Source organism: Nocardia canadensis, from assembly GCF_032656385.1.
GTDB classification, from domain to species: domain Bacteria; phylum Actinomycetota; class Actinomycetes; order Mycobacteriales; family Mycobacteriaceae; genus Nocardia; species Nocardia canadensis.
Window position 1 is genome coordinate 1834744 of the sequence record NZ_JAVCWB010000010.1, and the last position, 223980, is coordinate 2058723.

A 223980-nucleotide genomic window follows, 5' to 3' on the forward strand; every position below is an offset into this window, starting at 1 on the left:
GAGCCGAACAGCTCGGCGATACCGGGATCGACCGGCTGGGCCGAGTTCGGCGCGCCCAGCCGGCCGGGACCGCGTCCGGCACCGCGCGACCCGCTCTCACGCGCCTCGGCGCGGAACGGGCCGAAGGGGTCGGCCGCCGGGCGCGGACCGGCCACGCCGAGCGGATCGTTCGGATCGGGAGCGGAGAACCCCGAGTGGGGATCGAAGCGGGTGATCGGCCCCGACATCGGCGAGAACGCCGGCTCGGCCGGGCCCGGCGGCGGATACGGCGCGGGCTGATAACTCGCGGGAGGTTCGTAGACGGGAGCAGGGGCGGGCTCGGGCTGATAGACCGGGGCGGGCGGCTCGGGGTCCGGAGCGGGCGCGGCGTGCGAGGTCGGCCGGACGGCCGCGTTCTCCCCGGTCAGATCATTGACCGAGAGTCCGCGACCACTACGCCGTCGCCTGCCACCGCCACCGCCGGCCGGCGGCGAGGCGCCCTGCGCGGCATTGCGCGCGAGTAGTTCGGCGACCGATAGCTGTTTCGAATCGTCACCGCTCATGCCGACTCCGCTCTCGCCACGGGGGCGACCGGCGGGGCGACGGCCGGACCCCCGTTCGGCTCGGTATCCAGCTTGCGCAGGATCAGGCCTTCACGCAGCGCCCATGGGCAGATCTCGATGCTGTCGAGCGACAACGCCCGCATACTCGCCTCCGCGACCAGTGCGCCGGCCACCAACTGCTGGGACCGGTCCGAACTCACGCCTTCCAGCTCCGCGCGGTCGGCCGCGGTCATCCGGGAGATGAACGCGATCAGCTGGCGCAAACCGGAGCTGGTCAGTGTACGGCGCACCCGCGGACCGGCGGCCGAGGGTGCCGCTCCGGTCAGCCTGGCCAGCGAGCGGAACGTCTTCGAGGTGCCGACGGCCAGGTCGGGCTTGCCCGCCTCGATGATGGTCTTGGTGGGGACGACGAGTTCGGCGTCGAGCCAATCGCGCAGGACCGCGATCTTGCGCTTGCCCGGCGGATCGTCGCGCAACCACTCCCTGGTCAGCCTGCCCGCGCCGAGCTGCAGCGACAGCGCGACATCGGGCTCCTCGTCGCCGCCGTTGGACATCTCCAGCGAGCCGCCGCCGATATCGAGGTTGATGATGCGGCCCGCGCTCCAGCCGAACCAGCGGCGCACCGCGAGGAAGGTCAGCCTGGCTTCGTCGTCGCCGGAGAGCACCTGCAGGTCGACCCCGGTCATGGCGCGCACCCGGGCCAGCACCTCGTCGGAGTTGGTGGCCTCACGCAGGGCCGACGTGGCGAACGGCATCAGCTCGACGCACTTGGAATTACGCGCCAGATCGGCGAACTCGTCGATGGTCGCGATCAGCCGCGCCTCGCCCGCCTCGGTGATGCGCCCGTCGCCGTCCATGTTCTCCGAGAGCCGTAACGCCGACTTCGACGAGCTCATCGGCATCGGGTGACCACCACGATGCGCGTCCACCACGAGCAGGTGAACGGTATTGCTTCCGACATCGAGAACACCAAGCCGCACAGGAATACGGTACTTGGTGATCCGGTACTACAGGTCAGGCGACTGAACTGTTAGCGTCACAAGTTGTGACCGAAGGCGCATCTGGCACCGCGGAGACCCGGCTCCGACCTGGGCGAAAGATCGACCCGAGCCCCGAGGTCGAGCTCGACTTCCCCCGTGAGTGGATCGAGTTCACCGACCCAGCAAACGACGAGCACCAGATCGTCGCCGACCTGACCTGGTTGCTGTCGCGCTGGTCGTGCGTGTTCGGCACCCCCGCCTGTCAGGGCATCATCGCCGACCGCCCCGACGACGGGTGCTGCTCGCACGGCGCTTTCCTCGCCGACAAGGACGACCGCAAGCGCCTGGCCGGTGCTGTGAAGATGCTCACACCCGAGGACTGGCAGCTGATGGGCGAGGCCACCGAGAACGGCAAGGTGGTCAAGAAGGGTTACCTCGAACTCGACGAGCTCGAGGACGAACCGGCCCTGCGGACCCGCCGCTTCGACGGCGCCTGCATCTTCCTCAACCGGCCCGGTTTCGCCGCGGGTCCCGGCTGCGCGCTGCACATCATGGCCGTGCGCAAGGGCATCGAACCGCTCGAGGTGAAGCCCGACGTCTGCTGGCAGCTGCCGATCCGCCGCACCCAGGATTGGGTGGAACGCCCTGACGGAGAACAGATCCTGCGCACGGTGGTCACCGAGTACGACCGCCGCGGCTGGGGTCCCGGCGGGCTCGACCTGGATTGGTACTGCACCGGCTCACCCGACGCGCACGTCGGCGCCAAGCCGGTCTGGCAGTCCTACGGTCCCGAGCTGCGCGAACTGCTCGGCGCTCCCGCGTACGAGGAATTGGCGAAACTGTGCCGCCGTCGCGAGGGCCTCGGCCTGATCGCGGTGCATCCGGCGACGGTGGAGGCGGAGCGGATCCACCCCGAGGCTCACATTTCGAATCAGTCCGCGTGAAAACCTCGTAACCTGCTGGTTCACCCCGTGGTCATGCGCAAGTCACTCCGGTCGGGTTGGATCGTTATCCATGTCGAAGAAAGCGCTCTCCCTGGCGACCCTCGTGATCGGCGCCACCCTCTCCATGACCGGCCTGGCCAACGCCGAACCGAACGGTGACCCGGCCAAGTACGCGGACTTCACCTCGAGCTTCGTGAACTACAACTCTCCCGAGGCGCTGACCGCGGCGCAGGACGGCAAGTACATCATCGTCAGCCCGCAGGGCACCTCGACCACGATCGCCTGCCGTGGCACCGGCACCGACGTGGCGATCTACGACTGCATGCAGGAAGACCCGTGGGGCTGGGTCCCGCTGCGCAAGATCGACACCCCGCTCGGCGCCGCCTGGAGCACGATCTAATTCCCTCCGAACACGAGAGCCCCGTCGGTCCGACCGACGGGGCTCTGTTCGTTCGCGGGATCAGGCTTCGAGCTTGTACCCCAGGCCACGCACGGTGACCAGGTGCTCGGGCTTGGCCGGATCGGCCTCGATCTTCGAGCGCAGGCGCTTGACGTGCACATCCAGGGTCTTGGTGTCACCGACGTAGTCGGCGCCCCAGACGCGGTCGATGAGCTGCCCACGGGTGAGCACGCGGCCGGAGTTGCGCAGCAAATATTCGAGCAGGTCGAACTCCTTGAGCGGCAGGGTGACCTGCCCGCCGTTGACGTGGACCGTGTGCCGGTCCACGTCCATCCGCACCGGACCGGCCTCGAGCACGCCGTTCTCGCTGCCGGAGTCCAGCTCGTCGCCCGCGCCGCGGCGCAGCACGGCGCGGATGCGGGCGATCAGCTCGCGCGCCGAGTACGGCTTGGTGACGTAGTCGTCGGCGCCCAGTTCCAGGCCCACGACCTTGTCGATCTCGCTGTCGCGGGCGGTCACCATGATCACCGGCACGCCGCTGCGGGTGCGCAGCTGCTTGCAGACATCGGTGCCGCTCATGCCGGGCAGCATCAGGTCCAGCAGCACGATGTCGGCGCCGGAGCGGTCGAACTCGGCCAGCGCGGACGGACCGTCGCCGACGACGGTGACGTCGAAGCCCTCCTTGCGCAGCAGGAACGCCAGCGGATCGGCCAGCGACTCCTCGTCCTCGACGATCAACACACTCGTCATCTGCGTGCCTCCACACCGTTCGTTCGTCCAGCGGGGGTGCGCTGGATGATGGGTTCTCTCGTGGCGAGCTCCGGCGTCTGCTCCGCGTCCTCGTCCCCATCGGTTTCCAGATGGGCGGGGATGCGCAGCGTGAACGTCGAGCCGGTGCCCAGTTTGCTCCACAGGGTGATCTCACCGTTGTGGTTGGCCGCCACGTGTTTGACGATGGCCAGGCCGAGCCCGGTGCCGCCGGTGGACCGCGAGCGCGCCTTGTCCGAGCGGAAGAACCGCTCGAACACCCGCTCCTGGTCTTCCTTGGCGATACCGATGCCACGGTCGGTGACGGCCATCGCGACGTGATCGCCGCGCAGCGACCGGCTCACCGACACATGCGAACCCTGCGGCGAGTACGCGATGGCGTTCTCCACCAGGTTCGACAGCGCGGTGACCAGCAGCGTCTCGTCGCCGAGCACTTCCAGCCCGCTGGGCCGGTCGGTGCTGACGGTGATGCCGGCGGCCTCGGCGGCGGTGCGCGACCGGTCCACGGCCTGCTGCACCACGGTGTCGACGTCGACGACGGCCAGATCGGGCAGCTTCTCGGCGCCCTGCAGCCGCGAGAGCGCGATCAGCTCGGTCACCATCTTGCCCAGGCGCCGCGATTCGGCCAGCACGCGCGAGCCGAAGTGGCGCACCGCGTCGGGATCGTCGGCGGATTCCAGCATGGCCTCGGCGAGCAGGCTCATCGCGCCGACGGGGGTCTTGAGCTCGTGGCTGACGTTGGCGACGAAATCGCGCCTGGTCGCCTCCATGCGCGCCTGCTCGGAGTCGTCGTCGGCGAAGAGCACGACGAAGCTGGTCTCCTCGCGCGAGAGCTTGCGGGCGATGCCGCGCACGGCGATCCGGCCACGGCCGGGCAGCGGGTTCTTGGCGGTGAGGTCGTATTCGGCGGACTCGCCGGTGGCCAGCACCTTCTCCACCGCGGCCCACGCGCGTTCGTCGAGCAACCGGTTGCGGACCAGGCCGAGTTCCTCCGCGCGCGGGTTCACCAGCACCACGTCGCGGTACTCGTCGACGACGGCGATGCCGCTCTCGGACGCCAGCACGATCAGGTCGAGCACCTGCGACATGGTCAGCCCGGTGTCTTCCTGGGTGCGGGCGGCCTGTCTGGCGTTGACGTACGGGATCAGCAGGCCTCCGACTGCCAGTCCGACGACAGCCGCGAGGACTGCCAACAGCACGGCCTGCGGAACACTCACACTTTGATCGTACGAGTGCCGACCGACGTATCGGTGGCGGGTCGTCGAAGTTTCGCGCAGGTCACAGGCCCTTGGCGTGGCGTTCTCGTGCCGTTCACCCGGCAGGCACCTGGAGTGTCGGCGGGCGTGTCAGTCCGCCGGTTCGCCGTACATCGCGAGGGTCACCGCGGCCCCGTGCCGGTCGACCCATGCGCCGAGCGCATAAATCGGCTGGAGCAGATCGCGGCCGGCTTCGGTGAGTTCGTACTCCACCCGCGGCGGCGCTTCGGCGTAGCGCTGCCTGCGTACGAGCGTCATCTGTTCCATCCGCCGCAACGTCTGGGTGAGCATCTTCTGGCTGATCCCACCGACGGCGGTACGGAGGTCACTGTGACGAAGCGGACCATCCCGCAGCATGTACACGATCACGGGTAGCCAGGAATTCCCGAACAGATCCACGCCCATCCTGGCGGGGCAGTCGGACTCGTAGTCGCCATACGGCGCGTACTGCGCCGGTTCGGCCGGTACCGCGGTCATGCGAGTCAGCCTGCCACCGCCGAAAGGCACCCGGGAGTGCCCATCGGAATTCCTACCGTCGGTGCTGTCGATGCCACCGGGCTCGGCAACCACGGATCTCGGGAGTTCTCATGCGAATCGGAATCATCGGCGCGGGTGCGATGGCGGCCGCGCTCGGCGGCGGCTGGGCGGCGGCGGGTCACGAGGTGTGGATCGGCGCGCGGTCGGCCGACGCCGGACGCGAGCTCGCCGCCCGGATCAGCTCGACTCCGCGCGATCCGCGCCCGTCGGCGACCGGATCCACCGAGGCAGATGTCATCGCCTCGGCGGCCGAGCCCGCGGTACGCGCCGGGGACATCGGCTCGGCGATCGCGGCCGCCGACGTCGTGCTGCTGGCGGTACCGGTGGACGCCCTGACCCTCTTGCTCGGCGAACACCGCGACGCCTTGGCGGGAAAGGTCCTCATCGACTGCACCAACGCCTTCCTGCCCGACGCGGCCGCACCCGAGGGCGTGACCGCGTTCGTACTGAGCGAGGACGCGGTGGCCGAACGCATCGCGGCGAGCGTTCCGAAAGCCCACGTGGTCAAAGCCTTCAACCTGCTCGCCGCCGAGGTCTGGGCCGGCGCGGATCGCGTCTTCGACGGCGAGCGGCTGGCTGTCCCGCTCTGCGGTGACAACGCCGAGGCCGTACGCGCCGTAGCGTCTCTCGCCGAAGACCTTGCCCTGCAACCGTTCCCCGCGGGCGGACTGCATCGCGCGAAATACCTGGAAGCCACCTCGGTCTTCACCGTCGGCTTGTGGTTCGCCGGTGCGAACGCACGGGCCATGCTGCCCCCGCTGTCGGCGGCGTTCGCGGTGGCCGACTCCTAAGTGGTCTTCCTCCGCCACCTGCCGCGGGCCCGGCGGTCCCCGGTGCACGGTCGCCGGTCTCAGTCACCTCGCGCGGGAGCGGTCGCGATGGCCTCGATCGCGTCGATCAGGCGTTGCTTGCCCGCGGGTTCGATGTGCAGATCCTGGTAGCGCCGGTAGCTGAGGTAGCGGCCGTCGTCGGCGACGTCGAGCCAGGTCAGGTAGCGGGCCGGGATCGCGCGCGCGGCGTGCAACCCCACCCTGGCCTCGATGTGGCCGGACGCGGCGCGTTCGGCAGCCGTGAGCCGGTGCATCCGCTCGGCGACGGAATCCGGTGCGCGCTGCCAGGATTCGAAGTGCGCGGCCAGCCGGTCGACGTCCTCGACGAGATGCCCGGCCTGCCCGGCGGGCAGTTCGCCGAGGAAGGAGGCGAACGCGCGCGACACCATCCCGGCACTGCCGGAGAACACCTCGACACTGTTGTCGTGGTACTGCCGGATCACGACCCCGCGCTCCCCCGACCGCGCGCCATAGGCACGCAACCGGGGCCCGGCCTGGTCGAAGGCCGCCATCGCGGTGTCCGGCCGCGCCGCGTGCCGCAGCACCGCGGTCAGGTCGGGATCGGCGCCGGTGGGCCAGCGCTGCGCGGCGGCCCGGGCGAGCTCCTCGTATTCGCTCTGGGTCAGGGCGTCCGAATACACGGTCAGCGGGAAGGGGTACCGGTCGTCGCCGGTCTCCCCTTGCCAGACCACGGCGAATTCGTCGGCGGTGAAGGTCCAGCTCACGATGCCCCCGCGCCGCCCTGATCCTGGTCAGCGACCCGGGTCGCCGGTGCGTCCGCGCCGATGGCGCCGGGCACCGCGGGCACGTCGTCGCCGAACAGCTCGGGCTGCACCCGGCGCAGGTAGTCGGGAGCGCTGTGTTCCTGCTCGTCGTCCTTACCGCCGCCGCGCGCGCCCGGCGCGCCCATCATGCCCGGACTCATGCCGCGCCCGGCCGAGGCCGCACCCGCCGCGCCGGAAAGCCCAGCGGCCGCGAGGTTTTGACCGACGCCCGCCGGCGCCCGCCCGGCGACGGACCCGCCCGGCGTCAGCGTGGCGCCACCCGGGCTCGAACCGCCCGGCGACCCGGACCCCGGCGAACCACCGCCACCCGGGCTGGTACCCGGGGTGGTCGTGGCCGGGGTCGTCGACGCGGGAGTGGTGCTCGCCGGGTTGGTCGAGCTGCTGTCGTCGCCCTGCGAGTCGTCGGAACCGCCGCTGTCGTCGGTATCCGTGCCCGCCGTCGTCGTGTCGTCGTCGGTCGTCGTTCCGGGTTGCGTGGTTTCCTCGGTGGTCCCCGGGTTTTCGCCGGTCGTCGTCCCGTCGTCGGTGGTGGTTCCGCCACCACCGGTGGTGCCGCCGTTGTTCGATCCGCCGCCACCGGTGCCGGGGTCGTCGGTGCCGCCGCCGGTACCCGGCTGGGTGGGTGCGACGAAGGTCGGCACGTTCTCCCCGGCGGGGCCGTAGGTCGGCATGTAGGTCATCTTCATCGCCGCGATCGCCTGCTGACGCCGGTCGTCCTTCTCCCGCTCGGTCGCTGCCGCCGACCCGGGAACCGAGAGTTCCGCCAGAGTCGCAGGCACCGAGGTCCCGACGTTGCTCCCCTCGGTCGCGTTGACCGGCGCCGGCACAGCCACTTTCACCGCCTCCGCGCCATACGCCGCCGCCTTCACCCGATGCCCGACCGCCGACAGCACGGTGTAGACATCCGTCGCCTCGGTGATGAACTTCCGCCCAGCAGCCTCGCCAGCGGACGCGAACTCGCCATGCAAGCTCGACGAGGCCCGCGCGGTCTGAATCATCAGCCCGGTCACGGCCCCGGAGATCTCCGTGAACATCGCGACCCACTGATCACCGAACTGCTGCATCACCCCGGGTTGCATCTGCTGCACCGCGTTGTAGATGTCCTCGTGCGACATACCATCGAACGGCTCGAATTCGGGAATGTACTTCGGATCGACACCCCCGTGACTGAGCGATTCCTGTTGCTGCTCGGCACCGGACTGCTGCTGTCGCCCGCTGACCTGCTGATCCAGCCCAGGCAGAATCGCGCTCAGCGGATTCTGCGCCCCTCCCCCGTCAGCCATTGGTCAATTCTCCTTACCGATGGATTTCTCGACGACCGAGGCGATGTCCATGATGTTGGCGCAGGGGTCGAGACCCTTTGTCTTGCCAAGACTTTGGACAAGCGTCCCGACGATAACGACACCGACGTCCGTCACCATGTGCACCTGGCACGCATCCTCGCCGCCCGGCTGTTCGCGCACCAGCCCTGCCTTTCGACCGTTGACGGTCGTCGGCTCCAACCAAGCGCCGTTCTTCTGCAAGTTCTCGTCCCAGGTCGTGTTTCCCGAGTCGACGTGGAGTGCAAGTAGGTTGCCGGGGCTGTCGAACAGGCAGGTCAGAAACGTGTACTCCGCGACGAGATCCGGGCCACGCTTTCTGGACTCGGGCCGAAAACCCGCTGACTCGATGTCGGCATCGCTGATCCACGTACAGGGGTCGAAGACCACCTTTGTCCGGCCCGACGATCTCGTGTACTTATTGTCCTGAGACGGCGGCTGCAGCTTTGGGTTTGTCAGCGTCGGCCGCGCTGACGACGTCGCCGCCGCACTTGCCGAACTCTCCGACATGCCAGAGGTAGTGCCGTCGTCGTTGGCGGCCAAGCCGCATGACGATGCCGCCACCATGACTAGAGCACAGCCCACAGTCGTCCAAAATCTCATGTCATACCTGCCCTGGTAGGTTGCGCAGCGCCGAAGCATTCAACTGGTCGGCCTCACTGAGGATTCCAGCAGCTTGGAGGTACCCGTCCGCCATACTGCGCGCCGCGGTCGCCATCTGCCCGAGCGTCTCCTTCGCTCGTACCGCTTTCTCAGCGAAGCCGCCCTGCAACTGCTGCGCCGACGCCAGTGACCCGAAACCATGGATGGTCCGGAGCACTTCCGCGTCCTTGRCCCACWCATCGCACATCGCCGCGAACCGCAGATACGCCGCAGCCACCTCCCGAGCCGCATCCGGCTCCATCGTCAACTGCCCCGACGACGCCGCATTCCACAACTGCGCGGCAGCATCCCCACCGATAGCCACAGGATCCCCTCCCAACGATGCCCACCGGAATCCTAGCGCCCCCTCCTCCGCACACGACATAGCTTTGTGATCAGCTGCTGTCGCCCGCTGACCTGCTGATCCAGCCCAGGCAGAATCGCGCTCAGCGGATTCTGCGCCCCTCCCCCGTCAGCCACCGTCAGTTCTCCGTACCGATGGATTTCTCKACRACCGAGGCGATGTCCATGATGTTGGCGCAGGGGTCGAGGTTCTGGGTCTTGCCAAGGCTCAGAACCAGGTTCCCGACGATGACGACACCGACCTTGGACTGAAGGTGCACCTGGCACGCATCTTCGCCCCCCGGCTGACCGCGCACCAACCCCGCCTGGCGACCGTTGACGGTCGTCGGCTGCAACCAGGCGCCGTTCTTCCGCAAGTTCTCATCCCACGAGACATTTCCTGAGTCCACGTGGAGCGACATTGTGTTGTCCGGGTTACGGAAGATGCATGTCAGGTACGTGTACTCGGCGACCAGGTCGGGACCACGCCGACGGGACTCCGAGTGCAAGCCCACCGACTCGATGTCGGCGTCGCCGATCCAGGTACACGGATCGAAGACGACCTTCTGTCGGCCGGTCGACTGCGTGTACTTGTTGTCCTGGGATGGCGGCTGGAGCTCGGGGTCGGTCAGCGTCGGACGCGCCGCCTGGGTCGTGGTCGACCCACCCTGAGCCGAGGGTTCAGGGCCGGCGGTGCCTGTCGACGAGCCACAAGCCGAGGCCGCCAGAGCAACGAGGATGCCGCCCGCGATCACTCTCGTTTTCATGCGTTATGCCTGCCTAGCTATCTCGCTCAACGCATCCGCGTTGAGCCGGTCCGCCTCACTCAGAATTCCCGCAGCCTGCAGATATCCGTCAGCCATGCCCCTCGCTGCCGTCGCCAGCTGCTGCAACACCTGCTTCGCGCCGATCGCCTTGTTCGAGAACCCCTGCTGCAACGACAGAGCAGGGTCAATGACCCGAAACCACATCGCCGCGAACCGCAGCCATCGTCAGTTCTCCTTACCGATGGATTTCTCGACGACCGAGGCGATGTCCATGATGTTGGCGCAGGGGTCGAGGTTCTGGCTTCGACCGAGGCCCAGGCTGTGGGTCCGGACGATGACGACGCCAACATTCGTCCGCAGGTGGACCCTGCACAACGAATCGTCCCCTTTCTCACCGCGCAGAAGTCCCGCCTGGCGACCATTGACTGTGGTCGGTTCCAGCACGTACCCGTTCTTTTGCAGGTCCTCTTCCCACGTGATGTTGCCGGAGTCCAGTCCGAGCGACATCGCACTGTCCGGGGTGCGGAAATCGCAGGTCAAGAACGTGTACTCGGCGACGAGATCCGATCCGCGCTTCCTGGAGCCGGGGCGAAAGCCCACGGACTCGATGTCAGCGTCGGTAATCCAGGTACACGGGTCGAAGACGACTTTCGGTCGCCCGGTCGATTGTGTGTACTTGGTGTCCTGAGCCGGCGGCTGAAGCCTCGGATCCGTCAACGTCGGACGCGCCGCCTGGGTCGCCGTCGAAGCGGCCGAAGTCTCCGAGACCGAGGCATCGACGTCGGTGGAACCCGTCGACGAACTGCACGCAGATGCAGCCAGTGCGACAAGGACACAACCCGCGATCGTTACGGCTTTCATGTCATGCCTGCCCAGCAATCGTGCTCAATGCTGTCGCGTTGAGCTGGTCCGCCTCGGCAAGGATTCCCGCAGCTTGCAGGTATCCGTCTGCCATCTTCCTTGCTGCCGACTCCAACTGCTCGAGCACCTGCCTCGCCGCCGCCGCCTTGTCCGAAAACCCTCGCTGCAAGTTCAGCGCGGAGTCGAGCGCCCCGAACCCATGGATATCTTGCAGACGCCCAGCGTCGTCAGACCAGGTCCCGCACATCGCCGCGAACCGCAGATACGACTGAGCCATCTCCCGAGCCGCATCCGGCTCCATCGTGAACTGCCCCGACGACGCCGCATTCCACAGCTGCGCGGCAGCATCCCCACCGATAGCCACTGAGTCCCTCCCTCGATGCCCCGCAAGTCTAGCGCCAGCGGCGACCTTGCCATGCCGAGGCGTCGACGACCGCAGCAACAACCCCGGCTGGATTCGTCACCTCGCGCACGGTCTTGACAGGCTACAAATCGGCGATCAGGGTGTAGACGGCACACAGGCCGGATCGGCACGTGAAACACGGTGGGGAGAAAAACTATTCATGCGAAATTCGCACAGCTCACGGCCGACACCAAGTGCAATCTTCTGACAGGCGAAAGGACACTGCCCTGTGGGTCTTTCCAGCGGGGCAGCAACGACGGCAGATCGTCTCGGCGGCAGGACTTTCAGGACCTACCGCACTCTGCGCAATCATCAGTTCGATGATGTGGCGAAGCGGCGACGATACGGCCGTCGCTGTTGCGAAATACGTAGGGGTCTTCGCGGTCGGGATGGGGTGCTTGCTTGTTGTTGCGGCCACCCAACACTTCCAGGTATTCCACGGCGGCAACCTCCGGTCAGGGGCCGACGAAGGTGACGCCGCCACCACCGTCCCAGGGTCGAAGACATTTTTCTGGGCCCAGCAAGCGATGTGGTTCTGCTACGCGATTCTTTTCCTGCCCGCGGCATATGAGATTGCAACCACCGCATGGCACGAATATTGGCACCTCGTTATCATATTCGCCGGAATCGGAACGTTCGCGACTATCCCACTCGCGGCCGCTCTCGCCGGACGACTCCGGCCAGGCAAGCTGATCCTCACTCCCCGAGCGATCGTCCATGAGGGCTGGAGTTCACGTACCCGGTTGTTGTGGGAGGACGTGAACAGAGTCCGAACCTCATTCGAGCGAGTTCCGATCATCGACATCGCGGGCATGAGCGGTGCCCGATGGAGTGTCTCCTATTACTCGCCATCTCCGAGCATCGTCGGCAGACCGAATCCAGCGTGGAACCTCGATCGGCCACCACATACCGGATGGGTGGTACTCGAGTGCCCCAGGTTCTCCGTCGACCGAGTCGCGCTGTATCGATACCTCGATTTCTATGCGGAGAACCCTGAGCTGCGCGATGAACTGGGAACAGATTCGGCGTTGGAACGCTGGCGGCTGTTGGCCGGCGATCGACGCTGATTCGCTTGGTGACGCACGCACCGTGCGGCTGATCGCCCCCAGCGTTCAGCCGCAGCGCTGTTGCCGGAAACTCAGGCGGCCAAGCCGAGGCCCAATGCGACGGCTACAGGAGCCAGGTACAGCACCGGGAAGGCGACGGTTTTGTACGAGCGGGCGCGCAGAACGGTTACTACCGCGCCGAGGAAGTAGAGGATGAGGCCGACGGCGGCGGCGATGCCGAGGGCGGGGATCCACAGGCCGGCGATGAGGCCGAGCGCGCCTGCGGCCTTGGCGAAACCGAGCGGGGTCCACCAGGTCTGGGGGACGCCGTATTCGATCAACGGATCGACGACGAAGGGGGCGCGGCGCAGGAGCGAGACGGCCGAGAAGCCGACCCAGAGGGCGGCGAGGACGGTGACGATGACGTACGCGGTGTGCATGGTGTGCCTCCTTCGGCAGCCGCGGTGTTCGCGGCGTCTACCGAGGTGACGATGTAGGCGGGGTGGGTGTGACATCCGGGGACGGGTCGCCGAATTCTCGGGTGTCGCCTGGTGATTCGCCGGTCGGGCCCGTACCCCGGTCCGAGGCGATGGCAGTACCGCAGACCGATGTGGGTGGCGGCTGGGGATTTCTACCGTCGGATCATGCGAACCAGAGTCCTCGTTCTCTCGATCGGCACGGCCGCCGTGCTTCTGTCGGCCTGCGCGACCAGCGCGGCCGAGCCCGTTCCGGCGCCGTCGGGCGTCCACGCTCGCGCGGACATCGTGCGAGGCGATCTCGACGGGCTGATCCGTGCCGGTGCGGTGGGAGCCTTGGCCACACTCACCGACAACGGCGTCACCACCGTGCTGGCGGCGGGCAACGCCGATCTCGCGGCGGGGAGGCCGATGCCCGTCGATCCGGCCCAGCACGTCCGGGTCGGCAGTGTCACCAAGAGCTTCACCGCCGCGGTGGTCCTGCAGCTGGCGGCCGAGGGCAGGGTCGATCTCGACCGGCCGATCGAGACGTATCTGCCGGGCCTGCTCACCGGGGACGGCGTCGACGGCCGCGTCATCACCGTCCGCCAGCTCCTCGGACATCGGAGCGGACTGCCCGAGCCGACCGAGGCCCTCGGCGTGAACGAGCACACGGCGGCCCTGCTGGGCCGGACCTTCACGCCCGCGCAGGAAATCGCGCTGGCTCTGCGCTACCCCTCGCAGTCCAGCCCGGGTGCTCGGTTCGACTACACGAACACCAATTACATCGTCGCCGGAATGCTGATCGAGGCGGTGACCGGACGCGGCTACGGCGAGGAGCTGCGCGACCGGATCCTCACCCCGCTGGGTCTGTCGGGCACCTATCTCCCGGCCACCGGCGAGACCGGCCTGCGCGAACCGCATCCGACCGGCTACACCACCGTCGACGGCACGATCGCCGACGAAACGCGGATGGAGCCGTCGGTGCCATGGGCCTCCGGTGCGTTGGTCAGCACCGGGGCCGACCTCAACCGCTTCTACACCGCGCTGTTGTCCGGCCGGGTGGTGCCGCTGACGCAACTGCGGCAGATGCTCGACGGAGTCGACATGGGCGGCGACGACGGCATGTCCTACGGCCTCGGGGTCGGCTACGCCCAGCTACCGTGCGGCTCCCGCTTCGTCGGCCACGTCGGGGGTGTTCGTGGTTTCACCGCTGTCGCAGGCGCCACTGAAGCAGGACGAGCGGTCGCCTTCTCTTTCACCGGAACCCCCACCGCCACCGAGATCGCCACGTTGCTCACCCACGCACTGTGTGACTGATCACGGACGATGGACCGAACACAGACGCCGGCGGTCGACAGGCCCTGGCCAGGGTGGCTCGCCGACTGTCAGGCGAAGATCTCGTCGATAGTGTCGGCCGACAGCAAGCGCTGCGCCCACACCCGCAACTGATCCGAATCGGCAGAACGGACTCGCGCCACGATTTCGGCCTGTACCGCACCGAATTTCCCAGCCAGGAGCTCGATGAGTTGCTCCGCCCGTCCCCTGGCCTCGCCCCGGGCCTCGCCCCTGGCTTCGCCCTCAGCGCGTAGACGTTCCGCTGTCGTCACGATCGCCTCCTTCGCGCGCGGACCGAGTTGCTCGATCACCCGATCCAGGTCTTCCTGGGGTGTATCACCCACGATCAGGATGTAGCTGAACGTCGGTCGGAGGTCGATATCGGGATCGGCCTCCATGGCTTGCAGATCCTCGATCAGGTCCAGCATATCGTCCCCGAGGTGAGTGCTGCCGGGTGCGATCTTGTGCAGGATCAGCATCACGCGAGTCGCCGGGGTGAGGTCGCGGGTGTGGAGTGCGGCCAGGTCCAAGGCGGCGACGTCATCGAGGAGGAAGGAGAATCGAGGCAGGTAGGGATCGAGAAGGTCGTATGTCGGTCCGTCGAGGTCGAACAATGGGCGCAGTTCGGTGGGGGCTGTCCAGCGGCTGGCGTGCCCACTGTGGACCACCAGCGGGATCACCGGCGGCAGTGTTTGTGCGCCGGGGTATTCGCGGAGGTGTTGGGCCCAGATGTTGACCACGTACTCCAGCATTCGCAGCGCCATGAAGCGGTCATTGCCGGACTGGTGCTCGATCAAGACGTACAGGTAGGCGTCCCTGCCGTCGAACTGCACGCTGTAGAGCAGGTCGCTGTAGCGCGAGCGCAACTCCCGGGATACGAAACTGCCTGGCTGCAGGTGCAGGGTCGCCAGGTCGAGTTCGGCGGCAATGGCGGCGGGGAGCGCCGCGCGAATCTCGCTGGCGGCGTCGACAGGCCTGGCCATGACGCACCGGAAGTAGGCATCATGTGGATTCGACGGAGGCGAGACCATGCGCGCGAAGGTACGCCCATCGCCTGCCGGACCGCGAATCACCCAAATCGGCCGTGCAGCAATGGAATACAGTCTGGTCAGAAATGTGGGGCCGGCCTGGCGATCATCGCGCAGGAGCCATCCGGTCGAGCGGCGATGCCGGACCCCGGAGTGTGGCATCGACCCGACCTCGTACCGAACGAGATCGGCCCCGCACCGGTGGACGGTGCGGGGCCGATCGGGAAACGACTACTTGCCGCCCTGGTTGGCGACGGCGGCGGCGCCTGCGGCGGCGGCCTCCGGGTCCAGGTACTCGGCCGGCTTGACCGGGCGCAGGTTCTCGTCGAGCTCGTAGCGCAGCGGGATGCCGGTGGGGATGTTCAGGCTGGAGATGTCCTCGTCGGAGATGTTGTCGAGGTGCTTGACCAGCGCGCGCAGGGAGTTGCCGTGGGCGGCGACCAGGACGGTCTTGCCGGTGAGCAGCTCGGGGGCGATGGTGGTCTCCCAGTACGGGATCATCCGGGCGACGACGTCCTTCAGGCACTCGGTCTTGGGGACCTCGATGCCCGCGTAGCGCGGGTCGCCTTCCTGGCTGTACTCGTTGTCGTCGGCGATCGGCGGCGGCGGGGTGTCGTAGCTGCGCCGCCACAGCATGAACTGGTCCTGGCCGTACTGCTCGCGGACCTGCTCCTTGTTCTTGCCCTGCAGGTCACCGTAGTGACGCTCGTTGAGGCGCCAGTCGCGGATGACCGGGATCCAGTGCCGGTCGGCGGCGTCGAGCGCGTTGTTGGCGGTGCTGATCGCGCGGCGCAGCAGCGAGGTGTAGACGATGTCGGGCAGAACGTCGTGCTCGGCGAGCAGTTCGCCGGCCCGCTTGCCCTCGGCGATGCCCTTGTCGGTCAGGTGGACATCCACCCAGCCGGTGAACAAGTTGAGGGCATTCCATTCGCTCTCGCCGTGGCGCAGCAGCACGAGGGTGTAGGTCATGGGGTCATTCTGGCATTTCGCCGATACTTCGGGCCCACCCACCTGCTACGCGGGCGGGATGACGGCCACCGGGATGCCGCGGGGATGCCCCGCGAGGTTCACGCCGCCGCGGCTTCCGCCGCCAACACCCCCGCGCCGACGAGCGTCGCGCCGTCGGCCAGGGTCGACAACTCCACCGTGAGCCCGCGCACGAACTCCAGGCGCGCGTGCCGGGCGACCGCCGCGCGCAACGGCCCCCACAGCGGCTCGCCCGCGTGCGCGAAGCCGCCGCCGATCACCACCCGGTCCACATCGAGCAGCGCGGCCGCGCTGGACACCGCCTGTCCCAGTGCGGTTCCCGCCCGCGCCAGCGCGGCGGTCGCCACGCCGTCGCCGTGGCGCGCGGCCTCGGCGAGCTCGATGCCGGTCGAGCCGGTCCAGCCGTGCTCGCGCGCCCAGCGCACCGACGACAGACCGCTCGCCACCGCCTCGACGCAACCGAACCCACCGCAGCCGCACGGGGTGTCGTCCCCCGGGACGATGATGTGCCCGACGTGGCCGCCGTTTCCGGTGCGCCCGACCAGGACTCGCCCGTCGGCGATGATCCCGCCGCCGACCCCGGACGACACCGTCAGCGCCAGCCCGTTGTCCACTCCGCGCAGCCCACCGACCCGGTGTTCGGCCAGCACCAGGCACGCGCCGTCGATAGCCAGCCGGACCGCTGCGGCCGGGAACAGCGCCCGCACGTGCTCGACGATCGCGAACCCGGCGCGCCACGGCGGCAGGTTCAGCGGACGGACGACCCCGGCGGGCACGTCGACCGGTCCGGCCGAACCGATCCCGACCGCCGTGACGACGGTGTCGCCCGCCACAACGCGCAGGAGCTCCCGACACACCGCCCACGGATCGTCGGCGGCGGTGGCGGCGCGGCGCACTCCGCGCAGCGTGAAATCCGGATCTACCAGTCCCGCAGCGAATTTCGTCGCCCCGATATCGAGCGCGAGTGCCGTCATCACCCCTCCTGTCCGCGCGCCGCCCGGCACCTCGTCGCCGCAGTACAACAGGGCCGCGCGGCCTATCCGATGTGAGAGATCACAGCGTGTGGCGCGCGACACTTTGACTACTGGTTGGTACGCACGGCCCATTTTCGTTAGATACTTCGACGCGGGTCGGGTCTTGTCAGCTGGGCAGCACAACTCTGATGAAGGATAGCTGTGTCGAAATTCGTTGTACTGGTGTTGAGCCTGCTGTCGGTGGGGTTCCTCGCCGCACCGGCGGGCGCGAACCCGTTGTATCCGACCCCCGATCCGGATCCGTTCTTCACGGCGCCGAGTGACATCGCGGCGCTGGCGCCCGGTGACGTCGTGCGCAAGCGTCGTATCGACACCCTGCTCTACCCCGGGACCGAGGGCTGGCAGATCGCGTTCCGCTCCACCAACTCCGCGGGCAACGCGATCATGGGCGTCACCACCGTGCTGATGCCGATCGGCGTGAAGAACCCGCCGCTGGTGTCCTACCAGGCGCTGATCAACTCCATCGGCACGCGCTGCAACCCGTCGCAGTCGCTGTTCAACGGCGAGCTGCAGGACGCGCCCGGCGCGATGCTGCCGTTGCAGCGCGGCTGGGCCATCTCGGTCCCGGACTACCTCGGCCCGACCGTCGCCTACGGCGCGGCGCGGCTCAGCGGCATGGTCACCCTCGACAGCGTGCGGGCGGTGCAGAGGGTCGCCGAACTGGGCGTGGGCAACTCGCCGGTCGCGATCGCCGGGTACTCCGGCGGCGGCATGGCCACCGCCTGGGCGGGTGCGCTGCAGCCGACCTACGCGCCGGAGCTGAAACTGTCCGCCGTGGTCGCCGGCGGCATCCCCGCCGACCTGGAGCTGATGGCCGATGCCCTCGGTTTCGCCCCGCACCCCGGCTTCGGCCTGGCCTTCGCCGCGGCGATGGGCATCGAGCGCGAGTACCCCGAGCAGGTGCCGGTCTCGGACCAGCTCAACGAGAACGGCCTGTGGTTCCGTGAGTTCACCAAGGACGCGTGCCGTCGATTCCTGCTGTTCCACGGCATCTTCCGCAATGCCGAGCAGATGGCGGCGTCCAAGGAACTGATGACCAGCCAGGTGGCGCGCGGCGTGCTGCGCGAGAACAGCCTGGTGCACTTCACCGGCGCGCCCACCGCGCCGACCTACATCTGGCAGGGCAAGTACGACACCCTGACCCCGTACGGTCCGGTCGCCGAGTCCGTCGCCCACTTCTGCGCCAAGGGTGCCCCGGTGCAGCTGACGACGATCGAGATCTCCGAGCACATGACCGCCGCCGCGGCCGGTTTCGTCGACGCCTGGAACTACGTCGAGTCCCGGTTCCGCAACGAGCCGGTGCCGTCGAACTGCTGAGCTGACAGAGTTGCCGAAGCCCCGCCGGTCGTGACCGGCGGGGCTTCGGTTCTGTCGAGGACCAGGACTCAGACCTGGTCGGCCTCGTCGATCAGATGCTCGAAGGCGCGCAGGTTCTTCAGCGACTCACCGCGCGAGACACGCCACTTCCATTCCTTGCGGATGGATTCCGCGAAGCCGAGTTCGAGCAGGACGTTGAAGTCGGTGTCGACGGCCTCGAGGATCTGGCCGAAGATCCGATCGAGCTCGTCGGGGGTGACCGACTCGGTCGACATCCGGCCGACGAGATAGATGTCGCCGACATTGTCGAGGGTGTAGGCCACCCCGTAGAGGCGGCGGTTGCGGCGCAGCAGGTACTTGTAGACGCCCTCGAAGTTCTCGTCGGGCTTGCGGCAGACGAACGATTCGATGCGCACGCCGTGCTTGCCGACGGTCAGCATCACCGTGGTCTTGAGCTTGCGCTCGCCGGGCAACACGACGATGAAGGTGTCGTCGGAATGGCGGGTGTATTCGATCTCGCGGTCGCGCAGCGTTTCGTCGATGACCTGCGATACGGCGCTCACCTGCGTACTCCCGTCCGGCGCCGCCACAGCGCCCGCGATCTGGCCTGGCTGGTCTCGCCCGCGTGCAGGGCGATCGGGCCGCGTTCGGCGCGGAACCCGGCCATCGCGGCAGCGTAGCTGTCGAGCAGTCCCTCGGCGGTGTGCGCCCAGGAGAACTCGCTGGCGTGCGCGACGGCGGTGGCGCTCATCCGCGTCAGGCGATCCGGGTCGTCGAGCAGGGCGGCCAGCGCGTCGGCCCAGTCCGGGGTGCGGTGGCCCGGCACCAGCAGACCGGATTCGCGGTGCCGCACCGCGGTGCCGAGACCGCCGACGTCGGCGGCGAGCACCGGGGTGCCACTGGCCTGCGCCTCGATGGCGACCAGACCGAAGGATTCGTTGTAACTGGGCACGGCGACGACATCGGCCGCGCGGTATACCCGCACCAGCCGGTCGGCGGGCTGCGGCGGCAGGAAGGTGACGTGCTCGGTGATCCCGAGATCGGCCGCCAGCTCGATCAGCGCGTCGGGGCGGGCCAGGCCGGAGCCGGACGGTCCGCCGACGATCAGCACCCGCAGCTTGCGGCGGGGATCGCGGCGCAGCAGCGCGGCCGCGGCGCGCACCAGCACGTCGGGCGCCTTGAGCGGCTGGATGCGGCCGACGAAGGCCACGACCTGCTCGTCGGCCCGCAGGCCCAGCTCGGCGCGGGCCGCGAGCTTGTCGCCGGGCCGGTAGCGGGTCAGGTCGGCGCCGGGCGGCACCACGTCGATGCGATCGGGCGAGGCGCCGTAGAGGTCGACGAGCTGGCGGGCCTCGTCACCGGTGTTGGCGACGAGCCGGTCGGCCTCGGCGATGACCTGCTTCTCCCCGATCACCCTGGTCTCGGGTTCGGGGGCGTCGCCCTCGGCGAGCGCGGCGTTCTTCACCGCGGCCAGCGTGTGCGCGGTGTGCACCAGCGGCACCCGCCAGCGGTCCCGCGCCAGCCAGCCGACCTGGCCGGAGAGCCAATAGTGGGAGTGCACGAGGTCGTAGTGGCCGGGCAGGTGGCGCGCCTCCTGGCGCAGCACCTCGGCGGTGAACGGGCACAGCTGGGTGGGCAGGTCGTTCTTGTCCAGCCCCTCGAACGGTCCGGCGACCACGTGGCGCACCAGCACACCGGGGCCCGCCTCGGCGACCGGCGGCAGATCCGACGAGGTCGCGCGCGTGAAGATCTCCACCTCGGTGCCGCGTTTGGCGAGCTCGAGCGCGGTTTGCAGCACGTAGACGTTCATGCCGCCCGCATCGCCGGTTCCGGGCTGCGCCAGCGGTGACGTATGCACCGAGAGCACCGCGATGCGGTGGGGCAAAAGTTCCGGACGACGCTGACTCACACACTCCAGTGTGCACGCCGCGACACCGCCGCCGACATCCCTACCGGGATCGGTGACGGTAGTCACAGCATATTCGTGAGTGAGTTCACCTGTGCTTCGACACGAGCCTGCCGGATACGCGGCCTGTGTGCCAGCGAATTTCGGACATGGCGTTCGCGGCGGGATCAGCGGTGCAGCGCCCTCTCGAACAGCGGCCAGGACTTGTGCAGATCCTGCTGCCAGTAGCCCCAGGAGTGGGTGCCGTTGGGTCGCAGATCGACGGTCGCGGGGATCCCGAGCGATTGCAGCCGGTCGCGCAGCTGCTGGGTGCAGGTGCCGGTGACCGCCTCCAGCGACGCGCCGAAGAGCAGTTCCATGGTCCGCTGCACCGGGTCGTCCCCGACGCCGATGGTGTCGAACGGTCCGGGAATCCCGTTGCCGGAGGACAGGTACACCTCGGTGCCGCGGAAGATCTCCGCGTGCAGGTAGGGATCGTTGGCCGTCCACGCCGGATCGGTCGGCGGCCCCCACATGTTGCGGACGTTGCCGAGCCTGCTGCCGACCACCGCGCTCACGATCGCCTGTCCCCGCAGGTCGCTGGTGCGCACACACCCGCTGTAGGACCCGATCGCCCTATACAGCCCCGGTTCGGCGAGTGCGAGCTGGAACACCGCGGTGCCCGCCATCGACAGTCCCGCAATGGCATTGGCGCCGGTGCCGCCGAACGCGGCGTCGATCACCGGCGGGAGCTCCTTGGTGAGGAAGGTAGTCCAGCGCTGCTTGCCGAGCACCGGATCGTCGGCGCGCCAGTCGGCGAAGTAGCTGCCCGCCCCGCCGAACGGGATCACCACATTGACCTGTTTGTCCTGGAAGAACTCGACGACGTCGGTGCGATCGAGCCAGTTCCCGTCGCTGCCGCCGCCGACCCCGTTGAGCAGATACAGCGTCGGCGCAGGGGAATTCGGGTCGGCGGCCCGCAGCACGCGTGCCCGGGCGACGGTGTCCATCGCGGGCGAGTACACCCCGATGTCGATGGTGCGATCGGCCTCGATCCGCCGGTCCTCGATCCGTGCCACGGGCTCGGCCGCGGCTGGCACCGCGACCACCGACCCCGCGAGCACCGCCAGCATCACCCCGGCGATCCGAGCGCCCACTGCCCGACCGAACATCATCGAACTCCGCTCTCGACGCCGAACCCACTTCCTCTGCGATCAAACGGCATTCCCGAACGCTACACACGAATTCACCGAAACATTGTGACGATTACCAGAAGATTTATGGCGCGCCTGTGCGTTCGAACTCCTTAGGCACAGGACACAATCACAGTCGTATCACATCGGCTCCCGACACCACGATGACCGGCCGAAACAGCGCCGACTACCTGCGGTAACAGCGCCCGAACCCGTACCCATAGAGTGCAATATTGCGAACTCCGCGGGCAGCCGGAATCGCCTCGCATTTGCTGTGAAAAGACCCACCGGATTCTTTTCCGGCATCGTTCGCTCGCGCGATCGGACAGCGAATATTCGATTCAGCCGAGGCGCAGAGCGCGCGCGAACAACGGCCAGGAGCGGTGCAGGTCGTCGTTCCAGTAGCCCCAGGAATGGGTGCCGGCGGGACGCAGGTCGACGGTGGCGGGGATGCCGAGTTCGCCGAAGCGGACGGCCAATTGGCGGGTACACAGGCCGGTGACGGCATCGAGGGCGCCGCCGACGAGGAGCTGGTCGAGCAGTTTCATCGGGTCGCCGCCGATGCCGGGACCCGCCGTGGTGTCGAGGTCGCCGGGCAGGCCGGTGCCGGAGGCCACGTAGATGGCCAGGCCGCGCAGCCGGTCGGCGTGCAGGAAGGGGTCGTTGGCGGCCCAGAGCGGGTCGCCGGGTTGTCCCCACATGTTCACCGGGTCGCCGTTCTGGCCGGAGACGACAGTGTTGACGATGGCGTGGCCCTGCGGGCCGCTGGTGGACACGCAACCGCTGTAGCTACCCACCGCGCGATAGAGCTGCGGCGCGGCCAGGGCCAGCTGGAAGGCCGCGGTACCCGCCATCGAGACCCCGGCGATGGCATTGGCTCCGGTGCCGCGGAATTCGGCGTCGATCACCCGGGGGAGTTCGCGGGTGAGGAAGGTCGTCCAGCGCTGGCGGCCGAGCACCGGATCGTCGGCGCGCCAGTCGGCGTAGTAGCTGCCCGCGCCGCCGATCGGCATCACCACGGTGACCTGCTCGTCGGCGAAGAACTGCTCGGAGTCGGTGCGGGTCAGCCAGTTTCCGCCGTCGCGCCAGTCACCGGTGGCGCTGCCGCCGTCGACCCCGTTGAGCAGGTACAGCACCGGCGCCGCGGCCGCGCGGTCGGCGGCGGGCAGCACGGCGACGTGCACCGGCTTGCCCATCGCCCCCGAGTACACGACCAGGTCGACGACCCGACCCTGCCCCGGCGTCGCCGAGATCAGCCGCGCGGCGTCCACACCGCGCGGATCGGGCGGCGCCGCGCCCGCGACCGCGTGGGCGCACACCAGCCCCGCGACGAGAAGCAACCCACACCGTGCCAGGACGCTCATGCGTCACCTCCCTGCCCGGCCGAGAACGAGACCGTGCGAGAGAGGTTAGGCAGGTCAGGCTGCCCCCACCCGCATTTCTGAAACATTCACAGTTCACAGCGGCGGGGGCGCGGGTCCGCCGCCCGAACTCAGTCCAGCGCGTCGACGAACGCGCTGACCTCGGCGAAGAAGCGCGGGCGGTCCTCGATGAAGAGCCCGTGCTGGGCGCCCTCCCACAGCGAGAGGCGGGCGTTAGGGGCATTGTCGGCGATGTAGCGGCCGTTGGCGGCGGGCACCACCGGATCCTCGGTGCCGTGCAGGACCAGCACCGGAATGTCGAGACCGCGCAGGGTGTCGGTGTTGTCGATGGTCCGGTAGAACAGCGCCTTCCGCACCGAAGGCGGGGTGGCCAGGCTGGTGCCGAACAGGCGCTGGGCGTCGACGCCCTTGTCCGCGCCGGGGCCGGTGTTGGCGTTGCCGAACGCCGAGAAACCGCGCACCGCGCGCCCGGCCGCCTCGTCGAAGACGCCCGGAATCGCCTTCTCCATGGCCGGACCGGTGGCGGCGCCGGGCACCTTCGGGCCGATATTGGCCGGGGCACCGCAGTAGACGACCGCGGCGACGGCGGCAGCGCCGTAGGTGGCGAGGTAGTCGGTGGCGACGATGCCGCCGTAGGACCAGCCCAGCAACACCGCCCCCGAGGCGATGCCCTCGGCCGCCAGCACGGCGGCGACATCGGCGGCCCACGCCTTGGGATCGTCGTACCCGGCGCCCGGATCGTCGGAGTACCCGTGCCCGCGCAGGTCGACGGCGACGACGCGGTAGCGCTGCGCCAGATCGTCGGCGGCCGCGCCCCAGCAGCGCAGATTGCCCGCCCAGCCGTGCAGCAGCACCAGCGGCCTGCCGGTCTCCGGGCCGCTGACCCGGTAGACGATCCTGGTTCCGTCGGCACTGACAGCATCACGAATAGCCATGCCGACAGGCTAACGCCGGTCCACATCAGCGTGATCCCAGCCATGGCGACGGCGAATCCACGGCGAATAAGATCAATCCACATGAGCACTCGCACCGCCGTCGTCACCGGAGCCAGCTCGGGAATCGGTGAAGCCACCGCCCGGGAACTCGCCAAGCAGGGCTACCACGTCTATGTGGGCGCCCGGCGGTTCGACCGGGTGCAGCGGCTCGCCGAGGAGATCGGCGGCACCGCCGTCGAGCTCGACGTCACCGCCGAGGAATCGGTGCGCGCGTTCACCGACTCGATCGACCGGGTCGACGTGCTGGTCAACAACGCCGGCGGCGCCAAGGGCCTGGCCACGGTCGCCGAGGCCGACCTCGACGACTGGCGCTGGATGTGGGAGACCAACGTCCTGGGCACCCTGCGCCTGACCAAGGCGCTGCTGCCGAAGCTGATCGACTCCGGCGACGGCCTGATCGTCACCATCACCTCCATCGCCGCCTTCCACGCCTACCCGAACGGCTCGGGCTACACCTCGGCCAAGCACGCCCAGGCCGTGCTGCACCGCACCCTGCGCGACGAACTGCTCGGGCAGCCGGTGCGGCTCACCGAGATCGCGCCCGGCGCGGTGGAGACCGAGTTCTCCCTGGTCCGCTTCGACGGCGACGCCGAGCGCGCGGCGAAGGTCTACCAGGGCATCGATCCGCTCTACGCGCAGGACATCGCCGAGATCGTCGGCTTCGTGGCGAGCAGGCCCGCGCACGTGAACCTCGACACGATCGTCGTCAAGCCCCGTGACCAGGCAGGCCCCGGCAGCTTCGCGCGACGCTCCTGACCTGCGACGTTCAATCCCCGGACCGGGCAACCGAATCCGGGGGCCACGGCTGCCCGAGTGGCGGGCCGGACCGGGGGAACCGATACTGCCCAGGACCGGGCCGAGGCATAGCTGCGAATTCGCTACCGACTGGAACGGTCGATAACATCGCCACGTTTGCCGATAGCCAGTCCTAGGAGTACTTCACCGATGCGCAGTATCAAGTCCGTGTTCGACGGGTTCAAAGACTTCCTGATGCGTGGAAACGTCATCGATCTGGCGGTCGCGGTGGTCATGGGCACCGCGTTCACCGCCGTCGTGACCTCGTTCACCAAGGGAATCGTCAACCCGCTGCTCGCGGTGTTCGGCTCGACCAACGAACTGGGTCTCGGCGTCCAGCTGATCGCCGACAAGCCGGCCACCTTCATCGCGCTCGGCCCGATCATCACCGCGTTCATCGACTTCTTCATGGTCGCGGCGGTCCTGTACTTCGTGCTGATGCTGCCGATGAAGTCGCTGAAGAACAAGTTCGGCACCACCAAGGCCGCCGAGCCGACCGAGACCGAGCTGCTCATCGAGATCCGCGATCTGCTGGCCAAGCAGCAGGGACTGAGCACCGAGCAGACCGAGGCGCTGAGCAAGGAACGCGCCACCGAGTCCGCGTAGCGGATAATCGCCCGCATGAGCGAACCACCGGACGGACTACCGGCCTATCGAGTCCTGACCGGCCCGGACGACGAGACGTTCTGCCGACGGGTGAGCGCGGCGCTGGCCCTGGGCTACGAACTCCACGAGGGCCCAGCAGTCACCTTCGACGGGACGAACGTCATCGTCGCCCAGGCGGTGGTGTGGCCGACCGGGTGACGGTCGACCTCACGCTTCGGCGCGGCGCGGCAGCAGCAGCGCCGGGATCATCGCCAGGGCGATCATGACCGGGGCGATCCAGTAGGTGTGCTGGAACGCCTCGGCCAGTGCCGGAGCCAGGTCGGCGCGCTGGTCGCGACTCATGCCGTGCAGGGCCTGGAGCCCGCCGGTCACCGGGAGCAGGGCGCCCAGTGTCACGGAGCTGACCGCGGTGCCGACCGCCATCGCGGTGGTGCTGATCATGTTCAGCACCGTCGACCCGGCCGGCTGTTGCGCCCGGCTCAGTGGCCGGGTCGCGGTGGTGATCACCGGCATCATGGTGCCGCCGCCACCGGCGCCCATCAGCAGCATGGTCAGGCCGAGCGCCCAGTACGGCGCGTCCGCGTCGAGCTGGAGCACGAACAGCACGAAACCGGTGAGCGCCACCGTGATCGACACCGGCAGATAGCGGCCGGGCGGGATCCGATCGATCAGCCGGCCCGCGACCTGCATGGTGGCGCCCGAGGCCAGCGCGAACGGAATCCCGAGAGCGCCCGCCACCAGCGCCGATTCGCCACGCACCACCTGGAAGTACAACGGCAGCAACAGCATCGACCCGAAGTAGCCGCTCGCGAACAACGCCAGCAACGCGGCGGAGATCCCGGTCGTGCGATTGCCCAGGACCCGCAGATCCAGCAGCGGAACCGGGATGCTCAGCGAGCGCAGCACGAAGGCGACGATGAGCCCGGCGCCGGCCAGCAGCGGCACCAGCACCGCGGCCGAAGCGAAGCCCGCGTTCTCCCCCGCCGCGGTCACGCCGTAGATCACCAGCGCCAGCCCCGGCGACATCAGCAGCAGGCCGAGCACGTCGAGCGGGCGCGGCGGCTCCGGCGCGTCGTCGGGCACCACCCGGGCCGCCAACACCAGCACCAGCGCGCCCAGCGGCAGGTTCAGGAAGAACATCCAGCGCCAGGACACCTCGTCGATCAGGTAACCGCCGATCACCGGCCCCAGCAGCGGGCCGACCAGGATCGCCAGGCCGAGGGTGCTCATCAGCCGGCCGAGCCGCTCCGGCCCGGCCGCGCGCAGCAGGATGGTCATCGCCACCGGCATCAGCAGCCCGCCGCTCGCGCCCTGCACCAGCCGGAAGGCGATGAGCGACTCGATGTTCCAGGCCAGCCCCGCCAGCACCGAGCCGACCGCGAACGCCGCGATCGCCGTCAGATACAGCCGTTTGGCGCCGAAGCGACCGACCAGCCACGCCGAGGTCGGCACCACGGCGCCGAGGGCGAGCGAGTAGCCGGTGGCCACCCACTGGATCGTGCTCAGTCCCGCGTCGAACTCGACGGAGAGTTTGTTGATGGCGACGTTGACGATCGTCTGATCGAGCGTCGCCATGATCATGCCCACCACCAGCACCAGCGCGATGCGCATCGGATCGCGGGTGACGGGTGGGGCTGTCGTGGTCGGGGTCAGCACGGCGATCACTTCCCGTACGGGCGCACGGCGCGGGCGGCGCGCAGGGCCTCGCCCCACCAGAGGAGCTGGTCGAGCAGGACCGCGGCGGCATCGGCGGCGCCCGGGTCGCTCAGTGCGCCCGCCTCGTCGAACCGGCCCCACGGATTGGGCAGGGCGACCGAGTCGCGGACGGTGACCGCGTGCAGTTCGGCGAAGACCGGGCGCAGGTGTTCCACCGCCCGCAGGCCGCCGGAGATGCCGCCGTAGGAGACGAAGCCGACCGGCTTGGCCTGCCATTCGGTGTGGTGGGTGTCGATCAGGTTCTTGAGCGTGCCCGGGTAGCTGTGGTTGTACTCGGGCGTCACCACGACGAAGGCGTCGGCGCGGGCGAGCTTGTCGGTGGCCTCGGCCACCGAGGGGTGCTCGGCGGCAGCGCCGAAGACCCGCGGCAGTTCGACCTGCCCGGCGTCGACCACGTCGACCTCGATCGCGTCGCGCAGCGCCGCCTGCCGGACGAACCAGTCGGCGACGGTGGGACCGAAGCGCCCCTGCCTGGTGCTGCCGATGACGACGACGACCCGCAGCGGGCGAATGGCGGTGCGGGCGTGCTCAACCGTGGCGCTCATGTGTTCCTCCGACTAGGTGGCAGCCGCTCGGCCGCCGCTGCGCACCACGGTGCTACCTCAACCTCCCTTCAGGTCAAGCGGACGCAGTCCACCCCTTGACGGGAATACCCCCCATGGGTATATAGTTGCATCCATACGCAGATAAGAGACCATGCATTACCCAGAAGGGCCGACCATCATGACCACCTCACTGTTCGCCCACCGGGACTATCGCCTGCTGTTCACCGCCCAGGTCGCCGCCCTGTTCGGCACCGGTCTCACCACGGTCGCCCTCGGCCTGCTCGCCTACGAGCTGGCGGGCGGCAACGCCGCGATCGTGCTCGGCACCGCGCTGACGCTGAAGATGGTCGCCTACGTGATCGTCGCCCCGATCGCGGGCGCCTACGCGGGACTGCTGCCGCGCAGGCAATTCCTGATGGCGCTCAACGGCATTCGCGGCGGCATCGTGCTGGCCCTGCCGTTCGTCGACCAGATCTGGCAGATCTACGTGCTGATCACCCTGTTGCAGATCGCCTCGGCCGCCTACACCCCCACCTACCAGGCCGTGCTGCCGGACATCCTGCCCGACGAGCGCGATTACACGAAGGCGCTCTCGGCCGCCCAGCTGGCCGCGACCATGGAAACCCTGCTCAGCCCGATGCTGGCGGCGCTGGCCCTGAGCCTGATCAGCTTCCACTGGCTGTTCGTCGGCACCGGCATCGGCTTCGCGGTCTCGGTCGCCCTGGTCATGGCGGCGCGCATCCCGAACGCGGTGGTCGGCGACGGCGCGATCGGGCAGCGTCTCGCCGCCGGCCTGCGGCTGTTCGCGGCCACCCCACGACTGCGCGGGCTACTCGGACTGAACCTGGTGGTCGCCGCGGCGGGCTCGGTGGTCATGGTCAACACCGTCAACTACGCCCGCGACGTGCTCGGCGGCGACCAGTCCGGCGTCGCGCTGCTGCTGGCCGCCAACGGGTTCGGCACCATGCTCGTCGCCCTGACCCTGCCCAAGATCCTGGACCGGCGCGGCGAACGTCCGGTGATGCTCACCGGCGCGGCCGTCCTGGTCACCGGCCTGGTCGCGGCGATCACCCTGTCGACCGCGAGCATCGGCGACTGGAGCTGGGCCGCCGCCCTGGCCACCTGGGCCGTCATCGGCGCGGGCACCGGCCTGGTCCTCACCCCCACCGGTCGCGTGCTGCGCCGCTCGGCCCGCGCGCAGGACCGCCCCGCCCTCTTCGCCGCCCAGTTCTCGCTCTCGCACCTGGCCTGGCTGATCACCTACCCGATCACCGGCTGGCTGGCCACCACCGCGGGCTTCACCACCACCTGGATCACCCTGGCCGTCATCGCCGCCCTCGGCGTCACCGCCGCGATCCGCCTGTGGCCCCGCCACGACCCCGCCGAGATCACCCATATCCACGACTTCGGCACCGTCGACCCGGCCATCCTCACCGACGCCACCGAAATCGCCCCCGGCCGCTACCAGCACACCCACCCCTACGTCATCGACCCCAACCACACCCGCTGGCCCACCCGCGTCCCCGCCCTGGTCTGACCGTCGCGAACGGAATGAACCCCGAGCCGTCTCGGCCGGGGTTCATTCTTCGGATCAGAACCAGGATCGAGCCCGTCAGTCACCGATGAACATGAGATACCCATTGGCGCGGAGCGCGATCGACGCGGACCTCCGCAGCAGGTCGACGGCCACCCGTTCGGCATCGGTCCGCACCTCGATTCCGTCGATCTGATCGAGGATCATGCCCAGTTGGTGCCGGTTGAACATGGTGTCGCCGTAGCGGTAGACCCCCCGGACCACGCTGGTATCGGGCTGGGCCGCGCACAGCCGGAACAACGTCTCCTCCGCATCGTCCCCGAAGCGCTGCAGCTCAGCGTGGTTCATGTCCTGCACAACAATGTCCAACGCCACCTGGTACCTACTCGTCTCCCGCGGGGTGCATTTTCTGATAATCCCTGGCATCGATGTCCCAGCCCACACTCGCCCACAGCGACGTAGCGGTCTCGCGCCTGTCGGGCCGACGTGCCCGCGGTACGCACGCTGTCGATGCGGCGATACCGCTCCAACTGCCAGACAGGACCTCGCCGACCCGGCCGTCGAGACTATCGAGCTTCAGCGGCGTTGGTCTCACCCTGTTGCAGATAGCTGCCGACCGCTACTCCGAGCGAAACTGGTCCAGCGCGGCAAGGGAATTCAGCAGTTGCGAGCCCCCGTCATAGATCAGGTCGGACAGATAATTGCCGAGCCCACTTACTTCATCGGATACGACGGACAGACCGTCACCCGGATTCCGGGTCCCCCGGAGATGCTCACATCGGCCAATGCTATTCGCGCACTGACAGTTTGAACAGAGTGGACCCGTTCCGCGAAGCTACCTCGGCGCAGCTGCTCCAGTGGTGGGCGCACCCGCGGGGAGGGCCGACATCGACTGCCAGGTGGGCCAGTCGATGGACCAGTCGTAGATGTCGCCGTCGGCCTGGGAGAGGGGAATGGAGGTGCCGGTGACCTCGACCGGGTCGCCGTAGCGGGCGGTCGGGAAGTAGGCCTGGGCGTCGGCGGGTGAGAGGTTGATGCAGCCGTTGGTGACGTTGGACGAGCCCTGGGCCGACAGGGATTCGGGGTTGGCGTGGATGAATTCGCCGTTGTTGGAGATGCGCACGGCCCAACGTTCGCGAACGTTGGTGTAGTACGGCGGATTCGACATCATGAAGTCCTCGTACTTCTCGGTGACCACGTGGGTGCCCGAGCGGGTGACGTTGCGCGGCTCGTTGCCCTCGCCGTAGGAGACGGCGAAATCGAAGACGGTGACGCCGTCGCGGACCACCTGCATGCGATGACTCGGCGCGTCGGCGATCACGATCTGACTGCGGCCGATGGTGAAATCGGAAGTCAGGTCGGAGTCGCCGTAGGCGCCGCCGCCCAGGTCGACGCCATAGAGCTCGGCCGCGACATGCACGGTGGTGCCGGGCGTCCAGTAGTCCTTGGGCCGCCAGTGCACCCGCGAACCGCCGTCGTCGGGCAGCCACGCCCACGAGCCCTCGGCGCCGGGGTCGGTGGTGACGGTGAGCGCCTTCTCCACCGCCGCCTTGTTCGTGACCGGGCCCGTGAACTTGATGATGATCGGGGCCGCGATGCCGACCTCCTGACCGTCCCCGATGTTGATCGTGGCCGGGATCGTCGACTTCGGCGTCAACGTGGTGAAGGTGCCGTCGATCGGGACCGGCTTGCCGTCGGTGCCGATCGCCGTGCCGGTCCAGGTGTAGGTGGTGTCGTAGCCCAGCGGCTCGGTGACCTGGTAGCTCGCGCGATCGGGCCCGAAGGTGCCCGCGACCTGCTTGCCGTTGGCGTTGGTGAGTGCGATCTGATCGATCCGGCCGTCGGCGACGGTCACCGACACGGGGGTGACCGGCGCGACGTCGGTCGCGCCCGCCGCGGGCGTCACGGTGACCCGGGCGACCGGGCCCGCGGGTGCGGCGTCGCCGCCGGGTCGGTCGATGGTGCAGCCCGTCAGCACGACGAGCACCGCCAGCAAGATCACCGCAACCACGGGGCGTCCGCGCCGAACACCCACGCCACGCCTGTCGGCGGCCAACGCGCGCCGGACATGCCGAACTGCCGTCCCGCGCGCACGCGACGAGGCGGTTACCGAAGGTTTGCTCACGGCATCGAATGTACGCCGGGCTACCGACCGGGCCGCGCGACCGCCGGGCTCAGAGGGTCAGGCCGACCGTCACCGGCTCCGGTTCCAGCCGCACGCCGAACCGTTCCTCGACGCCGGCGCGGACCGTGCGAGCCAGCTCGACGATGTCGGCGGCGGTGGCCGCGCCACGGTTGGTCAGCGCGAGGGTGTGCTTGGTGGAGAGCCGGGCCGCGGCCTGCTCGCCGGGGAAGCCCTTGGCGAAGCCGGCGCGCTCGATCAGCCAGCCCGCCGAGAGCTTGGTGCCGTCGGGCGCGGGGTAGGTCGGCACCGACACCTCGCCGAGATGAGCGGTGATGGCCGCGAGCACCTGCGGCAGCCGGTCCTCGGGCACCACGGGATTGGTGAAGAACGAGCCCGCGCTCCAGGTGTCGTGGTCGGCGGGGTCGAGCACCATGCCCTTGCCCGCGCGCAGCCGCAGCACCTCCGCGCGCACGGCCGCGGCCGGACGGGACTCGCCGTCGCCCGCGCCGAGCACCCTGGCCAGTTCGCCGTAGCGCAGCGGGGCACTCAGCCCGGACGGGTCGAGCGCGAACTCCACCGCCAGCACCACCGCGTCGTCGCTGTGCTTGAGCACGCTGGTGCGGTACGCGAAGCCGAGTTCGCCCGGCTCGGCCCAGCGGACCGCACCGGTCGTGCGATCGAGCAACCGCACCCGGCGCAGCAGCGTGGACACCTCGGCGCCGTACGCGCCGACGTTCTGCACCGGCGTCGCCCCGGCCGAGCCGGGAATCCCCGACAGGCATTCCAGCCCGCCCAGGCCGGCCGCCACGGTCGCCGCGACGACCGCGTCCCAGTTCGCCCCCGCCTCGGCGAACACGCTGTCGGCGCCGATCCGCACACCGGTGGTGCCCACCCGGACGACGACCCCGTCGAAGCCGGCGTCGTCGATGAGCAGGTTGGACCCACCGGCGATCAGCAGCACCCGGATCCCGGCCGCGTCCAGCGCCGACACCGTGGCGATCAGCGCCTCGGTGCTGTCGCATTCGGCGACCAGCGCGGGCCCGCCGACCCGCAGGGTCGTCAGTTCGGACAAACGCACCGATTCCCGCACCACCGCGCCGGTATCGGCGAGGAGGTCACGCACCTGATCGGCGGACACCACCTGAGTTGTTCCCACGTCACAAGACGGTAGCCTGTCGCGCATGGCTACACCTCTGGCGTACACGGCTCGCTACACCAAGCCGGTCGAGGCCGTGCGCGCGGCGTTCTCCGACGAGCAGTACTGGAAGGCTCGTATCGAGGAGGTCGGCGGGCCCGGCGCCCGGCTGGATTCCTTCGGCATCACCGGTGACCAGGTGCGCGTGCAGATGGTCCAGTCGATCCCCGCCGATCAGCTGCCGCCCGCGATCACCGCGGTGCGCCCCGGCGACCTGGTGATTCCGCGCACCGAGAGCTACACCGGCACGACCGGCACCATCGAGGCCCACGTCGACGGCGCGCCCGCCAAGGTCAGCGCCATCGTCACCCTGACCGACGAGGGCACCGGCTCGGTCGCCACCATCAGCGGCAGCATCGAGGTGAAGATCCCGCTGTTCGGCGGCAAGATCGAGGCCGCGATCTCCGAGCACCTGCTGGAACTGCTGGCCAACGAGGCCGGCTTCACCGAGCAGTGGCTCGCCGCCCACTGATTCCGCTCCGCACACCTGAAGCCCGGCGGGCCCGACCCGAGGGAGGGCAGGCCGACGACGTCGACCGTCGGCGGCCGTCCCGCCGGGACACAAGGGGCCGCCGACTCGAGCGCACCAGCGCTCCAAATACACTGCTCCCTCATGGCACGTCGACTTGACTACTCCGCCCGCTACCCGCTGCACACCGCCGAAGAGCTCTACGCGGCGCTGCAGAGCAGGGATTACTGGGAAGCGCGCGTCGCCGAGATGCGGAAGTACTCCCCGCACAACGAGGTGATCAGCCACGAGGTGAGCGACTCCGGCATCGATGTGGTGCTCGCCCACACCCTGCCGCGCGAGATGCTCCCCGAGATCGCCCAGACGGTGATGCGCAAGGACATGGTCATCACCCGCAAGGAGAGCTGGGGCCCGTTCGAGCGCGAGGAGACCGAGGGCACCTTCTCCGCCTCGATCCCGGCCGGCCCGGGCAGCCTCAACGGCGACATCCGGCTGTTCCCCACCGAGACCGGCGCGACCATGCGCTTCTCCCCCACCGCCAAGGTGTTCATCCCGATGGTCGGCCCGCGCCTGGAACAGCTGATGCTGGTGAACCTCGTCGACCTGTTCCGGGCCGAGCAAGAGGAGACCTCGCGCTGGCTGGAAGAGGCCGCCGCGAAGAAGACGGTCTGACGCACTCGCGCCCCGACGACCGCCGTGGACCGCAAACGACCGCTCCCGGTCGGCACCATCACCCGCGGCACGACCGGCGTCAACCGCCTGCGCCGCAGCGACCGCTGGCTGACCCACGACGACTTGGTGACCGAGCGCCTGCGCGCGGCCGCCGATCCGCTGATCGTCGACCTCGGCTACGGCGCCGCGCCGTGGACGACGTTCGAACTGGCCGCGCGGCTGCGCACCGTGCGCCCCGATCTGCGGGTGGTCGGGCTCGAGATCGACCCCGCCAGGGTCGTCGAGGGCCGTGACGGTGTGCGCTTCGCCCGCGGCGGTTTCGAGTTGGCCGGACTGCGCCCGGTGCTGGTCCGCGCGTTCAACGTGCTGCGCCAGTACCCGGAGGACGCCGTCCCCGACGCGTGGTCGCGCATCCGGTCGAATCTCGCGCCGGGCGGTCTGCTCGTCGACGGCACCTGCGACGAACTCGGCCGCCGCTGCGCCTGGGTGCTGCTCGACCGGCACCGCCCGCTCTCGCTGACGCTGGCCTGGGACCCGTTCACCGTCGAGCGCCCGTCCGAAATCGCCGAGCGACTCCCGAAAGTGCTGATCCACCGCAATATTCCGGGCGAACCGGTGCACGCGCTGCTCACCGCGGCCGACCGCGCCTGGGATCGCTCGGCGGCGCTGGCCCCGTTCGGTCCGCGTATCCGCTGGCGCGGGGCCGCGGAGCTGTTGCGCGAGAGCGGTTTTCCGGTGCGCGCGTATCGCCGCCGGATGCGCGACTGCGTGCTGTCGGTGCCGTGGCAGGTGGTCGCGCCGAACGGCTGGTCAGACGCCGGTTAACGCCCGGCGCACCCGTGCGGCCGCACGCGGGGCGAGTTGCTGTCCGCCCCACCAGATCTCGTCGATGTCGCAGCGGTGGATGGCGACCGCGTCGGCGACCACCTCGTCCAGCGCCGACTGCGAGATCTCGGTCTCGGCCAGATCGAGCACGGTGCGCACCGGCGTGGTGACCAGGAACGGCCCGGCCGACTCGACATCGGGCCCGTCCAGTTTGCGCCGGGTCAGCACCAGTCGCGGCGTCACCGGCGGACGCCCCGCCGACACCGACAGGTGCAGGAACCGCGGCTGTAATCGGCCGATCCCGTGCAGCTCGGCAGCGCTCTGATACGACACCGCCGCGGCGCCGTCGAACCAGGCCGCCCACATCGCGTACTCGTCGAGCGGACCGGCCCGCCATTGCGCCAGCCGCATCATCCCGACACCGGCCCTGGTCACCGAGCCGTCCCCGAGCGCCGCTCTGACCTGCACCTCACACCCGGTCCGCAATACCTGACGGGTCGTGAAGAAGCCCGCGTGTCGACCGGCGAGCCGCCGTAGCACGCGCCACCGATGATCCGCCGTCCCCTGCACCCGGCGCACACCCTCGCCAGTCATGGATCCAGGCTACGCCCGCCGGAGTGTGCCAGGTCACACTTTGCTGCGAAGGCTTTCACGCCGTCCTCAGAGCAGACACAGAAAGTTCGGGAAGAATCCGATGCCATGACCACGCAGACACCCCAACGCCCCAAGGTAGGTCGGCGCACGCTGGTGATCGCCTTGGTCGTGGTCGCCGCGCTGCTGGTGGCCGCGATCGTGGGCACCGAAGCCTATGCCCGCCACCAGATCTCGCGCTGCATCAGCAGCTCGTTCGAGCAGCAGATGGGGTCCACCATCGACGTGGGCTTCGGCCCGAAGCCGATGCTGCTCACCTACCTCGACGGCAAGGTCGGCTCGGTCACCATCGACAGCGAGGACAACAAGTTCGGTCCCGCGGTCGGGATGGTGGTGCACGCGGAGTTCGACGACATCGAGCTCACCGACCACGGCCGCGGCGGCGGCACCATCGGCGGTTCCTCGGCCGAGGTGACCTGGAACAACGACGGCATCCAGCAGACCCTCGGCGGCATGGTCAGCGGCGTGAGCTCCTCGCGCACCACCGGCGTGCTCACCCTCGACGTGATCGGCGGCCTGGCCCAGCTGCAGGTGCAGCCCATGGTGCGCAACGGCAATGTCGTGGTGGAGACCAAGTCGGCGCAGCTGCTCGGCATCGGCCTGCCCACCGACCTGGTGCAGGGCATCGTCGAGACCTTCACCCAGAGCCTGCAGAGCTACCCGCTCGGCCTGCGCGCGCAGGAGGTGCGGGTCACCGACGACGGCGTCACCGTGCACCTCGCGGGTGGCAAGACCACGCTCGAGAGCGCGCCCGACGGTCGGCAGGCCGACTTCACCTGCTGATGGCGCTAGCCGGGAAACCCGTCGAGCACCGCGGCGGACTTGGACAGCCCGAGCCGGGTGGCGCCCGCCGCGATCATCGCGGCCGCGTCCTCGGCGGTGCGGATGCCACCGCTGGCCTTGACGCCGAGGCGGCCGCCGACGGTCTCGGCCATCAGCCGGACCGCGTGCACGCTGGCCCCGCCCGCCGGGTGGAATCCGGTCGAGGTCTTCACGAAGTCGGCGCCGCCCTCCTCGGCGGCCCGGCACGCGCCGACGATCGCCTCGTCGGTGAGCGCGGCCGATTCGATGATCACCTTGAGCACGGCGCCGCGGTCGGTGGTCGCCTCGCGCACCGTGATGACGTCGGTGAGCACGGCGTTGAAATCACCGGCCAGCGCGGCGCCCACATCGATGACCATGTCGACCTCGGCCGCGCCCTGCTCGACCGCGAAGCGCGCCTCGGCGCCCTTGACCAGCGAGTGGTGTTTGCCGGACGGGAAACCGGCGACGGTCGCGACGACCAGCCCCGGCGCCCGCACCGGCAGCATCGAGGGCGACACGCAGATCGCGTACACGCCGAGCGTGCGCGCCTCGGCGATCAGCTCCTGGACCTGGGCCGGTGTGGCTTCGGGGGCGAGCAGGGTGTGATCGATCATCGCGGCCACGTCGGCCCGGGTCAGCGGTGTCGAGACGGTCATGGTCTCGAGCATGACACACCGCAACACGGCCGCCGCCGCGCAGGCCGCCACGCGAACAGCGTTGCGCGGGTGTACCCGAATCCGGGAGACTTAAGCGTGGCGGTTTTCGACCGGCGCCGGCCGCCGAGGATACGGAGACGATTGTGCTGATCCGTCGAGAGACCCCAGCGGACGCCGCGGCCATCGCCGCCATCCACCGCGACGCCTTCACCCCCCACTACGCCGACGACCCGGCGATCACCGAACCACCCGAGGTAGCGCTCGTCGACGCGCTGCGCACCGACGAATCGTGGATGCCCACGCTGTCGCTGGTCGCCCTCGAGTACGACACCGTGGTCGGGCACCTGTGCCTCACCAGGGCGGGGATCGGCCCGTTCCCGGTGCTCGCGCTCGGCCCGCTCGGCGTCGATCCCGACCATCAGAAGACCGGGGTCGGTTCGGCGTTGATGCACGCCGCGCTCGGGGCCGCCGACGCGCTCGACGAATCGGTCGTCGGCCTGGTCGGCAATCCCGACTACTACACCCGCTTCGGGTTCGTGCCCGGCGCCCGGCTCGGCATCGTGCCGGACGAGGCCGACTGGACGGAGTTCTTCCAGGTCCGTCCGATGACGGCCTACGACCCGGCCGTCACCGGCGAGTTCCGCTACCCGGCGCCGTTCTACGACCTCTGAGCGGTTACTCGAAGACGACCGTGCGGCGGCCGTGCACGAGCACCCGGCCCTCCAGGTGCCAGCGCAGCCCGCGCGCCAGCACGACCCGCTCGATGTCGCGGCCCTGCCGCACCATGTCGCGCACGTCGTCGGCGTGGTCGACGCGGATGACGTCCTGCTCGATGATCGGCCCCGCGTCCAGTTCGGCGGTGACGTAGTGACAGGTCGCGCCGATCAGCTTCACCCCGCGCGCGTAGGCCTGGTGGTACGGGCGCGCGCCGACGAACGATGGCAGGAAGCTGTGGTGGATGTTGATCGCCCGGCCCGCCCAGTGCGCGCACAGTTCGGCGGGCAGCACCTGCATGAAGCGGGCGAGGACGACGGCATGCGGATCGTGGGCGTCGACGAGATCGCGGACCTGCTCGAAGGCCGGGCCCCGCTCGGCCGGGTCCTTCGGAAACGGCACGTAGTGGAACTTCACGCCGTGCGCCTCGGTCATCCCGGCCAGGTCGGGGTGGTTGCCGATGACGGCCTCGATGGTGGCGGGCAGCTCGCCGGCGGCCGCGCGCCCGAGCAGGTCGTGCAGGCAGTGCCCGTCCTTACTGACCAGCAGCACCGCCCGGCGCGGCGCCCCCGAGTCGTGCAGCTGCCAGTCGGTCTCGGGACCGAACTCGGCGGCCACCTCGGCGAAGCGGGCGCGCAGTTCGTCGATGCCGAACGGCACGGTCGCGGCCTTGACCGCCTGCCGGGTGAAGAACCAGCCGATGTCACCGTCGGAGTGGTAGCCGGCCTCTACGATCGAGCCGCCGAAATCGGCGATGAACGAGGAGATCCGGGCGATGATGCCCGGCCGGTCCGGGCAGCCCAGGGTCAGCACGAACCGGCGGTCATCCGAGGTCACAGGGGCAGAACTCATCCGCCCATCCTCGCAGGCGCTCAGCTCACCGCGTACACAGGCTCACGGACGGCGGCCATGACCTCGGCCAGTTCGGCGTTGAACAGGTCGTGGCGTTCGACGTTGCCCAGATGGCCGGTCGGCAGCACCTTGTGCCGGGCGAGGTTGCCGGCGCGGCGCAGCAGCTCGGCGAGGCGCTCGGCGTGCAGCGGCGGGGTGAGGTCGTCGCGGTCACCGGCCAGCACGGTGGTGGGCACCACGAGGTTGGCGGCGTCGTCGCCCAGGTGGAGTTCGGCCAGGACCAGGCCCCAGCGCGAGCGCGTCATCGCCGGACAACCACGGACCACCGAGAGCGCGTAGTCGAGGGTCGGGCGCGGGGTGTCCAGCGTCATCACCTGGCGGGCGAAGATCCAGCGCACGGGCTTGATCGGCGGGAACAGCACGGGGGTGCCGAGGATGATCCTGCCCAGCCAGTCCGGCGTCGGCAGGTGCTTGCCGCGCAGGATCCGCAGCGGCCGGTTCAGGCCGGGGACCATGGTCGACACCTCGACGAGCGAATGCGCGCCGGTGTTGGTGAGCACCACCGCGGCGGCCTGATCGGCCACGCGCTCGGAGAAACGACCGGCCCAGGAGATCAGCGTCATGCCGCCCATGCTGTGGCCGACGAGCACGGCCCGCTGACCGGGCAACAGCACGGCGTCGAGGACGTCGGCCAGGTCGTCGGCGAGCAGGGCCGGGCTCGGCTTGGCGTAGCCGTTGGTGCTCTCACCGTGGCCGCGCTGGTCGTAGGCGACCACGCGGTACTCGCCGGCGAAGGCGTTGATCTGGGCGTTCCAGTACTCGATGGAGCAGGTCCAGCCGTGCACCAGCACCATGACCGGCGCGTCGACGGGCCCGTAGGCGTGCACTCGCAGCCGGGCGCCGTCGGCGGTGACCACGGGGATCACGTCCGCGGGCACGGTCGGCGGATCGAACGCCGCGACCCCGTGGGTTCGCGTCCGCAGATCGGCCCGGTGGGCCGCCAGGGTGGTCTTGACCACGAGGGACGCGGAATCGACCAGGTTCAGCAGAGCCGTCGGCAGCTTTGCACGCATCGGCACACTCCTTTGTGTTACTGCCAGATACAGTAACACCGCGTACCACTGAACCGCGAGGGATCCGCGCCGGAAATTCGGCGCGCGCCGTCACCAGCGCGGGCCGCGCTGCACCTCGTCGACCTTGGGACGCACATCCGCGAGGTACACACCCGTCGCGATGATCGCGATGAACGAGGTCAACATGCCGAAGCCGGCGATGCCGAGCAGCAGGAAGACCAGCGCGCCGGCGAGAATCGCCAGCCAGATCGGCTTGGTCATCTTGTCGACCGCCGGGAAGGCGTCCGCGCGCTGACGCACAGCGTGGATGAGCGCGAACACCGTCGCGCCGAAGGCCGCCACCCACAGGGCCAGCAGGATCAGCGACGTCAGACCGTTCACCATGTTCACTCCCCCATCATACGAACAGCGGCCCCGCTCACCAGTGGTGTGCGGGGCCGCTGTGCGCGGTGCTGTGTCAGGCCTTCTTGGGGGCGGCCTTCTTCGCGGGGGCCTTCTTGGCCGGCGCCTTCTTGGCGGCGGGGGCCTTGGCGGCCGGAGCCGGCGCGGGCTCCTCGGTGGTCACGGCGACGACCTCGGCATCGACGACAGCCGCGACCTCGTCGGCGACGGCCTCGGCCTCGGCCTTGCCACGGCCCAGCAGGTCGGTGACCTTGGCGAGGGCATCCTCGGCGCGGGCGGAGGCATCCTTGTACAGGCTCTCCACGCGACCGATCTGCTCGTCGACGGCCTGGTTGGCGCGCAGGCGGTCGACGGTCTCCTCACCGCGGACGGCGAGGTCGGCGTAGATGTCGAGGGCCTGGCGGTAGTACTGCTCGGCCAGCTTGCGCAGCTCTTCCGGGGTGAACTTCTCGCGCAGCTCGGCGAGGTCCTCGGGCAGCTCCGACGGCAGGCCGGCGATGCGCTCACGGATGGTGTCGAACTGGGCCTGCACGTCGGCGGGCACGTTGGCGATGCGCTCGCGGGCCTCGTCGACGCGGGCCTGCACATCGGTGGTGGCGACGCGCTCGCGGACGTCGGCGACGACCTCGTTCACGGCGGTGTAGATGGCGTCACCGGCACCGACGGTGGCGAACAGCGGCTTGGTCACGGTAGCGGTCTTCTCGGTCATCAGTCTTCGTTCTCCTGGCGTGGCGGAGTGTCAGTTGTCGTGAACGAAACGTCGCTGTCCCGTTCGATCCCCCCTGAGCCGGTTTCTTCCCCGTTTTCCCGGCGAAACGACTCATAGATTTCCAGCAACACCTGTTTCTGCCGCTCGGTCACCGAAGTGTCCGCGAGCAGGGCGTCCCTGACCGGGCTGTGCGGGCGCTGCTCGAGATATCCGGCCCGCACATACAACACCTCCGAGGACACCCGCAGCGCCTTGGCGATCTGCGCGAGTACTTCGGCGGAGGGGTTACGCAATCCGCGTTCGATCTGGCTCAGGTACGGATTACTCACCCCCGCCAGTGCGGCGAGCTGACGTAAGGACACCTGCGCGGCTTCGCGCTGGGACCTGATGAACCCTCCGATGTCTTGTGCCGCGTGCGCTACACGTCCCTCGGGCTGGTCTGCCATCACTCACCTTCTGGCGGTTGTACGGTCAATACTAAATCAGGGTGCTAGCTATTGCAAGCACTCCTGTTAGCACAGGTTCGGCTAACAGTTCGGCTCAGTGGAACAGCAACTGCGAGATCGTGTAGATGGCCAGGCCGGCCAGCGCGCCGACGACCGTGCCGTTGATCCTGATGAACTGCAGATCCCGGCCGACCTGCAGTTCGATCTTGCGACTCGCCTCGTCGGCGTCCCAGCGCGCGACGGTGTCGGTCACCAGGGTCGTGATCTCGGCCGAGTAGTTACCGACCAGATAGCGGGCGCCGCGGTCGATCCAGCCGTCCACCTTGCCGCGCATGGCCGGGTCGTCGCGCAAGCGTTCACCGAGCTGCTGCACATTCTCGGCCACCTTGCGGCGCAACGTGGAATCGGGGTCGTCGGCCGATTCCAGAATCAGCCGCTTGGCCGCGCGCCAGGTCGCCTCGGCCATGCCGGTGATCTGCTCGCGGCCCATGATCTCGGCCTTGACCTTCTCCGCCTTGGCGATCATCGCGTCGTCGTGCTGCAGATCGTCGGCGAAATCCTGGAGGAAGCGATCGGCGGCCTTGCGGAGTTCGTGATCGGGATTCGACCGCACCTTCCAGGTGAATTCGACCAGTTCCCGGTAGATCCGCTCGGACAGCAGCGTGTTGACGAATTTCGGCGCCCACTGCGGCGCGTCGCGCAGCACGATCCGATCGATCGTCTCCTGCGAACCCAGCGCCCACTGATGCGCGCGCTCGGCCAGCAGGTCGATCAGCGGCAGCTGGCGATTGTCGGCGATCATCTCCGAGAGCACCCGCCCGAGCGGCGGACCCCACAGCGGTTCGGCGATCCGCTTGACGATCGTGTTGTCGATGATCTGCTCGACGTCCTCGTCGCGCAGCACGCCGACCACCGCGGTCAGGATCGTCGCGCTTTCCTGGGCCACCCGCGCCGCGTGGCCCGGATCGGCCATCCAGCGCCCGACCCGCAGCGAGATCTGCGCGGAGTCCAGCCGGGCCGACACCACGTCCGGCGCGAGGAAGTTGGTCCCCACGAAGGCGCCCAGGCTCGACCCGAGCTGGTCCTTCTTCTTGCGGATGATCGCGGTGTGCGGGATCGGCAGGCCCAGCGGGTGCTTGAACAGCGCGGTCACCGCGAACCAGTCGGCCAGCGCGCCGACCATGCCCGCCTCGGAGGCGGCCCGCACGTAGCCGACCCACTCGCCGCCGGAGCCGCGCGATTCGAGCCAACGGCAGAACAGGTACACCGCGCTGGCCACCAGCAGGAATCCGGTGGCCAGCGCTTTCATCTTGAAGAGGTCACGTTTCTTGCCGGCCTCGTCGGTCATGACCGCGAAACCCGCTGGTTGCGCGGCGGGCTCGGTGCGCGGCGTGAGAACCGCCGTGTTGCCGGGAGCTTTCTCCATAGCCCCCATTCTGCTGTGCGCGCGGCGAGCGCGCCGCCGCCAACCCGCGTGGCGCCCGCCCCGACGCCGCAAAACCGCCCGGTTCGTCTTACGCGCGGGTAAGCACCGAGATGTGGTAAATGCCGCAACGTCGACCAAACGAGCGCCACCCCACACCGGCGCGCCTAAGCTGTAGAACCAGAGACGCCACTATCGATCACAAGGGGGCTGTTCTGTCCACCGAAGACCTTGTCGAGATCGGCGAGCAGACGGGCCGCGCCGCCACCGTGCGCGGCGGCGGTCCTGTCGACGGCCGCAAACGGCGGTGGCGACAGCACAAGATCGACCGGCGCGAAGAGCTGGTCGACGGCACGCTCAACGCCATCCGCGCGCGCGGCAGCCAGGCGGGCATGGACGAGATCGCCACCGAGATCGGCGTGTCCAAGACCGTGCTGTACCGCTACTTCGCCGACAAGAACGACCTCGTGCACGCCACCATGCAGCGGTTCATCGAGACCACGCTGCTGCCGCGCGTGTACGGCGCGATCAACCTCGACGCCGACGAGTACCAGCTGGTGCGCGCCGCGATGACCGAGTACGTCGGCACCGTCGACGACGACCCCGAGGTCTACCGGTTCATCATGAGCAACTCCGCGGGCGACAAGTCCTCGCTGGCGGAGTTCGAACGGCTCTTCGCCGAGGTGGTCACGGCCGTGCTCGTCGACCGGGCCGGCGCCAAGGGCGTGCGGACCGACGGCGCGATGCTGTGGTCGTATGTGCTGGTCGGCGGCATCCAGCTGGCCACGCATTGGTGGACGACCACCGAGAAGGCGATGCCGCGCCAGGACGTCATCGACTACCTGACGATGATGGCGTGGTCGGCGATCGAGGGTGTCGCCAGGGCGGGCGGGTCGCCCGAGTACTTCACCTCGCAGAGCCACCAGCTGCCCGAGATTCCCGTCCAGCCCTCCTGACCGGGCGATCCTCGCGATCGCCGGAGCCGGGCTCGACATCGCCGCCCGGTTCGTTACGCTGAACCGAGCGGGGCGCTGTGGCTTGCGTCACCGCGGGTGGTCGCGTGCGCTTCGTGTCGTCGGCGGCCACCCTGCGCGTCGGCACCAATGGAGGTACCTCGATGGCGAAAAACGTGCCGACATCCCGGCTTGCCCGCGGGACGAAGCTGGGGGCGGTAGCGGCGAGCTCGGTGATCCGCTCGAAGAAGACCAGACTGTCCATGCGCGGCCGCTCGGAAGCCGTGCGCGCCAGAATGGCCGAGGAGTCGATGATCCGCACCACCGAGCAGGTGGTCATGGTGCTGGGCACCATGAAGGGCGTGGCCATGAAGCTCGGCCAGATGATGTCGGTGCTCGACCTGGATCTGGTGCCGCCGGACCATCGCGACCGGTTCCAGCAGCGGCTGGCCGTGCTGCGCAACGCCGCGCCGACCGTCTCGTTCGACGCGATGCGCGCGGTCGTCGAGGAGGACTTCGGCCGTCCGCTGACCGAGGTGTTCGCCGAATTCGACCCCGAGCCGATCGCGGCGGCCTCGATCGGCCAGGTCTACCGGGCCACCCTGCCCGACGGCAGGGCCGTCGCGGTGAAGGTCCAGTACCCCGGCGTCGACGCCGCGGTACGCGCCGACCTGAAGAACCTGACCATGTTCCGCCGGGTGCTGGCCTCGGCCATGCCGTGGATCACCCCGGCGGTGCTCGACGAGCTGAAACTGAACATGGAGGCCGAACTCGACTACGTGGCCGAGGCGGTCACCCAGTCCGAGATCGCGCACCTCTACCGCGACCACCCGTTCATCGTGGTGCCCGACGCGGTGCGGGAGCTCTCGACCACCCGCGTACTGGTCAGCGAGTTCATCGAGGGCACCGGCTTCGACGAGATCCGGAATCTGCCCGCCGCCGAACGCGACCGGGTCGGCGAGATCATCTACCGCTTCTACGTCGGCTCGCTGTTCACCTTCAACGAGTTCTGCGGCGACCCGCATCCGGGCAATGTGCTGCTGGCCCGCGACGGCCGGGTGGCCTTCCTCGACTTCGGCCTGTTCAACCGCATGGACCCCAAACTCGTGCACTTCGAGATCCTCTGCCTGCGCGCCGCCGCCGAGGACCGCGCGGAAGACCTGCGGCAGTTGATGATCGAGCGCGGCGTGATCGATTCGCCGGACGAGATCGGCGCCGAGGAATGTCTCGAGTACGTACTCGCCGCCTCCGAATGGTGTCTGGTCGACGAGGAACTGACCATCACCCCCGAACTCGCCAGCGGCGCGTTCCTGCTGGCCGTTGACCCCAGGGCCAGCGAGTTCACCGGCATGAAGCAGCAGAATCTGCCGCCGGAGCACCTGTTCTCCCGCCGGGCCGACTTCCTCACCTTCGGCATGCTCGGCCAGCTCGACAGCACCAACAACTGGCACCTGATCGCCCGGGAATGGCTCTACGACGAGCCCCCGGTCACCGAACTCGGTCTGGCCCACCGTGATTGGCTCACCACCCACCCGCCGAAACCGACGAAGAAGCCGCGCGCCCGCAAGGCGAGCACTCGATGAAAGGCGCCCCTGTGCCGCAGCACCGCGAGTTCGACCTGATCCTGTTCGGCGCGACGGGATTCGTCGGCAAACTCACCGCCGAATACCTGCTCACCGCCGCCCCCGCCGACGCGCGGATCGCGCTGGCGGGCCGCTCGGCCGACAAGCTCGCCGCCGTGCGCGCCGAACTCGGCCCCGCCGCGGCGAATTGGGAACTGGTCGTCGCCGATTCGACCGATCCGGCCTCGCTCGCCGCGATGGCCGAGCGAACCAAGGTCGTGGTGACCACGGTCGGCCCGTACCTGCGCTACGGCATGCCGCTGCTCGGCGCGTGCGCCGCCGCGGGCACCCACTACGCCGACCTCACCGGTGAGCCGCTGTTCATCCACGACGCCATCGAGCAGTTCGAGCGGGTCGCCGTCGACTCCGGTGCCAAGATCGTGAATTCCTGTGGCTACGACTCGATTCCGTCGGATCTGAGCGTCTACGAGATCTACCGCGCGAGCGTCGCCGACGACACCGGCGAGCTGGAGGACACCACGCTGGTCGCCTACCTCAAGGGCGGAATGAGCGGCGGCACCATCGATTCCGGCCGCGCCATGATGGAGGACATCGCCGCCGATTCCGGCCGCGGCAAGATCCTCGCGCACCCGTACTCGCTGAGCCCCGATCGCTCGATGGAGCCCGACGTCGGCCGCCAGTCCGACCAGGCGCTGGCCCGCGCCGACAGCATCGACCCGAGCCTCAACGGCTGGGTCACCACGTTCATCATGGCCTCGCACAACACCAAGGTCGTGCGCCGCACCAACGGCCTGCTCGGCTGGGCTTACGGCAAGCAGTTCCGCTACCGCGAGGTCATGAACGCGGGCAACTCGGCGGCGGCGCCGCTGGTGGCGGCCGGGATCGCGGGCGGCATCGTGGCGGGCATGGCCTCGGGCGCGGTGCTCTCGCGCGTCTCGTTCGGGCGCAAGCTGCTCGACCGCATCCTGCCCAAGCCGGGCACCGGGCCCAGCGAGAAGGCGCGCCTCAGCGGCTGGTTCACCATGAAGACCTTCGCCCGCACCAGCTCCGGCGCCAAGTACCAGGCCACCTTCTCCGGCACCGGCGACCCCGGCTACCAGGCCACCGCCGTCCTGCTCGGCCAGGCCGGTTTGAGCCTGGCCTTCGACGAACTCCCGCCGCGCGCGGGCATTCTCACCCCCGCCTCGGCCATGGGCGAGGCGCTCACCGAGCGGCTGCGCGGCGCGGGCATGACGATCGAGGTCGCACGGCAGTGAACCTGGCCCGCAGGACCATGAACGCGCCCGCGCTGGCCGCGGTCTACGAGCACGCGTGGCGGCCCACGCTGTTCTACCTGGCCAGCGGCCGCACCACCGGCAGCGATCGCCGCGAGGCCGTGGACACGCTGCGGCTCAGCGGTAGCAAGAAGGTGCTCGATCTGGCTTGCGGCCCCGGCAATTTCACCCGGTACCTGAGCGAGTTCCTCGCCGGTGACGGCTTCGTCACCGGGCTGGACTACTCCGAGCCGATGCTGGCCAAGGCCGCCGTCGACAACGCGGGCCCGCGGGTCGGCTACGTCCGCGGTGACGCGCGGATGCTGCCCTTCGCCGACGGAACCTTCGACGCCGTCTGCTGTTTCGGCGCGCTGTACCTGATCCCCGATCCGATCGCGGCCACCCGCGAGATGATCCGGGTGCTCGCGCCGGGCGGCCGGATCGCGATCACCACCAGCTTTCGCGAGGACAACCTGTTCGGCCGGGCCAGCACCGTGGCCGCGGGTCTGAGCGGGCTGCGGCTGTTCGGTCGCGACACCTTCCCGCGTCTGTTCGCCGAGGCCGGGCTGGTCGAAATCGACCAGCGCGTGCACCGTTTCATGCAGTACGTCGACGCCACCCGGCCCGCCTGACCGGTCAGGACGCGGATCGGGCGACATCGGGCGCGGCCTGACCGGTCGCGCGGTTGCCCGACGGTAGCCTCGCCGCATGGACACGCTGAACTCGGTCGTCGTCGATGGCAACGACGTGTTCTGGAACTGGCTGCTGATCCCCCTGGTGATCGCGGCCGGGCTGTACTTCACCGTGCGCAGCGGAGTGGTGCAGTTGCGGATGCTGCCGGAGATGCTGCGGGTGGTCGCCGAGAAGGGACAGCCCGCCGCCGACGGGAAGAAGTCGGTGTCGGCGTTCGGCGCGTTCAGCATCTCGGCGGCGGCGCGGGTGGGCACCGGCAATATCGCCGGCGTCGCCACCGCGATCAGCGTCGGCGGGCCGGGCGCGGTGTTCTGGATGTGGGCGATGGCGACCCTCGGCGCGGCCTCGGCCTTCGTCGAATCCACCCTCGCCCAGCTGTACAAGCGGCCCGAGCACGAGCCGGGCACCTTCCGCGGCGGCCCCGCCTACTACATGCAGTACGGGCTGCGGCGGCGCTGGCAGGGCATGATCTTCGCGGTCATCATCACGGTGACCTTCGGTTTCGTGTTCAACGCCGTGCAGTCCAACACCATCGTGGCCACCACCAGGGCCTCATTGCCGGACCTCGACGGCGACTGGTTCCCCGTGGCTGTCGGGCTCGCGCTGATCGCCCTGCTCGGGGTGGTGATCTTCGGCGGAGTGCGCCGGATCAGCCACATCACCGAGGTGCTCGTGCCGGTCATGGCGATCGTGTATCTGTTGCTCGGCATCGCGGTGGTGGTGCTCAACATCGACGATCTGCCGCGGGTGATCGCCGATATCGTCGGCGGCGCGTTCGGCCTGCGCGAGGTGGTCGGCGGTGGCGTCGGCGTCGCGATCGCGCAGGGCATCCGGCGCGGCATGTTCTCCAACGAAGCCGGTCTCGGTTCCTCGCCGAACGCGGCGGCCGCGGCCGACGTCTCGCATCCGGTGAAGCAAGGGCTCGTGCAGTCGCTGGGCGTCTACTTCGACACCCTGCTGATCTGCTCGATCACCGCGTTCATCATCCTGACCAGCGACCCCGACCTGTCGGAGCGGCGCAGCGCCGACCTCACTCAGAGCGCGCTGCAGACCAGCCTCGGCGGCTGGGCCGGACACGTGCTGACCGCGGTGGTGTTCCTGCTCGCGTTCAGCTCGATGATCGGCAACTTCTACTACGGCCGGGCCAATATCGAGTTCATCACCGACCGGCCGGAGGTGCTCACGGCCTTCCGGGTGGCGGTGCTGGTGGCCGTGTTCGGCGGGGCGCTCGGCTCGGTGAGCCTGATCTGGAACCTGGCCGATGTGTTCATGGGCGTGATGGCGCTGGTCAACCTGGCCGCGATCATCCCGCTCGGCGTCGTCGCGTTCCGGCTGCTGGCCGACTACCGCGCGCAGCAGGCCGCGGGCGCCGATCCGGTATACGTGCACCGGCCCGAGATCGCCGACCCGGCCGGCGTCGCCTGCTGGCAGGCAACGATTGCGTCGAGCTTGCCGGTCGATCGCGCGCAGTAGTGGTAGGCATGGGAAATGGCGAAACACTGGGCCGAACCCGTCACCACCGCGTTGCGGGCCGACGGCCAGCGGATCATCGATCTCGACACCTCGGCGACGCCGGGGTTCATCGGTGACAAGCAGCGCGGCAAGACGCTGCTGACCGAGCGTGGCATCGTGCTGTCGGATCTGCAGGAGAAGCTGTTCGCGCACGGTCGCACGGGCGGTAAGCACAGTGTGTTGCTGGTATTGCAGGGCATGGACACCGCGGGCAAGGGCGGCATCGTGCGCCACGTGATCGGTTCGGTCGATCCGCAGGGGGTCGACCACGCGTCCTTCGGCGTCCCGACCGAGGAGGAGAAGCAGCACGATTTCCTCTGGCGCATCCGCAAGCGCCTGCCCGCGCACGGCCAGATCGGCGTGTTCGACCGCTCGCACTACGAGGACGTGCTGGTCGTGCGAGTGCACGAGCTCGTGCCGCAGTCGGAATGGGAACAGCGCTACGACCTGATCAACGCCTTCGAACGTGAGGTGGCCGACACCGGCACCACGATCGTGAAGGTCGCCATGTTCGTCTCCCTCGACGAACAGAAACGCCGACTGCGCGAGCGGCTCGAGCGCCCCGACAAGTACTGGAAGTTCAACCCCGCCGACATCACCGAGCGCGGCTTCTGGCCCGACTATCAGAAGGCCTATCAGACCATTCTGGAACGCACCAACACCGACTACGCGCCGTGGTACGTGCTGCCCGCGGACCACAAGTGGTACGCGCGCCTGGCGGTGACCGAGTTGTTGATCGACGCGCTGACCGGTCTGGACCTGGACTGGCCGCCCGCCGATTTCGATGTCGCCGAGCAGCTGCGCAGGCTCGAGGAGTCCTGACCGGATCGTTGAAGAAACTCTCAGGTTCGGCCCGCATGATGTCCCCGGTGGGGAGACCACGAACGAAAGGCGTGTGACAACGGTGAGCACGGGCAAGCAGAATCCGCTGGCGGCGGCCGAAGCAGCCGACAGGAAGCGCAAGATCGCGATCCAGGTCGGCGTCGCCGCCGTCCTGGTGGCCCTGGTCGCGGCGATCGGCATCGGCATCGCCGTCAAGAAGTCGGGCTCCGATTCCGAGAACACCGCCACGTCCGCGGCCCAGCTGCCCGCGACCGGCGGCTCGGTGACCGAGTCCGGCGCGGTCCGCATCGGCAATCCGGACGCCAAGGTGAAGGTCCGCGTCGTCGCCGACCTGCAGTGCCCGGCCTGCAAGCAGTTCGAGGCCGCCAACGGTGAGGCGCTGGCCGAGGCCGCCGCCAACGGCACCGCCGTGATCGAGTACCAGATCATCTCCTTCCTCGATCGCGCGTCCTCGACCCAGTACTCCTCGCGCGCGGCCAACGCCTCGTTCTGCGTGGCGAAGTCGGACCCGAGCAAATACCAGGGCTGGCTGCAGACCATGTTCGCCAAGCAGCCCGCCGAGGGCACCGCGGGTCTGAGCAACGAGCAGCTGGTCCAGATCGCGACCGAGGCCGGCTACACCGATCCCGCGGTGGCCACCTGCATCAACGACAAGCCGTACAACGACTACATCACCCAGGTCACCCAGCAGACCCTGAGCAGTGGCGTGAAGTCGACGCCGTCGGTGTTCATCAACGGCGAGCTCAACCAGTCCGACGCCATCTTCACCGAGAACGGCCTGGCGTCCGTGATCGCCGACGCGGCCAAGTGATCACCGCCCCCGCCCGCTCGGCGTGGCTGCTGCTGATCGCCGGGCTGGCGGGGTGGCTGGCGTCGTTCACGCTGACCGTCGAACGCTTCAAACTGTTCGTCGACCCGAATTACGTCACCTCGTGCAGCATCAACTCGGTGCTCTCGTGCGGGTCGATCATGAAGACCGATCAGGCCGCGGTCTTCGGTTTCCCGAACCCGCTGTTCGGCATCGTCGGTTTCTCGGTGGTGGTGACCCTCGGCGTCCTCGCCGTCGTCGGCGTCGGCTTCCCCCGCTGGATCTGGGGCGGCCTGTGGCTCGGCACCGTCCTCGGCGTCGCCGCCATCTGCTGGCTCATCTTCCAGAGCCTCTACCGCATCAACGCCCTGTGCCCGTACTGCATGGTCGTCTGGGCGGTCACTCCCCTGCTGTTCGCCGTCACGACCCAGGAGACCTGGGGCCGCTCCCGCGGCATCATGGCCATCCTCGCCGAATGGCGCTGGACCCTGGTCGTCGTCTTCTACGCCGTCGTCCTGCTCCTCGTCTTCCTGAAGTTCCAGGACTACTGGCTGAGCCTGGTGTGAGCCCGACGTCCCGGCGAAACCCCGGAGAGCGGCGGTTACCGCTGGTCTAGTTCGGGGTGCCTTCGGCGAGGACCACGTCGATCGCGCGGGTGGTGCCGTCGGGGGCGGTGAGGTCGAGGCGGATGCGGTCGGCGGGTTTGCGGGTGTTGATGGCGGCGCTGAGCGCGCGGGCGGTGGTGATCGGGCGGCCGTCCACGGCGGTGATGATGTCGCCGGTGGTGATGCCCGCGGCGCGGGCGGGCTGGCCGTAGAAGGCCCAGTTGACCTGGGCGCCCGCCGGTTTCGCGTCGACGACTTGGACGCCGAGGGTGGCGGTGGGGCCGATGTGGACGGTCTCGGTCGGGGTGCCGGAGCGGATCTGGGCGACGACCCCCATGGCGGTATCGATGGGCACCGCGTAGCCGTTGGCCTGCTTGGGCCGATCGGAGCCGGGGCGCTCGCCGGAAGCCGCGGTGATCACCCCGACGATCGCGCCCGAGCTGTCGGCCAGCGCGCCGCCGGACTGCCCGCCCACGACGGGCGCGGCGATCTGCACCATCCCGCGCAGCGACTTGCGGGTCAGGTCGGCGGAGTTCATCGCGACGATGCTCGCGTCCAGGTCGGTGATCGGCCCGGCGACCGAGGTCGGTTCGCCGCCGTCACCGCCCGCGTCGCCGATGGCCAGCACGTCCTGACGGATCCGCAGCTCGGCCGAGGACCCGAGCCGGGCCGTCGGCAAACCGGACGCCCCCGCCAGCGACAACAGCGCGATATCGGCGGTCGAGTCGTAACCGAGCACGGTGGCCTCGTAGACCAGCCCGTTGCCGATATCGGTCACCGAGACCGCCTCGGCCCCCTTGATCACGTGGTGGCTGGTCAGGATCTGTCCGTCCGGAGTGAGCACGATCCCCGAACCGGCGGCGCTGGTCCCGAACATCGCGGCGTCGACGGAGATATTCACCAGCACGGGCTGTACCCGGGCCGCGACCACCACCGGATCCAGCGGCGCCTGCGGCGGCGCTTGGGCGACCGCGACGTACTCCTGCGCGTGCGGCTTCCAGGGAAGTACCAGGTCACCGCGATATCCCAGGAAGGCGCACACGCCGATCAGCGCGACGACCACCGTCGCGAACACCCGTCCGACAGCGTGCACGAGCCTGTCCTCTCTCGCGAGCCGACTCCTCCATTGTGACCCGGATACGCGGATGTCCGGTATCGATCCGGCCGCGCCGGTTGGCAAACGACGCATGCGGCGGTAGGCATGTCCTCATGAGCACCGCAGCCGCCTACGCCATCCCCGCCCCCGACGGGTCCTTCGAGAAGGTCACGATCGAGCGCCGGGAACTCGGCCCCGACGACGTCCTGATCGACATCAAGTACGCGGGTATCTGCCACTCCGACATCCACACCGCCCGCGACGAGTGGGGCGGCAGCAAGTACCCGTGCGTGCCCGGTCACGAGATCGCCGGCATCGTCGCGGCCACCGGCTCCGCGGTGCGCAAGTACAAGGTGGGCGACCGGGTGGGCGTCGGCTGCCTGGTGAACTCCTGCGGCAAGTGCGTGCCGTGTCTGGCCGGTGAGGAGCAGTACTGCACCAACGGCGCCACCTGGACCTACAACACCCCCGTCCCGGAGTCCGTGCAGCCCGGCGGCTACACGATGGGCGGCTACGCGACCCAGATCGTGGTCGGCGAGAGCTTCGTGGTCGCCATTCCCGAGGGCATCGGCCTCGACGTCGCCGCGCCGCTGCTGTGCGCGGGCATCACCCTGTACTCGCCGCTGCGGCACTGGAACGCCGGGCCGGGCAAGAAAGTCGCGATCATCGGCATGGGCGGCCTCGGGCACGTCGGCGTGAAGATCGCCGCGGCGCTCGGCGCCGAGGTGACGGTGCTGAGTCAGTCGCTGCGCAAGCGCGACGACGGCCTGCGGATGGGCGCGGACCACTACTACGCCACCAGCGACCGGGAGACCTTCCGCCAGCTGCGCGGCACGTTCGACCTGATCATCAACACCGTCTCGGCGAACCTGCCGATCGACCACTACCTGCGCCTGCTCGCGCTCGACGGCACCCTGGTCATCCTGGGTCTGCCCGATCAGCCGATGAGCGTCACCGGCCGCAACCTGGCCGCGTTCCGCCGCTCGCTGGCGGGTTCGATGATCGGCGGCGTCGCCCAGACCCAGGAGATGCTGAACTTCTGCGCCGCGCACGGCATCGGCGCGGAGATCGAACTGATCTCCGCCGACGAGATCGATTCCGCCTACGAGCGGGTCGTCGCCAGCGACGTGCAGTACCGCTTCGTCATCGATACCGCGACCATCTGAGCCCCGCGCGCCAGCGCGCGGAAATCGGCGCGTCCTCGGTACCGTGACCGGGTGGCTGCCGACGACGAATCGACCTCTGGCCCCGCCGCACCGGCGCAGGCGCCGGCGACCGGCCCGGCGCTGCCCGCGTTCTGGACGGTCCGCACGCCGCCGCGCTGGCTGCCCCGGTCCCTGCTGTATGCCATGCTGGCCGTCGCCGGGCTGATCGCGGCGTTCTGGATCCTCGGTAAGTTGCAGGGCCTGCTGACCGTGCTGCTGGTCTCGCTGTTCCTGGCGTTCGCGATCGAGCCCGCGGTGAATTGGCTTGCCGCCCGCGGTGTTCGGCGCGGCGCGGGCACCGGTGCGGTGTTCGGCGTGCTGCTGCTGGTGATCGTCGCGTTCGTGTGGACGCTGGGCGCGCTGCTGATCAGTCAGGTGACGATGCTGGTCGGCAACGCGCCCGACTATGTCCAGGACCTCGTCGACTGGTTCAATTCGACGTTCCACCAGGATCTTTCCGGCGACGACCTGACCAAGTACGCCTCGGAGTGGAGCTCGACGATCGAGGGCTATCTGGTCGGTCTGGCCGGAAACGTCTGGGGCATCGGCACGGTCGCGATCGGCGCGATCTTCCAACTGCTCGGGGTCTTGCTGTTCACCTTCTACTTCGCCGCCGACGGCCCGCGCTTCCGCACCTGGGTGTGCTCGCTGCTGCCGCCCAAGCAGCAGAAGCACGTGCTGCGGGCGTGGGACATCGCGGTCGAGAAGACCGGCGGCTACATCTATTCGCGCGCGCTGCTGGCGCTGTGCTCGGCGGTCGCCCACTACGTCGCGCTGCGGGTGCTCGACGTGCCGTCGGCGTTCGCGCTGGCGCTGTGGGTCGGCGTGGTCTCGCAGTTCATCCCGACCGTCGGCACCTACCTGGCCGGCGCGCTGCCGGTGCTGGTCGCGCTGGTGCACGATCCGATCACCGCGCTGTGGATCCTGCTGTTCATCGTCGGCTACCAGCAGTTCGAGAACTACGTGCTGCAGCCGCGGATCACGGCGACCACCCTGGACATGCATCCGGCGGTGGCCTTCGGCGCGGTGATCGCGGGCGCGGCCCTGCTCGGCCCGACGGGCGCGCTGCTGGCCATCCCGGTGACGGCGACGCTACAGGGTTTCGCGGGGGCCTATGTGCGGCGCTACGAGGTCACCGAGGACGCCGACACCCCGCCACCGACGAAGAAGAAGCGCAAGTCCAAGCAGCCGGAACCCGCCGAGCAGAGCGAGGAGTAGGCCGTCATGGCGATCCTGCTGTCCCTGGTGTCGATGCTGTCGACGCTGTTCGGTGGCTTCGTCGCCATGCGGATCGGCGACCGCAAGCATCTGGTGCTCGGGCTGGCCGCCGGCGTCATGCTCGGGCTGGTCGCCTTCGATCTGATCCCCGAGGCGCTCGAGCAGTCCTCGGGCGAGGTGTACGGCGTGCCGGTGGTGCTGATCGCGGCGGTGGTGGGGTTCCTCAGCATCCACATCCTCGAGCGCGCGGTCGCGATCCACACCGGTCACGAAGGCGAATTCGGTTCGCACCACCACGGATTCGAGTCGGTCGGGCTGCTCGCCGCGGCGGGCCTGATCTTCCACAGCACCCTGGACGGTTTCGGCATCGGCCTCGGCTACCAGGCGGGCGCCACCGTCGGCATGTCGGTGGCGATCGCGGTGATCTGCCACGACTTCGCCGACGGCTTCAACACTTTCACCATCCCCACGCTGTACGGCAACGCCCGCAAACGGGCGCTGACCCTACTCGGGCTCGACGCCGTCGCCCCCGTGATCGGCGCGATCCTCGGCACCCTCATCCATGTCCCCGAGCAGTGGATCGGCCTGTACCTCGGCTACTTCGCCGGTTTCCTGCTCTACCTGGCCACCGCCGACATCCTGCCCGAGGCGCACGCCGAGCACCCGTCCCGGCTGACCCTGCTGAGCACCGTCACCGGCGTGGCCGCGATGTTCGGCGTCGCCGCGATCAGTCACTGACCGGGCGCACCAGGCGCACGACCGCGTCCACCGACGCATCGACCAGCGCGTCGTCGAGCGGCAGGTGTCCGAAGAGCGCGCGAAAGTAGATCGGCGCGGCCACCGCGTCCAGCACGAAGTCCAGGTCCACGCCCGGATCGACCGCACCGCGCGCCATCGCCGCGCGCAGGGCGGTCGCGGTGCTCGCCCGGCGCGGTTCGAAGACCGTCGCCAGGAAGTGCGCGCGCAGGTCGGGATCGTTGGCGAGGTCGGCGACCAGCGCGAGCAGTACCCGGTCGAGGCAGGTGTCGCGCAGCGCGGCGACCAGCTCACGCAGCGCCACGGTGAGATCCGCGCGCAGGTCGCCGGTATCGGGTGTCGGCCGCACGCCCAGCATCTCGGCGACCACCGCGACGACCAGATGCCGTTTGGACGGCCAGCGCCGGTAGATCGCGGGCCGATGGACCCCCGACCTGGTCGCCACCTCGCCGATGGACAGTTCGGCATAACCCCTGTCGGCGAGCACTTCCCGGGTCGCGGCGAGCACCGCGGCGTCGATGCGGTCCTCGCGCGCGCGTCCCGGCATCAGAACACCGGCCGCGGCACGAGCATGACGATCCATCCGTCCGGATCGGGAAAGGCCATGCCGCCGTTGGCCGCCCAGTACGGGTTCTCGGCGGGGACCGGCTGCGCGCCGAACTCGCCGAGCCTGCGCACCGCGTCGAACATGGCGGACTCGCCGTCGAAGTAGAGCACCAGCAGGTTCTCGGCGCTCGGCGCCGTGCCGGGACTGCCGTCGACGTGGGTGGTGAATTCGAGGTGGTAGTCGGTGCCGGGCAGGCCGAGCATCACTCCGTCGTAGCCGGCGTGGTTGTCGAATCGGTACAGCTCACGCAGGCCCAGCCCGTCGACGTAGAAGCGCACCACCTCGTCGAGACGGTCCGTCGGGCGGGCGATCCGGACCTGCGCGACGCGCAGGGAGTCCGGCCAGGTCGTCGGGTCCATGCCAAAACAGTACAGTACGTACCGTAACGAAGCCAGGTCGTCAGTGCAGGTCGTGCAGCAGCTCGGCGAGGGTGAGGCGCAGCTTGTCCATGCGAGAACGGCTGTAGTGGGCGGTGTCGTATTCGAGCTGGAGGGTGAGTCGGCCGGCGATCGTGAAGACGGTGAGCTTCGGCGGCATGGCCGGGCCCATGGCGAAGACGTCGTCACGCAGGAAGGCGAGGTCGTCGGGAAACGAATGTGGCCGCAGGCGGCCGATATTGGAGATGGCCAGCGTCGGTGGGGACGACAGCAGGCCGGCGGTGAACTCGTCGGCGACCCGCTGGACCGCGAGCGGGAAGCGGGCGGGCTCGCGGCGTTCCAGCCCGGCGCGTAAGCCGGATTCGACCATCCGGGCCAGCTCGAGCGGACCGGCGTCACCGGTGGCACGCACCAGAATCCCGGAGCCCGACGCGTAGTTGACCATCGTCTCGACCGGCACCGGCGGGTGGACCGCACCGCGCACATCAGCCGCGTAGCCGAAGAACAGCGGCAGTGCGCCCGGCTCGGGAAACCGGCTGCGAACGGCGGCCAGCGCCGCGCCGCTGACGACACTGTTGACCGAAATCCCCTGCGCGCGTGCCACTGCCACCAGGTCGGCGGTCTCCTCGGCGGACAATTCGATGCGCTGCATGGCGAACCGGCCGAGCGGGTCGGCGCCGGTCCCGTCACCGTCGCGTGGCAGCACACGCGGGGCGTCGCCGGGGCTCATCGTCATCGCGCCCGCCCGCAAGTCGTCCAGCCACGAGTCCGCTTCGGCCGCCGTCACCACCTCGGCCAGGCGGGTGTCCATCGCCTCGGGCAGCCGCTGATCCGGATCAGGCTGCGGCACAGCGTCTCCGGTCACGTGCGCGGTGTAGTGCCGCCACAGCCGATCCAGCAGCGCGAACCCCGAGCGACCGTCGGAGATGCCGTGATGGAGGACGAGCACGATCTGCTGCCGCGCGCCCGCGCGCAGCAGGCAGGCGCGGAACAGCCCGTCGCGCCAGTCCTGCGGCGCGTTGATCAGTGCGAGGTACTCGGCGTCGCCACCCTCGACGACATCGAGGCGCGGGCGGAACTCGTCGTCGCGGACGAAGCGATCGCCCACCACCCGGCTGCGCAGCAGCGGGTGCGCGGCGGCCAGTTCGTCGAGCACCCGTCGCAGGATTGCGAGGTCGAGCGAGCCGTAGACGGTGCTGGCGAGGAACAGCGGCATTCCGGCGGTCGGCACGTTGCCGAGGGTGGTGTCGGTGCCGAAGTAGGTGGATTCGAGCGGGGAAATCGGGCGCTGAGCGGTCATGACGCCAACATACAACTGTTTCAAACACTTGTCACTGACGTTTGTTTGAAACCGATGTCACAAACAGGCGTATGCGGTCCTTGCTATCGTGCGCGGGTGGGAACCCGAGAAGATCTGCTCGACGCCGCCAAGCGCTGCCTCGCCGAACGCGGCTACGCCCGCACCACCGTGCGCGACATCGTCGCCGCCTCCGGCACCAACCTGGCGGCCATCAACTATCACTTCGGCACCCGCGACAAGCTGCTGCAACAGGCGATGCTGGAGTCCAGCGCCACCGCGGTGCAGCACATCCTGGACTCGCTGCCCGCCGCGGACCCGACCGACCCCACCGCCCGCCTCGAGGACTTCTGGCAGCGCCTGATCACCTCGTTCGGCGAGGACCGCGCGCTCTGGCAGGCCAACGCCGAATGCCTCAATCAGGCGCTGCACTCCCCCGAACTCCGCGCCGAACTCGGCGCCGCCCAGGAACTGGCCCGCAGCGGTCTGTCCGAGGCCTTCGGCGACGACCGCGATCTCGGCGGCGTCCTACAGACGATGATCGGCGGCCTGCTGCTGCAATGGCTGATCGACCCCGAGCACGCCCCCACCCCCACCCAGCTCACCGCAGGGGTCCGGGCCCTGCTCCCCCGGACATGACAACGGGCGCACCGGATACCGGTGCGCCCGTTGTCCCTTCGAGCTATTCGGCCGCGGTCGCGGCTTCGGCCGCCTCGGCGGCCAGTGCCCGGCGGCGCACGCGGCGCGCGGCGGCGACCATGTTTCGCAGCGAGGGCTCGAGCTGCCAGTAGTGGCGGGTCTTCAGGCCGCCGTCCGGGTTGGCCCAGAGTCGTTGCGGGGTCACCGCTTCGGCGGCCTGGGTGAGCAGTTCGTCGAGCTCGTCGATATCGGGGATGCGGGCCGAGCGGCTCTCGTACACACCGGGGCCGACGCCGTGGCTGAGGCCGTGGCCGGTGGCGACGTCCTCGGTGAGCGCCTGCATCACCCATTCGATCGAGCGGGTCGCCACGATCGCGGTGACGTCGGCGTCGAGCTGCTCGATCGCGTCGACCACCTCGGTGCGCCCGGAGTAGCCGATGTGGGTGTGGATCTGGGTGTCGGCCCGCACACCGGAGGTGGCCAGCTTGAAGGCGCCGACCGCCCAGCGCAGGTACTCCTCGCGCCCCTGCGGACGCGGCGGCAGCAGCTCACGGATGGCGGGCTCGTCGACCTGGATGATCGCGATGCCCGCCTTCTCCAGGTCCACCACCTCGTCGCGGATGGCCAGCGCCACCTGGTCGGCGGTCTCGTAGAGCGGCTGGTCCTGGCGCACGAACGAGCGGGCCAGCATGGTCACCGGACCGGTGACCATGCCCTTGACCGGCTTGTCGGTCAGCGACTGGGCGTAGGTGGTCCAGTCGACCGACATCGGCGCGGGCCGCGAGACATCGCCGTAGATGATCGGCGGGCGCACACAACGCGAGCCGTACACCTGCACCCACCCGAAGCGGGTGGTGGCGAAGCCGTCCAACTGCTCGGCGAAGAACTGGATCATGTCGTTGCGCTCGTGCTCACCGTGCACGAAGACATCGAGGCCGATGTCCTCCTGCAGCCGGATCGTCGCCTCGATCTCGGCCTCGACCTGCTTGCGGTAGTCCTGCTCGGACAGCCGGCCCTGGGCCACCTCGTGGCGGGCCTGGCGCAGTCTGACGCTCTGCGGAAACGAGCCGAGCGTGGTCGCGGGCACCACCGGCAGGTTCAGCCGCTCCTGCTGGGCGGCGCGGCGCTCGATGTACGGCTCGCGCTCGCGCATCTCCGGGGTCACCGCGTACACGCGCTGGCGCACGGCGTGCTTCTGCTTGAAGTGCACCTCGGTCGGGCGCTTGCGCCAGTTGTCCGAGGGACCCTCGGTGAGTGCCTTGGCCAGCGAGACCACCTCGCCCACCTTCTGCTTGGCGAAGGCGAGCCGGTCGGCCACGTTGCCGTCGATGTCGTACTCGGCGAGCACGTCGTAGGGCACGTGCAGCAGCGTGGTGCCGGTGGACACGACCAGGTCGGGGCAGACCTCGGCGATCGAGTTCAGGTAGCTCAACGTGACGAAACGGTCGGCACGCCAGACGTTGGTGCCGCTGATGACACCGGCGTAGAGACGCTTGCGCTTGATCCCCGGGATCGCGGCCAGCTCCTCCGGCGTCATCCGATAGGACGACAGGTCAAGGCCGATCGCCTCGACATTGCTCGCGGCCAGGATGCGCAGCGCCTCACCGAAATCGCCGTACTGGCCGGTGACCAGGATGCGCGGGCGCAGCGGCGCCTTGGCCAGCCGCTGGTAGGCCTTGTCGAAGGCGGCCAGTTCGGCGGCCGATCGCTCGCCGGTGAAGCAGGGCTCGTCGAGCTGCACACAGGTCGAGCCGCGCTTGGCGAGGATCTCGAACAGCTCCTCGTAGAACGGCAGCAGCTTGTCGAGCAGGCTCAGCGTGTCGAACTCGGCCTCGCCGGGCACGTGGCCCGCCTTCGACAGCAGCAGCAGCGACACCGGGCCGAGCACGACCGGGCGCAGTTCGATCCCGCGCGCGATCGCCCGGTCCCACTCGTCGAGCAGGGCCTCCGGATGCAGCGAGAACGTGGTGTCGGCGTCGAGTTCGGGCTGGCGGTAGTGGTAGTTGGTGCCGAAGAAGCGCACCAGCTCCAGCGGCGGCAGGTCCGGGTTGCCGCGCGCCATCAGGAAGTAGAAGTCCAGGGGGTGCATGCCCTCCTGGTGCTCCTTGAACCGCGACGGCACGGCACCGAAGAGCAGCGCGTTGTCCAGGATGTGGTCGTAGAAGGAGAAGGTGTTGCCGGGCACCTGGGTCAGCCCGGTCGCGGCCAGCTCGTTGAACTGGCGCTCCTGGATGTCCCGGCCTACGGCGAGCAGTTCCTCGCGCTCCAGCGATCCGCGCCAATACGACTCGAGCGCACGCTTGAGCTCGCGGTGCGGACCGATCCTCGGATATCCGAGAACGCTCGACCCGAATCCATCGGTGACGTTGACCATGACCGGGATACTCCCTTTCGATCACCTGCGCCGGCACCCGGACGACGCCGGACCCGCGCATTGCTGCGCTCGACATATCGCCGGGCCACGCTGACGCGTCCGGCAACAGCAGCTTAGGCCGCGCGCGCGGGCCTTCGCCGTTCCCCCTGCAAACACCCCCGAAATGACCGAAGGCCACCGTCATCGCGTAGTCGGTGATGACGGTGGCCTCCGGGGAGCAAACCCCTACTTGCCGTACTGGTAGAAGCCGGCGCCGGTCTTCTTGCCCAGCAGGCCCGCCTCGACCATCCGCATCAGCAGCGGCGGAGCCGAGTACAGCGGCTCCTTGAACTCGGCGTACATCGAGTCCGCGATCGATTTCACGGTGTCGAGGCCGACGAGGTCGGTCAGCGCCAGCGGGCCCATGGGGTGGGCACAGCCGAGCACCATCGCCTTGTCGACGTCTTCCTTGGTGGCGAAGCCCGACTCGACCATCCGGATGGCCGAGAGCAGGTACGGCACCAGCAGCGCGTTGACGACGAAGCCGGAGCGGTCGGCCGAACGGACGACCTGCTTGCCCAGGATGTCGGCGGCGAACTGCTCGGCGCGCTTGGCGACCGGCTCGCTGGTCTTGAGGGTGGTGACCAGCTCGACCAGCGGCAGCACGGGGACCGGGTTGAAGAAGTGCAGGCCGACCACGCGCTCGGGGTTCGCCGTGGCGACCGCGATCTTCATGATCGGGATGGAGGAGGTGTTGGAGGCGAGCACGGCGTCGGGGTCGGTGACGACCTTGTCCAGCTCGCTGAAGATGGCCGTCTTGACCTCTTCGTTCTCGACAACGGCCTCCACGACCAGCTGACGGTCGGCGAAGTCGCCGAGATCGGAGGTGAAGCGCAGCCGCCAGGCCGCCTGCTCGCGCTCCCGCTCGGTGATCTTGCCGCTGCTCACGCCACGGTCCAGCGAGCGCAGGATCCGAGCGCGGCCCGCGGCGGCGAGTTCGCGACTGGTCTCGTAGACGAGGACGTCGACGTGCGCGCGTGCGCACACTTCCGCGATGCCCGCGCCCATCTGTCCGGCGCCGATGATGCCGACGCGCTGAATCTTCTCGCTGCTCACGTCCCGCTCCTGCTGTGTGTCTGGCTCTGGGGTGGCTGGGGTGGTCATGACGACCAAGTTATAGGGATGCCCTCCCACACCGGGGCTGTTCGGCGTGGGAGGGCGTACACCCCTACCGGAGTAGAGGAAATGGTGTTGCTAGTCGAAGCAACCCCGGCGGATCAGTGGAACTGACCCTCTTCGGTGGAGCCCTTCAGGGCAGCCGTCGAGGTGTTCGGGTCCACGGTGGTGGCGATGGTGTCGAAGTAGCCGGCACCGACCTCACGCTGGTGCTTCACGGCGGTGAAGCCACGCTCGGCGGCAGCCTTGAACTCGCGCTCCTGCAGGTCGACGAACGAGGTCATGCCGTCGCGGGCGTAGCCGTACGCCAGGTCGAACATGCCGTAGTTCAGCGAGTGGAAGCCGGCCAGGGTGATGAACTGGAACTTGAAGCCCATCGCGCCGAGCTCACGCTGGAACTTCGCGATGGTCGCGTCGTCCAGGTGCGCCTTCCAGTTGAACGAAGGCGAGCAGTTGTAGGCCAGCAGCTGGTCCGGGAACTCGCTGCGGACGGCCTCGGCGAACTTGCGCGCGACCTCGAGGTCCGGCACGCCGGTCTCCATCCAGATGAGGTCGGCGTAGGGGGCGTAGGCCTTGGCACGCGCGATGCAGGGCTCGATGCCGTTCTTCACACCGAAGAAGCCCTCGGCGGTACGGGTGCCGTCCAGGAACTCACGGTCGCGCTCGTCCACGTCGGTGGTGAGCAGGGTGGCGGCCTCGGCGTCGGTGCGGGCGATGATCACCGACGGCACGTCGGCGACGTCGGCGGCCAGACGCGCGGAGGTCAGGGTGCGGATGTGCTGCTGGGTGGGGATCAGCACCTTGCCACCGAGGTGGCCGCACTTCTTCTCCGACGCCAGCTGGTCCTCCCAGTGGACACCGGCGGCACCCGCGGCGATCATCGCCTTCTGCAGCTCGTAGGCGTTCAGCGCGCCACCGAAGCCGGCCTCGGCGTCGGCCACGATCGGGGCCAGCCAGTTGGCGACCGAGTTGTCACCCTCGACCTTGGAGATCTCGTCGGCGCGCAGCAGCGCGTTGTTGATGCGACGGACCACCGACGGGACCGAGTTCGCCGGGTACAGCGACTGGTCGGGGTAGGTGTGGCCGGACAGGTTCGCGTCACCGGCGACCTGCCAACCCGACAGGTAGATGGCCTTCAGGCCGGCGCGAACCTGCTGCACGGCCTGGTTGCCGGTGAGGGCGCCGAGGGAGTTGATGTAGTCCTCGTTGTTCACGAGGTCCCACAGGATCTCCGCACCGCGGCGGGCGAGGGTGTGCTCCTCGACAACGTTGCCCTGCAGGGCGACGACCTGCTCGGCGGTGTAGTTGCGGGTGATGCCCTTCCAGCGCGGGTTGGTGTCCCAATCCTGCTGGATCTCCGCAGCGGTCTTCGGGGTGCCGACAGTCGACATCTCTGACTCCACTTCCTCGGTGTGGTCGGTGCTCCTACGGTCCAGCCGTGAAACAACCGGCGGCTTAACGCTTTCGGTTGCGCGACTCGTACTGCTGAAGCAATTTGCAGGCTTGCTAGGACTAGCTAGGGCCTGAGGGGTGTACTTCCACACGATGGCACACCAGGAAATAGCCGTCTACCTGTTGCTTATGTGAATCTCAGCTAGGTTTGCCGCCGCGTTTGCTAACTTTGCGAAATTTGCGGGCTAATTGCAAGCACCCGCCCTACCGGCCGGTAGCGCTGACCAGGAGTTTTAGCATAACGCCCGTACTGTTAGCGCTTCCCGCCCGGGCGCCGCCCGACACGCCCAACCCTCGCACCTTGTGAGCTGTTTCACACACCACGCCGGGCAGGAATGGTGTGCGTGTCGTCACTGCATTCGCCCGAGGTCGACGCGCACCCCGGAAGCGGGGGCGCGGTGGGCAGTCCTGGACACTCGTCCGCGAAGACGAGAGGGTGACCCCATGAGGATTTCGAGGATCGCGGCCACGTCGAAGGTCGCGCTGACGGTGGTCGCGGCGACGGCCGCGATGAGCCTGGTGCCGATGGCGGCGAGCGCGCAGCCGGCGCCGCGGACCGGGAGTGTCGTCGGCGTCGAGGCACTGTCCCCGGCAGCGACGCTGCCCGGCTCGGCGCGCGCCGAGCGGTTGCTCTACCGGTCGACGACCGCGGGCGACCAGCCGACCACGACCAGTGCCGCCGTGTACTTCCCGACGGGCGAGGCGCCCGCGGGCGGGTGGCCGGTGATCGCGTGGGCGCACGGCACCGTCGGCCTCGGGGACGACTGCGCGTACAGCGTGGCGGGCCCCGCCGCGGTCGAACGCGACTGGGCCTACCTCGGCACCTGGCTGAGCCAGGGGTACGCGGTCGTGGCGGCCGATTACGCGGGCCTCGGCGGCCCGGGTGAGCACCCGTATCTCAACGGCGTGGTGGAGGCGCACAACGTGGTCGACGCGGTGCGCGCGGCCACCACGCAGTACCCGGCGCTGTCGAACAAGTGGGCCGTGGTCGGCCAGTCGCAGGGCGGCGGCGCCGCGGTGTTCACCGCTCGCTACGCCACCGAGTTCGGCGGTTCCGCCCTCGACTATCGCGGCGCGGTCGGCACCGGCGTGCCCGCCTACATCGAGGACGTCATCGGCCTACTCGGCCCCGGCATGCCGCCGATCGCGCTGAGCGCGCACCTGTCGGCCTACGTGCTCTACATCCTCAACGGCCTGCGCACCACCTTCCCCGAGCTCGACATCGACAGCCTGCTCACCGAGTCGGGCCGCGACTGGGTCGCCCGCGCCCAAACCGGTTGCATCGGCCCGCTCGGCGACGAACTCGCCGCCGCGAAGCCCAGCCTGGGCAGCCTGCTCGCCCGCCCGCTGTCGTCGATTCCCGATCTGCGCGGGCTGCTCGCGCGCTACATGGGCCTGCCGGAATCCGGCTACGACCGGCCGGTGTTCCTGGGTCAGGGCCTGCGCGACACCGATGTGGTCACCCCCGAGACCCTGCGCTTCGCCGCGGTGCTGACCGCGAACCGCCAGCCGGTCACCGTCCGCACCTACCCCACCGACCACGACGGCACGGTCAACGCCTCCCTCGTCGACTCGCTGCCGTTCGTCCACGGCCTCTTCGCCTGAGCACCGGACCCGGCCCGGTCAGGGCCGGGTCCGCGCCAGGACCGCGCGCACGACGGCGGCGTACGCGGCGGGATGGGTGAGATTCCCGTTGTGACCGCCGGGGAATTCGACCAGCGGCGCGTCTCGCAGCTCGGCCAGCTCGCGCGCGCACTTGTGGTCGAAGACCTGCGGCCCGGTGGTGCGCCCGGTCGCGGGCACGATGCGCACCGGTGATTCCCGCAGCGCCGTGACATCGACGCAGTCGGCCCGGACGGCGGTGAAGTCGTGGCCGAGGAAGTACTCGAAGTTGCGTGCGCGCTCGGCGGTGATCGGCGCGAGCCGCACCCCGGGCTCGACATCCTGGTTCGCCGGATCGATCCCGAGCGTGCGCACCATCGGTGCCAGCGCCGCCCGCCAGCCTTCGGCGCGGAAGACCTCCTGACACTGCGCGAGTTCCGCCAGGTGATGGGCCCGCTCGGTCGCGGCCAGCAGCCACGGACTCACCGGCTCGTGCGCGATCAAGGTGCGCAGTTGCCCCGGATGCGTCACCGCCAGGTGCAGCCCGATCGAGGCGCCCATACTGCAGCCGAGCATCGCCACCGGCGCGTCGGTGAGCGCGGCGAGCAGCCGGTGCGCATCGTCGGCGTGGGTGGCCATCGACGCGCCCGGCGTGCCGTGGATCCGGCTGCGCGAGAGCCCGCGCCGGTCGTAGGTGATGACGGTGAAGTCCGCCTCCAGTTCCCGCACCAGCGCTTCGCTGCGCCGCGCGCCCCCCTCCCCGCTCTGCGAGATCAGCAGCATCGGCCCGTGGCCGCGCACCTCGTAGTACAGCTCGGCGTCGGGAACCGGCAGCGTGTCGGCGTGAATCGTGCTCATGCCACCCACCGTAATTCATCAAATTTGATACATCAAGAGTGATGTAACTTGAGCGGTATGGATGGAGTCGAACTGTTCCTGCTCGGGCGAACGCTGATGAAGATCGGCGAGGAGGCCCTGCCCACGGCGGGTCTCGCCGGCGGGCACCGCCCGGTGCTGGTGGTCACCAGCGACATCGTCGCCCACCCGGACAGCACCGTCGGTGAGATCGCCCGCCGCACCGGACTGCCGCAGAGCGCGGTGTCGACGGCGGTCGCCCGGCTCGAGGAGGCGGGCTCGATCACCACCGCCACCGACCCGCGCGACCGCCGTCGCACCGTCATCCGCCCGGCGGAACGGATCTCGGCGCGGGTCGCCCAGATCCGCGCGTCCACCATCGACGCGGCCGTCGCCGCGGCTCTGCCCACCGCCGACCCGGCCGCGACCGCCGAGGTACTCCAGGCCTTGGACGTCCTCGCCCGGCACTTGCGCCCGCGGGGCACGGAACCACGATAGAAGTGCCGCGCCCCTCGAATTCGGGAGCGCGGCCGGACTTCTCACACCATCGGCGGATGCACCTTGCGCCAATGTTCGGCGATGTCGATCCGCCGGGCGATCCACACTCCGTCATGGGCCTGCACGTGATCGAGGAACCGTTCCAGCGCCGCGGTCCGCGCGGGCCGGCCCGCCAGGCGGCAGTGCAAACCGATCGACAGCATCTTCGGACTGCCCTCGGCGCCTTCGCGATACAGCACGTCGAACGCGTCGCGCAGGTGCGCGAAGAACTCGTCGCCGTTGGCGAAGCCGGCTGGGGAGGCGAAGCGCATGTCGTTGGTGTCGAGGGTGTACGGCACGACCAGGTGGTTCTGACCCCGCACCTCGGTCCAGTACGGCAGATCATCGGCGTAGGAGTCGGAGTCGTAGACGAATCCGCCGTGCTCGACGACGAGCTCCCTGGTATTCGGCGAATCGCGGCCGGTGTACCAGCCCAGCGGGGCCGCGCCGGTCAGCTCGGTGAGCACGCGCACCGCCTCGGCCATGTCCGCGCGCTCGATATCGCGATCGATGAGCTGATACGACTTCCATTGCAGCCCGTGACAGGCGATCTCGTGGCCGAGCTCCCGAAAGGCCGCCACCGCTTCGGGATTACGCTGCATGGCCCGCGCCACCGCGAAGATGGTGAGCGGCAGCCCGCGCCGCTCGAAGGCGCGCAGCACCCGCCACAGCCCGGCGCGGGAGCCGTACTCGTAGAGCGATTCCATGCTCATGTGCCGGTTCGGGAACGCCTCGGCCGGAGTCATCTCGGACAGGAAGGTCTCCGAGTGCGGCGACCCGTCGAGGACGTTGTTCTCCCCGCCCTCCTCGTAATTCAGCACGAACTGCACGGCGACCCGCGCGCCGCCGGGCCACTGCGGATCCGGCGGATTCGGGCCATAGCCGACGAAGTCACGAATCTCACGCCCACCCGTCACCCGATCGCCGCCCCCCACGGAATCGCCGCGCGATACTGTGCTCATCCCAGCTCCCCGTAGAGCCGCAGGCGGGCGAGGCCGCCGTCGGGATAGATGTCGAGGCGTACCTCCTCCACCGAAGCGGCGGCAGGCGCGAGCGCGAACCGATGCCTGGTGTCGGGCAGCAGATCGGTGCGCGGCAGCAGCTCGACCTGGGTGCCGTCGTTGGTGAAGCCGGTGAGCGAAGCCGCGCCGGGGCTGTTGCCGAGGAAGCAGGAAGTGTCGATCTCGGCGAGCCGGATCGCGCCCGGACCGGCCAATCTGATGCGCACCCAATCGTTTCCGTCGTCGCGGCGTCGGGCGGTCTCCCAGCCGTCGCCCATCACCCTGGCCAGGCCGGGGTAGAGCAGCTGGTTGGGCGAGCTGTAGAAGCGGTTGGAGCAGTCCAGGACGAGTGCGCCGTTCTCCAGCGCGGCCAGGTCGAGCGGGCCGAGGCCCAACAGCGTCGGGTCGGGTCTGCCCTCGCCGTGCACGCGCAGGCGGGCGACGCCGCCGTCGGGGTGCATGGTGAGTTTCACGTGGGTCCAGCGGCTTTCGCTGTCGATGGGGAACGGATTGCGGCTGTCGCCACCCACCTTCACCCGGTCGAGGAGGGTGACCCAGTCGGTGCGAGCGGCGATCTCCTCGGCGGGCGGATACCCCTCGATCGCCAGCGCCGACAGCGACACCTCGGGCGGGTAGTTGCCCTTGAACCAGGCGGTGTCCACCACGACACCGCGGATCACGCCCGGCACGCCGAGCCGCACGATGGCGCTGTCGTCGCCGGGCTTGCCCCGGTGCCGTCGGGTCTCCCAGCCGTCGTAGACCTGTCCCTTGTGCCCGAAGGTGGCCGGTCGATATTCCGACGGACCCGGGTTGACCAGGTTCTCCTTCTCCGCGAAGAACTCGTCGTTCGCCCAGATCACCGACCCGCCGAGGGATCGAACCGCCAGATCGGGGAGCAGCGTGAAATCGTCGCCGCCGAGGTGTGTGGTCACCGTTGCCTCCTATGCCTCAGGTGCTGCGGGCCCAGCCCGCCGTGGAGTACTGCCTGCGCGTCTCGCCGCGCGGCCGCTCGAATCAGCGGCGCGCCGCGGTCGTCCGAGCGCGACATCGCCCGAGCCGCATGGCGTTGGCTTGCCGATGCCCCGGCACTCCCCGGTGGGTCATCGCGCGTCCTGTGGCGCGTACGTGCGCGCGACCAGCGCCTCGAGCACCGCGACGGTGAGTTCCGGTGCCCGCGTGCCGAGTTCGTCGGCGGTGACTGCACCACAGCGCAGGCCGCGCAGCACCGTGGTGGCGAGGGCTTCCGCGGTGGCGGGCTCATCGATTACGCCGCCGGAGCGCCGGTCCAGATAGGCCAGCAGGCGCGGGACGGCGACGTCGATGGCGGTGCGGAAGAAGTCGTAGGTGGCCAGCCAGCGGGTGATCAGGTGCCCGGGATGCATGTCCCAGCCCTGGTAGTAGCCGCGCCGCAGGGCCCGCTCGACCAGACGATGGTGATTGCGCAACGCGCCTTCGGGATCGGCGTCCGGCACGATCTGGGTGGAGCCGTCACAGATCCACACCCCGGTCTGGGCGGCGGCGACCTGCATCACGGCCTTGGCGTGGTCGGCCGCCGGATGGTCGAGGGCCTGATCGGTGGCGGCGATGCCGCAGGCGGCGGTGTAGTCGTAGGTGCCGAAGTGCAGTGCGCTGCACCGCCCGTCGGCCAGGGTGATCATCCGGGAGATCGGCGCCGTGCCATCGGGGGCGATGATCGCCTGCGGGCTCTCGATCTGGAGTTCGAAACGCAGGGTCCGCTCGGGCAGCCCGTGCACCGCCTCGATCCCGGCACAGAGATCGACGATCGCCGAGACCTGTTCGGCCGCGCGGATCTTCGGGACGGTGAACACGAAGCCGGGCGCGACCCCGCCCGCCGCGTCGAGCACGAGTTCGAGGGTCCGCAGGGCGCGCCTGCGCTCGGCGGCGGCCAATCCCTTGGTGCGAACGCCGAACGAGCTGGGAGCGCCGGGAGTTCCGGCCCAGCTCGCCAGGGCCTTGCCCGCGGCGGCCGCGGCCGCGTCCTCCTCGTCGTCGGCGCGGAAACCGTAGCCGTCCTCGAAGTCGATCCGCAGGTCCTGCACCGGCTGCTCGGTCAGCCTGCGGCGCACGGCCGACAGAGCGTCGGTGGCGTCGAGGCCGACGAGGAGATCAGCGTGCCGGTGCAGCAGCTCCAGCGCGGCCGCGCCCCACTCGGCGGGGGTGTCGGCATCGGCGCGGTCGGCGGCCACATAGGCGGTGTGCACCGGCTGGATCCGGTCACCCGCTCCCGGGTAGCGCGTCCGCAGACCGGCGTCGACGGCGTCGAGGGTGGCGTCGATGCGGGCGCGGATGTGCTCGGGTAGCTGGGAGTTCACCCGGCGGCTCCTTCCTGGATGAGCCGCCACACACGGTCGGCGGTCATCGGCAATCGGTCCGGTCGGGCGCCGACGGCGTCGCGGATCGCGTTCGCCAGGGCCGGCGCCACCGGGTTGTACGGGGACTCACTCATCGATTTGGCACCCAGCGGGCCCAACTCGTCACTGGTTTCGGCGAAATACACCTCCGTGCGGGGCAGGTCGGCGAACTGGGGAAGGTGATAGTGCCGCAGTGTCCGGGTGGTCACCACGCCCCGCTCGGTGCGCATGTCCTCGTAGAGCGCGGTACCCAGCGCCTGCGCCACCCCGCCCTCCACCTGACCGCGCAGCTGCACCGGATTGACCACGGTGCCCGCGTCGGCCACCTGGATCGATTGCAGGACGCGCACCTCGCCGGTGCCCGGCCGGACCGCCACCCGGAAGGCGTGCACATTGAAACTCACCGAGCGCGGGGTCCCCGCGTGGGTGCCGTGCGCGATCAGCTCCCCGTCGGCGAGCAGCTCCTCAGCGGTCATCAGCTCGGCGCCGCATCGCACCCCGGCCGCCGACAGCACGCAGTCGCGTTCCGGGTGCCCGCTGACCTTCGCGGCCCTGGCCAGCAGCATCGCGTGCAATTCCAGCGCCGCCGCGTAGGCGGCCTTGCCCGCGACCATGGTGCCGGTGGAACCGAACGCGCCGGTATCGTGCCCGACGACGTCGGTGTCGGACTGCCGGATCCGGATCCGGTCGGCGCTCGTGGCCAGCGCGGTCGCGGCCAGCTGCGCGTGCACCGTGGTGGTGCCGTTGCCGAATTCCGCCGTGCCGACACCGATCTCGTAGGTGCCGTCGGGGAGCAGGCGGGCGGTGGCGTCGGCGTGGTGGCCGCGTGGGGGCACGGTGGCGATCATCGCCACGGCCATCCCCTCGCCGATGCGCCAATCCGGGTCCGGCGCGGTGACGCCGTTGCCCCGGCGCAGTGCCCGCTGGGCGGTGTCGAGGCACTGGTCGAGGCCGTAGCTGCCGAAGGTGAGGTCGCCCTCGTCGACTTCGGCGCCGGTGAACCGGTCGCCGGGAACGACGACATTGCGGCGCCGGAATTCGAACGGATCGATGCCGAGCTCCCTGGCCAGTTCGTCGATGGCCGACTCGACGCCGAAGATCACCTGGCCGAGCCCGTAGCCGCGGAACGCGCCGGAGGGAACGTTATTGGTGTACACCGCCTGTGCGTCGACCCGCTTGTTCGGGCAGCGGTACACCGCCACCGATTCGCCGACGGCGTGGAACATCACGCCCGCGCTGTGGTTGCCGTAGGCGCCCGCGTCGGTGAGCACATCGACCGAGAGCGCGGTCAGCAGGCCCGCAGCGTCGGCCGCCGCGGTGACCGCGACCCGCATCGGGTGCCGGCAGGTGGCGGAGGTGAATTCGTCGGTCCTGGTGAACTCGTACTGCACGGGATGCCCCGTCCGCAGCACCGCCAGCGCGATCAGATCCTCGGCCAGCATCTCCTGCTTGGCCCCGAAGCCGCCGCCGACCCTGGCCGCGAACACCCGCACCCGATCCCGATCGAGCCCGAACACGTGGCACAACTCGTCGCGCACCAGGAACGGCACCTGAGTGCTCGACCGGACGACGAGCCTGCCGGTCTCGTCCAGCCAGCCGACACCGCCGTGGGTTTCCAGGTGCACGTGCTGCACCCGGGGCGAATGCCACACCCCGCGCACCACTTTCGCCGCGCCATCGATTCCGGCCTCGAAATCACCGACCCCGCCGTGGATCTCGGCAACGAGATTGCGCCCCGGATCGGCGATCCGCGCCGACTCCGGCTTGTCGCCGTGCAGCTTCGGAGCGTCGGCCGCCAGCGCGGACTCGGGCTCGAAAACAGCTGGCATCAGGTCGTATTCGACCCGCAGCGCGCGCACTCCGGCCTTGGCCGCGTCCAGGGTCTGCCCCACCACCGCGGCCACCCGCTGGCCCGCGAACCGCACCGTGCGATCGAGGACGAAGGTGTCGTCGGGATCGTCCTCCCGGAATTCGTGCCGTGCCGTCGAGAAGGCCGTGGCGGGCGCGTCCGTGTGGGTCAGGACCAGCCGCACCCCCGGAATCGCCTCCGCCGCGGCGGTATCGATGGACACGATCCGCGCGTGCGGATGCGGGCTGGTGAGCACGGCCAGATGCCACGGCGCGACGGGCGGCATCCGCTCGCCCGCCCCGGGCACCAGATCGAGGGTGAACGGTTCCGCGCCGCGCACGATCCGCGTGCTCGCCGGCGCCCGCACCCCGTCACCCATCTGGCCGGGACCGTGCTCGCGCCGCGTCGTCGCATCGACCCGAGCCTCGACCGCCCCCACCGCGGCACCGCCCACCTCGGGCCCCACCACCGCGGACACGACGGTGACCTCGTCCTCCCCCGCCCCCGACTCCCCGGCGACATAGGAATCCACCGCCGGGCCCCTCGCGATCAGCGGTGCACCCGAACCCACCTGGTCGTCACTCGCGCCGACCATCTGGCCCTCCCCCGAGCCGGCCACCTGACCCGCGCCAAAGCCGGCCACGTGATCGGCTCCGGTCCGCGCGTCGACCTGCGAAGCGTCCGCCTTGTCGGCCGGAGATCCCTCCCTGCGATCGGCCGACCGCACCTCCGCGACGCCCGCACCGGACGACGACCTCGCTGCTGCCACGGCACCGCCCGGCCGATCCTCCCGATCATCGGCGGCCGTCTCCACAGGATGGGCGCTGCGGGATTCGCCGACATGGTCGCCCGCGCCGGGTGCGGGGGTGGACGTAGTTGTGCACAGTGATGCACAGGAGGCCGAGAGGGCGTCGGCGATGGCGCGATAGCCCGTGCAGCGGCACAGATTCCCTTTGAGCAGCTCGGCTCGCTCGGCGTCGATGACCGCGGACCGGTCGGCCTGCGCGGCGACCTGTGCGGTGGCGTCACCCCGACCGGCGGCCAGACCGGTCGCCGTGACCACCATTCCCGCAGTGCAGTAACCACATTGGAACCCGGCGTGCTCGACGAAGCCACGCTGCACCGCGTTCGGTCCGTCGGTATCGGCCAGGCCGGCGGCGGTGGTGACGCTGCGCCCGTCGGCGCGGTGCGCGGGAATCAGGCAGGAGTGGACCGGTTCGCCGTCGAGCAGGACCGAGCACGCGCCGCAATCGCCGGAGTCGCAGCCCCGCTTGACCGCGAGCTCGCCCTGTTCGCGCAGCAGGGTGCGCAAGCATTGCCCGGGACGCGCGGTCACCTCGACCGCGCGTCCGTCGATGTCCAGTCTCATGAACCACCTCCTGGTGCCGTGGTCAGCACGAGCCGGCCGCGCAGGCCGCCCTCGGCGAGCCGGGTGTGGGCCCGTACCGCCTGCTCCAGCGGCAGCGTGTCGGCCACCCGCAGGGTGAGGTCGTAGCCGGCGAGGGTGGCCAGGGCGGCACCGTCGGCGCTGATCCAAGCGTGGTGAACGCGGATGCCGCGCAACGGGATCGGGTCGGCACCAGCGACCACGGTGACGAACGAACCCCGGTTGCGCACCGCGGCCAGTGCCCTGGTGCTCAGCCCCGCGGTGTCCAGTACGGCGTCGACGCCGCCGGGCACCACCGCGCGCACCGCCTCGGCCAGATCGGCGGCCTCGCGCGACACCACCCACTCGGCGCCCAGTTCCCGCACCAGATCGGCATCGGCGTCGCCCACCTGCGCGACCACCCGCAGTCCGCGCCACCGCGCGGCGATCTCGACCGCGAACCCGCCCACCGCGCCGGCCGCACCGGTCACCAGCAGGGTGTCGCCCTCGGCGAGGTCGAGCAGATCCAGCGCCTGGACCGCGGTCAGCCCGCTCAACGGCAGGGTGGCCGCCTCGATCGCGGACCGTCCGGCGGGCGCGGGCGCCACCGCCGAGGCATCGAGCACCAGATAGTCGGCGTAGCTGCCCAGCGACCGGTCGAGCAGATCCCGCAGCCCGATCACCCGCTGACCGGCGACGAACCCCGTCACCCCGGCACCGACCTCGTCGATCTCGCCCGCCACGTCCCAGCCGATCCCCGTCACCGGGCGCGGCGCCATCAGCCCGGCCTCGACCAGGGCGCCCGCCCTGGTCACCGCGTCGACGGGATTCACCGCCGCCGCCGCGACCCGGATCCGGACCTGGCCCGGTCCGGGCGCGGGGACGGGAACGTCGACGAGTTCGAGTGCTTCCGGTCCGCCGAAACTGTGGACGACCACTGCGCGCATGATGATTTCTCTCTCTTCCGTAGGTACATGTCGAACCTAGGGAGAGCTACTCTCTATCGGGAAGTACGCACTGCGAAGTGCGTACCGCACGCGAGGGAGAGCCATGACCACACGCACCGCCGCCGAGCGCCGCGCCGAGGCGGGCGCGGCCTACAACGCCTACGTGGCCGAGTGCCCGGCCAGGCAGCTGCTGGACCGGATCGGCGACAAATGGGTCAGCCTGGCGATCAACGCGCTGGCCGAGGGCCCGCTGCGCTACAGCGAGGTCAACCAGCGACTGGCCGGTGTGAGCCAGAAGATGCTCACCCAGACCCTGCGCAATCTGGAACGCGACGGCCTGCTCGCGCGCACCGTGCTGCCCGAGGTGCCGGTCCGGGTGGAGTACCGGCTGACCCCGCTCGGCGAGGAACTGCTGCCGGTCATGCGGACCATCAAGGGCTGGGCCGAGCAGCACATGGATCAGGTGCTGCGCGCCCGCGCCGCCTACGACGCGCGGTCCTGAGCTCACGAGGACCCCCTGAGTTCGGCGGCTACCTCGGCGGCCAGCAATCCGGTGACGTGCGCGCGCCAGTCCGGCGCACCGTGCGGATCGTCGAACCACACCTGCGGCTCCAGCTCGGCCAGCGCGGCCGCGAGATCGAATTCGGTGGGCACCGTGTCGAAGTCGAGCACCACCGGCCGCACGGTCGCGGCGGTGACGGTGATCGCGCACCGTCCATCGGCCTCGCGCCTGCCCATCACCACGGCCCCGGAACGTCCGAGCGGGGCCAGCGCGATCTTGCGGAAACCGGTGCGCGCCAACAGACTCGCCGTCGGCACCAGGAACGAGCGGACGACGGCACCGGCGGCGAGGATGTTCTCGCCGGGTCCGGTGACGAAGTCCCGCAATGGAATTCGACGTTCCCCACCACCACGCGGCCAGATGACGGCCGTCGCGTCCAGCGCCACCAGCGCGCCGAGGACCGCACCGGCTGGCAGCGACAGGCAGACGTTCCCGCCGACCGTCGCGGTGCGCCAGATCTTGTGCGAGGCCAGCAGGGCCCGACAGGACTGCGCGAACAGCGCCGTCCCGGGCCACTCGGGCCGCAGGACGGCCGACCCCAGTTCCCGGCCGGGACGCGCGCCCGCGAAGTCGGCCAGCGTGCAGGTCGCGGCGATCTCGAGCCCGTCGCCGCGCTCCAGCATCGGCGCCCAGCCGAGGGTGGTGATGTCGACGAGCCGGTCGAGCCGATCGTGCGGTTCGGAGAACAGGAACGTGCCACCGGCCAGGACCGCGCTCCCGGCGCCGACCTGGGCCAGGTCGGCGCGATCACGGGCGAGAACCACCTCTCGAACAGTGTCCAGATCCACGTTCACCTCGCTTACCTCACCGGCCACAGTAGGGGCCGGGAGTTGCCACGATGTTGCGCGACGCCCGCCGCAGATTGCGCGGCGGTTAACCCGGTGTACGCCCTCCAGTGTGCGCCGAAAGGGCAGCTCAGCGCACCTGGACGCGCTCACGCGCCGGCCAGCAGGGTGGCCTGGGCCTGGGCGACGTCGGCCCCGGCGGACGCCTCGTCCACGGTGGTGACGACCCCGTCGCGCACCACTTCGCGCCCGTCGACGAGCAACGCGGCCAGCGGCGGCGCCGACCCGAGCACCAGCGCCACGACCGGGTCCTCGATCCCCGCGTGCGCCGGAGTGTCGAGCCGCCACAGCGCCAGATCGGCCAGCTTGCCCGGCTCGATCGACCCGATCTCGGCGGCCCGGCCCAGCACCCGCGCCCCGCCCATCGTCGCCAGCTCCAGCGCGGCGCGCACGGTCATCGCGCGTGGCCCGCCGACGGCCCGCGCGTACAGCAGCGCGTTGCGCGGTTCCTCGATCATCGAACTCGACTCGTTGCTGGCCGCGCCGTCGACACCCAGCCCGACCGGCACCCCGGCGGCCACCAGATCCGCGGTCCGTGCGATGCCAGCGCCCAGCCTGCCGTTGGAGGTGGGGCAGTGCGCGACGCCGGTCCCGGTGCGCGCCATCGCGGCGATCGCCGGATCGTCGAGGTGCACGGCATGGGCGAACCAGACGTCGTCACCGAGCCAGCCCAGCTGTTCCATGTACTGCGCGGGGGTACACCCGAAGCTCGACCGGCAGAAGTCCTGCTCGTCGACGGTCTCGGCCAGGTGGGTGTGCAGCCGCACGCCCGCCGACCTGGCCAGCGCGGCCGATTCCCGCATCAGGTCCGCGGTCACCGAGAACGGCGAGCACGGCGCGAGCGCGATTCGCACCATCGCGTCGAAGGACGGATCGTGCCACTGCTCGATCGCCGCGCTGCTCGCGGCCAGGATGTCGTCGATCGACTCGACCACGTCGTCGGGCGGCAACCCGCCCTTGCTCTGCCCCAGATCCATCGACCCACGCGCCGGATGGAACCGCAGCCCGACCGCCGAGGCCGCCCCGATCTCGGCGGCCAGCAGATCGCCGCCTGAGCGCGGGAAGACGTAGTGATGGTCCGAGGACGTGGTGCAGCCGCTGCGCGCCAGCGAGATCAGCGCGCCGGTCGCCGCCACCCGCACCGACTTCTCGTCGATCCGCGCCCACACCGGATACAGCGTGGTCAGCCATTCGAACAGGGTGTTGTCGGCGGCCAGCCCACGGGTGATCCACTGATACAGGTGGTGGTGGGTGTTGACCAGCCCCGGCGTGAGCACGCAGCCGCGCCCGTCGATCCGCGCCACCGACGGCCCGAATTCCGGCGGCGTGCCCGCGCCGATCGCGTCGATCCGGTTGCCCCGCACCGTGACCCAGCCGTCGCGGTATTCGGTGCCGACCGCGTCGACGGTCACCACCGCGCAACCGGCGATCAGCAGATCGGGCGCGCTCACGGCTGCCATGCGATGCCCGCCTCCGGTGCGTCCGCGCGCTGCAAGGTCGCGTGGATGGAGCCGTACGGGCGGTCCGCCGCCCAGAAGACCTCACCGTTGTTCTCGATCCCGAATCGGGCGAGGTCGTAGTCGAAATGGTGCTTGTTCGGCGCCGACAACCGGATCTCGGCGAGCACCGGGAATCGTTGCAGCGCGGCGGTACCCATCGCGTGCAGGGTCTGCTGCAAGGCCTTGGAGTAGGTCGTCGCGAACAGCTCGAGCAGCGTGGCCCTGATGCCGTCGTACACCTCGTCCCAGTCGAATCCGCTGATCTCGGCGAAGCGCCACTGCACGATCAGCGAGGTGGCCAGCACCCGGTCGTGGGTGGGCGCCAGGGTCGTGTACTCGTCGGTGAGGAAGTCGGCGAACTCCGACCCGGTGGACTTGAGCACCACCAGGTCCTTGATCCCGCCGATCACCCAGGTGCGCTGATCAGCGCCGGTGCCCGCGACGGTCACCGCGGCGGTGCGCACCTCCGGACCCTGCCGCACCCAGGTGTGATCGTGCTCCTCGCCCCCGATCGAGACCCGCTGCCACGCATAGGAATCCACATCGATACGCGCGCTCGTCACCGGCTCCACGGTGTCGGTGAAATGCTTGGCCAGCGCGATCGCGTACTCCTCGACGGTGTCGAGTCCGGGTCGCTTCGCGAAGACGTAGGCCATGTTCTTCTGGGTGTCGGTGGGCAGGACGTGACGCTGGTCACCCTCGGTGTAGGCCGCCGCGAAATCACCACGGAGCGTGGTCGAGACGTTCACGTCACGGATCTCGTGGCGCGCGTTCTGCTTGTGGAAACGCACAACCCGGTTCTCGGCCTTGCCGTAGCGGTTGTCGGTCAGCTCGATCGGACCACTCAATGCCATCTGTTTGCTCAGCTCCCTCGGTAGGTGGAATAGGAGAACGGCGACAACAGCAGCGGCACATGCAGATGCGGCTGCTCACCCACCGTGAACGCGACGCAGACCTCGGGATAGAAGGTCTCGACTCCCTGCGCCGCGAAATAGCTACCGGTATCGAAGAACAGGCGGTAATCGCCCGGATTCAACCCGGCGGCAAGTTCTTTCACCCGGCCGTCGGCATCGGTCAGCGCCTCGGTGAGGCGCTGCTCGCCACGCGTCAGCCACACGGCGACGCCCGCCGCGGGCACACCGCGCACGGCGTCGAGCACGTGCGTGCTCAGCCCGGTCACGACGCCGCCACCAATCGGGCCAGGCGGAGCCGGTTGATCTTCCCCAGTTCGGTGCGCATGACCTGCCTCTCGGTCGACGGATCGTTGTCCAGCCGCGCCCGCAGGACGGCGAGCAACTCCTCGCCGCCGCGTCCCGCCGCGCAAACCAGATAGATATGGCCGAACTTGGCCTCGTAGTCGCGGTTGCCCGCGGCCAGCGCGGCCTTGACGTCGTCGCCGGCGACGCCTGCCTGCTCGCGGGCCGAGGCCGCCGAGGTCGGGCGATCCCCGATCCGCGGGTGACCGGCCAGCGCCGCGTCGATCTCGGCGTCGTCGAGCGCGGCCGAGGCGGCATCGGCTGCCGCCAGCAGCGCGTCCGTGCTGGGGTAGGGCCGCGCCGCGGCGATCGCCCGCGCCCAGCCCGGTGCGGAGCAACAGGCAAGCAATGCCGTCTCGGCGGCCGCGGCGGGGAGTTCGTTGAATCCCGCGAGGCCGATCGCTTCGCTCGTCATCGATCCAGCATCTCCCCATCCCTGGCCACGGGCCACCGATGTGCGGTCGGTCACGTCGGCGTGTCGTCGTCCTCGCGCTGCCCTGCCGTAATCGAGCGGCAACATTGCGCCATTACCTTCACCGCTATGCCCCCGATCGACCCTCCCGTGCCGTCGGCGTGCACGGGCGTCGTCCTCGCGGCGGGCGCGGGCACCCGCTACGGCAAACCCAAGGCACTCGCCGAGGACGGCGCCTGGCTACGCGCGGCGATCACCGCCCTGCGCGACGGCGGCTGCGATCCGGTGATCGTTCTGCTCGGCGCCACCGGCCCCGATCCGGCCGCCGTCGGGCTGCCGCCCGGCACCGAGTGGCGCTGGGTCGCGGACTGGGCTACCGGACTGTCGGCGACGGTGCGCGCCGGCTTGCGCGCGGCCACCGCGGCGGGCACCCGGTATGTGGCGTTCCTGCCCGTCGACACTCCCGATATCGGGGCCGATGTGGTCGCGCGGGTGCTCGCCGCGGCCCGGGCGAGCGAGAGCGGGCTGGCGCGCGCTGTGTTCTCCGACACACCCGGTCACCCCGCTGTGATCGAGAACAAGCACTGGGACGCCATTTCGGCAGCGGCCGTAGGCGATGTGGGAGCCGGTTCCTATTTGGGCACCAGTCAGGATATGGTGTGCGTCACGTGCGACGACTTGGCGACAGGGAACGATCGCGATTTCCCGGTAGTCGGCGCACGGTGATCGGAGTTTTGAGATATGCGCGATATCCTCGATGACCTTCTGCGAGTGTGGCATTCGGGCCGTACCGGCGGCCTCGCCACCGTGGTCCGTACCATCGGCACGAACGCGCTGCCGATCGGGTCGGGAATGCTCGTCACACCTAATGGCGGAGTCTTCGGATCCATTGCTTCCGGGCGCCTGGAGGAGACGGTCTACGAGGCGGCACTGGAAGCCGCGCAGACCGGGATCCGGCAACTCCGTCGCTACAGCCTGATCACCGGAATGGAATCGGGATCCGACGACGGCGAACTCGTCGACATCTTCATCGAGCCGTTCTCCTGCCGCGATTTCCCGGAATTCCCCGCTATCGCCGCCGATATCCAGGCCCATCGCCGGGTCACCGTGTTCACCGTGGTGTGGAACCAGGATCCCGATGTCATCGGTCAGCATCTGGTCACCGACCGCAAGCACGCCACCGAGCTCGTCGCGCTGCCCGAGTCCGACCTGTTCGTCGCCTCCTACTGCCCGCCGCCGCGCCTGATCATCTTCGGCGCCAACGCCTATGCCGCCACCCTGGCCGCGCAGGCCCGGATGATCGGCTACCGGGTCAGCATCTGCGATTCGCGTCCCGAGTTCGCCGACCCGGCCTCGTTCCCCGGGGCCGAGGTCGTCGTGGACTGGCCGCACCGCTACCTCAACACCCTCTCCGCCGCGGGCGAGATCGACAGCAGCACCGGCATCGTGGTGCTGGCCAACGAGCCGCGCTTCGAGATCCCACTGCTCACCGTCGCCTTACGACTACCCGAGCTGGGCTATCTCGCCGCGCTCGGCACCCCCGCCGACCAGGCCCGTCGCCTCGACGACCTGCGCGCGGGCGGCTTCGACGAGCCCACCCTGGCCCGCCTGCACGTGCCCGCCGGCCTCGAATCGGGCCCGCGCACCCCGGCCGAGACCGCCGTCTTCGTCACCGCCGACTTCCTCGCCTCCCGCGCGGGCCTGCGCCTGGCCGCCCGCCGCGACTTCGGATCGGCGACGGTCGGCCTGGCGATCTAGGACTACTTCAACCCGGGGTTCTCGGCGTAGACCTCGCGCAGGATCGACAGGTCGAACAGTTGCTCGGCCTTGATGTCGATCTTCGCGGTGCGCAGCGCGGCGATGTTCTGCTCGATCAGCGCGTCGGTCATCGACAGCAGGCCGTCGGTCTTGGTCGAGGCCGAGACGACCAAGTCGTTCTGCGCGATGGCCTCCTTGGTCTGCTCGCCGAGCTCGAGCTTCTGGTCCTTGCCGTAGACCTCGACGGCCAGCCGGGCCGACTCGGCGGGATCGGCGACGGCGTCCTTCCAGCCCTTGATCTCCGCGATCAGGAACGCCTTGAGCTTGTCGCGCTCGGAGTCGATCGTGTTCTGGGTGACCGTCAGCGTCTCCGCGACCAGCGGCAGGCCGAAATCGGCGAACAGGAAGTGGCTGTTGGCGAAGCCCTTGGCGGCCAGGGTGATCGGCTCGTTGGTCACGTAGCTGACCCAGCCGTCGACCTCGCCGTTGGCCAGCGGTGTCGGGTCGAACTGCGCGGGCACCACCGTCACCTCGCCCGGCTTGATCCCGTTGGCGGCCAGCAGGGCGCTGAAGATCAGCTGGTTGGTGTCCTGCACGCCGATCTTGCGGCCCTTCATGTCCGCGGGCGAGGTGATGGGTTTGCCCGCCGAGCTGACGATCGCGAACGGATTCTTCTGATAGGTCGCGCCGACGATCTTGGCGGGTAGTCCTTCCAGGATCGCGGGCGCGGTGGTCTGCGGCGCGGACAGCCCGATCCACACCTTCCCGGTATCGAGCCCGGCTTCCACCGAGGTACTCGCCGCACCACCCGCGATGAGGTCTACCGCACCGAATCCCGCATCCTTGAAATATCCCTTCGAATCGGCGAAATACTCGCCCGCGAATTCGATGTTCTTCAGCCACGACAACTGCACCGCGACCTTGCCGTATTTCGAACCGTCATCGGTCGAGCCGTTCGAGGAACTGCCCGAACTGCCACCGCACGCGGCGAGCAGACCCGCCCCACCGAGCGCGGCGCCGGTCAGCGCGGAATAGCGGAGAAAGGAACGACGGTCGATACTGTTCATGCGCCGAATGTAGTTTCGCCGCGTTTCGTACTCTTTGCGTCCGCGTTCCGCCGCTATTCCCTCCCGGATCAGGCCTTTCCGGCGCTCGGCCCGAATCGCGCGAGCACCAGATTCTCGATCACCCCGACGATCGCGTAGAGCAGGACCGACACCACGGTCACCACCACGATCGAGGCCCACAGCCGGTTGTACTGGAACATCGGAATGGCGCGCACCAGACTGGCGCCCAATCCCGTTCCGCTGCCGAGCCATTCACCCAGCAGCGCACCGATCAGCGCGCCCGGCACCGAGACCCGCGCCGCGGCGAACACCGAGGGCAGCGCGGCGGGCACCGCGACCATCCGCAGCCGGGTCCACCGCGTGCCGCCGTAGGCGGTCACCAATTCCATGGCCTGCCTGGGCGCTTCGCGCAGTCCGGTCATGATCATCACCAGGGCCGGGAAGAACACCACGATCGCGGTCAGCACCGCCACCCCCGCGGTGCCGCGACCGAACACCAGCACCACGATCGGGCTCAACGCCACCAGCGGCACCGACCGCAGCAGCATCGCCACCGGCATGAACGTCTGCTGCACCGCCGAGAACAGCACGAACAGCGCGGCCACCACCAGCGCGCCGAGCATCCCGACGGTGAAGCCGATCGTGGCGTCGCGCAGGGTGATCGCGAGGTCGTCGAGAATCGCCTGCCGGGCGGTCGCGGCGCCCGGCGCGGTCACCAGGTAGCGCCAGATGTCCGAGGGCGTCTTGCCGACCCTGGGCCCGATCTGCGGGAACGCCCGCAAGAACAGCGACCAGATGACCAGCAGCAGGATCAGCGAGGTCGCCAGCGGCAGCAGGAACCGGCCGATCCGGCGCAGCACGGTGGTCGTCATCGCCGCTCCTCGGTCGTCGCCGTCCACGGGGTGATCAGTCGCGCTGCCACGGCCACCAGCAGGTAGCCCAGCCCGGCCAGCGCGGCGGCGGCCAGCGCCATCCCCCACGTGCGCGGCACGTTGTAGGCGGTCTGCGCGGCCGTCAGCGCGACCCCGATCCCGCTGTCGACCCCGCCCAGGTACTCGCCGATGATCGCGCCGAGCACCGCCGACGGCGCGGCGATCTTCAAGGCGGCGAACGTATTCGGCAGCGCCGCGATCGCCCGCACCCGGTACAGCTGCTGCCAGCGGCCGCCACCGTAGGCGCGCACCAGGTCCAGGCTCGCCGGATCGGCCGAGCGCAGGCCGGTGACCGCGCCGACCATGGTGGTGAAGAAGCAGTACATGGCGGCCAGGAACACCGTCGGGGTGCGCCCGCCGAAGACCACGAGGATGATCGGGCCGAGGGCGACCAGCGGCGTGCAGTAACTCAGGATGGCCAGCTGGGTAGCCAGCGGCTCGATGCGCGGAATCAGCATGATCAGCGCGGCGAGCCCGATCGCGAGCGCGTTGCCCCACAGGAAGCCCTGGAGCGCGCCCGCCGCGGTCACCCGGAAATTCGGGCCGTACAGACCCCAACCGTCCGCCCACATGGTCGACAGCACCCGCCACGGCGTCGGCACCGTGCCACCGGCCACGCCCGCGGCCGCCAGCACCCACCACAGCGCGATCAGCGCGGCCACGCCCAGCGCACCCGCCAGCCGGTGGCCACCGATTCCCCGCCCCCGCCGCGCGGGGACCGCGCTCACCGGTGGCCGCTCGCCCGTGGCCGCGAGTGCCGTGCTCATGCCACACCACCGCGGCCGAACAGCAGCTCGGAAAGGTAATCGCAGAGCTTGTGGAATTCCGGCGTCCGCATCATTTCGGGCGTGCGCGGGCGCGGCAGATCGATGTCGACGAGTTCCAGTACCCGGCCGGGGCGCGGGCTCATCACCGCGACCACATCGGAAAGGAATACCGCCTCGCCGATGCCGTGGGTGACCATCAGCGTCGTGGCGGGCTTCTCGGTCCAGATCCGCAGCAGCTCCAGGTTCAGCCGCTGCCGGGTCATATCGTCGAGGGCGCCGAACGGTTCGTCGAGCAACAGCACCGACGGCTGCACCACCAGTGCCCGCGCGATCGAAACCCGTTGGCGCATACCGCCGGACAGTTGTGCCGGCTTGGCCTTCTCGAAGCCCTCCAGGCCGACCAGCGCGATCAGCTCGGCGATCCGCTCCGGTTCGGCGGGTAACCCGGCGACCTGCAACGGCAGCCGGATGTTCGACTCCACGCTGCGCCAGGGCAGCAGCGCCGAATCCTGGAAGGCGATCCCGAGCTGATGACCGCCGCGCAAGCGCTCCGGCGTCAGCCCGTTGATGGTGGCGGTGCCCGCGGTGGGTTCGTCCAAACCGGCCAGAATTCGCAAAACGGTCGATTTACCGCAACCCGACGGGCCGAGCAGGGAGAGGAATGCGCCGTTCGACGTCCGCAGATCGACCGAGTCGAGCGCGCGCACGGTGTCGCGACCCACCCGGAACGACTTGCTCAACCCGCTGATCTCGATCCCGGCCGACGCGCCGCCGGGGATTTCCTTACCCATAGCCGTCACCATAAGAGCGGCTGGTTGCGGCGGTATTTCCGATTCGCGGGCAGTATTGCGCGGTCGTTAACCGTGCTCGAGGTCACTGCCAATTGTGAACCAGTAACGATTCTGTCCCGCCGGAGGACATAGAGTGTCGGAGGATCTGACAGCCCCGCAGCCGTCGAGCGCGCATCGTTCGGCCAAGGGGGGAAGCACTGCGATGACGGCGCCGACACGGCCCGTGGACTGGAACCGACTGTTCGATGAAGCTCTCTGCTGTACGTACCGTGGCCGCACTGCGCACCACCGCCGTGGCTCTGACCGCCGCGCTGTCGGTGGCCGTGATCGCAGGCGGCGCCGCATCGGCCGAACCCGAGAAGCCCTCGGCCGTGTCGTCGATCGTCAAGGACGGGCGCACCTGGCACCTGAAGGTGTACTCGGCGGCGATGAAGAAGGACATCACCGTCGACGTGCAGCGCCCGGTCGACGAGTCCAAGCCCGCCCCCAACCTCTACCTGCTCAACGGCCTCGACGCCGGTGAGGGCACCGCCAGCTGGGCCGCGCAGACCAACGCGCTCGGCTTCCTGGCCGACAAGCAGGTCAATGTCATCCAGCCGATCGGCGGCCGCGGCAGCTACTACGCCGACTGGCAGAAGGAAGACGCGCGCCTGGGCCTGAACAAGTGGAACACCTTCTTCACCCAGGAGCTGCCCCCGCTGCTCGACAGCACCCTCAACTCGACCGGCCTCAACTCGCTGGCCGGCCTGTCCACCTCCGGCACCTCGGTGCTCCAGCTGGCCGAGGCCAAGCCGGGCCTGTTCAAGTCCGTCGCCGCCTACTCCGGCTGCGCGCAGATCGCCGACCCCATGGGCAGGCAGTTCGTCAAGTTCTCCGTGGAGACCTGGGCGGGCGGTGACACCGAGAACATGTACGGCGCCGACAACGACCCGGCCTGGGTCGCCAACGACCCGGTCCTCAACGCCGAGAAGCTGCGCGGCACCAACCTCTACATCTCCAGCGGCAGCGGCCTGCCGGTGATGGAGGACGTGCGGTACTACACCGAGGGCAACGGCCCGATGGGCGTGGTCAACCTCGGCCTCGGCGTCGCGATCGAAGCCGCGACCAACGCGTGCACGCAGAACCTGAAGACCAAGCTGGACTCGCTGAACATCCCGGCGACCTACATGTTCAACCCGGTCGGCACCCACTACTGGCCGTACTGGGAGCAGGCGCTGCACGAGTCGTGGCCGATGCTCGCCCAGGGCATGGGTATCTGATTCTCCGCACACCCGAAAAGGGAGGCGTCCGATCGGACGCCTCCCTTTTTCGTGCGTTCAGGTCGGCAGCGCCGAGGTACGGACCGACAGCCCGGACCGGATGAAATAGGCGATCTCGTCGCAGATCTCGTCGACCGAGATCGCGTCACCGGGAACGGTCGCGTGCACCATCTCCTGGGCCAGGGAATTCACCGCGCCGATCAACGCCAGCGTGAACAGGTGCACGCTGCGCGATTCCGCTTCACCGCGCGCGGCGGCGCGCTGGGCTTCCCTGGTGAGCAGGCCGGAGACCGATCGCCGCTGCGCGCGTCGCCACTCCTCCACCGCCGGGCTCACACCGACCACCTCGACGTAGAACACCCTGGCCGCGCGGCGATCCCGGCAGGTCACGGCGAGAAAGGCGCGGAAGCTCTCCACTACCCGCACCACCAGCGGCTGCTCGCTGGTGCGGGCCAGCGCTTCGTCGACACGGTGCAGCGCGGCGGTGTTGAGCCGGTCGACCAGCGCGATCAGCAGCGCCTCGCGACTGCCGATGTCCTCGTAGAAACTGCGGGTCGACACATTCGCGGTCGCGCACAGACGTTCGATCGAGGTCGACGAATAACCCTGGGTGCCGAATAGTTCCAGTGCGGCATCGGTCAACCGGTTACGCCGCATGGCCACTCGCTGCTGGCGCGACAATCCACCGTAACTACGACCACTATCGGTTTCATCCACACGCCGAACCACCCGTGCATGCTAGCGCGCACCCGCCGGGCATCCGGGCGAATCGGAAATCGGTGCTGCCACGAATTCCCCTGGCCCAGCGTAATTGTCGCGCGGGTAACGTCAGTTCTGTTCGGGCGCCGGTTCACCTTCGTCGAGCGGCTCGGCCAATGGCCAGCCACCCGCGGCCAGATGCGAGGCCACCCGTGAGACGTCGTCGGGGGCCGGTTGCTGCTTGGCGAAATCGGCGATGGCCGCTTCGATCTCCGCCTCGCTGATCGATTCCCGATTCGGGTTGGCTTCGATCAGTTTCTCCCCGATGACCACCACCTCGTAGTCGGTGAGGTGCCGGTGCAGGACCGCGAACAGCGCGACATAGTCCGATTGCGGGATGCCCTGTGGATACCCGGCGCGCAGCCAGCCGAGCACGCGGGAGAGCAGGTTGCCCCGAACGGCGGGAGTGGGAATCGGATCTGTCATCGCGTCCTCGCTCATGCTTGACCGAACAGATGGATGCCGAACTGATGGGCGATGAACGCCTTGGCGGTGAACAGGATTCCGGTGATCACCACCATGACGATGACGACCACACAGATCAGCGCACCGGCCAGCGCCGGGTAGTTCCGGCGGACGCGACCCTCGGCGTCGACCGTCTCCGCCTGGGCCCACCACCGCACCGCGAAGGCGAAGACCGCGGGCACCCCGGCGCCGAAGACCAGCGCGGCCAGCACCACTTCCCACAGTGAACTCAGATTCGTGATCACGGTATGCACGTTCGCTCCCTTCTACCCGGCGTGGTTCTGTTCGACCGACGACGGCGTCGCCGCGGGCGGCACACCCTCGGGCCACTCGTTCACATTGTGGGTGCCGACCGGGTCACGCCGCGACCGGAGGTAGATGCCGAGCGCGCCGGCGATCAGGATCGCGAACACCACCAGGACGCCGGCCAGGCCACCGATGAGGTGCGCGATGGCCCAGCAGATCGCGCCGACGATGCCTGCCATCGGCAGCGTCAGCAGCCAGGCCACGGCCATCCGGCCCATCACCCGCCACCGCACCTCGGCGCGCTTGCCGATGCCGGTGCCCAGGATCGCGCCGGTCGCGGTCTGGGTGGTCGACAGCGGCAGCCCGAAGTGCGCGGAGGTGAGGATGATCGCCGCCGAGGTGGACTCGGCGGACAGACCCTGCGGCGACTCGATCTCGACCAGACCCTTGCCCAGGGTCCGGATGATCCGCCAGCCGCCGAGATAGGTGCCCAGCGCGATGGCCACCGCACACGCCGCCATCACCCACAGCGGCATGTGGTCGTCCTTGTCGAGCGTGCCGTAGGCCACCAGCGCCAGGAAGATGATGCCCATCGTCTTCTGCGCGTCGTTGGTGCCGTGGGCCAGCGAGACCAGCGACGCGGACCCGATCTGGCCCCAGCGGAAGCCCTCGTTCGCCTTGTCCTCGTCGACGCCGTGCGTGATCCGGTACACCAGGAAGGTGGCGATGGCACCGACCATCGCGGCGATCACCGGGGCCAGGATCGCGGGCAGCACGATCTTGATCAGCACGCCCTCCGAGCCCGACGCCCAGATCACGCCGTTCCAGCCCAGCGCGGCGATCGTCGAGCCGATCAGGCCGCCGAACAGCGCGTGCGAGGAACTCGACGGCAGTCCGAGCAGCCAGGTCAGCAGGTTCCACAGGATGCCGCCGACCAGCCCGGCGAAGACGATGACGAGGAGGTCCTGACCGCCCACGTCGTTCAGTTGAACGATGCCCTTGGCCACAGTCGCCGCCACCGATACCGACAGAAAGGCGCCGATCAGATTCAGCACGCCGGAGAGCGCCACCGCCACGCGCGGCTTGAGCGCGCCGGTGGCGATCGAGGTCGCCATGGCGTTGGCCGTGTCGTGGAATCCGTTGGTGAAGTCGAATGCGAGAGCTGTGACGATGACGATCAACAGGACCATTAGTTCGGCGCTCACCCGAACAGTGTGTCGTATGCCGATACCGGATTGCCAAACTGTTGCAGGTAAGTCTCGAACAGGTCAGCTCGCGACGCTCAGCGCGCGCACCGCGTCGATGGTGTCGGCCTGCTCCGGCTCCTTGTCCGGCCGGTAGCGCAGCACCCTGGCGAAGCGCAGCGCGACACCGCCCGGATACCTGGTGCTGGTCTGGACGCCGTCGAGCGCGATCTCGACGACCAGCCGCGGGCGCAGGAACACGGCGTGACCGTCGGTGTGGGTCTGGTGACGCGGGAACTCCGCGGTCTGCCAGCGCAGCAGCTCGTCGGTGAGGCCCTTGAACGTCTTGCCGACCATCACCGGCTCGCCCGTCTCCGGGTCGCGCGCGGCCAGATGCAGGTTCGACAGGAATCCCGTGCGCCTGCCGTAGCCCCACTCCGCGCCGATCACCAGCAGGTCGAGGGTGTGCGCCGGTTTGATCTTCTGCCACGCCTTGCCGCGCCGGCCCGCCGCGTACGGCGCGTCCAGGGCCTTGACCATCACGCCCTCGTTGCCGACGGCCAGCGCGTCGTCGTAGTACTCGGCGGCGGCCTCGGCGTCGGGGGCGATCACCGCCGGGATCATGTGCGCGCCCGCCACCCGGGCCAGCGCCGCGCGGCGGACCCGCAACGGTTCGTCGATCAGGTCGACGCCGTCCAGGTGCAGGCAGTCGAAGAAATACGGGTGCAGCAGCAGTTCCCTGGCGTCCTCGCCGACGGTCGCGAACCGGCTCATCGTCTCCTGGAACGGGCGCGGCCTGCCCGCGTCGGTCAGTGCGAGGGTCTCCCCGTCCAGCACCACGCCGGCGCAGTCGAGACCGCCGACCAGCTCGACCAGCTCGGGCACGCTCGCGGTGATGTCGCGCAGCGTGCGGGTGAAGACCCACACGCGCTCGCCGTCGCGGTGCACCTGGATCCGGGCGCCGTCGAGCTTGTGTTCGACGCTCACCTGCGGGCCGAGTTCGGCCAGCGCCTCGTCCAGCGAGCCGCCCGGCGACGCGAGCATCGGCGCGACCGGCCTGCCGACCTCGAGCCGGAACGCGCTCAACGCGGCCGCGCCGCCGGTGAGCGCGGCGACGGCCGTCGCGGGCAGCTGACCGGAGAGCATGTGCGCGCGCCGCACGACCTCGACCGGGATACCGGTAGCCTGCGCCAGCGCCTCGACGACGACCGCGGTGAGCGCGCCCTGGCGCAGTTCTCCGGTGAGCAGCCGGATCAGGAAGGACTGTTCGTCCTCGGTCGCGGCGGTGAACAGCGCCGTCAGCAGTTCGCGTCTGCGCAGCGTCGACCCGGTGCCGCTGAGCCCGGTGAGCGCGGTGAAGACGCCGTCCACTTCGTGGACGGTCAGGCGCGGCTCTGCGTTCGGCGGGGTTTCCAGACCGGCCACGGTGCGCCACCCCGCGCCGATCCGGCCCTGCACCAGCTCACCGGACAACCAGGCGACAACGGTCCCGATCTCTTCCTGGCTCGCGGCGGCGAAGAGCTCGGCCAGCGCGGCGATCTTCGCCTTGCGCGACCGGGTCGCTCGCACGGCCGCCGAGGCCGCGACGACATCGCTGAACAGCACTCGACGACCGTAGCGCGACGGTGTGACACATCGCTCAGCCCACGCTGTTAAGAATCCATTGGCAAGGTTGCGAAACCGCCCATAAACTGGACATATGGCCAAGACCTATGTCGGTGCGCGGCTGCGCCAGCTGCGCACCGAGCGCGGGCTGAGCCAGGTCGCACTGGCCCAGAAGCTGGAGATCTCGGCCAGCTATCTCAACCAGATCGAGCACGACGTGCGGCCGTTGACGGTGCCCGTGCTCAAGCGGATCAACGAGGTCTTCGGCGTCGACCCGGCCTTCTTCTCCGCCCACGACGACACCCGGCTCATCGCCGAGTTGCAGGAAGTCGTGATGGACGCCGAACTCGGCATCGAGGCCGACACCCAAGAGATCGCCGACATGGTCTCGGCGCATCCGAGCATGGCGCGAGCCCTGGTCGCCATGCACAACCGATACCGCAACACCAGCGCGCAGCTGGCCGCCGCGACCGAGGACCGCTTCTCCGACGGTTCCGGCAGCGCCGCGATCAGCAAGCCGCACGAGGAAGTGCGCGACTACTTCTATCAGCGCCAGAACTACATCGACGAGCTCGACACCGCGGCCGAGGACCTCACCGCGCGCATCCGGTTCCACGGCGGTGAGGTGAGCACCGAGATCGTCCGGCTGCTGCGCTCGCACGGGGTGCGGATCGTCGAGCGGATCGACCTGGGCGAGGGCGTGCTGCACCATTTCGATCCCGAGACCAAGCAGCTCGAGATCTCCCCGCACCTGTCCGGCGGACAGCGCACCTTCAAGCTGGCCGCCGAACTGGCCTATCTCGAATGCGGGCCGCTGCTCGACAAGCTGGTCGAGGAGGGCAATTTCGCCTCCGAGGCGTCGCACAAGCTGGCCATGCTCGGCCTGGCGAACTACTTCGCGGCGGCGACGGTGTTGCCCTACACCCACTTCCACGAGGTGGCCGAGGACTTCCGCTACGACATCGAGCGGCTGTCGGCCTTCTTCTCCCAGAGTTACGAGACCATCTGCCACCGGCTCTCGACCCTGCAACGACCGAGCCTGCGCGGCGTACCGTTCTCCTTCGTCCGCGTCGACCGCGCGGGCAACATGTCGAAACGCCAGTCCGCCACCGGTTTCCACTTCTCCGCCAGTGGCGGCACCTGCCCGCTGTGGAACGTCTACGAGACCTTCGCCTACCCCGGCAAGATCATGACCCAGATCGCGCAGATGCCCGACGGCCGCAAATACCTCTGGGTCGCCCGCACCGTCGAACGCCGCGCCACCCGCTACGGCCAGCCCAGCAAGACCTTCGCCATCGGCCTGGGCTGCGAACTGCGCCACGCCGGCCGGGTGGTCTACGCCGACGGCATCGACCTCGGCGAAGCCACGGCCACCCCCATCGGCGCGGGCTGCCGGGTCTGCGTCCGCTCCAACTGCCCCCAACGCGCCTTCCCCCCGCTCGGCAAGGCCCTCGACATCAGCGAACACCGCAGCTCGGTCTCGCCCTACCTGATCAAGTAGGGCGAGTCCTCAGAAGGCGTCCTCCGGGATGGACATGATGTCGTTGTCGATGGCGGCGAGGATGTTCTTGGTGGCCGCGAGTTCGGGCAGAACGTTCTTGGCGAAGAAGCAGGCCGCGGCCACCTTGCCCTGGTAGAACGGGCGGTCCTTGGGGGCGGCGTCGGCGGCCAGGGCCGCGGCGGCGATGTCGGCCTGGACCAGCAGACGCCAGGCGATGAGCAGGTCGCCGACCGCCATCAGGAAGCGCACCGAGCCGAGGCCGACCTTGTAGAGCTCGGTGGGGTCGGTCTGGCCCGCCATGGCGTAGCCGGTGAGGGTGGCGGCCATGGCGCCGACATCGGCCTGGGCGGTGCGCAGCAGCGCGCGTTCGGTGGCGAAGCGGCCGGTATCGCTGTCCAGGTAGGCGGTGATCTGCCCGTTGAGGTGCGCCAGCGCGACGCCGCGATCGCGAATGATCTTGCGGAAGAAGAAGTCCTGCGCCTGGATGGCGGTGGTGCCCTCGTAGAGCGAGTCGATCTTGGCGTCGCGGATGTACTGCTCGATCGGGTAGTCCTGCAGATAGCCGGAGCCGCCGAAGGTCTGCAGCGATTCGGTGAGCAACTGGTAGGCCCGCTCCGAGCCGACGCCCTTCACGATCGGCAGCAACAGGTCGTCCACCCGGTGCGCCAGCTCCGCGTCGGCGCCGGAGACGAGCTGTGCCACGTCCTCGTTCTGATGCGCGGCGGTATACAGATACACCGCGCGCAGTCCCTCCGCGTAGGCCTTCTGCATGGCCAGCGACCGACGCACATCGGGGTGATGGGTGATGGTGACGCGCGGCGCCGCCTTGTCCGACATCTGCGTCAGATCCGCGCCCTGCACCCGCGTCTTGGCGTACTCCAGCGCGTTCAGATACCCCGTCGACAGCGTCCCGGACGACTTCACGCCCACCGTCATCCGCGCGTTCTCGATCACCTTGAACATCTGCGCGATGCCGTTGTGCACGTCGCCGACCAGCCAGCCCTTGGCGGGCACCGCGGTGCCGCCGAAGGTGACCTCACAGGTCGGCGAGGACTTGAGCCCCATCTTGTGCTCGACCCCGGTCACGTACACCCCGTTGCGGTCGCCGAGCTCGAGCGTCTCGGGATCGAAGAGGAACTTCGGCACGTAGAACAGCGACAACCCCTTGGTGCCGGGACCGGCGCCCGCCGGCCGGGCGAGCACCAGGTGGAAGACGTTCTCCGCCACCTCGCCCACGTCACCACCGGAGATGAACCGCTTCACGCCCTCGATGTGCCAGGATCCGTCCGGCTGCGGCACGGCCTTGGTGCGGCCCGCGCCGACATCGGACCCCGCGTCGGGCTCGGTGAGCACCATGGTGCCCTGCCATCCGCGCTCGAATCCGCCACGCGCCCAGCGTTTCTGCTCGTCGGTACCGATCTCGTAGAGCACCGAGCCCATCAGCGGGCCCATGTTGAAGAAGCTGGCCGCCGGGTTGGCGCAGATGACGAGCTCGTTGATCGCCCACATCAGCACGTTCGGGGCGGCGGTGCCGTCCATGCCCTCCGGCATGCCGAGGCGGAACCAGCCCGCCTCGTGCACCGCGTCGACCGTCTTGCGTAACGGTTCGGGCACGGAGATGTCGAAGGTGTCGGGATGGAAGACCACGGGGTGCCGGTCGGCCTCGGCGAACGAGTCCGCGATCGGCCCCTCGGCCAGGCGCCTGACCTCGTCGAGGATCTGCCGCACCGTCTCGGAGTCCAGGTCGCCGTAGGCGCCGGTATCCAGGAGCTTGTCGAGGTTGAGCACCTCGAACAGATTGAACTCGATGTCACGCACGTTCGCCTTGTAGTGCCCCACTGGGCTCCTCCTCGACTGACCACACCCGGCCCGAGCGCCGCGTGTTCCGGCTGTTCGACGTCGTACGAATTCGAAGCGTGCCGCACCGTGGCGTCCCTACGCAACCGTAGGCGCGCAGCCCCCCGCACCAGGCGCCGAGCATTTGTTCACACGGATGAAACAGACGAAACGGACACGTGACCGAGAGATATTCCGGTGCAACAAGTTCCCTCTACTGTTCCGCTCACGAATACAGCCGCTGTATACAACTCGGTGTACATCCAGTCACCGGGGCAGACCGCGGCGGTGTTCGTTGTGGCGCGCATGGCGCCGCCGTAACACCTGATGAGGAGAACCGCCCCATGTCTGAATCCCGTTTGGTCAAGGCACTCACGGTGCCTGCCGCGGTGGCCATCGCAGGCCTGTTGCTCACCGGTTGCGGTGCCCGCGACGACGCGTCGTCCGGCACGACCGCAGCATCCTGCGTCGACACCACCAAGGACACCATCAAGGTGGGCTCGCTGCACTCGCTGTCGGGCACCATGGCCATTTCCGAAGTCACCGTGGCCAATTCGACCAAGCTGGCGATCGATCAGATCAACGCCGCGGGCGGTGTGCTGGGCAAGAAGATCGAGATCGTCCTCGAAGACGGCGCCTCCGACCCGAAGACCTTCGCCGAGAAGGCGGAGAAGCTGATCAGCTCCGACTGTGTCGCCGCGGTGTTCGGCGGCTGGACCTCCTCGAGCCGCAAGGCCATGAAGCCCAAGTTCGAGAGCCTGAACTCGCTGCTGTACTACCCCGTGCAGTACGAGGGCCTGGAAGACAGCAAGAACATCTTCTACACCGGCGCCACCACCAACCAGCAGATCATCCCCGCGCTGGACTACCTCAAGCAGAAGGGCATCAAGTCCCTCTACCTGGTCGGCTCGGACTACGTCTTCCCGCAGACCGCCAACCGCGAGATCAAGGCCTACGCCGCGGCCAACGGCATCGAGATCAAGGGCGAGGACTACACCCCGCTCGGCTCGACCGACTTCTCCACCATCGTCAACAAGGTCCGCAACGCCAAGGCGGGCGCGGTCTTCAACACCCTCAACGGCGACTCCAACGTCGCGTTCTTCCGCGAGTACACCAACGCGGGCCTGAAAGCCGCTGAGATGCCGGTGGTCTCGGTGTCGATCGCCGAGGAGGAGGTCGCCGGCATCGGCGCGCAGAACATCGCGGGCCAGCTGACCGCCTGGAACTACTACCAGACTGTCGACTCCCCGGTGAACAAGAAGTTCGTCGCCGACTACAAGGCCGCCTTCGGCGCCGACAAGCCCACCTCGGACCCGATGGAAGCCGCCTACGCCTCGGTCTTCCTGTGGAAGAACACCGTCGAGAAGGCCAAGTCCTTCGCCGTGGCCGACGTGCAGGCCGCCGCTGACGGCGTCAGCTTCGAAGCCCCCGAGGGCACCGTCACCATCGACGGCTCCAACCACCACATCACCAAGACCGCCCGCATCGGCGAGATCCGGCCGGACGGCCTGATCTACACGGTGTGGGACTCGGGCAAGGCGATCACCCCGGACCCGTACCTGAAGTCCTACGACTGGGCCAAGGGCTTGAAGTAGCTGTCGCGTGGCCGCGACGTGTTCGCGGCCCCCAAGGCTCACCACCGACCGGCCGATACCCGCGCCGAGGCGCAGCGTCTCGGCCGGTCGGCGGCGAGCCGGCCGCGAACGGGCCTCCTCGAGGTCGGCCGCTCGTGGTCACCGATCGCAGGGAACTCACATGGATGTACTCATCGGCCAACTCTTCACCGGGTTGAGCCTCGGTTCAATTCTTCTGCTCGCCGCCCTCGGCCTAGCGCTGACCTTCGGTCAGATGGGCGTCATCAACATGGCCCACGGCGAATTCATCATGGCCGGCTGCTACACCACCTACGTTGTGCAGCAAGTCTTCTCGTCGGCGGGCGTCTCACTGGTCGTCTCGTTGTTCATGGGCTTCCTGATCGGCGGCATGCTCGGCGCCGCCCTGGAAATGGGCCTGATCCGCTACATGTACGACCGCCCGCTGGACACGCTGCTGGTCACCTTCGGTGTCGGCCTGGTGTTGCAGCAGGCCGCGCGTGACATCTTCGGCGCGCCCGCCAAGAACGTGCTGGTGCCCGAATGGCTCAGCGGCGGCATCACCATCGCGGGCGCGGTGGTGCCCAAGACCCGCATCTTCATCCTGGTGCTGGCGATCGTCGCGGTGACCGCGCTGGCCGCGGTCCTCAAGACCACCCCGATGGGCCGTCGTATCCGCGCCGTCGTGCAGAACCGCGGCCTGGCCGAAACCTCCGGCATCTCTTCGCGGTTCACCGATATCAGCACGTTCTTCATCGGTTCCGGCCTGGCCGGCGTGGCCGGTGTGGCCTTGACCCTGATCGGCTCGACCAGCCCCACCATCGGCCAGAGCTATCTGATCGACGCGTTCCTGGTGGTCGTGATCGGCGGCCTCGGCCAGATCAAGGGCACGGTCATCGCGGCGTTCGCGCTCGGCCTGCTCAACTCCTTCATCGAATACTCGACCACCGCGTCCATCGCGAAGGTCATCGTGTTCGTGCTGATCGTCATCTTCCTGCAGGTTCGCCCGCAGGGTCTGTTCACCGTGCGGACAAGGAGTCTGGCATGACCGCACTCACGGAACGTCTTCGCGCCTACCCCCGGCTGACCCCGCTCGCCGGGTTCGCGATCGCCGCCTTCCTCTTGTTCGCGGTGGCCCCGGCGGTGCTGAGCGACTTCCGCCTGAACCTGCTCGCCAAGTTCCTCTGCTTCGCCATCGTGGCGGCGGGGATCGGGCTGGCGTGGGGCCGCGGCGGCATGCTCACCCTGGGCCAGGGCGTGTTCTTCGGCATCGGCGCCTACATCATGGCCATGCACATGCAACTCGCCGACGCCGCCCGCCTCGGCAACGACGTCCCGGAGTTCATGGAGATCTCCGGCATCAGCGAACTGCCCGGGTTCTGGCAGCCCTTCGCCTCGGCGCCGATGGCGATTCTCGCCATCCTGGTGCTACCCGCGCTGGTGGCCGCCGTGCTCGGCTACGGCGTGTTCAAGCGCCGGGTGCGGGGCGCGTACTTCGCCATCCTGAGCCAGGCGCTGGCCGCGGCGCTGGCCATCCTGCTCACCGGGCAGCAGGCCATCGGCGGCTTCACCGGCCTGTCGGACTTCCGGTCCTTCTTCGGGTTCCGGCTCTCCGACCCGGCCAACCGCCAGATGCTGTTCTTCATCGCCGCGGGCACGCTGCTGCTGGTCGTCGCGCTGATCCGGCAGCTCAACCGCAGCCGCTACGGCGAACTGCTGGTCGCGGTGCGCGACGCGGAGGAGCGGGTGCGCTTCCTCGGCTACGACCCGGCCAACATCAAGATCGTCGCCTACGTGGTGGCGGCGTTCCTGGCCGGCATCGCCGGTGCGCTGTTCACCCCGATCGTCGGCATCATCTCCCCCGCCGACATCGGTGTCGTCCCGTCCATCGCGTTCCTCATCGGCGTCGCGATCGGCGGCCGCACCACCCTGCTCGGCCCGGTTCTCGGCGCGATCGGCGTCGCCTGGGCGCAGACCTCGCTGTCGGAGTCGTTCCCCTCGGGCTGGACCTACCTGCAGGGCGTGCTGTTCATCGTGGTCGTCGGCTTCATCCCCGCCGGGCTGGCCGGGCTGTGGCCGCTGTTCAAGGGCTGGTGGCACAGCCGCACCCCCGAACCGGCCCCGGCGACGCCCGCCGCACCCGCACCCGTCGTCACCGAGGAGAAGGTGGAAGCGCGATGACCACACACGAGCCCAAAGCGGGCGGCAACGCGGGCATGGACAGCGACTACCTCGAAATCCGCGGTCTCTCGGTGAGTTTCGACGGGTTCAAGGCGGTCACCGACGTCGATCTGACGGTGCTCCAGGGCGACCTGCGGTTCCTGATCGGCCCCAACGGCGCGGGCAAGACCACGCTCATCGATGCCATCACCGGCCTGGTGCCGGCCACCGGCTCGGCCCAGAAATCCGGCACCGAGCTGCTCGGCAAGAAGGTGCACCAGATCGCCCGCCTCGGCGTCGGCCGCACCTTCCAGACCGCGAGCGTGTTCGAGCAGCTCAGCGTGCTGCAGAACCTGGACATCGCGGCGGGGGCGGGCCGCTCGGCGCTGTCGCTGTTGCGGGCGCGCAAGTCGGTGCTGCCGAGCATCGAAGAGGCCTTGGAGACAACGGGTCTGACCGCGCTGCGGGACAAGCCCGCCGGGGTGCTGGCGCACGGACAGAAGCAGTGGCTCGAGATCGGCATGCTGCTGGTGCAGAACGCCTCGGTACTGCTGCTCGACGAACCGGTCGCGGGCATGAGCGCCGAGGAACGCGAGGAGACCGGAAACCTGTTGCGCCGCATCGGCGGTGACCGCGTGGTCGTCGTCGTCGAGCACGACATGGACTTCATGCGCTCCTTCGCCACCTCGGTCACCGTCCTCGCGGGCGGCAAGGTGCTCAGCGAGGGCAGCGTCGAAGAGGTGCAGGCCGACCCGAAGGTGCAGGAGGTCTATCTCGGCACCGCGGCACTGGCCGGGGACGCGACGAACAAGGAGTCCGCCGATGCTTGAACTACACGACATCCACTCCGGCTACGGGCGCACCGAGGTCATCCACGGTGTCAGCCTGACCGTGCCCGACGACAGCGTGGTCGCCATCATGGGCCACAACGGCGCGGGCAAGACCACGCTGCTGCGCACCGCGGTCGGCCTGCTGCCGACCAAGTCGGGCACGATCACCTTCGACGGCGACAAGATCACCAAGCTGTCCCCGTCGCAGCGGGTCAAGCGCGGTATCGCCTACGTGCCGCAGGGGCAGCAGAGTTTCCCCCAGCTGACCACCGCCGAGAACCTGCAGGTCGTGGCGGACGGGCGCAAACGCGGCAAGGCGCTGATCGAGGAATCACTCGAGCTGTTCCCCGCGCTGCGTGAGCTGCTGACCCGCAAGGCCGGCCTGCTCTCGGGCGGTCAGCGGCAGCAGCTGGCCATCGCGCGCGCGCTGATCACCGAACCCAAGCTGCTCATCCTCGACGAGCCGACCGAGGGCATCCAGCCCTCGGTGGTGGCCGAGATCGAGCGCACCATCATCGATCTCACCCAGCGCGGCGGACTCAGCGTGCTGCTGGTGGAGCAGCACATCGGCTTCGCGCTGCAAGCCGCTCAGCACTACTACGTGCTGCACTCGGGGCATCTGGGGTCCTCGGGCGAGGGCGGTGCCGGTGCCGAATCCGCGGTCCGCGCGGCGATGGCGATCTGACCGAAGGCCATGAACCGCAGGGGGCGGGTGTCCCTGGCCGAGCGCGTCTACCTGGCGCTGCGTGACGACCTGGCCACCGGGACCCTCCCGCCGACCGAACGACTGCGCGCCGAACGGCTGGCCCAGCGCTACGGCGTCTCGCGCACTCCGGTGCGCGAGGCGCTGGCCCGGCTCCAGGCCGACGGCTTGGTCCAGCGCCACCCGGACGGGCTCTACCTCTATCGCCCGCGCCTGGCCGAGCTCGACGAGCTCTACGAACTACGAATAGTGCTGGAAGCCCGGGGTTTCCAGCGCATCGATGCCGCGGACTCGGTCCAGCCGCACAGCCCCGCCGCCCACGATCTGCCCGCCGTGCGCGCCGAACTGGAGCGCTGGCGCGAATACCGGGACACGCCACCGGAACCCGGGCCGGAGCTGGTGGCCGCCGACGAGCGGTTCCACACCGAGCTGCTGCGGGCGGCGGGCAATTCGGCCCTCGCCGAGGCGCTCACCGCGGTCTACGTGCGGGTGCGCCCGGTGCGCACCATGGACGTGCCGACCGCCGAGCGGGTCGCGGCGATGACAGCCGAGCACATCACCATCGCCGAGCAGGTGCTGGCCGGGGCGGGCGACCAGGCGCTGCACACCCTCACCGCGCACATCGATTCCTCCCGCGCGCACGTCCGGGTGCGGGCCGCGCAGGCGATCGCCTTCACCAAACTCGGTCGTGCCGTGCGAGATTGAGGGCTCAGCAGCCTTCCTGGAACGGCCAGCACTGGACCGGACGCTGACTGGCCGGGGTCGAGGCGGGCGCCCTGGTCGTGCTCTGCGAGATCTCGGAGCTGGGACGCGGGTGCGGCGAGTCCCGCAGCAGGGCCTGCCCGACCACCAGGAACACCACGAAGACACCGAGCACGGCCGCGACGAACAGGATCAGCCCGACCAGCTTCCCGCGCTCGGACGGCTCGGCGGGCGGCGGCGCCTGGATCGGTTCGGTGAACTTGCGCGGCTGCGGCGGGCGCGGCGCCGGCGCGGGGCGGCTGCCCTCGAAGCCGTCGGCGGCCAGGTCGGCGCGCGCGGGCGTCAGGTCACCGGCGCCCAGCGCGGTGCAGGTGGCGAGTACCCGGTCGATCGTCCATTCGCGGGGCCCGGCGGAGAAGCCCTCGAGGTACACGCGCAGCTCGTGCGCGTCGACGGTATTGGCGACCAGCACGTCCAGCCCGGACCGCAGCGCGGTGCGGGCGGGCCGCACCACCACGCCCCGATAGGGCACCATCACCACCGCGCCGCTGACGTGCCTGCTGTCCTGCAGCGCCTGCTCCAGCGCCACCCGCACGGCGTGTATCCCGTGCTCGAGCCGGTCGGTGAGCCCGGTCGAGGGCTCGGCGTCCAGGTCGAGCGGGCTGTCGCTGATCGTCCACTCGCCCGCGGCCGAGACCGCGAGCAGGCCGCTCTGACGTCGCCGGAAGCCCTTCACCTCGATGACCGTGATCCCCCGCGGCGTCACGATCACCGCGCCCAGCCTGCGATCACCGACCCGGCAATCCACCAGCGCGAGCCCCGTGCTCGGATAGGCGCGCAGGCAATCGACGAACTCCCGCTCGGCGCCGGTGAGCTCCGCATCCGGCCTGATCCGAACCAGCATTCCGATGTTCCCCTACCAGTGCTGCGACCTCACACCGCCGCTGCGCGCTGCGGTACCCACCGATCATGACGCGCAACTGTTGCGAAAACCACTGGAAACCAAAGAAAACCGGCACGACTCCCGCAGTCGCCTTCGCGATCCCATACCGGCGAGTACGCTGCGAACCGGCCGGGCGAGCACGAGCAGACAGGTGGAGAAGTGATGGATCCAGCGCCCCTACCACGGGTTTCCCCGGGACGGTTCGCCGAGCTCGGACCGATCAACTGGGTTGTCTGGCAAGTGCTTTCCCGGGCGTCGGGCACCGATGACGCGCATCTGTTCAGCACCCTCGGGCGCACCGGCGGGCTGTTCCGCGGCTGGCTGCACTTTTCCGGCAAGCTCATGCCGGGCGGGCGGCTGCCACGCGCCGAGGCCGAACTGGTCATCCTGCGGGTCGCGCACCTGCGCGCGTGCGACTACGAGACCGACCATCATCGCCGCCTCGGCCGCAAGGCCGGACTCTCGGCGGTGGAGATCGACCGCGTCGCCGCCGGGCCCGAGGCCGAGGGCTGGACGCCACGGCAGCGGGCGCTGCTCACCGTCGTCGACCAGCTGGTGACCAGCCGCGACGTCGACGATGCCGCGTGGGCCGAGCTCGCCGCACACTACGACGAGCGCCGGCTCATCGAGATCGTGCTGCTGATCAACCAGTACGAGGGCCTGGCCGCCACCATCACCACGCTGCGGATCGACCGCGACACTCTCCCGCCTCTCCGCGACTTCTAGCCGGACCGAGGCTCGGAGCTGGGTCAGGTCGGCGGCGGGCGGTGGTCACCGGCACGGTCAGCCCGTGCCCGGCGCGTTGTCCCGCGCTCATGTTGTGACTCAGCTCATAGGGCGAAGCGTTCGGTTCGCCGTCATGGTTTCAACCGTACATCGTACGGAGTTAAACGAACCGAGGAGAACGCATGCAGATCACCGGCTCCGCCATCTCGCTCAATGTCGCCGACCCCCAGGCCTCGGCGAAGTTCCTGGTCGAACACCTCGGCTTCACCGAACAGATGGCCGCCGACGGGTTCGTCTCCCTCCAGCGGCCCGATGCCGGAATGAACGTCATCTACCTGCGCACCGGCCTGAGCACCTTCAAGCCGGCGCGCATCGCGGGCAGCGCGGGCGACGGCACGCTCGTGGTGTTCATCGTCGACGACATCGACGCCGAGTACGAGCGACTGCGCGCCGCGGGCGTGCCGATCGAGACGCCCATCGAGACCGAGGAGTGGGGCGAGCGCTACTTCCAGATGACCGACCCGAACGGGATCGTCATCCAGCTGGTGCAGTGGGTGTGATCAGCGGCGCGCGACGCGCAGCGCGGCGACGACCATCGGGATCTGCAGCGGCAGCCGCGCCAGCACACCGGCCTTGAACAGGCCGTTCGCCTTCGGATTGCCGACCACGTCGACGGCCATCTGGATGTTCGCCGGGAAGACCCCGACGAACAGCGCCGCGGCCAGCCAACCGCCGAACCGGCGGGTGCGCGGCACCGCCAGCGCCGTCGCGACGCCGAGCTCGGCGACCCCGGACGCGTAGGTGTAGGTCCGCGGGTTGCCGGGCAGCTTCGGCGGCACGATGCCGTCGAACGGCTTCGGCGCGACGAAATGCAAGGCACCCATCACGAACAGCAGCCCGCTCAGGTAGGAGTGCGCGCGTCGACGGGGAGTTTCGGTAGCCACACCCGAACTCTGCCACACCACTCCCCGTCGGCCCACCCCCGAAATCAGCCGAGGAGGGCGCGCAACGCCTCGGCGGGCGGGGTCACCGGGCGGCCGAGGAGCTTGGCCAGGTCGCCCGTGCGGACCTCGAGCAGGCCGTCGGCGATGCCCGAGTCGGCATCGGCCAGCGCCGCGGCCACCGGCTCGGGCAGGCCCGCCTGGCGCAGGACCGCCGCGTAGTCGGCTTCGGTCAGGTTTTCGTAGCGCACCGGCGTGCCGGCGACCTCGGTGAGTACGGCGGCGATGTCGGCACCGGTCAGGGCGTCGTCCCCGCCGAGCTCGTAGACGCGGCCCTCGTGGCCGTCGGTGGTGAGCACGACCGCCGCCGCCTCGGCGTAGTCGGCACGCGGGGCACCGGAGACCTTGCCCTCGCCCGAGGCGCCGGCGAGCACACCGGTCTGCACGGCATGCGCGGCGCCGGCGGCGTAGTTCTCCCAGTACCAACTGTTGCGCAGCAGGACGGTCGGTACCGACGCGGTGGCGAGCACCTCCTCGGTGCCCCGATGCTCCTGCGCCAGGATCATCCGGTTGTCGGTCGCGACGGGGATGCTGGTGTAGGCGAGCAGCTGGACACCCGCGCGCTCGGCGGCCCGGATGACAGTGGTGTGCTGGGCGACCCGGGCGCCGAATTCGTTACCCGAGACCAGCAGCAACCGGTCGACACCGGCCAGCGCGGCATCGAGTGCTGCGGAATCGTCATAACTCGCCTGCCGGACCTGCGCACCACGTTCGGCCAGGTCGGCTACCTTGGCGGGATCGCGCACGATCGCCACCGGCTGTTCGCCCGCCGCCAGCAGGGCCTCGACGACGAGCCTGCCCAGCTGTCCACTCGCTCCGGTCACCGCAACAGTCATGATCTTCCTCCAGGGTTTGTACCGATTTTGAAGTACTAACTATTCGTAAGCACTATGCATTCCGCAGGCACTCTGGTCAAGGGCGGTACGATCGGCAGCATGAGCACGCAGCCCCCGTCGACCGACGACGATCAGGCGCTGGAAGCCGACGTCTTCGCGCGCAACTGCGAGTCGCGGCCGGTGCTCCAGAATGTCGCCAGCCGGTGGGGCGTGCTGGCCCTGGTGGCACTACGCGAAGGCCCCTACCGATTCAGCGCGCTGCGCAGGCGCGTCGACGGCGTGAGCGAACGGATGCTGTCGCAGACCCTGCAGACCCTCGAACGCGACGGCATGGTGCATCGCGAGGTGCTCGAGGCCATTCCGCCGCGCGTGGAGTACACGCTGACCGAGCTCGGCGCGCAGGTCGCCGAGCGCTTGGAGTCGCTGATCGTGGTCCTGGAGACCAACATGGACACGGTCCGCGAAGCCCAGGCGAGCTACCACCGATCCGCCACTCCGCGGACCCAGGCCGATCGCTAGGCCCGGCGCGATTCGCGGCGGCGCGTGCCGAGTCGGAGTGCGCCTGTCCCCGGCGAGTCAGCCGTGGTCGCGCCGGAGCAGCTCGGAGACGGTCGTGAATTCGTAGCCTCGGGAGCGCAGGCCGGTGACGATCTCGGGGAGCGCGGCGGCGGATTCGCGCCCGTGCATGACGTGCAGCAGCACGACCGAGCCGGGCCGAGTCCGGGCCAGGGTGTCGGCGACGACGTCCGCACGGCTCGCGCCACCCGCGGAGTCGGGCTCGACATCCCAGGTCACGGTGGTGCGGTCGTGCTCGGCGAGGTAACTGGGGAGCGCCCAGAGCTTCTTGCCGTAGGGCGGCCGGAAGGTGATCGGGCCCTGGTAGCCGGTGCGGCGGATCTCGGCGTCGGTGCGCTCGATCTCCTCGCGCACGGTGTCGCCGGAGACCAGCACCATGCGGCGATGCGTATAGGAGTGATTGCCAATCTCGTGGCCCGCCGCGGCGATCGCCGCGCCGTATTCGGGGTGGGCGGCCAGGTCTTCCCCGACCAGGTAGAACGTGGCCGGGACCCGCGATTCGGCGAGCACGCGCAGGATCTCGGGCGTGCGTTCGGTCGGCCCGTCGTCGAAGGTCAGGGCGACCAGTTTCTCGTCGGTGTCGACGCGATCGACCAATCGTCCCGTCAACTGGTAGGTCCGCGAATTCATCAGCACATACAGCCCGCCGACCACCACCAGCAGTACCGCGACGACCGCTGCCCCGCCGATCAACCACTTACGCACACAAGCTGTATACCGCACGAGGGGAACCCGGCGACAGACGAACGCGAGAACATGGATGACTCACCGGGCACGGGCTGACCCGTCCCGGCAAGCATCCTCGGCCACTCCGTACAGCTACTCGATCACCTGCGTGATGTCGCCCGGGTTCAGGTAGTCGAAGAAGCGGTGGGCGCCGTCCTCGGTCATGCGCACACAACCGTGCGACTTCGAATTCACCGGGCCGACATGGAATGCCATGTCACCGTTGAAGAAGGTGGCCCAGCGCATCGGCGCGTTGTGCATCGTGCTCCAGTGGAATTCCCGCTTGAAGGAAATCCGGGTGACCGCGGGCGGAGTTTCGTATCCGGCCATACCGTGCGAAATCGGCGTCGGGCCGAAGATCACCCGGCCGTTGTCGACCAGCCACGCTTCGTTCGTCGACAGCCGCATGCACGCCCTCGCCTCGACCACCGGGCACGGCGACGCCGTCGGGACGACGGCGGGAACACCGGGAAGATCGGGGCCACCGGGGAAAAGCGGTTCGGCCACCGCGGGCGCCATGGTTCCGAATCCGGCCACCGCTACCACTGCCGCCGCACGAGCTACCCAACCGAGAATGCGCTTGCTCATCGAATCCGTTGCCTCTCTGTCCGCCTCCCCGCGACTCTTGCCGGTGGTCGGCAGGTCGAACAGCCAGGGTGCCGGGCTGGCGGTCACGAGGAAGTCAGCTAGTGGGCGTGCCCGGCGAGTTACCCATGTACTCACGAGATCAGGTGTAGCGACTATCGAGCGAACGAAGAACTACACGGATCATCGTGGACAGCATCCCCATTCGCCAAATCAACGCCCGCAATTTTGGCCGAAAAGAAATACACGCAATTCGTGTCGCGGACACGACCGAGGGGCGGTCGCCCGGCGACCGCCCCTCGTGTCTTCGACGAATCAGAAGTTGATCATGTGGCCGGCGAGGCCGTGGATCGCTTCCTGCAGCGCTTCGCTGAGCGTCGGGTGGGTGTGCACGTTGCGCGCGAGCTCGTTGACCGTGAGGTCCCACTTCTGGGCCAGGGTCAGCTCGGGCAGCAGCTCCGAGACGTCGGGGCCGATGAGGTGGCCGCCGATGAGCTCGCCGTGGGTGTTGTCGGCGATCAGCTTCACGAAACCGGTCGGGTCGGCCAGGCCGTGCGCCTTGCCGTTGGCGGTGAACGGGAAGGTCGCGACCTTCACGTCGTAGCCCTCGTCGCGGGCCTGCTGCTCGGTGAGACCGAAGCTGGCGACCTGCGGCTGGCAGAAGGTGGCGCGCGGCATCATCCGGTAGTCGCCCAGGGTCAGCGTCTCGGCGCCGGCGATGGTCTCGGCGGCGACCACACCCTGCGCCTCGGCGACGTGCGCGAGCTGGAGCTTGGCGGTGACGTCACCGATCGCGTAGATGTGCGGCACGTTGGTGCGCATGTTGTCGTCGATCGCGATGGCGCCACGGTCGGTGAGGGCGACACCGGTGGTCTCCAGGCCGTAGCCATCGACGCGCGGCGCGAAGCCGACGGCCTGCAGCACCTTGTCGACGGTGACGGTCTCGATCGCGCCGGACTTGTTGTCCTTGATCTGGACGGTGACCTTGGAGCCGTCGTCGTCGATCGACTGCACGGCGGCACCGGTGGTGATGGTGATGCCGAGCTTCTTGTACTGCTTGGTGATCTCCTTGGAGACGTCGATGTCCTCGTTGGGCAGCGCGCGGTCGAGGAATTCCACGATCCGCACGTCGACGCCGTAGTTCTTGAGGACGTAGGCGAACTCCATGCCGATCGCGCCCGCGCCGACGATCAGGATCGAGCCGGGCAGCTCACGGGTGAGGATCTGCTCCTCGTAGGTCACCACGTTGGCCGAGAGCTGGGTGCCCGGCAGCAGCTTGGTGGTGGTGCCGGTGGCGATGATGACGTTGTCGAACGTGATCGTCTCGGTGCCGCCCTTGGTCAGGGCCACATCGAGCGAGTTCGGGCCGGTGAAGGTACCGAGACCGTCGAACTCGTCGATCTTGTTCTTCTTCATCAGGAAGTGCACGCCCTTGACGCGCCCGTCGGCCACCTTGCGGCTGCGATCGAAGGCGGCGCCGAAGTCGAAGCTGACCTCACCGGAGATGCCGAAGGTCTTGGCTTCCTTGTGGAAGATATGGGCCAGTTCGGCGTTGCGCAGCAGTGCCTTGGACGGGATGCAGCCCACGTTCAGGCACACGCCACCCCAGTATTTCTGCTCGACAATCGCTGTTCGCAGGCCGAGTTGAGCGGCACGGATCGCGGCGACGTATCCGCCGGGACCAGCGCCGAGAACGACGACATCGTAGTGGGAAGTCACGACCCCGAGCCTAACTCTGTTTCGGGGAGTTCACCCACCCGTCCCCCACTTAGGTGAGGTGCGCGCGAGCGGGCGCTACGGACCGCCGAGCACCTTGCGCAACGTGTCGGCCACGGCCGCGAGCTCGGCGGCGCTCACGTGGGCCCCGAGCCTGCGTTCGATGCCGGCGAGGTAGTGCGGCGCGGCCTCGCGGAACCGCTGCCTGCCGAGGTCGGAGATGGCCACCAGCGCGGACCTGCCGTCGTCGGGGTTGGTCTCGCGGCGCAGCAGGCCGTCGGCTTCCAGCTCGGCGACGAGGCGACTCACCCTGGTCCGGCTGAGGACGACCTTGTCGCCCAGATCGCTCATCCGCATCGGCCCGGCCGCGTCGAGTTCGAGCAGCACGTCGTACCAGGTCAGCGGCAAGCCGGTGGCTTTGCGGAGTTCGGCGTCGAGTTCGGGGACGAACGCCGCGTGCACCTGCAACAGCGCCGCCCACGCGGCGACCGCGGGACGACGGGACGGCTGATCGTTCGGCACCGGACCAGTCTACCCACTTGCGTGCGTGCGCACACAACTAGTAGCGTGTGCACGCACATAAATTTCCTTCGAACAACCGAGGTGGACCCCATGACCGCACTCATCACCCGCGACGAACTGGCCGCGGCGATCGAGTCGAACACCGTGACCGTGCTCGACGCGCTCGGCCCGGAGTACTACGCCAAGGCGCACCTGCCCGGCGCGCTCAACCTGATCGCCGACGATGTCGCCGACCGCGCCCCCGAACTCCTGCCGGACCGCGACGCGGCGGTCGTCGTCTACTGCTCGAACGCCGGGTGCGGCAACAGCCAGGTCGTCGCGAGCGAGCTGGAAGCCCTCGGCTACACCGATGTCCGCAAGTACCGCGAAGGCATCCAGGACTGGTCCGAGGCGGGCCTGCCGATCGAAACGTCGGCCTGACCGCTCGCGCCACAGCGTTCCACCGCCCGACCAGCGGCCCGCCGACGGCGAGCCGCTAGTCGGGCTCGCCGGGCCGCAGCGCCTTGCCGATCTCGTCGGCGAGCAGGAAACCGGCCAGGCCGTGCCCGTGCTTCTCCCGGCGCACCAGCGAGATGATGTTGACGTCGAAAGCGTCGCGCACCTGCCGGAAGGCCAGGCGGCTGTCCCGGAGTTCCTCAGCGATGTCGAACTCACTGAGGAAGGCGATCGCCTCGCCGGACATCGCCAGCCGCTTCATCGTCTCGATCGAATTGGTGTGGAACGCGGGCTGGATATCGAGACCGGCGTTGGCGAAGGCCTCGGCGACGATCCCGTGGATCACCATGGAACGGTCGGCGAAGATCAGCGGAAACGGAGTGCACTGCGCGAGCGGGATCGTCTCCATCGGGGCCAGCGGATGATGCGGCGAGACAACGACTCCGAGCCGCGTGTTCATCTGCCAGCAGACCTCGAGCTGCGCCGACGGCGGGATATTGAAGCCGAGGCCGAGGTCGGCCTCACTGTTCTCGATGGCCTGCACGATGTCGAGGGTCGACATGGTGCGGATCGAGATCCGGACCTGCGGATGCCGGGCGCGAAACGTCGTGGCCGCGGTGGCCACGACACTGCTGGCCAGGCCGGTCATGGTGGCGATCACGACCTCCCCGCTGCCGAGCGCGCGCAGATCACGGATGTCGGCCACGGTCTCGCGGTATTGCCGCAGCGTCTGCCGGATGTGCACGAGCAGCGCCTCGCCCGCCGGGGTGAGCCGCATGCCGCGCGGCAGCCGTTCGAACAGCGGCTGGTCGAGTTCGGCCTCCAGCAGCAGGATCTGCCGATTGATCGCCGACGGCGCGACATGGAGCCGGGCACCGGCCGCGCGAATCGACCCGAGCCGCGCCACTTCGTCGATGTACTGCAGCAATCGTGAATGGAGCACCGCCACCTCCTGGAATTAGTGTACGAAAATTTAGTACACCTCGTGCGAAAACGAATGCTTGTGGGCAACGGTGCTGATCACGTCCAATCGATACAGGCGCAGCGACAGTGCCGAAATATCGAGATGAGGACCGCCATGCCCCAGCAGAATTCGACGACCGAGGCCCCTTTCCCGGGCGCCGCCGAGGTTTCCGCCCACGACGATCACATCCGCACGATCTTCGCCATCCTGGCAGGCGAGCAGGAAGCGGACCTGCTGCTGCGCAATCTGCACATCCTCGACGTGCACAGCGAATCCGTCTATCCCGGTTCGCTGCTGGTCCACGGGGAACGCATCATCGCGCTGAACCCCGACGAGTCGATCGTGCGCTATCGCGAATCCTTCGACGGTGGCGGCCTTTACGCGATTCCCGGCCTGATCGACTCGCACCTGCACTTCGAATCCCAGCTCGCGCATCCGGCGGCCTTCGGCGAGGCGATCGTGCCGAGCGGCACGACCACGGTCTTCGGCGAGACCCTCGATTTCGCCAGCGCGGCGGGCGACGAAGCGGTCGACGCCGCCCGGGCGCTGTTCGCCGACCACGACAAACTCCCCTACCGGCTCTACGCTTTCGCGCCGGGGAAGAAGACCTCGCCGGAAGTCACCGAAGCGATGCTGGCGATGGATCCGGTCATCGGCCTCGGCGAACTGGCCCATCTGTCCTATATGACCGGCAACGCCGACGATTTCCGCAAGTCCGCGCTCGGCCGGGCGAACGCCGGATTCGTCAACTGCCACTGGGGCGTCACATCACTGCCGGACATGCTGCTCAATTACATGCCCGCGATCGGCGTCGACAACAACCACGACGTCTGGAACGAAGCCGATATCGAGAAGAGCATTCGCTACGGCCTCAACACCCAGATCAAATTCGGCGTCGGTAGCCCGGAGGTCATTCGAACAATGTTGCGCGCCATCGTAAAACGGCACTGGCCCGCCGAGAACTTCCAGCTCTGCGCCGACAATATCTCGGTGGACCGGGTCCTGCGGCAGGGCCATATCGACTGGGTCGTCTCCCTGGCCGTGGAGATGGGTATGCCGCCGATCAAGGCGATCAAGATGGGCACCCTCTACGCGGCGCGCTCGTTCCACAAGGACCGCGATCTCGGCTCGCTGAGCCCGGGCCGCTTCGCCGACATCGTGCTCACCGACAGCCTCGCCACGATCAATCCGCGCTATGTCTTCAAGGGCGGCAAGCTGGTGGCCCGGGATCGGCGCCTGCTCGAGCCCGTCGGGATCGACTATTCGGTGCTGGCCAAGCGGCCCAGGCCCGGGCTCGAGGGCCTGCGTGCCGAACAGCTCGACCTCACCCCGATCGAGATCTCGGCGGACGGCACCCGGGCGAAGGTGCTGCTCTTCGACGTCTACGGGCGCGGGCATCGCAAGTTCGCGCAGGAGGTCTGGGTGCCGGTGCGCGACGGCGCGATCGTTCCCGAGCACGACGGGGTGCGGCTCAACCGGATCTCGATCGTGCAGCGCTACGCCGACGGCGCGCGCCACATCGTGAACGGGCTGTTCCAAGGCGTCTCGATCGAGCGCGGGGCGGTCTCGACCTTCTGGCCAGCGCCGTCGGCCTACTTCGTGGTCGTCGGATCCGACAGCGCCGAGATGCGCGCGAACCTCCAGCAGCTCGACGGGCTGGTCGGCGGCTGTGTCGTCACCGACGAGCAGGAAGCGAAAGCCGTGCTGCCGCTGGACTTCTATGGCGTCATGGCGGATATGGACCTGACCGAACTCGTCGAGGCGACCCGGTCGATCGACGAGGCGCTGGCGAAAATCGGCCATCACAACGAGGGCGAACCGGTCGTCAACAAGCTACTGACGCTGTTCATCTCGCTCGATCGCTTCGGCTTCATGAAATAGCGTCGGCTACCAGAGCAAGGGATCCACCGCTATGCAGCACGACAACGACGCGGCAGTCATCGACAACGGGAACAAGGTGCGCCGCTGGATCACCTACGTCGCCGGAATCTATATCCTCACCCTCGGCCTCAGCCTGGCCATCAGGGCCGGGATCGGGATCTCCCCGCAGAGCAGCCTCACCCGCACGATGACGCTGGTGTTCACCCCGCTGAGCCAGGGCAACTACAACCTCATCCTCGAGATCATCATGCTCGGCCTGACCTTCCTGGTCGGACCGAAGGCTTTCAAGGCGAGCTACCTGCTTTCGATGATCCCGGCGCTGGTGCTGGCACTGCTCCTCGACCTGAACCTGTGGCTCACCGAGTGGGTCCACCTGGAGCCGTACGCGGCCAACCTCGTCTTGCTGGTCTTCGCCGACGCGATGCTGGCGCTGGGCCTGTTCCTGATGATTCGCGCGAACCTGATCCTGATGCCGATCGACCTGTTCGTGAATACGATCCAGCAGCGGACGGGCCGCAAGTGGGGCAACATCAAGACCGTGTTCGACTGCACGCTGCTCGCGATCTCGGCGGGCATCGGGCTGATCTTCCTCGGCGCACCGCATTTCATTCGCGAGGGCACGATCATCAACGCGATCCTCGTCGGCCAGTACGTGAAGGGGTACTTCTTCCTGTACGGGAAGGTCACGGCGCGCAAGCGCGCGGCCCAGCCGGTGCCGACGCCCGTCGCCGACTAGCGCGAACCGCCGCCGCCCCGCGCGGCAGGCTGGTTCGCCTCGGCTGCGGTCAGTCGCGCCAGACCTGGCCGGCGACCCTGGCGAAGTTGCCGCCGAAGATCGCCGCGCGCTCGGCTCGGTGGAACCCCCGGTCGGCCAGCAGCTCGTCGAGGCCGGGTGCGCCGGACTCGCCGAGCAGGTCCTCCGGGGGAACCCATTGGAGCGGGCCCCATTTCGTGTACGCCTCGGAGAAAGCGCCGGGATTGTCCCGGATCTCGTCGTTGAATTCCCGGCCGTCGAAGGAGTAGTCCGAACCGATGCCGATGTGGTCGAGCCCGACCAGATCGACGCCGTAGCGGATGTGGTCGGCCATGGCGGCCAGCCGGGCTGCGTGGTCGTCGGGAGCGTTGTGACCGAGGAAGATTCCCACCCCGTTGATGCCGATCACCCCGCCGGTCTCGGCGCAGGCGCGGGCCTGGTCGTCGGAGATGTTGCGCGGATGCTCCCACAGGGCAGCGAAATTGGAGTGGCTGTAGATCATCGGGACGGCGGTGTTGGTCGCGATATCGAGCCCGGTGCGACGCGAGCAGTGCGAGCCATCGGCGAACACGCCGACCTCGTTCAGCTTGCGCACCAAGTCTTTTCCGTAGCCGGTGAGGCCGGCGTCCTCGGTATCGAGACAGCCACAGCCCGCCGCGTTGGCGTGGTTGTAGCTCGGGAGCAGCGAGCGCACGCCGAGCCGGTAGAACATCTCCACATTGTCGAGATCACCGCCGAGCGGGGCCGAGTCCTCCAGGTCGAAGGCCAGCGCGATCGCGTCGTCGGCGCCGATATCGGCGCGGCGCTCGACCAGCCGGAAACGCGGATCGGCCGATGCCTGGTCACGGAATTGGTGCAGCAGCGCCAGCGAATCCGTGGTGGTCTGCGCCGAATACCCGACGTTGACCGACAGATACGACCCGAGCGGGTAGCGGGCGAGCTCGCCGATGCGCGCGGTGTGATGCAACGGCAGACAGCAGTGCTGCTCCCACAGGAAGGGCGCCATGGTCACCTCCGGTCGTAGTCCGTGACCTGCGATCCTACGGATCGCAACACATCCGGAACCTCAACGACGCTAACGGGTTGTCTGATCGGTCCGATCAATCAGTACTTCCTCCCACTGCCCGAAGGCGGTGCGACATGCGTCGCTTCCTCGTCCTGCTCACCACGCTCGCGGCCTGCGCGGGCCTGTGGACCCTGCCCGCTACCGCGACCCCGTCCTCCTGCGGACTCACCTGGGGCTCCCTCGACAAGTCGAGCGCGGGGTACTCCACCGCGACCGTCGGCGCAGTCCGGTCCGGCCGCCACGACTGCTTCGACCGCCTCGTCGTCGACCTGTCCGGCCCGCTCCCGGGCTACCGCGTCGGTTACGTCGACACGGTCGCCATGGACGGCTCCGGCGCCGCGGTCCCGTTGCGCGGCGGCGCGTACCTCCAGGTGATGGTGCAAGCCCCGGCCTACGACGCCGAGGGCAACAGCACCTACCGCCCCGCGAACCGCGCCGAACTCGTCGACGTCGGCGACTACCCGACCTTCCGTCAGGCCTCCTGGGCCGGCTCGTTCGAGGGCCAGACCACCCTCGGCCTCGGCGTCCGCGCCCGCCTGCCGTTCCGGGTTCTCACCCTCGACGACCCCGCTCGCGTGGTGATCGACGTCGCTCACTCCTGGTGAGCCCGCACACTCCCGCGGCCACTCGGCAACAATGGGGGAATGAGCGGCGTTGAGCAGGACGTGACGGATCCCTATCTCTGGCTCGAGGATGTGACCGGCGAGGCCGCGCTGGACTGGGCGCGGGCCCGCAACGAGGTGGTGCGGCAGCGGTTCGCGGACACGGAGCGGTTCGGCGCGCTCGAGCAGCGCGTGCTCGCCATGCTCGACGACGACACCAAGATCGCCTACCCCGGCCGGCGCGGGCCGTGGCTGTACAACTTCTGGCGCGATGCCGAGCATCAGCGCGGGCTGTGGCGGCGGACCACCTTCGAGTCCTACGCGAGCGAGAACCCCGAGTGGGATGTGCTGATCGACGTCGACGCCCTCGCCGAGGCCGACGGGGAGAACTGGGTCTGGGCGGGCGCCACCGTCCTGCGGCCCTCGCAGGAGCGCGCCTTCATCCAGCTCTCCCGCGGCGGTGCCGACGCGAAGGTCCAGCGTGAATTCGACCTGACGACAAGGGAGTTCATCGCACCGGCGGACGGCGGGTTCTTCCTGCCCGAGGCCAAGTCGCAGCTGCGCTGGATCGACATCGACACCGTCTACGTCGGCACCGATTTCGGCCCCGGCTCACTCACCGATTCGGGCTACCCGCGCATCGCCAAGCGCTGGCGGCGCGGCACCGCGCTGGCCGAGGCGGAGACGGTCTTCGAGGGCAAGCCGACCGACGTCTCGGTCAGCGCCGGTTACGACCGCCATCCCGGCTTCGAACGGCACTGGGCCGGCCGGGCGACCGACTTCTTCAACGAGGAGATCTCCCTGCTGGATGCCGATGGCACCTGGCGCCTGCTGGAGACTCCGACCGACGCCGATGTGAGCTGGTATCGCGACTGGCTGCTGGTGCGGCTGAAGACCGCGTGGGAGGTCGGCGGCGCGACCTTCGAGCCGGGCAGCCTGCTCGTCACCGATCTGCCGGGGTTCCTCGCCGGCGAACGGGATTTCGAGGCCCTGTTCACGCCCGACGCGCACACCTCGCTCGACGGCTGGGGCTGGACCGAGAACCACCTCGTCCTGACCACCCTGCAGGACGTGCAGACCGGCCTGCGGGTGCTCACGCCCGGCCCCGACGGCTGGACGACGACCGAACTCGCCGACTCCCCCGCCATGTCGTCGACCACGGTGAACAACCTCGACCCGCTCGAGGGCGGCGACGAGTTCATGCTCACCACCACCGGATTCGCCACGCCGACCACCTTGCTCAGCAGTGCCATCGGCGAACCGGCCACGGTGCTCAAGCAGGCCCCCGCCTACTTCGACGCCACCGGCATCGAGACCGAACAGTTCTTCGCGACCTCCGACGACGGAACGGCCGTGCCCTACTTCGTGATTCGTCACCGTGACCGTCGCGGCACGCCGAGCCCGACCATCATGAACGGCTACGGCGGCTTCGAGATCTCCAAGACGCCCCAGTATCTGGGCTCGGCGGGCATGGCCTGGCTGGAGCGCGGCGGCACCTACGTGGTGACCAATATCCGCGGCGGCGGCGAATACGGCCCCGAATGGCACACCGCGGCACTGAAAGAGCACCGGCACCGCGCCTTCGAGGATTTCGCCGCGGTCGCGCGCGACCTGGTGACCCGTGGCATCACCACCCCGGATCGCCTCGGCGCCATCGGCGGCAGCAACGGCGGTCTGCTGATGGGCGTCATGCTCACCCGCTACCCGGAGCTGTTCGGCGCGATCGTGTGCCAGGTGCCGCTGCTGGACATGCGGCGCTACCACCTGCTGCTGGCGGGCGCGTCCTGGGTGGCCGAGTACGGCGACCCGGACAAGCCGCAGGAGTGGGCCTACATCAGCGAGTACTCGCCCTATCAGAACACCGACACCGGCAAGCAGTACCCGCCGATCCTGCTCGCCACCTCCACCCGCGACGATCGCGTGCACCCCGGGCACGCGCGAAAGATGGCGGCGCTGCTGGAATCCCAGGACCGCACCGTCTGGTACTACGAGAACATCGAGGGCGGGCACGGCGGCGCGGCCGACAACAAGCAGTCGGCCTACCTGTCGGCGCTGGTCTACGAGTTCTTCACGCAGATGCTGATGGAGGGCCGCCGTTCGGCGTAGGCCCTAGCGGTCGCGCAGCCACTTCTCGACGACGTCGACCGTGGAATCCGGATTGGTGATCCAGCCGTTGTGCCCGAGGGCCTCCGGCTGGAACCACCGGGTCACCGGCGCCGCGGGCAGTTTGCTCAGCAGGTGGTCGGCGGAGGTCTGCGGCGCCAGGTCGTCGCCGGCCACAGTGATCGACAGGATCGGGAACTTCAACCGCGAGATCCGTTCCTCGTAGTCGATATCGGCGCCGACGGGCACGAAGCGCCCGGTGCGGGCCAGCCGCGCCCAATCCGACATGAGCACCTTGGACTGCCTGCCGAAGGCGCGGCGGCCGAGCATGTCCCCCGGCCAGAACCCGGCCAGATTCGACGCGACCGCCACCGCGGCCGTGCCGACCAGCATCCCCGGCCCGAGCACCCCGCGATATCCGCGGAAGTACGGCGTGCCGGACGCGATCAGGATCAGCCCGGCGATCCGCCCGCGCGCCCTGGCGGCGTAGAGGACGGCGAGCTGCCCGCCCATGCTGTGGCCGAGCAGGTAGGGCGTGCTGCCGGGGAACCGGTCGCGCACCGCCTGCAGGATCGCCGGGAAGTCGACGGAGGCCAATTCGTGGTAGCCGTAGGCGCTGTCGGCGTCGGGCCGGTGCGTGCTGTCACCGTTGCCGCGCAGCTCGCCGATGGCGACGTCGAAGCCGCGCTGGGCCAGCCGGTCGCCGAAGTACTCGTAGAACTCACCGGGCACGGCGAGGCCGGGCACGATGACGACGACCGGTCGCGGCGCGTCCGGAGTCACCGGATGTCGATGCGGGCCGCGCGCGGGGATGAGCCGCACGGGCAGGGTGGTGCCGTCGGGCACCTGGATCGGGACGACCTCGACCCGGGGCATCAGGCCCCTACCGCACCGAGGATCACCCGGCTCAGCACTTGGATCACGTCGTCGAGCGGCGGCCGCGGATCGGAACCGCTCCAGCCGTCGACGACATAGTTGACCGCGCCGATGATGGCCAGCACGCGCAGCTCGTAGTCACCGGAGGGGATCTCGCCGTGCATGGCGGCGTCCTCGGCGGCGCTGGCCAGCAGCGAGCCCCACACGCGCCGTAGCTCCAGCCGGAACTTCTCCACCTTGGGGCCCGCGCCGACCACCTCGACGAGCGCCACCCGCGCCTTGCGTGGATCGGCGCCGATCGCCTCGACGTAGGCGCGCACGGCGGCATCGATCTGTTCGAGCACCGTCGCGTCGGTCTTCGCTTCGAGAGCAGTGGCGACCGCTTCGCGCGATTGCCGATCGATCTGCTCGTACAGTTCCAACAGCAACGACTCGCGGCCGGTGAACTCCTCGTAGAACTGACGGGACGACAGTCCCGCGTCCTTACAGATGGCACCGACCGAGCTGTTGGCGTACCCGTCGCGCGCGAAGACCGTCAGGCCTGACTCCAGAAAACGCGCACGCCGCTGGCGTTGCCGGTCCTCTACGGGTTGCCCGGCATACATTCGTCCCGTATTCGCATCCTGTGACATTGTCGCTGACAATACCGAAGGGCCCGATCCCCTCGTCATGGATCGGGCCCTTCGGCTGCCCTTCCGGCTTACCGCGCGTTAGCCGAAAGTTGGCTACAGTCCGCTCAGTTGCCCGAGGCCTGCGCAGAACCGGTGCTGAGCGAGCTGGTGAGCAGGCCCAGCAGCAGGGTCAGGATGTTGCCGTCAGAGCCGTCATCGGTGATGTTGTAAAGCATGTGTCACTCCAAGTTGATGCTTTGTGACTACGTTGTCACTGGCCATTTGCCGTCTCGGACGATACCGAGGCAAATCTGAACAGGGAGTGTTTTAGAGGAATTTCCTAGAACTTTTTTGTCACTTGGCACAAGCCCCAGGAACTTCCGGCTCGCCCAGGCTCGACATGAGCCGGTTCGCCCACGAGAACGACGCCGTCGACAGCACCAGATCGTGAATGTCGGCGTCATCGAATCCCAGCAGGCGCAGCCGCGCCAGTTCCGCGTGCGCGGGCCGGGGCGGGTGCGCGGCCAGCGCGGCGGTGAAATCGATGATCGCGTCCCAACGTTCGTCGATCCGGACCGTCACCCCGTCGTCGAGCAGCCGCTGGACATCGTCGGCGCGCTTGGACAACTGGGATGTGAAACGAGAGTGTACCGACGCGCAGTACTCACATCCGTTGAACCGGGAAGTAACCGTCGCGGCGAGTTCGCGTTCGGCGCGCGTCAACCCCTCCCGGCTGTAGAAGATGTCCTTGTCGTTGGCGCTGCGATGGGCCAGCACCTCGGCATTGCGGGCCAGCAGCCGAAAGTACGGACTCTCCCCGCGCCCGCCTTCCAGCAGCGGGCGCTGCCGCTGGTCGGCGTCGGCGAGCGCGATCGGCTCGACCCAGGGCACCCAGTCGAGCTGGTCCTGGGTGAAACCGGCCGGGCGCGCGAGAGTCTGGACATCACGGACCTCGGTCATCGTGCGGCTCCGATCAATTCGAGGCCGGCCAGCAGGCGGACCTGGTAGTTCACGAACCCGACGAGCTGGGAGACGGTAACGACATCGGTCTCCGACAGACCCGCCGCCAGCAGCACGTCGATATGGGCGCGAGTGCTCGTGGCCGGCGCGGTGGTGAGCCGGGCCGCGTGCCGCAGCGCGGCGGCCAGTACGGTGTCGCCCGCCGAATCCGGTTCGTTCCCAGCGCTTCCCGCGCGGCCCGCGTAGTAGGCGGCGAGCTCGGTGGCCTCGGCCAGGGTGGCGACATGCGCCGCGATGGCGGCCAACCGCCGCGGACCGAAGGCCAGGCCCGCCGGTCCCTCGAACAGCGCGTCGTGCACGCCCTGGGTGTGTTCGACGACCGCCGGCCTGGACCGTCGGACGACGGCGACCCTGGCCGCCGCCTCGGTGCCGAGCACCGCATCGATGACATCGGTCGCGGCACTCATGCCGAACCCCTTTCGCTGACCTGCCTGCCGAGGCGCGGTGCTACCTCGGTGGCGAGAAGTTCGATCGATCGCAGCACGGCGCGCTGGTCGGGATCGATCGGATGAACCTGGACGATGAGATCGGTGGCAGCGCCGACCGCGCGATCGGCGGCCAGCTGCGCGGCGACCTCGTCGGGAGTGCCGATGGCGGAGTCGCGCAGCACCTCCTCGACGGTGGACGCCACTTCCGGAATCCCCGCGGTACGAAGGTGTTCCAGGAAGCGCAGGGCTCCCCGCTGCGCCCACCGGTGGGCTTCCTCATGGGTGTCGGCGACGAAAACGCTACGAGAGGCACCGATTCGGGCGATCGCGCCGCCGGGCAGGTTGTCCCGGTAGGCGCTGATCAACCGCGCCTGCACGTCGTCGAGCGCGACACCCGGGTCCCGTGGCTGGGTCCGCGAGAGCAGCAGACCCGCACCCGCCCCGCCTGCCCGGGCCGCGCCCTCCACCGAGAAACTGGCGTGCCAGACCCGATCGCGCAGCGAGGCCACCGGTGGATGCAAGGCCCGGCCGGGAACCAGTTCCGCGCCGTCGAGGGCCGCGGTGATCGCCGCCAGCTTCTCGACGTACACGCGCTGCCTGTCCTCGGGCGCGATCCCGAACAGCGCGAAGGAACTCTTGGACCCGCCGCTGCCATAACCCAATTCGAGGCGGCCGCCGGACAGGGTGTCCAGCACCGCCGCGTCCTCGGCGACCCGGATCGGGTCCTCGAGCCCCAGGGTGACGATGGCGGTCCCGAGCCGGATCCGTTCGAACCGGGCCGCCGCGTGCGCGAGGAACACCAGCGGCGACGGCAGGCCGCCCTCGGCCGGGTCCACGTGGTGCTGGGCCACCCAGGCGGTGTCGTAGCCCAGTTCCTCGGCCAGCCCGATCTGGGCCAGCGCGTCGGCGTAGACCTGGGCCGCGGTCTGCGCGTCGTGGTAGCGAACCAGCCGTGTGAACAGGCCGAGCCGCAGCCCGCTCATGCGGCGGCCTTTCCGAGGTAGGCGTCGCGGATGGCGGGATCGTCGAGGAGCTCGGCCGCGGTGCCGCGCAACACGATCTGTCCGCCGCGCAACACGTTTCCGGTATGCGCGATCGACAGCGCCAGCTCCGCCTGCTGCTCGACGATCAGGATGGCCAGGCCCAATTCGGCGTTGAGCCGGGCGATCTCGTCGAGCACCCGGTCGACGAACAGCGGCGAGAGCCCCATCGTCGGCTCGTCCATGCAGATCAGCCGTGGCTTGCTCATCAGCGCCCTGGCGAAGGCGAGCATCTGCTGTTCGCCGCCGGACAGGGTGCCCGCCTGCTGGGTCCGGCGCTCGCGCAGGCGCGGGAAGTGCTCGTACAGTTCGGCGGCCCTGGCCGCGAGCACCGAGCGGCGCTCCTTGCGGATGTAGCCGCCGACGTAGAGGTTCTCCTCCACCGTCATCGCGGGGAACACGCGCCGGGCCTCGGGCACCGAGGCCAGTCCCGCCTCGATCCGCTCGGCCGGTGGGCTGGTGCTCACGTCGACACCGTCGATGCGGACCGCGCCCGAACTCGGGCGCAGCAGGCCGAGTGCGGTCTTCATCGTCGTCGACTTGCCGGAGGCGTTGCCGCCGAGCAGCGAGACGATCTCGCCGGGGCGCACGCTCAGCGACACCTTGTCCAGCGCCCGCGAGGGACCGTAGTGCACGGTGACCTCGTCGAATTCGAGGATGGGCGTGGTCTTGTCGTCATTCGGCACCGACAGTCACCTTCTCGTTCGGCACAGCGGCGGGCGGCGTGCGGCGTCTGCGCCGCCCGAGGTAGGCCTCGACGACGCGCTCGTCGTGCTGGATCTCCTCCGGTGTGCCCTCGGCGATGATGCGGCCCTCGTCGAGCACGATCACCCGGTCCGACAGTGCGTTCACCAGCTCCAGTTTGTGTTCCACGAGCACGATCGTCTGCCCGGCGGCTTTCAGCTCGGCGAGTTGCCGCCCGACCTCGGCCGTCTCGGTCTGATTCATGCCCGCCGCCGGCTCGTCGAGCAGCAGCACCGTCGGGCGCAGCGCCAACGCTCTGGCGATCTCGGTGCGACGGCGGTTGGCGTAGGACAGGGTGTAGGCGTTGTGCTCGGCGCGGGGTTCGAGGCGTTCGGCGAAGCGGGCCAGCTGGGTGTCGACCAGGGCGGTGGTCGCGCGGCGTTCCGCGCGGACCGCGGGCGTCGGCACCAGCGCCAGCACCGTCTCGGCCACCAGCGGAACCCAGCGCAGCACCGGGATCCGGGCCACCGACTGCCACGGGCGGGCCGCGGTGATCGTGGTGTGCAGGCCGATCTCGACGTTCTCGCGCACCGTCAGATTGCCGAACACCCGGCCGTTCTGGAACGTTCGGGCGATCCCGGCCCTGGCCGCGGCCTCCTGCGAGCCGGGCCGCAAGCGGACGCCGCCGACCTCCACCCGCCCCTCGTCCGGGCCGAGCACGCCCGAGACGAGATTGACGGTGGTCGTCTTGCCGGAACCGTTGGGACCGATGATGGACACGAATTCGCCGGGGGCGACCCGCAATTCGACGCCGTTCACCGCCTGCACGCCGCCGAAGGACTTGTGCAGGCCGGTGACCGAGAGCACGGGGTCAGGCGTGGACGGGGACACGTTCTCTCCTCACCAGAACGCCCTGCGGGCGGAACCGGATGATCAGCAGCAACACCACGCCGTAGAGCAGGATGCGTGCCTCGGGCGCCAGTCGCAGCGCCTCGGGGACGCCGATCAGCACCGCCGCGCCGAGCACCGCGCCGTAGGGCGATCCGGTGCCACCGAGCACGAGAATGGTGACGATCAGCAGGGACATGGGCAGGTTGAACACGGTCGGGTCGATATAGCTGTACTGGTGGGCCAGCAGCGCGCCCGCGATCCCGGAGAACAGCGCGCTGATCGCGAAGGCCAGCGCCTTGTAGTCCCGCACCGCGACGCCGGAGGAGCGCGCCGCGACCTCGTCGGCCCCGACCGCGCGCAACGCGGTGCCCAGGCGCGAGCCCTGCACCCCGACCACCACAGCGACGGTGACCACCAGGAACGCCAGGTCCAGCCAGAAGACCTCGGTGTTCTCGGCGAACTCGTGACTGAGGACGCTCGGCACCGGAATGCCGAAGATGCCGTAGCTGCCCCGGGTCAACGACTCCCAGTTGCGGATCACCGCGACGATCACGATGCCGATGCCCAGCGTGGCGATCGCGACGTAATGCCCGTTCAGGTTCCACAGCGGCGCGGCCAGGATCGAGGAGACGACCGCGGCCAGCACGCCGCCGGTCAGCGCGGCCGCCAGGAACGGCCAGTCGTGGTTCACCGTGAGGATCGCCGAGGTGTACGCGCCGATCGCGATCGGCCCGGCCTGCCCGATCACCAGCTGTCCCGCCGAGCCCGCCACCAGCGTCATCGAGACCGCGACGATGGCGTAGGCCAGGATCTGGGTGCCGACCACGATGGCGTAGTCGTCGGCGACCAGCGGCACGATCAGCGCCGCTACCGCGAACGCGGCGACCGCGTGCCACCACCGCACCCGCAACTGCCTGCCGACCCCGAGGAAGGTGCCGGTGAGCGGTTCGGCGCTGATCGCGGGCACCTTGGCCAGCAGGCCGCCGGGCCGCAGGATCAGGAACGCCACCAGCACGCCGAAGGTGATCAGGTCGCGGTAGCCGTCACCGAAGACGTAGATCCCGAACGCCTCCAGAATGCCGAGCGCGAACCCGCCGATCACCGCGCCGGGGATCGAGCCGAGGCCACCGATGGTGGCGGCGACGAACCCGGTCAGCCCCGCGAGGGTGCCGCTGGTCGGCGAGATGTTCGAGTTGTACAGGCCGACGAAGATGCCGGCCAGACCGCCGAGCCCGGAGGCGATGGCGAAGGCCAGCACCTGGATGCGGCTCACCCCGATCCCCATCTGGGCGGCGGCGTCGGGATCCTGGGCCGTGGCCCGGATGGCCAGGCCGTAGCGGCTGAACCGAAGGAACCCGGCCAGCCCGGCCATCACCACCAGGGTGATCGCGAACATCACCAGATCGGAGGTGCCGAAGCGGACCCCACCGAGCTGGAAGTTGTTGGTGGGCAGCACCTGTGGGAACGGACGGGTGTCCGGCCCGAAGACGATCTGGGTCAGGTTCTCGATGATCAACCCGGCTGCGACCGTCGCCAGCAGTGCCGCGATGGCGGGCGCCTTGCGCAGCGGATGCACCGCCAGCACATCGATGAGCACACCGACGGCGGCGGTGATCGCGAGCACCAGCACGATGGTCAGCCAGAGCGGAAGGCCCTGCTCGGCGATGAACCACCAGCCCAGGATCGACCCGAGCGCGAACACCGCGCCGTGCGCGAAGTTGATGACATTGGTGACACCGAAGATGAGGGTGATGCCCACGGCGAGCAGCGCGTACGCGTTGCCGTGGACCACACCGGCGATCAGCGTGTCGAACATCAGCGGTTGCCGGTCGGCACGAACTTGCCTTCCTTCAGCACCAGCTCACGCGGGGTCACGCCCTTCGGGCGTCGCGTTTCCTGGTCGAAGGCGAAGGTGCCGAGGCCGATTCCGGTGAACTGCGTTTCGGTCCGGAGACCGTCGAGGATGCCCTCGCGGGTCGCGCCGCCCTTCTCGGCCGCTTGCGCCACCACGTGCAGCGCGTCGTAGGCGTAGACGTTGAAGTCACCCGGATCGGTGTTGAACTTCTTGCGGAACTTGGTGACGAAGTCCTGCACCTTCGGGTCCGGGTCGGCGGGGCTGAAGATTCCGTTGACGATGTCGCCCTCGGCGGCCGCGCCGGCCAGCGAGATGAACTGCGGGGTGTTCTGGCCACCGAAGAACTGGCCGGTGAAGCCCACATCACGCAGCTGCTTGACCACCAGCGCGCCGTCGGGGCCGTAGCCCAGGTGCACCACCGCGTCAGGGTTGGCCTCGCGGCCCTTGATCAGTATCGGCTTCACATCGGTGGAGTCGGGCAGGATGGGCGAGGAGTAGACGATCTCCACGCCCTTCTGCGCGGCGAATTTCTCGAAGAACTGGAAAGCCTGCTTACCCCAGTCGGTTTCGAGGTAGACCACCGAAACCTTCTTGGCTTTCTTCGACACCCACTCGGCATTGCGCTCCTGGAACACGTCGAGGGTGATCGACGGGCTCCACGAGTAGTCGCCCGCCTTGGTGAAGTCGACCGCGGAGTTGGTGAAGCCGTACTGGACGAGCTTGCCGCGGTTGTAGATCGGCGACGCCGCGATCGAGGCAGGCGAGGAGAAGTCGCCCAGCTCGGCGATGATCGACTTGTCGTCGACGAACTTGGTGGCGATGGGCACGGTCTGCTTGGGATCGGACTGCGAGTCCTCCCACTTCAATTCGACCTTGCGGCCGTTGATACCGCCCGCGGCGTTGATCTCGTCCAGAGCCAGCTCGAAGCCCTGTTGCCACAGGCGCCCGTACTCGGCCGACGGACCGGTCCGGGGCCCCGAGACACCGAAATATACCGGTCCATCGGCGGATTCGCCGCTACCGGAATCACTGCAACCGACCACCGCGGCGGCCACCGTCACCGCCGCCAGCGCACCGGCGACAATCTTGACACGACGGCGCGAGCCGATCGAGAACTTGCTCATTGCTGATTTTTCCTTCGAACATGCCGAACGCACGAAAGAACCCTTCGGCGCTTGCGCTCTCCCTGTCGAGAGCACCTGGTCGTCACCCGGGGCACCCCACCGCCGAGCGAGGGTTGCCGATCAGCGAGCCGGGGCTCGAAAGTGCTGATACTCGTGACCGTGGGAGGAAATGTAGCAGCAGGTCACGCGGCGTCCGGCGATTCATGACCACCACTGATGCCGTTCCGGGACAGTCGGATACGGCCCTAGCTGCGGCGATCGGCGCACGACCGATTTGCGATCAGCTCGAGACAAAAAGTGCCGGCCGAAATCGGTGACCGATCAGCGCAGCCTGCGACAAATCATTGTCGACGTTCACCCGGCTCGGTACTGCTATTCCCATGACCACTCTGCTGCACATCAACGCTTCCGCCCGCGGCGAATTCAGCCAATCCCGCGCTATCGCACAGACTTTCATCGAAGCCCTCGCCGCGCGGGATTCCGGCCTGCGCGTCGACACCCTCGACCTGTTCGACGCGGGCCTGCCCGACTTCGGCACCCACGCGGCCGCCGCCAAACTGGCCGTCTTCACCGGCTCGGAGCAGACGCCCGAACAGGTCGCCGCCTGGGAGCAGGCGCGCACCGTGTTCGACCGGTTCGCCGCGGCCGACCTCTACGTCCTCAACATCCCGATCTGGAACCACGGCGTGCCCTACATCCTCAAGCAGTACGTCGACATCGTCACCCAGCCCGGCTGGGCGTTCGCCTTCGATCCCGAGGTGGGCTACAGCGGCCTGCTCGAGGGCAAGCGCGCCGTCACCGTCTACACCAGCGGCGTGCACCAGCCGGGGGTGCCGATCCAGTTCGGCAACGACTTCGCCACCCCGTTCGTGCAGGACTGGCTGCGGTTCGTCGGGGTGAAGGACGTGGCCGAGATCCGCTTCGCCCCGACCGTACTCACCGAAGACCCCCAGGTCGGCTTCGACGCGGCTCAGGAACGTGCGCGTGAGCTCGCCGGCGACTACTGAGTCGACCGATCGGGGGTGGGCGCCGACCGGCCGGACCGTCGCGACGGTCTGTGCCGTCGGGATTCTCGTCGTCGGCCAGCTCTACGTGGTGTTGCCGGTGCTGGGCGACCTGGCCGCGGTGTGGGACACCTCCCGCGCCGCGGCCACCTGGACCACCACTGCGTTCGGGCTGGCCTACGGGGCGGGATTCCTGGTCACCGGTCCGCTCTCGGACCAGTGGGGGCGCCGCCCGGTGATCGTCGGGGGCCTGGCGGCGACCGCCCTGTCCACCCTGCTGGTGATAGCCGCGCCGAATCTCGGCGCCGGCCTCGCCGCCAGGGTGGCGCAGGGCTTGACCGCGTCCTTCTTCGCACCGGCGGCCTTCGCCTACCTCGCCGAGCGGATCGCGCCGCAGCGGCGGGTCTTCGCACTCACCTGCCTGACCAGTTCGTTCCTCGGCGCGGGCGTGATCGCGCAGGTAGTGGCGCAACTGGTCGACGACGCGTTCGGCTGGCGGGCGGTCTTCGTGGCGGGCGCGCTGGCGTTCGCGGTCTCGGCCGTCGTCTTGCGGCTGGTGCTCGAACCAGGGCAGCGGGCGGGCGGCAGCGCGTCGGCACGCTCGGTCGGCGTGGCCTTCGCGGCGCTGCTGCGCACGCCCCGCCTCGCCCTGCTCTACCTGAGCTGCCTGGCCGTGCTCGGGTCGTTCGTCGGCATCTACACCGGGATCCAGCTGGCCCCGCCCGACGGCATCGGCACCGGTAGCACGGCCCTGCTCGCCCTGCGGGCCAGCGCGATCCCGGCCATGATCGCGATCCCGCTGCTGGCGAGCAGGCTGGCGACGATCAATCCGGAGCTCCGGCTGATCACCGCCCTCGGCGCGGCCGGGATCGCGGCCGCGCTCACCGCCGTGCCGCTGGGTGGGCTCTGGGTCGGCACGTGGCTGTTCGCGTTCGTGGCGGCGGTCGCGATCGCAGCGCCCGCCGCGGTCCAGGCGATCGCGGCGCACGCGGGCGCGGCCAGGGGCGCGGCCACCGCGCTCTACACCTTCGCCCTGTTCCTCGGAGCCAGCGCGGGCCCCCAGGTGGCCAGCCTGGTCGCCCACGCGGGCTTCGCCGCGGTCGCGCTCGCCATCGCCGCGCTCGGCGTCGGTGGCGCGGCGGCGGCCTTCGCGTCGACGCGGGTGCGCGGCGTCTGAGGGGACTTGCCGAGGTTCGGCGAGCCGACCATCCTTACCGGATGAGTGCGAAGCCGCCGGAGGTCGAGACGTTCGTCCGAGCCGCGCGCGAGTACTGCGCGGCCGTCGAGGGACTCACCGGTGAGCGGAAGCCGGCGGCACTGGCACGAGTCCTCGTGCCGGTGCTCGCCGGGCTCGTCGCGGCCGGGTGCGCGCTACCGCACGTGGAGCCGACCGCGACCGCGGTACCGGATTTCATCAGCCGGGATCGGTGGTTCCAGCGGTTCGAGCAGCTGGGCGAGGTGCTGGGCCGTGCCGACCTCTACTGGTCGAATCTCGACACGACGACCGAAGCGCCCGTGAGCGCGGGCTCGCTGGCCGACGACCTCACCGACATCTGGCGCGACCTGCGCCACGGCCTCGACGCGCTCGACACCGGATCGGACTGGCACGACGTGGTGTTCGAGTGGCGACTGTCGTTCATCGCGCATTGGGGCAGGCACGCGGTCGACGCGCTGCGCCCGCTGCACGCCGCGCTGCGCGCCGACCTTCTCCGGAAATAGGCGTATCGCCCTGGCATGCTCTCCCGCATGACCGTGAACGAGGACGACGACACCGACTACGTGCGGGTGGTGTTCCGGCTGCCGGACGACCCCTCGGGTTGGCACGCGTTCAGCACGGAACGGATGTGGGCCGTCCGGCTCGACGAGAAGCGGGTTCGGCTGGACAACATCCCTTTTCACGCCACTGGCGTCGCGCTGGGTGACGTGATCGCGGTCGAGGCGGACGACGAGGGCGTGCTGTGGGCCGGGGACGTGCTCGAGCCGTCCGGGAACTGCACGATCCGGGTCATCCCGGTCGAGGGCTGCCTGCGCGCCGAGGTCCGCCAGGCCGTGCTCGACGCCTTCGAACCGCTCGGTGTCGAGGGCGAAGGCAGCGCCACCGGCCTGGTCGCGCTGAACGTCCCCGCCGACAGCGATCTCGAGGAGACCAAAGCCACCCTCGCCCAGGGCCATGCCGACGGCCTGTGGTGCTACGACATCGGCGCCGCTACCGACCGATGGCGCACCGCCACACCGGCACTCGCCGAGCACAACCCGAGCGACCCACCCCCGCCGCCATACGGACTGACCTTCCCCGCCGAGGTCACGGCCTACGTCTACAACACCGTCGCCACCGGCGAGAGCCCCGCGCTGGTCGTCGTTCGCGACCCCGACGGCGAGTGGATCGTCGGCGACGGCTCCGGCGACCCCCTCGGCGCCGACACCGCCACCCTTTTGCCCATCCAGCACGTCACCGACGCCGACTCCTCGGTCATCGAGCTGTCCACGTTGTCCCCCGGCAGACTCGCCTGGCGCGACCAGCCCACCGATCCCTGGACCATCGAGGACTTCAGCTACGCCGACGAGGACACCGAGTAGCGGTCGCCGAAACGGCGCAGGCGCGATCCATGGCGGGCCGCCGCCGGTATCAGCACGGACAGTAGTTCTAGTTGCATCGACCACTACCGGGTGGCAGGATGACCTGCACATGGTGAGGGAATTCGAGACCGCTCGCGACAGCCTGGACGGACTGTCGGTGGGGGATGCGCTGGGGGCACAGTTCTTCGTGCCAGGTCGGTCGGTGGCGGAACTGGTGGCCGGGCGGCCGCCGGCGGGGCCGTGGGAGTGGACCGATGACACCGAGATGGCGTGTTCGGTGTTCACCGAGATTCGCCGGCGGGGGCGCATCGACCGGGACGCGCTGGCGTCGACGTTCGCCGATCGGTGCGAACCGTATCGCGGGTACAGCGGCGGGACAGTCGCTGTGCTGCATCAGATTCGGGACGGCAGGCCCTGGCCGGAGGCGGCCGGGGCGCTGTTCGACGGGCGTGGGTCGTGGGGAAACGGCGCGGCGATGCGGGTGGCCCCGCTCGGGGCGTATTTCGCCGGTGATCTCGATCGGGCCGCGGCGGAGGCGGCCTCGACGGCCGAGGTGACGCATCGGCACCCGGAGGCGATCGTGGGGGCGATGGCTGTCGCGGTGGCGGCGAGCTGGGCGGCTTCCGGTCGCGGAACGGACTGCGCGCCGGCGGAACTCCTGGACGCGGTGGAGCCGTACCTGGTGCCGGGACGGACGGCGAGTGGGGTGCGGCGCGCCAGGGAACTGCTCGGACGCTCCGTCGCCGAAGCCGCGTACGAGCTCGGCAACGGCGCGCAGGTGAGCGCGCAGGACACAGTGCCGTTCACACTGTGGGCGGCGGCGAGCTTCCTCGACGACTTTCCGGCCGCGATCACCGCCTGCGTCGAGGCGGGTGGCGACGCGGACACCACCGCGGCCATCGTGGGCGGAATCGTGGCCGCGCGCACAGGAATCGGGACGCCGGGCGGGGTGCCCCCGGACTGGCTGGCCGCCCGGGAAGCATTGCCCGCCTGGGTGGCGTGAGGCCCAGGCGTGCTTGATCCGCGCGATGACGAACCACAACGTGCCGGGTCCGTCCAGCGGGACCAGAGCCGGGCGGGCGAGCACGGCCTCGGGCAGCGCTCGCCCGGAAAGGTGCACGCCGTTCCACAACGAGGAACTCCCCGCCATCCGGTCGTCACCCGGAGCACCCCGCCGCCGACTCGTAGCTGGAACTCGTGACCGTGCAACGAAAATTATTCGGCCACAAATCTTTTGACCAGTGTTGCGACCAGGCTGCGAAAAATCCGACCAGGGGCGGAGGATCCCCAGGTCGCGGGTGCCTATGCTGTGCGTGACAGACCGTCACACCCATCCCGGAGGCACCGTTGCCGAACAATCTCGAAGCCAGCATCGATATCGCCGCAGCGCCGGAGAAAGTGTGGTCGATCCTGGCCGACCTGCGTCGCGTATCCGAACTCAGCCCGACGACGCTGAAGATGATCCCCTTCGGCGGCGTCCGCGACGGCGCGTTCACCGTCAACGTCAACAAGGTCGGCTGGAAGATCTACCCGACCACCTCGCGCATCGTGACCTTCGAGCCGAACAAGTCCTTCGCGTTCCGGATGAACGAGAACCGCACGGTGTGGCGCTACGACCTCGAGCCGACCGCCACCGGCACCCGTGTGGTGGAGACCCGCACCGTCGATCCCCGGGGCCTGCCCGGCTGGCTGCGCGGCGCCATCAAGGTCGCGATGGGCGGCGAGCAGAAGTTCGAGGCCGACCTGGTCTCGGGCATGCGGGAGACGTTGAGCAAGGTCAAGGCCGCCGCCGAGCGCTGACCCACCCGAACGCCGAGAGCCCGCCGGATGATCCGGCGGGCTCTCGTCGTTTCAGGGTCAGAGATCGGCGCGGATCTCGTCGAGCGCCTCCGCCGTGCGGGTGAGCAGCGCCGTCACCGCGGCCAGTTCCTCGGCGGTGAAGCGGGCGGCCAGGTCGCGTTCCACCGCGATGGCGCGGACGTCGGCGTCCGCGGTCACCTCCCGGCCCGCGTCGGTCAGCCGGGTCTCCAGGACGTTCTTGTGCCATTCGTGCGGCGTCCGCTCGACCAGGCCCCGGTCCTGCAGGTTCGTCAGAACGGTGTTCATCGTCGGCGGCGTCACCCCCGCCAGCCGGGCCAGCGCCGCGGCCGAGATGCCGGGGTTCTCGGCCAGGTGCAGCAGCGCGCTGTACTGCGGAACGGTCAGCCCGGCCGGCTTCAGCGCGGCGGTCTTCGCCGCGATCAGGGACTGCTCGGCGCGCTTGATATACGTGCCGAGCCTCTCGGCGGCGGGCATGGACGTCATGGGTGCATGCTATCCGCCCATCATCACATAATGATCTTGACGATCATTAGAACCCTAATCTACATTCCTGCCTATCACTTGATGTCTAGCATTACATCACTGAGAGGCTTCATCATGATCAGGACCAGCGCCACCCTCGCCCTGGCCGTCGCCTGCCTGGCCGTCACCTCGTGCGGCACCGACACCGCGCCCACCACACCTCGGCTGAGCACCGCCTACGAGCTGCCCGGCGCCGCCGTCTATCCCGAGGGCATCGCGGTGGACGCGCGCTCCGGCGACAGCTTCGTCGGCTCGTTCGCCGACGGCGCCGTCTACCGGGCCGCCGCGAACGCGACCCGGGCGGAGGTGTTCCTGCCCGCCGGCGCCGACGGCCGCAAGACCGCCAACGGCCTGCGGGTCGACCACAACGGCAGGCTGTGGGTGATCGATTCGGGCGTGGGCGTCGCGGTGTACGACACCGGATCGCGCGCGCTGCTCGCCTCGTTCGTCGTGCCGGGCAGCGGTCCGCGCTTCGTCAACGATCTCGACTTCGGCGCCGACGGCAGCGCCTATCTGACCGACAGCGTGCGCAATGTCGTCTACCGGGTCACTCCGGACCGGATCGCCGAGGGCCGCGGGGAACTGGCGGTCGGCTACGACCTGGGCCCGGTGCTGGGCCCGCGTGATCCGCAGACCTTCGAGCTCAACGGCATCGTCGCCGATCCGGCAGGCGCGTATCTGCTGGTCGTGGCGATGTCGGCGGGCGAGCTGTACCGGATCGACCTGACCGGCGGCGAGCCGATCGGCAAGGTCGCGCTGACCGGTGGCGACGTGCGCCACGGCGATGGCATGGAACTGCGGGACGACACCCTGTGGGTGGTCCACAACACCGAGAACACGCTCAGCCGCTGGACCGTCTCCGACCATGGTGCCACCGCGACGCGGGTCGCCGAATTCCACGATCCCGCACTGAGCATCCCCACCACGATGGCGCACGCGGGCGATCGGGCGCTGATCGTGTCGTCGCAGTTCGACAAAGGCGGGCCGATGGGCGGCACCGGCGCGCCGGGACCGTTCGTGGTGACCGCCGTCGACGGGTTCTGAGTCAGGTCTCGGCGACGAATTCCCGCAGGACCGCGACGAATTCGTCCGGCTGCTCGACCTGCGGGGAGTGACCGGCGTGTTCGACGAGATGGGTCCGCGCACCCGCCGCGGCATAGCGGTCCAGGGTGGCGGTGCTGTCGTAGAGGTGGTCATGGCGGCCGTGGATGGCCAGGACCGGCAGGTCGAGCGCGGCGGCCCGATCGTCGAGCGGACGCGCGGCCAGGTCGTCGCCCCGGGGGCCCGCGGCATAGGCCAGGCCGGCGGGGACGGCGGCGCGGAAGTCACGCACCACCGCGTCGGCCAGACCGGGCGCGGAGTCGTAGCGGAAGCGCGGCGCGAACGCAGTGCGGTGGGCCAGCCGGACCACCAGGCTCGGCGTCCACCGCTGCGCGAGCCGCACCGTCCACGGCCGGACCACCCAGGTCGCCGCCGCCGGGATCGCCGCGATCCGGTAGTCCGGCGCCTGCCCGACCACCACCACGCGGGCCACCCGGGGCGAGACCGCGGCGAGTTCCAGTGCGATCTCGGCGCCGAACGAATGCCCGACCACCGTCACCCGCGCGAGGTCGAGCTCGTCGAACAGTTCGATGATCGGCGCGGTCCGGGCGGCGGCGGTGAAGTCACCGGAGTCCGCGCCCTGGGCGTGGACGTCCACGCGGATCACCCGGTGGTCGCGCGCCAGCCGCTCGGCGACCGCGGCGAACCAGTCGACCGAGCCGGGAATGCCGTGCACGAACACGATCGCCGGGCCGGTCCGTGGGCCTTCCTCCAGAAACAGCACCAGTCCAGACTATCGAGACCGATCGGTTCGATCGCCGCACCGTTCGGTCAGCGTGGCTCGTCCAGCTCGGCGCGGAACAGCGCGCGCACCCGCTCGACCTGCCCCGGCCACACCGCACGCCAGAACCGTCCCGGCAGCACCCGGCCCCGCTCCTCCCGATCGACCCGGCCGCGCGGGTGGGAGATGATCCTGGCCTGCCCCGGATCGTAGGACCGCAGGAAGTCGATGGCGCACACCTGCTTGACGTTCTTGTACCCGTAGTGCGCGGGCGCGACGAGACGCAGCGGCGCGCCGAATGTGTCGGTGAGCTCCGCGCCGGACAGGCGATCGGCGAGCAGGACATCGGCGGCGAGGGCGTCGTCGAGGAACAACGTCGAGGAGTAACCGTCGAGGCCGGTGAAGCGAACCCAGCGGACGCCGGGATGCGGGACGACGCGCTCGGCCAGCAGCCGGTACACATCGGCGAAACGCACTCCCTCCCAGGTCAATCCGATCGCGCTCCAGGTCGTGACACAGTGCAGGTCACTGGTCCGGACGCACCGCTGCCCCGCGCCGAGGAGTTCGGCGATGCCGAATTGCGCCGGGTGCCGGGCCGTGCCGCCGACCGACACCCGATGGCCGGGCCCGGAACGCGCTCGGACACCGCCGAATTGCGGCAGCCCGAACGGCTCGTGCGGTGCGGGTCGCTGCCCCGGCGGCAACTCACCCGGCATCGCGCATCCTTCGCTCGGCGCGGGCCATCATGCGCGGGACCAGCCTGCGGTGGGCGATACCGACGATCGCGAAATACAGCCTTCCCAGCGGATTCCGGTAGCGCACCAGGGTGGTGAGGGTGACGCGGCCGTCGAGCACGCGCACCGAGCCGACGAAGTCGAGCATCGGCATCGCCTTGCCGGTCAGGTGCTCGGTGGCCGACCGGGCCCGTTCGGGAAAGGCGTTGCGGCCGAAGATCGCCCGGGTCCAGGCAGCCGGGTCGGTGGTGGCGCCGGGCGGCACGTCGACGGAGTACGCGTCGGCGTAGTCGGGAGCGGCGATGGCCGCCTCGGCCAGCGGCGCCGCAGAGACGATCGGCATGGTCAAACCTCCATACTGTCCCGTATGGATTTGACCATACGGTAGCGTATGTGCATGCCGCAAGAGGAGAACGCGAAGTCGGCGGGACGCAGGCTCACCGCCGACGACTGGGCCCAGGCCGCGCTCGACGCCCTCGGCGAGGGCGGCCTCGCCGCGGTCGCGGTCGAACCGCTGGCGAAACGGCTCGGCGCCACCAAGGGCAGCTTCTACTGGCATTTCAAAGACCGGGCCGCGCTGGTCGACGCCGTCCTCGCGCGCTGGGAGCAGCGCGGCACCCAGGACGTCATCGACGAACTCGACCAGCTGCCCGGACCGGCCGAACGCTTGCAGCAGCTGTTCACCCACGTCATCGACTACGCCGCGCACGGCAGGGAGGACCTCGCACTGCTCGCGTCGGTGGATCGGCCCGCCGTCGCCGCGGCGATGAGCCGGGTCGCCGAACGCCGCATCGCCTATGTCGCAGCGCAATTGCGACTGCTCGGAGTGCCCGACCCGCAGGCGCACACCCGCGCGGCGGTCGCCGTCAGCATCTATCACGGGTTCAATCAGCTGGCCAGAATCGCGCCGAAGACGCTGCCCGCCACCGACGAACTGGTCGATGCCGTGCTGCTGCGGCTGCTCGATCCGCAGCGCTGAATCGGTCGTATCGACAGCGCGCTCACCCCGCTCAACAGCCGATTTCGGTTCCGGGGCGAGCATTGTCGGCACACCAGTGGCGGTATTCGGCCTCGTCGAATACGCTTCGCCGCGGATGAAAACGCCTCATGGAGGGACGAGTGATCACTCCGAACAGGGCGGAGGACGCAGCCGAAGCCCGGCATACCGTGCCGTTGACCCAACTGATACACCTGATGGTGGAGTATCAGCACCTCGGCGCGCACCGTGACACCTTCCTCGCGACCCCGGCCGACGACACGTTCGTGCGCGGCTGCGGCATCGTCGCGGGGAGCATCGCCACCATCGGCGTCATCTGCACCGCCGTCGGCGCGTGGCAGGGTGGCGTCGCACTGCTCTCGATCGCCGCGCTCCCGGTCCTGCTGGCGTTCCGCCGCGGAATCCTCAACCGGCAGAACCGCGCCGCCCGCATCGATCTGTTCGACCACGGCGTCACCGTCTACCGCTCCGGCCAGCGCGTCGCCGGATTCCGCTGGGACAGCACCGAAGTCCGTCAGCAGATGATCCCGTTCCACGACACCACGCCGGTCTCCTACTATCTCGAGCTCACCGGCCCCGGCGGCGTCGAGGCCACCATCGACGAGGACGGCTTCGCCCGCGCCCGCGAATGGGCCCGCGCCATCCAATCCGCCGTCACCGCGACCCAACTCCCCCCGGCCGTGACCGCCATCGACAACGGCGACACCGTCGCCTTCGGCGACCTGGCCCTCTCCCTCGACGCCCTCACCTTCAACGGCGAGTCCTTCCCCTGGGAGAACATCCAGCTCATCGACGCCCGCAGCGGCCACATCCGCATCAAACTCGCCGGCATGTGGATCTCCCTCACCCCGGTCGGCACCATCCCCAACTTCTACATCTTCAACGAACTCGCCGAGCGCCTGCGGTTGACCCCGGTGGGCTGAGCCCCTCCATTCTCGACCGTCTGGACGGCCGCCGCCTCGGTAGGTGCGTACGGCGTCCAATGGACGCGTCGGCCAGTGACGTGGACACTGGAATCGACATCGAACCTGCGTTTCAGAAGGGGCGGATGGCGTGGAACCGTCGGAGGCACCAGTGGATTCGCCGTTCGTGTTCAGCTGGTCCGAGTACATCACCTGGTATCAGCGCATCAAGGCAGACCAACTCGATCCCGCAGCCAGAACCTTCGACCGTATCCTGACCAGCGCGCTCGATCAGCAGTTGCCACAGTTCGACCGGCACCGAATCAGGGTGGCAACGAGCCGGGTCAAGGACCCAGCGCGACTCTGGGCGAAGATGACGAAGCGCAAGTACCACGGACAGATCGTTTCGCTCGAGTCGATTCCGGAGGCGATCGACGATCTGGTCGGTTTTCGGGTTATCTGTAACAACCTCAGTGACGTGACGCGACTCCAGGACATCCTGGCCGGTCTCCCGTCGTCCGACACGAGTGATGCCTACTCGTTGGCGATCGAGCCGAACTCCACCAAGGACTACTTCGATGCTCCGAAAGAGTCCGGCTATCGCGCTTACCACGTCAACCTGGTGACCATCGTTCCGGGCTTCGACAAACATGCACGTGTTCGTGGCGAACTTCAGGTGCGCACGCTCCTGCAGGACGGCTGGGGTGAACTCACGCACGAAGACACGTACAAACCCGGTGTTCGACTTCCTGATCTCGCCACGACGATCGCCCGGCGCATGGCCGACCTCCTCGCGACGGTCGATGATCTTGCCCAGGACCTTCGCAACGAACTGGATCGAATCGCCGAGCGCACGATCGCGGATGAGGAATCCGGCGACGTCCGGCCAACCGAAAACCATTCGAAAGCAGACACTTCCGAGACGTCACCCCCACCGCCGATCAGCAATGACTCCCGCGAAGCGCTCTACGACGGAGTACGCACCATCGTTGCCAGCCTCAAACATCCGGCATTGCTGACCGACGTCGCGCAACAGGTGCAGTCGAAGTTCGGAACCGATCTCATCCGAGGTTGGGCAGGCCATGGCTCCTTTCGCGATCTGCTGACCGCCGCCGTCGCCGATGTCCGCATCGCCGGCACCCCGGCCAAGGTGGTTCCGCCGGGTACTCCACACGATGAGATCGTCGACCTCAGCACCCGAACCGATTTCGAGATTCCGATGATCATCCGCAAGCTCCGGGTCAAGGATCGCAACACTCCCGCGGTCGGTAGGCGCCAGATCTCGCAGGTTGTCACTGCCGTACGCGACGCCGTAACCGCGACAGTGTGGCACGAGCTGGAGCTCGCCTCGGACGGCCTGACCGGCATTCGCGATGTGAACAAACTCAGCCAGAGAGCACGGACAGCAGCTTCCGAGCGTGGGGAGATCGTCAGCCGACCTCATCTCGACTACGTGTTCAAAGCACTGCTGTGGAACCACTGTCTAAAGGCCGATCTGACCGTCGAGGAGATCAGGGAATGCCTGGCCACCCATCTGATCTCACGCGCGAACATCGTCGGGATACCCGTCGAACCCGAAGACCCACGTCGAGTCCGGCAATGGCTCGCCGACGAGCAGTGAACACGCCCTATGCCACTACGACACCGTGCTATAATCGGGCCCGATCGAGATTACTTCGTTCGATGGCAATGCCTTCGAGAAATTTCGGTCCGAACTCAAAACATAGGACGTCGGGCCAAACAGCTTGGCTGAATGGCAACTCCGGTCGACCACCACAGCGACGCTACCGCCGCAACGCTGCAAGGAGTCACTTCCTACGGGATTCGATTGAATCGGCCTGCCGCAGAAGTCGAAGGAGCCGTGCCAGGGCGAGTCGACGACATATGTTCCAGCAGATAGCCCCGTTCACCTGGGGCTATCTTCGTATCTGGAGGCAGATGTCATGACCGCCGCTGATCCGCAGGTCGCTTTCCAGGCACTGCAGAACATCATCTCCGAGTGGCGCGAACTCGGCCGTATCACCACGACCGCAGGCTTGAAGCCGGCTATGCAGGACGCACTCGAAGGTTTCACCGAGCAGGAATACGGATTCGACACTTTTCGTGACTTCATCCTTGCCGCCGAGCACGCCGGGTGTGTGCAGGTTCGCCGACTTCCCAACGGCCACAACCTTGTCGGTCTCCCCGGGGAGACATCCGAGGCCCTGGATCAGGTAGCGGCCATGGCCAGGCCCGCCGAGCCCAACAGCACAGCCGGGGCCACGTCCGATGCGTCGGGTAACCGCCAGATCAAGTCCGATGTGTGGTCAGTGTTTGTCGATTGGCGTAGCGGGCTTCGGCGACTCTGGGATCGAGAAGGCCAGCACGCCTTCATGTATCCGACAATAGACGGCAAGCCTGCCTGGGAGTCCTCAGCCGAGCGCTTCGTCGAGATCCCCGCGGTCGGTCTCGATCAACAAGTAGCGTGGATGCGAGAGTGGACAAACACTCTGCCCGAGCCGGCGCGATCGGAACTGGCGAAGTCGCTGGCCCCCTCGGCACCGAAAGGCGAGTTCCGCCGCGAATTGACCAGGCTGGGTCTGAACACACAGTGGCGGGCAACTCTGCAACACAACGTCTTCGAGCACCTTTCCAGCTGGGCCGCTCAGCAGAGCATTCCACTCACGCATCTGCTGGACAACCGGCAGCCCAACGCCGTCAGCGCTCGGCTGGCCACGGCGTCGTCGCCGACTCCGCGACAGGCCATCTCCCGAGGACCAGTCCCGATACCTGAGATCGCACGGCAGGGCGGAGATGCCGAGCGGCTGAGGCAACGCCTGCATCGAGCGATCGATCGCATGTCCTTGGTCGAACTCGCGGCACTGCCTATTCGGGCCGAACATCTGTTGTACGACGACTGACCGGAACGCCGAAGGCCGGCCCACTCGGAGTGGACCGGCCTTCGTGACTTGCGGGAACTGGTGATCCAGGGGATCAGAAGTCCATGCCGCCCATGCCACCGGTCGGGTCGCCCGCGGGGGCGGCCTTCTCCGGCTTGTCGGCGACGACGGCCTCGGTGGTGAGGAACAGGGCCGCGATGGAGGCCGCGTTCTGCAGGGCCGAACGGGTGACCTTGACCGGGTCGGCGACGCCGGCGGCCAGCAGGTCCTCGTACTCGTTGGTCTGGGCGTTGAGGCCCTGACCCGCGGGCAGGTTGGCGACCTTCTCGGCCACGACGCCGGGCTCGAGGCCGGCGTTGAACGCGATCTGCTTCAGCGGAGCCGACAGCGCCACGCGGACGATGTTGGCACCGGTGGCCTCGTCGCCCTCGAGCTTCAGCTCGTCCAGCGCGGGAGCCGACTGCAGCAGGGCCACGCCACCACCGGCGACGATGCCCTCTTCGACGGCGGCCTTGGCGTTGCGCACGGCATCTTCGATGCGGTGCTTGCGCTCCTTGAGCTCGACCTCGGTGGCGGCACCGGCCTTGATCACCGCGACGCCGCCGGCCAGCTTGGCCAGGCGCTCCTGCAGCTTCTCACGGTCGTAGTCCGAGTCCGAGTTCTCGATCTCGGTGCGGATCTGCGCCACGCGGCCCTTGATGGCCTCCGCGTCGCCCGCGCCCTCGACGATGGTGGTCTCGTCCTTGGTGACGACGACCTTGCGGGCCTGGCCCAGCAGCTCCAGACCGGCGGTCTCCAGGGAGAGGCCGACCTCTTCGCTGATGACCTCGCCACCGGTGAGGATGGCGATGTCGGCGAGCTGCGCCTTGCGGCGGTCACCGAAGCCCGGGGCCTTGACGGCGACGGACTTGAAGGTGCCACGGATCTTGTTCACGACCAGGGTCGACAGGGCCTCGCCCTCGACGTCCTCGGCGATGATCAGCAGCGGCTTGCCGGCCTGGATGACCTTCTCCAGCAGCGGCAGCAGGTCCTTGACGGTCGAGATCTTGGCCGACACCAGCAGGATGTACGGGTCCTCGAGGACCGCTTCCTGACGCTCGGGGTCGGTCACGAAGTAACCGGAGATGTAGCCCTTGTCGAAGCGCATGCCCTCGGTGAGCTCCAGCTGGAGCCCGAAGGTGTTGCTCTCCTCGACGGTGATGACGCCTTCCTTGCCGACCTTGTCCATGGCCTCGGCGATGAGCTCACCGATGGACGCGTCGCCTGCCGAGATACCGGCGGTGGCAGCGATCTGCTCCTTGGTCTCGACCTCCTTGGCGGTGTCGAGCAGCTTGGCGGTGACGGCCTCGACGGCCTTCTCGATGCCGCGCTTGAGGCCCAGCGGGTTGGCGCCGGCCGCGACGTTGCGCAGGCCCTCACGCACGAGCGCCTGGGCGAGCACGGTGGCGGTGGTGGTGCCGTCGCCCGCGACGTCGTCGGTCTTCTTGGCGACTTCCTTGACCAGCTCGGCGCCGATCTTCTCGTACGGGTCCTCGAGGTCGATCTCCTTGGCGATGGACACACCATCGTTGGTGATCGTGGGGGCGCCCCACTTCTTCTCGAGCACGACGTTGCGACCCTTCGGGCCCAGCGTCACCTTGACAGCGTCGGCGAGGGCGTTCAGACCCCGCTCGAGACCGCGACGGGCCTCTTCGTCGTACGCAATTGTCTTGGCCATTGCGTTGAGATCCTCCACATGTCTATGGCTGACACACGAGACGACCACAGGTTGGATCGCCCCAAAGTACGCTGGCCAGGTGCGGTGCCCGCGACGGACGACCGAGGGTGTCGATGGAACCCGATCTCACCGTCCCGACCTGGCACTCAACAGACGCGAGTGCCAAAGCCATTTTTAGCACTCGGGTAGTGAGAGTGCAAGGTCGCGCCCGACGAGAGGACCGCGCCGGGCGCGTCCAGCGGCTCAGGACTCGTACTCCGCCGCGGCCAGGAACTGGTTCAGCAGCTCCACCAGATCGGCCTCTACCACAGCCTTGTCCAGGCCGAGGTCACTGAGCACGCCCGTGCCGTTCTCCTGCTCGAGCAGCGCGAGCAGGATGTGCTCGGTGCCGATGTAGTTGTGGCCGAGGCGCAGCGCTTCGCGAAACGTCAGCTCCAGGGCCTTCTTGGAGTCGCCGTCGAACGGGATGAGCGCCGGGATGTCGTCGGTCGCGGGCGGCAGCGAGGCGACGGCCGCGGCCCGCACCGACTCCAGGCTGACCCCGCGGGCGACGATCTCCTTGGCGGCCAGGCCCTCGGACTGGTCGATCAGGCCGAGGATCAGGTGACCGAGGGTGATCTGGTTGTTGCTCGCGGACCTGGCCGACTCCTGGGAACCCACGACGACCTGCCGCGCCCGATCGGTGAACTTGGCGAACCCGGCCTGCGGGTCCATGGCCGCGGCGTCGCCGGGCTGCTTGGGCACGAAGCGCTTCTGGGCAGCCTGCTTGCTGACGCCCATACTGACCCCGATATCGGTCCAGGAGGCGCCGGAGCGGCGGGCCTGGTCGACGAAGTGGCCGATGAGATGGTCGGCCACCTCGCCGAGATGACCTGCGGCCACCACGGCGTCGGAGAGCTGGTCGAGAACGTTGTCGGGGCGGGCCTTCTTGATGCCGTCGATCAGATCGTCGAGGCGAATGTTCGGGGTGCTCATGCGTCAACTCTAAGTTGACGATTTGCGATCGTCAACCATTGGTTGACGATTTCTCGATGGCAGAGTGTTCCCATGGGGAGATTTCGGCGCACGGCCCGGTGGGCGCTGCGCGTAGTGGGGATTGTCGTGACGCTGGCGTGCGTGGTCGGTCTGGGCCGGTTCCTGTGGCCGCAGCCGGGCATCGATGAGCAGCCGGGGTCGACCGAGCGGCAGCTGGCGTTCCTTCGAGCCGCGCTCGACGACGGCGCGGATGTCGCCGCGCAGAGCCAGTTTCCGGAGGGGCACTTCTTCCTGAACGCGCTCTATGGGCTGTCGTGGGTGCAGGCGGCGCACACCGACCCGGTCCTGCGTGCAGCGGCGTTGCGCGAATCCCGTTGGGCGCTGGCGCGAGTGGAATCAGCCGAGGGGCGGGCGGTGTTCAGCCCGGCGCTGCGGCCCGCGTACGGGGTGTTCTGGGCGGGGTGGACCAATTGGTTGCGTGGGGCGATCCTGTCGCTGGACGCCGACGATCCCGACGAGGTGCGGCGATTCACCGCGCACAGCGAGGAGATCGCGCAGGCGTTCGCCGCGTCGGACACACCGTTCCTGCAGGCCTATCACGGCCAGGCCTGGCCGGTGGATTCCACCGTGGCGGTGGCCTCGCTGCGGTTGCACGACAGCCTGTTCGGCGAGCGCTTCGGCGCGGTGACCACCCGCTGGCTCGCCTCGGCGCGGGCGCACCTCGATCCGGCCACCGGACTGCTGCCGCACCGGGTCGCGCCGGACGGGACCCGACTCGACGGCGCGCGGGCCACCTCGCAGACGATGATCCTGCGCTTCCTGCCGGAACTCGACGCCGACTTCGCCCGGAGCCAGTACCAGCTGTTCCGCGACCAATTCCTGTCCTACCCCGGCGGTTTCGGACCCGCGCTCCGGGAGTACCCGCGCGGGGTGGACAAGGCGGGCGACGTCGATTCCGGACCGCTGGTCGGCGGGATCAGCCTCTCCGCGACGGTGGTCGCACTCGGCGCCGCCCGAGTCAACGGTGACCACGACCTGGCCGCGGCGATCGGCTCCGAAGGCGAACTGCTCGGGCTGCCGATGGAGCTGCCCGGCTCCAAGCGGTACGCCTTCGGGCTGGTGCCGATCGGGGACGCTTTCGTGGTGTGGTCGTCGACGGCTCGGCCGCTCACCACGGAACCGGCTGTGGGCGCGCTGGATCTGCGCTGGTGGTGGCGGGTGCCGTGGTTGATCGTGCTCGGTGTGATCGCCGGTGTGCCCTGGGTCGGGTCACTCGGCGGAGCGATCCGGCGCAGGCCCGAACTCTCGGGAGACCGCGAAGGGAAGCCTCGGGCCGCCGCCCTGTAGGGACCCGGACCAGGAACGGCTTCGCCCCCTCGCTCAGCGCAGACCGGCCGCTCTGCCCGCGAAGCGCACGATCCGCTCCTTGACCCAGGCACCGGTGCGCCCACGGACGACGCGGGTCGCCGGGCTGTCGTCGGCGTGGAGGAACTGGATGACGGCGTCGCGGCGACCCAGGCTGACGCACTGCAACTGGTAACGGAAGGTCATCGGCTTCGGCTCGATGCCGTCGGCGCGGGCCATGATGGCCTTGGCGACGTAGGCCCCGGCGGGCAGGGCTGTCGCGCAGGCCATCCGGAGGGGGCGATCGCCGGGGCCGTCGATCAGCGCGGCGTCGCCCGCGGCGTAGATGGCGGGGTGGGAGATCGAGCGCAGCGTCGCGTCGGTGCGGATGCGGCCCTGCTCGTCGACGTCGAGGCCCGCGCGGCGGGCCAGGTCGGGGACGGTGAATCCGGCGGTCCAGACGACAGCCGCCGCGGGCAGCACAGTGCCGTCCACCAGGCGGACACCCTCGGGCAGCACCTCGGCGACCTTGACGCCGGACCTGATCTCGACGCCGAGAGCGGTCAGCGTGGTGCGGATGTGCTCGGCCGCGCGGGCGGACAACCAGCTGCCCGGCTCCTCCGAACCCAGCAGTGTGACCCGCGAATCCCGGTGCGACTCCGCCAGTTCCGCCGCGAGCTCGATGCCGGTCGAACCGGCGCCGACGACGACCACCGGACCCGCGGGCAGCGCCCGGATGTCCTCGGGGACCGCCACGGAGTGCGCGTACTCGGCGACGCCCGGCACGCCGGCGCGGTCGGCGGCGCTGCCGAGGGCGTAGACGAGGGTGTCGTAGCCGATCGCCCACTCGCCGTCGAGGTAGACCTGTTTCGCGACCGGGTCCAGCGCGGTGACCTGTGCTCGCACGAATTCGACGCCCTTGCGCTCCAGCAACTCCCGCAGGTCCCAGCGCCTGATCGACTGGCCCGCGGCCGCCTGATGCAGGCGCACTCGTTCGACGAACTCCGCGCGGGTATCGACCACCGTGATCGCGGCGCCGCGCGCCTTGCTCGCCAAGCGGCGCGCCGCGCCGAGTCCCGCGTATCCCGCGCCGAGGACGACGATTCGCTGCTGCTGCCCGGTCATGGTGTGGCTCCTCTCGACAATGCCGACACCTTCCAGACCGGACAGCCCCCGATTTCCTGACAGCTCGGTGCGGTGATCCGGGTCACGCCTGCTCGGCGACCAGAAACCCCAGCTTGTCGGGGTTGACGACGATGCGGATCGCGTCGACCCGGCTGTCGGCGTCGAGCTCGAAGAGCATGACCGAGCTCGCGACGACACCGTCGGCCCGCACCACCAGCGCGAGCTCGCCGTTGATCTCGGCGACGGAGAACGAGCTCGCGGGGGTGAGGAACTTGTTCAGGCCGATCAGGTAGCGCGCCACCAGGTCGCCGCCACGCACCGGGCGACGGGCCGCGGTGATCTTGCCACCGCCGTCGGCCGTGGAGACCACATCGTCGGCGAGCATCGCCCGCAGGGCGGTGACGTCGCCGGTGCCGGCGGCGAGCAGGAACCGGTCGATCAGCGTGCGGGCGTGTGACTCGGGCACCGCGAAGCGCCGCTTGCCCGTGCGCACCCGTTCGCTCGCGCGGTGCAGGATCTGCTGGGAGTTGGCCTCGGTGAGGTCGAGCATCGCGGCGATCTCGGCGTGCGGGTAGCCGAACGCCTCGCGCAGCACGAAGACCGCGCGCTCGATCGGACTGAGCCGTTCCATCGCGGTGAGCAGGGCCAGCGAGATCGACTCGCGGGCCTCGACCGTCTCCAGCGGGCCGAGGGCCCCGCCGCCGGTCGGGACGGGTTCGGGCAGCCACGGGCCCACATAGGTCTCGCGCCGGGCACGGGCGGACACCAGCCAGGTACGGCACAGATTCACCGTGACGGCGGTGAGCCAGGCCTCGGCGTTCTCGATCCCCGCCGGATTCGCGGCAGCCCAGCGCAGATAGACCTCCTGCACGATGTCCTCGGCCTCCGTCGCCGCCCCGAACATCCGGTAGGCGAGCCCGAACAACCGCGACCGATGCCGGAGGAATTCATCGACCTCGTCGTCGCCCCTCACGTGCCCCTCCCAGATCTGCCCACCCGATCCCCCGGGCCACCTCACCACCACGGTTTCGCCCGCCGAAAACTCAGTCCCGTGGACGACGCAATCGCAGGCGGGCCGAACCGCGGATCGCCGGGCGGCGGATCTGCGGGATCCGGCTCTGCGCGCGCCGCTGGGCCCGGCGCTCGGCCGGCTTGTGCTGCCAGGTCTCCGGGCGGGCCGCGACCCAGCGGGCCGAGCGCCAGGCGAACGGGATGTGCGCCAGGTACAGGCCGACCAGGATCAGCAGCAGCACGATCGGGTAGGTCACCAGGAGCGCGGCGGCCAGGGCCACCAGCACCAGCAGACCCGCGGCCGCCTGGGGCGCGACCGAGACCGACTTCATCGCCAGCGTGGGGATGGTGCTCACGCACAGCAGCGCGGCGAAGATCGTCCACGCGGCGACGAAGGCGAAACCGTCCCACCAGCCGTCACCGAACTGCACTTTGAGCGCGATGGGGACCAGGGCGATCAGCGCGCCCGCCGGGGCGGGCACGCCGACGAAGTACTCGCGCGCCCAGTTCGGGCGGGAGTCGTCGTCGAGCAGGGTGTTGAAGCGGGCCAGGCGCAGCACCAGGCTCACCGCGTACAGCAGGGCGACGATCCAGCCCGCGCTGTAGCCGTCGAGCAGGGTGACGTAGAGGACCAGCGCGGGCGCGACGCCGAAGGAGATCGCGTCCGAGAGCGAGTCCAGTTCGGCGCCCATCTTGCTGGTCGCGTCGAGCATCCTGGCCAGGCGGCCGTCGAGGGTGTCGAGCACGGCGGCGGCGCCGACCATGGCCAGCGCCACGTCCAGCTCGCCGTCGAGCCCGAACTTCACCGCGGACAGACCGGCGCACAGCGCCAGGATGGTGACGACGCTCGGCAGCAACCGGACCGAGCGCGGACGCTTCCGGCGGGCGGCCTGTTCGATCATCCCAGCACAGCCAGGACTGTTTCGGCCCCGATCGTGCGCTGGCCGGGGGCCACCAGCAATTCGGTGCCCACCGGGAAGTACGTGTCGACGCGGGAGCCGAACCGGATCAGGCCGTAGGTGTCACCGATGGTGAGCACATCGCCGACGCGCGCGTCGCAGACGATGCGCCGCGCGAGCAGACCGGCGATCTGCACGACGACGACCTGCTTGCCGTCGGCGGTGTCGATCACCATGCTGTTGCGCTCGTTGGCGTCGCTGGCCTCGGGCAGATCGGCCGAGAGGAACTTGCCCGGCTGATGCAGCACCTCGCGCACGGTGCCGGACACCGGGACGCGCTGCACGTGCACATCGAGCACCGACAGGAAGATGCTGACGCGCGGCAGCGGCTGATCGCCGAGACCGAGCTCGGCGGGCGGCACCGCGGTGTCGACCAGGGCGACCTCACCGTCGGCGGGCGCGACGACGACGCCCGCCCGGTTCGGCGGCACCCGGTGCGGGTGCCGGAAGAAGGCCGCGCAGGCGCCGGCGGCGGCGAGCCCGGCCCGGCGCACCCATTTGTTCCGTCCGCCGACGACCGCGACCGCCAGCGGCACCGCGACAAACGGCAGGCCGGCGGGGTGTAGCGGTGGTACAGCGGCCCGCACCAGGTCGACGACATGGCCGACGCCGGTGGTTTCGGGCGTGCCGGGCGGAGTGGGGCGGCGTGCCACGGGCTCCCTCTTTCGTGGTGTGACGACAACGCAAGCGTTCACACCTTACGCCGAACCCCGCCGCATCCACCCGTGGTCAGTGCGCCGCTTTACGCCCTGTGAACAGCTTCACGAGGTACAGCAGGATGCAGGCACCCGCCAGACAGGTGAAGAAACTGAAGATCCAGCCCGCTCCCTCGACGTCGACGCCGAAGAGGCTGAGGATGAATCCGCCGAGCAGACCGCCGACGACTCCGACGACGATGTTGAGCAGGATGCCCTGCTGCGCGTCGGTCTTCATGAACTTGCTCGCAATCCAACCGGCGAGGCCGCCGATGATGATCCAACTGATTATCCCGAGTCCAAGCATGGTGTCCTCGTTCCCTCGATGGGTCGGCGAGCAATCGCCTTGTCTCCAAGGTATACCCCGGAGCAGTTGTGACATAAGACACGAATCGGCGGGGCGGACGCGCTAATATGAGGCGTCCTCATGTCTGCGCGTTCACATGTTGTCCACGCGGGGGTCATGGGCGATGAGCGACGGATTTCGATGCTTCGGGTACACCCAGCGGTGCGACCGCAGGTTGACAGGTACATAGGAGACGCAACATGGCTGCTCGAATCGCCCAGACGACTGGGGCTGAGCACACCGCGATTCTCGGTTTGGGCGTCTACCGCCCGGCCCGGGTGGTCACGAACGACGAAGTCGCGGGGCCGATCGACTCGAGCGACGAGTGGATCCGCACCAGGTCCGGGATCAAGACCCGGCGCTTCGCCTCAGCCGAGGAAACCATCCAGACGATGAGCGTCGCGGCCTCGCGCGACGCCCTGGCCGCGGCGGGCATCGCGGCCGATCAGGTCGACTGCGTCATCGTCGCGACGTCCACCCATCTGCTGCTCACCCCCGCCATCGGCCCACGCATCGCCACCGACCTGGGGATGACCGGCGCCGCCGCCTTCGACATCTCGGCCGGCTGCGCCGGGTTCTGTCACGCCCTGGCGATGGCCTCGGATCTCGTGCGCGCGGGCACGTCGAAGAACGTGCTGGTGATCGGCGTCGAGAAGCTGACCGACACCGTCGACTTCACCGACCGCTCGACGGCGTTCCTGTTCGCCGACGGCGCCGGCGCCGTGATCGTCGGCCCGGCCGCGGACCAGGGCATCGGGCCGACCGTCTGGGGCTCGGACGGCACCCAGCACCACGCCATCCGGCAGAGCAAGGACTGGATGGAGTTCTTCGCCGAGATCGACGAGAAGGGCACCGACGCCGTGCGTCCCTATCTCGAGATGGAGGGCACCGCGGTGTTCCGGTGGGCGGCGCACTCGCTGGAGAAGGTCTGCCGGGACGCGATCGATCGGGCCGGGCTGACCACCGAGGACCTGGACGCGATGATCCCGCACCAGGCCAACGGCCGGATCATCGAGATCATGGCCAGGGTGCTCAAGCTGCCGGAGAACTGCGCGCTGGCCAACGACATCGAGGATTCCGGCAACACCTCCGCGGCGTCGATCCCGCTGGCCATGGAGGCGCTCCTACGCAAGGGCGAGTCCAAGCCGGGCGATACCGCGCTGCTGATCGCCTTCGGCGCCGGACTGTCCTACGCCGCACAGGTTGTCACCCTGCCCGCCTGGCGATAGCCGAGGCAGCAACTTCGCCCACCGCTCGACAGGCAGGCCCTCGGGCAGGCCGCCGAGCGGTGGGCTCGCCGTGTCCACCCTGTCCCGCTTGCACCAATCCGGACACGCTGGCAAACTCTTCGCTAATCGCCGTTGCTGATCGACGATGCTCAGCTCCCAGCGTTCCCGTCGTCAACCCGAGGTGATCGGCCGTGAAAATGCGTTCCTTCCTGCCGCGCAGGCACACCAACGACGTCCCGCTGCTGCCGACCATCGAGCCGGACGACAGCTCCGCGCTGCGCGCCGCCCTCACCCGCCGTAAACGCGACGAACGCCTCGAACGCCTGCTCACCCCCAGCGAACTGGACCTGGTGCTGCACAACCAGCTCTGACCACGCGCGGCGGCGCACCACCTCCACGGAGGGGGATACTTCTCTGGTGAGCACTCCAGCGGTAACCAAACCGGCCATTCTGAGCGTTGACGACGATCCGGGGGTCTCCCGGGCGGTGGTGCGCGACCTGCGCCGCCGCTACGGCGCGGACTACCGGATCCTGCGGGCCGAGTCGGGACCACAGGCGCTCGAGGCGCTGCGGGAGATGAAACTGCGCGGCCAGCCGGTCGCGGTGCTGATCGCCGATTACCGGATGCCGGGCATGGACGGCATCGAATTCCTGGAGCAGGCGATGGACCTGCACCCCTACGCGCGCCGCGTCCTGCTGACCGCCTACGCCGACACCAACGCCGCCATCGACGCGATCAACGTCATCGATCTGGACCACTACCTGCTCAAGCCGTGGGACCCGCCGGAGGAGAAGCTCTACCCGGTGCTCGACGGCCTGCTCGACGCCTGGCGCAGCGCGGAGCAGCGGCCGGTCCACGAGACGAAGGTGGTCGGCGATCGCTGGTCGCCGCGGTCCTCGCAGGTGCGCGAGTTCCTGGCGCGCAACCAGTTGCCGTACCGCTGGTACCCCGTCGACGAGCCGGAGGGTGCGCGGTTGCTCGAGGCGGCGGGCGCCGATCCGCTGACCTGTCCGGTGGTGATCACCGCGGCGGGCACCGCGCTGATCCAGCCCAGCGACAGCGAGCTCGCCGAGAACGTCGGCCTCACCGTGGAACCCAGCGGCGACTTCTACGACCTGATCGTCGTCGGCGGTGGCCCGGCCGGGCTCGGCGCCGCGGTGTACGGCGCGTCCGAGGGACTGCGCACGGTGCTGGTGGAACGCACCGCGACCGGCGGACAGGCCGGGCAGAGTTCGCGGATCGAGAACTACCTGGGCTTTCCCGACGGCTTGTCCGGTGCGCAGCTGGCCGACCGGGCGCGACGGCAAGCCGCCAAATTCGGCGCGGAGATCATCACCACCCGCGATGTCGTCGGGCTGGAGGTCAACGGGTCGGCGCGCACGGTGCGCTTCGCCGACGGCGGCAAGCTGTGCGCGCACACGGTGCTGATCGCGACCGGCGTCGACTACCGGCGTCATCCGGCACCCGGCGTCGACGAGTTCACCGGTCGGGGTGTGTACTACGGCTCGGCGATGACCGAGGCGGCCGAGTGCGCTGATCAGGACGTCTACATCGTCGGCGGGGCCAACTCGGCCGGACAGGCCGCGGTGTTCCTCTCGCGCAACGCCCGTCGGGTGCACATCGTGGTCCGGAGCGACGCGCTGGAGAAGTCGATGTCGCACTACCTGATCCAGCAGATCGCGCAGATCCCGAACATCGTGGTGCACACCGAGACCGAGGTGGTCGGCGTCGACGGTGACGATCACCTGGAACGGATCGTGCTGCGCGACAACCGCACCGGCACCGAGGACAAGGTCGACGCGCAACGGCTGTTCCTGTTCATCGGCGCCGCGCCGCAGACCGGCTGGCTCGATGGCGTCGTCATCCGCGACGACGCCGGCTACGTGGTGGCCGGACCCGACCTGATGATCGACGGCGCCCGCCCGCCGGGCTGGGAACTGCCCCGCCCACCGCATCACCTGGAGACCAGCGTCCCCGGTGTCTTCGTGGCGGGCGACGTGCACGCCGAATCGGCCAAGCGGGTCGCCTCCGCGGTCGGTGAGGGCGCGATGGCGGTCATGCTCGTCCACCGGTACCTGGCATGAGTAGCCAGCGGCCGGGGGCGGGAGCGGAGCGTCACCACGGGGGCCGTCCGATCATGCCCACTGCTACTGCTCAGGAGCGGCGATGACCGACAGCATGCTGATCTGCGATCCGAACGAACTGCGCACGCTGTTCCTGTTCGAGAAGCTCGACGACGACCAGCTCGCGCAGCTGTGTGAGGCGGGCCGGATCGAATACATCGACCCCGGCCCGGTCTACCGCGAGGGCGAGCCGGCGACCTGCTTCTACGTGCTGATCGACGGCGAGGTGCGGCTGACGAAGCTGTCCGGCGGCATCGAGATCGAGATCAACCGCACCGACCACCGCGGCGTCTACGCGGGCGCCTGGATGGCCTACCTGGGCGACAAGGTGAGCCAGGACTACGCGGGCTCGATGTATGTCCAGCGGCGCTCCCGGTTCCTGGTGCTGGCGGCCGCGGACTTCGCGCGGATGGTCAAGGACTGGTTCCCGATGGCGGTGCACCTGCTGGAGGGCGCCTTCTACGGCGGGCAGAAGTCCAGTCAGCGGATCGCCGAGCGGGAACGGCTGCTCGCGCTCGGATCGCTGTCGGCCGGGCTGACCCACGAGCTCAACAACCCGGCCGCCGCCGCGGTGCGGGCCACCGCCGGCCTGCGCGAACGCGTCGCGGGCATGCGCCACAAGCTCAAGATGATGGCCACCGGCAAGTTCCCGCCCGAGGCGCTGGTGCATCTGGTCGATCTGCAGGAGCAGGCGGCCGAGCGGGTCGCCAAGGCGCCCGACCTGTCGCCGCTCGAGGCCGCCGACCGGGAGGACGCGCTCGCCGACTGGTTCGACGAGCACGGCATCGCCGACGGCTGGAACCTGGCGCCGACCTTCGTCCAGGCCGGGCTCGACATCGACTGGCTCGAAGGCGTGCACGCGACCCTGGAGGCCTGCCAGGCGCAGGTCTTCGAGGGCGCGATCCGCTGGCTGAACTACACCATCGAGACCGAGCTGCTGATGAACGAGATCGGCGACTCGACGGCCCGCATCTCCACCCTGGTCGGCGCGGCCAAGCAGTACTCGCAGATGGACCGCGCGCCCTACCAGGTCGTCGACCTGCACGAACTGCTCGATTCCACGCTGGTGATGCTCAATCGCAAGCTCGGTGACGGCGTGCGGGTGGTCAAGGACTACGACCGCTCGCTGCCGCCGGTCCCGTGCTTCGCGGCCGAACTCAACCAGGTGTGGACCAACCTCATCGACAACGCGGTCTACGCGATGGACGGCGCAGGCACCTTGACGCTGCGCACCTACCAGGAGAACGACTGCGCGGTCGTCGAGATCGGCGATACCGGCCCCGGCATCGCGCCCGAGGCGAAGGGCCGGATCTTCGAACCGTTCTTCACCACCAAACCGGTCGGTGACGGCACCGGACTCGGCCTCGACATCTCGTTCCGGATCGTGGTCAACAAGCACAACGGCGACATCCGGGTCGAATCCGAGCCGGGCGACACCCGTTTCATCGTCCGCCTGCCGCTCGATCCCCAGGCGGACAACGACAGCACCCCGTCGAACACAGGAGATCAGTGATGGCTGAAGAGTTCGAAGGTATCGACACCAGCGTCCCGCCGAGCGGGGCCGGTTGCGTGGAATGCGACGCCGCGAACGGCTGGTGGGTGCATCTGCGCCGCTGCGCCGAATGCGGGCACGTGGGCTGTTGCGACAGCTCGCCGAGCCAGCACGCGTCGAAGCATTTCGCCTCGACCGGGCATCCGTTCATGCAGAGCTACGAGCCGGGCGAGGACTGGTTCTACAACTTCACCACCAGCGAGATGTACAGCGGCGGGCCCGAACTCGCGGCGCCGACCAGTCATCCGATCGGCCAGTCCGTGCCGGGACCGGCCGACCGGGTGCCCGCGAACTGGCAGTCACTGGTCCACTAGCAGCGCTAGGGCGTGATCCCGGCGGCCTCGGCGACGGTCTTGTCGGCGTTGCCCGGCGCGAGGCAGACCAGCTTCGCGGTGCCGAGCGCCACGTTCGGGCTGCCCTCGAAGGGGCTGCCCGGATTGGCCGCCAGGATCTGCTCGATCGCCTGCTTCTCACCCTCGGTGTCGAGTTCCTTGAACTGACCGCAGGTGATCTCGGCGGCGGCCGGCGCGGCGCTCGCCGATGTCGTCGGCGCGCCGGCCTTGGTCGTGGTGGTGGCACTCGCGCTCGCGCTCGAGGTCGGTGTGCCCTTGCGCAGCCCGCTCGCGTCGGCGGCGTCGTCGGAACCGCATCCGGCCACCGTCAAGCACAACGCCCCAGCAGCCAGGACGACGAGGGAGATTCGATTCATCTGCAGCTCACTGTGTTCTCGGCGGCTGGCGCCGCGGGTTTTCGGCCTCGTAACCTCGCGTCCGAGCGGCGATACTCCGCCTGCGGCGTTACGTCTCGCCGCTCGGATGCGAGGCGGCCGAAAACGTGGTGGTCCGGTTCGGGAGGTAAGGATGCCAGCTTGTTCGAGCGGATGCCAATGGCCGCGGTCCGGGCGTCCATAGGATGGGGTGGTGGCTGAACTCTCGCTGACCGCCCGGCTCAACCCTTCGGCGGCCGATGCCCGGCGCGGGGTGGTGCGTCTGCACCCCGAGACGCTGACCGCGCTCGGCCTGCGCGAATGGGACGGCATCGCCCTGACCGGCGCCCGCCGGACGGCGGCGGTGGTGGCCAAGGCACCGGCGAGCACTCCGCCCGGCGTCGCACTGCTCGACGACGTGACGCTGTCGAATGTGGGGCTGCGCGAGAACGCGGCGGTGACGGTCGCACCGGTGACGGTCTACGGCGCCAAGCAGATCTCGCTGAGCGGATCGGCCCACGCCACGGCCAGCATCCCGGCGGCCACGCTGCGCCAGGCCCTGCTCGGCAAGGTCGTCACCGTCGGTGACACGGTCTCGCTGCTGCCGCGCGACCTCGGCCCCGACATCAGTTCGGCGGCGGCCACCCAGGCGCTCTCGCGCGCCTTCGGCATCGCCTGGACCACCGAACTGCTCACCGTCACCGCGATCGAGCCGATGCCGGGACCGGTGAGCGTGCAACCCAATTCGGCCGTCGGCTGGGGTCGTGGCCCGGCCGCGATCCTGCACGCGATGGAACGCGACGCCGACCCCGGCCTCAACGGCCTGCCCGCCGATGCCGTCTCCGTGAGCACGGGGACCGCGCCGATCCAGGTCGAGGAGCTGGCCGGCGTGCAGGGGCAGGCGGCCAAGCTGTCGGAGTGGCTGAGCCTGGCGCTCGACGAGCCCGAGCTGCTGAAAACCCTGGGGGCACCGGCACATCTGGGCGTGCTCGTCACCGGGCCCGCCGGAGTCGGCAAGGCGACGCTGGCCAGGGCGGTGGCCGCGCCGCGGCGCGTGGTGGAACTCGACGGACCCAGCGTCGGCGCGATGGAAAGCGGAAACCGGTTGCGCGAGGTCGCCGAGGCGGTCGGGGACGTCGCCGCCGGGCAGGGCGGCATCCTGCTGATCACCGATATCGACGCGCTGCTGCCCGTCGAGGCGGAGCCGGTCGCCACGCTGATCCTCGACCAGCTGCGGGCCGCGATGCGCGCGCCGTGCGTGGCTCTGCTCGCCACCACCGCCCATCCGGCCCAGGTGGACGCGCGCTTGCGCGCGCCGGACCTGTGCGATCGCGAACTCACCCTGCCGCTGCCGACCGCCGTGGTCCGGCGGGCTCTGCTCGAACAGCTGCTGCGCAAGGTGCCCTCGGGCACCCTCGACCTGGAGCTGATCGCCTCGCGCACACCCGGTTTCGTGGTGGCCGACCTGGCCGCGCTGTGTCGGGAGGCCGCGGTGCGCGCGGCCGGACGGGCCAGCCGCGAGCAGTCCGAGCCCGAACTCACCCAGGACGACCTGGTCGGCGCGCTCGATGTCATCCGGCCGCTGTCTCGTTCGGGGACCGAGGAATTGGCGATCGGCTCGCTCGATCTCGACGATGTCGGCGACATGGTGGAGACCAAACAGGCGCTCACCGAGGCGGTCCTGTGGCCGCTGCGGCACCCCGATTCATTCGCCCGGCTCGGCATCGACCCGCCGCGCGGTGTGCTGCTCTACGGTCCGCCCGGCTGCGGTAAGACCTTCCTGGTGCGGGCGCTGGCGGGCACCGGTCAGCTCAGCGTGCACGCGGTCAAAGGCGCTGAGCTGATGGACAAGTGGGTCGGCTCCTCCGAGCGGGCCGTGCGCGAACTGTTCCAGCGCGCCCGCGATTCGGCGCCGTCGCTGATCTTCCTCGACGAGGTGGACGCGCTGGCACCGCGACGCGGGCAGAGCAGCGACTCCGGGGTCTCCGACCGGGTGGTCGCGGCCCTGCTCACCGAGCTCGACGGGGTGGAACCGCTGCGCGATGTGGTGGTCGTCGGCGCGACCAACCGGCCCGAGCTGATCGATCCGGCGCTGCTGCGACCGGGGCGGCTGGACCGGTTGGTGTTCGTGCCGCCGCCCGACGGGCCCGCCCGGCTCGACATCCTGCGCACCGCGGGTCGCTCGGTGCCGCTGGCGGCCGACGTCGACCTGGCCGCACTGGCCGAGGACCTCGACGGCTACTCCGCCGCGGACTGCTCGGCCCTGCTGCGCGAGGCGGCGCTGTCGGCGCTGCGCCGCGATATGGCGGCGGCCGATGTCACCGTCGAGGACGTCGCCGCCGCCCGGGCGAGCGTGCGGCCGTCGCTGGATCGCGAGCAGGTCGAGTCGCTGCGCCGGTATGCCGAGAGCCGCGCCTGACCATTCCCGTGCTGCTGTACCGGATCCGGCCCGCGGCGCCGACACCCGTCGCGCCGTAGCGGTGTCCGGCGCGACCGGATCGCGCACCGTCGGCGAACGCGCCGCCCGGTCATCCGGTCGTGATATCCCAGGTAGGGCGGTTTTCGCCGGTATCGTCGAAGGGTGCCCAAGATCCGGGATGGTCTGGACGCGGTGGCGGCCTTCGCCGGGGCCGCGGCGGCGGGGATGTCGCTGTTCCTGCCGTTCACCTTCGGCGCCGAGTCCGCGGTCGACTCGCCCTACCGGGTCACCAGCCTGATCAACAGCGTGCCGCGCGCGGCGGCGCTGGGGCTCATCGTCGCCGTCGTCGTCGCGGTGCTGGCCCGGCCGATCACCCGGCCCGGACTGGTCTGGCTGGCCGCGGCGTGCGGCTCACTCGCCCTGGCGATCAACTACTTCGTCGGGCAGACGATGACCTCCACCGACGTGCTGACCACCCAGAACTACGTCGACTCGCTCTGCGGTGGCGTGCTGTTCGGCGCGCTCGGCATCTGCGCGCTGCGGATGCGCTGGCCCGCGGTCGGTTTCCTGCTCGGGGTCGTCACAGTGTTCGTCTACGGCGAGGTCGTGGCCGTGTTCAGCTCGAACACCTCGGCCACGGCCAGCAGGTCCGTGTACACCCCGGCCTGGCTGGTCGTCGCCGCGGTCGTGCTGCTGACGCTGAACACCCTGCGTCACCGGCACGGCATCATGCTGCCCGGCATCGCGCGCCTGGCCGCCGACCTGCCGATCAGCCCGATCGTGGCCGCCACCGTGCTGTCGCTGACGCTGCTGATCGCCACCGACTGGCTCGATCGCGAGTTCGACGACCTGCACGGCAACACCTGGCAGATCACCCTCGCCGTGGTGGTCACGCTGGCCGCCGCCTTCGCCGCCGCCGTCCTGCTGCCCGGCCGCGACGGCACGGGCGTGCTGATCGCGGTCAGCCTGGGCGCCGCGGCCGACTCGCTCGCCGACGCGCTGAGTCTCGGCTGGAATCTCGTCCTGATCCTGCTCGTCGCGACCGCCGCCATCCTGGCCGGCCTGCGCTGGTCGCGACCGTGGCTCGTACTGCTCGGCGCGGCCGCGATCTGCGTGTTCGCCACCGTGGCCGAACGGCTTCCGTGGGCGTTCGCCTGGACGGCGGGTGTCGTGGCGCTGACCGGCGTCGTGGGTTTCGCCGCCGGTTCGCTGCGGGTCGTCTACTTGCCCAGCGCCGTGCTCGGCCTCGGCGCGCTGTACCTGCCGTCGATCCTGTGGTCCATCCCCACTCGGCAGCGCCACTGGCCCACGGGCACGACCTCGGTCGACGACAGCATTCCGGGCTGGGTCGCGCTGACCATCACGATCGGCGCCGCGGCCGGTCTGGCCGTGTTGTACCGGATCCGGCCCGCGGAAACGGAATCCGTCGCGCGGTGATAGCCGGGCGCCCCGCGACATGGCCGACGCGACAGCACCGGTGCCACGAAACCCCGTGGGATCGCCCGTAGGATCGGGGCGCACTACTCGACCGCCACCTACCCGACGGAGGAGGAGTTGCTCGCCGTTCTACTCGCCCACGCGCTGGCCGCACTGGTGGCCCCGGTGTGTGTGCGAGTGCTGGGCCGCAACGCTTTCTACCTGCTCGCGCTGGTACCGCTGGGCAGTCTCGGCTGGGTGATCGCGCACTGGGGAACGACCGTGCGCACGCATGTGCGATGGGCGCCGCAGATCTCGATGGACATCGATCTGCGCTTCGACTCCCTCGCCGCGGTGATGTGCACGCTGGTTCTCGGCATCGGCGCGCTGATCCTGGCCTATTGCGGACGCTATTTCGAGCGCGACGAAGCCAAGCTCGGGGTCTTCGCGGCCGAGCTGACCGGTTTCGCGGGCGCCATGTTCGGCCTGGTCACCAGCGACAACATGCTGCTGCTCTATGTCTTCTGGGAAATCACGACAGTGCTGTCGTTCCTGCTCGTCGGGCACTACGCCGAGCGGTCGGTGAGCAGGCGGGCGGCGATCCAGGCGCTACTGGTGACCGGGGCGGGCGGGCTGGCGATGCTGGTCGGGATCGTCGTGCTCGGCAACCGCTACGGCAGTTACCTGCTGTCGGATCTGCTGGCCACCGCGCCGCCCGGCGGGACCGCGGTCTCGGTCGGCATCGGGTTGGTGCTGATCGGCGCGATCAGCAAATCGGCGATCGTCCCGCTGCACTTCTGGCTCCCCGGCGCGATGGCCGCGCCGACCCCGGTCAGCGCCTATCTGCACGCGGCCGCGATGGTGAAGGCGGGCATCTACCTGGTGGCCCGGCTCGCGCCCGCCTTCGCCCAGACCCCGCCCTGGCACGTCATGCTGCTGCCGCTGGGTCTGATCTCGATCCTGCTGGCGGGCTGGCGGGCGATGCAGGTGTACGACCTCAAACTGGTGCTGGCCTTCGGCACCGTCAGCCAACTGGGCCTGCTGATGACGATGATGGCGATCGGCACGCCGGACGCGGCCCTGGCCGGGATCACGCTGCTGGTCGCGCACGCCCTGTTCAAGGCCTGCCTGTTCATGGTGGTCGGCATCATCGATCACGGCGCGGGCACGCGTGACCTGCGCGAGCTGTCCGGGCTCGGGCGGCGGGCGCCGTGGTTGTGCGCCATCGCGGTCGTCGCCGCGCTGAGCATGGCCGGGATCGCCCCGCTGCTCGGCTTCGTCGGCAAGGAGTCGGCGCTGAGCTCGGTGTGGTCGGCGGAAGTACTGACGACACCGGTCAAGCTGGCCGAGCTGGCGGGCATCGCGATCGGCTCGGCGTTCACGGTGGCCTACAGCACCCGCTTCATCTGGGGTGCCTTCCGTGGCGCCGGGTCGCCGAACCCACCGATGACCTGGCACGCGCCGGGTCCGCTGCTGCTGGTGCCGCCCGCGGTGCTCGCCGCGGCGGGCGTCGCGGGCGGGCTGGACACGACCGACGTCGACCGGTGGCTGAGCCCCTACGCCCAGACCTTGCCCGGTGAACTGGACGCCCACCTCGCGCTCTGGCACGACGTCACCTGGCCGCTGGTGCTGACGCTGTTCATCATCGTCGCCGGCGTCGCCCTGTTCCTCATCCGCGGCCGGATCACCGAACCGGTCCATCCGCGCCTTGGCAACGCCGACCGCGCCTACGACGCGGCCCTGCGCGCGATGGACCGGCTCTCGCTGAAGATCACCGGCACCGTGCAGTCCGGTTCGCTGCCCGCCAGCCAGGCCACCATCCTGGGCACCCTGATCGTGCTGCCGACGGTCCTGCTGGCGCTCGGCACCCGCACGGGAGTGGAGCTGCGGCTGTGGGATTCGCCGCTGCAAGCCGCGATCGGGGCGATCATGATCGCGATGGCGCTGGCGGCGACGGTGCTGCGCAACCGGTTGGCCAGCGTGCTCGTCGTCGGGGTCACCGGCTACGGCTGCGGCGTGATCTTCGCCCTGCACGGCGCGCCCGACCTGGCGCTGACCCAATTCCTGGTCGAGACCCTGACCCTGGTGATCTTCGTGCTGGTGTTGCGCGCGTTCCCCGCCGAGATCGCCGAGGACCAGGCGACGGCCTTCAAGATCCGCCGGGCACTGCTCGCCGTCGGCGTCGGCGTCACCGTCGCGGTGCTGGCCGCGTTCGCCACCGCCGCCCGCCGCGCCGAACCGATCTGGCAGGCCATCCCGGACGCCGCCTACCGGATCGGCGGCGGCAAGAACGCGGTGAACGTGCTGCTCGTCGACATCAGGGCCTGGGACACCCTGGGCGAGATCTCGGTACTCGTCGTCGCCGCGACCGGCGTCGCCTCGCTGGTGTTCCGCAGCCGCCGCTTCGGCAGCGCGCCGCGCGCGGCCGACTCACCGAACTACGACCCCGACGCGGTGAGCTGGCTGTCGGCCGCCCGGCTGGTCGACCGGCGCGACCGCTCGATGGTCCTGCAGATCACCACCCGGCTGATCTTCCCCACCATCATGGTGCTGTCGGTGTACTTCTTCTTCTCCGGTCACAACGCGCCGGGTGGCGGCTTCGCGGGCGGCTTGGTCGCCGGGCTCGCGCTGACCCTGCGCTACCTGGCGGGCGGCCGCTACGAGCTGGGCGAGGCGCTGCCGGTCGACGCCGGACACCTGCTCGGCGCCGGACTCACCCTGGCCGCGGGCACCGCGACCGCCTCGCTGCTGCTCGGCGCGCCGCCGCTGTCGTCGGCGATCGTCGAGGTGACGCTGCCGGTGCTCGGCCACATCAAGCTGGTCACCGCGATGTTCTTCGACCTCGGCGTCTACCTGGTCGTGGTCGGGCTGGTCCTCGACGTGCTGCGCAGCCTCGGCGCCCGCCTGGACAAGGAATTGGTATGAGTGCCAATCTCGTTCTGCTGATCACGATCGGCGCGCTCACCGCGTGCGGGGTGTACCTGTTGCTCGAGCGGGTGGTCTCGAAGATGCTGCTCGGGATGATCCTGCTGGGCAACGCGGTGAACCTGCTTATCCTCACCATGGGCGGCCCCGACGGGCGGCCGCCGGTCCTCGGCAGTTCCGATACCTCCCACGACGGCATGGCCGACCCACTGGCCCAGGCCATGGTGCTCACCGCCATCGTCATCACCATGGGCCTGGCCGCGTTCGTGCTCGCGCTGGCCTACCGCTCCTACATGCTGACCACCACCGAGGACGTCGACAACGACCCCGAGGACGCCCAGATCGCCGCCCGGCGGGAACGGGAGGATCCCGAACAGTGACGCTGTCCCCGGATCTGCTCCCCACGCTCGCCGCGCTGCCGGTGCTGGTCCCGCTGCTCGGAGCCGCGGCGACGCTGGTGTTCGGCCGCCGCCCCCGGCTCCAGGCGATGATCTCGCTGAGCGCGCTGTCGTGTGTGCTGGTGATCAGCGCGCTGCTGCTGTATCTGGCCGACCGCGACGGCACCACCGCGGTCCAGGTGGGCGGCTGGTCGTCGCCCATCGGGATCACGCTGGTGGTCGACCGGCTCTCGGCGGCGATGCTGCTGGTGTCGGCGTTCGTGCTGCTGGTCGTGTCGATCTACGGTGCGGGACAGAACATCTCCGACGGCGGCGAGAACCAGCCGACCTCGATCTACCGGCCCACGTACCTGGTGCTGACCGCGGGCGTGGCGACGGCGTTCCTCGCCGGTGACCTGTTCAACCTGTTCGTCGGGTTCGAGGTCCTGCTCGTCGCCTCGTTCGTGCTGCTCACCGTCGGCGCGACCGAGGAGCGCATCCGCACCGGGATCGCCTATGTCATGGTCTCGATGGTGTCGTCACTGATCTTCCTGATCGGCATCGGCATCACCTACGCCGCCACCGGGACACTGAATCTCGCGCAACTGGCCGTGCGCCTCGAGGCCACCCCGAGCGGCGTGCGCACCGCCTGCTACGCGGTGCTGCTGGTGGCGTTCGGGATCAAGGCGGCGGTGTTCCCGCTGTCGAGCTGGCTGCCCGACTCCTACCCCACCGCGCCCGCGCCGGTGACCGCCGTCTTCGCCGGTCTGCTCACCAAAGTCGGTGTGTACGCGATCATCCGCACGCACACCCTGTGGTTCCCCGACGGCGCGTTCGACGACATCCTGCTGGTGTGCGGGCTGGCGACGATGCTGGTCGGCATCCTGGGCGCCATCGCGCAGACCGATATCCGGCGACTGCTCTCGTTCACCCTGGTCAGCCATATCGGCTACATGGTCTTCGGCATCGGCCTGGCCACCACGGCGGGCCTGACCGGCGCGGTCTTCTACATCGCCCACCACATCCTGGTGCAGACCGCGCTGTTCCTGGCCGTCGGTCTGATCGAACGCCAGGCCGGGTCGGTCTCGCTGCGCCGGATCGGCGGACTGGCCGCCGCGAGCCCGCTGCTGGGCGTGCTGTTCCTGATCCCGGCCCTGAATCTCGGTGGTATCCCGCCGTTCTCCGGGTTCATCGGCAAGGTCGCGCTGCTGGAGGCGGGCGCGGCCGAGGGCAGTGTGCTGGCCTGGGTACTGGTGGGCGGCTCGGTCGTCACCAGTCTGCTGACGCTGTACGCGGTGGCGCGGGTGTGGAGCAAGGCGTTCTGGCGGCCGCGCGAAGAGGCGCCGGAGGGCCATCTCACCGCGGCGAAACCACCGACGCTGGTCGAGGACTCGACCGACGTGTACTACGAGGACCGCACCGACCCCGGCCGGATGCCGGTGCTGATGGTGCTGGCGACCGCGGGCCTGGTCACCGCCGGGCTGGCGCTGACCGTGCTCGCCGGACCGATCCTGGGCATCGCCGAACGCGCGGCCGCCGACCTGGACGACCCGTCGGTCTACATCGGCGCCGTCCTCGGATCGGAGCCGCGATGACGATCGGCGGGCTGGTCAACCGCGACAACGTGCTGCGGATCGGGGTCCTGGTGTGGCTGACCGCGGTCTGGGTCGCGCTCTGGGGCGACCTGAGCGCGGCCAATGTCGCGGCCGGCTTCGTCGTCGCGCTGATCGTGGTCTTCGCACTGCCGCTGCCGCTGGTCCCGGTGACCGGCCGGTTCCATCCGGTGTCGTTCATCGAATTGATCGTGGTCAGCGCCTATTACGCGTTCGAGTCGAGTCTGCAGGTGGCCTGGTTCGCGCTGCGCCCCGCCGGACCGCCGGTCTCGGGCGTGCTGCGCGTGCACCTGGGCATCCAGTCCGATCTGGTGCTGGTGATGGCCACCGACCTGCTCAACCTGATCCCCGGCACCATGGTGCTCGAGCTGGACCGGCCGCGCTGCGTGGTCTATGTCCACGTGCTCGACGTGGGCAGCGAGAAATCGGTGCTGAAGTTCTACCGCACCACCCGGCGATTGGAGCATCTGCTGATCAACGCCTTCGAACGACCCAGCGAACGCCGCCGGCTCGATCCCGACTCGGAGGTGCCGTCGTGACGGTCGTCGCCGTGCTCGCGGGCATCCTGCTCACCGCCGCCGCGGTCATCACCAGTTACCGAGTGCTGGCCGGACCCAGCACCCTGGACCGGGTCGTCGGGATCGACTCGCTGATGGCCATCGCCGCCTGCGGGCTCGCGGTCTGGGCCGCCTACAGCGACGACACCACGGTCATCCCCGCGATCGTGGCGCTGGCCCTGGTCGGCTTCCTCGGCTCGGCCGCGGTCACGCGCTTCCGCGTCAGGGACGACCGATGACGGCATGGGAGTGGGTCTCGGCCGTGCTGATCCTGACCGGCTGCACGCTCGCGTTCACCGCGGCCATCGGTATCGTGCGTTTCCCCGACACCCTCACCCGCATGCACGCGGCCACCAAGCCCCAAGTGGTCGGACTGGTCCTGGTGCTGATCGGCACGGGCATCGACATCAGGGGCGACGTCAACGTCTGGATGCTGGTGCTGACGGGCCTGTTCACCATCCTCACCGCACCGGTCATCGCCCATCTCCTCGGCCGCACCGCCTACCGCGAGCAGCGGCACCGCGACGGCCTGCTGCGGATCAACGAACTCGGCCGCGACGCCGACGACTAACCGGCCACCGGCGCGAGCGCCCGTCGCGGGGCCGCGGCGAACCAGGTCGCGTGGAACGCGGCGGCCACCGCGGCCAGCAGCCCGAGGACGACGGCGCCCGCGAGCACTGGGTACTCGGCCATCGGCACCGCGAGATACCGGAAGGACAGCAGCAGCCCGGCGAACACCACGGCGCCGAAACCGACCATCCGCACCCGGAACGCGCCCCAGCCGCGTTCGGGCGCCCGCAGCGCGGACTCCACGGTCAGGCACAGCACCGCGCCCGCCACCAGGTCGACGCCGTAGTGGTACCCGAACCCGAGCGTGGCGGCCACGGTCGCGGCCAGCCAGAACGCACCGCCCCAGCGCAGCCAGGCCGGTGCGCGCGAGCCGTCGACATCGCGACGGGTATGGATGAACAGCGACAGCGCCCAGGCGGTGTGCATCGACGGCATGCAGTTGCGCGGAGTGAACGCGTCGAACGGCAGTGGCGCCGGGTTGTGGTCGATCGGCGGCAGCATCGAGGGCCAGAAGTTGCCCACCTGGAAGCCGTGCCCGTCCGCGCCGAAGGCGAACATCGGTCCCACGACCGGGAACAGCACATAGAACAGCGGCCCGACCAGCCCGAGCACCAGGAAGGTCCGGACCAGGTAGTGCGTCGGCCACTCCCCCGTCGGGACCACCCGGCGCAACTGCCACACCGCGACGACGATCGCCGCGACCGGCAGTTCGATGTAGACCCAGTGCAGCACGCCGTACACCTCGGGTCCGAGGACCTCGAGCACCCGGCCGAGCACCCAGGACGGGTCACCGAGCGCGTGGTCGGCGAGGACGAGGTATTCGTCGAGCACCGAGGGCCGCACCGCCGAGGTGACGTGCAGCCACACGTCACCCACCTTGGTGGCGAGCACCAGCAGCGCGCCCAGCGCCGCCGCCTTCAGCGCGTCGGTGCGCTCGCGCCCACGCCAGCGCACGGCCGCCACGATCGCCAGCCCGGTCAGCACGATGGTCGGCCCGTTGCCGACCGTGAAGGGTTTGCCGTCGAGCAGCCGTAGCGCGGCGTAGATCGCGTCGATCCCGATCGCGGCGACCACCGCGGACAACCGCCTGCGCGCGTTGACCCCGACGAGGGCGAGCAGCAGACCCGCCCACGGCACCGACATCGATTTCGGCGTTCCGACGTAGTCGCGGGCCAGGCTCGCCAACGGACCGTCGAACCCGCTGACCCAGGCCGCGATCTGCAATCCGACCAGCAGCGCGAGCACCGCCGACACCGCGACGACGGCGAGGGTGCGTGGCTCACGCAGACGGTTCCGAAGGGTGGCACCCCCCGCATCGGTGCGCGGATGTTCGACAAGCATCCAAACATCGTAAACGGCGGGTTAACGCCACCCCGCCGCGTAGCTGAACGCTACTGATCCAGCTCCCGCACCAGCGAATCCACGACGGCGACAAGATCACCCTGCGACTGCGCCGCGACCCGGCGTTGCCGCTGGTAGGAGGCACCGTGACGGGGAATGTCGGCGACCGCGGCCAGTTCGTCGGAGCAGCCGAGCCGTTTGGCGGTCGGCTCCAGTTTGCCGAGCAGGTCCATCAGATCGTCTGTGACCAAACGCTCATTGCTGGCGTCGTCGACGATCACGATCGCGTCGAGCCCGTAGCGCGCGGCCCGCCACTTGTTCTCCTGCACGTGCCACGGCGGCAGCGTCGGCAGGTCCTCGCCCTCGTCCAGCCTGCGCTCCAGATCGACGACGAGGCAGTGGATCAGCGCGGCCACCGAGGCCAGTTCGGCCCGGCTGGACAGGCCGTCGCACACCCGGATCTCGATCGTGCCCCACTTGGGCGCCGGCCGGATGTCCCAGTGCATGCCGCCGAGCTGTTCGAACACCCCGGTCTTGAGCTGGTCGTGCACGAAACCCTCGAACTGCCGCCAGCTCTCGAACTGGAACGGCAGGCCCGCGGTCGGCAGCTGCTGGAACATCAGCGCGCGGTTGCTGGCGTAGCCGGTGTCGTCGCCGGACCACATCGGCGAGGACGCCGAGAGCGCGAGCAGATGCGGATACGACAGCAGCAGCGAGTTCAGGATCGGAAAGACCTTGTCCCGGTGCGAGACTCCCACGTGCACGTGCACGCCCCAGATCAGCATCTGGCGGCCCCACCACTGGGTGCGCTCGATCAGCTCGTCGTAATGCGGTGAGCGGGTGAGCTGCTGGGCCGACCACTGCGCGAACGGATGGGTGCCCGCGCAGAACAGGTCGACGCCGAGCGGGTCGGCCGCGCGGCGCACCGCGTCCATGGTGCCGCGCAGGTCCTCGACCGCGCCCCCGACCGTGTCGTGCACACCGGTCACCAATTCGACGGTGTTGCGCAGCAATTCCTTGGTCACCTGGGGTGTGCCGTCGTGGGCGCGCAGGTCACCGACCGCGTCGAATACCGCCGAGGCGGTGTTGGACAGATCGCGCGTCACCTTGTCGACGAGCGCGATCTCCCATTCGATGCCGATGGTCGGCCGGGGCGAACCAGGGAAGGGTACCGACTGGACTGCCCCGGCCATCTCCGTCTCGCTAACCGACCACGCCGCAGGCGACCCGGGAGCCCGCGTCACCGGTGGACAGCGTGGTCTCGTCGGGGCCCGTGCCACCCTCACGGGTGTACCGGGACGGGATGTTGCCGAAGTTGTCGGCGCCGGAGTGCACGATCAGCGCCTTGCCCTTGATGTTGTCCAGGGTGACGGTGTCGGTGCGGGTGACCAGCTTGGCGCTGCCGTCGGCGCCGACCTGCAGCGAGGTCAGGTCGCCGCTGGCCGGGTGCGCGTTGGCCGCGCCGACCTGCAGGTGACCGCCGGCCGAGGTGAAGTCGCCCTCACAGGTGCCGTTCTGGTGGAAGTGCAGGCCATGGAAACCGGGGGTCAGACCCTGCGCCTCGACGGTGACCACCAGGTGGCTGCCCTCGGTGACGAACGTCGCGGTGCCGACGGTCGCGCCGGAGCCGGACTTGAGTTCGGTCTTCAGACCGCCCGCGGCGGGAGTGCCGTGGTCGCCGCCACCGTGGTTCGCGGTGGTCGGCATGCCGTGACCGCCGCCGTGCTCGGTGCCGGAACCGGCGGGCGCGGGCGAGCTGGTCCACACCGGCGGCGTGGTTCCCTTGACGTCACTCGACTCCTGGCTGTTGGTGCAAGCAGCGAGCCCGAACGCGGCAACCGCCAGCACCGGGGTCACAATGCGCCAGGACGGGCGACGAGTTGTCGACGTGGCCATCAGGGAACTCCTTTACGAGTACCGAGTTTAACGAGTAAAGCTGGGTGGACAGGGGCTGTACCGCTCAAGATGATGCCACAGCGCAAGTACCCCACTCGGCACCGCGTGCCGAGCCTCGTTCAGCGACCGGTCAGTACGACGATCACGCCCGGCGACGTGTCACCGGTCTTCGGCGCGACGGTCCCGCCGATCTCCGCGGCGATCTCGGCGGCCGCGGCCTTGTCGCCCGCGCCGCCGCCGTAGAACACCGTGGTGGTGGTGAGGTTCTCGCCGCTGTAGTTGCCGGTACTGACATTGCTCCAGCCCGACGAGGTCAGCTCGCCGGCGGTGCGCGCGGCCAGACCGGCGACCAGGCTGTTGTTCAGCACCCGCACGGGCACACTCTGATCGACCGTGGCCGCGGGCGCGGTGGTCGGCGGTGCCGTGGTGGTGCTCGGCGCGACGGTCGTCGTCGCGGTGGTGGTGGTCGGGGCAGCGGCCGCGCTGGTGGTCGTGGCGGCGGTGGTGGCCGGCGCCTGCGCGACCACGCTCGACGTCGTCGTCTCGGTCTGCTCGGCCGAATCGGCGGAGTCGGCACCGGAGTTCGACAACGACATCGCACCCAGACCCGCGAAAACGATGGCCAGGGCGATCAACACCATCGCCAGCGCGCGCAGCGGCGGGCCGCCGGGGGTGGGATTCGGGTTGCTCACCCGCGCAACCCTAGTCGCAACGAGTGCTGTGTGGCCCCGCGCGACGCGAACTCACGGCCCGAAGACGGGAGCCTGCGTGACCACGGAGGGCCGGTGAGTGGCGCCATCGGACACCTCAGACCTGGAAACCGAGTCGGCGCGCTGCTCGCGCTTTCTGCCTGCTCGCCCGCAACCTGCGCAGGCGCTTGACCAGCATCGGGTCCGCCGCCAGTGCCTCGTCCTTGTCGACGACCGCGTTGAGCACCTGGTAATACCTGGTGGCCGACATGGCGAACAGCTCGCGGATCGCGTCCTCCTTGGCGCCCGCGTACTTCCACCATTTGCGTTCGAAGTCGAGGATGTCGAGCTCACGGCGACTCAGCCCGCTGCTTTCGTCGGGGGCCGAGTCCTGTGTGGTTCCCGCCTCGATGTTGCGAGCCGCTGCGCCGTCCATCTTGCTCCCTCGCCGAGTATCACGAGATGAAAATGACGCTTGCACGTCGCGGATCATTCAACCACGCAGGAGCCGGATCCTTCGACCGATGTCCCGGCGTGTTGACTACGGGCCAGTAGGGGTGTCGTGCCCCACAGGGGTCGCCGCCCACGCACCCGCGCGACCGGCGATAATGGCGCCCATGGCAATTCTCCCGATCGTGATCGTCGGTGACCCCGTCCTCCACAACCCCACCGCACCGGTGACGGAGACGCCGGCCGAGCTGGCCGACCTGATCGCGGACATGTACGACACCCTGGAGGAATCCAAGGGTGTCGGGCTGGCGGCCAACCAGGTCGGGGTCGGCAAGCGGCTGTTCGTCTACGACTGCCCTGACTTCGACGCCGCGGGCAAGCCGATCCGCCGCAAGGGCGTGGTGATCAACCCGGTGCTGGAGACCTCCGAGATCCCGGAGACCATGCCCGATCCCGACGACGACGAGGAAGGCTGCCTGTCCGTGCCGGGCGAGCAGTTCCCCACCGGCCGCGCCGACTGGGCCAGGGTCACCGGTACCGACGAGAAGGGCGAGCCCGTCGACATCGAGGGCACCGGCTTCTTCGCCAGGATGCTCCAGCACGAGGTGGGCCACCTCGACGGCTTCCTCTACGTCGACGTGCTGATCGGCCGCAACGCCCGCGCGGCGAAGAAGGCCATCAAGCGCAACGGCTGGGGCATACCGGGTCTGAGCTGGATCCCCGGCACCGTGCCCGACCCGTTCGGCCATGACGACTGAGTCATGGCGGCCGGCGCCGCGAGTTCTCGGTCTGTTCCCTCGATCTTCCCTCCCGCCGGGCACTGCTTCGTCGCGCCCTCTGGTCAGTCCAGATCGAGGCGGCCGAGAACTGTGATCCCGCTCGGTCGCCGCGTCGTCATGCGGTACCAGCTGCCGGAGGGGTATCCGCAGCCGCTCACCGATGTGATCGGTGAGCTGGTGTCGCTGAGCCCGCCCTCGGTGCGGACCGCCGAGGGCGAACTGGTGTCCGTGGCGCCCGATCGGGTCGTCGCGCTGAAAGCCCTGGGGCCGAGACCGATTCGCACCAAGGAGATCCGCTCGCTGGAGGCCGCGGCGGCGGCCGCCTGGCCGGGCAGCGGTCACCTGTGGATCGACGGCTGGCTCGCGCGCGCGGGCAACGGCTACACCGGGCGCGCGAATTCCGCGGTGCCACTGGGCGAGTCCGGCCTGCCAGCGGTGCTGTCGATCGAGACCATGCACAAGATCGCGGACTGGTACACCGCCAACGGGCTGCCGCTGCTGCTGCAGCTGCCCGATCGGCTCGCGCCGGTGCCGCCGGGCTGGAACACCTGGAGCGAGACCGTCGTCCTCGGCCTCGACATCGCGAATTTCGTGCTGCCGCAAGGACCGTCGATGGTCAAGATCACCGACGCGCCCGATCAGGGCTGGCTGACGACGCATCGCTACCGTGGTGAGATCCCGCTCGACCCCGCCGTCCGGGAACCGGACGTCTCGGTGCTCACCTCGGTCATCGACGGCACCCTCGGTTTCGCCTCGCTCGGCCTGCCGGAGGCGCTGGCGATCGGCCGGGGCGCGGTGACCACCGCGCCCGACGGCAGGCGTTGGGTCGGCCTGACCTGCGTCGCGGTGGCGACCGCGCACCGCCGCAACGGCCTGGCCTCGCTGCTGTGCGCCGAGCTGATCCGCTGGGGCGCCGACCACGGCGCCACCCACGCCTACGTGCAAGTGGAGGTAGGCAACGCCACCGGGCTCGCGCTCTACCGCGAACTCGGCTTCCTGGAACACCACAGCTACCGCTACGCCGCGCCGCCGAGCGCGTCGTAGGAAAGGACCGCGACCCGTGCGTCTCGCCACCTGGAACGTCAACTCGATCCGCTCCCGCGTCGATCGCGTGACGGCCTTCCTGGACCGCCACGACATCGATGTGCTGGCGATCCAGGAGACCAAGTGTCGCGACGACCAGTTCCCCTACGAGCAGTTCGACCAGGCGGGCTATGAGGTCGCCCACGTCGGGCTGAACCAGTGGAACGGCGTCGCGATCGTGTCCAGGGTGGGGCTCACCGACGTCGAGACCGCGTTCCCCGGCCAGCCCGGCTTCGACAAGAACGCCGGTGACTCGCTGATCGAGTCGCCGGTGGTGGAGGCCAGGGCGATCGGCGCGACCTGCGGCGGGGTGCGGGTGTGGAGCCTGTACGTGCCCAACGGCCGCGCCCTCGACGACCCGCACTACGCATACAAGCTCAGCTGGCTGTCGACCCTGCGCGAGCGGGCGACCGACTGGCTCGCCCAGGATCCGGCGGCCGAGATCGCGCTGGTCGGCGACTGGAACATCGCCCCCACCGACGACGATGTCTGGGCCCCGGAGCTGTTCGAGGGCAAGACCCACACCTCCGTCCCCGAGCGGGCCGCGTTCCAGGCCATGCTCGACAGCGGTTTCCGCGACGTGATGCGTCCGTTCGCGCCCGGCCCCGGCGTCTACACCTACTGGGACTACACCCAGCTGCGTTTCCCCCGCAAGGAGGGCATGCGCATCGACTTCATCCTGGCCTCGGCCGCGCTCGCCGACCAGGTGAAGGACGCCTCGGTCGACCGGGAGGAGCGCAAAGGCAAGGGCGCCAGCGACCACGCCCCGGTCATCGCGGAGTTCTCCGACTGAGCCGTCGCGCGCGCCTCGAGCGGTACCGTGGATGACAGGATCATCCGACCTGCGACGGAGCGGGAGGTGTGCTTGTGGCGTTCTACCGGCGGCTCGGCGATGTTCCACCGAAGCGGCATACCCAGCATCGGGACGAGCGGGGCAACCTCTACTACGAGGAGCTGATGGGCGAGGAGGGCTTCTCCGGCGACTCCTCGCTGCTCTACCACCGCGGCCTGCCGCCCGCGATCGTCGATGCGACGGTCTGGGAACTCCCCGACCAGTCGCTGACCCCGAATCACCCACTGCGCCACCGCCATCTGCGGCTACCGAACCTGTTCCCCGGCGACACCCCCGCCAGGACCGATCCGGTGACCGGCCGCAGACTGCTGCTCGCCAACGCCGATGTGCGCATCTCGTACGTGGTCGCCAAGGGCGCGTCGCCGCTGTACCGCAATGCCATCGGCGACGAGCTGGTGTACGTCGAATCCGGGGCGGCCGTGGTGGAGAGCGTGTTCGGCACGGTGCCGGTCCGGCAGGGCGACCAGCTGATCATGCCGCGCGCCACCACCCATCGCTGGCTGCCCACGGGCGAGGAACCAGTGCGCGCGTATGTGATCGAGGCGTCCAGCCACCTCACCCCGCCCAAACGGTACCTCTCGAAATTCGGTCAGCTGCTGGAGAATTCGCCGTACTGCGAACGGGACCTGCACGGACCCACCGAACCCCTGCTCGCCACGGGCGAGGAGGTGGAGGTGCTGGTCAAGCATCGGCCGGGTGCGGAGGTGGTGGGCACCAGGATGATCTACGCGACGCACCCGTTCGACGTGGTCGGCTGGGACGGCTGCCTGTATCCCTACACCTTCAACATCGCCGATTTCGAACCGATCACCGGCCGGATACATCAGCCGCCGCCGGCGCACCAAGCGTTCGAGGGCATCAATTTCGTGGTCTGTAACTTCGTGCCGCGCAAGGTCGACTATCACCCGCTGTCGATCCCGGTGCCCTACTACCACTCCAATGTCGACTCCGACGAGATCATGTTCTATTGCGGCGGAAACTACGAGGCGCGCCGGGGTTCCGGGATCACCCAGGGTTCGGTGTCGGTGCATCCCGGCGGCTACGCGCACGGCCCGCAGCCCGGCGCCTACGAGCGCAGCATCGGCGCCGAGTTCTTCGACGAGCTGGCGGTGATGGTCGATACCTTCCGGCCGCTGCAACTCGGCGAGGGCGCGCTGGCCTGCGAGGATCCGGCCTATGCCTGGACCTGGTCGGGCCGCGGACCGGGGCTGCGATGAGCGGGCGACTGCTGCGGGTCGAGGTCGCGCCGGACTCGCTGTTCGGGCCGGAGAACCTGCCCTACGGCGTCTTCGCGCCGCCCGGTGGCGGCTTCCGCGTCGGGGCCCGGCTGGGCGATACCGTGCTCGATCTCGTCGCGCTGCTGGGTGATCCCGTCTTCGCCCAGCCGTCGTTGAACGCGTTGCTGGCCGCCGGGCCCGAGCACTGGCGGACCGTGCGCGCCCGCCTGCGGGAACTGGCGGACACCGAGCTGCCGATCGAGGCGGTGCACCCGGTCAACGGCGTGCGGACGGCGCTGCCCGTACAAATCGGCGACTACGTCGACTTCTACGCCAGCATCGACCACGCCACCAATCTCGGCAGGCTGTTGCGGCCCGACAGTGAACCGCTGCTGCCGAATTGGCGGCACCTGCCGGTGGGATACCACGGCCGGGCCGGGACCGTCGTCGTGTCGGGGACCCCGATCATCCGGCCGCGGGGCCAGCGTCGCACCGATGCGGGGACCCCGGATTTCGGGCCGTCGCGGCGGCTCGACATCGAGGCCGAGCTGGGTTTCGTGGTCGGCACCGGGTCGCCGCTCGGCGTTCCGGTGGACGTCGACGACTTCGCCGAGCACGTCTTCGGCGTGGCCCTGGTCAACGACTGGTCGGCCCGCGACATCCAGGCCTGGGAGTACCAGCCGCTCGGGCCGTTCCTGGGCAAGTCGTTCAGCACGTCGATCTCGGCGTGGATCACCCCGCTCGCCGCGCTGGCCGCGGCCAGGGTCGCGCTGCCGCCGCAGGACCCGCCACCGCTGCCCTACCTGCGCGGAACCGACGACCACGGCCTCGACATCGACCTGACCGTCAGCTGGAACGGCGACGTGGTGGCGCACCCGCCCTATGCGCGGATGTACTGGTCGCCCGCGCAGATGCTGGCCCACCTCACCGCCAACGGCGCCTCGGTCCGGCCCGGGGACCTCTACGCCTCCGGCACGATCTCCGGCCCGGAGCCCGACCAGCGCGGTTCGTTCATCGAACTGTCCTGGGGCGGAACGCAACCCGTCACCGTGCGTGGGGAATCCCGGACCTTCCTGGCCGACGGCGACGAGGTGACGATCACCGCCACCGCCCCCGGCACGGCGGGCCGCCGCATCGGCCTCGGCGAGGTCGGTGGACGAATCCTGCCCGCCCGCACCACTTGACGCCGCCGGAGCCACCCCGAAACTCGGGTCTGGCCCGGCTCCCGTCCGCATCGATACCGTGACCAACCATGAAAGCCTCCCTTGCCGCCATGGCCGGTCTTGCCCTCATCAGCCTCGCTCAGCTGCCGTTGGCAGCGCCGGCCGCGGCCGATTGCCCACCGTATCCGCCGACCTGCGCACCGAGCTCCTCCGAACAGGCGGAGCACATCATCGCCAATCTGCTGGGCGCCCTGACCAGTGGATCGGCGACGGGGTGAATCGGTAGCGGTACCTCCGGCAACCACCCAGGGGCGGAGATAGTACGGGTCAACCTCCACCTTGGGGTGGTATCGAGCGGATTTCAGTGCGGGATACGGTGACGTTCGACGATCCCTAGCAGAGAGCCCGACGATGTTGACGAGAATCGCCCGCGCCGCCGTGGCCCGACCACGACTGGTCGTCGCGGTCGCCCTGTTACTGATGATCCTCAGCGGCGCGATCGGCGCCACCGTGCATTCGCACATGAAATCGGGCGGATTCGTCACCGAGGATCTCGACTCGGTGCAGGCCAGCCAGTATCTGAACGAGCATTTCCCCGGCTCCGAGCCGAACTACGTCTTGCTGGTGACCGCTGAGGACGGCGCCGATTCACCGGCCGCACGCGCCGCAGCGGACACCGCGATCGCCCAGCTCCGCGGCCATTCCGACATCGTCAGCGGCGTGCAGTCGTACTGGACCTCGCGACCGGACCTCAAGCAGGCGCTGCGCAGCAAGGACGGCAAGCGGGCGCTCATCCTGGCCAGCATCGAAGGAGACGACGCCCAGCTACCGGACCGCGCGGGCAAGCTCAGCAAGGAAGTGCAGGTCGAGAGCGGGCCGGTGACGGTCGAGGCGGGCGGGCTGGCGGCCTCGTTCTCCGACATCAATGTCCAGATCAGCAAGGATCTGGTGATCGCCGAGGCCGTGGCCATCCCGGTGACCGGCCTGCTGCTGGCCGTGGTGTTCGGCAGTGTCGTCGCCGCGGCGCTGCCCATCGCGATCGGGCTGTTCGCCATCGCGGCGGCGCTGGGCATCCTGCGTGTGCTGACCTCCGTCACCGACGTGTCGATCTTCGCGCTGAACATGACCACCGCGCTCGGCCTGGCACTGGCGATCGACTACAGCCTGTTCATCGTCAGCCGGTACCGCGAGGAACTGACCGGGGGCGCGACACCGGCCGCCGCGGTGCTCCGCTCGATCCAGACCGCGGGCCGCACGGTGGTCTACTCGGCGCTGGTCGTCGCGCTGTCGCTGTCGGCGCTGCTGGTGTTCCCGCAGTACTTCTTCAAGTCGTTCGCCTACGCGGGTATCGCGGTGGTCGCCGCCGCCACCGCCGCCGCGGTGATCGTGCTGCCCGCCCTGCTCATCCTGGTGGGCACCCGGATCGACGCCGTCGACCTGCGCGCGCCGCTGCGCAAGCTGTTCCGGCGGGCCCCGCGCGTGGACAAGCAGCCCCAGCAGACGTTCTGGTACCGCCTGGTCACCGCCGTGATGAAGCGGCCGCTGCCGATCGCGCTGGCGACCACCGCGTTCCTGCTGCTGCTCGGGTCGCCGTTCCTCGGCGTCCAGTTCGGCTACCCCGACGACCGCTCGCTGCCCACCGGCGTGGCCAGTCGCGAGGTCGGCGACGTGCTGCGCACCGAGTTCGACGCCGATATGGCCGCGAGCGCGACCATCGTGCTGCCGGAGTTCCGTGGCACGCCCGCCGAACTGGACGGCTACGCCCTCGCCCTGTCCAAGGTGCCGGACGTGCCCGCCGTGCTCAGCAGCGCCGCGGTCTACCGCAACGGGTGGCGGGTGGCGCCGGGCGTGCCGGAGATGGCCGACCCGTCGGCGGGCACCTATCTGTCGGTCGCGACCACGCTCGACCCCTATTCCGACGCGGGCCGGATCCAGCTCGACGCGCTGCGTGCCGTCCCGGCGCCGTCGGAGGCCCTGATCACCGGCCCCGCCGCGCTGAATCAGGACTCCGTCACCGCGATCACCGGCAAGCTGCCGCTGGCCGGGGCCCTGATCGCGATCACCACCCTGGTGCTGCTGTTCCTGTTCACCGGCAGCGTGGTGCTCCCGGTCAAGGCATTGGCGCTGAACATCCTGTCGCTGGCGGCGACGTTCGGCGCGATGGTGTGGATCTTCCAGGAGGGGAACCTGTCGGGGCTGCTCGGTTTCACCTCCACCGGCACGCTCAACCTGGCCATGCCGATCCTCATGTTCAGCCTCGCCTTCGGCGCCTCGATGGACTACGAGGTGTTCCTGCTCTCCCGCATCCGGGAGGAGTGGCTGGCCGGGCCCAAGACGACCGAGGGCAATACCGAGGCCGTCGCCATGGGCGTGGCCCGCACCGGCCGCATCTTCACCGCCGCCGCCCTGCTCATGAGCATCGTGTTCCTCGGCGTGGCGACCTCCGGCGTGTCGATGATGAAGCTGTTCGGCCTGGGCTGCGCGCTGGCCGTGATCAGCGACGCCACCGTCATCCGCGGCCTGCTCGCCCCGGCCCTGATGCGGATGATGGGCACCTGGAACTGGTGGGCACCCAAGCCACTGGTGGTGCTGCACAACAGGTTCGGGCTGCACGAAGCCGACGATGCCGAGCCTGCCCCGGTCGTGGCCCAGGACAAGGTCGCCGTCCGCTAGCGATCAGCCCAACCCGGCACCTACACTGTGAACCGCCACGCCCTCCCCGACCTCGAGGAGGGTCCGCCGCGCAGCGGCGGGTTCGCGGCCGTCCCGCCGATGGGAGGCTGTTGCGTAGGCGACGAAGAAGCAAGCAACGGCCTCCCATCGGCGGGACACAGGGGGCCGCGAACTCGAGCGCGCCAGCGCTCCGACCAGCACGGGGGCTCGCACCAGCGGGCTGAGAGGACGGCTAGCCCATTTCTCGGGCGATCAGGGCCGTCGACCGTATGAACCTGACCGGGTAATGCCGGCGTAGGGAGGAACCATCATGGGCACAGCCACGTCTTCGACCGGGGCGGTCGACACCGTCACCACCGGGCCGATCCAGGGCAGCGTCAAGCACTACAAAGAGGTCGACGGCCTGCGCATTCCCGTGCGCCGGATCAACCTCACCAACGGCGAGCACTTCGACGTCTTCGACACCTCCGGCCCGTACACCGACGACAACGCGGTGATCGACCTCGAGGCAGGCCTGCCGAAGCTGCGCGACGAGTGGGACCGGCCCACCGTCGACGGCCCGCCCACCCAGCTGGCCTGGGCGCGCCAGGGCATCATCACCCCGGAGATGCGCTTCATCGCCGCGCGCGAGGGCGTCTCCCCGGAGCTGGTGCGCGACGAGGTCGCCGCCGGTCGCGCGGTGATCCCGGCCAATCACAAGCACCCGGAGCTGGAGCCGACCATCATCGGCAAGAAGTTCCTGGTGAAGATCAACGCCAATATCGGCAATTCGGCGGTGTCGTCGTCGATCGCCGAAGAGGTCGAGAAGATGGTGTGGGCCTCGCGCTGGGGCGCCGACACCATCATGGATCTGTCGACCGGCAAGAACATCCACGAGACCCGCGAGTGGATCCTGCGCAACTCCCCCGTCCCGATCGGCACCGTGCCGATCTACCAGGCGCTGGAGAAGGTGAACGGCGACCCCACCAAGCTCACCTGGGAGATGTACCGCGACACCGTGATCGAGCAGTGCGAGCAGGGTGTCGACTACATGACCGTGCACGCGGGCGTACTGCTGCGCTACATCCCGCTGACCGCCAAGCGGGTCACCGGCATCGTCTCGCGCGGTGGGTCGATCATGGCCGCGTGGTGTCTGGCCCATCACCAGGAATCGTTCCTGTACACGCACTTCCGGGAACTGTGCGAGATCCTGGCGCGCTACGACGTCACCTTCTCCCTGGGCGACGGCCTGCGTCCCGGCTCCATCGCCGACGCCAACGACGAAGCCCAGTTCGCCGAGCTGCGCACCCTCGGTGAACTCACCAAGATCGCGAAATCCTATGGCGTGCAGGTGATGATCGAGGGCCCCGGCCACGTGCCGATGCACAAGATCGTCGAGAACGTGAAGCTCGAGGAAGAGCTCTGCGAAGAGGCGCCGTTCTACACCCTCGGCCCGCTGGCCACCGATATCGCGCCCGCCTACGATCACATCACCTCGGCGATCGGCGCCGCGATCATCGCGCAGGCCGGTACCGCGATGCTCTGCTACGTCACCCCCAAGGAGCATCTGGGCCTGCCCAACCGCGACGACGTCAAGGTCGGCGTGATCACCTACAAGATCGCCGCCCACGCCGCCGACCTCGCCAAGGGCCACCCGCACGCCCAGGACCGCGACAACGAATTGTCCAAGGCCCGTTTCGAATTCCGCTGGCACGATCAGTTCGCGCTCTCGCTCGACCCGGACACCGCCCGCGAGTACCACGACGAGACGCTGCCCGCCGAGCCCGCCAAGACCGCGCACTTCTGCTCCATGTGCGGTCCGAAGTTCTGCTCGATGCGTATCTCCGCCGATGTGCGCGAGTACGCCGAGAAACAGGGCCTGACCGACGTCGCCGCCATCGAGGCCGGCATGGCCGAGAAGTCGGCCGAGTTCGCCGATCACGGCAACCAGGTCTACCTGCCGGTGGTCTGACCTCCGGTTTCCCGGGACCGGCACGGCTGCGCCGCGCCGGTCCCGGCCGTTTCCGGGGCTAGCATTGTCCCGGCAGAACAGCTCTGCGCAGCCTTTTCTGTACCGACCGGAAAGGGATCACCCGCATGTGCACCTCTTTCACCGTCACCGCCGAGGACGGCTCGGTCACCGCCGGGCGGACCATGGAATTCGCGTTCGATCTCGAGTCACGGATGATCGTCTTCCCACGGGGCATGTCGTATCAGGCCAAGAGCCCGGACCCGGACGTTCCCGGCTATTCCTGGCGCGGTGCGTACGGCACGGTCGGCATGAATCTGCTCGGCCGCGATTGCCTGCTCGACGGCGTGAACGAGGCCGGTCTGTATTTCGGTGCGCTGTATCTGCCGCATTTCACCGAGTACCAGTCGGTCCCCGTCGGACACGAATCCGAGTCGATGTCGCAGATCCACGATGTCGGCAACTACCTGCTGTCCACCTGCGCGACGGTGAGCGAGGCGGCGGCCGCGCTGGAGCGGGTGCTGGTGTGGGGTCTGCCCGATCCGAGCACCGGTCAGCCCATCGATCTGCACTACACCCTGCACGACGCGAGCGGCAGTTCACTGGTCGCCGAATACATCGACGGTGGCCTCCAGCTCCACGACAATCCGCTGTCGGTCCTGACGAATTCACCGCCGTTCGAGTGGCATCTGCTCAACACCGGCAATTACGTCAATCTCTCCGCCGTCAATGTCCCCGACCTGCCGCTGTCGGGATACGACGTGAGCGCCCTCGGCCAGGGCAGCGGAATGCTCGGCCTGCCAGGCGATTTCACCCCACCCTCCCGTTTCGTCCGCGCGGTCGCGCTGAGCCATGCCGCCGAACCCGCGGCCGACGCGACCGGCTCCGCCCTCGTGGCCGCCCACATCCTCGACAGTTTCGACATCCCCAAGGGTTTCGTCCGTTCCGGCGACGCCGGCCCCGCCTCCATCGAATACACCGAATGGTCGACCATCGCCGCCCTCGCCCCCGCCCACCGCCGCTATTTCGTCCGCTACTACGACAGCCCCGTCTGGTGCGCCGTCGACGTGGGCAACCTCGACTTCGACCAAGCGGACGTCACCCCCATCGACACCGCCGCCCCCTGGTGCGTCGACGTGACCCCGACCCCCTGACCGTCCACACCACCCGACCTCGATCTGGGAGGATCGAGGTCGTGGCACCCCCGAACGACTACTCCGCGGCGCACATCGTCGTGCGTTCGTTCGAGGAGACCATTCGGCTGCTGCCGCACATGTTCTTCGGACGCCAACGGTCGGATCCCGCGCTGGCCAGTGCCGTTCTCAGCACGGTGCTGCGCGATACGCTCGGACCGGACCGGGAGGCGGCCCCCGATCTGGTCGTCGAGCTGATCATCGAATCGGACCACCGGTTCACCCTCACCGACAACCTCGTCAACGACATGGACAAGCTGGACGCGAACGGCTGGCCGTTGCGCCGATGGACGATCGGCGCGCTGGTGGCGGTGAGCGCACACGCCGCGATCGAGATCCGAACCGCGGATCGGCAATGGCTGCGGGAATTCACGGGGCCGACGCTCACCGACTCGCGCGACCACGAGCCGATCGGGACCCCCGGCACCCGAATCACCTGCGATCTCGACCGTGATTATTTCGCGGCGCGGGCAGCGCTTCCTCGCGCCGAGGATCTTCTGGACACTCCGGACGACCGGGTGACCATCCTGGATCTCCGACCGTAGGATCGTCCGCCGAGAAATCGGCCCGACGGTGCGAGCCCGGAATTTCGGGGGCTTTCCTCGCCGAGCCCGGTCAGTAGGGTTCTTGCATGTCAGCTCGCACCACACGTCTCGTCGCCGGCGCCGTCGCGGCCGCCGCCATCTCCTTCGCTGCCCCGCTCGGCACCGCCCAGGCGGCCTCCCCGGTCGCCGACTCCGGCTCGTCGTCCATCGGCTGCACCTCCGACACCAGTCCGTGCGCCCTGCGCCCGCTGTTCGACCTGATCACCGCCCTTTCCACGGGCAGCGCCCAGGCCTGAGACAAGATCGGTCCCGGCGATCGGGCCACCGGGGAAGCCGGATCGTTGTCCGGGGTAACGTCGATGAGGTGGCCGATGCCTTCTATCTCCCCGACCCGGCGGACCCGAGCCGCTACCTGTCGACCGAGCTGACCAGGGGACCCTGGTCACCGGACGCGCAGCATGCCGGGCCACCCTCGGCGCTCCTCGGGCATGTCATCGAGCGGTGCGAACCGCGACCCGGCTTCCAGGTCGGGCGGGTCGCGGTCGAGATTCTCGGGCCGGTGCCGCTCGCGCCGCTGACCGCACGAACGAAGGTGGTGCGGTCGGGGCGCAGCGTCGAGCTGATCGAGGCGACCTTGTCGTCGGATCGCGGGCCGGTGATGCAGGCCAACGCGTGGCGGCTCAAGGTCGCCGATCCGCCGCTGGATCTCCCCCAGCAATTCCTGCCGACCGGTTCCCGGCCGCTGCCCTCGGCGACAGAGCCGGAGGCGTTCCCGTCCGATCAGGAGATCGGTTTCCACACGGGCATCGAATACCGTTTCACCGCAGGCTCTTTCACCGCGCCCGGCCCCGCGGTCTGCTGGATCCGGGTGAAGTACCCGATTGTCGCGGGCACCACCCCGAGTCCACTGGAGCGCACGCTGGCCGCCGCCGATTCGGGCAACGGGGTCAGCGCGGTCCTCGACTGGTCGAAATACCTGTTCATCAACACCGACCTCACCGTCACCCTGCACCGGCAGCCGGTCGGGGAATGGGTGTGCCTGGACGCGGTGACCCATCCGCAGCCGCACGGCATCGGTCTCGCCGAATCGGCGATATTCGACGAGACCGGGCCGATCGGGCGCAGCACACAGACGCTGCTCATCGCGCCGCGCGGCTGATCAGCGCAGCACGTCCAGGTTCACCAGGTCGCCGTTGCCGTGCTTGAGCAACTCCGATTCCGCGGTGCTGGTGCGGCGGAACGGATCGCCCTGGCCGGTGGTGAGCAGGCCGCGCAGGCTGGTGGTGATGTAGGCGCCCCAGGCGTTGGAGCACACTTCGTAGCATTCACCCGCGGGCACCAAACCCACATGGGTGAAACGGACTTCGGTGCCGTCGGCCGTTTCGGCGATGTCGAAGACGATATCGGTGTCCTCCCACTCGGTCGTGTCCTCGATGAAGGACAGATGCGAGTCGGTGACATGCCAGACCAGCCTGCGTCCGGGCACCGACTCGGTGGTGGTCAGGGTGCAGCGGTGGATGCCGGGCACCTCGAACAGGTAGCTGTCGCCGACCGTGCCAGTGGTGCCCTCGACGGTCTCCGACCACCAGCCCCAGACATTGTTGACAGCGGCGAACACCTCGGCCGGGGTCTTGTCGACGGTGATGGTGGCGGTGAAATCGTTGGTGCTCATTGCTTTTCCTTCCGGGCTCAGCCGTCCAGATGCCGGCGGAGCGCGTCCAAGGGGCTGTCCCAATCACGCGAGAGGGCGGCCAGGAATTGTTGTGCCACTTGCATCGGCGCCGAGTCGAGGCGATAGCGCACGCGCCTGCGCTCGCCCGGCTCCGGGATCACCAGGCCCGCATCGGTCAGCAGAGCGAGGTGTTTGGCGATCGCCTGACGGGTGATGGGCAGGCGATCGGCGAGGTCGGTCGCGGTGGCGGGGCCGTGCGCGGCGAGGGCGGCCAGGACCGACCGCCTGCTCGGATCGGCCAGCGCGACGAAGACCCGTTCGGCGGTGGCCTCGAGCTCAGGCCGCATCGAGGTACTCGACGAGCTCGCCCAGCTCGCTCTTCCAGCCACCGACATTGCCCTCGAACGCCTCCTTGTGCGCGTCCTCGGGCAGTTGCGCGAACCCGGATTCGACGACGGTGAGCCGGGTGCCGTCGCCGTGCGGTTCGAGGGTGAACTCGACGTAGGTGCGTCGCGGGTCGTCGTCGGGCAGGCCGTTGATCGGCCAGGTGTAGCCGAACACGGTCGGCTCCTCGACCCGCTCCACCCGCATGTCGGCGGCGAAGCCTTCCTTCCAGGTCATCCGCATGTCCCCGCCCGGGCGCAGGTCGATCTCGGCGGTATTGCCGAACCAGCTCGCGAGTCCTTCGGCGGTGGTGATGGCCGCCCACACCTTGGCGGGTGGATGGGCGAGCTCGACGGTCCGCACGATCTGATCAGGGAATCCCATGGTGTTCTCCTCAGTCAGTAGCAACCAGTTGGTTGCAATTCAGAGTATGGCAACCGAATGGTTGCGTCAAGGTCAGTGGCCGCCGGTGACCCGGAAACCGCGCGGGACCAGCCACACCGTGCCGATCGCCACCAGCGCCACCACCACCGCGGAGATGTACGACGTCGTGGTCAGCGCGGTGTCGAAGGCATGGCTCGCCGCGTCGACCACCTGCGTGTGCGCCGGTTCGGGCAGGTCGGTGGCCACCTCGTAGGCCCCGCCGACCGAGCCGCTCGCCTGCTCCACCTGGTCGGCCGGGACCGGCAGGTTCGTCATGTGCTGAGTGAAGATCCGCGCGTGCAGGCTGCCGAGCAGCGCGACGCCGAAACCGACGCCGACCTCGTAGTTGGTCTCCTCGACCGCCCCGGCCTGCCCCGCCCGATCGGCGGGCACGGCACCGACGAGCACCGCGGCGGCCGCGGTCACCGCCATCCCGTCGCCGAGCCCGAACGACACCAGCACCAGCGCGACCACCGGATAGGTCGTCGGCTCCGGGCTCACCGCCAGCAGCAGGAACCCCAGCGACACCGCGCCGAGTCCGACGCCGAGCACCGCGCGGACACCGAACTTCTCCATCAGCATCGGCGTCAGCAGCGAGGCGGTGAGCAGGGTGAGCGCGGCGGGCAGCATCCGGATGCCGGCCTGGGACGGGCTGTAGCCGTGCACGTATTGCAGCCACAGCGACACCAGGAACATCGCCGCGCCGATCGCCATCATGGCCAGCAGGGTCGCCACGGCGGCCGCGGTGAACGCGCTGTTGCGGAACAACCGCACGTCCAGCAGCGGATCGTCGGCGGTGAGCTGGCGGCGGACGAACCAGACCATCGCGCCGATCCCGACGAGCAGGACCACCCAGTCGACCGATCCCGCTTCACCTTTCGCCAGATGCTTGATGCCCCAAGCCAGGCAGACGATGCCGATCATGGACAGCGCCGCGGCGAACCAGTCGAGGCTGCCCGCCTGCGGCGCCCGGTATTCCGGCAGCACCCACAGCCCGACCACCACCGTCACCAGCACCACCGGCACGTTCAGCCAGAACGCCGACGACCAGCCGAAGTGCTCGACCAGGAAACCACCGATGATCGGGCCGACCGTCGCGCCGACACCGGCCACCGCGGCCCAGATCCCGATGGCCATCGTGCGCTCGCGCACATCGGTGAAGATGTTGCGGATCAGCGACAGCGTCGACGGCATCACCATCGCGCCACCGATGCCGAGCAGCACGCGTCCGCCGATGAGCTGAGCCGCGCTCCCGGCGGTCGCCGCGACCACCGAGGCGACGCCGAACAGCACGAAACCGCTGATGAACAACAGCTTCCGGCCCACCCGGTCACCGAGCGCGCCGGTGGTGATGAGCAGACCGCCGAGCACCAGGCCGTAGATGTCGATGATCCAGAGCTGCTCGAGCGGCCCGACCTGGAGGTCGTCGATGAGCGAGGGCAACGCGACATTGAGAATCGTGGCGTCCATCGCCACCAGCAACAGGCTGGCGCACAGCACCCCGAGCATCACCCAGCGCACCGAACCGTAGGTCTTCGTGGTCTCGTCCACCATGGCGCATCACCCGATTCCTGATCACCGACCGGTTTCCGGATCCGTGGCGCTCGATCCGCTGCTCAACCTACCCAGTCGCCGACGGTTGCGGCCGGAGCGCAACCCCGGAGTGGGCAACCGGTCGGGTTGCCCGGCAACGCTGTCCTGTCGCCGTATGATCTGTCCCGCTCGTACAGCACGTTTGTTTCCCTGGGGCGAGGCGACGGAGGCGAGAAACCGATGTCCGAGAGCTCGATCTACGACCGGTTCGACCGGGACGCGGCCGCCGTGGCCGACCAGGTCATCGCCTGGCGGCACCACCTGCACCAGCACCCGGAGCTGTCCAACCGCGAGGTCGACACCGCCGCGCTCATCGCCGACCACCTCAGGTCGCTGCCGCTGGACGAGGTTCGGACCGGTATCGCCGGCCACGGTGTCGTCGGCGTTCTCACCGGTGGCCTGCCCGGTGACCAGGTCATCGCGTTGCGCGCCGACATCGATGCCCTGCCGGTGCCCGACGAGTGCGGAGTGCCGTTCGCGTCGACCGTCGTCGACGACGACTATCCCGGCGGCCCGTTCCCGGTGTCGCATGCCTGTGGGCACGACTGCCACACCGCGATGCTGCTCGGCGCGGCCACGGTCTTGGCCGGGGTCCGCGACCACCTGCCAGGCACCGTACTGTTCGTGTTCCAGCCCGCGGAGGAAGGTCCACCGGTCCAGGAGAAGGGCGGCGCGCGGGAAATGCTCGCCGAGGGCGCACTGGACGATCCGGCGCCCACGATGGCATTCGGATTCCATGTCACGCCGTATCCCAAGGGCTATATCGGCTATCGGGTCGGCAACCAGTTCGGCGCCTCGAGCCTGATCAAGATCGTCATCACCGGCGAGCAGGTCCACGGGTCGACGCCGTGGATGGGCATCGACCCGATGCCCGCGGCAGGGGCCGTCCTCACCGGGATCGGGCAGATCTACCGCCAGCTCAGCGCCTTCGATCCGGTCACCGTCACCATCGGTCACATCGAGGACGTCGGAAGGTTCAATATCGTCGGCCGGACGGTCACGCTGTGGGGCACCATCCGGTGTTCGGTCGAAGCCGATATGTCGCAGGTGCGGCAGCGGCTCGAAACGCTGGCCACCCACTCCGCCCAGGCCTACAACTGCACGGCGACCGTGGAGTACCTGCAAGACGTGCCCGCCGTGCACAATCTGCGACCCTGGGTCGACGCGGCATTGCCGACCCTGCGCAAGGTCGTCGGCGACGAGCGGGTCGTGGCCACGACCCCCACCCTCGGATACGACGACGTCTCCGAGTTCGTCAACAGATACGGCGGCCTCTACGTCACGCTCGGCGTGCAGGACACCGAATTCGGCGGCGCGGCCGGGTTGGAGCCGACGCCGGGCGGACGCGGGATGTACATGAACCACAACCCGCACTTCTACGCCGACGACGACACGCTGGTGACCGGCGTGCGTCTGCATACCTACCTGGCCTACGACCACCTACGCGGAGCAGTCGTCCCCCGGTGACGGCGATGCTCGGCGCACCGGCTCGGGGAGCACGGCGTCGATGAGGACGCGCGCGGCCCGGCCGGTGCGCTCCCGGTCGCCGGTGATCACCCGGTCCTGGAGGATGCCGCGCAGCCCGGAGACGAGCAGGGTCGCGACCACCTCGGGGTCCGCGGCCAGGCCGGTGCGGCGCAGCGCGGCCGCGAGCTCGGTGACGAATGTGGCGATCGCCGCGTTCGCGTAGTCCTGGTACGGCGAATCGGGGGCACACGCCGCACCGAGCACCTGCAACAGCACGCGCACGCTGTCGGCCTCGGCGCCCTCGGAGTTCAGGTCGAAGAAGCCGGTCAGCCGAGCACGCAACTGGGCGGGCTCGGTGACATCGGCGAAGACCGCCGCGAGGTCGGGGCGCTGCGTCGCCAGCGCCTGGACCAGCAGTTCCTCCTTGGTCTCGAAGTAGTAGATGAGCATGCGCGAGCTGGTGCCGAGGGCGGCGGCCAGCGGGCGCAGCGACAGTTCGGCCAGGCCGTGCGCGGCGATGTACGCCACGACACCGGCCAGCAGTTCGGCGCGCTTGCGGTGGTCGAGAGGACGGGCCATGGGTTGACTGTAGCGACTGCTACAGGTATCCATGACGGCGTGACTGTACCGATCGCTTCAGAAACTCGGGCCGGTGTCGTGGTGACCGCGTACGCGGCGACCACCGCCCTCGCCGACACCGTCGACGAGACCTGGTCGCGCCTGCTGCGCGGCGAGAGCGGAATCCGCGCGCTGGCACCGGAATTCCTCGCCGACCACGACCTGCCGGTCCGGATCGGCGGACCGCTGGTCACCGCACCCGACGCCGAACTCACCCGGATCGAACAGCGCAGGCACTCCTACGTCGAGCGGATGGCCCTGGTCCTCGGCAGGCAGGTCTGGCGGGCGGCGGGCGCGCCTGCGGTCGACCCCGAGCGCCTGGCCGTGGCCATCGGCACCGGGCTCGGCGGCGGTGACGCGCTGATCGACGCCGTCGACGCGATGCGCGCGGGCGGTTACCGCAAGGTCTCGCCGCTGGCCGTCCCGATGGTCATGCCCAACGGCCCCGCGGCCACCGTCGGACTCGAGATCGGCGCGCAGGGCGGCGTTTTCGCGCCGGTCTCGGCCTGCTCGTCGGGATCGGAGGCGATCGCGCACGCGTGGCGGCTGATCAGCACGGGCGAGGCCGACGTGGTGGTCACCGGTGGCGTCGAGGGCCATATCGACCCCGTGCCCATCGCGGGTTTCGCGATGATGCGGGCCATGAGCACCCGCAACGACGAGCCGGAACGCGCCTCGCGCCCGTTCGAGCGCGACCGCGACGGTTTCGTCTTCGGTGAGGCGGGCGCGCTGCTCGTGCTCGAATCCGAACGGCACGCGAGGGCGCGCGGCGCGCGAATCCACGCCAGGGTGCTCGGCGCGGGCATCACCTCCGACGCCTTCCACATCGTGGCCTCCGATCCGGCGGGCGCCGGGGCGGCCCGTGCGATGCGCAAGGCGATTCAGACCGCGGGACTGCGGGTTTCCGACATCGACCACGTCAACGCGCACGCGACGTCGACCTCGGTCGGCGATGCCTCCGAGGCCGCGGCCATCACCGCGGTCACCCCCGACGCCTCGGTGTACGCGCCGAAATCAGCGCTCGGCCATTCGATCGGCGCGGTGGGCGCGCTGGAGTCGGTGCTGACGATACTGAGTCTGCGCGAGCAGATCGTCCCGCCCACCCTGAATTTCGACCACCCCGATCCGGCGATCGAGCTCGATATCGTCGCGGGCACTGCCCGCCCGCAGCGGATCGACTACGCGCTCAACAACTCGTTCGGTTTCGGCGGGCACAACGTCGCCCTGGCATTCGGAAAAGCGTAGCGGCGCTTACGCCTTGTCGAACCTGGTGTCGACGAAGGACTCGAAGTCGACCTTGCCCGGGATGGCCTTGGCCTTGGTGAAGGCGTCGGCGATCTCCTGCTCCGAGGCGATCACCGGATCGGAGAGCTTGATCGGCTGCTTGATCGAGCGGGTCCAGGTGGTGCGGGAGGCGTCGACGCTGATCTGGGTGAGTTCGGCGTACTTGGTCGACCAGGTGTCGAGATTGTCCGAGGACCACTTGGTGGCGGCGGCGTAGCGCTGGAAGAAGTCCGCGATCGCGGCCGACTTGCCCGCGTCGCCGACCGCGTGCTTGCCCGCGACCCAGAAGTTGTAGCCGTTGGCGGCCTGATCGGCGGTCGCGATCGGCTTGGCGCCGATCTCCTTCTCGGCGATGGCGGTGTAGGGATCCCAGGTCGCCCAGGCGTCGACATCGCCGCGGGTCAGCGCGGTGTAGCCATCGGCGGGAGCCAGGTAGACCGGCTCGACATCGCCGAGCGACAGGCCCGCCTTCTGCAGCTGCAGCAGCAGATTCGCGTTGGCCGAGCTGCCCTTGTAGACCGCGACCTTCTTGCCCTTCAGCGCCGCGACAGAGCCGATCGAGGAGTCCTTGCCGACCAGGATCGCGTCGCCCTTTCCGGTCGCCGAGAGCGCGCCGACGATCTTGATGTCGGCGTTGGACGCCGCACCGAAGATCACCGGGGTGTTGCCCGTCTGCGCGATGTCGATGCCGCCGGCGCTGGCCGCCTCGACCAGCGGCAGACCGGCGGTGAAGGTGGAGAACTCGATCTTGTACGGCAGGTTCTCCAGCTGACCGGAGGCCGCGAGCAGCACTTCGATCGAGATCGCCTTCTGGTCCCCGACTTTCAACGTGACGGTGCTCAGATCGACCGGGCCCGACGGCGCGGCGTCGGTCGCCGCGTCGTCACCGCAGGCGCTCAGCGAGAGCGCGGCGACGACGGCGAGGGCGAGCCCGGCCAGGCGGGACTTCGGAGTGCGTTTCACGGGAACAACTTTCGTGCGGGGGTGGACATCTCAGGAAGTGACGCCGAGCAGGGCCAGCAGCCGCGTGGCGTACTCGGCGACCTCGGGCGCGGCCGCCGTGCGCGGTCGCGGCAGGTCGATGGACACCTCGGCGGCGATGCGCCCCTCGTCGAGGACCAGGACGCGGTCGGCCAGGGTGATCGCCTCGAGCACATCGTGGGTCACCAGCAGCACGCCGAACGCGCGTTGGGCGTGCAGGCCGAGCAGCAGCTCGTGCATGGTCAGGCGGGTCAGCGCGTCGAGCGCGCCGAAGGGCTCGTCGAGCAGCAGCAGCGTCGGCTCGGCCACCAGCGCGCGGGCCAGCGCCGCGCGCTGGGCCTCGCCGCCGGACAGGGTCAGCGGCCAGGCGTCCGCGCGCCCGGCCAGGCCGACCTCGGCCAGCAGATCGCGGGCGGCCTTGTCGTCAGCGCGCCGATTGCGCGGCTTCGGCCTGCCCAGCGCGACATTGCGGACCACCGGCTGCCACGGGACGAGCCGCGGTTCCTGGAACACGATCGTCGGCCTGCCCGCGACGGAAACCTCACCGCGACCGGCGGTCTCGAGTCCGCCGAGAATCCGCAGCAGCGTGGACTTGCCCGACCCACTGCGTCCGACCAGCGCGACGATCTCGCCCGCCCCGATCTCGAGATCGATCCCGTCCAGCACGATCCGTTCGCCGAACTTCTTACCCAGACCGGCGATTCGCGTTGCGGGCGTACGCGCGGCGGCCTTGGCCGAGATGGGAGTGACTGCGGCAGCGGTCATGACGGGATCCTCGCGGTAGTGCGGCGGCGGGTGGCGGGCCAGCCGAAGGCCGGGACGGGGTGGGTCCGGCGATCGGCACGGGGAGCGGGGGCGGACATCAGCGGTGGACCGCCGGGCGCCAGCGCAGGGCGCGGCGTTCGAGCAGGCGCACGATGGAGTCGGTGGCAAGGCCGAGCAAGCTGTAGATCACCAGGCCGAACACCACGATGTCGGTGCGCAGGAATTCGCGGGCGTTGTTGACGACGAAGCCCAGACCCGCGCCGGCGTTGATCTGTTCGGCGACGATCAGCGAGAGCCAGGCGATGCCGAGGCTCTGCCGCACGCCGACCAGGATCTGCGGCAGCGCACCGGGCAGGATCAGCAACCGCAGCCGCTCGGCCAGGCCCAGTTGCAGGGCGCTGCCGAGCTCGAGCAGCTTGGGATCGAGCTGGCGGATGCCGGCGAAGGTGTTGAGGTACAGCGGGAAGAACACGCCGAGGGCGATCAGATAGACCTTCGGTTCCTCACCGATACCGAACCAGATGATGAACAGCGGGATCAGGCCGAACAGCGGGATGGTGCGGATCATCTGCAACGGCGGATCGACCGCGTACTCCCCGATCTTGCTCAGTCCGGCCAGGACGCCGAGAACCAGCGCGAGCACCGCGCCCAGGACGAAGCCGTAGAGCGCGCGCTGGCCGGAGACCAGCAGTGCGTCCCCGAGCTGGCCCGACTGGAAGGTCTCCAGCCCCGCGTCGAAGACGACCGAGGGCGCGGGCAGCTTCTTGGCCGGGATCCAGCCACTGCTGCTGCCGATCTGCCAGACCAGCAGCAGCACGATCGGCGAGAGCGCGCGCAGGAAGCCGGAGCGGCGGTACAGGGGTATCCGTCGCTCGTCGGTCTCGGTGGGGCTCGCCAACAGCATTCGTGCATGGTGCCCGGCCGCACGGGTCGCCCGACAGGGTTCGAATCAGCTCGAGGATTTCTCGGCCCTGGCCGAGATCTGCTGGACGGCCCAGCCGTTGCCGTCGGGATCGCTGAAGAAGACGAAGCCGACATTGTCGAGCGGATGCGGTGTCGGCCTGGGGTTCTGACCGAGGGATTGCACGTCGGTGACCTCGACGCCGCGGGCCACCAATTCGGCGTGCGCCCGCTCGATATCGGGCACCACCAGTTGCAGGCCTTTCAGCGAACCGGGCGGCATCTCGGGCACCGCGCCCTTGCCGATGACGATCGAGCAGCCCGAACCCGGCGGGGTGAGCTGCACGATGCGCACGTCCTCGGAGATCACGGTGTCGTGGTCGACGACGAAGCCGAGCCGATTCGCGTAGAAGTCCTTGGCCCGGTCGATATCGGAGACCGGCACGATCACGACTTCCAGGGTCCAGTTCACGAGGTGCCTCCCGAGGGTGGTTCGGTCACGCGGTGGTGCCGAGTCTGCCACCGGCAGGGCCGAGACGCGGGCCGAACAGGCTGTTCACGGCCTGCGCTCCCAGCGCCAGGCGTATTCACCGTCGGCGGGTGGTGGACCGGGCAGGTCCCCCTCGGCGGTCATGCCGTCGAGCAGCAGGGCCAGCACGCGCTGCCGCAGCTGGGCGGTGCGCACCGGGTCGGGCATCGTGACCGCGGCGCACGCTTCCAGCAGCAGCCCCACGTCCTGGGGATCGAAGTCGGCGCGCAGTCGTCCGCTCGTGTGAGCCCGGCGCACCAGCTCCGCGCTCACTTCGCCCGAGTGGATGACGTCGGGCAGCATCGACTCGTCGGGAGTGAAGGTGCCCGCGAGCTTGACCGTCAGCGAGTGCACGTCGGCCTCCACCACGCGTTCCAGGAAGCCGACGAATCCGCGCCACCCGTCCGGATCTTCCAGCGCCGCATCCGCTTCGGCGTTGAACCGGCGCAATCCCTCGTGACACAGCGTGCGCAGCAGCACCTCCTTGCTCGGATAGCGCCGGTAGAGGGCGCTGATGCCGACGCCCGCGCGTTCCGCGACAGCCGCGATCGGCGCGGTCGGATCGTCGAGGAACACGGCGCGGGCGGCGTCGAGGATGAGGCTGTCATTGCGCGCGGCTTGCGCCTTGCGGCCCGACAGGCGGGGCTGAGCTGCGGTTTCGGTCTGCTTGGGCATGAATCCAGACTACCACTTGAAACGGAATGATCCGTTCTGCTACGGTTGGAACAGAACGAAGCATTCCGTTTCACAACAAGGAGTCGACATGACCGCCACGGCCACCATCACCCCCTTCCGCATCGACGTGCCCCAGGCGAAGCTCGACGACCTCGCCGCCCGCCTGCGCGGCGCGCACTTCCCGGACGAGCTGCCCGGCGTCGGCGACGCCTACGGCGTCCCGGCCGAGCGCGTCCGCACTCTCGCCCAGTACTGGCTCGAGGAGTTCGACTGGCGGGCGCTGGAATCCGAGCTGAACGCCTACCCGCAGTTCACCACCGAGATCGAGGGCGAGAACATCCACTTCCTGCACATCCGGTCCTCGCGGCCCGACGCGACGCCGGTGATCCTCACCCACGGCTGGCCGGGGTCGATCCTCGAGTACATCGACGTGATCGCGCCCCTCACCGAGCCGGAATCGGCCGAGGATCCGGCCTTCCACCTGGTCATCCCGTCGCTGCCCGGCTTCGGCTTCTCCGGCCCGACCCGCAGCACCGGCTGGAACCGCTACCGCACCGCCCGCGCCTGGGCGGAACTGATGGCGCGCCTGGGCTACGAGCGCTACGGCGCCATCGGCAACGACGGCGGCTCGATGGTCTCCCCCGAGCTCGGCCGGATCGCGCCCGAGCGGGTGCTCGGCGTGCATGTCACCCAGCTGTACTCGTTCCCGTCCGGCGACCCGGCCGAGTTCGAGGGCCTGTCGGAAGCTGATATGGCCGCGCTGGCGCATCTGCAGTGGTTCCACGAGAACAAGATGGCCTTCAACACCCTGCACAGCCAGCAGCCGCAGACCCTGGCCTACGCCCTGGCCGATTCGCCGGTCGGGCTGCTCGGCTGGAACGCCCAGCTGTTCGGCGAGTCGATCGACGCGCGGTTCGTCGTGGCGAACATCGCGCTGTACTGGCTCACCGGCACGTCGGGCTCGTCGCTGCGGTTCTACTACGAGGACGCCCACGCCACCGAGCACCCGACCGAGCCGACCACGGTTCCTACCGGGCTGGCCATGTTCGCCGGTGACTTCCAGTCGATCCGCCGGTTCGCCGAGCGTGATCACAGCAATATCGTCAGCTGGAACTCCTACGACACCGCCGCGGGCAGCGGCGGCGCGAACGACGCGGCCGGGCACTACGCCGCGCACGAGGCGCCCGAGGTGCTGGTCGGCGACATCCGCCGATTCTTCGCCGGCCTCGCCTGATTCGGCTTCGGTGCCGCGGCCCACGCTCCCCTCATCGGCGCGTGGGTCGCGACCCATTCGAATCATGCACCAGCGCAGTGTTATACGCGCACCAAAGAACGCAATCAGTGATGCTCGTGCAGTTCACCCCAGGCCGGGAAGGGATCGGCGAAGCCGGCCCACCCGGCCGGACCCGCGGCGAACTCCGCGTCGGTGAGCAGCGCGGCATCGAGTGCGCGCCGGACCGCGGCCGAGTCCAGGCGCACGCCGATGAACACGATCTCCTGGCCCGCGGGCACTTCCAGCGACGACCACCACGCGCCCGGCTCGAAGGTCAGGTTCGGCCCGGCCTGCGACCAGATCGCGGCCAGCTCGGGACGACTGGCGATCCAGCAGAAGCCCTTGCTGCGCAACATCCCCCGCAGTCCGGCCAGCGCGTCGGCGAGCCGGTCCGGGTGGAACGGCCGGTCGGCGGTGTAGGTGAGACTGCTGATCCCGTATTCCTCGGTCTCGGGGGTGTGGCCGCCGGCCAGCTCCTCGGCCCAGCCCTCGGCCTCGGCGGCCACCACCGGGTTGTAGCGGCCGGTGGCGAGCACCTCGTCCAGCCCGACCACCCCCTTCTCGGTGCGCAGCACGTGCGCCCTCGGGTTGAGCCTGCGGACGGTCGCCTCGACGGTGGCCGCGGCGTTCGCGCTCACCAGGTCGGTCTTGTTGATCAGCAGGACGTCGGCGAATTCCACCTGATCGACCAGCAGATCCGCGATCGTGCGGGTGTCCCCCTCGCCCGCTTCGAGTTCGCGCTCGGCCAGCGCCTGCCCCTTGACCAGCTCGGCCAGGAAGGTCGACGCGTCGACCACGGTCACCATGGTGTCCAGACGCGCGAGGTCGCCGAGGCGGAACCCGTCCTCGAACTCCCAGTCGAAGGTCGCGGCCACCGGCATCGGTTCGGAGATGCCGGTGGACTCGATCACCAGCTGGTCGAACCGGCCGTCGCGGGCGAGCCGGGCCACGGCCTCGATCAGGTCCTCGCGCAGCGTGCAGCAGATGCAGCCGTTGGTGAGCTCGACCAGTTTCTCCTCGGTCCGGTCGAGATGTCCCTGGCCCGCGACGAGCGCGGCATCGATGTTGACCTCGCTCATGTCGTTGACGATGACCGCCACCCGGCGGCCCTCCCGATTGGCGAGGATGTGGTTGAGCAGCGTGGTCTTGCCCGCGCCGAGGAAGCCGGACAGGACGGTGACGGGCAGGTGCGCGAGGGGGGCGGAGTTGGTCACGAGTTAATGATAATGGTTTTCATTTGCTGTTTGCGGGCGGGGTCCGGCGAACCGGGCGCCGGTCGTAGGGTTGGAGCGTGAAGATGTTGCCGCTGACCCCCGATGGCCAGACCCCCGTTCGCGCGCTCACCATCGCGGGCACCGACTCCGGCGGCGGCGCCGGCATCCAGGCCGACTCCCGGACGATGGCGCTGTGCGGAGTGCACGCGTGCGTGGCGGTGGCGGCGGTGACCGTGCAGAACACGGTGGGCGTCAGCGGATTTCACGAGATCCCGCCGCAGATCGTGGCCGATCAGGTGCGGGTGGTCGTCCGCGATATCGGCATCGGCGCGGCCAAGACCGGCATGCTCGCCTCCACCGCGATCATCGAAGCCGTCGCGGACGTGTGCCGCGAGGTCGGCATCGGGCGCGACGCCGACGTGCCGCTGGTGGTCGACCCGGTCGCGGCCTCGATGCACGGCGACCCGCTGCTGCACGCGGAGGCGCTCGACGCGGTGCGCAACACCCTCATCCCGCTGGCCACGGTCGTCACGCCGAATCTCGACGAGGTCCGCCTGATCACCGGCATCGAGGTGGTCGACGACGCCACCGCCCGCACGGCCGCCGAGGCGCTGCACGCGCTGGGCGCGCAGTGGTCGATCGTCAAGGGCGGGCACCTGCGCTCCTCGGAATACAGCACCGACCTGCTCTACGACGGCGACACCTTCCGGGAGTTCACCGCGCCGCGCATCGCCACCGGCAACGATCACGGCGGCGGCGACACCCTCGCCGCGGCCATCGCCAGCGCGCTCGCCAACGGCTACTCGGTGCCCGACGCCGTCGCCTTCGCCAAGGAGTGGACCTATCGCTGCCTGGCCGCCTCCTACGACCTCGGCGCGGGCCACGGGCCGGTTTCCCCGCTGTGGCGACTGCGCACCGATGTCTAGCGTGGCGTCGCGAACTTGTCGGTGGGCAGGTTCATACTGAATCCATCGCACCCACCACCGGTTCCAACGACGCAGCCGGCGAGAACAACGGAGTTCGCCTCGGGCGCGACGACTTTCAGCCGACGACGAACGCGTCGCGCAACGGCTGCGACGGGTCGATCCTGACGCCGTTGAACCGTGCGTGCGCCGTGGCGAGCGCCGAGATGCTCTCGGCCAGATAATCGACGAATCGTTCCACCGGCATCGCCGAGACCTCGCGCTGATTCGCGCCGAGCCACCAGTCCGTGGCCGAGGCCACCGCGCCGAAAATCGAATAGTTCACCAATTCGATCCCGGCCACGTCGATCGATTCGGTGGGCAGCAGACCGGCGAAGAACTCCGCGGCCCGGCGCGCCGATTGTCTGGCCGCGACCAGCGCCCGTTCCGTTTCCTTGGCCTGCTGGCTGAAATGGCTGTGCAGCATGAACCGGAAGACGTTCGGGTGCTCGGAGACGACGGCCACGTATTCGGCGGCCGCGCGACGCACCAGGTCGGCGACGGAATCGTCGGTGAGGTTCACCCCACTGAGCACCCGTTCCCACAGCATGTCGCGGACCCGGTCCACGATCGCGTTGTAGAGATCGGTCTTGTCCTCGAAATGGCGGTACAGCTTCGGCTTGGCCGCACCGGCTTCCTTGGCGATATCGCCCATGCTGACATCGGGGCCGACCCGATCCAGCGCGCGGAACGCGGCGTCGACGAATTCGATCCGGACCTGCACGCGATGTTCGCGCCACCGCTCGGTCCGCGCGTCGACACGACGGACCGGCTCGTCTGCCTTCCGGTAACCGCGCGTCACGGTCAGCAGCTTATTGGCGCGGTCGGCCCGGGTGCTGCGCGGGGCGACTTTTGCCGGACCGGCAATCTTTCTTGCGGGTTTTCGCCCGGTGCCCGCACCATCGAATCGTCTACGCGTCCGCCGACCGACAGGAGCCCCGATGACCGAGACCGCGCCGACCGCCGAACAGTTCTGGGAGGACTTCTACCGCGAAAGAGACCAGATCTGGACCGGCAACGCCAACAAGACCCTGGTCAGCGAGGTCGCCGGGCTGACGCCGGGCACCGCGCTCGACCTCGGATGCGGCGAGGGCGGCGACGCCATCTGGCTGGCGAAGCAGGGCTGGCAGGTCACCGCCGTCGACGTCTCCGCCACGGCGATGGAGCGGGGTGCCCGGCACGCGGCCGACGCGGGCGTGCGGATCACGTGGGAGCGCCACGACTTGCAGACGAGCTTCCCGGCGGGCACCTTCGACCTGGTCTCGGCGCAGTTCCTGCACTCACCGGTGGAACGCCCCGACGAGCGCGCGACGATCCTGCGCAAGGCCGCGGCCGCCGTCGCCCCCGGTGGCGTGCTGGTGATCGGCAGCCACGCGCACTGGCCGACCTGGGTCACCACCCCGCCGCACGACGTCTCCTTCCCGACGATCGAGCAGATGCTCGCCCAGCTCGACCTCGGCCCCGAGTGGCAGGTGGAGACCGCGGGCCTGCTCACCAGCCCGTCGACGAGCCCCGACGGCGTCGAGGGCGAACGGGCCGACAGCGTGCTGCGCGTGCGCCGCGGCTAGCGGAGGGTCAGCCGCCCCGGGTACCCGCTTCGGCTTTCGGCACCGCGTCGCCGTTGCTTCGTCGCGACAGCACATAGAGCGCCCACATGACGATCGGCAGGAGGATGTCGGTCCACAGCGGGATCCCGATGTTGTACGGCTTGGTGTTGTCCTCGGCCACCCAGAAGTAGACGTGCCCGGCCGCGTCGCCCCAGTACTGGATGGTCAGGACGACGATCGCGCACAACCAGAAGTGGCCGCGGTACCAGTAGGCCATGATGCCGACCACGCCGATGGCCAGGTCGCCCATCGCGTTCTCCCATTGGAAGCCGCCGTCGCCCCGCGTGTAGCCGATCTGCTCGGCGACCTGGGCGCCGTCGAAGATGTGGGCGGCGGCGCCGAGAACCGAGGCGACCCCGACGACGGCCACCATCCACCAGACCATGTGGATGTCGGCCGCGGGTCGACCGGGCTGACGCCGGCTCTGTACGAACCCGCCGACGAGGGCGACGAGTACCGCGATGACGGTAGGCATCCGAGCGCCTCCATGCCTCGAGTCGAGCACTGTTCGAGCAGGTAGACGAGCTTTTCCAGTGTACCCTCGCGGATCCCCAGCAACCTCCCAGCTCGGTCCCAGCTGGGTGGCAGCGCCGCCGTCGAGGGTGGGTGGCATGACCCAGACCGAGGCCGAGCCACAGCCCACGCAGAGCAGCCGCGCGCCGGTGCTCGACGTGGTGATCCCCGTCTACAACGAAGAAACCGACTTGGGCCTGTGCGTGCGCAGGCTGCATGCCTACCTACGGGACGGATTCCCGTTCACCGCCCGGATCACGATTGCCGACAACGCCAGCACCGACGCCACCCTCGAGGTGGCGCGGCTGCTGGCCGACGAGCTCGACGGTGTCCAGGTGCTGCACCTGGACGCCAAGGGCCGGGGCCGGGCGCTGCGCGCGGCGTGGGCGGGATCGGACGCGGCGGTGGTCGCCTATATGGACGTCGACCTGTCGACCGATCTGAACGCGCTGCTGCCGCTGGTCGCGCCCCTGGTGTCCGGCCATTCCGACCTGGCGATCGGCACCCGGCTCGACGCGTCGTCGCGGGTGGTGCGCGGCCCCAAGCGCGAGATCATCTCCCGCTGCTACAACCTGCTGCTGAAAACCACGCTGCGGGCCCACTTCTCCGACGCGCAGTGCGGGTTCAAAGCGGTGCGCACCGATGTCGCCCGTGAACTGCTCCCGCTGGTGCGGGACGGGGAATGGTTCTTCGACACCGAACTGCTGGTCCTGGCCGAGCGCGCCGGGCTGCGCATCCACGAGGTGCCCGTCGACTGGATCGACGATCCCGACAGCCGGGTCGACATCGTCGACACCGCCCGCAAAGACCTGCGCGGTATCTGGCGGCTGACCAGGGCACTGGCGACCGGCGCGCTCCCGCTCGACGAGCTGCGCGCCGCCGTCGGCCGCGAGCCGCTGGTGGCGGGCGTGCCGCTCGGGATGATCGGGCAGCTGGTGCGTTTCGCGATCGTCGGCGTGACCTCGACGCTGGCCTACATCGTGCTGTATCTGCTGCTGCAACCGCTGCTCGGCGGGCAGGGCGCCAATCTGGTGTCGCTGCTGATCACCGCGGTGGGCAATACCGCGGCCAACCGCGCCTTCACCTTCGGTGTGCGTGGACGCGGTGACGCGATGACCCATCAGTTCCAGGGTCTGGCGATCTTCGGTTTCGGGCTGGCGATCACCAGTGGCTCGCTGTTCGCACTGCATCGCTGGGCGCCCGACGCCCCCGTCGTGGTGGAGCTCGGCGTGCTGGTCTTCGCCAATCTCGTGGCGACACTGGCCCGGTTCGTCGGACTGCGCTGGGTGTTCCGGCACGCCGGCTCCGACCGCGCGGTGGCGGACCCAGGGCCCGATGTCGTCCTGCGCGCCGCGACGGACACGGTGGAGGCGCGCCGATGACCGCCACCATCGCCCCGCCCTCGCCCGCCGCGATCACCGACACCGCGCCGCGCCGAAAGCGCTGGGAACTGCCGGCCTTGGCGGTTCTGCTGCTCGGCACCGCCATCGCCTACCTCATCAACCTCAGCGCCAACGGCTGGGCCAACGACTTCTATGCCGCTGCGGTGCAAGCGGGTTCGCGATCGTGGGAGGCGTTCTTCTTCGGCTCCTCCGACGCGGCCAACTCGATCACCGTGGACAAGCCGCCCGCCTCCCTGTGGGTGATGGAGCTGTCGGTGCGGCTGTTCGGGCTCAACAGCTGGAGCATGCTCGTACCGCAGGTGCTGCTCGGCGTCGCGACGGTCGCGGTGCTGTGGGCGACGGTGCGCCGATCCTTCGGTCCCGCAGCGGGATTGATCGCGGGCGCGGTGCTCGCGGTGACGCCCGTCGCGGTATTGATGTTCCGGTTCAACAACCCCGACGCTCTGCTGGTGCTGTTGATGACGGCGGCCGCCTGGGCGATGACCCGCGCCGTCGCCGACGGGCGCTGGCGGTGGCTGCTGCTCACCGGCGGCCTGATCGGTTTCGGCTTCCTGGCCAAGCAGTTACAGGTACTGCTCGTCGTGCCCGCGCTGGCGCTGACCTACCTGTTCGCGGGCCCGCCGAAGCTGGGCAAGCGGATCGCGCAGCTGTTCGCGGCGGGCGCCGCGATGGTGGTCGCGGCGGGCTGGTGGCTGCTGGCAGTGGAGCTGTGGCCCGCCGATCAGCGGCCGTGGATCGGTGGGTCGCACGAGAATTCGATCATCGAGCTGACGCTGGGCTACAACGGGCTCGGCCGACTGAACGGCAACGAGCGCGGCAGTGTCGGCCCCGGCGGCGAACTGCCCGCCGGCGGCAACGGCATGTGGGGCAGCACCGGGATCACCCGGCTGTTCGAGCCCGCGCAGGGCGGCCAGATCGCCTGGCTGATCCCCGGCGCACTGGTGGCCCTGGTCGCCGGACTCGTCCTGTGCGGACGATCGCCGCGCACCGATCGACGCCGGGCCGCGCTGATCCTGTGGGGCGGTTGGCTGCTCGTGACCGGCCTGGTGTTCAGCTTCATGGCGGGCATCTTCCACCAGTACTACACGGTGGCCCTCGCGCCCGCCGTCGCCGCGCTGATCGGCATCGGCGCGACACAGCTGTGGGGTGCGCGGGATCGGCTGTGGGTGCGCCTCACCGGTGCGCTCGCCATCGGCCTCACCACCGCCACCGCGTGGGTGTTGTTGTCGCGCAGCGCGTCCTTCCAGCCGTGGCTGCGCTGGACGATCCTCGTGGTCGGTGTGCTCGCGACCATCGCGGCCGCCTTCCCGCTGGCCCGCAGACAGGCGGTGATCGCCGCGATCGCCGCCGCTTTCGTCGGGCTCGCCGGGCCCGTCGCCTACTCCATCGATACCCTCGCGACCGCGCACTCCGGCGCGATTCCGTCGGCCGGGCCGAACGCCGGTGGGATGCACGGGTTCGGAGGTCGGGGTGGGCCAGGGATGTGGCCCGGCGGTGATGCTCGGATGGGCGCGATGCCGGGCGCGGATGGGGCGAACTCGTCGGGTGGTGCCGATGCTCAGGGCGGGATGCCATCGGACGGCGCTCAGGGCGGCGGTATTCCGTCAGGCGCTGCCCAGGGTGGCGGTTCGCAGTCGGATGGTGGTGCGGCCCAGCCGGGTGGGGCCGGCGGTCTGCTCGGTGGCTCGCGACCGAGTGATCGGATCGTCAGCCTGCTCGAGCGCGACGGAGAGAACTACACCTGGGTCGCGGCGACGGTCGGTTCCAACAGCGCCGCCGGATACCAGCTGGCCACCGAGCTGCCGGTGATGCCGATCGGCGGCTTCAACGGCAGCGACCCCTCCCCCACCCTCGACCAGTTCACAACCTATGTGGCCGAGGGCAAGATCCACTACTTCGTGGCGGGCGGCCGGGGCGGCCCCGGCGGAAACAGCGAGTCGACCAGCTCGGCGATCACCGCCTGGGTGACGGCGAACTACACCGCGACCACCGTCGACGGCGTGACGCTGTACGACCTCACCCAACCGAAGTAGTCGGCAGGGCCGAACGCCCGCAAGAACACTCGGGGCCGGGCTCGGTCGGATCACCCCGGTCCGACAGACCCGGCCTCGACGTGAAGACCCCCAAGGCTCACCCGCTCGACGCAGCGTTCGCATCCGGTGCGGCTCACGCGGACCCGATCAGCCCCACCGACCACCGGCAGGGATCGGTCGTCGTTTGCCCTGCGGCACTGCGCTTCACGCGATGAGAACGCGACCACCTCGTGGCCGCGCTCGGTCAGCACATCCACCATGGTCTGGCCGAGATGGCCGACACTCGGAACTGCGCAGGTCACCAGGGTTATACCTAGGTGTTCAGCGCCGAATGCAAGGTCGCCGCCCACTGGTCGACGATGAGTTTGCGGCGCGCCGAGTCGTCGGTGAGGACGTCGGCCAGGCCGAGCCCACGAGCCAGGTCGAGGGTCGCCTGGACGAGGTGATGGTTGACCGGATCGGAGTCGTCGACGCCGAGTGCTTCGACCGCGCGCCGGTGCGCGATCCGGCCGAACCGGGCCTCGAGCGGGACGATGCGTTCGCGCAGCGCGGGATCGGCGGCGGCGTGCGTCCACACCTGCAGGGCCGCCTTGAACAGCGGCGAGGTGTAGGACTCGACCAGGCCCGAGACGACGGCGCGGGTGCGGCCGACGCCCTCGGCGACCTCGCTGATGGCGGCGGCCTCGGCGGCCGACTGATCCATCCTGGTGTCGAACATGTACTCGAGCGCGCCCGTGATCAGGTCTTCCCTGGTGGGGAAATGATGCTGGGCGGCCCCGCGCGACACCCCGGCCCGTTCGGCGACCACCGACACGGTGGCGGCCGCCCAGCCGGTCTCGGCCAGGCAGTCGATGGTGGCCTCGAGCAGCCGCTGCCGGGTGGCCCGGCTGCGGTCCTGCTTGGGTTCGTGGGGTGTCGCCATCGGACTATTGTGCCCAGCTGGGCGGGCGCTTCTGGAAGAAGGCGGTCATGCCCTCGATCACCTCGGGGGTGCCGAAGAACCCGGCCGAGCGCTGTGCGAGCTCCTCGGCCTCGGCGTCGAAGCGCGCGAGCAGGGTCGAATTGACCAGCTTCTTGGACTCGGCCAGCCCCTGCGGCGAACCCTTGCGCAGCTCGCCACACAGGCGCTTGACCTCGGCGGCGGCATCGGCGGACGCGATGGTCACCAGCCCGATCCGCTGTGCCGTCGCGGCGTCGAACTTCTCGCCGGTCAGGAAGTAGCGGCTCGCCGAGCGCTGGTCCATCCGCGGCACCAGGGTGAGCGAGATCATGAACGGCGCCATCCCGATCCGCACCTCGGTGAGCGCGAAACTGCTGCTGGGCCCGGCGACGACGAGATCGCAGGCACCGATGATGCCCATGCCGCCGGCGCGCACATTGCCGTCGATCTGGGCGACGACCGGCTTGGGCGAGGCCAGGATGCCCCGCAGCACATCGATCATCACCCGCGTGCGCTGATCGGCCGCGGTCGCCGGATCGGCGGTACTCGCCTCCTTCAGGTCCGCGCCCGCGCAGAAGGTGTCGCCGGTGTGCGCCAGCACGATGCCGCGCACGACGGGATCGGCGTTCGCCGCGTCCAATCCGGCCAGTAGCTCGCGCACCAGCTTCGATGAGAGCGCATTGCGATTGTGCGGGGAATCGAACGTCAGCGTGGCGAACCCATCGACGACCTCGTACCGGACAAAGGGCGCGCCCTCAGGATCACTCATCGAACCCACCTCAACCTTTCACTAGATCGAACTCAACTCTGACCGCTCTCCCAGCCCCGCACCCGCGACCCCGAGGAGCGGCGGCCACGCAGTGGCCGATCGCGGCCGGGTCGCCGGTCAGGCGCCGTTTCGCAAGCGACGAAGGAGCAAGAAACGGTGCCTGACCSGCGACCCCCAAGGGCCGCGACTCGAGCGCGCCAGCGCTCCAACTAATACGACCGCGGCAGACCGAGGGAGTGCTGGGCCACGAAGTTCAGGATCATCTCCCGGCTGACCGGGGCGATGCGCATGATGCGCGCCGCCTGCAGCATCGCCGACAGCCCGACCTCCTTGGTCAGACCCGACCCGCCGTGGGTCTGGATCGCCTGGTCCAGTGCCTTGATGCTGGCCTCGGCGGCCGCGTACTTGGCCATGTTCGCGGCCTCGGCGGCGCCGAACTCGTCGCCCGCGTCGTAGAGGGTCGCGGCCTTCTGCATCATCAGCTTGGCCAGTTCCAGCTCGATCTTGATCTGCGCGAGCGGATGCGAGATGCCCTGGTGCGCGCCGATCGGCGTCTTCCAGACGGTGCGCTCCTTGGCGTACTCCACCGCGCGATCGATGGCGTAGCGGCCCAGGCCGATCGCCATCGCCGAGCCCATGATGCGCTCGGGGTTCAGGCCGGCGAACAGCTGGGCGATGGCGGCGTCCTCGGAGCCGACGAGGGCGTCGGCGGGCAGGCGCACGTCGTCGAAGAACAGGGTGTACTGGTGATCCGGCTCGATGACGTCCATCTCCTGGACGTTCTTCACCAGGCCGGGCGCGTCGACCGGGACGATGAACAGCGCGGGCTTGAGCTTGCCGGTCTTGTGGTCCTCGGTGCGCGAGACCACCAGGATGGCCTCGGCCTGATCGACTCCGGAGATGAAGATCTTGCGGCCGTTGAGGATCCAGTCGCTGCCGTCGCGGCGGGCGGTGGTGGTGATCTGGTGCGAGTTGGAGCCCGCGTCGGGCTCGGTGATCGCGAAGACCATCTTGGCCGAGCCGTCGGACAGCTTGGGCAGCCAGGTCTGCTTCTGGGCGTCGGTGCCGTACTTGGTGATGATGGTGCCGCAGATGGCCGGGGAGACCACCATCAGCAGCAGGCCGGCGCCCTGGGCCGAGAGCTCTTCCTGCACCAGCGCCAGCTCGTACATGCCCGCGCCACCGCCGCCGTACTCCTCGGGCAGGTTCACGCCGAGGAAGCCGAGCTTGCCCGCCTCGTCCCACAGTTCGGTGAGCGGCTCGTTCTTGCGCGAGAGCGGCAGCACGTAGTCGCGGTAGTTGTACTTGGCCGCCAGCGACGCGACCGCCGCGCGCAGCGCCTTCTGCTCTTCGGTTTCGTGAAAGCTCATGCTGAACCCTTCTGTCCTGACCCGGAGCCCTCCGTGGTCATGCTTCGCTACCGCCTCCGGGCTTGACCGGATCAGGACGGCTCCTGCTCTTCTTCCTCGACGACGGCGAGGACGGTTCCGACCTCGACCTGCTGGCCGACGGCGACGTTCAGTGCGCTGAGGACGCCGGTGGCCGGCGCGACGATCGTGTGCTCCATCTTCATGGCCTCCAGCCACAGGATGGGCTGACCCTGCCGCACCTGGTCGCCCTCGGCTGCGCCGAGGCGGATCACGCTGCCGGGCATCGGCGCGAGCAGCGAACCGGCCGCGACCTGCTCCGACGGGTCGGTGAAGCGGGGCAGTCGGCGCACGGCGACCGGGCCGAGTGGCGAGTCGACCGCCACGAGGTCGCCGTAGCGGGCGATCTCGAACTGACGACGCACCGGGCCACGCTCGCCCGGCACCGCGAGCACCACCCGTTCGGGCGCCACCGAGATCAGTTCGAGGCCGTCGTGGCCGTCGACCTCGATGCCACCGGCCCTGGTGAACCGGTACCGCACCTCGTGCGTGCCGCTGGTGCGGCTCTCGTAGGACTTGCGCTGCGGCTGCGAGGCCAGGTTGCGCCAGCCACTCGGGGCGAGCTTGGCGAACCGGTTCGTGGTGTGCGCCAGCGCCGCGTCGGCGAGGGCGGCGGCCACGATCGACAGCGCCTCGTCGGCCTCGGACACCAGCGGCGCGGACAGCGCGGCCAGATCGTGGGTCGCGAAGAACGCGGTATCGGTGTCACCGGCCAGGAACGCGGGGTGCCGCAGCACCCGCACGAGCAGGTCGCGGTTGGTCACCAGACCGTGGATCTTGGCGCGCTGCAAGGCGGTCGCCAGCAGATGCGCTGCCTCGGCGCGGGTCTCGGCGTAGGAGATGACCTTGGCCAGCATCGGGTCGTAGTGCACGCCGACGACCGAGCCGTCGACGACACCGGTGTCGAGCCGCACGCCCGCCTGCTCGAGAACGGTGAACTCTCCGGCCGTGAACGGGATCTCGATCTTGTGCACCGGTCCGCTCTGCGGCTGCCAGTCCTGCGCGGGGTCCTCGGCGTAGAGCCGGACCTCGATCGAGTGGCCGCGCTGGGCGGGCTGGGTCGCGGGCAGCGGCAGCCCGGACGCGACCTGCAACTGCAGGCGGACCAGGTCGAGGCCGGTGGTCTGCTCGGTGACCGGATGCTCCACCTGGAGGCGGGTGTTCATCTCCAGGAAGAAGAACTCGCCCTTCTCGTCGGCGAGGAATTCGACAGTGCCCGCGCCCTCGTAGCCGATCGCCTCGGCGGCCAGCCGGGCCGCTTCGAAGAGCCGCTCACGCATGCTCTGCCCATCCGCGCTGCTCGCGGCGGCACGCTCCGCTACCGCCTCCGGCCCCGGAGCTCGCAGCGCGTCGATCTTCTCGACCAGCGGCGAGGGCGCCTCCTCGACGACCTTCTGGTGCCGTCGCTGGATCGAGCATTCCCGCTCGCCCACCGCCCAGGTCGTGCCGAAGGTGTCGGACATGACCTGGACTTCGATATGGCGGCCGGTTTCGAGGTAGCGCTCGCAGAACACGGTCGGATCGCCGAAGGCCGACTCGGCCTCGCGCTGCGCGGCGGCGATCTGGTCCTTCAGTTCACCCAGCTCGCGCACCACGCGCATTCCGCGACCGCCACCACCGGCGGACGCCTTGATCAGCACCGGCAGGTGCGCCTCGGTGACCTCAGCGGGATCGAGCTCGGCGAGGACGGGCACGCCGGCGGCGTCCATCATCTTCTTCGACTCGACCTTGGAGCCCATCTGCTCGATCGCCGCGACCGGCGGACCGATCCAGACCAGGCCCGCGTCCAGCACCGACCGCGCGAATTCGGCGTTCTCGGAGAGGAATCCGTAGCCGGGGTGGATGGCGTCGGCACCGGCGGAGAGCGCGGCCTCGATGATCAGCTCACCGCGCAGGTAGGTCTCGGCGGGGGTGTTGCCGGGCAGCCGGATGGCCGCGTCGGCCTCGGCCACGTGCGGGGCCGCGGCGTCGGCGTCGGAGTACACCGCGGTGGTCCCGATGCCCATCCGGCGGCAGGTGGCGAACACGCGGCGCGCGATCTCACCACGGTTGGCGACGAGGACGTTCGTGATGGCCCCACCCGTCACCCGACCGCCGCTCACGGAATCGCTTCGCGATGCTGTTGTCATGTCGCGCCTCACATTCGGAAGACGCCGAAGCCCTCGGCGCCCTGGATCGGAGCTGTGTGGATGGCCGACAGAGCCATCCCCAGCACGGTGCGGGTATCGCGGGGGTCGATGATGCCGTCGTCGAAGAGCCTGCCCGACAGGAACATCGGCATCGCCTCGGCCTCGATCTGCGCCTCGACCATGGCGGCCAGCCCGGCGGCGGCCTCCTCGTCGAACGGCAGCCCCTTGGCCTCGGCCGCGCCGCGCTGCACGATGGTGAGCACGCCGCCCAGCTGCGCGCCGCCCATCACGGCGGACTTCGCGCTCGGCCAGGCGAACAGGAAGCGCGGGTTGAACGCCCGACCACACATGCCGTAGTGCCCCGCGCCGTAGGAGGCGCCGATCAGCAGCGAGATGTGCGGGACCGTCGAGTTGGCGACCGCGTTGATCATCATCGCGCCGTGCTTGATGATGCCGCCGTGCTCGTAGTCCTTGCCGACCATGTAGCCGGTGGTGTTGTGCAGGAACAACAGTGGCGTGTTCTTCTTGTTCGCCAGCTGGATGAACTGGGTGGCCTTCTGCGATTCCTCGGAGAACAGCACGCCGCGCGCGTTGGCCAGGATGCCGATCGGGTAGCCGTTGATCTCGGCCCAGCCGGTGACCAGGCTGGAACCGTAGAGCGGCTTGAACTCGTCGAAGTCGGAACCGTCGACGACGCGGGCGATCACCTCACGCGGATCGAACGGGATCTTCAGGTCCGAGGGCACGATGCCGAGCAGTTCCTCGGGATCGTAGAGCGGCGAGATGACCTCGGCGCGCGGCTCGGGGCCCTGCTTCTTCCAGTTCAGCCTGCGCACGATGTTGCGGCCGATCCGGATCGCGTCCTGCTCGTCGGCGGCCATGTAGTCGGCCAGACCCGAGGTGCGGGCGTGCATCTCGGCGCCGCCGAGAGTCTCGTCGTCGGAGTCCTCACCGGTGGCCATCTTCACCAGCGGCGGGCCCGCCAGGAAGACCTTCGCGCCCTCCTTGACCATCACCACGTAGTCGGACATGCCGGGGATGTAGGCGCCACCGGCGGTCGAGTTGCCGAAAACCAGTGAGATGGTGGGGATTCCGGCGGCGGAGGCCTGGGTGAGGTCGCGGAACATCGCACCACCCGGGATGAAGACCTCTTTCTGCGTCGGCAGGTCGGCGCCGCCGGACTCGACCAGCGAGATCACCGGCAGACGGTTCTGCTTGACGATCTCGTTGATGCGCAAGGTCTTCCGCAGCGTCCACGGGTTGGAGGTGCCACCGCGCACGGTCGGGTCGGGCGCGACGATCATGCACTCGACGCCCTCGACGATGCCGATGCCGGCGATCGTCGACGCGCCGACATGGAAGTCGCTGCCCCACGCGGCCAGCGGGCACAGCTCCAGGAACGGCGAGTCCTCGTCGAGCAGCAGCTCGATCCGCTCACGGGCGGTGAGCTTGCCGCGCTTGTGATGCCGGGCCACCTTGTCGGGGCCGCCACCGGCGATCGCCTTGGCGAACTCGGCCTCGACCTCGGCGAGCTTGGTGGCCATCGCCTCGGCGGCGGCGGTGTACTCCGGCGACGCGGTGTCGACGGCGGAACGGAAGGTCGTCACGACTGGTACCCCAATACTTTCGACGCCAGCATGGTCAGGATCTCGTTGGTGCCACCGCCGATGCCGATGATGCGCACATCGCGGTAGATGCGCTCCACCTCGGACTCGCGCATGTAGCCCATGCCGCCGTGCAGCTGGACCGCCTGGTTGGCGACCCATTCGGCGGTCTCGACGGCATTGTTCTTGGCGAAGCAGACCTGGGCGATCTGGTTGGCGTCCCCGGCGACGAAGCGCTCGACCAGGGCCCGGGTGTAGGTGCGCGACACGTCGACCCGCTGGGCCATCTCGGTCAGCGTCATCTGCACCTTCTGGCGGCTGATCAGCGGGCGGCCGAAGGTCTCCCGGTCCCGGCACCACTGCACGGTCAGGTCCAGGGCGCGCTGGGCCAGCGAGTACGCCTGCACCGCGAGGCCGACCCGCTCGCTGACGAACGCGTTGGCGATCTGCGCGAAGCCGGTGTTCTCGCCGCCGACCAGGTTCGCGGCGGGCACCCGCACGTCCACGTAGGACAGCTCGGCGGTGTCGGAGGCCAGCCAGCCCATCTTCTCCAGCTTGCGGCTGACGGTGAAGCCTGGCGTATCGGTCGGCACGATGATCAGCGAGACGCCCGCCGCGCCCGCGCCGCCGGTGCGGACCGCGGTGACCACGAAGTCCGCCCGCGTGCCCGAGGTGATGAAGGTCTTGGCGCCGTTGATGATGAAGTCGTCGCCGTCGCGCACCGCCGCGGTGGTGAGGTGGCCGACGTCGGAGCCGCCGCCGGGTTCGGTGATGGCCAGCGAACCGATCAGGTCACCGCGCAGCGTCGGCACGGCCCAGCGGTCGATCTGGTCCTGATTACCGGACGCGATGATGTGCGGCAACGCGATTCCGCAGGTGAACAGCGACGCCCACAGCCCGCCGGAGGCACCGGCGAGATGGATCTCCTCGCCGACGATCATCGAGTCGACGATGCTGCCGCCCTCGCCGCCCGCCGATTCCGGGTACTCGATGCCGAGCAGGCCGAGCTCGCCGGCCTTCTTGTGCAGCTCGCGCGGCAGCGCGCCCTCGCGTTCCCAGGTGTCGAGGTCGGGCAGGATCTCCCGCTCGACGAACCCGCGCACGGTGGCGCGCAGTTCTTTTCGTTCCGGCGTGTCCCAAATTGTCGTCATGCTGCTGTCTCCTGTCGCATGATCGGGCGCCCTCCGTGGTTACGCTCCGCTGCCGCCTCCGGGCGCTGACCGATCACGCGAGCAGCTCCGTCGGCATATCGATGTGGCGGGAGCGCAGCCATTCGCCGAGCCCCTTGGCCTGCGGGTCGAAACGCGCCTGGTAGGCGACGCCCTTGCCGAGCAGACCGGAAATGATGAAGTTGACGGCCCGCAGGTTCGCCAGCACGTGCCGGGTGACGGTCAGCTCGGCCGTCTCGGGCAGCAGTTCCTGGAGCTTCTCGACGGTGAGCGTGTGCACCAGCCAGCGCCACTGCTCGTCGGTGCGCACCCAGACGCCGATATTGGCGTCGCCGCCCTTGTCGCCGCTGCGGGCCAGGGCGATGGTGCCGAGCGGGACGCGGCTGGTCTCCGACGGCGGCGGGGGCGCGGGCAGTTCGGGCTCGGCGACCGGTTCCAGCACAGCGGTTTCGGCGGCGGGCTCGATGGCGACGCGAGTGCCGTCAGCCAGGACCGCGGTGTGCGGCACCTCGTGCGCGTCGACGAAGCCCGGCGTGAAGACGCCGTAGGGCGAACCGTTGCCCGGCAGGGTCGTGAAGGTCGCGCCCGGGTAGCTGGCCAGCGCCAATTCCACGGCGACATTGGAGAATCCGCGACCGACCTTGTTCGGGTCGGGGTCACGCACCACGCAGCGCAGCAGCGCGCTGGCCTGTTCCTCGGTGTCGGCGTCGGGGCGGTCGAGCCGGGCCAGGGTCCAGGTCAGCTCGGCGGGCCTGGCGGGCAGCCAGGCCTCCAGCTGTCGTTGCGCCAGTGCGGCTTTGGCCTCGATCTCCAGGCCGGTGAGGATGAACTCCATCTCGTTGCGGAAGCCGCCGAGGGTGTTCAGCGAGACCTTGAGCTGCGGCGGCGGGGCTTCGCCGGTCACGCCGCTGATCAGCACCCGGTCCTTGCCCTGCTGGCTGAGCTCGATGCTGTCGAGGCGGGTGGTGACGTCGGGGCCCGCGTAGCGCACGCTCTGGATCTCGTACATGAGCTGGGCTTCGACGGTGTCGACGGTGACCGCGCCGCCGGTGCCGTCGTGCTTGGTGATGACGCTGGAGCCGTCCCGGCGGATCTCGGCGATCGGGAAGCCGGGGCGGCCGAAGTCGCCGAGTTCGGTGAAGAAGGCGAAGTTGCCGCCGGTGGCCTGGGTGCTGCACTCGATCACATGCCCGGCCACCACCGCGCCGGCGAGGGCGTCGTAGTCGGTGCGGCTCCAGCCGAAGTGGGCGGCGGCGGGACCGACGATGACCGAGGCGTCGGTGACCCGGCCGGTGACGACGATGTCGGCGCCGGAGTTCAGGCACTCGACGATGCCCCACGCGCCGAGGTAGGCGTTGGCCGTCAGCGGCTGACCGAGGCCGAGGTCGGCGGCGCGGCCGATCAGGTCGTCACCCTCGACGTGGGCGATCTTGGCGTCCAGGCCCAGGTCGGCGGCGACCTTGCGCAGCCGTTCGGCCAGCCCGGCCGGATTGAGGCCGCCGGCGTTGGTGACGATCTGGACGTTCTTCGCCAGCGCGAGGGCCAGGCAGTCCTCGATCTGCTTCACGAACGTCTTGGCGTAGCCCAGGCTGGGGTCCTTCATGCGGTCACGGCCCAGGATGAGCATGGTGAGCTCGGCGAGGTAGTCGCCGGTCAGCACGTCGAGGTCGCCGCCTTCCAGCATCTCGCGCATCGCGCTGAGCCGGTCGCCGTAGAACCCGGAGCAGTTTCCGATCCGGATCAGGTCCGGGTCCGCCGAGAGTGCACTCATGAACCCCAGGATCACATCGGTTCAGAAAAAAAGCAAGCATGCGTGCTTGTTAATTGCGGGCAATCCACCAGGCAAGATGGAGACCATGTCATCGGTCCTTCTCTTCGCCCTGGCCGGCTTCCTGCTCGGCGGCGCCTACACGACCTGGAAGAACAACCGCGCGCTGTCGATCGCCCTGATCGCCGCCGCGGTGCTGGCCGCCGTCGGCGCGGCTCTCTGGCTGCAATAGCCACCCCAGCATTTCGGAAGCCGCGAGCAAGCCCGTCGCGACGCCCACTCAGCAGGCCTGGCGTGGCTACCAGCGGCAACAGGCAACAGCAGCGCGGGTGAATCCGGGGCTCAGCTGGGGACGCTGAGCTTGAAGATCCGGACGTCCTCGGGGACGCCGTTGAGCGGGGCCGCCCAGAAGTTGCGTTTGTAGGGCTTGACCGTCGCGCCGAGCTCGGCGAGGGTCTCCGGGCGCAGGGCGGCGAGGGTGGTGCTGGACAGCATCGTGTTGCCGTTGCCGCCGGCCTCCATCATGCGGGCGGCGATATTGACGTCGACGCCGAGCCAGTCGCCGCCGATCTCACGGGGGGAACCGGTGTGCAGGCCGACCCGCATGCGCGGCTTGTAGCCGTCGACCTCGACGGTCGCCAGATTGCGGCGGGCGGCGACAGCGGCGCGGACCGCGCGATCAGGCGAGGAGAAGACCGCCATCAGGCCGTCACCCATGCGTTTGACCACCTGACCGCCCCGCTCGGCGATCGGCGGCTCGATAGCCTTGGCGACCTTGCGCAGCAGTTCCAGGGTGCGCTCGTCGCCCGCGGACAGCGACCAGCTGGAGAACGCCACCAGGTCGGTGAACACGATGGTCACCTCCTCGGTGCCCCTACCGCGGCCGATCCGCTCGAGCGCGGCCTGCCACACCTGGAGCGCGCCGAATCCGATCTCCCTGGCCGCGCTGGGGGTGCCGCCGACGATCTTGTCCGCGGCACGGGCGACCGCGCGGGCCCCACCGGGCCCGGAGACCGAGAGCGGATCGCCGAAGGCCGGGTCACCGGGGAGCTGATGACGAGCCTTCCGTACGGCACCGATCAGATCGGCCCGCCGATTGGCCGCCTGCAATTTCGACGAGAACTGGGCACGCCGCCGACCGGGCCGGGCATCGTCGGAGTCCGGCGTATCGGACTGCGCACTGTCGGTGGGCTCCAGCGGGATCACCACCTCCGCGGCAGCGTCACGCCGCCGCGGATCCACCCCGCCAGAAGGCGTTTCACTCACGCCCAGATCGTACCTGGTCCAGCCAGCTGCCCCACCGGACGAAAAAGCCCCCGGCGTCCGGGCAGCGGACGCCGGGGGCGGTCCCGGGCATCTGCGAGGGCAGCCCGGGACGGTCTGTCAGGCGTCTCGGCGATTGATCATCACCAAGGCGCCGGCGAACACGATCGCCACGAAGACGGCGAAGTAGATCAGGCTGCCCCACACACCCCAGTGCCAGTTGCCCGAGACGTCCTCGACGGTCAGGAAACGGTTGGCGTTCTGGAACGGCAGGAACGGCTTGACGGTACGACCGAAGCTACCGAACGCGCCGAGCAGACCCTCCAGCAGCAGGGACCACAGCACGATCAGCGAGATCGCGGCGGCGGACTGACGCACCAGCACACCGACGCCGATGGCCAGGACCACACACAGGAAAGCGTAGATCGGAATGCCGTAGATGGCCCGCCAGTTTCCGTCGAGCACCAGTTCCGGCGCCTCGTCACCGACGAACAGCTTGGCCACCACGAAGGCGATCAGCGCGAGCACGCCGGTCAGTACCGCCGCGTACACGCCGACCAGGCCCGCCTTGGACAGCACCACCTTCGAGCGGTTCGGCACCGCCAGGAAGCTGGCGCGGATGACGCCGAAGCGGTACTCACTGGTGACCGTCAGGGCGGCCATGATCATCAGCACCATCACGCCGAAGCCGGAGACACCGGAGACCACCACGCTCGGGGTGAGCAGCGTCGGCACCTCCCCCGCCTGGGTGTTCTCGGCCTTGGTGACCAGCGCGATCAGCGCGGCCAGGCCGATGCCGAGGAGAACCACGATCGCCGAGCACCACCAGGGCGACCGGGTCGAGGTGAGCTTGATTCGTTCCGCAGCGAGCACGCCCATCAGAGCGCACCTCCCATCACCTGGTCGAGGCCCGCGCCGTGGTACTCCACGGCGCCGCCGGTCATCCGCATGAACGCCTCCTCGAGCGACGCCTGCTGCGGCGCCAGCTCGTAGAGCGTGACGTTGTTGGTGCCCGCCACCTTGCCGACCTCGTCGCTGGTCACCCCGGCCACGATCAGCGCGGCGTCGCCCTCTTCCCGCACGGTCATGCCGTGCGAGGTGAGCAGGCTGCGCAGCTGATCCAGCTGCGGGCTGCGGACCCGCACCGACTGCTCGGAGGCGCGGTCGATGAAGTCCTTGGTGGTGGTGTCGGCGATGAGCTGACCACGGCCGATGACGATCAGGTGCTCAGCGGTCTGGGCCATCTCCGAGAGCAGATGGCTCGACACCAGCACGGTGCGGCCCTCGGCGGCCAGGCGCTGCATGAAGCGGCGGATCCAGAGGATGCCCTCCGGGTCGAGGCCGTTGACCGGCTCGTCGAACAGCAGCACCTTCGGATCGCCGAGCAGCGCGCCCGCCAGGCCGAGCCGCTGGGACATGCCCAGCGAGAACCCGCCCGCGTTCTTGCCCGCCACCTCGGACAGGCCGACCAGCCGCAGCACCTCCTCGACCCGCGACTTCGGGAGGTCGTTGGACGCGGCCAGCCACTCCAGGTGCGCGCGCGCCGAGCGGTTCGGATGCACCCACTTGGCATCGAGCAGCGCGCCGACCTGGGTCAGCGGCCGCTCCAGATCCTCGTAGCGCTTGCCGCCGATCAGCGCGGTGCCCGAGGTCGGCCGGTCCAGGCCGAGGATCATCCGCATGGTCGTCGATTTACCGGCACCGTTGGGTCCGAGGAACCCCGTCACCTGTCCGGGATGGACGGTGAACGAGAGGTCCTGCACCGCGACGGTCTGGCCGAATTGCTTCGTCAGGCCCTTCAGCTCGATCATGCGCCCCAGCTTGCCGCACGAAGACGGCGAGCGCGTCGCCGTGAGGTCGCGAGTCGGGTCATCCTCGAGGATGACCCCGACCCTGAGAGGGGCCTAACCCCGATCGCTCAGTTCGCGCACCATCGCTGCGCGAGGTCCGGCAGATGCCGCGACGCGCCGGCCATGTCCTGCGCGTACGCGACGAATTCGGCACAGCCTTCCGCGATGGTCTTACCCAGGACGGATTCCACGAATCCAGCGCTTCCACCCACCAGGACGAACTCGTCGACCGAGAGCAGCACGGCCGCCGAACTATCCGGTGCGACCAGCACGACATCGAACGGAGCGTAGGTCGCTCGCCAATCATCCACCTCGGACAGAGCCGCCAGACAAGCCTGATCAGAGGCCCCCGGACCGAGATCGGTCGTCACCAGGCAGTAGACCGCCTCGTAGCCACTGGCCGCGAAGGCTGCCAGTATCCGCACGCCCAGCGGATCATCGGCCAGATCGGACACTTCTTCCGCAGGCACCACACGACGCCCAGGCACCGACAGCCACCTGACACTCAATTCCTGCCCGGAATCCAGCACCTCGGCCCGAATGCGACGAGCTTGCGCCTGGTCGAGTTCCCGCACGCTACCTCCAATCATGGATTGGATCTGCACTTACTGACTTCTGTACCTTTTTGCTGTGTGCAATTCCCGCAAATCGTCGTCGACATACTGAATCTCCGTCGAATTGAGGGCATCGAACTTCCCGGGCAAGGCCGCAAGAATCGCGATATAGTTTGCCATCACATCGCCGGTTGCCATGGTGTTCCAGATCTGGACAGCCTTATCCAGCTTGTCGATATCGGCATCCGGAACCGGAACACCGAGTTCCTCGATGAGCCCGATGCCTATCAGGTCCTTCAGCCCTGCCCGGGGCTACCCGCCGATGGCGGCGAATAAAGCGAACTCGGCGAGAATTGCAGCGACGCCGAGGGAGGGGAATCATTGTCCGGATCGCCATCGGCAAGCGCGTGGCCATAACCCAGCTTGGGTCTACATCGATGACTCCAGTCGGCGCCACGATGCCTACTTTCGCCCGAGCTTCTGCAGATTCGTCTCGATGGCGCCGGTGTATCGCGAATGCGCGTCGGCGGCCGCCTGGCGCATCGTGGTGATGCTTGCAGCAGCCTCGGCCGCAGCGGTCACCCACTGCCCGAAAGCGTCGGCCTGCGCATCCGCAGCGGCGCCGGTGGCGGAGTGCTACCAGTGCAGGTACGGACACAGCGTGGCGTCGGCCTACCGGGCTGGGGAGGATGCCTGGGCCCAGAAACGCTTGGGGATGCGGCCTGCTCGGCGGGCGAGGTGGCCGGCGCGGACGGCGGCGGCCATGGCCGAGGCCATCAGTTCGGGGTCGCGGGCTCGGGTGACGGCGGTCGCCAGGAGCACCGCCGAGCAGCCGAGTTCCATGGCCAGGGCGGCGTCGCTGGCGGTGCCGATGCCCGCGTCGAGGATGACGGGCACGCCCGCGGCGGCCACGATCATCTCGATGTTGTGCGGGTTGCCGATGCCGAGGCCGGTGCCGATGGGGCTGCCTAGGGGCATCACCGCGGCGCAGCCCGCGTCCTCGAGCCTGCGAGCCAGGACCGGGTCGTCGTTGGTGTAGGGCAGGACGACGAAACCGGCGTCGACCAGCTGTTCGGCGGCGTCGAGCAGCTCGAACGGGTCGGGCAGCAGGGTGCGCTCGTCGGCGACGACCTCGAGCTTGACCCAGTTCGTCTCCAGCGCCTCGCGCGCCAGCTGCGCGGTGAGCACGGCCTCGGCGGCGGTGCGGCAGCCCGCGGTATTGGGCAGCAGGGTGATGTCGAGGCGCTTGAGCAGGTCGAGCACGCCGGTGCCGCCCGCGGCGTCGACCCGGCGCATGGCGACGGTGGTGAGCTCGGTGCCGGAGGCGATCAGGGCCTCTTCCAGGACGGCCAGGTTCTCGGCGCCGCCGGTGCCCATGATCAGGCGCGAGCCGAACTCCTTGTCCGCGATGCGCAGCGGTGCGGGCTCAGCCACCCTGCACCGCCGTCAGCACCTCGATGGTCCAGCCGCGGCCGACCGGCTCGTCCCAGCGCGACTTCGGGAACACCGCGCCGTCGACGGCCAGTGCCACGCCCTGACACGGCAAGGCGAGCCTGGTCAGCAATTCGCGGATGCTGAGCGGCTCGGGGAACTCGTGGTCGACACCGTTGACGGTGACGCCGATCGGGATGGTCGAGGTCATCGAACTCCTCCTGGGGACAGCTGCAGCGCCGGAAAGCGTTGCGGTGATGCGATTTCCGCGATCGCGGGCGACTCGTCGTCGAGCAGCCCGGGAACGAGGGTCGCGGTGAGCGCGAGGGTGAGCATGCCGTTGCGGCCGTGGCCGGTGGCGGCGACGACGCGGTCGTCGAGCGCGCCGAGCAGCGGCAGGTTGTCGGGGGTGCCGGGCCGCGAGCCCGCGTTCGCTTCGGCCAGTTCGTATTCCGCGATGCCGGGCAGGATCGCCTCGGCGTCGGCGATCAGGTCGCGCACCCCGCCGACGGTGACCGTGGTATCGAAGCCCGCCTCGTATTGTGTTGCGCCGACGACGATTCCGTCCGCGCGCGGCACCAGGTACACCTGCCGGCCGTGCACCCTGGCCCGGATCACCCGGCTCGGCGCCGGACTCACGCCGGGCCGCTGCCGCAGGCGCAGGATCTCGCCCTTGACCGGGCGCACCGGCAGCCCCGGCCACAGGTCGGCGGAGCGCGCGCCCGCCGCGAGAACCACGCGGTCGTGCGGCAGCTCGGCGAGCGCGGTGACGGCTGCGGCCCGGATCTCGACGCCCGCACCGGCGCAGGCGGCGCGCAGGGCGGTCAGCACCCGGCGGTTGTCGACGGCGGGTTCGGTGGTGGCCAGCAGACCCGCGCGCACGGTGCGGGCCAGCGCCGGTTCGAGCGCGCGCACCCCGGCCCGGTCGAGGACGCTCAGCTCGTGGCCGAATCCGGCGAGCCAGTCGGCGACGGTGCGCAGGTCGGCGGCATCGGCGCCGTCGAGGGCGACGGTCAGCGTCTCGTCGGCGACGAACACCGACTCACCGGTGATCGCGCGCAGCCGCTCGGCGAAGGCGGGCCAGGCGGCCAGCGCGGCGGCGCCGAAGGCCAGCACCCGGTCCTCACCGGGCCAGCCCTCCGACAGCGGCGCGAGCATGCCGCCCGCCACGAAAGACGCGCCCGAGCCCGGCGCCGGATCGAAGACGGTGACGGTCCAGCCGGCCTCGGCGGCCTGCCATGCGACGGCGAGTCCGACGGCGCCGCCGCCAACGACCGCCAGAGTTCGCATCACGTTCCACCTGTCTTTTTCCGCCTACCGAGCGCCTCGGCGTTCGCGTCTCCACGGTAGCGCGACTACCGTCGACACTGTGCAGCCCTCCCATCCGAATCGATCCGTCCCGCCCAGGGAGCGCCTGTCGAGCGCGCTGCTGTATCTGTGCACCGACGCGCGCCGGGAGAAGGGCGATCTGGCCCGCTTCGTCGATGCCGCGCTAGCCGGTGGCGTCGACATCGTCCAGCTCCGCGACAAGGGTTCGCCCGGCGAGGCCGAGTTCGGCCCGCTGGAGGCCAAGGCCGAGCTGGGCGCCCTCGCCGAGATCAAGGCGGCGACCCGCAGGCACGGTGCCCTGCTCGCGGTGAACGACCGCGCCGACATCGCGCTGGCCGCGGGCGCCGACGTCCTGCATCTGGGCCAGGGCGACCTCCCGCCCGCGTACGCGCGCCGCATTCTCGGCCCCGATGTCGTCATCGGCCGGTCGAGTCACAATCGAGCCCAAGCCGGGCTGGCGGCCATCGACGGCCATCTCGACTACTTCTGCACCGGCCCGATCTGGACCACGCCGACCAAGCCGGGCCGCCAGGCCGCGGGCATCGACCTGGTGCGCTCCACCGCCGACGCGCACCCGACGATGCCGTGGTTCGCGATCGGCGGCATCGACGCGCAGCGGCTGCCCGACGTGCTCGCCGCGGGTGCGCGGCGGATCGTCGTGGTCCGCGCGATCACCGCGGCCGCCGATCCGGAGGCCGCGGCGCGCGAGCTCAAGCAGGCACTGGTCGCCGCGGCGGCCGAGTAGCGCGACTCAGGTCAGCAGACTGGTCAGGGCCGCGGCCAGGTCATCGGCCGGGTCCGGGCCGATGGTGACCTCGGCGCCGGGTCCGTCCAGCGCGTGCAACCAGAAGAACCCGCGATCGGCGAGTTCGACGGTCCGGGGCAGGTCGGTGACCGGGTCGGCGGCGAAGCGCAGGCGCAGCGGGACCGCGCGCAACCCGAGCCAGGCCGCGGCGAAACCGGGGTGCAGCGGGAGGTCGTCGACCTCGCCCTCGGCCACCCAGACCAGCTCGGAGCTCTCCTTGTTGGCGACCGTGGGCAGCGGGAACTCGGCGTCGGCGACCACCGTGGTGTAGGTCCAGCCGCTCGGGGCGGTCATCGTCAGCCGTTCGGCGCGCACGCGCAGCGCGTCGGCGGTGATGCCCGCCTCTTCCCAGGCTTCCCGGACCGCGGCGTGCTCGGCGCTCTCGTGGGAATCCCGCGCGCCGCCGGGGATGGCCCAGGTGCCGCCCTGATGACTCCACGGCGCGCGGTGCTGGAGCAGCACCGCCGACCCGCCCCGGGGCAGCGGCGCGCGCAGCAACAAGCCCGCCGCACCGTACTTGCCCCAGTGCCGAACCCCGCCCGGACTGTTCGACCAGCCGTCTCCGTCACCGCGCATCCAATACTCTTTCCTCCGTAGCAGCCGAGCAGCAACCGCTTCGGGGGTGTCTGCGGGGCTGCGCCACCGGTAGGACCACAATAAACTCCGCACCACGAGGGGTGCGCGGACAGCACGGGGAGGTGAACGATGGTCGAACCCGGGAGTCGCGATGCCTCGACCGAGGTCGCGGCCGTTCGTTCCGGCCCGTCGCCGCAGGCCACGCAGGGTTCGGCGACGGCTCCGGCCGCGCCGGTGACGAGCCGGCGCGCCGCGTTGCGGAAACCGGCGATCGTCGTCGACCGGCCGCCGGCGCCGGACGTGAAGGCCCTGCGTGCGCAGTTCCATCCCGCCCGCTTGCGCGGGTTCGTGCAGTCCTCGCCGGGTCGGCTCGTGGCTGCCGGTCTGGTGCTGATGCTGCTGTGCGTCGCCGCGGGCGCGGTGACTTCGACGACCGTCAGCGACCGCCAGCAAGCTCTCGGCGTCCTGCTCGACGACACCGAACCCGACGCCCACTCGGCCAATCACCTCTACACCTCGCTCTCGATCGCCGACGCCGCCGCGGGCACCGCGTTCATCGCGGGCGGACTCGAGCCCAAGACCGTGCGCGACCGCTACACCCAGGCCATCGGTGAGGCCGCCGCCGAACTGGTGACCCAGGCCGGGCACATCTCCGTCGAGGAGGCCGCCGACCCGTCGGGCACCGATCGCAAGCTGCGCACCGGCATCGCCACGGGTTTGCCGGTCTACACCGGCCTGATCGAGACCGCGCGCGCCAACAACCGCAACGGCTACCCGGTCGGCGCCGCCTACCTCAGTGAGGCGTCGCACCAGATGCAGACGGCGCTGCTGCCGATGGCCGAGGAACTGGAGAACCACCGGCTCGACGCGGTCACCGCCGCCCAGCACCGGCACGTGTTGCCGCCCTGGCCCGCGATCGTGCTGCTGATGGCGACGCTGGGCGCCCTGCTGTGGGTCCAGGTGGAGCTGGCCAGACGCTCGCGACGGGTATTCAACATGGGCCTGCTGCTCGGCACCGCCGCGCTCGCGCTGACGCTGGTGTGGACCGTGGCCGCGGGCTCGGTGTCGGCGGTGTCGATGATGCAGTGCCGCGACCAGGGCGCCGTGCCCGCCGCCCGGCTGGCCGAGAGCCGCATCCTGGTGCAGCAGGCCAGGTCGGCGGAGATGGTGAAGCTGGTGCGCCGCGACGCCACCGGCGACTACGACCGCACCTTCGACACCAACACCGCCCGGCTCACCGAACTGCTCGCCGGCTACCCGCAGGACGCGCCCGCCCGCGCCGAGGTCGCCGACGCCCGCACCGCGCTCGCCCGCTGGCAGTCGGCGCATCAGCGGATGAACGACACCCTGGCCCGCGGCGACTTCGCCGGCGCGGCCGCGGTCGCCACCGGGCCCAGCGCCGCCGACGCGGCCGCCCAGGTCGACGCGATCGATCGCGCCCTCGGCAAGGCCGCCGCGGCCACCAGGGACACCCTGCGCGACAAGGTCTCCCAGGCCATCGACGTGCTGACCTTCCTCGCTCCCGGCGCGTTCATCCTCGGCATCGTCGCCGCGGTGTGCGTGGCGCTCGGCCTGTGGCCGCGACTGCGGGAGTACCGGTGAGGCGCGGGCGGATCACCGCGGCGCTGCTGCTCACGGCGGCGGCGCTGCTCGGCGGCTGCGCCGACAGCACCCCCGCGCCGGACGACCGCAGCGTTTACTCCGAACCGCCCCTGCCCGCCAAGGCGATCCCGATCGGCACCGACACCCCCGTGCCCGCCCGCGGCGGCGAGCAGTGCGGCGACCCGACGGCGAGCCTGCGTCCCAGCACCTCGCGCGGTCCGACGATCGACGCCATCCGCGCCAGGGGGAGGTTGATCGTCGGCCTCGACGCGGGCAGCAACCTGTTCAGCTTCCGCGACCCGCTGACCGGCCGGATCGTCGGCTTCGACGCCGACATCGCCCGCGAGATCGCGCGCGACCTGCTCGGCAACCCCGATCTGATCGAATACCGCAGTCTCGCTTCGGAAGAACGCGAGCGGGCGTTGCAGGAGCACACCGTCGACCTGATCGCCAAGACGATGACGATCACCTGCGAGCGCCGCCAGCGCGTGGCGTTCTCCACCGTGTACCTGCGCGCCGACCAGCGGGTGCTCGCGGTGAAGAATTCCGGCATCAACGGCCTGGCCGATCTGGCGGGCAAGCGGGTGTGCGTGGTGCGCGGCACCACCTCGCTCGACCACATCCGCCGCGACCAGCCCGCCGCCACCATCCTGACGGTGCCGACCTGGGCGGACTGCCTGGTCGTGCTGCAGCAGCGCCAGGTCGACGCGGTGAGCACCGACGACTCGATCCTGGCCGGCCTGGCCGCGCAGGACCCCTATACCGAGGTCGTGGGCGCGAGCATCAGCGCCGAGCCCTACGGCATCGGCATCCCGAAGGGCGACGACGACCTGGTCCGCTTCGTCAACGCCACCCTGGACCGCATCCGCAACGACGGCACCTGGGTGCGCATCCACCGCCGCTGGCTCGCCTCGCTCGGGGAGACGCCGAGCCCGCCCGCTCCGACGTACCAGGACTGATCGGCATGACCACACCGACGAACGGTGAACCGGCGCAGGAAGATCCGGCGCGCCAGGAACCGACGCAGCTCACCCACCGCCCCGAGGGCGAACTGCCGGGCGGCTGGACGCTGCCGCCTGCCCCGGCCGACGACGAGACCATGCCGCTGCCGATCCAGGCACCGCACGCGCCCACCGAGATCGCGGCCGCCAGACCCGCCGAACCGGACCAGCCACCGGCCACCCAGCGGGCAGGCGACCGACGCGGTACCGAGGCCTCGCGCGCGGTGACCGAACCGCCCGGCACCCAGGCCACCCCCGCCCGCACCGGATCCGGCGACCTCGCCTGGCCGTCCGGCGCCCAGACCGGGCCGAGCACGTCCAGGTCCGGGCGCAGTGTGCGCACCGCCAGGTCACGCCCCACCCGCAGACTCGGCGCGGGCCTGGTGCCGATCCCGACCGTCAGCCCCGCGGACCCCCGCGAGGCGGTGCTGGCCGATCCGGTGGTCTCGGAGGGCAGGCGGTTCTGCTGGCGCTGCGGCGACCCGGTCGGCCGCTCGACCCCGACCCATGCCGGGACCTCGGCCGGGCAGTGCGGGACCTGCGGCGCCGCCTACGATTTCCGGCCCTCGCTGCACGAGGGCGACATGGTCGCCGGGCAGTACGAGATCCAGGGCTGTATCGCCCACGGCGGCCTCGGCTGGATCTACCTGGCCATCGACCGCAATGTCAGCGACCGGTGGGTGGTGCTCAAGGGCCTGCTGCACGCCGGCGACGGCGAGGCGCAGGCGGTCGCGGTGGCCGAGCGGCAGTTCCTGGCCGAGGTGGCGCACCCGAGCATCGTCAAGATCCACAACTTCGTCGAGCACACGGCGGCCGACGGGTCGAGCACCGGCTACATCGTCATGGAGTACGTCGGCGGTCATTCGCTGCGCGACATTCTCGACGCCAAGCCGCCGGGCGAGCGGATGCCGCTGGCCGAGGCCATCGCCTATGTGCTGGAGATCCTGCCCGCACTGGAACACCTGCACTCGATCGGGCTGACCTACAACGACCTCAAGCCCGACAACGTGATGGTCACCGAGGACCAGGTCAAGCTGATCGACCTGGGCGCGGTCGCCACCATCGAGGCCTACGGAAACCTCTACGGCACCAAAGGCTTCCAGGCTCCCGAGATCGCCAGGACCGGCCCGACCCCCGCCTCCGACGTGCACACGGTCGGGCGCACGCTGGCCGCGCTCACCCTGGCATTGCCCAGCGAGCACGGCCGCTACCTCGACGGCATCCCCGATCCGGCCGACGAGCCGCTGCTGGCCCGCTACGAGTTCTTCTACCGGTTCCTGCTCACCGCCACCGACCCTGATCCGGCCCGGCGGTTTCCGTCGGCGCGGGCGATGTCGGCCCAGCTGGCGGGCGTGCTGCGGGAGATCCTGGCCTACGACACCGGCGCCGAGCATCCCCAGCTGTCCACCGTATTCAGTCCCCAGCGCACCAGCTTCGGCACCGAGGAACTGATCAGCCAGACCGATGCCTACCTCGACGGCGTCGGCCGCTCTCCCCTGCTCGACTCCGGCGATGTGGTCGCCGCGCTACCGGTTCCGCTGATCGACCCCGCCGATCCGTCGGCGCCGCTGCTGGCCGCGACCGCGAATCTGGAACCCGAGCGGGTGCTCGAGGCCCTGCACGAGGCGCGCGAACGCGCCGAGGCCGACCCGGACAACGCGCCGGAAACGCTGGCGGGCGAACTGGTCTTCGCCGAGGCGCGGGCCCGGCTCGAGCTCGGCGAATCGGCGGCGGTGCTGCATCTGCTCGACCGCGTCTCCGGCGAATCCGATTGGCGCGCCGACTGGTTCACCGGCCAGGCCTACCTGCTCGAACTCGACTACGAGGCCGCCTTCGCCGCCTTCGAAGCGGTGCTGCGGGTGCTGCCCGGCGAGATCGCGCCCAAGCTCGCGCTGGCCGCCACCGCGGAACTGATTCTGCAGCACTGGGATTCCGAAGCGCCCGAACAGTGGCGCTCCTTCGCCGAGCGCTACTACGACACCGTGTGGCGCACCGATCGGGCGGTGGTGAGCGCCGCGTTCGGTCTGGCCAGGCAGCTGGCGGTGGCGGGCCGGGTCGGCGAGGCGGTGCACGCCCTCGACGACGTCCCCGCCGCGTCCCGGCACTTCACGACCGCTCAGACCACGGCGATCCTGTTGCTGCTCACCAGCGCTCCCGTCGCCCAGCTCGACGAACAGGTGCTGCGCCTGGCCGCCTCCCGGGCCCAGTCCATCCCGCCGGGCGAACACCGCTCCACTCTCATGCGCACCCTGGTGCAGGGCACGGCGCTGGCCTGGCTGCAGGCCGGCAACACACCGAAGCGCAAGGACGCCAAGCTGTTCGGCCGCCCCTTCGACGAACGCGACCTGCGCGACGGCACCGAGACCGGCCTGCGCGCGCTGGCCCGCAACGCGCCCGACCGCGGGCACCGCTACGCCCTGGTCGACCTGGCCAACTCGCTGCGCGCGAAGTCCTGGTTCTAGGCCGACCCACCGACCAGCGCGTGCGCGGCCCTGGCGATCGCGAGTTCCTCGTTGGTCGGCACCACCAGCACGTGCACCGGCGCGAACTCCGGCGAGATATGGCGGACACCGGGGGTTCTGGTCTCGTTGCGAACCGGGTCGACCTCGATGCCGAGGTTCTGCAGCCCCGCCAGCGCGTCCGCGCGCACCGACGCGCTGTTCTCCCCGACGCCCGCGGTGAAGACGATGCTGTCGATCCCGCCGAGTTCCACCAGGTAGGCGCCCAGGTAGCGGCGCAGGCGGTGGATGTAGACGTCGTAGGCCAGTTTCGCGGCGGCGTCGCCGTTGTCGATGAGCTGCTGCAATTCGCGGAAGTCGTTGACGCCGGACAGTCCCTTGATGCCGGAATTGCGGTTGAGCAACTGCTCGACCGCGGGCAGGTCCAGCCCGGCGACGTTCATCAGGTGCGGCAGGATCCCGGGGTCGAGATCGCCCGGCCTGGTGCCCATCACCAGGCCTTCCAGCGGGGTCATGCCCATGGTGGTGTCGATCGCGACGCCGCCCGCCACGGCCGAGGCCGACGCGCCGTTGCCGAGGTGGAAGACGATCTGGTTGAGCTCCTCGACGGGCCTGCCCAGGAATTCGGCCGCCTTGGCGGAGACGTACTGGTGCGAGGTGCCGTGGAACCCGTACTTGCGGACACCGTGCGCGGCGGCCAGTTTCGCGTCGATCGCGTAGGTCTTGGCCGCCTCGGGCAGGGTGTGGAAGAAGGCGGTGTCGAAGACCGCGACCTCCGGGATGCCGGGCAGCAGTTCCCTGGTCGATTCGATGCCGACCACGTTGGCGGGGTTGTGCAGCGGCGCGAGCACCGACAGCTCGTCGATGGTGCGCAGGACCTCGTCGGTGATCAGCGTCGGCTCCCAGAACACCTCGCCGCCGTGCACCACCCGGTGCCCGACCGCGCCGATGCCGATCGTGGTCAGGTCGATGCCGGTGTCGCGGAACATCTCGAACGCCTGGCGCAGTCCCGCCCGGTGGTCGGCGATGACGCCCTCGTGCACCAGCTTGCGGTCCCCGCACTCGTGCACGATCCGGCCGCCGTGTGACTCACCGATCTTCTCGGCCAGCCCGGAGGCGAGCACCTCGGACGAGTCGGCGTGCAGCAGTTGGTATTTGATCGAGGAGGAGCCGCAGTTCAGCACCAGCACCAGGTCGCTCACACTGTCTCCGTTCGGCATGCTCGGGCGCTGACCGCTCATGCCTGGTCGCCCTGCGCCTGGATCGCGGTGATCGCCACCGTGTTGACGATGTCGGCGACCAGCGCGCCGCGCGAGAGGTCGTTGACGGGTTTGCGCAGGCCCTGCAGCACCGGGCCGATCGCGACCGCGCCCGCGCTGCGCTGCACGGCCTTGTAGGTGTTGTTACCGGTGTTGAGGTCGGGGAAGACGAACACCGTCGCCCGCCCGGCCACCTCGGAGTCGGGCAGCTTGGTACTGGCGACCGTCGGCTCGATCGCCGCGTCGTACTGGATCGGCCCCTCCACCGGCAGCTCCGGCGCGCGTTCGCGCACGAGTTCGGTGGCGACCCTGACCTTGTCGACATCGGCGCCCGACCCCGACGACCCGGTCGAGTACGACAGCATCGCCACCCGCGGATCGATGCCGAACCGAGCAGCGGTGCCCGCCGAGGAGATCGCGATATCGGAGAGCTGCTCCGAGGTCGGGTCGGGCACCACCGCGCAGTCGCCGTAGGCGAGCACCCGATCGGCCAGGCACATCAGGAACACGCTCGACACCGTGGCGACGCCGGGCACCGTTTTGATGATCTCGAAGGAGGGCCGGATGGTGTGCGCGGTGGTGTGCGCGGCGCCGGAGACCATGCCGTCGGCGATCCCCTTGTAGACCATCATGGTGCCGAAATACGAGATGTCGGCCATGGTTTCGCGGGCACGCTCGAGCGTCATGCCCTTGTGCTTGCGCAGTTCGGTGTACTCGGCGGCGAACTCGTCGAGGTAGCCGGAAGTGCGTGGGTCGAGCACCTGCGCGGCGGCGATGTCGACGCCCAGTTCGGCGGCGCGAGCCCGCACCGAGGTCTCGTCACCGAGGATGGTGAGGTCGGCGATCTTGCGCTGCAACACCCGGCCCGCGGCGCGCAGGATGCGGTCGTCGTCGCCCTCGGGCAGCACGATCCGCTTGCGATCGGCCCTGGCCCGCTCGATCAGCCGGTACTCGAACATCTGCGGGGTGACCACGTTCGACGGCGGTACCTGGATGCGCCGCAGCAGTTCCGGCGCGTCGACGCGCTCTTCCATCAATGCCAGCGCCGTGTCGACCTTGAGCGGGCTGCCGGCCCACATCCGCCCGCGAGTGCCGTGTACCGCGCTGGCGGTGTCGTAGGTGCCGAGTTCGGTGGTGAGGATCGGCAGTTTGGGGTGCAGGCCCTCCATCAGGCGCGCGATGGCCGGATGGGGGCGGATGCCGCCGTTCATGATGACGCCGGCCAGCGACGGAAAGCCCTCCGCCTCATGGGCGTTCACCACGCTGAGCAGAACATCGGAGCGGTCGCCCGGGGCGATCACGACCACTCCGTCGGTTAGTCGTTCCAGGATGTGCTCGGCGGTCATGCCACCGACCATGATCCGCAACGCCTCGCGCTGCAGCAGTTCCGGGTCGCCGCTGTAGATCTCGCCGTCGATGGCGCCGCACAGCTCGCCCATGGTCGGCGCCATCAGCAGCGGCACCTCGGGCAGCGTCCAGGACGGCACGTCGAAACCGGCCAGCGCGGCGCCGATCTCGTCGATCTCGGCGGGCGCGCAGCGGTTGGCGACGACCGCGACCAGCTGGGCGTGCTCGGCGGACAGCTCGGTCGAACACAGCTCCACCAGCTGCTTGACCTCGGTGGGCGTGCGTTCGGCGCCGCGCACCACCAGCAACACCGGCGCGCCCAGGTTCACCGCGATGCGCGCGTTGTAGCGCAGCTCGCTCGGGCTGGCGACATCGGTGTAGTCGCTGCCGACGATCACCACCGCGTCGCAGGCCTTGGCGACGTCGTGGAACCGCATGACGATCTCGCTGATCGCGGCGTCGGGGTCGCGGTGCACGTCCTCGTAGGTGACGCCGATGGCCTGCTCGTAGCCGATATCGGCGGTGCTGTGCTCGAGCAGCAGTTCGAGGATGTAGTCGGGCTCGGCGGTCGAGCGGGTGATCGGGCGGAACACCCCGACGCGCGCGGTGGTCGCGCACAACATCTGGAGCACGCCCAGCGCCACCGTGGATTTTCCGGTGTCACCCTCGGGTGAAGCGATGTACACGGTGGACGTGGCATGTTCGACCATGGTCGCGAGCTTAGTTAATCGACGGCGATTCGGGGGTTCGGTGTGGCGCGATCGGCCGCGTTATAGTCCGGCCCATGACATCGCAGTTCCCGGATCGGCAGTGGGGTTCGCGCACCAATCTCCTGTCCCGCGCCGCCAATCGTTTCGCCGCGACGAAGCCGGGTTCCTGGCTGATCCGCACGGTGACCCCGCTGGATCGGGCCTTGCTCGAGCGGACCGACGCCAAGTACACCGTGCTCGGCCCGATCGGCGCGCCGGTGATCCTGCTGACCACCACCGGCCGCAAATCCGGCGCGCAGCGCACCCAGCCGCTGCTCTACGTGCACGACGGCGACACCCTGTACGTGGTCGGCTCCAACTTCGGCCAGGAGCACCATCCCGCGTGGACGGGAAACCTGCTGGCGAACCCGGCGGCCACCGTGGCCATCGCGGGTGAGCGCATCCCCGTCGTCGCCACCCCGGTACCCGACGCCGACAAGGAAGCGCTGTTCGCCCGCTTCATCGAGATCACCGGCGCCTACGCCGCCTACCGCGACCGGACCACGCGCGACCTGCGCATGTTCGCGCTGCGCCGGGCATAGGGCCGACCGCCGCGGCGTTGTTGCCTTGACACCGGCGGCAAGGTCTACCGTGACGGCCACGGTCATCGAGGAGGTCGCATGCTGATCGGCGAACTGGCCGAGCGCACCGGTTCCAGCGCTCGCGCGCTGCGCTACTACGAACAGCACGGACTGGTCGAACCGCGCCGCGACGGCAAGGGCTACCGGATCTACGACGACGTCGAACTGCGCGTCGTCCGCAAGATCCACGCCCTGCGCACCGTCGGCTTCGAACTGGCCGACATGCACCCGTTCGTCGCCTGTCTGCGAGCGGGCGACGGCTCGGGCGACGGCTGCCCCGACTCCGTGGAGGAGTTGCGCCGCAAACTCGACGAGGTCGACGCGGCCACCCGCCGCCTGGCCGCGATCCGGACCCAGCTGGCCACCCAGCTCGCCGACGCCCTCGCCGCCGAACCCGGCGACCCCGCCTGTTCGCTGCGCTGAGTCGCGTCGATTTCCGGTGTCCCGGAGGATCACTCATCGGAGACGACACCGCCCGGGTGGTTCGGCGTGACACCGAACCACCCGGGCGGGTGAGCGTCGAAGGATCAGCCCAGCGCGCGCAGGCGGGGTGCCAGGTCACGCTTGAACAGGTCGAGGAAGCGCAGCTGGTCGTGGCCGGGGGCGTGGAAGACCAGGTGGTTGAGGCCCGCGTCCAGGTAGGGCTTGATCTGGGCGACGGCCTCGTCGGGATCGCTGGCGACGATCCAGCGCTTGGCGACCTGCTCGATCGGCAGCGCGTCGGCGGCGGCCTCCATCTCGATCGGGTCGGTGATGTCGTGCTTCTGCTCCGGGGTCAGCGACAGCGGGGCCCAGAAGCGCGTGTTCTGCAGCGCCAGTTCGGGATCGGTGTCGTAGGAGATCTTGATCTCGATCATCTTGTCGATGCCGGCGAGGTCGCGCTCGGCCTTGGCCGCGCCCTCGGCGACCGCGGGCAGCAGCTTCTCGGTGTAGAGGTCCATGCCCTTGCCCGAGGTGCAGATGAAACCGTCGCCCGCGCGACCGGCGTAGCGGGCCACGACCGGGCCGCCCGCGGCGATGTAGACGGGGATGCCGCCCTTGGGCACGTCGTAGATGGAGGCGCCGACGGTGTGGTAGTACTCGCCGTCGAAATCGGTACGCTCGCCGGTCCACAGCGCGCGCATCAGCGACACCGCCTCGCGCAGCCGGGCGAAACGCTCCTTGAAGTCGGGCCATTCGCCCTTGTAACCGGTGGCGATCTCGTTGAGCGCCTCGCCGGTGCCGACCCCGAGCATCACCCGGCCCGGGTACAGGCAGCCGAAGGTGGCGAAGGCCTGGGCGATCACCGCCGGGTTGTAGCGGAAGGTGGGGGTGAGCACGGAGGTGCCGAGCATGATCCGCTCGGTGCGCTCACCGGTGGCGGCCAGCCAGGCCAGCGAGAACGGCGCGTGCCCGCCGTCGTGCCGCCACGGCTGGAAGTGATCGCTGACTGTCGCGCTGTCGAGACCGTGCTCCTCGGCGGCCACCGCCAGCTCGACGAGCTCACGCGGCCCGAACTGTTCTGCCGATGCCTTGTATCCGAGCTTGAGATCAACCATCTCAGCCACTCCTGTCGTTCGCTTCGTCGCGGCCCCTGCCGCATCGACACTAACCAACACCGTCACCGAGTTCTCCGGGAGCGGTGGCTCGCACCGCCGCCGGTTTTAGCGGATGATTAGCTGGTGACCGCCAAGGATGAGCAGATCTTGTCGTACCTGACCGACATGGACGGCGTGCTGGTGCACGAGGATCAACTGATCCCGGGCGCCGACGAATTCCTCACCGAGCTGCGCGACAACGAGATCCCGTTCCTGGTCCTGACCAACAACTCGATCCGCACCCCACGCGATCTGCAGGCCCGGCTGCGCCAGACCGGCCTGGACATCCCCGAGGAATCCATCTGGACCTCGGCGCTGGCCACCGCCACCTTCCTCGACGACCAGCGCCCCAACGGCACCGCCTACGTCGTCGGCGAGTCCGGCCTGACCACCGCGCTGCACGAGATCGGCTATGTCCTCACCGACGTCGACCCCGACTATGTGGTCCTCGGCGAGACCCGTACCTATTCGTTCGAGGCGATCACGACCGCGATCCGCCTGATCGATCGCGGCGCCCGTTTCATCGCCACCAATCCCGACGCGACCGGTCCGTCCCGCGACGGCGTGTTGCCCGCGACCGGGTCGGTCGCCGCGCTGATCACTCACGCCACCGGCAAGGACCCGTACTACGTGGGCAAGCCGAATCCGCTGATGATGCGCTCGGCGCTGCGCCGCATCGACGCGCACTCCCAGACCACGGTGATGATCGGCGACCGCATGGACACCGACGTCATCTCCGGCCTGGAAGCCGGCCTGCGCACGATCCTGGTCACCTCGGGCATCTCCACCAAGCACTCGGTCGAGAAATACCCGTTCCGCCCCACCCTGGTCGTCGACTCGGTCGCTGA

229 protein-coding genes and 1 riboswitch (2 of these 230 cut by a window edge) are annotated in these 223980 nt (G+C 69.3%); of the genes, 101 read left to right on the forward strand and 128 right to left on the reverse strand.

The window, feature by feature from the left end; translation table 11 throughout:
* Both Q7X29_RS31605 and Q7X29_RS31610 read right to left on the reverse strand, forming a co-directional pair.
* Nucleotides 1-542 carry the start of a hypothetical protein gene (locus Q7X29_RS31605; RefSeq protein ID WP_316576204.1) on the reverse strand. Its footprint begins 1237 nt before the window's first position, so 542 of the gene's 1779 nt are visible here — the first part of the coding sequence; it begins with the start codon at nt 540-542; the stop codon falls past the left edge of the window.
* A complete protein-coding gene (locus Q7X29_RS31610; protein WP_218721983.1) occupies nt 539-1522 on the reverse strand; it encodes a Ppx/GppA phosphatase family protein in 984 nt (327 codons plus the stop codon). The genes Q7X29_RS31605 and Q7X29_RS31610 overlap by 4 nt, the downstream gene beginning before the upstream one ends.
* Nucleotides 1523-1587: 65 nt before the next feature.
* Here Q7X29_RS31610 and Q7X29_RS31615 point away from each other — a divergent pair, with 65 nt between their 5' ends.
* Together Q7X29_RS31615 and Q7X29_RS31620 are read left to right on the forward strand one after the other, a co-directional pair.
* Complete coding sequence (locus Q7X29_RS31615) at nt 1588-2466, forward strand: hypothetical protein (RefSeq protein WP_308248698.1); 879 nt, start codon at nt 1588-1590, stop codon at nt 2464-2466.
* Between the two features lie 70 nt (nt 2467-2536).
* Nucleotides 2537-2866, forward strand: coding sequence for a hypothetical protein (locus Q7X29_RS31620; RefSeq protein WP_218721984.1), 330 nt, complete (start codon nt 2537-2539; stop codon nt 2864-2866).
* A gap of 60 nt (nt 2867-2926) precedes the next feature.
* Here the strand turns inward: Q7X29_RS31620 and Q7X29_RS31625 are convergent, their stop codons facing one another.
* From Q7X29_RS31625 to Q7X29_RS31635, 3 genes are all read right to left on the reverse strand, one after another.
* Nucleotides 2927-3616 (reverse strand): response regulator transcription factor, encoded by a 690-nt coding sequence (locus Q7X29_RS31625; protein WP_019049472.1) that lies wholly within the window; start codon nt 3614-3616, stop codon nt 2927-2929.
* Nucleotides 3613-4851 carry a sensor histidine kinase gene (locus tag Q7X29_RS31630; RefSeq protein ID WP_218721985.1) on the reverse strand — a complete coding sequence of 413 codons (1239 nt, stop codon included), beginning with the start codon at nt 4849-4851 and terminating at the stop codon, nt 3613-3615. Before Q7X29_RS31630 ends, Q7X29_RS31625 begins: the two co-directional genes overlap by 4 nt.
* 129 nt (nt 4852-4980) lie before the next feature.
* Nucleotides 4981-5367, reverse strand: a complete 387-nt coding sequence (locus Q7X29_RS31635) for a winged helix-turn-helix transcriptional regulator (RefSeq protein WP_218721986.1) — start codon at nt 5365-5367, stop codon at nt 4981-4983.
* A 110-nt stretch (nt 5368-5477) separates the two neighbouring features.
* On the opposite strand from Q7X29_RS31635, the gene Q7X29_RS31640 reads away from it, so the two are divergent.
* Nucleotides 5478-6218: an NADPH-dependent F420 reductase gene (locus Q7X29_RS31640; protein ID WP_316576205.1), complete on the forward strand. Its 741-nt coding sequence runs from the start codon at nt 5478-5480 to the stop codon at nt 6216-6218.
* A gap of 59 nt (nt 6219-6277) precedes the next feature.
* On the opposite strand, the gene Q7X29_RS31645 is transcribed toward Q7X29_RS31640, so the two are convergent.
* The 7 genes from Q7X29_RS31645 to Q7X29_RS31675 form a co-directional block, all read right to left on the reverse strand.
* The gene (locus Q7X29_RS31645) at nt 6278-6982 is read right to left on the reverse strand and encodes an ESX secretion-associated protein EspG (RefSeq protein WP_218721988.1); all 705 of its coding nucleotides are present in this window, start codon (nt 6980-6982) and stop codon (nt 6278-6280) included.
* Entirely contained in the window at nt 6979-8325 is a 1347-nt protein-coding gene (locus Q7X29_RS31650) for a hypothetical protein (RefSeq protein WP_316576206.1), read from the reverse strand. The genes Q7X29_RS31645 and Q7X29_RS31650 overlap by 4 nt, the downstream gene beginning before the upstream one ends.
* A 3-nt stretch (nt 8326-8328) precedes the next feature.
* Nucleotides 8329-9003 carry a DUF3558 domain-containing protein gene (locus tag Q7X29_RS31655; RefSeq protein ID WP_316576207.1) on the reverse strand — a complete coding sequence of 225 codons (675 nt, stop codon included), beginning with the start codon at nt 9001-9003 and terminating at the stop codon, nt 8329-8331.
* Nucleotides 8966-9328 (reverse strand): hypothetical protein, encoded by a 363-nt coding sequence (locus Q7X29_RS31660; protein WP_316576208.1) that lies wholly within the window; start codon nt 9326-9328, stop codon nt 8966-8968. The genes Q7X29_RS31655 and Q7X29_RS31660 overlap by 38 nt, the downstream gene beginning before the upstream one ends.
* A 157-nt stretch (nt 9329-9485) precedes the next feature.
* Nucleotides 9486-10112 carry a DUF3558 domain-containing protein gene (locus Q7X29_RS31665; RefSeq protein ID WP_316576209.1) on the reverse strand — a complete coding sequence of 209 codons (627 nt, stop codon included), beginning with the start codon at nt 10110-10112 and terminating at the stop codon, nt 9486-9488.
* Between the two features lie 225 nt (nt 10113-10337).
* The gene (locus Q7X29_RS31670; RefSeq protein ID WP_316576210.1) at nt 10338-10973 is read right to left on the reverse strand and encodes a DUF3558 domain-containing protein; all 636 of its coding nucleotides are present in this window, start codon (nt 10971-10973) and stop codon (nt 10338-10340) included.
* A 1-nt stretch (nt 10974) separates the two neighbouring features.
* On the reverse strand, nt 10975-11337 hold the full coding sequence (locus tag Q7X29_RS31675) for a hypothetical protein (RefSeq protein ID WP_316576211.1): 363 nt from the start codon (nt 11335-11337) through the stop codon (nt 10975-10977).
* 359 nt (nt 11338-11696) lie between these two features.
* Here Q7X29_RS31675 and Q7X29_RS31680 point away from each other — a divergent pair, with 359 nt between their 5' ends.
* On the forward strand, nt 11697-12443 hold the full coding sequence (locus Q7X29_RS31680; protein WP_316576212.1) for a hypothetical protein: 747 nt from the start codon (nt 11697-11699) through the stop codon (nt 12441-12443).
* Nucleotides 12444-12514: 71 nt separating this feature from the next.
* Here the strand turns inward: Q7X29_RS31680 and Q7X29_RS31685 are convergent, their stop codons facing one another.
* A complete protein-coding gene (locus tag Q7X29_RS31685) occupies nt 12515-12862 on the reverse strand; it encodes a DoxX family protein (RefSeq protein WP_316576213.1) in 348 nt (115 codons plus the stop codon).
* Between the two features lie 204 nt (nt 12863-13066).
* Between Q7X29_RS31685 and Q7X29_RS31690 the strand changes: the two genes are divergently transcribed.
* The gene (locus Q7X29_RS31690; RefSeq protein ID WP_316576214.1) at nt 13067-14197 is read left to right on the forward strand and encodes a serine hydrolase domain-containing protein; all 1131 of its coding nucleotides are present in this window, start codon (nt 13067-13069) and stop codon (nt 14195-14197) included.
* A gap of 68 nt (nt 14198-14265) precedes the next feature.
* Here Q7X29_RS31690 and Q7X29_RS31695 read toward each other — a convergent pair whose 3' ends face one another.
* The 3 genes from Q7X29_RS31695 to Q7X29_RS31705 form a co-directional block, all read right to left on the reverse strand.
* On the reverse strand, nt 14266-15246 hold the full coding sequence (locus Q7X29_RS31695) for an Rpn family recombination-promoting nuclease/putative transposase (protein WP_316576215.1): 981 nt from the start codon (nt 15244-15246) through the stop codon (nt 14266-14268).
* A 228-nt stretch (nt 15247-15474) separates the two neighbouring features.
* Nucleotides 15475-16212 carry a phosphoglyceromutase gene (locus tag Q7X29_RS31700; RefSeq protein ID WP_019049486.1) on the reverse strand — a complete coding sequence of 246 codons (738 nt, stop codon included), beginning with the start codon at nt 16210-16212 and terminating at the stop codon, nt 15475-15477.
* Nucleotides 16213-16310: 98 nt separating this feature from the next.
* Nucleotides 16311-17204, reverse strand: coding sequence for an ROK family protein (locus tag Q7X29_RS31705; protein ID WP_316576216.1), 894 nt, complete (start codon nt 17202-17204; stop codon nt 16311-16313).
* 201 nt (nt 17205-17405) lie between these two features.
* Between Q7X29_RS31705 and Q7X29_RS31710 the strand changes: the two genes are divergently transcribed.
* Nucleotides 17406-18581, forward strand: coding sequence for a lipase family protein (locus tag Q7X29_RS31710; protein ID WP_308248700.1), 1176 nt, complete (start codon nt 17406-17408; stop codon nt 18579-18581).
* Between the two features lie 68 nt (nt 18582-18649).
* On the opposite strand, the gene Q7X29_RS31715 is transcribed toward Q7X29_RS31710, so the two are convergent.
* The 5 genes from Q7X29_RS31715 to Q7X29_RS31735 all read right to left on the reverse strand — a co-directional run bounded on the left by Q7X29_RS31715 (nt 18650) and on the right by Q7X29_RS31735 (nt 23976).
* Nucleotides 18650-19144, reverse strand: coding sequence for a type III secretion system chaperone family protein (locus tag Q7X29_RS31715; protein WP_218722000.1), 495 nt, complete (start codon nt 19142-19144; stop codon nt 18650-18652).
* Complete coding sequence (gene mshA / locus Q7X29_RS31720; RefSeq protein WP_218722198.1) at nt 19141-20499, reverse strand: D-inositol-3-phosphate glycosyltransferase; 1359 nt, start codon at nt 20497-20499, stop codon at nt 19141-19143. The genes Q7X29_RS31715 and mshA overlap by 4 nt, the downstream gene beginning before the upstream one ends.
* A gap of 155 nt (nt 20500-20654) precedes the next feature.
* Nucleotides 20655-21638 (reverse strand): alpha/beta hydrolase, encoded by a 984-nt coding sequence (locus Q7X29_RS31725; RefSeq protein ID WP_394358762.1) that lies wholly within the window; start codon nt 21636-21638, stop codon nt 20655-20657.
* 362 nt (nt 21639-22000) lie between these two features.
* Nucleotides 22001-23023 carry an alpha/beta hydrolase gene (locus Q7X29_RS31730; RefSeq protein ID WP_218722001.1) on the reverse strand — a complete coding sequence of 341 codons (1023 nt, stop codon included), beginning with the start codon at nt 23021-23023 and terminating at the stop codon, nt 22001-22003.
* 128 nt (nt 23024-23151) lie between these two features.
* Nucleotides 23152-23976 (reverse strand): alpha/beta fold hydrolase, encoded by an 825-nt coding sequence (locus tag Q7X29_RS31735; protein ID WP_316576217.1) that lies wholly within the window; start codon nt 23974-23976, stop codon nt 23152-23154.
* An 81-nt stretch (nt 23977-24057) separates the two neighbouring features.
* Here Q7X29_RS31735 and Q7X29_RS31740 point away from each other — a divergent pair, with 81 nt between their 5' ends.
* The 3 genes from Q7X29_RS31740 (at nt 24058) to Q7X29_RS31750 (ending at nt 25635) form a co-directional block, all read left to right on the forward strand.
* Nucleotides 24058-24792, forward strand: coding sequence for an SDR family NAD(P)-dependent oxidoreductase (locus Q7X29_RS31740; protein ID WP_316576218.1), 735 nt, complete (start codon nt 24058-24060; stop codon nt 24790-24792).
* A 189-nt stretch (nt 24793-24981) separates the two neighbouring features.
* On the forward strand, nt 24982-25437 hold the full coding sequence (gene mscL, locus Q7X29_RS31745) for a large conductance mechanosensitive channel protein MscL (protein ID WP_255588734.1): 456 nt from the start codon (nt 24982-24984) through the stop codon (nt 25435-25437).
* 15 nt (nt 25438-25452) lie between these two features.
* Nucleotides 25453-25635: a DUF1737 domain-containing protein gene (locus tag Q7X29_RS31750; protein WP_218722004.1), complete on the forward strand. Its 183-nt coding sequence runs from the start codon at nt 25453-25455 to the stop codon at nt 25633-25635.
* A gap of 9 nt (nt 25636-25644) precedes the next feature.
* On the opposite strand, the gene Q7X29_RS31755 is transcribed toward Q7X29_RS31750, so the two are convergent.
* On the reverse strand, nt 25645-27093 hold the full coding sequence (locus Q7X29_RS31755) for a DHA2 family efflux MFS transporter permease subunit (RefSeq protein ID WP_316576219.1): 1449 nt from the start codon (nt 27091-27093) through the stop codon (nt 25645-25647).
* Between the two features lie 5 nt (nt 27094-27098).
* A complete protein-coding gene (locus tag Q7X29_RS31760; RefSeq protein ID WP_218722006.1) occupies nt 27099-27698 on the reverse strand; it encodes an NADPH-dependent FMN reductase in 600 nt (199 codons plus the stop codon).
* A gap of 178 nt (nt 27699-27876) precedes the next feature.
* Here Q7X29_RS31760 and Q7X29_RS31765 point away from each other — a divergent pair, with 178 nt between their 5' ends.
* Nucleotides 27877-29235 carry an MFS transporter gene (locus Q7X29_RS31765; protein WP_316576220.1) on the forward strand — a complete coding sequence of 453 codons (1359 nt, stop codon included), beginning with the start codon at nt 27877-27879 and terminating at the stop codon, nt 29233-29235.
* Between the two features lie 75 nt (nt 29236-29310).
* Here the strand turns inward: Q7X29_RS31765 and Q7X29_RS31770 are convergent, their stop codons facing one another.
* The 3 genes from Q7X29_RS31770 to Q7X29_RS31780 all read right to left on the reverse strand — a co-directional run bounded on the left by Q7X29_RS31770 (nt 29311) and on the right by Q7X29_RS31780 (nt 32540).
* The gene (locus Q7X29_RS31770; protein WP_218722008.1) at nt 29311-29580 is read right to left on the reverse strand and encodes a hypothetical protein; all 270 of its coding nucleotides are present in this window, start codon (nt 29578-29580) and stop codon (nt 29311-29313) included.
* A 487-nt stretch (nt 29581-30067) separates the two neighbouring features.
* Entirely contained in the window at nt 30068-31210 is a 1143-nt protein-coding gene (locus tag Q7X29_RS31775) for a L,D-transpeptidase (RefSeq protein WP_449411959.1), read from the reverse strand.
* A gap of 196 nt (nt 31211-31406) precedes the next feature.
* The gene (locus Q7X29_RS31780) at nt 31407-32540 is read right to left on the reverse strand and encodes a UDP-N-acetylmuramate dehydrogenase (protein ID WP_218722009.1); all 1134 of its coding nucleotides are present in this window, start codon (nt 32538-32540) and stop codon (nt 31407-31409) included.
* On the opposite strand from Q7X29_RS31780, the gene Q7X29_RS31785 reads away from it, so the two are divergent.
* The 3 genes from Q7X29_RS31785 to Q7X29_RS31795 all read left to right on the forward strand — a co-directional run bounded on the left by Q7X29_RS31785 (nt 32539) and on the right by Q7X29_RS31795 (nt 34518).
* Entirely contained in the window at nt 32539-33024 is a 486-nt protein-coding gene (locus Q7X29_RS31785) for a DUF2505 domain-containing protein (protein ID WP_316576221.1), read from the forward strand. The genes Q7X29_RS31780 and Q7X29_RS31785 overlap by 2 nt on opposite strands.
* A 141-nt stretch (nt 33025-33165) precedes the next feature.
* Entirely contained in the window at nt 33166-33693 is a 528-nt protein-coding gene (locus tag Q7X29_RS31790; RefSeq protein WP_218722011.1) for a DUF2505 domain-containing protein, read from the forward strand.
* Nucleotides 33694-33717: 24 nt separating this feature from the next.
* On the forward strand, nt 33718-34518 hold the full coding sequence (locus Q7X29_RS31795; RefSeq protein WP_316576222.1) for a class I SAM-dependent methyltransferase: 801 nt from the start codon (nt 33718-33720) through the stop codon (nt 34516-34518).
* Here the strand turns inward: Q7X29_RS31795 and Q7X29_RS31800 are convergent.
* Nucleotides 34504-35112 carry a hypothetical protein gene (locus Q7X29_RS31800; protein ID WP_218722013.1) on the reverse strand — a complete coding sequence of 203 codons (609 nt, stop codon included), beginning with the start codon at nt 35110-35112 and terminating at the stop codon, nt 34504-34506. The two genes, Q7X29_RS31795 and Q7X29_RS31800, sit on opposite strands and share 15 nt — an antisense overlap.
* A gap of 105 nt (nt 35113-35217) precedes the next feature.
* On the opposite strand from Q7X29_RS31800, the gene Q7X29_RS31805 reads away from it, so the two are divergent.
* Entirely contained in the window at nt 35218-35952 is a 735-nt protein-coding gene (locus tag Q7X29_RS31805; RefSeq protein ID WP_218722014.1) for an LmeA family phospholipid-binding protein, read from the forward strand.
* 5 nt (nt 35953-35957) lie between these two features.
* Here the strand turns inward: Q7X29_RS31805 and deoC are convergent, their stop codons facing one another.
* The gene (gene deoC, locus Q7X29_RS31810) at nt 35958-36629 is read right to left on the reverse strand and encodes a deoxyribose-phosphate aldolase (protein ID WP_255588735.1); all 672 of its coding nucleotides are present in this window, start codon (nt 36627-36629) and stop codon (nt 35958-35960) included.
* Nucleotides 36630-36772: 143 nt separating this feature from the next.
* On the opposite strand from deoC, the gene Q7X29_RS31815 reads away from it, so the two are divergent.
* Nucleotides 36773-37300, forward strand: a complete 528-nt coding sequence (locus Q7X29_RS31815) for a GNAT family N-acetyltransferase (RefSeq protein ID WP_218722016.1) — start codon at nt 36773-36775, stop codon at nt 37298-37300.
* A 4-nt stretch (nt 37301-37304) separates the two neighbouring features.
* Here the strand turns inward: Q7X29_RS31815 and purU are convergent, their stop codons facing one another.
* From purU to Q7X29_RS31845, 6 genes are all read right to left on the reverse strand, one after another.
* Entirely contained in the window at nt 37305-38195 is an 891-nt protein-coding gene (gene purU / locus Q7X29_RS31820) for a formyltetrahydrofolate deformylase (protein ID WP_218722017.1), read from the reverse strand.
* A 20-nt stretch (nt 38196-38215) separates the two neighbouring features.
* A complete protein-coding gene (locus Q7X29_RS31825; protein ID WP_316576223.1) occupies nt 38216-39268 on the reverse strand; it encodes an alpha/beta fold hydrolase in 1053 nt (350 codons plus the stop codon).
* Between the two features lie 90 nt (nt 39269-39358).
* Entirely contained in the window at nt 39359-39652 is a 294-nt protein-coding gene (locus Q7X29_RS31830; RefSeq protein WP_218722203.1) for a DUF2516 family protein, read from the reverse strand.
* Between the two features lie 73 nt (nt 39653-39725).
* On the reverse strand, nt 39726-40379 hold the full coding sequence (locus Q7X29_RS31835) for a heparin-binding hemagglutinin (protein WP_305082669.1): 654 nt from the start codon (nt 40377-40379) through the stop codon (nt 39726-39728).
* Nucleotides 40379-40825 carry a helix-turn-helix domain-containing protein gene (locus Q7X29_RS31840; RefSeq protein WP_071932013.1) on the reverse strand — a complete coding sequence of 149 codons (447 nt, stop codon included), beginning with the start codon at nt 40823-40825 and terminating at the stop codon, nt 40379-40381. Before Q7X29_RS31840 ends, Q7X29_RS31835 begins: the two co-directional genes overlap by 1 nt.
* Nucleotides 40826-40919: 94 nt before the next feature.
* Nucleotides 40920-42251, reverse strand: coding sequence for a DUF445 domain-containing protein (locus tag Q7X29_RS31845; protein ID WP_218722018.1), 1332 nt, complete (start codon nt 42249-42251; stop codon nt 40920-40922).
* Between the two features lie 266 nt (nt 42252-42517).
* Here Q7X29_RS31845 and Q7X29_RS31850 point away from each other — a divergent pair, with 266 nt between their 5' ends.
* The 8 genes from Q7X29_RS31850 to Q7X29_RS31885 all read left to right on the forward strand — a co-directional run bounded on the left by Q7X29_RS31850 (nt 42518) and on the right by Q7X29_RS31885 (nt 50459).
* Complete coding sequence (locus Q7X29_RS31850; RefSeq protein ID WP_308248706.1) at nt 42518-43204, forward strand: TetR/AcrR family transcriptional regulator; 687 nt, start codon at nt 42518-42520, stop codon at nt 43202-43204.
* 161 nt (nt 43205-43365) lie between these two features.
* A complete protein-coding gene (locus tag Q7X29_RS31855) occupies nt 43366-44784 on the forward strand; it encodes an ABC1 kinase family protein (protein WP_218722020.1) in 1419 nt (472 codons plus the stop codon).
* Nucleotides 44781-46040 (forward strand): saccharopine dehydrogenase family protein, encoded by a 1260-nt coding sequence (locus Q7X29_RS31860; RefSeq protein WP_218722021.1) that lies wholly within the window; start codon nt 44781-44783, stop codon nt 46038-46040. The genes Q7X29_RS31855 and Q7X29_RS31860 overlap by 4 nt, the downstream gene beginning before the upstream one ends.
* Nucleotides 46037-46669 carry a class I SAM-dependent methyltransferase gene (locus Q7X29_RS31865; RefSeq protein WP_316576224.1) on the forward strand — a complete coding sequence of 211 codons (633 nt, stop codon included), beginning with the start codon at nt 46037-46039 and terminating at the stop codon, nt 46667-46669. Before Q7X29_RS31860 ends, Q7X29_RS31865 begins: the two co-directional genes overlap by 4 nt.
* Nucleotides 46670-46745: 76 nt before the next feature.
* Nucleotides 46746-48203, forward strand: coding sequence for an alanine/glycine:cation symporter family protein (locus Q7X29_RS31870; protein WP_316576225.1), 1458 nt, complete (start codon nt 46746-46748; stop codon nt 48201-48203).
* Between the two features lie 15 nt (nt 48204-48218).
* Nucleotides 48219-49064 carry a PPK2 family polyphosphate kinase gene (locus Q7X29_RS31875; RefSeq protein WP_218722024.1) on the forward strand — a complete coding sequence of 282 codons (846 nt, stop codon included), beginning with the start codon at nt 48219-48221 and terminating at the stop codon, nt 49062-49064.
* 73 nt (nt 49065-49137) lie between these two features.
* Complete coding sequence (locus tag Q7X29_RS31880; protein WP_218722025.1) at nt 49138-49896, forward strand: DsbA family protein; 759 nt, start codon at nt 49138-49140, stop codon at nt 49894-49896.
* Entirely contained in the window at nt 49893-50459 is a 567-nt protein-coding gene (locus Q7X29_RS31885) for a vitamin K epoxide reductase family protein (RefSeq protein WP_218722026.1), read from the forward strand. Before Q7X29_RS31880 ends, Q7X29_RS31885 begins: the two co-directional genes overlap by 4 nt.
* Before the next feature lie 46 nt (nt 50460-50505).
* Here Q7X29_RS31885 and Q7X29_RS31890 read toward each other — a convergent pair whose 3' ends face one another.
* On the reverse strand, nt 50506-51591 hold the full coding sequence (locus Q7X29_RS31890; RefSeq protein ID WP_308248707.1) for a S1C family serine protease: 1086 nt from the start codon (nt 51589-51591) through the stop codon (nt 50506-50508).
* Between the two features lie 116 nt (nt 51592-51707).
* Between Q7X29_RS31890 and Q7X29_RS31895 the strand changes: the two genes are divergently transcribed.
* The 3 genes from Q7X29_RS31895 to Q7X29_RS31905 are packed head-to-tail and all read left to right on the forward strand — an operon-like array spanning nt 51708 to nt 54755.
* Nucleotides 51708-52760, forward strand: coding sequence for an NAD(P)-dependent alcohol dehydrogenase (locus Q7X29_RS31895; RefSeq protein WP_218722027.1), 1053 nt, complete (start codon nt 51708-51710; stop codon nt 52758-52760).
* A gap of 51 nt (nt 52761-52811) precedes the next feature.
* A complete protein-coding gene (locus Q7X29_RS31900; RefSeq protein WP_218722028.1) occupies nt 52812-54017 on the forward strand; it encodes an AI-2E family transporter in 1206 nt (401 codons plus the stop codon).
* A gap of 6 nt (nt 54018-54023) precedes the next feature.
* Nucleotides 54024-54755 carry a ZIP family metal transporter gene (locus tag Q7X29_RS31905; RefSeq protein WP_218722029.1) on the forward strand — a complete coding sequence of 244 codons (732 nt, stop codon included), beginning with the start codon at nt 54024-54026 and terminating at the stop codon, nt 54753-54755.
* Here Q7X29_RS31905 and Q7X29_RS31910 read toward each other — a convergent pair.
* The 3 genes from Q7X29_RS31910 to Q7X29_RS31920 are packed head-to-tail and all read right to left on the reverse strand — an operon-like array spanning nt 54745 to nt 57057.
* A complete protein-coding gene (locus tag Q7X29_RS31910) occupies nt 54745-55320 on the reverse strand; it encodes a TetR/AcrR family transcriptional regulator (protein ID WP_316576226.1) in 576 nt (191 codons plus the stop codon). The two genes, Q7X29_RS31905 and Q7X29_RS31910, sit on opposite strands and share 11 nt — an antisense overlap.
* Entirely contained in the window at nt 55320-55739 is a 420-nt protein-coding gene (locus Q7X29_RS31915; protein WP_316576227.1) for a VOC family protein, read from the reverse strand. Before Q7X29_RS31915 ends, Q7X29_RS31910 begins: the two co-directional genes overlap by 1 nt.
* Before the next feature lie 40 nt (nt 55740-55779).
* Nucleotides 55780-57057: a phthiocerol/phthiodiolone dimycocerosyl transferase family protein gene (locus Q7X29_RS31920; RefSeq protein WP_316576228.1), complete on the reverse strand. Its 1278-nt coding sequence runs from the start codon at nt 57055-57057 to the stop codon at nt 55780-55782.
* A 96-nt stretch (nt 57058-57153) separates the two neighbouring features.
* Here Q7X29_RS31920 and Q7X29_RS31925 point away from each other — a divergent pair, with 96 nt between their 5' ends.
* Nucleotides 57154-57693 carry a TetR/AcrR family transcriptional regulator gene (locus Q7X29_RS31925; RefSeq protein ID WP_316576229.1) on the forward strand — a complete coding sequence of 180 codons (540 nt, stop codon included), beginning with the start codon at nt 57154-57156 and terminating at the stop codon, nt 57691-57693.
* A 43-nt stretch (nt 57694-57736) separates the two neighbouring features.
* Here the strand turns inward: Q7X29_RS31925 and metE are convergent, their stop codons facing one another.
* The 3 genes from metE to aceA all read right to left on the reverse strand — a co-directional run bounded on the left by metE (nt 57737) and on the right by aceA (nt 62613).
* Nucleotides 57737-60067, reverse strand: coding sequence for a 5-methyltetrahydropteroyltriglutamate--homocysteine S-methyltransferase (metE, locus tag Q7X29_RS31930; RefSeq protein WP_218722034.1), 2331 nt, complete (start codon nt 60065-60067; stop codon nt 57737-57739).
* A 225-nt stretch (nt 60068-60292) separates the two neighbouring features.
* A complete protein-coding gene (locus Q7X29_RS31935; protein WP_218722035.1) occupies nt 60293-61162 on the reverse strand; it encodes a 3-hydroxybutyryl-CoA dehydrogenase in 870 nt (289 codons plus the stop codon).
* A 161-nt stretch (nt 61163-61323) separates the two neighbouring features.
* Nucleotides 61324-62613 carry an isocitrate lyase gene (aceA, locus tag Q7X29_RS31940; protein WP_218722036.1) on the reverse strand — a complete coding sequence of 430 codons (1290 nt, stop codon included), beginning with the start codon at nt 62611-62613 and terminating at the stop codon, nt 61324-61326.
* Between the two features lie 505 nt (nt 62614-63118).
* On the opposite strand from aceA, the gene Q7X29_RS31945 reads away from it, so the two are divergent.
* Nucleotides 63119-64279: an alpha/beta hydrolase gene (locus Q7X29_RS31945; protein ID WP_316576230.1), complete on the forward strand. Its 1161-nt coding sequence runs from the start codon at nt 63119-63121 to the stop codon at nt 64277-64279.
* Nucleotides 64280-64297: 18 nt separating this feature from the next.
* Here the strand turns inward: Q7X29_RS31945 and Q7X29_RS31950 are convergent, their stop codons facing one another.
* Nucleotides 64298-65134 carry an alpha/beta fold hydrolase gene (locus Q7X29_RS31950; RefSeq protein ID WP_316576231.1) on the reverse strand — a complete coding sequence of 279 codons (837 nt, stop codon included), beginning with the start codon at nt 65132-65134 and terminating at the stop codon, nt 64298-64300.
* A gap of 57 nt (nt 65135-65191) precedes the next feature.
* Between Q7X29_RS31950 and Q7X29_RS31955 the strand changes: the two genes are divergently transcribed.
* Complete coding sequence (locus Q7X29_RS31955; protein ID WP_316576232.1) at nt 65192-65629, forward strand: MarR family winged helix-turn-helix transcriptional regulator; 438 nt, start codon at nt 65192-65194, stop codon at nt 65627-65629.
* 41 nt (nt 65630-65670) lie between these two features.
* On the opposite strand, the gene puuE is transcribed toward Q7X29_RS31955, so the two are convergent.
* From puuE to Q7X29_RS31980, 5 genes are all read right to left on the reverse strand, one after another.
* Nucleotides 65671-66630, reverse strand: coding sequence for an allantoinase PuuE (gene puuE / locus Q7X29_RS31960; RefSeq protein WP_316576233.1), 960 nt, complete (start codon nt 66628-66630; stop codon nt 65671-65673).
* Nucleotides 66627-67601: an allantoicase gene (gene alc, locus Q7X29_RS31965; RefSeq protein WP_316576234.1), complete on the reverse strand. Its 975-nt coding sequence runs from the start codon at nt 67599-67601 to the stop codon at nt 66627-66629. Before alc ends, puuE begins: the two co-directional genes overlap by 4 nt.
* Before the next feature lie 168 nt (nt 67602-67769).
* Nucleotides 67770-69002 carry a DUF6986 family protein gene (locus Q7X29_RS31970; RefSeq protein WP_316576235.1) on the reverse strand — a complete coding sequence of 411 codons (1233 nt, stop codon included), beginning with the start codon at nt 69000-69002 and terminating at the stop codon, nt 67770-67772.
* On the reverse strand, nt 68999-72259 hold the full coding sequence (locus tag Q7X29_RS31975) for a molybdopterin-dependent oxidoreductase (protein ID WP_316576236.1): 3261 nt from the start codon (nt 72257-72259) through the stop codon (nt 68999-69001). The genes Q7X29_RS31970 and Q7X29_RS31975 overlap by 4 nt, the downstream gene beginning before the upstream one ends.
* Nucleotides 72256-73203: an NADP-dependent oxidoreductase gene (locus Q7X29_RS31980; RefSeq protein ID WP_316576237.1), complete on the reverse strand. Its 948-nt coding sequence runs from the start codon at nt 73201-73203 to the stop codon at nt 72256-72258. The genes Q7X29_RS31975 and Q7X29_RS31980 overlap by 4 nt, the downstream gene beginning before the upstream one ends.
* Nucleotides 73204-73306: 103 nt before the next feature.
* On the opposite strand from Q7X29_RS31980, the gene Q7X29_RS31985 reads away from it, so the two are divergent.
* Nucleotides 73307-73705: a winged helix-turn-helix transcriptional regulator gene (locus Q7X29_RS31985; RefSeq protein WP_218722045.1), complete on the forward strand. Its 399-nt coding sequence runs from the start codon at nt 73307-73309 to the stop codon at nt 73703-73705.
* A 2-nt stretch (nt 73706-73707) separates the two neighbouring features.
* Here the strand turns inward: Q7X29_RS31985 and Q7X29_RS31990 are convergent, their stop codons facing one another.
* From Q7X29_RS31990 to uraD, 5 genes are all read right to left on the reverse strand, one after another.
* Nucleotides 73708-74559: an FAD binding domain-containing protein gene (locus tag Q7X29_RS31990; protein WP_449411955.1), complete on the reverse strand. Its 852-nt coding sequence runs from the start codon at nt 74557-74559 to the stop codon at nt 73708-73710.
* A 140-nt stretch (nt 74560-74699) separates the two neighbouring features.
* Nucleotides 74700-76070, reverse strand: coding sequence for an 8-oxoguanine deaminase (locus Q7X29_RS31995; protein WP_316576238.1), 1371 nt, complete (start codon nt 76068-76070; stop codon nt 74700-74702).
* Entirely contained in the window at nt 76058-76963 is a 906-nt protein-coding gene (pucL, locus tag Q7X29_RS32000) for a factor-independent urate hydroxylase (RefSeq protein WP_316576239.1), read from the reverse strand. The genes Q7X29_RS31995 and pucL overlap by 13 nt, the downstream gene beginning before the upstream one ends.
* 8 nt (nt 76964-76971) lie before the next feature.
* The gene (uraH, locus tag Q7X29_RS32005; protein ID WP_218722048.1) at nt 76972-77289 is read right to left on the reverse strand and encodes a hydroxyisourate hydrolase; all 318 of its coding nucleotides are present in this window, start codon (nt 77287-77289) and stop codon (nt 76972-76974) included.
* Nucleotides 77286-77780 carry a 2-oxo-4-hydroxy-4-carboxy-5-ureidoimidazoline decarboxylase gene (gene uraD, locus Q7X29_RS32010; protein ID WP_316576240.1) on the reverse strand — a complete coding sequence of 165 codons (495 nt, stop codon included), beginning with the start codon at nt 77778-77780 and terminating at the stop codon, nt 77286-77288. Before uraD ends, uraH begins: the two co-directional genes overlap by 4 nt.
* Before the next feature lie 126 nt (nt 77781-77906).
* Between uraD and Q7X29_RS32015 the strand changes: the two genes are divergently transcribed.
* Both Q7X29_RS32015 and Q7X29_RS32020 read left to right on the forward strand, forming a co-directional pair.
* Complete coding sequence (locus Q7X29_RS32015) at nt 77907-78503, forward strand: nucleotidyltransferase family protein (protein WP_316576241.1); 597 nt, start codon at nt 77907-77909, stop codon at nt 78501-78503.
* A gap of 15 nt (nt 78504-78518) precedes the next feature.
* Nucleotides 78519-79535: an XdhC family protein gene (locus Q7X29_RS32020; protein WP_218722051.1), complete on the forward strand. Its 1017-nt coding sequence runs from the start codon at nt 78519-78521 to the stop codon at nt 79533-79535.
* A gap of 2 nt (nt 79536-79537) precedes the next feature.
* Here the strand turns inward: Q7X29_RS32020 and Q7X29_RS32025 are convergent, their stop codons facing one another.
* The 4 genes from Q7X29_RS32025 to Q7X29_RS32040 all read right to left on the reverse strand — a co-directional run bounded on the left by Q7X29_RS32025 (nt 79538) and on the right by Q7X29_RS32040 (nt 83092).
* Nucleotides 79538-80602: an ABC transporter substrate-binding protein gene (locus tag Q7X29_RS32025; RefSeq protein WP_316576242.1), complete on the reverse strand. Its 1065-nt coding sequence runs from the start codon at nt 80600-80602 to the stop codon at nt 79538-79540.
* A gap of 68 nt (nt 80603-80670) precedes the next feature.
* Complete coding sequence (locus tag Q7X29_RS32030) at nt 80671-81474, reverse strand: ABC transporter permease (protein WP_316576243.1); 804 nt, start codon at nt 81472-81474, stop codon at nt 80671-80673.
* A complete protein-coding gene (locus tag Q7X29_RS32035; RefSeq protein ID WP_218722057.1) occupies nt 81471-82301 on the reverse strand; it encodes an ABC transporter permease in 831 nt (276 codons plus the stop codon). Before Q7X29_RS32035 ends, Q7X29_RS32030 begins: the two co-directional genes overlap by 4 nt.
* On the reverse strand, nt 82298-83092 hold the full coding sequence (locus Q7X29_RS32040) for an ABC transporter ATP-binding protein (protein ID WP_255588739.1): 795 nt from the start codon (nt 83090-83092) through the stop codon (nt 82298-82300). The genes Q7X29_RS32035 and Q7X29_RS32040 overlap by 4 nt, the downstream gene beginning before the upstream one ends.
* A gap of 245 nt (nt 83093-83337) precedes the next feature.
* On the opposite strand from Q7X29_RS32040, the gene Q7X29_RS32045 reads away from it, so the two are divergent.
* Nucleotides 83338-84351 (forward strand): alpha/beta hydrolase, encoded by a 1014-nt coding sequence (locus tag Q7X29_RS32045; RefSeq protein WP_218722059.1) that lies wholly within the window; start codon nt 83338-83340, stop codon nt 84349-84351.
* Nucleotides 84352-84408: 57 nt separating this feature from the next.
* Here the strand turns inward: Q7X29_RS32045 and Q7X29_RS32050 are convergent, their stop codons facing one another.
* The 5 genes from Q7X29_RS32050 to Q7X29_RS32070 all read right to left on the reverse strand — a co-directional run bounded on the left by Q7X29_RS32050 (nt 84409) and on the right by Q7X29_RS32070 (nt 88610).
* Nucleotides 84409-85008, reverse strand: coding sequence for a TetR/AcrR family transcriptional regulator (locus Q7X29_RS32050; RefSeq protein WP_218722060.1), 600 nt, complete (start codon nt 85006-85008; stop codon nt 84409-84411).
* A gap of 171 nt (nt 85009-85179) precedes the next feature.
* Nucleotides 85180-85536 (reverse strand): DUF3349 domain-containing protein, encoded by a 357-nt coding sequence (locus Q7X29_RS32055; protein WP_255588740.1) that lies wholly within the window; start codon nt 85534-85536, stop codon nt 85180-85182.
* An 11-nt stretch (nt 85537-85547) separates the two neighbouring features.
* Nucleotides 85548-85829, reverse strand: coding sequence for a hypothetical protein (locus Q7X29_RS32060; protein WP_218722062.1), 282 nt, complete (start codon nt 85827-85829; stop codon nt 85548-85550).
* Between the two features lie 12 nt (nt 85830-85841).
* Complete coding sequence (locus Q7X29_RS32065; protein WP_218722063.1) at nt 85842-87026, reverse strand: inorganic phosphate transporter; 1185 nt, start codon at nt 87024-87026, stop codon at nt 85842-85844.
* A 63-nt stretch (nt 87027-87089) separates the two neighbouring features.
* On the reverse strand, nt 87090-88610 hold the full coding sequence (locus tag Q7X29_RS32070; RefSeq protein WP_316576244.1) for an ATP-dependent DNA ligase: 1521 nt from the start codon (nt 88608-88610) through the stop codon (nt 87090-87092).
* Nucleotides 88611-88704: 94 nt separating this feature from the next.
* Between Q7X29_RS32070 and ramB the strand changes: the two genes are divergently transcribed.
* On the forward strand, nt 88705-90111 hold the full coding sequence (gene ramB / locus Q7X29_RS32075; RefSeq protein ID WP_218722065.1) for an acetate metabolism transcriptional regulator RamB: 1407 nt from the start codon (nt 88705-88707) through the stop codon (nt 90109-90111).
* A gap of 9 nt (nt 90112-90120) precedes the next feature.
* On the opposite strand, the gene Q7X29_RS32080 is transcribed toward ramB, so the two are convergent.
* Entirely contained in the window at nt 90121-91950 is a 1830-nt protein-coding gene (locus Q7X29_RS32080) for an acyl-CoA dehydrogenase (protein ID WP_316576245.1), read from the reverse strand.
* A 341-nt stretch (nt 91951-92291) separates the two neighbouring features.
* On the opposite strand from Q7X29_RS32080, the gene urtA reads away from it, so the two are divergent.
* The 6 genes from urtA (at nt 92292) to Q7X29_RS32110 (ending at nt 97937) form a co-directional block, all read left to right on the forward strand.
* Complete coding sequence (urtA, locus tag Q7X29_RS32085) at nt 92292-93542, forward strand: urea ABC transporter substrate-binding protein (protein WP_218722067.1); 1251 nt, start codon at nt 92292-92294, stop codon at nt 93540-93542.
* 160 nt (nt 93543-93702) lie between these two features.
* Nucleotides 93703-94587: an urea ABC transporter permease subunit UrtB gene (gene urtB / locus Q7X29_RS32090; RefSeq protein ID WP_316576246.1), complete on the forward strand. Its 885-nt coding sequence runs from the start codon at nt 93703-93705 to the stop codon at nt 94585-94587.
* Nucleotides 94584-95720, forward strand: a complete 1137-nt coding sequence (gene urtC / locus Q7X29_RS32095; RefSeq protein ID WP_316576247.1) for an urea ABC transporter permease subunit UrtC — start codon at nt 94584-94586, stop codon at nt 95718-95720. Before urtB ends, urtC begins: the two co-directional genes overlap by 4 nt.
* Nucleotides 95717-96529, forward strand: coding sequence for an urea ABC transporter ATP-binding protein UrtD (gene urtD / locus Q7X29_RS32100; RefSeq protein WP_218722070.1), 813 nt, complete (start codon nt 95717-95719; stop codon nt 96527-96529). The genes urtC and urtD overlap by 4 nt, the downstream gene beginning before the upstream one ends.
* On the forward strand, nt 96522-97214 hold the full coding sequence (gene urtE / locus Q7X29_RS32105) for an urea ABC transporter ATP-binding subunit UrtE (RefSeq protein ID WP_189025293.1): 693 nt from the start codon (nt 96522-96524) through the stop codon (nt 97212-97214). The genes urtD and urtE overlap by 8 nt, the downstream gene beginning before the upstream one ends.
* Nucleotides 97215-97223: 9 nt before the next feature.
* Complete coding sequence (locus Q7X29_RS32110; protein ID WP_316576248.1) at nt 97224-97937, forward strand: GntR family transcriptional regulator; 714 nt, start codon at nt 97224-97226, stop codon at nt 97935-97937.
* A gap of 4 nt (nt 97938-97941) precedes the next feature.
* On the opposite strand, the gene Q7X29_RS32115 is transcribed toward Q7X29_RS32110, so the two are convergent.
* Complete coding sequence (locus Q7X29_RS32115) at nt 97942-98838, reverse strand: nuclease-related domain-containing protein (protein ID WP_316576249.1); 897 nt, start codon at nt 98836-98838, stop codon at nt 97942-97944.
* A gap of 201 nt (nt 98839-99039) precedes the next feature.
* On the opposite strand from Q7X29_RS32115, the gene Q7X29_RS32120 reads away from it, so the two are divergent.
* Both Q7X29_RS32120 and Q7X29_RS32125 read left to right on the forward strand, forming a co-directional pair.
* The gene (locus tag Q7X29_RS32120; RefSeq protein WP_218722073.1) at nt 99040-99603 is read left to right on the forward strand and encodes a carboxymuconolactone decarboxylase family protein; all 564 of its coding nucleotides are present in this window, start codon (nt 99040-99042) and stop codon (nt 99601-99603) included.
* A 182-nt stretch (nt 99604-99785) separates the two neighbouring features.
* Nucleotides 99786-100163, forward strand: a complete 378-nt coding sequence (locus Q7X29_RS32125) for a VOC family protein (protein WP_316576250.1) — start codon at nt 99786-99788, stop codon at nt 100161-100163.
* Here Q7X29_RS32125 and Q7X29_RS32130 read toward each other — a convergent pair whose 3' ends face one another.
* Entirely contained in the window at nt 100164-100487 is a 324-nt protein-coding gene (locus tag Q7X29_RS32130) for a DoxX family protein (protein ID WP_316576375.1), read from the reverse strand.
* 104 nt (nt 100488-100591) lie between these two features.
* Nucleotides 100592-101440 carry an SDR family oxidoreductase gene (locus tag Q7X29_RS32135; protein WP_218722076.1) on the reverse strand — a complete coding sequence of 283 codons (849 nt, stop codon included), beginning with the start codon at nt 101438-101440 and terminating at the stop codon, nt 100592-100594.
* Nucleotides 101441-101539: 99 nt separating this feature from the next.
* Here Q7X29_RS32135 and Q7X29_RS32140 point away from each other — a divergent pair, with 99 nt between their 5' ends.
* Nucleotides 101540-101959, forward strand: coding sequence for a winged helix-turn-helix transcriptional regulator (locus Q7X29_RS32140; protein WP_316576251.1), 420 nt, complete (start codon nt 101540-101542; stop codon nt 101957-101959).
* Between the two features lie 57 nt (nt 101960-102016).
* Here Q7X29_RS32140 and Q7X29_RS32145 read toward each other — a convergent pair whose 3' ends face one another.
* From Q7X29_RS32145 to Q7X29_RS32160, 4 genes are all read right to left on the reverse strand, one after another.
* A complete protein-coding gene (locus Q7X29_RS32145; RefSeq protein WP_218722078.1) occupies nt 102017-102721 on the reverse strand; it encodes a polysaccharide deacetylase family protein in 705 nt (234 codons plus the stop codon).
* A 114-nt stretch (nt 102722-102835) separates the two neighbouring features.
* Nucleotides 102836-103417, reverse strand: a complete 582-nt coding sequence (locus Q7X29_RS32150; RefSeq protein WP_316576252.1) for a L,D-transpeptidase — start codon at nt 103415-103417, stop codon at nt 102836-102838.
* Nucleotides 103418-103642: 225 nt separating this feature from the next.
* Nucleotides 103643-105046, reverse strand: a complete 1404-nt coding sequence (lpdA, locus tag Q7X29_RS32155; protein ID WP_316576253.1) for a dihydrolipoyl dehydrogenase — start codon at nt 105044-105046, stop codon at nt 103643-103645.
* Between the two features lie 75 nt (nt 105047-105121).
* The gene (locus tag Q7X29_RS32160) at nt 105122-105565 is read right to left on the reverse strand and encodes a MarR family winged helix-turn-helix transcriptional regulator (RefSeq protein ID WP_218722081.1); all 444 of its coding nucleotides are present in this window, start codon (nt 105563-105565) and stop codon (nt 105122-105124) included.
* A gap of 90 nt (nt 105566-105655) precedes the next feature.
* On the opposite strand from Q7X29_RS32160, the gene Q7X29_RS32165 reads away from it, so the two are divergent.
* On the forward strand, nt 105656-105985 hold the full coding sequence (locus Q7X29_RS32165; protein ID WP_218722082.1) for a rhodanese-like domain-containing protein: 330 nt from the start codon (nt 105656-105658) through the stop codon (nt 105983-105985).
* A gap of 55 nt (nt 105986-106040) precedes the next feature.
* Here the strand turns inward: Q7X29_RS32165 and Q7X29_RS32170 are convergent, their stop codons facing one another.
* The gene (locus Q7X29_RS32170) at nt 106041-106943 is read right to left on the reverse strand and encodes a LysR family transcriptional regulator (protein WP_316576254.1); all 903 of its coding nucleotides are present in this window, start codon (nt 106941-106943) and stop codon (nt 106041-106043) included.
* Here Q7X29_RS32170 and Q7X29_RS32175 point away from each other — a divergent pair.
* Nucleotides 106935-108845, forward strand: a complete 1911-nt coding sequence (locus Q7X29_RS32175) for an adenine deaminase C-terminal domain-containing protein (RefSeq protein ID WP_316576255.1) — start codon at nt 106935-106937, stop codon at nt 108843-108845. The two genes, Q7X29_RS32170 and Q7X29_RS32175, sit on opposite strands and share 9 nt — an antisense overlap.
* A gap of 31 nt (nt 108846-108876) precedes the next feature.
* Complete coding sequence (locus Q7X29_RS32180) at nt 108877-109581, forward strand: YczE/YyaS/YitT family protein (RefSeq protein WP_218722085.1); 705 nt, start codon at nt 108877-108879, stop codon at nt 109579-109581.
* A 49-nt stretch (nt 109582-109630) separates the two neighbouring features.
* On the opposite strand, the gene Q7X29_RS32185 is transcribed toward Q7X29_RS32180, so the two are convergent.
* Entirely contained in the window at nt 109631-110605 is a 975-nt protein-coding gene (locus Q7X29_RS32185; RefSeq protein WP_218722086.1) for a dipeptidase, read from the reverse strand.
* A 134-nt stretch (nt 110606-110739) separates the two neighbouring features.
* On the opposite strand from Q7X29_RS32185, the gene Q7X29_RS32190 reads away from it, so the two are divergent.
* Nucleotides 110740-111270, forward strand: a complete 531-nt coding sequence (locus tag Q7X29_RS32190) for an AMIN-like domain-containing (lipo)protein (RefSeq protein WP_316576256.1) — start codon at nt 110740-110742, stop codon at nt 111268-111270.
* Nucleotides 111271-111309: 39 nt separating this feature from the next.
* Nucleotides 111310-113373 (forward strand): prolyl oligopeptidase family serine peptidase, encoded by a 2064-nt coding sequence (locus tag Q7X29_RS32195; RefSeq protein ID WP_218722088.1) that lies wholly within the window; start codon nt 111310-111312, stop codon nt 113371-113373.
* Between the two features lie 3 nt (nt 113374-113376).
* Here the strand turns inward: Q7X29_RS32195 and Q7X29_RS32200 are convergent, their stop codons facing one another.
* From Q7X29_RS32200 to Q7X29_RS32240, 9 genes are all read right to left on the reverse strand, one after another.
* The gene (locus tag Q7X29_RS32200) at nt 113377-114246 is read right to left on the reverse strand and encodes an alpha/beta hydrolase family protein (RefSeq protein ID WP_218722089.1); all 870 of its coding nucleotides are present in this window, start codon (nt 114244-114246) and stop codon (nt 113377-113379) included.
* Nucleotides 114246-114878, reverse strand: coding sequence for a TetR/AcrR family transcriptional regulator (locus tag Q7X29_RS32205; protein WP_316576257.1), 633 nt, complete (start codon nt 114876-114878; stop codon nt 114246-114248). Before Q7X29_RS32205 ends, Q7X29_RS32200 begins: the two co-directional genes overlap by 1 nt.
* 333 nt (nt 114879-115211) lie before the next feature.
* A complete protein-coding gene (locus Q7X29_RS32210; protein WP_316576258.1) occupies nt 115212-115817 on the reverse strand; it encodes an alkylhydroperoxidase domain protein in 606 nt (201 codons plus the stop codon).
* On the reverse strand, nt 115814-116284 hold the full coding sequence (locus Q7X29_RS32215; protein WP_316576259.1) for a hypothetical protein: 471 nt from the start codon (nt 116282-116284) through the stop codon (nt 115814-115816). Before Q7X29_RS32215 ends, Q7X29_RS32210 begins: the two co-directional genes overlap by 4 nt.
* The gene (locus tag Q7X29_RS32220; protein WP_316576260.1) at nt 116281-117288 is read right to left on the reverse strand and encodes an LLM class flavin-dependent oxidoreductase; all 1008 of its coding nucleotides are present in this window, start codon (nt 117286-117288) and stop codon (nt 116281-116283) included. Before Q7X29_RS32220 ends, Q7X29_RS32215 begins: the two co-directional genes overlap by 4 nt.
* Nucleotides 117285-118031 (reverse strand): ABC transporter ATP-binding protein, encoded by a 747-nt coding sequence (locus Q7X29_RS32225; RefSeq protein WP_316576261.1) that lies wholly within the window; start codon nt 118029-118031, stop codon nt 117285-117287. Before Q7X29_RS32225 ends, Q7X29_RS32220 begins: the two co-directional genes overlap by 4 nt.
* Nucleotides 118021-118920 (reverse strand): ABC transporter ATP-binding protein, encoded by a 900-nt coding sequence (locus Q7X29_RS32230; protein ID WP_316576262.1) that lies wholly within the window; start codon nt 118918-118920, stop codon nt 118021-118023. The genes Q7X29_RS32225 and Q7X29_RS32230 overlap by 11 nt, the downstream gene beginning before the upstream one ends.
* Nucleotides 118901-120736 carry an ABC transporter permease gene (locus Q7X29_RS32235; RefSeq protein WP_316576263.1) on the reverse strand — a complete coding sequence of 612 codons (1836 nt, stop codon included), beginning with the start codon at nt 120734-120736 and terminating at the stop codon, nt 118901-118903. The genes Q7X29_RS32230 and Q7X29_RS32235 overlap by 20 nt, the downstream gene beginning before the upstream one ends.
* Entirely contained in the window at nt 120736-121899 is a 1164-nt protein-coding gene (locus tag Q7X29_RS32240) for an ABC transporter substrate-binding protein (RefSeq protein ID WP_316576264.1), read from the reverse strand. The genes Q7X29_RS32235 and Q7X29_RS32240 overlap by 1 nt, the downstream gene beginning before the upstream one ends.
* 42 nt (nt 121900-121941) lie before the next feature.
* A riboswitch (SAM riboswitch) is annotated at nt 121942-122058 on the reverse strand.
* Nucleotides 122059-122279: 221 nt separating this feature from the next.
* Between Q7X29_RS32240 and Q7X29_RS32245 the strand changes: the two genes are divergently transcribed.
* From Q7X29_RS32245 to Q7X29_RS32270, 6 genes are all read left to right on the forward strand, one after another.
* Nucleotides 122280-122906 (forward strand): FMN-dependent NADH-azoreductase, encoded by a 627-nt coding sequence (locus tag Q7X29_RS32245; RefSeq protein ID WP_316576265.1) that lies wholly within the window; start codon nt 122280-122282, stop codon nt 122904-122906.
* Entirely contained in the window at nt 122884-124080 is a 1197-nt protein-coding gene (locus Q7X29_RS32250; RefSeq protein ID WP_316576266.1) for an MFS transporter, read from the forward strand. The genes Q7X29_RS32245 and Q7X29_RS32250 overlap by 23 nt, the downstream gene beginning before the upstream one ends.
* A 41-nt stretch (nt 124081-124121) precedes the next feature.
* Entirely contained in the window at nt 124122-124622 is a 501-nt protein-coding gene (locus tag Q7X29_RS32255; RefSeq protein WP_316576267.1) for a DUF5063 domain-containing protein, read from the forward strand.
* Between the two features lie 27 nt (nt 124623-124649).
* Nucleotides 124650-125480, forward strand: a complete 831-nt coding sequence (locus tag Q7X29_RS32260; protein WP_316576268.1) for a DUF4265 domain-containing protein — start codon at nt 124650-124652, stop codon at nt 125478-125480.
* A gap of 109 nt (nt 125481-125589) precedes the next feature.
* Nucleotides 125590-126483, forward strand: a complete 894-nt coding sequence (locus tag Q7X29_RS32265; protein WP_316576269.1) for an ADP-ribosylglycohydrolase family protein — start codon at nt 125590-125592, stop codon at nt 126481-126483.
* Between the two features lie 344 nt (nt 126484-126827).
* On the forward strand, nt 126828-127280 hold the full coding sequence (locus Q7X29_RS32270; protein WP_316576270.1) for an SRPBCC family protein: 453 nt from the start codon (nt 126828-126830) through the stop codon (nt 127278-127280).
* Between the two features lie 57 nt (nt 127281-127337).
* On the opposite strand, the gene Q7X29_RS32275 is transcribed toward Q7X29_RS32270, so the two are convergent.
* Nucleotides 127338-127784: a MarR family winged helix-turn-helix transcriptional regulator gene (locus Q7X29_RS32275; protein ID WP_316576271.1), complete on the reverse strand. Its 447-nt coding sequence runs from the start codon at nt 127782-127784 to the stop codon at nt 127338-127340.
* Between the two features lie 114 nt (nt 127785-127898).
* On the opposite strand from Q7X29_RS32275, the gene Q7X29_RS32280 reads away from it, so the two are divergent.
* Entirely contained in the window at nt 127899-128867 is a 969-nt protein-coding gene (locus tag Q7X29_RS32280; protein ID WP_316576272.1) for an SMP-30/gluconolactonase/LRE family protein, read from the forward strand.
* 1 nt (nt 128868) lies between these two features.
* Here Q7X29_RS32280 and Q7X29_RS32285 read toward each other — a convergent pair whose 3' ends face one another.
* Genes Q7X29_RS32285 through Q7X29_RS32295 form a run of 3 tightly spaced genes read right to left on the reverse strand, consistent with a single transcriptional unit; the run spans nt 128869 to nt 130722 of the window.
* Nucleotides 128869-129648: an alpha/beta fold hydrolase gene (locus Q7X29_RS32285; RefSeq protein WP_316576273.1), complete on the reverse strand. Its 780-nt coding sequence runs from the start codon at nt 129646-129648 to the stop codon at nt 128869-128871.
* 47 nt (nt 129649-129695) lie between these two features.
* A complete protein-coding gene (locus tag Q7X29_RS32290) occupies nt 129696-130361 on the reverse strand; it encodes a molybdopterin-dependent oxidoreductase (RefSeq protein WP_218722096.1) in 666 nt (221 codons plus the stop codon).
* Nucleotides 130351-130722, reverse strand: coding sequence for a DUF2867 domain-containing protein (locus Q7X29_RS32295; protein ID WP_316576274.1), 372 nt, complete (start codon nt 130720-130722; stop codon nt 130351-130353). Before Q7X29_RS32295 ends, Q7X29_RS32290 begins: the two co-directional genes overlap by 11 nt.
* 54 nt (nt 130723-130776) lie before the next feature.
* Between Q7X29_RS32295 and Q7X29_RS32300 the strand changes: the two genes are divergently transcribed.
* From Q7X29_RS32300 to Q7X29_RS32315, 4 genes are all read left to right on the forward strand, one after another.
* A complete protein-coding gene (locus Q7X29_RS32300; protein WP_218722098.1) occupies nt 130777-131358 on the forward strand; it encodes a TetR/AcrR family transcriptional regulator in 582 nt (193 codons plus the stop codon).
* Between the two features lie 188 nt (nt 131359-131546).
* The gene (locus Q7X29_RS32305; protein ID WP_316576376.1) at nt 131547-132299 is read left to right on the forward strand and encodes a DUF6585 family protein; all 753 of its coding nucleotides are present in this window, start codon (nt 131547-131549) and stop codon (nt 132297-132299) included.
* Between the two features lie 151 nt (nt 132300-132450).
* The gene (locus Q7X29_RS32310) at nt 132451-133899 is read left to right on the forward strand and encodes a GTP pyrophosphokinase (protein ID WP_316576275.1); all 1449 of its coding nucleotides are present in this window, start codon (nt 132451-132453) and stop codon (nt 133897-133899) included.
* A gap of 322 nt (nt 133900-134221) precedes the next feature.
* The gene (locus tag Q7X29_RS32315) at nt 134222-135178 is read left to right on the forward strand and encodes a hypothetical protein (protein ID WP_316576276.1); all 957 of its coding nucleotides are present in this window, start codon (nt 134222-134224) and stop codon (nt 135176-135178) included.
* Between the two features lie 73 nt (nt 135179-135251).
* Here Q7X29_RS32315 and groL read toward each other — a convergent pair whose 3' ends face one another.
* Nucleotides 135252-136874 carry a chaperonin GroEL gene (gene groL, locus Q7X29_RS32320; protein WP_218722102.1) on the reverse strand — a complete coding sequence of 541 codons (1623 nt, stop codon included), beginning with the start codon at nt 136872-136874 and terminating at the stop codon, nt 135252-135254.
* 243 nt (nt 136875-137117) lie between these two features.
* The gene (locus tag Q7X29_RS32325) at nt 137118-137849 is read right to left on the reverse strand and encodes a Clp protease N-terminal domain-containing protein (protein ID WP_218722103.1); all 732 of its coding nucleotides are present in this window, start codon (nt 137847-137849) and stop codon (nt 137118-137120) included.
* Between the two features lie 72 nt (nt 137850-137921).
* On the opposite strand from Q7X29_RS32325, the gene Q7X29_RS32330 reads away from it, so the two are divergent.
* Nucleotides 137922-139196 (forward strand): hypothetical protein, encoded by a 1275-nt coding sequence (locus tag Q7X29_RS32330; protein ID WP_316576277.1) that lies wholly within the window; start codon nt 137922-137924, stop codon nt 139194-139196.
* A gap of 33 nt (nt 139197-139229) precedes the next feature.
* On the opposite strand, the gene Q7X29_RS32335 is transcribed toward Q7X29_RS32330, so the two are convergent.
* The 5 genes from Q7X29_RS32335 to Q7X29_RS32355 all read right to left on the reverse strand — a co-directional run bounded on the left by Q7X29_RS32335 (nt 139230) and on the right by Q7X29_RS32355 (nt 143290).
* Nucleotides 139230-140318, reverse strand: a complete 1089-nt coding sequence (locus tag Q7X29_RS32335) for an NAD(P)/FAD-dependent oxidoreductase (RefSeq protein ID WP_316576278.1) — start codon at nt 140316-140318, stop codon at nt 139230-139232.
* 82 nt (nt 140319-140400) lie between these two features.
* Nucleotides 140401-141291: an RNA polymerase sigma-70 factor gene (locus tag Q7X29_RS32340; RefSeq protein WP_218722105.1), complete on the reverse strand. Its 891-nt coding sequence runs from the start codon at nt 141289-141291 to the stop codon at nt 140401-140403.
* A 70-nt stretch (nt 141292-141361) separates the two neighbouring features.
* On the reverse strand, nt 141362-142231 hold the full coding sequence (locus Q7X29_RS32345; protein ID WP_218722106.1) for a CDP-alcohol phosphatidyltransferase family protein: 870 nt from the start codon (nt 142229-142231) through the stop codon (nt 141362-141364).
* Complete coding sequence (locus Q7X29_RS32350; protein ID WP_218722107.1) at nt 142228-142941, reverse strand: phosphatidylserine decarboxylase; 714 nt, start codon at nt 142939-142941, stop codon at nt 142228-142230. The genes Q7X29_RS32345 and Q7X29_RS32350 overlap by 4 nt, the downstream gene beginning before the upstream one ends.
* A 76-nt stretch (nt 142942-143017) precedes the next feature.
* The gene (locus tag Q7X29_RS32355; protein ID WP_218722108.1) at nt 143018-143290 is read right to left on the reverse strand and encodes a GlsB/YeaQ/YmgE family stress response membrane protein; all 273 of its coding nucleotides are present in this window, start codon (nt 143288-143290) and stop codon (nt 143018-143020) included.
* Between the two features lie 239 nt (nt 143291-143529).
* On the opposite strand from Q7X29_RS32355, the gene Q7X29_RS32360 reads away from it, so the two are divergent.
* The 5 genes from Q7X29_RS32360 to Q7X29_RS32380 all read left to right on the forward strand — a co-directional run bounded on the left by Q7X29_RS32360 (nt 143530) and on the right by Q7X29_RS32380 (nt 148548).
* Nucleotides 143530-144558 (forward strand): beta-ketoacyl-ACP synthase III, encoded by a 1029-nt coding sequence (locus Q7X29_RS32360; RefSeq protein ID WP_316576279.1) that lies wholly within the window; start codon nt 143530-143532, stop codon nt 144556-144558.
* Nucleotides 144559-144749: 191 nt separating this feature from the next.
* Complete coding sequence (locus Q7X29_RS32365; RefSeq protein ID WP_218722110.1) at nt 144750-144929, forward strand: hypothetical protein; 180 nt, start codon at nt 144750-144752, stop codon at nt 144927-144929.
* Nucleotides 144930-144975: 46 nt separating this feature from the next.
* On the forward strand, nt 144976-146643 hold the full coding sequence (locus Q7X29_RS32370; RefSeq protein WP_218722111.1) for an FAD-dependent oxidoreductase: 1668 nt from the start codon (nt 144976-144978) through the stop codon (nt 146641-146643).
* A gap of 82 nt (nt 146644-146725) precedes the next feature.
* Nucleotides 146726-148195 (forward strand): ATP-binding protein, encoded by a 1470-nt coding sequence (locus Q7X29_RS32375; RefSeq protein ID WP_316576280.1) that lies wholly within the window; start codon nt 146726-146728, stop codon nt 148193-148195.
* Nucleotides 148195-148548, forward strand: coding sequence for a UBP-type zinc finger domain-containing protein (locus tag Q7X29_RS32380; RefSeq protein WP_218722113.1), 354 nt, complete (start codon nt 148195-148197; stop codon nt 148546-148548). Before Q7X29_RS32375 ends, Q7X29_RS32380 begins: the two co-directional genes overlap by 1 nt.
* Before the next feature lie 5 nt (nt 148549-148553).
* Here Q7X29_RS32380 and Q7X29_RS32385 read toward each other — a convergent pair whose 3' ends face one another.
* Nucleotides 148554-148943, reverse strand: a complete 390-nt coding sequence (locus Q7X29_RS32385; RefSeq protein ID WP_316576281.1) for a hypothetical protein — start codon at nt 148941-148943, stop codon at nt 148554-148556.
* 211 nt (nt 148944-149154) lie between these two features.
* Between Q7X29_RS32385 and Q7X29_RS32390 the strand changes: the two genes are divergently transcribed.
* From Q7X29_RS32390 to mnhG, 8 genes are all read left to right on the forward strand, one after another.
* Nucleotides 149155-151359, forward strand: a complete 2205-nt coding sequence (locus tag Q7X29_RS32390) for an AAA family ATPase (protein WP_316576282.1) — start codon at nt 149155-149157, stop codon at nt 151357-151359.
* Between the two features lie 162 nt (nt 151360-151521).
* Entirely contained in the window at nt 151522-152796 is a 1275-nt protein-coding gene (locus tag Q7X29_RS32395) for a hypothetical protein (protein ID WP_316576283.1), read from the forward strand.
* A 117-nt stretch (nt 152797-152913) separates the two neighbouring features.
* Complete coding sequence (locus tag Q7X29_RS32400) at nt 152914-155700, forward strand: Na+/H+ antiporter subunit A (protein WP_316576284.1); 2787 nt, start codon at nt 152914-152916, stop codon at nt 155698-155700.
* The gene (locus Q7X29_RS32405; protein ID WP_218722117.1) at nt 155697-156080 is read left to right on the forward strand and encodes a Na(+)/H(+) antiporter subunit C; all 384 of its coding nucleotides are present in this window, start codon (nt 155697-155699) and stop codon (nt 156078-156080) included. The genes Q7X29_RS32400 and Q7X29_RS32405 overlap by 4 nt, the downstream gene beginning before the upstream one ends.
* Nucleotides 156077-157672 carry a Na+/H+ antiporter subunit D gene (locus Q7X29_RS32410; protein ID WP_218722118.1) on the forward strand — a complete coding sequence of 532 codons (1596 nt, stop codon included), beginning with the start codon at nt 156077-156079 and terminating at the stop codon, nt 157670-157672. The genes Q7X29_RS32405 and Q7X29_RS32410 overlap by 4 nt, the downstream gene beginning before the upstream one ends.
* The gene (locus tag Q7X29_RS32415) at nt 157669-158229 is read left to right on the forward strand and encodes a Na+/H+ antiporter subunit E (protein WP_218722119.1); all 561 of its coding nucleotides are present in this window, start codon (nt 157669-157671) and stop codon (nt 158227-158229) included. The genes Q7X29_RS32410 and Q7X29_RS32415 overlap by 4 nt, the downstream gene beginning before the upstream one ends.
* On the forward strand, nt 158226-158486 hold the full coding sequence (locus tag Q7X29_RS32420) for a monovalent cation/H+ antiporter complex subunit F (protein ID WP_218722120.1): 261 nt from the start codon (nt 158226-158228) through the stop codon (nt 158484-158486). Before Q7X29_RS32415 ends, Q7X29_RS32420 begins: the two co-directional genes overlap by 4 nt.
* Nucleotides 158483-158818 carry a monovalent cation/H(+) antiporter subunit G gene (gene mnhG, locus Q7X29_RS32425; RefSeq protein ID WP_218722121.1) on the forward strand — a complete coding sequence of 112 codons (336 nt, stop codon included), beginning with the start codon at nt 158483-158485 and terminating at the stop codon, nt 158816-158818. The genes Q7X29_RS32420 and mnhG overlap by 4 nt, the downstream gene beginning before the upstream one ends.
* On the opposite strand, the gene Q7X29_RS32430 is transcribed toward mnhG, so the two are convergent.
* From Q7X29_RS32430 to Q7X29_RS32450, 5 genes are all read right to left on the reverse strand, one after another.
* A complete protein-coding gene (locus tag Q7X29_RS32430; protein ID WP_255588745.1) occupies nt 158815-160158 on the reverse strand; it encodes a phosphatase PAP2 family protein in 1344 nt (447 codons plus the stop codon). The two genes, mnhG and Q7X29_RS32430, sit on opposite strands and share 4 nt — an antisense overlap.
* Before the next feature lie 50 nt (nt 160159-160208).
* Nucleotides 160209-161351 (reverse strand): glutamate--cysteine ligase, encoded by a 1143-nt coding sequence (locus tag Q7X29_RS32435; protein ID WP_218722122.1) that lies wholly within the window; start codon nt 161349-161351, stop codon nt 160209-160211.
* 10 nt (nt 161352-161361) lie between these two features.
* A complete protein-coding gene (gene sodC / locus Q7X29_RS32440) occupies nt 161362-162054 on the reverse strand; it encodes a superoxide dismutase[Cu-Zn] (RefSeq protein ID WP_218722123.1) in 693 nt (230 codons plus the stop codon).
* Nucleotides 162055-162173: 119 nt separating this feature from the next.
* Entirely contained in the window at nt 162174-162746 is a 573-nt protein-coding gene (locus Q7X29_RS32445) for a LytR C-terminal domain-containing protein (protein ID WP_316576285.1), read from the reverse strand.
* Nucleotides 162747-162861: 115 nt separating this feature from the next.
* Nucleotides 162862-163179, reverse strand: a complete 318-nt coding sequence (locus Q7X29_RS32450) for a DUF3263 domain-containing protein (RefSeq protein WP_218722124.1) — start codon at nt 163177-163179, stop codon at nt 162862-162864.
* Between the two features lie 181 nt (nt 163180-163360).
* Between Q7X29_RS32450 and Q7X29_RS32455 the strand changes: the two genes are divergently transcribed.
* The 12 genes from Q7X29_RS32455 to Q7X29_RS32510 all read left to right on the forward strand — a co-directional run bounded on the left by Q7X29_RS32455 (nt 163361) and on the right by Q7X29_RS32510 (nt 175806).
* Complete coding sequence (locus Q7X29_RS32455) at nt 163361-163951, forward strand: peptide deformylase (protein WP_218722125.1); 591 nt, start codon at nt 163361-163363, stop codon at nt 163949-163951.
* Nucleotides 163952-164062: 111 nt separating this feature from the next.
* Nucleotides 164063-165016, forward strand: a complete 954-nt coding sequence (locus Q7X29_RS32460; RefSeq protein WP_449411956.1) for an N-acetylglutamate synthase, CG3035 family — start codon at nt 164063-164065, stop codon at nt 165014-165016.
* Nucleotides 165017-165032: 16 nt separating this feature from the next.
* Nucleotides 165033-165848: an exodeoxyribonuclease III gene (locus Q7X29_RS32465; protein WP_218722126.1), complete on the forward strand. Its 816-nt coding sequence runs from the start codon at nt 165033-165035 to the stop codon at nt 165846-165848.
* Between the two features lie 74 nt (nt 165849-165922).
* Nucleotides 165923-167125, forward strand: coding sequence for a homogentisate 1,2-dioxygenase (locus Q7X29_RS32470; protein ID WP_316576377.1), 1203 nt, complete (start codon nt 165923-165925; stop codon nt 167123-167125).
* Entirely contained in the window at nt 167122-168309 is a 1188-nt protein-coding gene (gene fahA / locus Q7X29_RS32475; protein ID WP_316576286.1) for a fumarylacetoacetase, read from the forward strand. Before Q7X29_RS32470 ends, fahA begins: the two co-directional genes overlap by 4 nt.
* 68 nt (nt 168310-168377) lie before the next feature.
* On the forward strand, nt 168378-168566 hold the full coding sequence (locus Q7X29_RS32480) for a hypothetical protein (protein ID WP_218722128.1): 189 nt from the start codon (nt 168378-168380) through the stop codon (nt 168564-168566).
* Nucleotides 168567-168699: 133 nt separating this feature from the next.
* A complete protein-coding gene (locus Q7X29_RS32485) occupies nt 168700-170961 on the forward strand; it encodes an MMPL family transporter (RefSeq protein WP_316576287.1) in 2262 nt (753 codons plus the stop codon).
* Nucleotides 170962-171271: 310 nt separating this feature from the next.
* Nucleotides 171272-172912, forward strand: a complete 1641-nt coding sequence (thiC, locus tag Q7X29_RS32490; protein WP_218722130.1) for a phosphomethylpyrimidine synthase ThiC — start codon at nt 171272-171274, stop codon at nt 172910-172912.
* A gap of 125 nt (nt 172913-173037) precedes the next feature.
* Entirely contained in the window at nt 173038-174063 is a 1026-nt protein-coding gene (locus Q7X29_RS32495; RefSeq protein ID WP_316576288.1) for a choloylglycine hydrolase family protein, read from the forward strand.
* A gap of 41 nt (nt 174064-174104) precedes the next feature.
* On the forward strand, nt 174105-174647 hold the full coding sequence (locus Q7X29_RS32500) for a hypothetical protein (protein WP_316576289.1): 543 nt from the start codon (nt 174105-174107) through the stop codon (nt 174645-174647).
* 86 nt (nt 174648-174733) lie between these two features.
* A complete protein-coding gene (locus tag Q7X29_RS32505) occupies nt 174734-174943 on the forward strand; it encodes a hypothetical protein (protein ID WP_218722133.1) in 210 nt (69 codons plus the stop codon).
* Between the two features lie 68 nt (nt 174944-175011).
* On the forward strand, nt 175012-175806 hold the full coding sequence (locus Q7X29_RS32510; protein ID WP_316576290.1) for a thioesterase family protein: 795 nt from the start codon (nt 175012-175014) through the stop codon (nt 175804-175806).
* Here the strand turns inward: Q7X29_RS32510 and Q7X29_RS32515 are convergent, their stop codons facing one another.
* The 4 genes from Q7X29_RS32515 to Q7X29_RS32530 all read right to left on the reverse strand — a co-directional run bounded on the left by Q7X29_RS32515 (nt 175807) and on the right by Q7X29_RS32530 (nt 178680).
* A complete protein-coding gene (locus Q7X29_RS32515; protein ID WP_316576291.1) occupies nt 175807-176319 on the reverse strand; it encodes an SRPBCC family protein in 513 nt (170 codons plus the stop codon).
* A gap of 17 nt (nt 176320-176336) precedes the next feature.
* Entirely contained in the window at nt 176337-176666 is a 330-nt protein-coding gene (locus tag Q7X29_RS32520) for an ArsR/SmtB family transcription factor (protein WP_218722136.1), read from the reverse strand.
* Nucleotides 176656-177087, reverse strand: coding sequence for an SRPBCC domain-containing protein (locus Q7X29_RS32525; RefSeq protein WP_218722137.1), 432 nt, complete (start codon nt 177085-177087; stop codon nt 176656-176658). Before Q7X29_RS32525 ends, Q7X29_RS32520 begins: the two co-directional genes overlap by 11 nt.
* Before the next feature lie 72 nt (nt 177088-177159).
* A complete protein-coding gene (locus tag Q7X29_RS32530; RefSeq protein ID WP_316576292.1) occupies nt 177160-178680 on the reverse strand; it encodes an MFS transporter in 1521 nt (506 codons plus the stop codon).
* A gap of 219 nt (nt 178681-178899) precedes the next feature.
* On the opposite strand from Q7X29_RS32530, the gene Q7X29_RS32535 reads away from it, so the two are divergent.
* Nucleotides 178900-180186, forward strand: a complete 1287-nt coding sequence (locus tag Q7X29_RS32535; RefSeq protein ID WP_316576293.1) for a M20 metallopeptidase family protein — start codon at nt 178900-178902, stop codon at nt 180184-180186.
* Here the strand turns inward: Q7X29_RS32535 and Q7X29_RS32540 are convergent.
* Complete coding sequence (locus tag Q7X29_RS32540; protein WP_316576294.1) at nt 180160-180765, reverse strand: TetR/AcrR family transcriptional regulator; 606 nt, start codon at nt 180763-180765, stop codon at nt 180160-180162. The genes Q7X29_RS32535 and Q7X29_RS32540 overlap by 27 nt on opposite strands.
* A gap of 39 nt (nt 180766-180804) precedes the next feature.
* On the opposite strand from Q7X29_RS32540, the gene Q7X29_RS32545 reads away from it, so the two are divergent.
* Nucleotides 180805-182049, forward strand: a complete 1245-nt coding sequence (locus Q7X29_RS32545; RefSeq protein WP_316576295.1) for a KasA/KasB family beta-ketoacyl-ACP synthase — start codon at nt 180805-180807, stop codon at nt 182047-182049.
* Between the two features lie 6 nt (nt 182050-182055).
* Here the strand turns inward: Q7X29_RS32545 and Q7X29_RS32550 are convergent, their stop codons facing one another.
* The 5 genes from Q7X29_RS32550 to Q7X29_RS32570 form a co-directional block, all read right to left on the reverse strand.
* Nucleotides 182056-183051 carry an ABC transporter substrate-binding protein gene (locus Q7X29_RS32550; protein WP_218722142.1) on the reverse strand — a complete coding sequence of 332 codons (996 nt, stop codon included), beginning with the start codon at nt 183049-183051 and terminating at the stop codon, nt 182056-182058.
* 30 nt (nt 183052-183081) lie between these two features.
* The gene (locus tag Q7X29_RS32555) at nt 183082-183834 is read right to left on the reverse strand and encodes an ABC transporter ATP-binding protein (RefSeq protein ID WP_316576296.1); all 753 of its coding nucleotides are present in this window, start codon (nt 183832-183834) and stop codon (nt 183082-183084) included.
* Nucleotides 183835-183931: 97 nt separating this feature from the next.
* Entirely contained in the window at nt 183932-184738 is an 807-nt protein-coding gene (locus Q7X29_RS32560; RefSeq protein ID WP_316576297.1) for an ABC transporter permease, read from the reverse strand.
* A 45-nt stretch (nt 184739-184783) separates the two neighbouring features.
* Nucleotides 184784-185206: a VOC family protein gene (locus Q7X29_RS32565; protein WP_218722145.1), complete on the reverse strand. Its 423-nt coding sequence runs from the start codon at nt 185204-185206 to the stop codon at nt 184784-184786.
* An 84-nt stretch (nt 185207-185290) separates the two neighbouring features.
* Nucleotides 185291-185938 carry a TetR/AcrR family transcriptional regulator gene (locus Q7X29_RS32570; RefSeq protein ID WP_316576298.1) on the reverse strand — a complete coding sequence of 216 codons (648 nt, stop codon included), beginning with the start codon at nt 185936-185938 and terminating at the stop codon, nt 185291-185293.
* A gap of 88 nt (nt 185939-186026) precedes the next feature.
* On the opposite strand from Q7X29_RS32570, the gene Q7X29_RS32575 reads away from it, so the two are divergent.
* Nucleotides 186027-187172 carry an epoxide hydrolase family protein gene (locus Q7X29_RS32575; RefSeq protein WP_218722147.1) on the forward strand — a complete coding sequence of 382 codons (1146 nt, stop codon included), beginning with the start codon at nt 186027-186029 and terminating at the stop codon, nt 187170-187172.
* A 104-nt stretch (nt 187173-187276) separates the two neighbouring features.
* On the opposite strand, the gene Q7X29_RS32580 is transcribed toward Q7X29_RS32575, so the two are convergent.
* On the reverse strand, nt 187277-188425 hold the full coding sequence (locus tag Q7X29_RS32580; RefSeq protein WP_316576299.1) for a GTP-binding protein: 1149 nt from the start codon (nt 188423-188425) through the stop codon (nt 187277-187279).
* Nucleotides 188426-188502: 77 nt separating this feature from the next.
* Between Q7X29_RS32580 and thiD the strand changes: the two genes are divergently transcribed.
* The gene (gene thiD / locus Q7X29_RS32585; RefSeq protein WP_316576300.1) at nt 188503-189351 is read left to right on the forward strand and encodes a bifunctional hydroxymethylpyrimidine kinase/phosphomethylpyrimidine kinase; all 849 of its coding nucleotides are present in this window, start codon (nt 188503-188505) and stop codon (nt 189349-189351) included.
* A gap of 115 nt (nt 189352-189466) precedes the next feature.
* Here thiD and Q7X29_RS32590 read toward each other — a convergent pair whose 3' ends face one another.
* The gene (locus tag Q7X29_RS32590; RefSeq protein WP_218722150.1) at nt 189467-190189 is read right to left on the reverse strand and encodes a TetR/AcrR family transcriptional regulator; all 723 of its coding nucleotides are present in this window, start codon (nt 190187-190189) and stop codon (nt 189467-189469) included.
* Nucleotides 190190-190328: 139 nt separating this feature from the next.
* On the opposite strand from Q7X29_RS32590, the gene Q7X29_RS32595 reads away from it, so the two are divergent.
* Nucleotides 190329-190955, forward strand: a complete 627-nt coding sequence (locus tag Q7X29_RS32595; RefSeq protein ID WP_316576301.1) for a class I SAM-dependent methyltransferase — start codon at nt 190329-190331, stop codon at nt 190953-190955.
* Nucleotides 190956-190962: 7 nt separating this feature from the next.
* On the opposite strand, the gene Q7X29_RS32600 is transcribed toward Q7X29_RS32595, so the two are convergent.
* Nucleotides 190963-191469 (reverse strand): DUF6790 family protein, encoded by a 507-nt coding sequence (locus tag Q7X29_RS32600; protein ID WP_218722152.1) that lies wholly within the window; start codon nt 191467-191469, stop codon nt 190963-190965.
* Nucleotides 191470-191605: 136 nt separating this feature from the next.
* On the opposite strand from Q7X29_RS32600, the gene Q7X29_RS32605 reads away from it, so the two are divergent.
* Nucleotides 191606-192889 carry a bifunctional glycosyltransferase family 2/GtrA family protein gene (locus Q7X29_RS32605; protein ID WP_316576302.1) on the forward strand — a complete coding sequence of 428 codons (1284 nt, stop codon included), beginning with the start codon at nt 191606-191608 and terminating at the stop codon, nt 192887-192889.
* Complete coding sequence (locus Q7X29_RS32610; protein ID WP_316576303.1) at nt 192886-194943, forward strand: glycosyltransferase family 39 protein; 2058 nt, start codon at nt 192886-192888, stop codon at nt 194941-194943. Before Q7X29_RS32605 ends, Q7X29_RS32610 begins: the two co-directional genes overlap by 4 nt.
* 313 nt (nt 194944-195256) lie before the next feature.
* On the opposite strand, the gene Q7X29_RS32615 is transcribed toward Q7X29_RS32610, so the two are convergent.
* The 7 genes from Q7X29_RS32615 to Q7X29_RS32645 form a co-directional block, all read right to left on the reverse strand.
* The gene (locus Q7X29_RS32615) at nt 195257-195865 is read right to left on the reverse strand and encodes a TetR/AcrR family transcriptional regulator (protein ID WP_218722155.1); all 609 of its coding nucleotides are present in this window, start codon (nt 195863-195865) and stop codon (nt 195257-195259) included.
* A 4-nt stretch (nt 195866-195869) separates the two neighbouring features.
* Nucleotides 195870-196652 carry an enoyl-CoA hydratase family protein gene (locus Q7X29_RS32620; protein ID WP_316576304.1) on the reverse strand — a complete coding sequence of 261 codons (783 nt, stop codon included), beginning with the start codon at nt 196650-196652 and terminating at the stop codon, nt 195870-195872.
* A 209-nt stretch (nt 196653-196861) separates the two neighbouring features.
* Nucleotides 196862-198022, reverse strand: coding sequence for an acyl-CoA dehydrogenase family protein (locus tag Q7X29_RS32625; RefSeq protein ID WP_316576305.1), 1161 nt, complete (start codon nt 198020-198022; stop codon nt 196862-196864).
* Nucleotides 198023-198093: 71 nt separating this feature from the next.
* The gene (locus Q7X29_RS32630; protein ID WP_316576306.1) at nt 198094-200166 is read right to left on the reverse strand and encodes an ATP-binding protein; all 2073 of its coding nucleotides are present in this window, start codon (nt 200164-200166) and stop codon (nt 198094-198096) included.
* A gap of 50 nt (nt 200167-200216) precedes the next feature.
* Nucleotides 200217-201815 carry an acyl-CoA carboxylase subunit beta gene (locus Q7X29_RS32635; RefSeq protein WP_218722159.1) on the reverse strand — a complete coding sequence of 533 codons (1599 nt, stop codon included), beginning with the start codon at nt 201813-201815 and terminating at the stop codon, nt 200217-200219.
* Nucleotides 201812-202963: an acyl-CoA dehydrogenase family protein gene (locus tag Q7X29_RS32640; protein WP_316576307.1), complete on the reverse strand. Its 1152-nt coding sequence runs from the start codon at nt 202961-202963 to the stop codon at nt 201812-201814. The genes Q7X29_RS32635 and Q7X29_RS32640 overlap by 4 nt, the downstream gene beginning before the upstream one ends.
* A gap of 73 nt (nt 202964-203036) precedes the next feature.
* Nucleotides 203037-204752 carry an acyclic terpene utilization AtuA family protein gene (locus tag Q7X29_RS32645; RefSeq protein WP_218722161.1) on the reverse strand — a complete coding sequence of 572 codons (1716 nt, stop codon included), beginning with the start codon at nt 204750-204752 and terminating at the stop codon, nt 203037-203039.
* Nucleotides 204753-204837: 85 nt separating this feature from the next.
* Between Q7X29_RS32645 and Q7X29_RS32650 the strand changes: the two genes are divergently transcribed.
* The gene (locus tag Q7X29_RS32650; protein ID WP_218722217.1) at nt 204838-204981 is read left to right on the forward strand and encodes a hypothetical protein; all 144 of its coding nucleotides are present in this window, start codon (nt 204838-204840) and stop codon (nt 204979-204981) included.
* Between the two features lie 110 nt (nt 204982-205091).
* Here the strand turns inward: Q7X29_RS32650 and Q7X29_RS32655 are convergent, their stop codons facing one another.
* From Q7X29_RS32655 to Q7X29_RS32670, 4 genes are all read right to left on the reverse strand, one after another.
* Complete coding sequence (locus Q7X29_RS32655; RefSeq protein WP_394358763.1) at nt 205092-205955, reverse strand: adenylate/guanylate cyclase domain-containing protein; 864 nt, start codon at nt 205953-205955, stop codon at nt 205092-205094.
* A gap of 177 nt (nt 205956-206132) precedes the next feature.
* On the reverse strand, nt 206133-206891 hold the full coding sequence (locus Q7X29_RS32660) for an ABC transporter permease (RefSeq protein WP_218722162.1): 759 nt from the start codon (nt 206889-206891) through the stop codon (nt 206133-206135).
* A complete protein-coding gene (locus Q7X29_RS32665) occupies nt 206891-207823 on the reverse strand; it encodes an ABC transporter ATP-binding protein (RefSeq protein ID WP_218722163.1) in 933 nt (310 codons plus the stop codon). The genes Q7X29_RS32660 and Q7X29_RS32665 overlap by 1 nt, the downstream gene beginning before the upstream one ends.
* Nucleotides 207824-207930: 107 nt before the next feature.
* Nucleotides 207931-208437 (reverse strand): hypothetical protein, encoded by a 507-nt coding sequence (locus tag Q7X29_RS32670; RefSeq protein ID WP_316576308.1) that lies wholly within the window; start codon nt 208435-208437, stop codon nt 207931-207933.
* Between the two features lie 57 nt (nt 208438-208494).
* On the opposite strand from Q7X29_RS32670, the gene Q7X29_RS32675 reads away from it, so the two are divergent.
* Nucleotides 208495-208752: a hypothetical protein gene (locus Q7X29_RS32675; RefSeq protein WP_316576309.1), complete on the forward strand. Its 258-nt coding sequence runs from the start codon at nt 208495-208497 to the stop codon at nt 208750-208752.
* A gap of 336 nt (nt 208753-209088) precedes the next feature.
* Here Q7X29_RS32675 and thiG read toward each other — a convergent pair whose 3' ends face one another.
* The 3 genes from thiG to thiO are packed head-to-tail and all read right to left on the reverse strand — an operon-like array spanning nt 209089 to nt 211137.
* Nucleotides 209089-209850, reverse strand: a complete 762-nt coding sequence (thiG, locus tag Q7X29_RS32680; RefSeq protein ID WP_218722166.1) for a thiazole synthase — start codon at nt 209848-209850, stop codon at nt 209089-209091.
* Nucleotides 209843-210058 carry a sulfur carrier protein ThiS gene (thiS, locus tag Q7X29_RS32685; protein WP_218722167.1) on the reverse strand — a complete coding sequence of 72 codons (216 nt, stop codon included), beginning with the start codon at nt 210056-210058 and terminating at the stop codon, nt 209843-209845. Before thiS ends, thiG begins: the two co-directional genes overlap by 8 nt.
* Nucleotides 210055-211137: a glycine oxidase ThiO gene (thiO, locus tag Q7X29_RS32690; RefSeq protein WP_316576310.1), complete on the reverse strand. Its 1083-nt coding sequence runs from the start codon at nt 211135-211137 to the stop codon at nt 210055-210057. The genes thiS and thiO overlap by 4 nt, the downstream gene beginning before the upstream one ends.
* Nucleotides 211138-211216: 79 nt before the next feature.
* On the opposite strand from thiO, the gene thiE reads away from it, so the two are divergent.
* Entirely contained in the window at nt 211217-211921 is a 705-nt protein-coding gene (thiE, locus tag Q7X29_RS32695) for a thiamine phosphate synthase (RefSeq protein ID WP_316576311.1), read from the forward strand.
* A gap of 6 nt (nt 211922-211927) precedes the next feature.
* Here the strand turns inward: thiE and Q7X29_RS32700 are convergent, their stop codons facing one another.
* Nucleotides 211928-212557 (reverse strand): NUDIX hydrolase, encoded by a 630-nt coding sequence (locus tag Q7X29_RS32700; protein ID WP_218722170.1) that lies wholly within the window; start codon nt 212555-212557, stop codon nt 211928-211930.
* Between the two features lie 129 nt (nt 212558-212686).
* Between Q7X29_RS32700 and Q7X29_RS32705 the strand changes: the two genes are divergently transcribed.
* From Q7X29_RS32705 to Q7X29_RS32715, 3 genes are read left to right on the forward strand one after another with little or no spacing between them, the layout of a single operon-like run.
* Nucleotides 212687-214159 carry a hypothetical protein gene (locus tag Q7X29_RS32705; RefSeq protein WP_255588747.1) on the forward strand — a complete coding sequence of 491 codons (1473 nt, stop codon included), beginning with the start codon at nt 212687-212689 and terminating at the stop codon, nt 214157-214159.
* The gene (locus Q7X29_RS32710) at nt 214156-215118 is read left to right on the forward strand and encodes a glutamate ABC transporter substrate-binding protein (RefSeq protein ID WP_218722171.1); all 963 of its coding nucleotides are present in this window, start codon (nt 214156-214158) and stop codon (nt 215116-215118) included. The genes Q7X29_RS32705 and Q7X29_RS32710 overlap by 4 nt, the downstream gene beginning before the upstream one ends.
* 5 nt (nt 215119-215123) lie before the next feature.
* Nucleotides 215124-217622, forward strand: a complete 2499-nt coding sequence (locus tag Q7X29_RS32715) for a tetratricopeptide repeat protein (RefSeq protein ID WP_316576312.1) — start codon at nt 215124-215126, stop codon at nt 217620-217622.
* Here the strand turns inward: Q7X29_RS32715 and Q7X29_RS32720 are convergent.
* Both Q7X29_RS32720 and pta read right to left on the reverse strand, forming a co-directional pair.
* Nucleotides 217619-218839, reverse strand: coding sequence for an acetate kinase (locus tag Q7X29_RS32720; protein ID WP_316576378.1), 1221 nt, complete (start codon nt 218837-218839; stop codon nt 217619-217621). The genes Q7X29_RS32715 and Q7X29_RS32720 overlap by 4 nt on opposite strands.
* Nucleotides 218840-218856: 17 nt before the next feature.
* The gene (gene pta, locus Q7X29_RS32725; RefSeq protein WP_316576313.1) at nt 218857-220935 is read right to left on the reverse strand and encodes a phosphate acetyltransferase; all 2079 of its coding nucleotides are present in this window, start codon (nt 220933-220935) and stop codon (nt 218857-218859) included.
* A gap of 74 nt (nt 220936-221009) precedes the next feature.
* On the opposite strand from pta, the gene Q7X29_RS32730 reads away from it, so the two are divergent.
* Both Q7X29_RS32730 and Q7X29_RS32735 read left to right on the forward strand, forming a co-directional pair.
* On the forward strand, nt 221010-221516 hold the full coding sequence (locus tag Q7X29_RS32730; protein ID WP_316576314.1) for a nitroreductase/quinone reductase family protein: 507 nt from the start codon (nt 221010-221012) through the stop codon (nt 221514-221516).
* A 78-nt stretch (nt 221517-221594) separates the two neighbouring features.
* Nucleotides 221595-221978: a MerR family transcriptional regulator gene (locus Q7X29_RS32735; protein WP_218722175.1), complete on the forward strand. Its 384-nt coding sequence runs from the start codon at nt 221595-221597 to the stop codon at nt 221976-221978.
* Between the two features lie 104 nt (nt 221979-222082).
* Here Q7X29_RS32735 and fgd read toward each other — a convergent pair whose 3' ends face one another.
* On the reverse strand, nt 222083-223093 hold the full coding sequence (gene fgd, locus Q7X29_RS32740) for a glucose-6-phosphate dehydrogenase (coenzyme-F420) (protein ID WP_218722176.1): 1011 nt from the start codon (nt 223091-223093) through the stop codon (nt 222083-222085).
* Nucleotides 223094-223258: 165 nt separating this feature from the next.
* On the opposite strand from fgd, the gene Q7X29_RS32745 reads away from it, so the two are divergent.
* Nucleotides 223259-223980 carry the 5' portion of an HAD-IIA family hydrolase gene (locus Q7X29_RS32745; protein ID WP_255588796.1) on the forward strand. 37 nt of this gene lie beyond the right edge of the window, so only the first 722 of its 759 coding nucleotides appear in the window; it begins with the start codon at nt 223259-223261; its stop codon lies off the right edge, out of view.

Coding starts and splice junctions, on each gene's coding strand:
- Q7X29_RS31620 (WP_218721984.1), top strand. CDS start 2,537: ATGTCGAAGAAAGCGCTCTCCCTGGCGACCCTCGTGATCGGCGCCACC.
- Q7X29_RS31625 (WP_019049472.1), bottom strand. CDS start 3,616: ATGACGAGTGTGTTGATCGTCGAGGACGAGGAGTCGCTGGCCGATCCG.
- Q7X29_RS31635 (WP_218721986.1), bottom strand. CDS start 5,367: ATGACCGCGGTACCGGCCGAACCGGCGCAGTACGCGCCGTATGGCGAC.
- Q7X29_RS31640 (WP_316576205.1), top strand. CDS start 5,478: ATGCGAATCGGAATCATCGGCGCGGGTGCGATGGCGGCCGCGCTCGGC.
- Q7X29_RS31650 (WP_316576206.1), bottom strand. CDS start 8,325: ATGGCTGACGGGGGAGGGGCGCAGAATCCGCTGAGCGCGATTCTGCCT.
- Q7X29_RS31655 (WP_316576207.1), bottom strand. CDS start 9,003: ATGCTTCGGCGCTGCGCAACCTACCAGGGCAGGTATGACATGAGATTT.
- Q7X29_RS31670 (WP_316576210.1), bottom strand. CDS start 10,973: ATGAAAGCCGTAACGATCGCGGGTTGTGTCCTTGTCGCACTGGCTGCA.
- Q7X29_RS31680 (WP_316576212.1), top strand. CDS start 11,697: ATGATGTGGCGAAGCGGCGACGATACGGCCGTCGCTGTTGCGAAATAC.
- Q7X29_RS31685 (WP_316576213.1), bottom strand. CDS start 12,862: ATGCACACCGCGTACGTCATCGTCACCGTCCTCGCCGCCCTCTGGGTC.
- Q7X29_RS31690 (WP_316576214.1), top strand. CDS start 13,067: ATGCGAACCAGAGTCCTCGTTCTCTCGATCGGCACGGCCGCCGTGCTT.
- Q7X29_RS31695 (WP_316576215.1), bottom strand. CDS start 15,246: ATGGTCTCGCCTCCGTCGAATCCACATGATGCCTACTTCCGGTGCGTC.
- Q7X29_RS31700 (WP_019049486.1), bottom strand. CDS start 16,212: ATGACCTACACCCTCGTGCTGCTGCGCCACGGCGAGAGCGAATGGAAT.
- Q7X29_RS31705 (WP_316576216.1), bottom strand. CDS start 17,204: ATGACGGCACTCGCGCTCGATATCGGGGCGACGAAATTCGCTGCGGGA.
- Q7X29_RS31725 (WP_394358762.1), bottom strand. CDS start 21,638: ATGTTCGGTCGGGCAGTGGGCGCTCGGATCGCCGGGGTGATGCTGGCG.
- Q7X29_RS31730 (WP_218722001.1), bottom strand. CDS start 23,023: ATGAGCGTCCTGGCACGGTGTGGGTTGCTTCTCGTCGCGGGGCTGGTG.
- Q7X29_RS31735 (WP_316576217.1), bottom strand. CDS start 23,976: ATGGCTATTCGTGATGCTGTCAGTGCCGACGGAACCAGGATCGTCTAC.
- Q7X29_RS31740 (WP_316576218.1), top strand. CDS start 24,058: ATGAGCACTCGCACCGCCGTCGTCACCGGAGCCAGCTCGGGAATCGGT.
- mscL (WP_255588734.1), top strand. CDS start 24,982: ATGCGCAGTATCAAGTCCGTGTTCGACGGGTTCAAAGACTTCCTGATG.
- Q7X29_RS31750 (WP_218722004.1), top strand. CDS start 25,453: ATGAGCGAACCACCGGACGGACTACCGGCCTATCGAGTCCTGACCGGC.
- Q7X29_RS31760 (WP_218722006.1), bottom strand. CDS start 27,698: ATGAGCGCCACGGTTGAGCACGCCCGCACCGCCATTCGCCCGCTGCGG.
- Q7X29_RS31765 (WP_316576220.1), top strand. CDS start 27,877: ATGACCACCTCACTGTTCGCCCACCGGGACTATCGCCTGCTGTTCACC.
- Q7X29_RS31770 (WP_218722008.1), bottom strand. CDS start 29,580: ATGAACCACGCTGAGCTGCAGCGCTTCGGGGACGATGCGGAGGAGACG.
- Q7X29_RS31785 (WP_316576221.1), top strand. CDS start 32,539: ATGGCTACACCTCTGGCGTACACGGCTCGCTACACCAAGCCGGTCGAG.
- Q7X29_RS31780 (WP_218722009.1), bottom strand. CDS start 32,540: ATGCGCGACAGGCTACCGTCTTGTGACGTGGGAACAACTCAGGTGGTG.
- Q7X29_RS31790 (WP_218722011.1), top strand. CDS start 33,166: ATGGCACGTCGACTTGACTACTCCGCCCGCTACCCGCTGCACACCGCC.
- Q7X29_RS31800 (WP_218722013.1), bottom strand. CDS start 35,112: ATGACTGGCGAGGGTGTGCGCCGGGTGCAGGGGACGGCGGATCATCGG.
- Q7X29_RS31805 (WP_218722014.1), top strand. CDS start 35,218: ATGACCACGCAGACACCCCAACGCCCCAAGGTAGGTCGGCGCACGCTG.
- deoC (WP_255588735.1), bottom strand. CDS start 36,629: ATGACCGTCTCGACACCGCTGACCCGGGCCGACGTGGCCGCGATGATC.
- purU (WP_218722017.1), bottom strand. CDS start 38,195: ATGAGTTCTGCCCCTGTGACCTCGGATGACCGCCGGTTCGTGCTGACC.
- Q7X29_RS31825 (WP_316576223.1), bottom strand. CDS start 39,268: ATGCGTGCAAAGCTGCCGACGGCTCTGCTGAACCTGGTCGATTCCGCG.
- Q7X29_RS31830 (WP_218722203.1), bottom strand. CDS start 39,652: ATGGTGAACGGTCTGACGTCGCTGATCCTGCTGGCCCTGTGGGTGGCG.
- Q7X29_RS31835 (WP_305082669.1), bottom strand. CDS start 40,379: ATGACCGAGAAGACCGCTACCGTGACCAAGCCGCTGTTCGCCACCGTC.
- Q7X29_RS31840 (WP_071932013.1), bottom strand. CDS start 40,825: ATGGCAGACCAGCCCGAGGGACGTGTAGCGCACGCGGCACAAGACATC.
- Q7X29_RS31845 (WP_218722018.1), bottom strand. CDS start 42,251: ATGGAGAAAGCTCCCGGCAACACGGCGGTTCTCACGCCGCGCACCGAG.
- Q7X29_RS31855 (WP_218722020.1), top strand. CDS start 43,366: ATGGCGAAAAACGTGCCGACATCCCGGCTTGCCCGCGGGACGAAGCTG.
- Q7X29_RS31860 (WP_218722021.1), top strand. CDS start 44,781: ATGAAAGGCGCCCCTGTGCCGCAGCACCGCGAGTTCGACCTGATCCTG.
- Q7X29_RS31870 (WP_316576225.1), top strand. CDS start 46,746: ATGGACACGCTGAACTCGGTCGTCGTCGATGGCAACGACGTGTTCTGG.
- Q7X29_RS31875 (WP_218722024.1), top strand. CDS start 48,219: ATGGCGAAACACTGGGCCGAACCCGTCACCACCGCGTTGCGGGCCGAC.
- Q7X29_RS31895 (WP_218722027.1), top strand. CDS start 51,708: ATGAGCACCGCAGCCGCCTACGCCATCCCCGCCCCCGACGGGTCCTTC.
- Q7X29_RS31905 (WP_218722029.1), top strand. CDS start 54,024: ATGGCGATCCTGCTGTCCCTGGTGTCGATGCTGTCGACGCTGTTCGGT.
- Q7X29_RS31910 (WP_316576226.1), bottom strand. CDS start 55,320: ATGCCGGGACGCGCGCGCGAGGACCGCATCGACGCCGCGGTGCTCGCC.
- Q7X29_RS31915 (WP_316576227.1), bottom strand. CDS start 55,739: ATGGACCCGACGACCTGGCCGGACTCCCTGCGCGTCGCGCAGGTCCGG.
- Q7X29_RS31920 (WP_316576228.1), bottom strand. CDS start 57,057: ATGACCGCTCAGCGCCCGATTTCCCCGCTCGAATCCACCTACTTCGGC.
- metE (WP_218722034.1), bottom strand. CDS start 60,067: ATGGTCAACGTCACCGATGGATTCGGGTCGAGCGTTCTCGGATATCCG.
- aceA (WP_218722036.1), bottom strand. CDS start 62,613: ATGTCGACTGTCGGCACCCCGAAGACCGCTGCGGAGATCCAGCAGGAT.
- Q7X29_RS31945 (WP_316576230.1), top strand. CDS start 63,119: ATGAGGATTTCGAGGATCGCGGCCACGTCGAAGGTCGCGCTGACGGTG.
- Q7X29_RS31950 (WP_316576231.1), bottom strand. CDS start 65,134: ATGAGCACGATTCACGCCGACACGCTGCCGGTTCCCGACGCCGAGCTG.
- Q7X29_RS31955 (WP_316576232.1), top strand. CDS start 65,192: ATGGATGGAGTCGAACTGTTCCTGCTCGGGCGAACGCTGATGAAGATC.
- puuE (WP_316576233.1), bottom strand. CDS start 66,630: ATGAGCACAGTATCGCGCGGCGATTCCGTGGGGGGCGGCGATCGGGTG.
- Q7X29_RS31975 (WP_316576236.1), bottom strand. CDS start 72,259: ATGAGACTGGACATCGACGGACGCGCGGTCGAGGTGACCGCGCGTCCC.
- Q7X29_RS31980 (WP_316576237.1), bottom strand. CDS start 73,203: ATGCGCGCAGTGGTCGTCCACAGTTTCGGCGGACCGGAAGCACTCGAA.
- Q7X29_RS31985 (WP_218722045.1), top strand. CDS start 73,307: ATGACCACACGCACCGCCGCCGAGCGCCGCGCCGAGGCGGGCGCGGCC.
- Q7X29_RS31995 (WP_316576238.1), bottom strand. CDS start 76,070: ATGGCAGCCGTGAGCGCGCCCGATCTGCTGATCGCCGGTTGCGCGGTG.
- pucL (WP_316576239.1), bottom strand. CDS start 76,963: ATGGCATTGAGTGGTCCGATCGAGCTGACCGACAACCGCTACGGCAAG.
- uraD (WP_316576240.1), bottom strand. CDS start 77,780: ATGACGAGCGAAGCGATCGGCCTCGCGGGATTCAACGAACTCCCCGCC.
- Q7X29_RS32015 (WP_316576241.1), top strand. CDS start 77,907: ATGCCCCCGATCGACCCTCCCGTGCCGTCGGCGTGCACGGGCGTCGTC.
- Q7X29_RS32020 (WP_218722051.1), top strand. CDS start 78,519: ATGCGCGATATCCTCGATGACCTTCTGCGAGTGTGGCATTCGGGCCGT.
- Q7X29_RS32025 (WP_316576242.1), bottom strand. CDS start 80,602: ATGAACAGTATCGACCGTCGTTCCTTTCTCCGCTATTCCGCGCTGACC.
- Q7X29_RS32030 (WP_316576243.1), bottom strand. CDS start 81,474: ATGACGACCACCGTGCTGCGCCGGATCGGCCGGTTCCTGCTGCCGCTG.
- Q7X29_RS32035 (WP_218722057.1), bottom strand. CDS start 82,301: ATGAGCACGGCACTCGCGGCCACGGGCGAGCGGCCACCGGTGAGCGCG.
- Q7X29_RS32040 (WP_255588739.1), bottom strand. CDS start 83,092: ATGGGTAAGGAAATCCCCGGCGGCGCGTCGGCCGGGATCGAGATCAGC.
- Q7X29_RS32045 (WP_218722059.1), top strand. CDS start 83,338: ATGAAGCTCTCTGCTGTACGTACCGTGGCCGCACTGCGCACCACCGCC.
- Q7X29_RS32050 (WP_218722060.1), bottom strand. CDS start 85,008: ATGCGGCGTAACCGGTTGACCGATGCCGCACTGGAACTATTCGGCACC.
- Q7X29_RS32055 (WP_255588740.1), bottom strand. CDS start 85,536: ATGACAGATCCGATTCCCACTCCCGCCGTTCGGGGCAACCTGCTCTCC.
- ramB (WP_218722065.1), top strand. CDS start 88,705: ATGGCCAAGACCTATGTCGGTGCGCGGCTGCGCCAGCTGCGCACCGAG.
- urtA (WP_218722067.1), top strand. CDS start 92,292: ATGTCTGAATCCCGTTTGGTCAAGGCACTCACGGTGCCTGCCGCGGTG.
- urtB (WP_316576246.1), top strand. CDS start 93,703: ATGGATGTACTCATCGGCCAACTCTTCACCGGGTTGAGCCTCGGTTCA.
- urtC (WP_316576247.1), top strand. CDS start 94,584: ATGACCGCACTCACGGAACGTCTTCGCGCCTACCCCCGGCTGACCCCG.
- urtD (WP_218722070.1), top strand. CDS start 95,717: ATGACCACACACGAGCCCAAAGCGGGCGGCAACGCGGGCATGGACAGC.
- urtE (WP_189025293.1), top strand. CDS start 96,522: ATGCTTGAACTACACGACATCCACTCCGGCTACGGGCGCACCGAGGTC.
- Q7X29_RS32110 (WP_316576248.1), top strand. CDS start 97,224: ATGAACCGCAGGGGGCGGGTGTCCCTGGCCGAGCGCGTCTACCTGGCG.
- Q7X29_RS32115 (WP_316576249.1), bottom strand. CDS start 98,838: ATGCTGGTTCGGATCAGGCCGGATGCGGAGCTCACCGGCGCCGAGCGG.
- Q7X29_RS32120 (WP_218722073.1), top strand. CDS start 99,040: ATGGATCCAGCGCCCCTACCACGGGTTTCCCCGGGACGGTTCGCCGAG.
- Q7X29_RS32125 (WP_316576250.1), top strand. CDS start 99,786: ATGCAGATCACCGGCTCCGCCATCTCGCTCAATGTCGCCGACCCCCAG.
- Q7X29_RS32130 (WP_316576375.1), bottom strand. CDS start 100,487: ATGGGTGCCTTGCATTTCGTCGCGCCGAAGCCGTTCGACGGCATCGTG.
- Q7X29_RS32135 (WP_218722076.1), bottom strand. CDS start 101,440: ATGACTGTTGCGGTGACCGGAGCGAGTGGACAGCTGGGCAGGCTCGTC.
- Q7X29_RS32140 (WP_316576251.1), top strand. CDS start 101,540: ATGAGCACGCAGCCCCCGTCGACCGACGACGATCAGGCGCTGGAAGCC.
- Q7X29_RS32165 (WP_218722082.1), top strand. CDS start 105,656: ATGACCGCACTCATCACCCGCGACGAACTGGCCGCGGCGATCGAGTCG.
- Q7X29_RS32175 (WP_316576255.1), top strand. CDS start 106,935: ATGGAGCACCGCCACCTCCTGGAATTAGTGTACGAAAATTTAGTACAC.
- Q7X29_RS32180 (WP_218722085.1), top strand. CDS start 108,877: ATGCAGCACGACAACGACGCGGCAGTCATCGACAACGGGAACAAGGTG.
- Q7X29_RS32185 (WP_218722086.1), bottom strand. CDS start 110,605: ATGGCGCCCTTCCTGTGGGAGCAGCACTGCTGTCTGCCGTTGCATCAC.
- Q7X29_RS32190 (WP_316576256.1), top strand. CDS start 110,740: ATGCGTCGCTTCCTCGTCCTGCTCACCACGCTCGCGGCCTGCGCGGGC.
- Q7X29_RS32195 (WP_218722088.1), top strand. CDS start 111,310: ATGAGCGGCGTTGAGCAGGACGTGACGGATCCCTATCTCTGGCTCGAG.
- Q7X29_RS32200 (WP_218722089.1), bottom strand. CDS start 114,246: ATGCCCCGGGTCGAGGTCGTCCCGATCCAGGTGCCCGACGGCACCACC.
- Q7X29_RS32205 (WP_316576257.1), bottom strand. CDS start 114,878: ATGTCACAGGATGCGAATACGGGACGAATGTATGCCGGGCAACCCGTA.
- Q7X29_RS32210 (WP_316576258.1), bottom strand. CDS start 115,817: ATGACCGAGGTCCGTGATGTCCAGACTCTCGCGCGCCCGGCCGGTTTC.
- Q7X29_RS32215 (WP_316576259.1), bottom strand. CDS start 116,284: ATGAGTGCCGCGACCGATGTCATCGATGCGGTGCTCGGCACCGAGGCG.
- Q7X29_RS32220 (WP_316576260.1), bottom strand. CDS start 117,288: ATGAGCGGGCTGCGGCTCGGCCTGTTCACACGGCTGGTTCGCTACCAC.
- Q7X29_RS32235 (WP_316576263.1), bottom strand. CDS start 120,736: ATGTTCGACACGCTGATCGCCGGTGTGGTCCACGGCAACGCGTACGCG.
- Q7X29_RS32240 (WP_316576264.1), bottom strand. CDS start 121,899: ATGAGCAAGTTCTCGATCGGCTCGCGCCGTCGTGTCAAGATTGTCGCC.
- Q7X29_RS32245 (WP_316576265.1), top strand. CDS start 122,280: ATGACCACTCTGCTGCACATCAACGCTTCCGCCCGCGGCGAATTCAGC.
- Q7X29_RS32255 (WP_316576267.1), top strand. CDS start 124,122: ATGAGTGCGAAGCCGCCGGAGGTCGAGACGTTCGTCCGAGCCGCGCGC.
- Q7X29_RS32260 (WP_316576268.1), top strand. CDS start 124,650: ATGACCGTGAACGAGGACGACGACACCGACTACGTGCGGGTGGTGTTC.
- Q7X29_RS32265 (WP_316576269.1), top strand. CDS start 125,590: ATGGTGAGGGAATTCGAGACCGCTCGCGACAGCCTGGACGGACTGTCG.
- Q7X29_RS32275 (WP_316576271.1), bottom strand. CDS start 127,784: ATGACGTCCATGCCCGCCGCCGAGAGGCTCGGCACGTATATCAAGCGC.
- Q7X29_RS32280 (WP_316576272.1), top strand. CDS start 127,899: ATGATCAGGACCAGCGCCACCCTCGCCCTGGCCGTCGCCTGCCTGGCC.
- Q7X29_RS32290 (WP_218722096.1), bottom strand. CDS start 130,361: ATGCCGGGTGAGTTGCCGCCGGGGCAGCGACCCGCACCGCACGAGCCG.
- Q7X29_RS32295 (WP_316576274.1), bottom strand. CDS start 130,722: ATGCCGATCGTCTCTGCGGCGCCGCTGGCCGAGGCGGCCATCGCCGCT.
- Q7X29_RS32300 (WP_218722098.1), top strand. CDS start 130,777: ATGCCGCAAGAGGAGAACGCGAAGTCGGCGGGACGCAGGCTCACCGCC.
- Q7X29_RS32315 (WP_316576276.1), top strand. CDS start 134,222: ATGACCGCCGCTGATCCGCAGGTCGCTTTCCAGGCACTGCAGAACATC.
- groL (WP_218722102.1), bottom strand. CDS start 136,874: ATGGCCAAGACAATTGCGTACGACGAAGAGGCCCGTCGCGGTCTCGAG.
- Q7X29_RS32325 (WP_218722103.1), bottom strand. CDS start 137,849: ATGAGCACCCCGAACATTCGCCTCGACGATCTGATCGACGGCATCAAG.
- Q7X29_RS32330 (WP_316576277.1), top strand. CDS start 137,922: ATGGGGAGATTTCGGCGCACGGCCCGGTGGGCGCTGCGCGTAGTGGGG.
- Q7X29_RS32335 (WP_316576278.1), bottom strand. CDS start 140,318: ATGACCGGGCAGCAGCAGCGAATCGTCGTCCTCGGCGCGGGATACGCG.
- Q7X29_RS32345 (WP_218722106.1), bottom strand. CDS start 142,231: ATGATCGAACAGGCCGCCCGCCGGAAGCGTCCGCGCTCGGTCCGGTTG.
- Q7X29_RS32355 (WP_218722108.1), bottom strand. CDS start 143,290: ATGCTTGGACTCGGGATAATCAGTTGGATCATCATCGGCGGCCTCGCC.
- Q7X29_RS32360 (WP_316576279.1), top strand. CDS start 143,530: ATGGCTGCTCGAATCGCCCAGACGACTGGGGCTGAGCACACCGCGATT.
- Q7X29_RS32375 (WP_316576280.1), top strand. CDS start 146,726: ATGACCGACAGCATGCTGATCTGCGATCCGAACGAACTGCGCACGCTG.
- Q7X29_RS32380 (WP_218722113.1), top strand. CDS start 148,195: ATGGCTGAAGAGTTCGAAGGTATCGACACCAGCGTCCCGCCGAGCGGG.
- Q7X29_RS32385 (WP_316576281.1), bottom strand. CDS start 148,943: ATGAATCGAATCTCCCTCGTCGTCCTGGCTGCTGGGGCGTTGTGCTTG.
- Q7X29_RS32405 (WP_218722117.1), top strand. CDS start 155,697: ATGAGTGCCAATCTCGTTCTGCTGATCACGATCGGCGCGCTCACCGCG.
- Q7X29_RS32415 (WP_218722119.1), top strand. CDS start 157,669: ATGACGATCGGCGGGCTGGTCAACCGCGACAACGTGCTGCGGATCGGG.
- mnhG (WP_218722121.1), top strand. CDS start 158,483: ATGACGGCATGGGAGTGGGTCTCGGCCGTGCTGATCCTGACCGGCTGC.
- Q7X29_RS32430 (WP_255588745.1), bottom strand. CDS start 160,158: ATGCTTGTCGAACATCCGCGCACCGATGCGGGGGGTGCCACCCTTCGG.
- Q7X29_RS32435 (WP_218722122.1), bottom strand. CDS start 161,351: ATGGCCGGGGCAGTCCAGTCGGTACCCTTCCCTGGTTCGCCCCGGCCG.
- sodC (WP_218722123.1), bottom strand. CDS start 162,054: ATGGCCACGTCGACAACTCGTCGCCCGTCCTGGCGCATTGTGACCCCG.
- Q7X29_RS32450 (WP_218722124.1), bottom strand. CDS start 163,179: ATGGACGGCGCAGCGGCTCGCAACATCGAGGCGGGAACCACACAGGAC.
- Q7X29_RS32455 (WP_218722125.1), top strand. CDS start 163,361: ATGGCAATTCTCCCGATCGTGATCGTCGGTGACCCCGTCCTCCACAAC.
- fahA (WP_316576286.1), top strand. CDS start 167,122: ATGAGCGGGCGACTGCTGCGGGTCGAGGTCGCGCCGGACTCGCTGTTC.
- Q7X29_RS32480 (WP_218722128.1), top strand. CDS start 168,378: ATGAAAGCCTCCCTTGCCGCCATGGCCGGTCTTGCCCTCATCAGCCTC.
- Q7X29_RS32485 (WP_316576287.1), top strand. CDS start 168,700: ATGTTGACGAGAATCGCCCGCGCCGCCGTGGCCCGACCACGACTGGTC.
- thiC (WP_218722130.1), top strand. CDS start 171,272: ATGGGCACAGCCACGTCTTCGACCGGGGCGGTCGACACCGTCACCACC.
- Q7X29_RS32495 (WP_316576288.1), top strand. CDS start 173,038: ATGTGCACCTCTTTCACCGTCACCGCCGAGGACGGCTCGGTCACCGCC.
- Q7X29_RS32505 (WP_218722133.1), top strand. CDS start 174,734: ATGTCAGCTCGCACCACACGTCTCGTCGCCGGCGCCGTCGCGGCCGCC.
- Q7X29_RS32515 (WP_316576291.1), bottom strand. CDS start 176,319: ATGAGCACCAACGATTTCACCGCCACCATCACCGTCGACAAGACCCCG.
- Q7X29_RS32520 (WP_218722136.1), bottom strand. CDS start 176,666: ATGCGGCCTGAGCTCGAGGCCACCGCCGAACGGGTCTTCGTCGCGCTG.
- Q7X29_RS32525 (WP_218722137.1), bottom strand. CDS start 177,087: ATGGGATTCCCTGATCAGATCGTGCGGACCGTCGAGCTCGCCCATCCA.
- Q7X29_RS32530 (WP_316576292.1), bottom strand. CDS start 178,680: ATGGTGGACGAGACCACGAAGACCTACGGTTCGGTGCGCTGGGTGATG.
- Q7X29_RS32535 (WP_316576293.1), top strand. CDS start 178,900: ATGTCCGAGAGCTCGATCTACGACCGGTTCGACCGGGACGCGGCCGCC.
- Q7X29_RS32540 (WP_316576294.1), bottom strand. CDS start 180,765: ATGGCCCGTCCTCTCGACCACCGCAAGCGCGCCGAACTGCTGGCCGGT.
- Q7X29_RS32555 (WP_316576296.1), bottom strand. CDS start 183,834: ATGACCGCTGCCGCAGTCACTCCCATCTCGGCCAAGGCCGCCGCGCGT.
- Q7X29_RS32560 (WP_316576297.1), bottom strand. CDS start 184,738: ATGCTGTTGGCGAGCCCCACCGAGACCGACGAGCGACGGATACCCCTG.
- Q7X29_RS32570 (WP_316576298.1), bottom strand. CDS start 185,938: ATGCCCAAGCAGACCGAAACCGCAGCTCAGCCCCGCCTGTCGGGCCGC.
- Q7X29_RS32575 (WP_218722147.1), top strand. CDS start 186,027: ATGACCGCCACGGCCACCATCACCCCCTTCCGCATCGACGTGCCCCAG.
- Q7X29_RS32595 (WP_316576301.1), top strand. CDS start 190,329: ATGACCGAGACCGCGCCGACCGCCGAACAGTTCTGGGAGGACTTCTAC.
- Q7X29_RS32600 (WP_218722152.1), bottom strand. CDS start 191,469: ATGCCTACCGTCATCGCGGTACTCGTCGCCCTCGTCGGCGGGTTCGTA.
- Q7X29_RS32605 (WP_316576302.1), top strand. CDS start 191,606: ATGACCCAGACCGAGGCCGAGCCACAGCCCACGCAGAGCAGCCGCGCG.
- Q7X29_RS32610 (WP_316576303.1), top strand. CDS start 192,886: ATGACCGCCACCATCGCCCCGCCCTCGCCCGCCGCGATCACCGACACC.
- Q7X29_RS32615 (WP_218722155.1), bottom strand. CDS start 195,865: ATGGCGACACCCCACGAACCCAAGCAGGACCGCAGCCGGGCCACCCGG.
- Q7X29_RS32620 (WP_316576304.1), bottom strand. CDS start 196,652: ATGAGTGATCCTGAGGGCGCGCCCTTTGTCCGGTACGAGGTCGTCGAT.
- Q7X29_RS32625 (WP_316576305.1), bottom strand. CDS start 198,022: ATGAGCTTTCACGAAACCGAAGAGCAGAAGGCGCTGCGCGCGGCGGTC.
- Q7X29_RS32640 (WP_316576307.1), bottom strand. CDS start 202,963: ATGACGACAATTTGGGACACGCCGGAACGAAAAGAACTGCGCGCCACC.
- Q7X29_RS32645 (WP_218722161.1), bottom strand. CDS start 204,752: ATGAGTGCACTCTCGGCGGACCCGGACCTGATCCGGATCGGAAACTGC.
- Q7X29_RS32650 (WP_218722217.1), top strand. CDS start 204,838: ATGTCATCGGTCCTTCTCTTCGCCCTGGCCGGCTTCCTGCTCGGCGGC.
- Q7X29_RS32660 (WP_218722162.1), bottom strand. CDS start 206,891: ATGGGCGTGCTCGCTGCGGAACGAATCAAGCTCACCTCGACCCGGTCG.
- Q7X29_RS32665 (WP_218722163.1), bottom strand. CDS start 207,823: ATGATCGAGCTGAAGGGCCTGACGAAGCAATTCGGCCAGACCGTCGCG.
- thiS (WP_218722167.1), bottom strand. CDS start 210,058: ATGACCTCGACCATCCCGATCGGCGTCACCGTCAACGGTGTCGACCAC.
- thiO (WP_316576310.1), bottom strand. CDS start 211,137: ATGCGAACTCTGGCGGTCGTTGGCGGCGGCGCCGTCGGACTCGCCGTC.
- Q7X29_RS32700 (WP_218722170.1), bottom strand. CDS start 212,557: ATGCGCGGTGACGGAGACGGCTGGTCGAACAGTCCGGGCGGGGTTCGG.
- Q7X29_RS32705 (WP_255588747.1), top strand. CDS start 212,687: ATGGTCGAACCCGGGAGTCGCGATGCCTCGACCGAGGTCGCGGCCGTT.
- Q7X29_RS32715 (WP_316576312.1), top strand. CDS start 215,124: ATGACCACACCGACGAACGGTGAACCGGCGCAGGAAGATCCGGCGCGC.
- Q7X29_RS32720 (WP_316576378.1), bottom strand. CDS start 218,839: ATGCCGAACGGAGACAGTGTGAGCGACCTGGTGCTGGTGCTGAACTGC.
- pta (WP_316576313.1), bottom strand. CDS start 220,935: ATGGTCGAACATGCCACGTCCACCGTGTACATCGCTTCACCCGAGGGT.
- Q7X29_RS32730 (WP_316576314.1), top strand. CDS start 221,010: ATGACATCGCAGTTCCCGGATCGGCAGTGGGGTTCGCGCACCAATCTC.
- Q7X29_RS32735 (WP_218722175.1), top strand. CDS start 221,595: ATGCTGATCGGCGAACTGGCCGAGCGCACCGGTTCCAGCGCTCGCGCG.
- fgd (WP_218722176.1), bottom strand. CDS start 223,093: ATGGTTGATCTCAAGCTCGGATACAAGGCATCGGCAGAACAGTTCGGG.